We start from the raw sequence: 201,800 nt of genomic DNA on the forward strand, positions 1-201,800 counted from the left end.
CGTTTTCAAATTTACGAAGGAAGTATGAATGCCGATAGGCTGATTGACTTTCTTAAGCGATTGATCAAAACAGCGGGGCGTAAAGTTTACCTCATTCTGGACAATCTTAGGGTACATCATGCACGATTTGTTAAAGCTTGGCTGGCAGAGCACGAGGATGAGATAGAAATTTATTATTTACCATCATATTCACCTGAACTGAATCCAGATGAGTATTTGAATTGCGACCTTAAAGGGGGCGTTCACAGTGGCATGCCAGCCCGATCCAAGGAGAAGCTAAAAAGGAAAGTGCTTTCTCACATGAGAATGTTACAAAAGAAGCCCGCGCGTGTAGCAGCCTACTTCCGACACGAATCAATTAGGTACGCAGCATAACTGAACTATTTGTCCGCCGGGTTAATATTAAGAGTGCTCAAGATCTGAACAAGGGAGGAGAAACTCTCAGTTTTTTACTTGCCGATGCCAGGACCTATACATCAGAGCGCAGATATTCCTTTGCAATATCCATGTATAACACGATTGGCAATATCCACCCTGCAAGCAAAGTGATTCAGGTGATGCAGAGGGCATGTCAGTGTAAAGGGATAATGATTATTAGCGTATTTTCAGAAAAGTCTATCCAAGAAAGAGTAGATTTCTACCAGAAAATTGGTTTTAGAATAAAGCGGGTGTCAGAAAAATCAATCCTTACTGATAAGGGGGTGGAGTCCTCTCATTACAGCAGGGCAAAAATTGCCAGCTTGATTCCCGGGGCTGAAGTTTTACCCTGTAGCGAGTTTGGATGGGTTGCAATCAAGTCGGCTTGAATGAGTGCTTTTATTGTAGATCTGATTTAATTCGTGATTTTATGAATATAAAACTTCTACTTGCTGGCTTCGGCGTCTAATAATTATTAAACATTTTTTGCAGGAATAGGTAGTCGACAGAAAATATATTGATTTGAGATTATACTCTGTGAGTAACTCTAAAGATTATGCTTTTCCCAGTGTCATCTGCCTGAAACTCCCATAAATCGGTGTTGACGGGTGCCCAAAAAGTAAATTATCAAGGTGCCCTTAAATAAAAAGGACCCTTCTGGGTCCTTTTTAGAATTAAAAAAATATAAATTATTTTTTCGCGCGCTTACGCATATTTTCCTGCAGAATTTTCTTGCGCAGGCGGATATGGTTGGGAGTCACCTCTACCAGTTCATCTTCTTCGATAAACTCCAGTGCCTGTTCCAGAGTATGGCGGATAGGCGGAGTCAGGGTCAGGGCTTCGTCGGTACCGGCGGCACGGATATTGGTGAGCTGCTTGCCCTTGGTGGGGTTTACCACCAGGTCGTTGCCGCGAGAGTGGATACCGATAACCTGGCCTTCGTAGATATCTTCGCCGTGGCCGAGGAACAGGCGCCCGCGATCCTGTAAGGCGAACAGCGCATAGGCCAGGGTTTTACCGTTCACCATAGATACCAGCACACCGTTAATACGCTTGGCTACTTCACCCTGTTTTACCGGGCCGTAGTGGTCGAAGATGCTGGTCATAATCCCGGAGCCGCTGGTCAGGGTCAGGAATTGGTTGCGGAAACCAATCATGCCGCGAGAGGGCACAATAAAGGTCAGCCGCACGCGACCCTTGCCATCCGGCTCCATGTTGGTCAGTTCAGCCTTGCGCAGACCCAGCTCTTCCATAATCGGGCCCTGATGCTGTTCTTCAACATCGATCACTACTTCTTCGTAGGGCTCGTGGATCTCCCCGTCGACTTCTCTCTGTACCACTTCCGGGCGGGATACACCCAGCTCGAAGCCTTCGCGGCGCATGGTTTCGATCAGTACCGATAGGTGCAATTCACCACGACCGGATACACGGAACTTGTCGGGAGAGTCACCTTGCTCGACGCGCAGGGCGACGTTGTGGATTAGCTCCTGATCCAGGCGCTCTTTGATATTGCGCGAGGTGACGAACTTGCCGTCCTGGCCGGCAAACGGGGAGTCGTTTACCTGGAAGGTCATGCTCACGGTGGGCTCGTCCACACTCAGGGCGGGCAGGGCTTCCGGGGTGTCCGGGTCGCACAGGGTATCGGAGATATTCAGCTCACCCACACCGGTGATACACACTATGTCGCCGGCGCTGGCTTGCTCAACCTCAGTGCGCTCCAGGCCCAGGTAACCCATCACCTGCAGTACTTTGGCTTTGCGGGAGTTACCATCGCGGTCTAACACTACCACTTGCTGGTTGGGGGCCAGGGTACCGCGGGTGATGCGGCCAACGCCAATTACGCCCACATAGCTGGAGTAATCCAGGGCGGAAATCTGCATCTGAAAAGCGCCTTTGGGGTCTACCTTGGGCGGCTCAACCTTGTCCACAATCATCTGGAACAGCGGGGTCATATCATCGGCCATATCGGTGTCGTCGAGACCGGCGATGCCATTCAGGGCTGAGGCATAGATTACTGGAAAGTCCAGTTGCTCGTCGGTGGCGCCGAGACTGTCGAACAGGTCAAACACCTGGTCCATTACCCAGTCTGGTCGTGCACCTGGGCGGTCGATTTTGTTGATAACCACTATGGGGTTGAGACCCTGCTCAAATGCCTTCTGGGTCACAAAGCGGGTCTGTGGCATGGGGCCGTCTACCGCGTCCACTAGCAAAAGTACGCTGTCCACCATGGACAATACGCGCTCCACCTCACCACCGAAGTCGGCGTGTCCAGGGGTGTCGACAATATTGATGCGGTAGTCATTCCAGCGAATGGCGGTGTTCTTAGCCAGGATGGTGATGCCGCGCTCACGCTCCTGATCGTTGGAGTCCATGACCCGCTCGGCGCCTTCGTCGCGGCGGTCGAGAGTGCCGGACTGGGAAAGTAGCTTGTCCACCAGGGTGGTTTTGCCGTGGTCAACATGGGCGATAATCGCAATATTGCGCAGATTGTTTATCACTGGGGGCCTCTGGGCGTTAAATCTTGGTAATTCGGGGCGGGGCGCCTGTGGGGTTTCTACAGCGGCATACCGGCCAAAGGCGGCGATTATAGGGGCGCTGCATGACAATTGGGAGTGATTTTGAGTAAAAAATCACCGCCTGGTACAAGTAGGGTGGATCTGGAGAACCCAGTAGTTTAGCGGCGAAGCTGTTGTTCAAGCAATAGAGGATAATGGTTTGCACTTCAAGGCTCTCGCTGCCCACCTTGTCGAAATGCTGCATTACCCTTCTGCCCGTGGCGCGATTGACGAAGGTTAAGCCGAATCGATTCCCCTCGGCCCCCCGCCTTCTAAAAACATAAAGTTAGGATGAGCTGAAGGATCATACCCACTTTGTGCAATTGTTTAGGTTAATAGCAATGATTACCATTTTCACTTCTTAAGATTATTGAAAATAGGATTTCGGAGCTTGTCATGCCTTCTTTTCGTCATGCCCTGCTGTCATCAGCTATTTTTGTCGCGGCCCTGCCAACCGCTTTCGCGGCCGAGTCTCTGGCCGAGGGCCCCTCGAATAGAGTGATTGAAGAAACGGTGGTTGTGGGTGTGCGCCAGCGTCTGTACGAAGCCGGCACCTTGCTGGATGCCATCCAGAAAACAGAGGTGGTCGATGAAGCACTGATAAAGTCCATGCAGGCGGTTAATTTAACTGAGGCTATTCAGAACTCTCCCGGTGTGCGGGTCTCGAATGAGTGTTCGATGTGCGGCGTAAAGCGGATTATGCTGAACGGGATGCGCGGTGAGCATTCAACGATCCTCACTGACGGAATTCCCCTACATACCATGATGGCCGGCTACTATGCGGTAGATGCCCTCGCCACCACCGGCGTGGAGCGAATCGAAGTGGCGCGCGGCGCTGGTGCTTCACTGCTTGCTCCTGAAGCCATAGGTGGCACTATCAATGTGATTTCAAAGGAGCCGCAGGAAACCGGCTTTAATGTTAACTCTTCCTGGGAGGACAACGACAGCTACTTCACCGGCATGATGGGCAGCCATGTCAGCGACGATGATCGCACCCGCGCCAGCTTCGTTTACCAGGATGACAGGCATCATCAAGCGGACAACGATGACAATGGCGTAAGCGAAGCCCCTTTGCAGGAAAACACCAGTTACGTCGGCCGTATTTCCCACGACTTCACTGAGCGGGATAATCTGGTGCTGCGCCTGGCTTACACTGACTCCACTATTTTCGGCGGCCCCCAAGGTTATTCCATCGGTTCTGTACTAAGTGGATTCGATGGCGTGGAATCTGAACAGCTGTTCGAAGATGATGATGTGCGCAATAGATATATAGGTAAGCCCTGGGAGACCACCGAGTGGATCGATACAGAACGCACCGAAGCCTCTGCCAACTGGCTGCGTGAATTTACTGAAAACTACAATGCCCAGCTCACACTGGCCTGGTGTGAGCACGAGCAGGATTCTTTCTACGAGGGTTTTGACTACGCCGCTACCGACAGCCTTTTTTACTTCGATTTACGCAACAACCTGATTTTGAATGAAGCTCACACGCTGACCTTTGGTGCGGATTTGCGCGATGAAGAAATGCGCTCCGATTCCGTCGCGGGTGCCGAGAGCACTGACTACGTGGAGGACAGCTTCGACTACCGCACAGGCGGCCTCTACCTGCAAGACACTTGGCATGCATCGCCGAAACTGGAGATATCTGCCGCCATACGCCTGGATACAGTGCGCGCTGACTTTGTGGCTGAGCAGAAACCGGGCACTGAAATTGAAGAGCGCCTGCTTGTTCCACGGATCGACATGCGTTACTTGCACAATGACCAATGGACATCGCGCATGGCCTTCGGTCGTGGCTATCGTGCACCACTCTCCTTCTTTGAGACCGACCACGGCATTCTTGATGCCGGTGATGGATTTGCCATCGATATCGACAGGCTGGAAAAATCTCTCTCCGCCACTTATGCCTTGAGTTATGAAGGCGAGCGCCTGAGCAGCACTTTGTCACTGGCGCACACGGAAGTTGAGCACTTGGCTGCACTGGGCGAAACCGAGAGCGGTGTTCCGCTGCTGACGCAAATGGAGGAGACGGCTACCGTCACCGCTGGGGATATCAGTCTCGGCTATACATTGACCGAGGCCCTGAAACTCGGGGTTACCCTGGAAACCTACGCCTATGATCAGGTATTCAAGGAATCCTACGCTATAGCCCCCGTCGAGCAGCGGGCATTACTGAGTTTGGACTATGGCAGCGGCCCCTGGATGGTGTACGCCAGTGCCAGTTGGATTGGGCAGCGGGACTTGGATGACTATGGCTATGAGGGTTACAACCAGCCCGGTGAAGAGCAGAAGAGCCTCAGCGCTGAAGGCTATTGGACCCTGGATATGAAAGTGTCCTTCGATATGAGTGAAAACCTGACTGTTTACGTCGGTGGCAATAACCTTACCGATTACACCCAGGTAAATGATGCCGAAACGCCTCTGTTTTGGGATGCCGGTGATGCTTATGATGTAGCTTATATCTACGGCCCGCTGCGCGGCCGTGAGTTCTATCTGGGCTTCGATTGGAGTATATAATCTTGCGTCGCCTTCCCCCGTTAATATTGATACTCACCTTATTCGCAGTGGCTTCTCCCAGTATCGCGCAGGGGTCTTCACTCCTGGACCTGGAGCTGAGAAGTCTCACTCGTCCTGAGCGAACCAGTCTCATGTTATACCGGGGGCAGCCGGCACTTATGGTGTTTTTTGAACCTGAATGCTCTTGGTGTTTTCGCCAAGTCAGGGCGATCAATCAACTGCTGGCCCAGTGCCCCGGTCAGTTTCAGCCGCTGGCGGTGGGCACTAACGGCTCCCGCTGGGCTCTGCAGGCGGAATACCACAGGTTGCGCCCGGATTTCCCCGCCTTCCAGGTGAACAGTGAGCTGCTCGATAAAGTGGGTTCCATTCCGGCCACACCTTTTACCCTGCTTATCGACCGCAGCGGCGCACCCGCAGGCTGGCTACGGGGCTTTACGCCAAAGGAAAGGTTGCAATTGGTTATGGCTGAGCGTTTGCAGGTTACCTGTGGCGGATAGACCTGGCTTTGCCTGGCACGGTTTCAGTCTTGCCGATCACCTTTTTGTGGCCGGTAAACCCCAACATTGCGGAAGCCCTCGTCCAGCAGGTGGGAGGCGTGTAAACGGCTCATGACGCCGCGCGCGCAATAGAGCAGGTACTCGCGCTCCTGATCCAGTTGAGCGAAGCTGTTGTTGAGTCGGTAAAAAGGGATGGTTTCCACTTCGCAGTTTTCCAGCTCCAGTGGATCTATTTCTTCTTCATCCGGGTGGCGGATATCGATTACCACGGCGTTGCCGGGTCTCTCGCGGATCTCCACTTCCGGCGCCTCTCCATCTACCTCTTCGATTACTTCGTCAATGTTTTGTATCACGCGATTGCCAATGGCGCGGTCGAGCACGGTGAAGTCGAAGCGGTTTTCCTCGGACTCCACTTTCTCGATTTTCGCCCGGGTAGTGGGTTTCACTGAGATCACACCGCAGTATTCAGGCATGTTCGCAGCAAATTCCTCGGTGCCTATCTCCCGGGAGGTGCGAATAATGTCGGTTTTATCGCTGGTGATCAGCGGGCGCAGTACCAGGGTATCGGTGACACTGTCAATGACAGCGAGGTTTTTCAGGGTCTGGCTGGAAACCTGGGCGATGGCCTCGCCGGTTACTACCGCATCCACTTCCAATTCCTTGGAGATCACACTGGCGGCGCGCAGCATCATGCGTTTCAAGATTACACCCATATGGGAGTCGTCGACGCGCTCCAGGATTTCCGCCACTACCTCGTCAAACGGCACGGTGACAAAGCGCACTCGATGGGAGGCACCATATTTATTCCACAGATAGTAAGCCACTTCCTTAACGCCTAGCTCGTGCTGGCGTCCGCCCAGGTTAAAGAATAAGAAATGGGTGCGAATACCGCGTTTCATGGTCAGGTAGCTGGCTACAGTGGAGTCAAATCCACCGGAAACCAGCGATAGTACTGGATCCTGGGTGCCCAGGGGGAAGCCGCCCAAGCCGGGATGCTGCTCCTCAATCACGTTGAGTTTGTCGTGGCGGATTTCCAGTTTCACCGTGATGTCGGGGTTTTTCAGTTTCACTCCGGCCGCTTCGGTGTTCTTGTTGAGACCGCCGCCCACATATTGCTCCACGTCGAGAGACTGGAAGTCGTGTTTACCAGTGCGCTTAACCCGCACGCAAAATGTTTTGTCCTTCAGCGCTTCTCCCCATACCGACAGGGTTTTTTCGTACATATCGTGCAGATCGCCCAAGGGAAATTGGCGCACGCGGGAGAAGTTGGCAATGCCAGGAGTGTGCGAAAGTACCTCTTCGATACGCGGACCCAGGTGGGAGACTGCATCCGGGGCGATCACATCGATCTTTTCCCAGTCTTTGCGCACTTGGATACGGTCGTCCAATTGGCGCAACAGGCGCAATAAGTTGTCCTTGAGCTGGCGCGACATACGCTTGCGTACCGGGTTGCTCTTGATGGTGATCTCAGGGAAAAATTTGACGACAAAGTGCATGGGAGTCCGTGGGGTACCGCATGTTGATAGAAGGTGCGGCATTATAAACTAGCCGGAGGCAAGTTGGTTGCGCACTCTGTTTGGGCGAGAGACATATGATGTGTACCAAAATGGTGCATTTTTCTGTGGCTGCTCGGCCACATTACATCTATCCTGCCTCAGTCAGCCCTGTTCTGTGGTTAGCGTCGGCACTAACCGCCACTGGGGTGTGGCTGCCCTAAATTGGCACACTCTTTGCTTTATTTCACGCCAGATAAAGAGTGAATGCCGGCAGCAAGGCATAGCGATCAAAAACTTTTCAAGACCAGGAGGACTGCAATGTCAGCGAAAACGCTCGGTTTGATTAATGAGAGTGAGGCCAAGTGGGTGGACTTGCGTTTCACAGATACCAAGGGTAAAGAGCAACACGTTTCTATCCCGGTATCGGAAATTGATGGCGAGTTTTTCGAAGAGGGCAAGATGTTTGACGGGTCCTCCATCGCCGGTTGGAAGGGCATCAATGAATCCGACATGATCCTGATGCCGGACGACGAGACTGCATTCCTCGATCCGTTCACGGACGAGAGCACCGTTATTATTCGCTGTAACATCGTGGATCCAATCACCGGTCAGGGTTACGAGCGCGATCCGCGTTCCATCGCTATGCGTGCCGAGGAATACCTTAAGTCCACTGGCCTCGGTGACACTGCGCTATTTGGTCCTGAGCCCGAATTCTTTGTCTTCGATGACATCACTTGGGGTGCCGAAATGGGCGGCGCCTTCTACAAGATTAACTCCGAGGAAGCGGCCTGGTCTTCCGGCCACAACTTCAGCGAGGGAAATATTGGCCACCGCCCCGGTGTGAAGGGAGGTTACTTCCCGGTGCCCCCGGTTGATTCCCTGCATGATGTGCGCGCTGCCATGTGTTCCGCTATGGAGCAGATGGGCCTGCGTGTAGAAGTGCACCACCATGAAGTGGGTACAGCTGGCCAGTGTGAGATTGGCGTCGCCGCCAACACTCTGACCAGGAAGGCCGATGAGGTGCAGATCCTCAAATACGCTGTGCACAATGTTGCACATGCCTATGGCAAGACTGCGACCTTTATGCCCAAGCCGTTGGTTGGAGACAACGGTTCCGGTATGCATGTACACCAATCCTTCACCAAGGATGGCATAAACCAGTTTGCTGGCGATGCTTATGCCGGGCTGTCTGAGGCCGCCCTGTATTACATAGGCGGTATTGTGAAGCATGCGCGCGCCCTGAATGCTATCTGTAATGCATCCACCAACTCTTACAAGCGTTTGGTACCTGGTTTTGAAGCACCGGTCATCCTTGCTTACTCTGCACGTAACCGCTCTGCTTCGATTCGCATTCCTTATGTGACTTCGCCAAAGGGCAAGCGTATCGAGACCCGCTTCCCGGATCCGACGGCCAACCCTTACTTGGCATTCGCCGCACTGCTGATGGCCGGCCTCGATGGCATTAAGAACAAAATCCACCCTGGCGACGCCGCGGACAAAGACCTGTACGATCTGCCGCCTGAAGAGCTGGCCGAGTACCCAACAGTCGCTGAGAGCCTGGAGGGTGCACTGGAGGCACTGGATAAGGATCGCGCCTTCCTGACCGAAGGCGGCGTATTTACCGATGACGCAATCGACGCCTACATTGAGTTGAAGCGCGAAGAAGTAGAGCGCCTGAACATGACCACTCACCCGGTCGAGTTCGATATGTACTACTCCGTTTAATGGCAAACGGCATCAGTGTGATGCCGTCGATCCTTTCGCAAAAAGCCCGCACAGTCCTGGTGCGGGCTTTTTTATTGGGAGTACACTGTGAATGAGATGGTCGTTTTTGCCGCCCCTAACTGGATCGGCTTTCGCGCCCTGGTCTGCTGGAGCCCTATAAGGACATCGAGAAGGAGCGTCCGCCCGTTGCGGTCGATAACGTTATGACACCTCCAAAACTGCTGAAAGCACTGTTGTTGAGCGCACCTTTGGTGCTATTTGCCGGGCTGGCGGCAGCTGGGTCTAATGGAATCGAAGGGTCTGGCGCCATCTATAAAATTGTCAGCCCGGATGGCAAGGTGACCTTCAGTGATACGCCGCCGCCTAACGGGCGAACGGAGGAGGTCGAACTGGGCCCGATCAATGTGCAGCCCATTGTCGTGCCTCGGCCGCTGCCCACCCGCAAACTTTCCCCGAAGAACGAAGATACAGGTGCTAGTGAGAAAGAAAGTTACTCCGGATCGGTATCTATCCGGATTGTGAGTCCCCAGGATGGTGCGACTATCCCGCCGGGACAGCGTTTTATTGCGCTACAAGTGAATGTACAGCCACAGTACCCGGAAGGGGCCAGCTTTTATGCGATAGTGGATGGCCAGCCCTGGCGCGGCAGTTCCGACAGCACCGGGTTGGATATCTCAGCACTGGAACGTGGTAGCCACAGCCTACAGGCGATACTCACTGATGCCAGCGGGAAGGTTTTGGCAAAATCCCAGGTCATTACTGTTTTTGTGCACCGTCCCAGCGTCGCTATGTTGGATAACTCGAACCCACTCGCACCATAAGTGTCTAGCGTTTCACTTTAATACACCCTAGTCCGATCCACAGCTTAATCCTATCGGGTTTGATCTGCTGTCAATTGTGCCGATAGCCGCTCATTCTGAAAGTGGCTACATTTTGACCTGTGCACCGATATGGTGCACTCTTCAGCCTGGATATTCCGCCATAGTTCCTCGTGCTTGAGGAGCTTGGCGATGTAAACAATTCTCCCTTAATCAACCGCTGCAAAGACCCTGTTATGGCGAATTCAGTGTTCTCCTACCGGGCTGTGCGCCATTTTGGTTTGCTTTTTGCAGTGACTCAATGCAAGGGATTGTTGCGCCGGGAGGGCATTGCCGCCATGGCCATCGGACAGAATTGGAAATTACTGAATGCTCAATGACCGCCAGTTGCGCCAACTGTTAGACAGTCTAACTTCCGCCGTATTGGTGCTAGATGACAAGTTGTCGCTTAGTTACTTGAACAACGCCGCTGAGGACTTGCTTGCCGCCTCCCGTTCACGGGTCAGCGGCCTGCCGCTGGAAGATGTGGTGCGCGAGTCCGTACCCGCCCAGCAGGCCTTGCGTGAAGCCTTAATCAACGGTCAGAAATATACGGTGCGCCGTGCCCACTGGCGCCTGCACAACCTGGAGACCCGTACAGTGGACTACTCCGTGAGCCCTGTGCCGGAACTTGGTGTGTTGTTGGTGGAAGTACAGCCGATGGATCGTCTGCTGCGTATTGCCCGCGAGGATGCCCTGCTCAGTACTCAGGAAACCACGCGCAATCTGGTGCGCGGTATGGCCCACGAGGTCAAAAATCCCTTGGGAGGGATTCGCGGTGCTGCACAGTTACTGCAACGGGAGCTGCCGGATGCCTCCCTGGAGGAATACACCCAGATCATCATTGAAGAGGTCGACCGCCTGCGCAACTTGGTGGATCGTTTATTGGGCCCCCGTCAGCCGGCGCAATTGGCCACAACCAATGTACACGAAATGCTGGAACGGGTGGCTCAACTTGTGGATGTCGAGTGTGAGGGCAAGTTGAGAATCCGTCGGGATTACGATCCCTCGATACCGGATGTGTCGGCGGATAGCGAACAGTTAATACAGGCCCTGCTAAATATTGCCCGCAATGCGATGCAGGCCATTGATGAGAGTATTGGTCTCGACAACGGTGAAATTATTTTACGTACCCGCGTACAGCGCCGATTCACTATAGGGCGGTGCCATTGCGCACTGGTATGTCGGGTTGAAATTGAGGATAACGGCCCGGGCATACCGGAGGATATCCGTGAGCGAATTTTTTTCCCGATGATTTCCGGGCGTGCTGAGGGCTCTGGGCTGGGGCTCTCTATTTCCCAGCACATCATCAATCAACACCGGGGTCTGATTAAATGCGACAGCCGGCCGGGCCGCTGTGTATTCCAAATTTACTTGCCGCTTTCTAATGAATCAGCAAATACAGGAACCTAGAGAATGAGTAATCGCGTTTGGATTATTGACGACGACAGGTCGATCCGCTGGGTACTGGAGCGGGCGCTTTCAAGGGAGGGTATTGAAACCCAGTGCTATGAGAGTGGCGATCGCGCCCTGGATGATTTTTACAGCGATTCACCGGATGTAGTGATCAGCGATATTCGCATGCCGGGCTCTGATGGATTCAAATTGCTGCAGCGCTTTCAGTCAGAGCGCCCAAGCCTGCCGATCATTATTATGACTGCCCACTCGGACCTGGATAGCGCCGTCGCCGCCTATCAGGGCGGCGCTTTCGAATACCTGCCCAAGCCTTTCGATATCGACGAGGCGGTTGCTGTCACTCGCCGGGCTCTGGTACACGCCAGTGAGCAGGCCCAGGAAGAGTATGTAGAGCCTGACAATGGCACCGAGAATAAAGAAATTATTGGCGAGGCACCAGCCATGCAGGAGGTGTTCCGTGCGATTGGCCGACTGTCACACTCCAATATTACTGTTCTGATTAACGGTGAATCTGGCACCGGTAAAGAGTTGGTGGCGCAGGCATTACACAATCACAGTCCGCGCCGGGACAATCCCTTTATCGCCCTCAATATGGCTGCCATTCCCAAAGACCTAATGGAATCGGAACTCTTCGGGCATGAGAAGGGTGCCTTTACCGGCGCCAGCTCTCAGCGCACCGGACGTTTTGAGCAGTCCAATGGCGGCACACTTTTTCTGGATGAAATAGGAGATATGCCTGCGGAAACCCAGACTCGCTTATTGCGTGTCTTGGCGGATGGGGAGTTCTATCGGGTTGGTGGTCATACACCGGTAAAAGTGGATGTGCGTATTATCGCTGCCACCCACCAAAACCTGGAGGAATTAGTGCTTCAGCACAAGTTTCGTGAGGACCTGTTCCACCGTCTGAATGTAATTCGAATTCATATTCCCAGGCTCGCTGATCGCCGCGAGGATATCCCCAGATTGGTGCGCCACTTTTTCAATGCCGCGGCCAAAGACTTGGGGGTGGAACCAAAAATTCTGACCAGGGAAAGCGAGGAGTATCTGTCGAGGCTCGATTGGCCTGGCAATGTGCGCCAGCTGGAAAATACCTGCCGTTGGATTACTGTAATGGCCTCTGGTCGCGAAGTGCATATTGAAGACCTGCCTCAAGAACTGCACCAGCAAGGGCAAGAGGCTGAATCTCCGCTGGACTGGCAAAAATCCCTGCGTCTCTGGGCGGACCAAGCCCTCTCTTCCGGGCGGCGCGAAATACTCAATGAGGCTGTCCCCGCTTTTGAGCGCACTTTAATAGAAATTGCTTTAAAGCACACGGCTGGGCGCAAACGCGATGCGGCGGATTTATTGGGTTGGGGGCGTAATACGCTGACAAGGAAGCTGAAGGATCTGGAGATAAGTCGAGAATAAATTACTTAAAGCTGGGGTTCTATAAATAAAGAGCCCTAGCTTTATCTTTGTATTAACTGCTTAGATTGAAATGAATTTTTAATCAGCTCTTTTTCTCTTCACTGTACGCACTCCTCAGATTGTCCCTTAGATGAAGATAGGATGTCGGCTTTCCTCTGTTGTCAGAGAAAGGGAGTAATAATATTTAGCTAAAAGAGCTCCTTTTCAGCTTTTTCCCGGGAGTCTAGACGTGGATCCGGCGAACATGCTGGCTCAAAAAGTGGCTGTCCCTAAAAAAATAATTCAACTTTTAAAATTACATTGCCATTGGAATTTAGCACTTAATTGTAGTCGATAAGAAAAGGAATGTTATATTTAATTCTGATCGGCGTGGGTAACTCTTATGTGTTTCCCTCAAGCATTAATTCTGAAAATGCTTTCTTTTTTTGAGTTTTCTGGGTCTTTGGCTGTGGCAATGATTCTTAGAGCTTTACCAGGTGTGCTAGACGGGACCTAGTGAATATTGATTCTTTGTTTAAACTCTATTTTACGTTTATCTTAAAAAAATATATGTATTATTGGGGTGGTTGAAGTTAAATCATAAAATATTCAACGCTAAGTTCCGGTCAATAGATAAATTCCTTGGAGTTAAATCTCAATCTTGATGTGTGTTGGGGTGATCAGGTTTGGCTATTGATTTTGAGGGTTGTAACTCCATGGGAAAGTGTATTTTTTCAAAAAGATCCGGCATAAGATTGCAGTGTAAAGTTCCAGTGAGTTGATATGAAATTTTTTGCAGTAAAGGTTGCCAGCTCATCGTCATGACCAGAATTAACTTCAATGTTAAATTCATTATCATTGACTTGGCCAGTAATATATTTTGTATCTACAATGCTGACGGTAATTTTCGGGAGGTTTTCGAATATTTCATCGAAAACTCCGCGTCGAGTGATAGTTGAGGGTGGGGCGCGGGGCTCACAGGGGGGAATAGTCGGCGTAGGCTGAGCAGGTGATGACTTCGTCACATAATCCCCTCCAGTTCCTTCACCGCTGCAGGCGCTAAGCAGCACTGGAAATGTAAGGATAGTTTTTAGAGTATTTGATAATCCTTTCTTGCTTGATAGTGTGAGTATGGGCGTCGTCATGACTTCCTCATAGGAAGTTACACGCCATAATAACGGCACGTTAGTTTTATATGTGAGGATAAATAGAAGGCTTCCGCTATCGTTGAAAAGGACTACACTGGCCAGCGCGATTTTCAGGTGATTTTATGACCGGTAATGAACTTAATGTCGTTAATGATGTGCCATTTCTATTCTGGGTAAAAAATAGAGATGAACAATATATTTGGGGAAACCGCAAGATATGTGAGTTGGCTGGTGAGAACGTGGTCGGAAAGACTGACGACCAGTTGGTTTGGGCGGAGAATGCTGAGGCATTAAGGGAAGCGGACAGGCGTGTTTTTACTTCTGGTGAGCCAGACTATTTACATGAACATGTGGTTAAATCCAGCCAGGGGGAGGAGACTCTAAGCGTTTGTAAGTGGCTTGGGGATTTTGAAGGAGAGAAATGTTGTTTTGGAATCTCTTTCGTCATCCAATGATAATTCCACAGTGGAGTTGGGTAGATAAAAGTGGCCCGGAGTAACTATGTTTGGGCCACTTTCTAAAGCTTCGATTTAAAGCTTGTTTTGTTCTACGCCGAGTTTTCCCAGATTTTTAGCAATATCCTCCGCGCTGGTGGCGGGCTTTATGTCTTTATCAATTTTTAGAATTTTTCCGTCTTTTCCGATATAGACGGTAATGCGTCGGGCAATATTGATCATTGGAATCAACACGCCGTAGGATTTGGCCACTTCTCCGCTGGGATCGCTCAGTAGAGGGAAATCGGCTTCATTTTCTTTGGCGAAACGTGTATTTTCTTCGATCGTATCGGTACTGGCCATAAAGTAAGCGGCATTGAATGCGCGAATTTTGTATCCATTCCTGGCCAGTGATTTGCATTCGACGGTACAACCCTTGGTGAAGGCTCGTGGATACCAGGCGATCACCACCGCGCTCTTGTTTTTGTACTCAGATAAAGTGTGAGTTTTGCCATCCGACCCCTGTAGGGAGAAGTCCGGAGCCTTGTCGCCAACTTCAAGAGCCATCAGTGGCAGGCTAATCAATGCGCTTACAATCAAGGTAATCCAGTATTTCATAGGTTATTTCGCTCTCGTATAGTTGGTGTCTATACTACCGCTGCAGTTTTGTACAAACTAGCAGATTCACCTCCATTGCCTCCCATCATTTGGATTTCCCGAGGGCCCAAGAAAACTGGCTAGCGTCAATCCCTTGAACCAGACTTTCCTGAGTCTGTGAGGGCTCTTATGTATTCGGGAAATATCTTCTATGTGTTACCACTGCCCCTAATCTATCTGATTACGGTGGCACTGGTACTTTGTGCCCTGGCGTTGGGGGTTTTCTGGGGGCATCGGCACCCGAATAAAGAAGTCGCCGATGGGGAGTCCTCAATTGGCAGCGCCGTCGCGGCAACCCTGGGGTTGGTGGCATTCGTATTGGCCTTTACTTTTAACATGGCCGCAGATCGTTTTAATGAGCGCAAGGCTCTATTGTTACAGGAAGTTAATACTATTCAGGCGGCTTATTTGAATGTGGGCTTCCTTGAGGAAATGGAACGAGAACGCGCTCATGGATTGATAGCGGAGTATGTGGATCTCCGTGATTTTGACCCCAGCATACCGGTGAATCCCGCAGATATCGTGCGGAGCGAGGAAATCCAGCGGGAGTTGTGGCAGTTGGTGCAGGATCATATCGCCTGGGATTACAACGCGGATTATTTGCGTCAGTTCGCCGATCCGGTTAACAGGATGATCGATTTACATCGTGCCAGGGTGGTGCTGGGTCTGCAGTATCGTATTCCCGCGCCCCTTTGGCTGGCGCTTTACTTCATAACAATACTTGCCATGCTTGCTATTGGTTATCAGCTGGGAATCAGCCGTGGTGGCTCGACACAGGTGGTACTGGCTTTGGCGCTGACATTCGCTACCGTAATCCTGTTGATTGCGGATTTGGATCGGGCCAATGAGGGAGTGCTTTTGGTTGATCAGGCGCCGATGAGCAATCTCAACCAGCGCTTGAAAGCATTGCGCGAACGGAAGTCAGCGGCTCCCGCCACGCGATAAAAACAACGGGAGCTTCTCTCAGTCGTTGTCTGGCTTTGGAGGCATCAGCATATCTTCCGGATGCACAAACTCTCGCATAAATATTTCCCAGAAGGCGAGGAACAGGGCTGCGAGCAATGGACCTATGGCGAAGCCGCTAATGCCAAACATAAATAGGCCGCCCACGGTAGAAAACAGCACTAGGTAGTCTGGCAGCTTGGTGTCGCGCCCCACGAGTATGGGACGCAACAGATTATCCACCAGACTGATAACTGCAAAACCGTAGGCGAGCAATATGGTGGCTTTTATCGGCTCCGAGATTGCGTACAAATAAATTGCCGCGGGAAACCAGATTAGTGCGGCGCCTACTGCTGGCAAGAGAGACAGAAGTGTCATTAATACCCCCCACAAAAGTGGGGCGGGTAAGCCGAGTATCCAGAAAATAATACCGCCCAGGGTGCCCTGGGTAATGGCGACTACCAGATTGCCTTTGATCGTTGCTCGGGTTACTTCGGCAAATTTGGCCAGTAGCAGATGTTCACGCTCATCGCCCAGGGGCAAGGCGTGGATAATCAGGTTGACCAGTCTCTCACCGTCGCGTATTAGAAAGAAGGTGAGGTAGAGCATTAAGCCCAGCATCACAAAAAAGTTAACGGTGTTTTGTCCCACCTCAATCGCATTTTTTGCGACGAAGCTTCCTGCATTCATGACACCGCCGAGGAGGCGCTGTTTGGCCTCCTCAATATCCACTCCAATGCCCTCGAGCATGTCATTAACCCGTGGGAAAGCGCTGCGAATTTGTTCCAGGGACTTGGAAACGTCAATTTCCCCATGCTGCACTCTATGGTACAGAGATACCGCCTCATTAATAAAAGAGGTCGCCACCACTAATACTGGAATTACTAACAGCACAATGCACATAAATAGGGTTAGCAGCGCCATTGAATTGGGTGAGTTAGGGAAGCGCTGCATCAGGAGGCGATATACAGGATAAAAAATCAGCGCGGTGGCACATGCCCAGAAAATGGGTGTGAAAAAAGGTTTTACCAGTAGCAAAAAGGCTACTGATACCAATAATAGTGAAAGGATAAAAGAGCGCCTTTCTAATTTTTCCTGCACTGGAATTTCCTCTGCTGCTGCAACCGCCCTGCGGTATTGGGCGCCTTATTCGTGCTCTATCTAAGCAGATGCAGGAGTGGTTTACCAGCGCCTGTAACCACAGGTGTCCACGTGAAAACGAATGCCTTTATAGATGCCCAGGCCCATATTCCATTGCTGGCCATTGCGCTTATGGATATCCCTAAGCACTGGCACCAGCTGCTCACGTGAGAAGTTATTCTGGGGAACTATATCCAGGCCGCAAAAGTGTAAGTGTTTGCTGCCTCTGGAGCCGCCCGCTTTACTGTTATAACTGGTGGTTCGCCAGCCGGAGATCACTGTCACGGGGCCGATACGCGGTACGATTTCCTGTTGCAAGGCCCTCAGGGTGTACACCATGGCTCCCCAATTTTCTGCCGGAGGGATGGCAAACGGCGGTTCGTCCAGATCTTGCCAATCGCTGCCCTGACGCAATAATTCAAATGGAGGCACCACTTGGTCTACCTGGTTAAGTCGTAGGAAATCTTTCAGCCGGGTGAACAGGGCATAGTTGCTTTCCCGCTTGAGGAATTGACTAAACGCGCGTTCGGAGGCGGCCGGGTATCCCTGGATGTCATAGACCTCAGGTATTTCTGGCAGTGGCAATAAGTCTATGGGACTAATTAGCCTTTCTCGCAACTCTCGTGTTCTATCGGAAGTAAACAGTGTTACTACGATAATGGCTGCGAGCAGGATGGCGCCAAGCAGGAGCAGCCGGCGGCGCTGAGTCCGAGGGCTGATGGAGCAGCGTTGTGTTTGATCTCGAGTATCCATGGGCAACTCCGCCAATTACCAGGTGCGATAGCCGCAAGTGTCGATATGGAAGCGAACCCCATCACCAAGTCCGAGACCGAAATTGCTCTCTGGACCCAGACGTGCGTGAAGGGCGCGTAATTCTTCTGCCAACTCCCTGTGGCTAATATTGGATTTCGGAATCAGGTCGAGGGCGCAGAAGTTGCGATGCTGGGCTTTGTCACTGTGTTCCAGCTTGCGGTTGTAGCTGTCACTGCGGAAGCCGGAAATCACTTCTACCGGACCGATCAGGGGCACTATCTGATCCCGTAACAATTCCAGGGTGTCAGCCATGTTGTTCCACTGGTTCCGGGGAGGAATGGAGAAGGGGGGTTCCTTCAGCTCTAGCCACTCATCGCCCTGGCGAAGCAGATTTTTAACCGGGGTGACCTCGCCAAGGCCTCGATCTTCCAAGTAGCGCCTCAGGGCTTCCACCCGCTCTCGGTTGCTGCCACTGCGCAGGAAGTTATCAAAGCTCTCCTCGCTGGCGATGCGGTAGCCTTTTACTTCTTCGAAGGGTTTTTCCTGGGATTTCAGATGGAGAAAGAGCCACAGTGATAGCAGTATCCCTGCCAATAGTAGGGTCAGGCAGCCCACCACCGCTCGATTTACCCTGTGACCGGGTGGCTGGTGGGGGTACAGTGCCCAGAAGCGGGTAAAAGAGTTGCCTGTGGACATGGATTACGACGTTTGCTCCCAGGGTGGCTTTGCGAACGAAAGTTTTTCCTGCAGACGTCTATTTCGTCGGCGCTTGTTTAAACACTATAGCCGCTAAATTCGACAGGGGTGGGAGCATGGTGGATAGAAAAAAGCCCCGGCATCTGATGGTGACGGGGCTTTCTTTACCTTGGCGAACTGGTGTCGCCGAAAGGCGGTTTAGAGTGGAAAACTCAGGCCTTGGGGCCCGCGTTCTTCACCTCTTCACTAACATTGAACTTCTCGATGTTCTCGGCAAACAGTTTGGCCAGCTTGCCGGCCTGGTCGTCGTAGGCTGCCTTGTTATCCCAGGCTTCGCGTGGGTTCAGGTAGGCCTTGTCTACGCCCGGTACTTCCAGAGGAATGTCCAGGTTCAGGGTTTCCAGGTGCTCGGTGGCGGCACCTTCCAGCGCGCCGCTCTGGATAGCGGCAACTACTGCGCGGGTTACAGGGATCGGGAAACGCTTGCCGCTATCGCCTGAACCACCGGTCCAGCCAGTATTGACCAGGTAAACCTTGGAGCCGAAGTCTTCAATGCGCTTCATCAGCAGGTCGGCATACTCGCGGGGAGCGCGCGGCATAAAGGGTGCGCCGAAGCATGTGGAGAAAGTCGGGTGAATACCGGCTTCTGCACCCAGCTCGGTAGAGCCAACGCGCGCGGTGTAACCAGACAGGAAGTGGTATGCCGCAGCCTCTTTGGAGAGGATGGATACCGGGGGCAATACCCCAGATACGTCACAGGTGAGGAAGATTACGTTTTTCGGCTCTCCGGCGCGGTTCTCCAGCTGACGCATTTCCACGTGTTCCAGCGGGTAGGAGCAGCGGCCATTTTCGGTGAGGCTGGTGTCACAGTAGTCAGCAGTGCCATGTTCGTTAGTTACCACGTTCTCAACAATGGCGCCGAAACGAATGGCATCCCAGATTACCGGTTCATTCTTCTGGCTCAGGTCGATGGTTTTCGCGTAGCAACCACCTTCCATATTGAATACTGCACCCTTAGTCCAGCCGTGCTCATCGTCGCCGATCAGGTAGCGTTCCGGATCGGCGGAGAGGGTGGTCTTGCCGGTGCCGGACAGGCCGAAGAACAGGCAGGTGTCGCCGTCTTCACCAACATTGGCGGCGCAGTGCATGGGCATTACGTCTTTCTCCGGCAGCAGGAAGTTCTGTACGGAGAACATTGCCTTCTTCATTTCACCGGCGTAGCGCATGCCTGCCAGCAGGACTTTGCGCTGGCCAAAGTTAATGATGACACAGCCTTCGGAGTTGGTGCCGTCGCGCTCGGGTTCGCAAACGAAGTTCGGTGCGTGCAGGATGCGCCACTCTTCTTTGCCCTTGGGATTGTAATTTTTGGCACGGATAAACATGTTGCGGCCGAATAGGTTGTGCCACGCGGTCTGGGTGGTAACGACAACCGGCAGGTAGTGATCCTCATCCTGGCCCACATGCAACTGCTGCATAAAATTGTCGCCACTGGTGACAAATGCCTCAACGCGATCCCACAGGGCATCGAACTTGTCCTGTGGGAAAGGGCGATTCACATTGCCCCAGGCAATACTGTCGGCGGTGGAGGGCTCTTCCACAACAAAGCGATCCGCAGGGGAGCGACCGGTGCGGGCGCCGGTTTCGGTGACCAGTGCACCTGTGTCAGATAATTTGCCCTCGCCGCGCGTTAGAGCCTGCTCTACCAATTGTGCTGGCGATAGGTTCTTGAAAACCAGCGCGGTGTCGTCGATCTGTGCCATTCGTCGATTACCCATGAATGTTGGATGGTAAAAAATATTAGGGGCCGTCCAAGTATTAAACAGCCAGGCAAAATTTGGGGGGGCGCATTATTGCAAAATTCGAAATAAGCGGGTAGCAAGTTCGTTCACTTTTTGTACTTTGACATCGCTGTCATTATAAAATTAGTAAAATTAAATTCACTTTGTCTATGATGGCGATCGCTAACATTTGCTGTGCGAATTATGGTGGTTGACAGTCGCAGCAGTAGTCGGCGAGGGAGACTTCGCCTCGCCGGTAGAGATTCTTCAGTGCAGTGTGTGGGGAGGGGCGCTCAATAGGGATTCGACCTGATTGCGGTCAAAGCGGTACTTGGCATTGCAGAACTGGCAGTTAGTGACAATTTCGCCACCCTGTTCATCCAGCAGCCTGTAAATATCCTCGGCACCCAGGGAGATTAGAGCTCGAGCGCTGCGCTCCCGAGAGCAGCTGCACCTGAAGCGAATGCCATCGGTGCCTAAGGTTGCCGGATTCAGCTGGTGGAATAGGCGGTGAATCAAATCCTTGTGGGGGACTGTGAATAGCTCCTCGGCAGTGACAGTATCTGCCAGATGCAGCGCTGTATCCCAGGCATCTCGATTCTCTTCGGCGGTGGCGGCGTTATTGCCCGGAAGGACTTGTAACATAATGCCACCTACGTTGCTGCCATCACACTCCAACCAGAAGCGCGTGTCCAATTGCTCAGACTGGGCGAAGTAGTCTTCCAGACAGCCGGCCAAACTTTCTTTTTCCATCGGCACTACACCTTGGTAGCGCTCACCGCGTTTGGGCTCCAGAGTGATAGCGAGGGCGCCGCGGGAACCGATAAGTTGGTGCAGAGTGGCGTCATCGCTGATCTGGACACCTTCGGCAACCCGCGCGATACCGCGTAGGTCACTGTGGTGGGTAGACTCCGCCATGATAAGGGGTACATTCCCCTCTCCGCGGGCCTGTAGGCTGAGCACGCCATCAAACTTGAGGGTGGTAGAGAGGAGGCAAGCGGCTGCGAGGAACTCTCCCAGCAGGCGTGCCACCGGTGTTGGCAGGGGATTGTGCTCCAGCACTTCGCGGTAGGATTCAGTAAGGGTCACCATCTGCCCGCGGATATCGTGTTGGGAGAAGATAAAGCGTTCCAGCTGATCGGACATAGAGCGAGTGCCTCGGTGTTAAAACCGCGGAATTTTAGAGGTGTATATGCCTAAATGGTAGCTGGCCAGGGAAATTCCGGCGCCGACAGCGAATCTGCCGGCTGAGGTAGTGTTTGCACTGGGCTTAACCGCAGCGTCTTGAGATCTCACGTTTGAACTTCTCGGCCATTTGCTCGCGATCGCGATCAGAGTAGTGAACCTCCTGGCCATCCTTATCGAAAAACGCTACGCGCCCGTTAAGAATATTGAGGCGTCTGCGCGCCTCAGTGCAGATACGCTGCTTTTCCTGTTGGCGCTTCTGTTGTTCCTTCTGTTCACGCTGTTCGTACTCACGCTCAATCTCGCGCGGTTGGCGGCTAACAGCGGCTGTGCTCAGCGGCGCTTTGGTGGCGTCGACAGAGTTGATCGGGCCCAGTTGTCTGGAAATATCTTGTGCTTTTGCTCCTGCTGGTCGGCGGTCACTGAAGTGTACTTGGCCATCTTCGTCGACCCAGCGGTAGAGTTCACCGGCATTGGTAGCGGCAGCCAACAGTAGGCTGCCGAACAGGACTCCTTGAAATTTTTCCATGGCTTCTCCCTGGCCGCGTTGTGGGTCTTACTCTTCTTTGTTGGCCAGCTGGCTAAACAGTCCCTGGGAATGACGCTGCGGAATATGGTAGGTCTGCAAAATTAGGGGCTCCTGCTTCTGGGCTTCATCAGCATCCAGCACCATACGGTAGCCGGAGCGATCGCGCAGATCTACGAAGTCGCCTTTATTGGTTTCCATCAGCTGGGCAAATTCATCGAAGTCGGCAACGCTATGGCCATTCACAGAATCAATAATCCAGTTTTTCCAATCGTGGTAACCCAGGTTGACATTGGCTGGCAGGACTTTAAGAGCCACCACCAGTTCGCGGCGTGTCTCTTCCCCCCATTGGTTGCGTGCATACAGGTAGTCGATGGGGGCTTTGGAGTGCCAATTGTTGCCCCAGCGCTTGATCAGGTTCATGTTCAGGGGCACGAATACCACACCGCCATAGATGTAGTAGCGTGGCTGTTGGTCAAACTGTTCGCCCAATACGAGTGCGCGTGAAGGCGGTGCGGCAGCAAGCGCTACTTGCGCGGTTTGCTCTTCTCCATTGCGGGAAAAGCGTACTGGCAGTTTGTCCCCTACATGGTGGCGGTCCACAGCATAGTGGTAGTTGGTGCGCTGGTTCTCACGCCATTCTACGGTGCGATCGGCTGCCACCTTGAAGCCGTCCACCTCCAGTAGTACATCGCCGGGCTTCAACACTTCTGCGGCGGGGGCATCGGTGAATACTTTGACCACCATGGCGCCGTCCTGGCTTTCACGGAGTCCGGCTGCCTTTTTCATGGATGGACTCTCCAGGCTCTGGGTAACTACACCCAGTTCGGGAAAGCCCTGGTGTACCCCGTCTTTGGCATCTTCGAGGACGTGGGCGATCACACTTGGTGGAACAAAATAACCAAGGTTTTCCGCGCTCTGATTAGTCTGCATGGCCACACCGACGATACGTCCGTTGGAAATGACAGGGCCACCACTGTTACCGGGGTTGATGGCGGCGTCGATCTGCCCGGCCATCAGGTAGCTCTCTGCATGGGCGTAATATTGGTGCTCTACCCGGGACAGGACGCCGCGGGTAATCGACAGGGATTTACCGCCGATGGGGTAGCCGTAGACCGTTACCTCCTCTTGCAGATCCGGCAGCTTACCCAGTGCCAGGGGGCGGGTGTCGTCGAAGAAACTATCGTCATCCACGGTGAGCAAAGCCAAGTCGGCGTCGTGGGAAACGAACTTCACCCTTGCGCGGAATTTCCTCGCATCTCCGTGGCGTTGAACCTGGATAAAGCTGCCATTGGCTATGACATGAGCGTTGGTAAGAATCTGCTTATTGCGGATTACCGCGCCGGAACCGGATAGCTGTTTGGGGTTCAGCAGAGCCCAGGGATTAAAGTAATCGGGAGCGGCGGCAGTGGTGTAGATTTTGATGATCGAGCGCTTTAGCTGCTCGTGTTCGCGGCTGTCTGCAACGGCAGTCTGCATACCGAGCAGAAGCAGCAGGGAGATGGCGATTAGTCGTTTCATCATGGCTGTTATCTATCGGGTTACAAATGGGGCCAGTGTAGCAGTTATGGGAAGGGATGGCGGAATTTTCACCACCTTAGTCATTTGAGCCTACTTCTGCTCGCGCAGGAAGCGGTGTATCTGGCGGCGCTGTTTTTTATTGGGGCGTTCGTGCTGAATGCCGGCATTGGCCGCCTGACGCTCAGTGCGCTCCCTCTCGCGCCTGGCAATACTGCTATCGGTCTCGCAATATAGGGTACGAGCGATATCGGCACCGCGGCGCTGGTCGGACAGGGCGACGACCTCAATCTCCACTAGATCCCAGCCCTGGCGGATGCTTAGAGTGGCGCCAACGGCCACCTCCTTGCTGGCTTTAACTCTCTGGCCATTGGCATGCACCTTACCACCTTCAATAGCCTGCTTGGCGAGGCTACGGGTTTTGAAAAAACGTGCGGCCCAGAGCCATTTGTCGATACGTACTTTTTCCATCTATTCCGAAACTGTCATTGAGTGTTTGACCAGGGGGCAGCGTCACCCATGGCCCGGTTGAGTAGCGCCGATACCAAGGGCCATAATCTCGTCGAAATGGTGGATCGCTGGGAAGTCGGTGATCTCTCGCCTCGGTCCACGACTATCAGGCTGGCGGATACATAGCAAGTGGGCAATGCCGTAGTCCTGTGCGGCAGCCAGTACACTCTGGTTATCGTCGACAAACAGGGTGCGCTTAGGGTCGAACTCCACCTCCTCCCGCAATGCTTGCCAGAAATAACAGCTCTCCTTGGCGTGCCCATAGTCGTGGGAAGAGATGATGTCGTCAAACCAGCGGTCGATACCAGTAATTTCCAGTTTGTGGTTGAGCCCCTGGCGGTGTGCATTGGTCACCAGGAAGGTGGGTTTGCACAGTTGCTGCAGCCCTTGCAGGAAGGCCTCCGTATGAGGGCGCAGAGCGATGCGCCCCTCGATTTCGCGCAGTATCGATAGGATATCCAATTCCAGGGTTTCTGCCCAAAAGTCGAGGCAATACCACTCGAGGGTGCCACGGCGGGCATTAATTTCCTGTTGCAGCTTATGCAGAGCTTGCTCCGGGTCCAGGCCGTGTACCTGAGCGTAGCGTCTGGGCAGGTGGTCGAGCCAAAAGTGATTGTCGTAATGCAGATCCAGCAGCGTGCCGTCCATATCCAGCAATACGGTATCAATACTTCGCCAGTCGAGCATGGAGTCTGTCTACCTCTCTGTGATGGGGGTGGAAGCCACAGTGTAGTTGCCCGATAAGCTTCCTCCGAAGAAGGTCTGCATTATGCCTGGGCGCGACGGGTACCGTACAGAATGATGAATTGCGCGGCGTAATAGGTGAACATGATCGCCATATCAGCAAATGGCACTGGCGCAAGAAACTTGTTCAGGGCGATGAGCGTATCGGACAGCATAAAGATGAGTGCCCCGCCGAACAGTAAGGCTGACTGTCCTCGGTGCGCCGCGGCTGCCAATGCCATGGCAACAATGGCTAATAGGTAAACCAGCACTGCCGGCGCCAGCTCTGCAGAGGCTGGGAGAATCAGGCGAGCCAGGAGTAGTGCTGCCAGGATTACCGGCACAGCGCGTAGCAGGCTGCGCCGGTTGCGGAAATCGGCAAAGCGCAAGAAGTTGGCGGCATAGAACAGCTGAGCCATTAAAAAGGCGCCAAGGCCAAAGATAAACTGATCGGGGAACTCCAGTTCCAACAACACATCGCCGAGGGCGGAAAAGGACAGGGCCAATAAGGTGAGGGTAAGGGTAAGGCCCTTTAGCTGGCCCAACGCCATAGCGCCAAGAATTGCGATGGGCAGGGCTTTTAGAGAAGCCATCCACGGGCCTTGCACTCCAAGACCCTCAAGCAGCATAAAAAAGCCAGCACATAGGATAAATGCCGCCGGTAGAAAGTATCCAGGCTGCGGTGCAGCGGAGATACTAGTGGTCATAGCGATGCTCTTATTGTTATCGGTTGTCATTGTCTTGAAGGAATCTATCAGTTTTTCTAGGTCTTGGTCTATTGTCCCCTGAAACTCACGCGAGTCGCCATCTGGGTTACTATTCGCGGACAGGAATTTACTACCCTGGCAGGCCGGTTTGTTTGCCGGGTGTGCCATTTACGGAGAGCTTCATTGATGAAGGCAAGCAATATTCTGGAAACTATCGGCAATACCCCCCATGTGAGAATCAATCATCTGTTCCGCCCCGATATCGAAGTGTGGATGAAAGTGGAACGTTCCAATCCGGGCAGCAGCATCAAGGACCGTATCGCTTTGGCGATGATTGAGGATGCGGAGCGCCGTGGTTCTCTGCAGTCTGACAGCGTGATTATTGAGCCGACTTCCGGCAATACTGGTATTGGCCTTGCGATGGTGGCGGCCGTCAAAGGTTACCGTTTAATTCTCACCATGCCGGAATCCATGTCGGTGGAGCGCCGCCAGGTGATGAAGGCCATGGGCGCGGAGCTGGTACTCACACCCAAGGAGCAAGGCATGGGTGGCGCTATCGCGAAAGCCGAAGAGTTATTGTCGCAATATGAGAACAGCTGGATGCCCCATCAGTTCTCCAATCGCGCCAATGTGCAGATACACCGGGAAACCACGGCAAAAGAAATTTTGGCAGATTTCCCTGACGGCTTGGATTATCTGGTAACCGGCGTGGGGACTGGCGGCCATATCAGCGGTTGTGGCGAGGTGCTGAAAGAATCTTTTCCCAAGTTACAAGTATTTGCAGTCGAGCCAGAAAAATCCCCGGTGATTAGCGGTGGTGAAAAAGGGCTACATCGACTGCAGGGAATCGGCGCCGGTTTTATCCCGGAAATACTCAATACCGAGGTGCTCGACGGCACAATTCTTGTGAGTGAAGAGGACAGCTTTGAAATGGCGCGTCAGTGTGCACTGAAGGAGGGAATATTTGTAGGCATTTCTTCCGGCTCCAGCTTAGCCGCGGTAAAAAAGCGCGAGGGCGAGTTCGCGCCGGGCAGCCATGTACTGGTATTCAGCTATGACAGCGGCGAGCGCTACCTTTCAATTAAAGATCTTTTTTCCGCCTAAAACTTTATAATAACGGTCTCGAAAAATAGGAAGTTCGAATGAATAAGGCTTTATTGGAGCAGGTAATAGAAATCTGCGTAAACGCCGGCGAGGCTATTCTCGAGGTTTACCACAGCAGCACCGAGCTGGAAGTTGACACCAAGGCGGATAATTCCCCTGTGACGGCGGCAGATCTGGCTGCGCATAAGATACTGGCCCCAGCACTGGCACAGCTGATTGAGGGCGTGCCGGTATTATCTGAAGAGCAAGAAATTCCCTCCTTTGAGGAACGTAGCCGTTGGCAGCGCTATTGGATTGTCGACCCGCTCGATGGCACCAAAGAATTTATTCGCCGCACCGGCGAGTTCACGGTGAATGTCGCTTTGATTGACAACGGAGAGCCGGTGCTGGGGGTAGTGTATGTACCAGTACTGGATATCACCTATGCCGGTTGTAAGGGCAACGGCGCTTTTAAACGCACAGAATCCGGTGAAACGGATATCCATGTGCGCCCCCTCAAGCCGCGCCTGGCTGCAGGCGAGGCAGTGGAGCTGGTTGCCAGTCGCAGTCACGGCGCAGGTGCCGTAGATGAGCTGGTTGAGCGTATCGAATCCAAGTTGGGTACGGCGGTCTGTAAAAATATGGGTAGTTCGCTGAAGTTGTGCTTGGTGGCTGAGGGCGCGGCGGATCTCTATCCGCGACTAGCGCCGACTTGCGAGTGGGATACCGCAGCGGCTCAGGCGGTGGTTGAGGCCGCTGGGGGCACTGTGGTTGATGACCAGTTCCAGCTGCTGCGTTACAACAGTAAAGACTCATTGTTGAATCCGTATTTTTATGTGATCGGCGACACTTCCTTTGGTTGGCAGGAGTTACTAGCGAGTAAATACACAGTGAACTAAGATTGCCTTGCCCCCGTTGTCCTATGGCGGGGGGAATGACTTCCTCTATAAATGCGCTCTTGCGCAACAATAAAGGCCGGAAATATGCCCAGTCCGGTAAAATCGGGTGCAACCCGAATTAGTGAAATACGCTGCCTGCGCCGGGAGCTGGAACAGGAAATTGACTGGTTGCAGCGCCAGGTGGAAATGCTTGCTGATACAATATCGGAAAACGAAACTCTGCTGAGGCGCACCTATAACGGCATGATATTTTCACGCCGAGCATTATTGGGAAGGATGCCACGCTGAAAATTGTCGGCTTTGACCTATGGGTAAAATGCCGGAAGGCTGACTTATCCCGATTTGCCTATCTCTCAAAATTGTCCCCTTTGTTTTATCTGCCCTCGGGATTGCTATAGGTGAACACTAAAAAATACCAAGCAGAGCTTTTGGAGGCACATTTCATTTGTTTCGTCTGGGGTTCAGGTGTACCCGTCGAAAGAACCTACTACTGGGTCAAAAGGAAAGAATACACTGCGCTCGCGACGCGCTGTGAATACATCCCTGTAAGCTCGTAATCGACATCCAGGCCTCATACGGTCCCGAGCGCAGTGTATTCTTTCCTTCCCTCTTTTTAGTAATTGTTCCATTTGCCAGGTGCTGAAGCTGGGAAATTCAGCCATTAATTCTGGAGCTTGTTGATTTTCCTTGTCAAAAATTCTCCTTGTAATTGAAATCCGTCTACGCTTTGGAAAGTTAATGTATAAGAGTATTTTCCAATGCGCTATCCGGTTGTGCTTCACAATATTGAATACGCCGGCTTTGGTGCCATAGCGCCAGATTTGCCGCATTGTCATTGTCATGCCGAAACCCTGGACGCTGCCCTACAAAAAATGGCGGAAACTATTTTCCTGCGCCTAGAGGAATTGCGTCATGCCGGAAAACCCATGCCCAAACCTCAGGAGGTGGATACTCTGCGGGAAAATCCAGCTTTTGCAGGTGGCATCTGGGCCATCATCGATGTAGAGAGCATCTAGATAAGACGATTGGTATTTATCTGTATTGGGATTTGTTTTACAAGGAAGGATGTAATGAGGATGGTTTTGTGTGTTCTGGGTCTGCTGTTTGCTCCAGTGGTTAATGCGGTGGAATGGAACAACCCATTCGATGGTATTCAATCGGGGGAATACAGGGTTATCAGCACTCTGGGTTTGGGTTCCGGAGAGCAGCAGCTCACCAACAACCGGGATTTTTTTGGTTATGTCAGTATTGGCATTACCCCGGCAGTGGGGGTGTGGCAGGTGGAATTGCGAGCCTCCCGTTTTGATGACAGCTGGGTTGAGGTCAGGCAGGTAGGGCTAAACTTTAAGGTGGATTTTACCCTAAATTGCTATCTGCAGTGTCTTTACTGGATGGTTGGTTGGAATTATGCCGATATTGAGTTAAACAATGTGCGCAAGCACGGTTACTGGTACCACCGAGGTAATAGATGGCAATATCAGTTTTACGATGACCGCTTTATACATGTGTTTAATACTAATGGCAGCGATACTTTCTGGAACTTAGGTGTTGGCTACCGGTTTATGTGGACTCCGGATTTCGACACTTCCATTGAATATAATTACAATGACATAGCTTCCGTACGAAGGGTAAATTTAGGACATTTGCGTACATTGACTGCAAATTTTTCCTATCGATTTTAAAAAAGGGTGGACTATTTAGTGAGTGATTCGAGCTTCCCTTGGGTGGTGCGTTGGTGGTCAGTGATAGCTCAACTATTGTTTTGTAAAGTGTAATCGACAGCAATTGCACTGGTAAATTTATTTCCTTCTTTATTTAAATCTTGAGGGCGCTCCCATAGGAGCGCCTTGTTAATGTATATTTTTCCTATAAATTCAGAGCAAAGAGTTTGCTCCCAGAAAAACTGCGATTCTAGATACGGTAAACTGTTTTCAGCCAAAAGGTACGGCCCGGTTCATTCACCCTGGTGATCTGTGGAAAATTGGGTATTTCTGCGCCGGCGCGGCTTACATGCTCAGCGTAAGTTTTATCCAATATATTGTCGATGCCGGTGGTGATCAACAGGTTTTTAATTGGGCGCCAGCCTGCGTTGATGGACACTACGTCGGCAGCATCTGTGGAACCGAAATCCTGACCAATAATATTGCCCTTGCCGGCATCTACACGGTTCTGGCGGGCTATAGCCCGCCACAATATTCCCGCTGACCATTGGGGCTGTTCATAGTGAAGCCCGAGGCGAGTTTCCAGGGGGGGGAGCTGAGCCAGGGTGGTTTTATCAGTATCATTGGCACCGCGTACCGAAGTCAGGGTGAACTCCGTGCGCCAGTATTCACTCAGTTGGTAGCTGGCATCCAGTTCCAGTCCCCAGGTACGCGCCTGGATATTGCGCATCACCGCAACAGTGCGCATATCTGATGAATTCCCCATACCGTTGTTCATTGAAGGCATGGCGTCAATATCCGTCATGATCATCATTTTCTGGTAATCATTTTGAACCATCAGGTAATCACGAATATCACTGGCATAGGCTGAAATGCTGGCAGAGATTTTGTCATTACGATATATATATCCGACATCCAGTTGGGTGGTTTTTTCTGAGTTGATCTCCAGCGCGCTATAGGAATTCTCTGCTTCGCGAGCGAATATCTCCCAGTAGTCCGGGAAGCGTTCACTGTAACCCAATCCGGCATAAACTGTTGTTGAGGTGTTGGGAGCATTTTGCGACGTCCATTCATAGCGCAGGAAGCTGCTGGGTAAAGATTCCGAGCGGCTTTTCCCAGCAGTTGGGTTTTCAATAGCGGACATCATGGAAAGTGAAATAGTGTCGCGGAGGTCGCGCACCTTCCATTTATCCAGCCGGGCACCGGCAATCCAATGATGGTCGGGAGTCATTTCCCAGGTCGCCTCGGAAAAAATACCTAGCTGGGAAAATTCGGCATCTGCATCCCGGTCCAGCTTGCGGTAATCCACCATTTCCTGGTTCATGCTCATGCGGCTGGTATGGCGGTTCTCACGGGTATCAAGGCCGGTGGTTAATTCGATATTTTCTGAGGGGGTAAACAATAGGCTCAGTTTGGCTCCAATGGTTTCGCTGTCCAGGTTCATAGAGGTTGGGTTGGTTGTCATACCAGAGGGTTGGCGCAGGCTGTAGTTATCCATGACGTGGTCGATGTAATTGAAATAGCCCTGTACCTCAATGGCATTCAACAGGTCGCCAATATTGCTAAGGGTATACTTGGCCTTATAACTGTCCCGAGCAAACTTGGTGCCATCCACCCCGCGGTCAGCGTAGGCTGCTTCGCCATCACTAAAGCTGCTATCTAACTCCAGGCGGGTGTTGTCATTTGGCGTCCAGGCCAAACTCACCTTACTACTCCAGCGCGCGTAATTGGAGTGTACCTTGTTGCCATCGCCGTCTTCATAGTCATCGGCAGAGGCTGACGTGGCTGAACCGCCCAGGGAAAAGAGGGGTGTTTTATAGGCGATATCGAATAGACCGTCCCTGTGTTCGGCGCTGCCACCTAGCAGGCTCGCATGCATATCCCACTCATTTTCAACGGGGCGATCCCGTAGCTGTTTGAATAATACTACCCCTGCAGAATGGCCGGGGCCGTGTACAACAGATTGGGGTCCCTTGATGACTTCGATCTCATCCAGGCTCTCTGGAAATATGTAAGCGGTGGGTGGGTCCATGCGGCCTGGGCAACCTCCCATAATTGATTCACCGTCCAATAACATCCCGAGTCTTGAGCCGCCCATGCCGCGAAGTAATGGATCACCACTAGTACCGCCTTTACGCACTACGGAAAAACCGGGAATGGTTTTCAAGTAATCGGCGCCATCATTGGCTGGCAGAGGTTGGCGGGGCATTTTTGGATCTGTAACCAGGTTGAGAGGCAGTTCTGTTTTTACTCCGGTGACAACCATATGCTCCATTTCCCTGTTGCTGTTATCCGCCATCTCGCTAGCGAGTAGATTACTGGAGTAAGTACAACTGGCGATAATCACTAGACTGAGTGGCCTAGGCAGGTGAAATTTATTGGCGCACTCTCCAAGTTCATTTGATTGATAGGATTTAACTTTTACCTTCTTTTGCATGATGACTTTTCCATTCTTGGGCTGCGCTACAGGCGCAGACAAACGCGCACTCTCTAGATAGAAGGCGTGCGCAGATTGCTCCTGCTGACTGTTCGGCCAACTGGAGCTCCTCTATTTTGAAGCGGCGCGTGCAGGCATAACCGGGCCCTACTTGTAGAAAGCAGTTAGCGCAGGCCAACTCGTGGAAGCACGTATAGCCTCGGAAATTCACGGCAAACGCTGCCGGGAGAAATTTTAAAAAGCGGGTTTAGTGAGGAGGGGCTCGGATAAGAGGGCGGGTGTAGGCGCTGGAAGGTGCTAAGGTGAAACTAAAAGGTGACGTCGCAACAACTGCCTCTGCGCTTGGTAAACCCAGATCCGTTGCGGGTGCACTGACAATATTGGTAACGACAGAGAAACTACAGTAGTTGTCGGCAAAAGAATGGGCCGTCAGTGTATTGTGGTTGTGACCATCAAGGTGATCTGCCTGATGGCCGTGATGGTGTTGCTGTATCGGATTGGTTAGCGCATTTAACAAAAGGGCGCTACGACTGTCTCCATGGCAGAGGCCATAAGGTGTACCGGCTGCAAATGCAGCGGGCATAAATCCAGCAGGTACCAAGCCACGGGCACTAAGGAAAACCAATAAAAGCAGCATCGCCTGCCATCGGGACAGGCGCGGATAGTTTTGGAGGATACGCTTGCGGCTCATAAATAGCGGATCTGCTGCTTACCGAAGTTGGTTTATTGCCTCGGCGAAAACTGCTAACAGGTTACCTTCTAGGAGAGAAAAGGGCTACATCTCACTGCAAACTTTTGATACCAAATAATAATTAGAAAATTATCAAAATATGGTTATGAAAATAAACTATTTAAACCAAGACTTTAATCGAGCGCTGATACCGTGAAAAAATTGATGCTTATTTTTCGCTCTGTTCCCGGTAAGGAAATTGATCTGGATTGACTGTCGTTTGCCCTCGAAGCTGGGGTAACCGTGCCAGCAATTATCTGTCACTTTAAAGGCTAATAGGGAGCCGGGGCCGGGGAGCAGTTCATCAGTATAGTCTTCCATATTGTCTCCACTACGCAGGATACGCAATCGCCCAGTAGCTGCTGTCCACTCCTCGTTGAGATAGACAAGTACAGTGATTAATTTACTTTTTGAGTCTGTATGGATGCGTCCGTCTTTTGCCCGGGAGTATCCGCGTAGTGTGGCCATCATAGGCTTATCCGACAGGTCCAGATCAAATTTCTTCCCAAGAATACGTCGTATCTCTACGCTGTCGAATTGCTGGATAAAGTGACGTAGTCGTTCAGAAGTCTTTACATCTTTAATATTAAAACTGCCGCCTTTATGTAGAGGGGGGAACTCCTTAATGAGAGCTGTAGCCTCGTCAGAGGCCAAGGATCGCTCCAAATAGAAATGGGGGAATGGGGAGGTTTTTACCTCCGCATGGATAAGCTGATCGATAGTGAGTTGGGACATGGTCAGGTTACACTCCCTGTGTTTTGGGATTGTTGTTTTTAGAACATCGCTATTATCTCTTAATTGGTACCATCTATATCAAGTCGAACAAGTTTTAGATGGGGCAGCCTGTTAGATTTTGCCGCTGCGCTTTAAGCGCCAGTAAGCTTCTACCAGAGCCTGGTGTAATAGCTCGGGGCGAGAATCTACGACTAGAACATTACATGCTTGCAATTGTTTCAACAGGCGCGTGCGTCGGTGTAAAAAGTCCATTGCCGCGGCACTGTCCACAGCCCCGGAAAAATCCTCGATAGGCTTTTGCGTCAAGTGATCGACCGCCGTTTCCCTCAAGCTTGCCACCATCACCAAGTGGCGGCGAGTGAGTAGTTGCACCGCGGAGAGTAGCTCGACGCTGTCCTCATCGCGCAGGTTGGTAATCAGGATCACCAGAGAGCGGCGTTTGTGCTTGGCCAGTAGTTGTTGGGCGGCGCCGCTGTAGTCCGCACTGCCGGTTCCGGAGTGCAGGTTATAGACATTATTCAGCAACAGATTGATGGCACTCTCACCTTTAACCGGTGGCAGTTGTCCGCCGGAGCTGTTATCGCCGGCAGCAAAGGCGTGCAGGCCGACGGCATCCCCTTGCTTAATAGCCACGTAGGCGGATAGCAGTAAACCGTTAAGGGCGTGGTCGAAATGGCTGAGTTGCCCGTCTTTGGCGCGCATGCGGCGGCCACAGTCGAGCATATAGATAATTTCCTGGTCGCGTTCGTCCTGGTACTCGCGGCTGATAAGTTTGTGCAGGCGGGAGCTGGCCCGCCAGTCCACCTGGCGCTGACTATCGCCCAGGCGATATTCTCGCAGCTGGCGAAAGTCCATGCCCTCACCTCGACGCTGTTGCTGGTGAATGCCCAGCATGCGTAGGGTTTGCTCACTGGAGAGCGCCTGTAGTGAGGATATGCCAAGAAAGTTGGGATAGACCTTTACCGATTGCTCTCGCCCCAACCAGGCGCGGGTTTGCCACAAGCCCCAGGGGGAATCGGCGAGGACCTCGATTCGACCAAAATTTGCGCTGCCGCGGCGGTGGGGTATCAAGGTGTACTCGATAGTAACTTCCTGCTCCGGTTGCAAATGCGCCTTGCGGGGTAATCCAGTTGTTGCCAGTTGCTGCGGTACACTGTCGCAGGCGAATAATTGCAGGGTGTGCGGACTGTTATTACGCAACTTGAGGTGGGCACTGTTGCGCACACCCAGGGCCAGGTTGCCCGGTAGCCGGCGCTCGCCCTCAAGGCCCATAACCCTGCGGCTGGTAAGGAAATCCAACAGCGCGGCTCCGATCAACAGGGCCCCGCCGGTCCACCAGGCGGTCTCGATAAGTGCGCTACTTTCGGGAAACCAGATACGGGCCGCACTGATCGCCAGAGCTGCCAGGCACCAGTAAGCGAGAAGTTTTACCAGGCGCCGACTAGGCCCCCGACGGCCGTTTTGGGGCAAAGTTTTTTGCGTCTCTGTGGCTGCAGCGCTTTGGGTCACAGGCGCGGTGCCTCGACACTGTCGATAATCTGTGCCAGGGCGCTATCTGGGCTTTCACCGTCAATCTCCATATCCGGGGACAGACTCACACGATGGCGCATTACCGGAATGGCCATGGCCTTGATATCGTCGGGCAGAACAAACTCGCGTCCCTGTAACAGGGCACTGGCGCGGGCGGCCTGCAGCAGGCCGATGCTGGCACGGGGACCTGCCGGGCTGCGCAATTGGGAGGCCTCGCGGGTGGCGCGAACCAGTCGCACCGCATACTCCAAGACCTGTCTATCCAATTCAACCTGGGGCACCAGGGCTTGCAACTGCTGCAGCTGCTCCACGGTGATCTCCCCGGCCGGCTTTTTCTGCAGATGCTTTTCGATACGACCGCTGCTGACGGCGGCGGCCAGCTTTAGCTCTGCCTCCAGGCTCGGGTAGTCGATCAGTATCTTGAGCAGGAAGCGGTCGAGTTCTGCTTCGGGTAGCGGGTAGGTACCCTCCTGTTCAATGGGATTTTGGGTGGCGAATACCATAAAGGGATTGGGTACCGGCAGCGCATTGCCATCGATAGTGACCTGCTTCTCCTGCATCACTTCCAGCAGTGCCGCCTGGGTTTTGGCCGGGGCGCGGTTGATTTCGTCCGCTAGCAGAAGGTTGGTAAAGACCGGGCCACGGCGTACCTCGAAGCGACTCTCACCCATGTTGTACATGGCGTGCCCGGTGACATCCGCAGGCATCAGATCTGGAGTGAACTGAATGCGACGGAAGCTGCCCCCAAAGCAATTGGCCAGGGTGCGTACCAAAAGGGTTTTACCGAGGCCGGGTACGCCTTCCAACAACACGTGGCCAGAGGCCAGCAGGGCCACAAGCACTTGATCGACCACTTCTTCCTGGCCGATTAACAGGCGGTTGATATTGTTGCGCAGTAATTGTAATTGCGCGGAGGCGGCCTGCCAGTCCGGTGTTTCGCGGTGGGTTTGCTGTTCTGGTTGAAGGGTAGTGTCGCTCATAGGACTGCCTCGATTCGCTGCAGATTGCGCATTTGTTCAGTAAAAGTTTCTTCGCTGGATGCCGGTGTTCCCCACAGGCTGGCGATGATGTCGTATTCGCTAAGGCCCGTAGCAGCGCTGAGCTTTTTGGCCAGCTTGTGTCTGGCGTTGGAGTCGGCCTCAGAGGCTCGAAGCTGGCGCAACAGTTCTGAGCGATGGCCGCGCAACAGCTGCTCGCACTGGTCGTCGTGCCAGTAGTAATGGCCACAGGCGGAGATATGTTCCAACAGGGATCGACGCGCGGTTTCCGGTGCCGGTTGCAGGGGGCCAAATTGACGTGCACGCAGCAATAACCAGGCGAGCAGGCTTAAGGCACCGGCAAGGAAAAATTCCAGGGCATATTTATGCGCGAGATAACCCAGCGACTTAAAGTGTGGATGGGTTAGGAATACGAAATTGCCGTCTCCGGCCAGCAGTTGCAGAAAATAGGCGTGGTCAAAGTGGCCGATACGGTGAGATTGCCAAATCCCACTGTCGGTCATCAGGGTGATCACGCCGCTGCCCCGCTCAAATTGCAGAAAGGGTACGCCCTCGTCGTCGCGCCACACCTTGGCCCAGAATACCGGTGGCTTGTCGACGGCGCCATCTTCGAGCCCGGGGTGGTAGAGCAGGTAACTGGCGTCAAAATGTAACTGGACTTCTGCCCCCTCGTCGGTGGGCAGTGTGACCAGATCCTCGGGTTCCACATCCGGGTTGCGGGGTTTTTCCGGAAGAGCTTCAGCGTCGGTTTTCTCTGCTTCAGTAATGCCTTCATCGATTTTGCGGTTGTACTCGCGCAGGGCTTCTCCGGGGCTCTGTTTCGGACTCAGCTCTGCATTTTCACCGAGTAGAGGCTGTAGAGGGTGTTCGAAGTGGTAGTTGCCATGCCCCTCCACGATGGAGACATCCAGTGCTTCCAGCAGCCAGTCGCGTTCCTCGTTGTGCTGCTGGTCAAAGTCAAAGCCCGCCGTGCGTGCCACTACGATGGCATGGCCACCGCGGCGCACCCAATCCAGCAGTTCCTCTACCCGCTGTGGGTTATAGACTTGCGAGGAATTGGCAATAAACAGGGTGGCATCTGGGGAGAGTCCACTCAGTACGGAAATATTTTCTGCCTGACGGGGTTTCAGCCCTACAGAGGCCAAGTATTGCTCCGCGGCCAGAAACAGATTGCGTTGCGCTTCCGAACCCCAGCCTAGGTCCCGTTCAACTGTGTAGCGCTCAAAGAAAGTGAAAAACCCCCATACCATCAGTGCACAGAGCAATAGTGCCGCGCCGATCAGCAGACGTTTAACGGTCATTGCGGAATACCTCCTGCCACTTCTGACACAGTGCACTCACACGTGTATCAGCTGGATGGCGATGGGCATAGGCCAATTGCTGCCAATCAGCGGTGAGGTGCTGCACAAACTGACTTAACGGGGCGCTCACCGAGGGCAGATCCGCTTTGGGTTCTCGCTGGCGTTTGTGTACCAGTTGGGCACACTCACTTTCGGTGAGGTGATCGCCGAAGTGAAACTGGAAGTCCTCAATCAAGTGGGACAGAGTGGCGCGGTAAAGCAGGCCGAGGCCGGCTCTTTTTTCGCCGGCCTGCCACAGGCGCAGTACCTCTGCACACACATCGTCGGGCAGGCTGGACTGGCACACATCAAGTCCGAACAGGGTTTCTGGTGAGGCAACTTTCGGCTTTCGCTTACTCTGCCAACCCAGGCTGTTGAGGATGGCCTCATGATGGCGCCAACCTAAGTAGAGCAATCCCCCGATAACGCCAATCCACAGCAGGATCTCGATCAATCGGGCAATAGCGGGACCCCAGCTAAAATCGGGGGAGTCATCGGTATCAAGGGAGCGGTCATACAACCATTCAATAAACTCGATCAGCCATTCAGGGATTTTCTGGGTTTCGCTGTCATTGGCTCCCCTTTCTTTTAAGCGCCAGCCCTCCACCTGCTGGATCTGGTGAAAATCCTCGCCCGTGAGAATTTTATCAATGTGCTGTTGTGCTTGTTGTGGTGTTTCCAGGGTATTGGCCTGGGTTTTCGGCGCCGGCATCAGAGTGCTGAGCGCGAGTGCGAAAAACATAAGAATTGAGGCCACGTGTGAGCCCCTGGCTGCGCTCCTTTGGCGCGGTTGATGTTCGCGCTGATGGCGCTCGGCTAAGTCGCGGAACTGGATTTCGATATCCCAGCCCTCCAATTCAATGCGTCGGCCGATATATAGGCAGAAACCGGAAACAATATAAAAAGGGGCTACTGCCGCCATGATAAATAAGTAGAGTGTGTTGGATGCCCACTCCAGCGCCAGAGTGTCCCCCCGGAATAGGGGCTGCCAATCGATAGTTTCTGCAACCTGCTCGGGGATAAACAGATAGATCAGAGTAAAAGCGCCGATTAGGAAAAAAGATTCCAGGTGGAAACCTGTCAGAGTCAGCCAAGTGGCGGCACCGGAATGCTTGCGGTGGAGGACGTCAATACGTGCACTGCGCTTAGTCCCTCTAGATTGCTCAAGCATGGTGACCGGCATATCGAATGAGCGGGTCGGACTAAGACGGCGGATGGAGATCCAGGCCAGCCAATCGTGGCGGTTTTGCGTAAAAAACTGCTTTAGGGCGGCCGGTGCAGATACCGGCGAGCCGAACAGGGCGCGGCTCACTATAAAGAGTGGCAGTCGGTCAAAAACGGGTTTGAGCCACCAGACAGCAAACAGAGACCACCCCGGAGAGCCGGGGAACAGCCAGGCGAGGGCGCCCAGTAACAGGGCTGCCGGCAGCAGCCATACCAGGAATAATGGCAACCAGTATTTTCTCGCCAGGAGAATACCCAGGTCGATGGATTCCCAGGGGGAGCGCAGGCGTGCGCGCACGGCTAGATCCTTAAGTTGCACTTGCCATCTCCCTGCGCCCGGCTAGCGCGAAGTAAGCGAATACCAGCAACCACAACAGGCCGCCGACGCCGAGCTTGATATTGATCGGAGTCGTTGCGCTGGATGACCAGAAAGCTTCGAGGAAAGCGGCGATTAACAGCATCAGAAAAGTGCCGTACATGATTTTCATGGCTTCGACACTGGCTAAGCGCAGAGCCACTGAACGCCGGTATTGCCCCGGGTCTACCAGTGAGCGCCCGAGCAGCAGGCCGGCGGCACCGGCCAAGACTATGGCAGTCAGTTCAAAGGCGCCGTGGCCAATTACAAACGGGTAAAAAGTGGAGATAAACCCCACCCGCGTAATATGGCCAAAAACGGCCCCGAGATAGACGCCGTTGAAGGCCAGAAAAAAAATAGAACCCAAGCCAAATAATATGCCCCCGGCAAAAGTGCGGAAGGCAATACCGATATTGTTCTTGATGTAGAAGCCAAACATGCCCAAATCGGTATCGGAGCCGCGTTCACGGCCCAGCACATGTCTGCCGGGGTCGTACATGGACTCGAGTGAAAGCACATCCTCTGGCCCCATCACTGCATAAATCAGTGCATCGTTGTAGTAGGTGCCGACACCCATCACCAGGGCCGGCAGTAAGAACAGGGCGCAGGCCAGTGCTACAGTGCGGCCATTGGCTCGAACTGCTTGAGGAAAACCGGCCAGCAAGTAGTGCAGCCAGCCCTTGCGGCGCAAAGTCTGCTGGCGGTAGACCCGGTGATGGGCGGCCATCACCAGTTGGTTGAGGTGGTCGATCAGGCGGCTGGTGTACTGCCGTTCCTTGGCCACTGCCAGCTGTTGGCACAGTTCACGATAGGATGCAGGCAGGTCCAATTTGGCCGCCTTTGTGTCTTTGCCATCGTCTTTCAGCCAGGTTTCCAGTTGCGCCCAGCTCTCGCGGTGGCGGTTCTCGAAATCTCTCTGTCGCATAAATCTTTAGCTCCTGCCCCCCAGCAGCCAACTGCCCACTGAGCGCAGGTAATTCAGCGCAGCACCGTCTTTCTTTTGGGTAATGGGTTCCAGCAAGTTGGCGAGTTCCTGCTGGCGCGCTTCACTCAGGTCGGTGTGGCGTTCCAGCAGGCTGACAAGCGCCTGTTGATCCTGTTGTTTAAGGTTGCGCGGCGGCGGCAGCGGTACACTGTCCGGCAGGGTGGCTGGAACCTTGTCCGCTTCCCGATAGACCACCAGGGTACCTGCGGCAAGGTCGCCGAGGCGCTGAAAGTGCCGTCCGAAGGTCATAGCGATAACACCAGTGGCATAGGCGAACGGCAGGAAGTCGGCAAAGCGCAGCAAGTTGCGCACTATAGAAGCTCCCCAGGAAATGGGGGTGAGGTTGTCATTGACGACCATCAGGCCGAAGGCCTTTTTCCCCGGAGTCTGGCCACCGCGCAGCACTTCAAAGAACACAGGGTAAAACCACTCCAGCAGGAAAGAGCAAATCAGCCAGATACCCATGCTGGAAAGCGAAGTGCTCAAGCCGGCAATCTTGGTAAAACCCAAAACTATACCGAGCGCGGTCAGTAGCAGGCTGCGATAAAGTACGTCCACTGCATAGGCGAGAATACGCGGTACGGGCCCCGCAGCCCGCGCGCATAAATCGATACCCTCGGGGGTTTCCACGTTATAAGTGGTATCCAGCAAACCGCCGCTCCTGTCAGGTCGTGTTAATTAAGCCCCTTGGGGAGCACCAAAAACTTTGCGGTAGGCGACGCCAATGGCGATAAAGAACAGAGGCAGTGTCCATATAGCGCCTATCAATAGCGCTAAGAAGCCAGCCAGTAGTATTAGAATGGTAGCAATCGTAAAACCAAAGAAGCTAAACCAGTTTTTAGTGATTGCTTTACGGGAGGTTTCCAGTGCTTGCCAGGGCCCTAGATTTTGGTCGACGATCAGAGGAATGGCAAACATATATGCAACCATTAGATAGATCCCCGGAATAACCAGTAGGAATAGCCCAATAAGAATCAGTATTCCCATAATAATGTTGGTGATAATCAGTGGAATAATCTTATCGAAGTGGGCAAATACTTCAGTACCGGAAGTTTCTGAGCCTCGGGCGATTTTGATACCAATCATCATTAAGCCCGCGGCTAAAGGCATTTCTACAAATGTGACCAAGACATTGTAAATTGTTGAAGTTGCTAGGGAGACCTCAGTGGTTCCTTCAAAGTCGAAAACTGGATAGCCAGTAATTAGAGCAATTATAAAGCTGATTGCGGTCGCAGCAATCATGTAAAGCAGCATGCCCAGCCATACAGTGCGTTTTTTTCCCTTTGATAATTGCCAGCCTTCACTAATGGCTTCGCCAATAGAAAATGAATAGTCCCCGGCAATACCCTTTTCAATAGAGCCAAAATCGCTATTCTCTTCCCTATTGGTCAGCTCCGATTCTGGAGCTTTATAAATATCACTCATCCTACCTGGTGTCCTTGTTGAAAGTGAATTTGGTGAGTATGCAGAGTCTTGGGTGCGAATATCTCACAGGCGCGATTTTGGAACAATGCCACGCCAGCACAAGGGTGGATTAGGTGATGGGCTTCTCTCAGCATAAAATCCGCTGATAGGCAAAGAGGATGGAAATAGTGAAGAAAGTACTGTGGACCGGTGCAGTGGTGCTGGCACTGTTGCTTGCAGGATATGTGGCGTTGCCCTTCCACGCACTGGAACAATTGCAGCGGGCTGCAAAGATGGCCACTGCGGAAGAGCAGGAAAAAAGGCGCGAGAGTATCGATACACTCGAACGCTATGTAGACTTTCCGGTATTGCGTGACAATTTAAGGATTCGTCTTCAGGAGCAGCTGCGCTCCTCTTTAGGTAATTCGCTCCCTCAGGAATTCGATGAGCTAATGACCGCTGGGGCGAATTTCTTAATGGGGCCGTTGCTGCAGCAATTCGTTACCCTGGAGGGCGTTGCGGAACTGTTGCGCGGTGGTGAGGAGCTGCAGGCATTTGAGCGGGAATTATTTAGCCGAGGAATGAGCCAAGAGCAGCCCCTTGAACCCGAAAAAAATGGGACTGCGGAAGAAGAATCCCCTGATGGTTGGAAACGGCTGAGTTGGCGTTTTACCGATATCAACCACTTGAGGGTCGACTATGGTGAGAATGGCCGTGCGGAATTACGCCTGTTATTGCAGCGGAATGGACTCCACTGGCAGTTGGTGGATATCCAGCTACTGGATAATACGGACCGGGAGGGTTAATCATGGATATGGATAATTCAGTCAATGTATTCGGCGACCGGCTGGTCCCTTGCAGTCTGGGGCCTGTGACAGGATTTTTCCGCGATGGCTGTTGTAATACCAGTAAAGAGGACCTTGGCTCCCACACGGTTTGTGTGGAGGTCAGCGCGGACTTCCTGGAGTTTTCTCGCAGTCGCGGCAATGATTTGAGTACGCCCATCGAAGAATATGGATTTCCGGGATTAGCTCCGGGTGATCGTTGGTGCCTGTGTGCTGCGCGCTGGCTGGAGGCCCACGAGCGGGACAAAGCACCGAGGGTGTTTTTGCAGCGCACGCATGTGAAAGCCCTGGAAATCGTGCCTTTACAAGTACTGCGTCAATACGCCGCCGATTTGAACTAGCAATTTCAATAAAGGAAAATTGACATAAGCGTGGCGGACGCTGGTGTATTGTCCCGTTATGCCAATTTCCGTTTTGGGAAGCTTCACTGCCACCTGTTTTCTCAGGATGGCAGGAAGTCGATAGAGTAGTTTCTAGTTGTCGCTTTCACATCTGCCGCGCCAAAATTAATCATACGGATTCGCGCCAGCAGTTTGCGCTCCAGGGTCGGATTATTCAGCTCACTCTCAATCAACTTAATAGACGATACAGCGCCGTTCGCTTCAATCACCAGCTGTACGGTGATCTTGCCCTGTAAAGTGGGGTCGCGGCGCAATGCCCGATTGTAGAGTGCGTTGATCGCTGCCTTGTTGGCCTCCATGACTCCGCGGATAGCATTGTCGGTGCGTGCCAGCTTTTCGCCCTTCGCCCTCCGGACTGCCTGCTTGGCCGATCCCTGAGCCTCGGTGTGTTCCACCCTGGTGGTTGCCCGGCCAGCAAGCGCCACACCGCCGGTATCTTTACTGATATTCCCTGCTCTGACACCGCCACTTGAGGTTTTTGACTTGTCGCTGATCATACTGCGCTGGGTTTGCGCGGCAGTGGCACTACCAGCACTGAGTTGGCCGCGAGTGACCTCGCTGGTCTCAAAACTCTCGCGCATATCCAGTAGGTCATCGGCCAGGGCATTGATGCCACTGTTAGCGGCCTTTTCTCGCGCTTGTTGCACTGTGGCTACTGAGGGTGCTTCCACTGTGCGGGGTTTGGGCTTGGGTTTTTCCTTCTCGGATTTTTTCGGCTCGGGCTTCTCCTTGGGTTTTTCAGCCTTTGGCTTTTTTTCCTCCGGTTTCGGCTTCGCTTTGGGCCTGGGCTTTGGCTTAGGTAGCTCTTTCTTTTCCAGAATCACCTTGGCCAGTTGTGGCGGAACCCGCTCCGCCTGTTCGCGGGTGAGCTCTGGCACTGGAGCCAGGGTGACGGCGGCCCCACCAATGGCGAAGGCGATAAGGCCTGCGCGCAGAAATTTAATGAAGCGCTGATCCTCTTCGGTGGAGGCGGACCAGGGCAGCAGGGTTTCCTGCAGTTGCCAGGGCGCGTAGCGGCTGGTTGCAATACTCATATCAGCTCTCGCCCCCCGCTGGATCTACGGGTGCAGTTTGTTCTACGGCAAAAGAGATATCGCGGTAATCAGCGGCTGCGCAAGTCTGCATAATCTGCTTGAGAAGCTCATAGGGCACCTGCTCGTCCCCCATGATCGTTACCGCCCGCCCTCGAAGCTTTTGGGCTTCACTGGGTTCACCAGCGCGTTCGGCGCGATATTTTAGCTCTTGTAATAGAACTTCGATATTTTCCGCGCTGTTATTGATATTGCCAATATTGGCAATCATGCGATCGCCGACAAATAGTTTTTCATTATTCACCCGCACGACGGTGGTGACTTCTGGCTTTTGCTGGGAAGTGGATTTAGGTAGCTTGATGGTCTTATCGGTCTGTAAAACCTGCACATCACTAGTGGAATTTACCAGCAGGAAAAATACCAGAATGGTAAAAATATCCATCAGCGAAACCAGGTTCAGCTTGGATTGCTGTTTCTTTTGTCGCTGACGCCGCGCCTGTAATTTCGCGGCTGCATTAAGCATCATATTATGGCCCTGCTACAGTTTGCTGCTGGGGTGCATCACCCAGGGAAATCTGCGGGAATAATTCAGCATCTACTACCGAGGTGGCTACAACCGCCCGATAACTACGTGCGGTATCCATGGCTGCAACCAGGGTCTTATAGGGAGTGCCTTTTTCTGAGAGAATCACCAGATCCTGTTTCTCGATAGATTTTTCCCGCAGTGTCCGTTTCATCTGTTGCAGTATCAAGGATACGGCATCCAGATCCGGTTCACCCTCAATATGTTCCACGCGTCTGACCAGTTGCCCTGCCGGATAGTTAATATCGATATGTGCAGAGCGCAATACCAGTTCCAACTGACGATTTTCCTGTGCGTTGGCGCTGCTGCCGTCAGTAACACCGGGCAGGTTGAGTTTTAAAACCGAAATATGGGAAAACACCATATTGAGTAATAACACTGGAACCAGAATAGTCATCAAGCTCATAAAAGAGGTGATGTCCAGCTCCGCTTCCTCGTGCCCGCGCCGGCGAATATTTAGTTTCAACATGCCGGGAGCCCTCAGGCGTTGACGGTGCGTTGTTCCGTTTTATGGGGGCGGCCCATGGTCAGCAAATTCAGGAATTTCACCCCGGCCATTTGCAGGCTGTCGACGATCTCATTGGTCTTGTTCTGCAGCATGGAATTAAACAGCAGAAGCGGAATTGCGGAAATCAGGCCAAATGCGGTGGTGTTCATCGCTACGGAAATACTCGTGGATAGCATGGTGGCTTTTTCGGCGGGGTCGGCGGCAGCTACCGCAGTAAAGGCAGCGATCAGCCCCATAATAGTGCCGAGTAATCCCAAGAGAGTGGCGATATTAGCGAGTGTGGCGAGGTAGTTGGTGCGTTTTTCAAGGCGAGGTACCGCTTCGAGAATACCCTCTTCGATAGCCAGAGCGACATTTTCCTCGCGCTTGGCAAACTGCAGAGTGTTGATGCCGGCGGCGGCAATGCGCCCCATGGCGGCATCGTTGTCACGAGCCAGCTGCAACACATTTTGGTAATTGCGTTTTTGCAGCAAGGGCAATAGCTGCAGGTAGGCACGACGATTGGCGCTCCTGGCGCGAGACAAAAAAATCCAGCGCTCTATAACCATAGCCAGGCCAACAATCAGCACCAATGCGATGGGATACATAAAGGGGCCGCCGTTTTGAAAAAAGCGCAAAAACGCCTGAGTGAATTCCATGTTGATTATCTCCACAGAGGTCAAAAGTAATTTTGTGATTTTATCTTTCTGCCAAGCGCTGCATCCTTCAGCGTTCGACTAACTATTGATGTTGTTAGCATTGTCTGTTTTGACAGCGCCAACAGGCTCCTGATTAGCAATAAATAGTTGCGGTGGTGATCCCTATACCGCTAAAGGTTTGGCTGGTAAACACTGCCTACCCAGTAGATGGGCTTTGGAATCGAGCCATTTGTTATTGTCATTTTATTGTTTGTTATCGTTTTCCGATGTTTTCAATAATTGCATTTCCCGCTGCAGCTCTGAATATTCCTGATGCGCAAATACGGTGCTGAAAGTCTGTTCCAGGCTACTGTCCAGGCGCTGCAAGCTCTCCGCCTGTTTCCATGGGATGATGTACAGCACCTTGGGTTGCTCCTGGCTGCCAATAACCGTGGATTCGAGCGTAGTGACTTCCTCTGCACTAACCATATGGCAAATGCACAACGAAGATATCAATGAAATAAATTTTTTATATCCCATTAGGTTCTGCGCTCCAGCTCCAGGATCCAGCCGTCAAGTAATTTATCCGGTTCCTCTCGACTACTCTGCGCCAAGCGGAACTGTTGCAGTGCATCCCCGGGCCTATTCAGGTAGAGATCGTAAAGAATTCCCAAGTTGCGGTGAGCATCACTGTAATCTGGCCAGCGTTCGAGGGCTTCCAGATAACTCTGTTCGGCTTCATCAAAACGGCCGAGATCGCGCAGTAGTGCCGCCAGCTGATTCCAGGCGAATACATTATTGTCATTGACTTTAATCGCCTGGCGAAAACTGTTCTCTGCGGCCTCAGCCTGCCGTGCTTTTTGTTGCACTATGCCCAGGTTTAGCCAGGGACCGGAGAGTTTTGGCCAACGCTCGGTGATTTGCACAAGCTGGGTTTCAGCACTGGCACTATCTCCGCCGATAAAACTCTGGTGTGCCTGCGCCATGGCCGCGCTAACCTCTTTGGGTGCCCGTTTGGCATTGGCCAGGTAAGGGTTTTCTGTGCGAAGTTGCTGACTATCGGGGTCTTTAGGCACTGTATTTGTTACTGAGCGTAAACTGCTGCAGGCGCTGAAAGTCATCAGTAACAAAGCAGTAACAGCCAGACGCAGGATGCCAGTGGTGCGGTGGCGCGATTCAGTGCAGTGCATGACTCCACTCCAGGGTTGCTTCCGATTTTTTGTAGCGGGCTGGTAACAGCTCACCCAGCGAGTTAAAACTATGCTTTACCCAGTCATCGTAGATACCGTCACTCGTTCGCTGGATGTTGGCCTGATGCAGCTCTATGGCTTTTTCCTCAAAGGGAAAGGCCTGTTCTTCCAGCAGGATTTCGTATTGCTCCAGCTCCAGTGCATTGAGGTTGGTGGGACGCTGGGATTCCATTAGGTCACGACTAAGCTGGCGGTAAACCTCAGCCAAACGAAAATTGGCCTGGGTGGTAAAGTCCGCGATCCCCAGGTCCAAGACCTTGCGGTAATCCGCTACTGTAGCTGTCATTGCACGCTTTTTATTGGCGAGGCTGGTTTTTAATGGCAGCGCCAATTTTAGCCTGGCGAATTTCCCGTAACTCTGCTCCGCCAGCGCGCTTTGAGAGTAGGCGGCGAGATAGCGACCGCGTGGAGATTTTTCCGGGTTTTTTGCTAACTGTTGTAGCCAGTAATTACGCTTGTTGTGCTGACCGGTCTGCTCGTACAGTTGTATCAGTTGATATTGGGCTTCCAACCGTTGCTCGATGGGTTGTGGCCAGAGCTTGCTATAGCTGCGGTAATGTTCAACTGCGCGTTTATACTCCCCGGCTTTCTGTAGGCTTTCTGCGGCGAGAAACAGGGACTGGCGTCGCACTTCGCGATTGGGATCGCTCTGTGCGATTTGCAATAATTCACCGGCTGCCGCTGCGGGCATTTTCAGGGCCTCAAAAATGACTACGGCCTTAGCGGCCAGGGTTGGGGCCAGTTGATGTGCGGAATAAAAGCGGCGGAAGTCTGCCAGTTCAGCACTGGCGCGCTGCCACTGTTGAAGCTCCATCAAGTAGTTAATGGCATCGTATTGGGCAGTGGCTGCAATTTCACTGCGACCGCTCTCGCGAATGCGCAACAGGTGGCGTAGGGCCTCTTCGCTGACAATTTCATTCCCATCTTCATTCACGGTGGGTTGAGCAAGGGCCAATTCTGCTTGGCGGTAAATGGACAGCTGCAATTGCTTGCGGGTGTTCTCGCGAAGGGTGCCGTCTTTAGAGGGGTAGCTGAGCGCACGAGCATAAGCCGTTTCTGCAGCCACATAATCCTTTAGGGAAAAGTGGCTGTGCGCCAGGATCATAGCAATGCTGAATTGTTGCTGGGCGTTTGCAGGTGGCTGCCAGTTATCAGCCTGTTGTGCCGCAGCGATAGCCTCGGCAAATCGTGACTGCTGTAATAGCTTGTCGGCGGCGGATAGCTGTGCAGGGAGAGCTCTTTTATCCTGTGGCCAGTGCTCGGCAAACTTTAGGCTCGCCTCGATATTACGGTCGAGCCAAAGAGTTTTCTGTTCGACGTCCTCGCCGGGTATCTGTTCGTATACTTGTGCTGAGGAAAGAATGGCCCCATAACCGGCTTCGACCCCGTGTTTTTTGTCCTGATACTCCCAAGCCACTTGGCTGTATGCGCGCCAGGCGCCGGGGAAGTCGCCAGCTTGCTCCAGGCATTCGGCCATCAGGAATACCATCGGCGGAGTGCGTGGATCTTGTGGGAAAGTCTGGGAAAACTGCCGGTAGAGATCTGCCGCCGCCAAATAGGCGCTGCGGGACTGAGTATTGAGCTGCCGCTGCAGTTTGGGTTTATTCGCCGAGGTTTTTCCAGCTTGTTGGGCCAGCTCTTGAGCACGGGCGTGGTCAAACTGGGCCAACTCCTCCAGCCAGGGCCGTAGCGATTGAGACAGGACCTCGCGCTGGGTTTCATCCGCCTGCTGCCAATATTCGCTGCGAATGCCATAGCGTTGTACAAACTCCCGCTTGGCGGGAAGTACTTCCCCGTGCAGACCACCACTTTGCAGAGTCTTTACCGCCTGCAAGTGGAGCGAAGGCGCTTCGGCACTGCTCGGGTAGTGCTCCACATAGGTGAGAAAGGTATCCGCAGCGTTACGGAATAGCTCTTTTTCTCGATACCAAATGCCCAGCGCACTATAGAGCAAGTGCTGGTAACTGCGCGGCCCGCTGTTGGGATTGAATGATTCAATTGCCTCGGCACCGCCCAGGTAACTGAAGTTCAGGGCCAAGCCGCGCAAACTGTCCTCGCGAAGCCGCTTCTGTCCAAGGGGAAGCGCATCCCCTGTGGCACGCTCTGCGAGAATATCCAGTGACTCCAGGAATATTTCAGCCGAGCTTCGATAATTGCTCGACTTAAATTCAGACCAAGCCAGCATATAGCGGGCGTTATCGGCAAAGGGGCTATCGCCCTTTTCCAGTAGCGCGCGGAAGTCCCGCGCGGCTGCGGTGTAATCCTTGCGGTTAAATGCGGCTTCACCGCGGCGGAATAATACCTCACCCATAAAGGGCGATTCTGGAGCGCTTCGGGCAATACGCTCGAGGGCCTGCAGGGCTGCAGGCATCTCGCCATCCATGGCGCGCGCTCGCGCCAGGCGGTAGAGAATATAGTCGTCCTGGGGACTTTCCTGGGCGAGCTTCTGGTAGTGCTCAACTGCGGTGGAAAACCCCAGAGCAGTTTCCGGGTTATCCGCCTGTTGCTGTTCGAGTCGCTCCATTTCCAGGTCGGCGAGGCGCAGACGAATCTGTGCGCGAACCTGTGGGTCCGGGTGGCTGGCCAGCGCCTGCTGGTAACTTTGCACCAGGGTGGAGAGATTCACTGGCGCCGGTGCTGGGGTTTCCTTCTCTTCACTGGCAGATCGCTGCTCTGCGGGAGGCAAGTCTGCCAAAGTCGGCACCGACTGGTTACCGCAGGCTGTAGTGATACAACAGATAGCCGCAGCGAGTGCGCGCAGAGTAAGGCCGCTGGAATTTTGCCGGGACCTATTCACTCTCATCCCCTTCGCTGCTGATTACTGTACTCTCGGAGGGTTTGTTAACCTCTGCCGCTTCTTCACTGTATTGTTCTTCGGCGATTGCATTTTCCAGGGGCTGTGTTTCTTCCTGGTTTACTCCCTGTGGGTTATCCGTTACCGGTTGCAGGATAGACTCCTGCAAAGAGGCGTCTTGCAGCCGTGCGATGGCGAGGCGGGTGTGGGCCAAATAGCCGTTAATTTGTATCTGCTCCCGATCCAACTCCGCGATAATATCCTGACGCAAGGACGCCTCCACCAGTGTGGCAGCATGGGCAATGGCTGCACGCTTATCGTCCAGCTGTGCAGCGGTGTTCTGCAGGCGCTCTGTAAGTTCGGTCAACTGAGGGGCGCGGCTCGCCTCAATAGAAGTTTTGCGTAATTGTTTCTCACCTGTGCGCAGGTTCTCTTCCAACTGCCCCAGGGTCTTGCGCTGTTGCCACAAGCGGTGGTGATATTCCTCACTCGCCTGCCATAGCAGGATGCCGCGAGCGCGCTGCAGAGTTTCTCCCTGATAGTCTGATCCTTTGCCGTGTTTCTGCAGTAACTGGTAACGCTGCTCGGCGCCCCGGAGTAACTCCAGCATTTCCGCCGCATTGCTGATATTGTCACTGTCAGAGCGGCTGGAGGCTTTGACTAAGGCCAGCACATCTCGCTCCGTTTCTATCTGGGCCAGTGCGTCGTTAAGGCGGCGGTACTGCTGCCGGCCGATTTGCAGTTGCTGGTCAAACTGGGCGTTCTGGTATTTTTCAATAATATTGGAGCGTCGCTGGTGCCGTTCATCAATCAGGGCGTGCAGCTGTGGCAGTTTGTCCGACCACCCTTGCAAAACGGAGTTGATCTGTTGCAGGTCGCGTAATTCGGATAGGCGCAGTTGGAATTTGTCGCTCTGTAAAATTGGCAGGAGAAAGTGTTGGTTATCGCGCAGTAGTGGCGACGCCTGTGCCATTTGCAGCCATCCATAGCGCTGTGCCTCCCCGAACTGGCGGGCATCGGCCAGTGGTTCCGAAGCCAAGTTTTGCTGTAATTGCTGTAGTTCTTGAAGGGTGGTCTGATAGTAGCTTGCCGCATTGGAGTAGGCGGTCAAGGCCGCGTTGCGCTCCTGCTGCTTTTCATAGGCATAGGGCAGGGCGACGCGGGCTTCCCGTGCGGCGGGGCTGTGTTCGTGTTTGCTCAGCAAGAAGTGCAGGGCATCAACGCCCTTCTGATACTCTGCATTGTTGATGGAGGACCAGGCGAGACCGAGTAGGGCTTTAGTGGCCCAGGGCGTCTGTAAACGCACGCGGGAAAAAGCCAGCTGTGCCTGTGTAAACTGTTCGGTTAATGCCAGGGCATAGCCCGCACCGATATGAGCTTTATCGGCGAGTACCTGAATTTCCTCTGAGGGCTCGTCTTGCTCAGCTGCCAAAGCGCCGGCCGTGCGATATGCTTCAGCGGCCTCATCCAACTGGCCGGAGCGGGCCAGGGCGGCGCCCAAGTTGATATGCCCGAGCAGGCGTTGTGCCAATGACAGTTCGGCGTTTTCCAGGAGTTGCCGAGCATTACTGAGGTCTTGGCTGTGCAGCGCCAGGTTAAGGGGAAGGGACGAGGTTTGCACAGCACCGGATTTTTCCAGGTGCACAGCGGCTTTGGGAAAATCCCCCTGTAGGTAGTTGAGTTCTGCCAGTTTAAGCCAGGCCGCTTGGCGGTATTTGGTATCGATGTTTTTATTGTCTGCTTGCAACAGCTGTTCAAATAGTTCGGCAGCGCGCTGGTGCAGGCCAAAACTGAGGCTGATGCCGCCTTCAATCAGTGCAGCACTGTCGCCGTGTACTTTGATGGAATCCCGCTGTTTCGCGATTAATAAGGTACTGAGGGCATCAAAATTATTCCCCTGAAAATACGCATACAAGGTGGCGCCGTAGGCCATATCCTGGGCTTGGCGATATTTCTGGGTTCCAGCCTTTTCTTCCTCCTCTGCAGGATTTTCATGTTGGGCAATTTCGACTTCATTGCCAAAGGCAGGCAAGCTGACACTCAGCAGTGTGAGCGTCAGGGATAAAGCGCGGGAGAGTGGCCTGTACTGCATGGGAACTCAGGGCGCGGGCCACTGGACAAGTTCAAAATCTGGCTGCTGCTTGCTGATTTTGTCAGAAATACGCAACTCAATGACAGCGGGCTCATCGGTTTTTTTCAATTCCAAGGTGGCGCCACGCTTGTATTCGCGCCCCTCGGGGCCCAAACCGGTAAAAAAAGCGGAAATGGTGTAGTCACCGGACTTCAGATTGCCCTTGTGCAGTGGTTGAATGCCTCCACGAACCAGGGCATCCCGTTGGTGTTCGGTATACAGATGGCTTGCGCTCAGTTTGTTATCAATATGTAATTTAATTGCGTCCAGCTTGAAATAGTGACCGACATCCATAGACACGTAAAATGCCACTTGACTCTGCGCTGGATAGAGCAGGTCTTCCTCCAGGATCAATAAATCCCGGTTGAGCTTGATGACTTCGCGCTTCAAATTTTCCAACTGCTCAGCAGAAAATTGTTCCTGCTGTGCCTGGGACACTGCATCTGCACTGAGCGCCATAGAAAAAATAAAAAACTTAAGGAAGCGTCCCATGGAAGGCCTTTCGCGTGAATTTGGCTTTATTATGTAATGGGCGCAAATTATGTCAGGGGCGCAGCTATCTGGTGTGATCCCGTTGGCAAATTTTTTACGACGTTGGAATGTTTACTGTGGATTTGCCAGCCCCCGACTGAAGAATAGGCGTTTGTTGCTATCGATAACCACAGCTTCAAATTCTGGTAAGCGATCAATCAGGGCCAGGCCTTTTTGTTTTCCCAGTACAAAAACACTAGTGGAGAGTGGATCTGTATCGAAACCCTGTGGGCCAATAATACTGACACTGATCAGTTTGTCGCTGTCTCCCGCTCCGGTATCTGAAGGTCTGCCGGTATTCGGATTGAAAATATGGTGTACGCGTTCCTGCTGGTCATCGATAAAAAAGCGTTCGTAATCGCCAGAGGTAGAAATTGCCACATCGCGCAGGGGAATCACGGCAGCACTCTTGCCTTTTTCACGGGGATGACGAATACCTACCAGCCAGGGTTCGCCGCGCTTGTCGCCGAGCATCCGGGAATCACCACCAGCGCTGACGCTTGCGCAGCAAACCTCAGCCTCTTGAAGAATTTTAATGGCTCTATCTACAGCATAACCTTTGGCGATACCGCCCAGGTCAATTTTGGTTTCGCGGTGACCAAAACGCAGGGTATTGGATTTTTTATTTAGGTGTAGATGACGGTAATTTAGCGCCTCCAACAGTGAGTTTGTCAGCGCGCTGTCGGCCTGTTGCTGATTGCGGAAATCATAATGCTTACCCAGTGTTGCGTAGCTGATATCGAAGGCCCCACCGGTCAGCTTACTGAACCACAGGGACTTATCCACCAATGCGGCAAGCTCCTCAGAAATATTGACTGCGCCTTGACCTGCCTCGCGGTTTACCAGAGACAGCTCACTGTTTGGCTTGTAGGGTGACAATTGGTTATCCAGGCGCTGGAACTCTGTCATCACCTCTTCAATCAGGTATTCCGCCTCAACGGCATCCCCATGCCAAAGCTGTATTCTGACCTCGGTGCCCATAATGGCGCGCTCGGCGTAGTGCCACTCGGCCAGCGCCGGCGCCGCGGACAGGGCGGCGCTTAACAGAAGGGATCGAATAAAATGCAACATTGGGGTACTACGTTATCTTATGGGAGCAAAGGCAGTCATAGTGTCTATCAGCGTGCCAAGGCCGTGATTGGGGAACAGCTTGGCAAAACTGTCTTGTTCGCCGTGCAGGGCCAGGTAATTTAACACCACTGTTTCCACTAAAAGGTTAACGTTGTTAGCGGCGGGGCTGGAGGTCGTTTCCACGTCCCCGGATGAGCGCATAAAACCGAGTTGTTGGTGACGAGCCTGCTCATCGACGCTGCCACCGAGGAGCTGTGGTCGTCCAGCGGGGTTGTATACGAGGAAAAAAGAAGCTGCGGTTTGCTGGTTGTCGCCGGTCCAAACCCCCTTGCCGCGCCCCTCCACGGAGTCGTCGATCATACCATTGGAGAACACGGAGCCGTCGCTGAAAACGTAGATCATCAATGATTGATTGCGACGCGCGGCATATTCCAGGCAGGCGCCGATACAGCGGCCGGCGCGCAAGTCGCGTATTTCACCGGTGGCGCGGTCGCCGGTATGATAGTCATAGCCACCCATGGTGATAGTACCGGCCCCGGCATAGCCTTCCACCACAAGCTTCATGGCGGAAGCGGTTTTACGGAATTCGCCATCGCCGCTCAGTTCTGCGCTGGTAAAAATACCGGACGGCCCAACGATATCCGGATCTGCCTCGGGGTTCAGGTCGGCGGGATTACCAAAGCGATCCGCCAAGTCGGCACTCTTCATATAGCCGCAGCGCAGCATGTCTTTGATGACAGTATCGGCACTCACACGCGTGTTTACTCGACTCAGTTTTGCATTGGAGATGCGATACATGGACTCCATGACCGCCACGGTATCGTCCTGGCTGAGCAGGCCTACCAGGTCGCCCACATCCACAAGACCGGTCACATCGGAAGGTCTGTCCACTTTGGTAGGGCGCACTTCGGGGTTAATCATTGCCGACGGCGCCATGGAATTGCCGCCGGAATCGCTGGAGCGGGAACCAATCAAGGCTAGCAGTGAACCGTTGGCGCCGGCCTTGTTGATGCCGTACATGGGGTTGTGGGGATTATTGCCGGTATCGTTTTCTGAGCGCGCTGGAATGACTGCACCATTGGTGGCGGCCGCAGTGCCGGAACTGATTTTTTCCAAGATACCGCGCAACATACCGCTATCACTGTGGAAGGCGAGCCCGAGATCTGTGTTGACAAATCCTGTACCCGCAGAGGGAATCATATCGCCAGGAAGGCCCTGCTTGTTGTAACCGGCGGTGCCGAGAAAATCCATCTGCCCGCCCTGCTTGCCTACCAGCACATTGGAGCCGGCGATATTGGCACCACCGGCAAGGTCGAAACAAATAAATGGAATTTTTTCGGCACCTTTAGCGCTTACATCACAGGGGCCACCGTTAATTATGCGTAGATCTTCCAAGTCGGAAGATAGGGCCGCATGGGCATTGCGCGGATTGGCGAACATGCTGAATATCGAGCCGCCGAGGATAGTAGCCATGCCCGTGCGAAAACCCTGGCCGAGAAAATCGCGTCGGCTCACCGGGCGGTGATGGTCTGGGTGGCGCAGGGGTTGGTCCAGCTCAAAATGTTTTTTCTTGCTCATAGTCTTCCCGGATTTTTTATCCGATGTGCCGGTAAATTATTATTTCAATGTCTACCTGAGGCTTTTCTTTGCGCTTTACAGGTGCACTTTTTGATAAATGCACACCCGTAAAGCCCTTTCTTCAAGTTAGTGAATCAGGATCATCGCGCTGCCCATGGCGGCTGCACACACAGCTTTAACCGTGGTCTCGGTGCGATCTGAGGCGCAATTGTTGCCACAGGCCGTCATAGTGCCGATGAGACGATTTAATTCATCTTCAAAACCTTGAATTTCCTTCTTTCCATCCAGATCTAGGTCCTGGTCGTACAAAGGAGGGGCACTGGCGAGTTGCGAGTGACTGCCGTCGTGCCAGGTCATTTCATGGCCGAGTAAACTTTCCAGAAGCGGATTAATGATTAGCGCTCGTTTGCTATCACTGTCGAAGGCCGTGCTGGCCGGGGCGCTAAAGTCAAAACCGGGGAAGTAGCTACTGCGCCCGCTGGACTCCACCAGGGTACTGCAGTACTTCACCGAAAGCTGAGTGATACCCATTTGCTGGGCTGCCAGAAATCCGCTGATATCACTGGAAACCGGTAGCTGGCGCTTCACCGCCTCCCAGGTTTCCATGATATCCGGGTGAGCGCTGGAAATACCGGTGGCGCGGGACAAGCTCGCGTTGATCTGCTCGAAGCGGCGCAGACCGATGCGCGGTTGTGCTTCCAGGTCCGCAGGCTCGGCAGGTGCAACTGGTGTGGGCTCTACCCGGGTAAAAGTCGCGTTGCCAATACGCTCGAAGGTGAGGAAAAACTCATCGTCGATTGGGCCCTTATCGAGGGTGATGATGGTACCCAGCCGCGACAGCTGTTGGCCTTGCAGGGGTACATAGCTGTCATCGATTTCGGTGGATAGTTTGGCCCAGGACTGGCCCACTTCCGCCTCGCGACCGTTAATGCCTATACGCATGCCCTCAATAACAAGTCCTGTTGGGTTGACGCTTTCGTCGAGGCTGACAAAGGTGGGCTCACTAAACAGGTAAGCGTAGTTGTCAAACTGCTGCACGGTGAACATCACATAGCTTTGGCTAATGCCAGTATGTTCCTCTACCTTAAACAGCAGCAGGTATTTTTCACCCACACCCACTTCATAGTTGGTGGCAATATCCTCGGCGGAGAGTGCGCGGGAGTGAATCGCCATCATGCGGATAGAGCCTTCCCAGCTGTTGCCGTTACTCACTTCACTGCCGACAGCTAAGGCGAAAGTGTCGTCCCAGGTGCTCAGCAGCCCCGCTTCGGTGGGGTCTGTTTCACCGGTATCGGCGCCATTGACATAGAGCTTGCGGCCATTGATGGGGTCGTAGGTTGCGACTACATGTTGCAGGCTGGCTTGTACCAGTTGGTCGGCGTCGTCGGTCATCATTGCCGGCATGCCATCCGCATCGGTACTGTCGCTGCGGTTTTGGAATATGTAGCTGTATTGCTCCTGACCCAGGGTGAAGTTGCGAATATCGTCACCGCCGGAATAGGTAACAAGGCGCGCGGGTCCCTCTTGGGTGACATTGGCCGGTGCGGCCCAGACTTCAATGGAGTATTCGCCGGTGGCGGAGAGGGTCTCGTAAAGCTTACGGCTGGTGGCAGTGGCGCCCTGAGCCTTGCCGCCTTTTAGTTGCAACCCCCAGGATTCGATCCACTCCACATCTCCGGACAGCGCCAGGTCGATGGCTGGGTTGACCCCGGAGGTATCGTAAGCGATGGTGCCATTGCCGGTTTTGAATTCGTACAGGGCTATCGCATTGTTTTCTATACGGCCGCCGCTGTTCGCAACAATGCCGTCAGTGAGTCCCAGGGCTTTACTGATTACCCAGTTTGGGTCCACCTGAGTTGGGGCGATGCTGTCGGCAAAGGCCTGGATTGCTGCAGTCATCTCCGTTTCGTTTTTGGAGCAGTCATCCCAACAATTGTGGAATTCGCTACCCAGGCGCACGGAGAAGCGTGAGTCCGCGGGGGTGTCCAGGTTTATTTTGCTCTTCGCCGCTTCGTAGGCGAGATCCACATCGGAGCTGGCAAAATAGGGTTTTTGTGCGAGCGCCGCATCCTCACTGTGGCAGTTGGCGCAATAGTTGCGCAGTATAGGGTAAACGGTGCTGCCAAAACTGCTGCTGGAGATGGGGAAGCTCTTGCTTTCGCCGACCTCACGCTCTACTGGTGCAGACAGGATAACAGTGTTGCTGAGGCCGCCGCTGGCGCGGGCCCACTCCTCAATATAGTTGGTAATAATTTCTGCACAGGCGTCGTCGCTGGAGAGCCAGCAATTGTGCCCGCCCCCCACTTTTGTCACCAGACGCGACTCTTCCGGGAGGCTCAAGTTAACCAGCCCGCGTCCCTCATCGTAAGCCGCATTAATATCATCGCTGCGTACAAAGTGCGGACTCTGAGCGCCCTCCACGTGGCAACTGCCACAACGGTTCTGTGCGGCCAGGTTGTCCCAGATATAGCGCTTGTACTGTTTAACATCCTCGGTTTCCGGTGTCGGTCCGGAATAGTTGGTGCCATTATCAGATTGGTTGGTATTGGGTTGCTCTTCTGTATCCTGGCCACTGCCACCACTACAGGCCGCAAGAAAAGCCGCTGTACATAGCAGTGTCGATATTTGCAGGTTTTTTAGAGTTTTCATTGTTGTTATTCCCCCGCGCAATAAACCGCGGTATCCGCGTAAACCTGCTTCAGTTTGTAGCCGGAGCTACTGAAGTCGTCGGTAATGGCTTCGATACGTCCGCGATCACTGGCATCCTCCGGCTCCCGCAAACACACTTGACGAAAAACTTTGGTGACCTGGCAAGTCGCAAAAGCGCGACTGTTGGCCAATTCCTCGCCCAAGGATTTTGCGCCATTACCGCTGCCGGGCAGGGCGCTGCTCCAACCCAAATGCAGGTTTGGTCCCTCGCGCCAGTAGTTGTCCCAGCGATCATCGGGGAGTTGGAATCCATGAGGGAAGTTTGCCGCGTTAATATGATTTTTGGCCTTTACCCGGCTGCCGGTTTCGGGATCGGTGTCCCCGGCGCCGTTGTAGTCGAGTGCTCCACTCTCACCTTGCGGGTCATTGTCCGCATCGTAGACATAGTCGTAATAGGCAAATGCCTGGGCCATGGGGTCCATGCCGCTGTGACAGCTGACGCAGTTGTTCTGGAATACTCGGCTGTCACCACCGGGGCTGCGGCTTACATCCTGACGAATACGATCCGGTGGACGTGTACTGTCCTGCACCTGTTCCAGATCCCGGCACATGTGATTGAGCATGGTGAATCGGAACATGGCGCGATTGGTGCCGGCGCTGAAAAAAGCTTTTGCCGCAGCGCGACTGGTGATCACGCCAGCGGTGGCATCGGCGGGCAGCCCATTGAGTGAGGACTGGCTCCGTTGTGCCAGATTATCTTTCAGCGAGTAGCCTCCGGCCTCCAGGGCTGCGTAATGATCATTATTGCTAGTGCTGTAACCGGGTAGTCCGGAAGCATTTCCGGTATACAGGATATTTGCCGACAGCAATTGTCGAAAATCCATATCGTCTCGCACCATGCCGATAACTGTCGCGCTGTAGTCATTCAGCGGAGCGAATACATCCTGTTCCTCATTGGTCCAGGGGGTGGCGAGATTTTTCAATGTGACATTGTAAAAAGCATCGTGTTGCATGGCTGTGTAGGCGGCGGCGGTGGGGTCACCATTGGCAATATCCCTGGCCATATCTAGCAGCACACTTTCAGAGGGAATTGTGCCGGTAATACGACTGTGAATTTGCAGGGCTTGGTCTTGGGGAGCAGCGAGAGCTGTACCACTCCATAGACCGGCCCCGAGAATTGCGCCTACCACTGTGAGCTGGATCACACGCGCTCGAGACGAATTATTTTTCATTGGATTATTTTTCGATGGGGTCAGTGGGGTATGACTAGGCATACTAAAAGCAGATTTACACACTGTCAGAATGACTTTTAATATTTGCGCCCCAGTTGGCAAACTTTTTGTGCGCAACTTGCGAGAATTACCCAAAGCGGCCGATGCCGCACCAAAAAAATTGTATGGCCTTCAGCAAAATAACCGGTGTATTGCTGGTGCCAATGCTCTGTGGACAAAAATAATGAAATCTTTGCGTGCAGTGCCACTTTTGCTGCTGGTGGCCGCCTGTAGTGGTGGTGGCGGAAAATCCAGCGGTGGAGAACAGGCGGAAGACCCCGTGGTAGTGGATTATCCCATTGCCTTTGTACGTCGCCAGCTCAATAAAGATGATGAGGGTGTTCTGGAACAGGATAGTGTTTTCCAACCCCAGGATTTTTTCCCCGGTGCTGAGTTGGTAATAAAGGACCGTGCTACAGCAAGTGCGAAAGAGACAGTTATTACCGCGGATATTTTTACCGGGGACTATGACGTCAAGGATCTGAATACCTCTGCTGATGGTCAGCGCTTAATATTCGCGATGCGCGCACCGGAACTGGAAAATGTTGATGATGATGAACAGCCAACCTGGAATATCTGGCTGTATGACCTTGAAACTGAAGAGCTGAAAAGAGTCATAGAGCCTGACCTCATCGCAGAAGAAGGGCAGGATGTGGCTCCGGCATTTTTGCCGGATGGGCGCATTATATTTTCCTCGAGCCGTCAGCGCCGCGCGCGCGCTTTGTTATTGGATGACAACAAACCGCAGTTTTCCGCCTTGACGGATAACCAGGATGATCCCGCTTTTGTTCTGCATGTGATGGAAGCGGATGGCAGCGATATTCGCCAAATTTCCTTTAACCAGAGCCACGACCTCTACCCGACAGTCCTGAATAATGGCCGTGTGTTATTCAACCGCTGGGATAATGCAGCCGGTGTTGACAGGCAGAGTCTCTATACCATCAAGCCCGACGGCAGTGACCTGGCCTTTCATTACGGTTATCACAGCCAGGAAACCGGAACCGATAACTCCAACGCAGCTTTTTCCAGGCCGCGGGAAATGCCCGATGGTCGCCTTCTCGTTAACCTGCGTTCCCCCTCCGGAATCAGCTATGGTGGCGATTTAGTGGCAATCGATGGGATAAATTATAGCGAAGCTTACAGTGAACCCGGCGGAGAGGGTGAGTTGGTAGGACAGGCTTCGATATCTTTTGCTGAAGTCACCACGAATGGCACGCTTTCCCCACACGGTACATTTGCGGCTGCCTGGCCTTTCTACGATGGCACTAGTCGTATGCTGGTTTCCTGGAGTGAGTGTCGAATAGTGGAAGAGGAAACAGAATTATTACGGCCCTGCCCGGAGGAGCTCCCCGAAGAGGGGGACCTGGTATTGGCCGATCCTCTATACGGGCTATGGATTTACGACTATGTGGCGGGAACTCAATTGCCCATAGTGGTTGCCGAAGAAGGGGAAATGATTTCTGAAGGAGTAACCCTGGAGCCCCGCACCGAGCCTGCTTATATTCCCGACCCAATAGCGGGCGTGGATGTGGACGGTGACTTAGTGCAGGAATCCGTGGGTATTCTGGATATCCGCAGTGTGTACGATTTCGATGGAGAGGATATTGTTGGAATTGATACGCTCGCTGACCCAGCATTAACCAGTGCGGAAGAGCGCCCTGCGCGTTTCCTGCGTGTTGTCAAAGCCGTGGCAATTCCCGATGACGACGTGCTCGATTTTGATGGCTCCGCTTTTGGCCGCAATCGTCGCCAAGGCATGCGTGAAATTCTGGGTTATACACCTATTCAGCCGGATGGTTCTGTAAGGGTCAAGATTCCCGCAGATATCCCGGTAGCAATTTCGGTTGTGGATGCCGAAGGCAAGCGTATTTTTGAGCAGCACAATAACTGGCTGCAGTTGCGCCCGGGTGAAGTACGCAGCTGTAATGGTTGTCATTCCAGCGAGAGTGAAATAGTTCATGGCCGCACCGATATGCAGCTGGCGTCCGCCTGGAGCGGCGCGCCCACCTCTGCCGTCCCTTTTGCCAATACTGAGCCAGCACTGCAGGCGGAAATGGGCGAAACCATGGCGCAATTATTGGCGCGGATAGTGGGTGAAGCCGGATTGAGCGGAGATATCCTTTTTACTGATTTTTGGACTGATCCCGCGGTGAGAGCCAAAGATGCCAATATTTCCCTGGCTTATGCTGACTTACTTACCAGTTCCCCTACAACCTTAACTTGCTTGGATAACTGGAAAAGCGACTGTCGAAGCGTTATCCACTACGAACAGCATATCCAACCGGTCTGGGAACTCTCGCGTCAGGTCGTGGATGATGCCGGCACCGTCATCAGTGATAACACCTGCACTGCCTGTCATTCCCCTGTGGATGCCGCCGGAGTGACGCGCGTACCCGCTGCACAATTGGATCTGAGTGCCAGTGCATCTCCAGTGAATGATGCCTGGCTCACCTCCTATGCTGAATTACTCGTAGATAGCCCGGTACTGGATCTGGTTGAGGGAGTATTAACTCCCCGACTGCGTCAGGAGACGGATAACCAGGGCAATCCCGTATTTGAAACCGATGAAGATGGAAACTTGATACTCGATGCTAATGGTGACCCTATACCGGTAATGGTTATTGTATCCACTTCTGCAATTTTGGCTGAATCGGCATTAGACAGTGCCTTTTTCCCAGTATTTTCCAATGGCGGCGCACATGCGGGATATTTGCAGCCGGCCGAATTGCGCCTGCTTGCCGAGTGGCTGGATATCGGTGCCCAGTATTATAACGACCCTTTTGCAGCACCGGCTGACTGATCCATGTTGAAGTTACATAGATATTCATTGAGTTGCCTGCTGACGAGTGCGGTCCTGTTCTCTTGTGTCGCTATTGCCCAGGAAAGCGCAACTGTTAGTGCGGCAGACAGTGAAAAAACAGCGATAGAAACATCCGTACTGGAAACACCTGAGGCGCCTTCGGCAGAGCCGCAATCCGCAGAGCAAATAACCTCAAAATTCAAAGAAGAAGAGAGAGCGGTTCCTACGGATGCGGAATTGGTCACGGTGGGTAACGCGTTTATCAATATTTATCGCGGCCCAGGACGTGGTTATCCGATTTTTCATGTGGCGGAATATGGGGAAAAAATCTGGTTGTTGAAACGACGCACCGACTGGGTGAAAGTGCTGGCTCCGCGGAACAAAACCGGCTGGGTTAGAGTGGAAGACCTGCAGGAAATTTACGGCGAAGCTGGTGAGTTGGTGCGCGTTCCCCTACCTGACTTCAGGGATGTGGATGCGGGATACTTTTATCTGGGCTTTTCCTACGGTGATTTTGCCGGGGCGAATTCCATGGGAGCCACACTCGCCTACCAATTTACTGCTAACTTGTCCGCGGAACTTCGTGCTACCCAAGCGGTGGGGGAGTTTTCTGATAGCCAGATTTACCAGATGGCGTTAGTGCACCAGCCATTTCCACACTGGCGCTTGTCCCCATATTTTCTGCTCGGTGCAGGACTGAATATCACCGCTCCCAACGCCACTATTATTGCCACAGAAGACCGTCAGGATACCGTTATGCTTGCGGGTCTGGGCCTTAAAACCTATTTATCGCGCCGCTTTGCAATTAAAGCGGAGTACGCCAATCATTACCTGCTTACCTCGCGGGAAAACAACCAGGAGATAGTCGAGTGGAAACTTGGTTTCGACGTATATCTGTAGGCACTGCAACCCTGTCTGCCCTGTTTAGTGCACAGGCTTGTGTTGCCCAACAGGGTGAAGATGTTATCGCCGATATTGTCGCTCCTGACCTTGAACGTCGTGAGGTGCGCGATGCACTGATCGACAGTGAAAATATAGAGATGGGCGTTTTTGCCGGGGTGATTAATGTAGAGGATTTCGGCTCCAATGCACTCTATGGCACCTCCATTTCTTACCATATTACTGAAGATCTATTTATGGAGGGCACCTATGCCCAAACTGAGCTTGGCGAGTCCAGTTTCGAGCGCTTGAGTGGCGCCGCTCCCCTACTGACCGAAGAGCAACGGGATCTGAGCTATTACAACTTTTCCCTGGCTTGGAATATTTTTCAGGGCGAGTACTTTATTTCAGATGACTGGGCGTTTAATACCGACTTCTACCTGATCAGCGGAGCTGGAAATACGTCTTTTGCCGATGAGGAGCACTTTACCTACAACTTTGGCGCAGGGGTGCGTTTGCTGGCAAACGATTGGCTGGCATTGCGTTTTGATGTGCGCGATCACGTATTCGAACATGAGCTATTTGGGGAGGCACAAACCACCCATAATTTGTCCACCCAACTGGGCTTGACAGTCTTCTTCTGATTATGACTTCAGAATAAATTACCATAAGGATTTTCGATATGTTACGAATTGCTGCCATATTTGTACTGCTGGTGTCCTCAATAAATATTAGTGCTGCAGAGCGCTCTAAAGACTTTACCCTGGCATCCAATCAAGGTGCGAATCTGCGCTTGGCAGAGCAACGTGGTGAGGTGATTATGTTGAACTTCTGGGCTTCCTGGTGCGGTCCCTGTCGCCAGGAAATGCCTTTACTGGATCAACTGCACGAGCGATATTCCGCTGCAGGATTCCAAGTTTGGGGGGTTAATGTGGATGCCCACCGTTCCGATGCGGAAAAACTCCTGGGAAAAATTCCAGTGAACTTTCCAATCCTATTCGACAGCAGCAGTGATGTGAGCAAGATGTACGGAATCGAAGCCATGCCGAGTACGGTATTTATCGATCGCGATGGCAATGTCCGTCATATCCATAAGGGGTATCGCGATGGCGACGAGGCTGCCTACAAGAAAATCATCAAGGAATTGATTCGGGAGTAATACCATGCGCTACTTGTTGCCGCTGATCGCGGTATCGTTGTTTAGTGGCTGCACAGTAATGCCCTGGGTGGCACCTTATGAACGCCAGTATCTTGCGGACCCCATTATGGGGTTTGAGCGAGATCCAGTGGCGGCTAGCTATATGAATCATGTCTATGAAGCCAGGGAGGCGGCCAGGGGGGCTGAAGGTGGCAGTGGAGGTGGATGTGGTTGCAACTAAGTTCATGCGTTATTGGCTGACAGCAGGACTGCTTGTTTCCGCTTATTCCTCTGCTGCTGTGCTGCCTGAGGAACGAGCCGATAATATGTATCATGTTTATAGTGGTGGTGGTGTGACCATTGATGGCCCCTCCATACTAATACGTAAAAATATCGGCAGTAACACTTCTTTCTCCGCAAATTATTATGTCGATATGATCTCCGGAGCCTCCATTGATGTGGAAGCGACGGCGAGTGAGTATTCCGAGCAGCGTGATCAGTATTCTCTCGGTGCAGATTACCTGGTAGATAAAACAACAATTAGTGTTGGTTATACCAATAGTTCAGAAAATGATTATGAGGCGGAAACTGTTGCCTTTGGTATCAGCCAGGGATTTTTTGGTGATCTGAGTACCATTGACCTGCGTGTCAGTTACGGCAGTGATGATGTATTTCGAAGTGGTGATGAAAATTTTTCTGATGAAGCACAACACCGCCGTTATGCACTCAGCTGGAACCAGATCCTTACTCAAAAGTTGATTGCTGAGCTGAGTGTGGAGACTGTTACTGATGAAGGATTTCTTAACAACCCCTATCGCAGTGTACGTTACCTAGACCCGGCATCGGGCTCTGGGTTTGCCTATCAGGCGGAAGTCTATCCAAGAACACGCAATAGTGATGCGGTGGCTATTCGGGGCAAATACCGGCTACCTTATCGCGCGTCGGTAAAGGCTGAGTACCGACGCTACGCAGATAGTTGGGGCATAACTGCGGATAATGTGGAATTCCGCTATACCCACCCGCTGGAAGAGCGGGATGAATGGATTTTAGAAGGCAAGATACGTTATTACCAGCAAACCAGCGCCGACTTTTACAGTGACTTATTTCCCTACCTGAATGCCTCCAATTTTCGCGCGCGGGATAAAGAAATGAGTAATTTCACCACCCTCGCCTTTGGTTTGGGTGTTTCTTATGAGTTACCACAGCGTTGGTCCCTGCTTAATCGTAAGAACACAATCAATTTATATTGGGATCATATCTTATTCGACTACAAAGATTTTCTTGATGTCACCGTGCATGGAGAAGGAACTTCAATTACTCCAGGTGAAGAGCCCGCATATAATTTCTCCGCGAATGTTTTTCGACTATTTTGGACGGTGAGTATCTGATAGAAAATTGTTAAATGCATTAAATTCTTATTGAGAAAAATGTAAACAACATTGATTGGAATGTGAATATTTAATTGATCTACAAAAATTGAGTCTGGAGCGAGCCAGGCAACCAGCGGCTTATTTTGCCGCTGGATTTCCTATGCGATTCTAGCCTATTGGTTAGCCCCTGTTTTTTCGGCTTTTACCTATCGGCGGATGAAATTTATTATCTTTAGACTCGAATTTCCGGCATGTGATATTCTGCTAGGCACGAACACAAATATGTCGCAAGTGCCCGACCAGTCTATGCCGGATTCTTCCAAGAAGATTGACTGCTACTCTCAATCAACTCGCTCACCTTTAAACTGGTGTTAGTCGAGAGTAGCAACCGCGCAGCTTTCCAGCATTGTCTTTTCCCATCCTAATATTTGCTCCAGATCGCAGATACCCACTGTCCTACTAGCGACAAAAGTTGGGCGTATAATTTATGTTAGGGGTGTAATCGAATTAAATAGTTCGCGGTTAAAATATCCTAACTTTCATGTCAACCTGTTTTACTGTCCATTTTTCAATAATGAAACTCTTCACTCTATTTATAACACTGCACATTGAATTATTACCGCATAATTTTCTAAGGATATTTTGACATATTCCCCTTTGGTTTGCGAAAACATCGATTAATGGGATCTTTAAGGGTTAAATTTAAGGTAAACACAATCTTTGGAGGTGTCCTTAATATATAATAGTTTTGAATTGTGACTCCGTTCTCATGCAAGCACAATACTAATAAATATAAATTAGATATCATTTGTAAAGGTATTTATATCTTGGTGTCAAAATATGCTCAAAATTATTATTACGATTCTGTCTTGTGTAACTTTTTATTCTGGTTCTATACGTGCCGAAGACTCCAATAAATCAGGAATGGATGTTTTGTTCACTCGAAGTGGAGAGGAGATTTCTGGAAGTTTTCTAATGGGGAATTCTGACTATATAGTAATGCGGCTAGATAAGGGAGAAACCCAGATACCCATTTCAACAGTTGAGAGAGTCGTTTTCTCTTCAAGACCTGATGTAAAAAGAGAACGAGATTTTACCCTGGCTGAACCTAAGGAATTGCAATTAACCATTGCAAGAGCAAGTAAAAACCCTAGAAATAATATTATATCTATGAGTGGTTATTTAAATAATAAAGTTGAGCTTAATAACCTTACGTTGATTCCAGGAGATAAACTAGATTTTCACGGAAGTGGTGATGGGGAAAGGTTTGAAGTTACATTACTGACAAATCAATCTAAACGAATCCGGACAAATAATTTATTTGTTTCAAACATAAATAAAATTGGCGAAGTAAATAAGCCCTTTAATGATTCTAAAGTAGGAAATATAGAAGAGGTTTCAGAAAATGGAAAAGTTAAATACAAAGCAGGGTATAAGATTTCTGCAAAGTTAACGAATTAATATTCAATATCTTGTTTTCGGGTACTTAGCGAAGAGGGTTAGGTTTTGATTTTATTTGCGTATTATAAAAATAGGCTTAGATCAGCCGTAGTATTGTGTTCTGTTGTTTTTTCTCTTTTATGCTTGAATTCTACAGCTTCAGATTTTTTAGGGCAAAACTATACGATAGATTTCGATCCGGACAACTCAAGAAATTTTGATTTAGGGGAAGGTTACACTGTTGATCTAATGAGTAGAAAAGTTAGTTTCTATTCAGAGGATTTAAAGGTAGAGGGTAATGCTAAAAAACTACCCATTGTTATTTCTAGAGTACTTGAAGTAAACAGGAGGGCTCCCGGCCTTAAACTTCCCTTTACCTTGGGCAATTGGGATCTTGAAGTACCAAGAATCACAGCAAACCGAGGTCTAAAAAGGTCGGATGGGACAAAATTTTCCATTGGAGATGGTCCGGAAGTATGGAGCAGTGGCTATTGTAATAATCCGGTTTTTACCCAGGGTACAGGTGATGCAAAAGTTGATTTATATTTTTGGAATGGATTATCTTTGGATATCCCCCAAAAAGGGACACAAGAACTTCTGTTTGCCATGCAGGACCAGGCAGGTGAAGCTCAAGTCGTATATCCGAATATCAATGTCATAGATGGCATAAAGGGTGCGGCTACTTACAGATCGACTTTAAATTGGAAAGCAGACTGCTTGGATTTACCTCAAGGAAATAGAAGTGGATTCACAGTTAGCTCACCTGAGGGATTAAAATATACTTTTGACAAATTTGCTGCGCCAAAGTCCAAAGTAAATGAGTTAAATAACTGGAATGATACTTTAGGACTAGCCATTTATGCTTCAAAGATAGAGGACCCTTATGGTAACTATTTAAACTATGAATATGAAAAGGGACCAAACGGAAATCTATATGTTAGCAGCATAATATCTAATGATGGAAGAAAGGTAACTTTCGAATATAAAGAAGTCGATTTAAGTGAGCATGTGTGGTGGACACCTGTAAACAAAGTTAAATATTTAGATAAAGTTCATCAATATGGTAACAGTGGTACCCAGATAGTAAAAACGATAAGTTATGAATATTCAAATGAACCAATTATGCCAATGTATCGTGATCGATATGATTGGTATGATTACGATGCTGGGGAATATAAAGTATTAGATTTAACTGGTAAATTTAATGATGGTACTTATTCATATTCATATAATTATTACCCTGCCAAAGGGGTTTTGAGTAAAGTAATATTCAACGACGGCGAGCATGTTGAATATAAATATAGAGACTTCGCTAAAACTGCAGAGAAAATTTGGAGAACAGATCCCAATCAGGGCTATGATGAAGAGAATGCAGGGACCGAGTTTATGTTCGTCACTTGTGATGAGCAATTCCAAATTGATGCTGGCTGGGTAAATATTCCTTATTACTGCTCTCCAGATTACTCAACTATACCGGCAATGCTGGAACAGATTAGGAGATCAAGAACTGATAATCATAATTATTTTTTCTATGAACCAAAAGCACTGGATGAGATAATAAACACAAGAGTTAGTGCTGGGTCGTCTCCATATTATTGGGCTATCAAAAGTCTTGGTGGTTTCAATAATGAAGATGAGTATATAGATTATTACAAGTTCTCAACGACTATAAATTCTTCTGATGATAAAGAGATACCAACTACAATAACAACTAGAGTTGAATTCCCTGACGATAACAGGGTTGAAGATCATACTTTCTGGACAAGCCAAGTAACCAGTTCCACAAAAGCTCGTTTTAAAAATTATTTTGGAGGCTTCTTAAAAGACTATAAGGTCTACACCAAACAAAACGAAAGTTTAAATGAACTTGAAAGTGTATCCTTAGACTGGCTGATTGGAAATCAGATAGGAGATAATTCGAGTAAGTGCTGGATCGAAGAATGTGACAAGCCAAATGTTTGGCAGATCTTTTTGCAAAAGAAAACCGCACACTTGGATGGATATGAATTTGTCACTGAGTATTCTCAATATGATGATTTTGGTTATCCGAAAAAAGTTAAAAGTATTTCGCAAAGCTTAGGGGGAGAAAATCTTTGGGAGAATGAATTTAGTTATGTTTATAGTCATCTGCAAAATCAATGGATAATTGGACTCTTAGAAGAAACAAGAACTCCATCCGGAAAATTGATTACAGGCAATACATATTACAATAATGGCTCAATAAAAAGTAAATTAGAAAGAGGCGCCATTGATTATTTTGAATATCATGCAGATGGGACTTTAAAAAATGAATATTGGCTAGATGATCATGGTACGAAACATAACCACTCTTACACTAATTATGTAAGAGGAATTGCTCAAGAAGAAACCTTCCCAAATAGTGCGACAATTAATAGGACGGTTAATGATTATGGATTAATTTCTGAAGAAAATGATGCAAAAAGTTACACTCACAGATATCGATATGATTCTATAGGAAGGCTGATTTTTACCGAAAGGCCTGAATTTTCGGATTTAACATATGATCTTAGCAAAAGCGGTCTTAATAGAGATGTAGTAACACGTCCCTTCTATTTAAAAGAGGTTAATAAGACACCAAAAGGAAGTGTGATATCGGAGATAGAGAGAATTGGGTTAGGTAACTCTGACAGGGACAATATAATAAAATCCCATGAATATGATGCCATGGGGCGACCTTCATTCATATCTAATCCTTATTATAACAGTCAAAAAAAGACCGGCCAAGAAATTGAGTATGATGCGCTAGGCAGAGTAGTTAAAACCAAGGAAAGAGATCATAGTTACTACTCAACGTATTGTTATGGAGTTCAGTGCAACACAGGTAGGGAAGGTAAGCCTAAAGTAAAATTTGGTATTTTAGTCACAGATGAAGATGGATATGAAACTATTTATAATTACAGGTCAGCAAATGGATATGATGATAAAGTAGTATCAGAAATAATTAGAGAAATTTCTAAATCGCCTGCTGAATATCAAACTATCAATATTGAATATAATGAGATCAATCAAAAAACAAAAATAACTTCTGGTTCGTTTTACCGTGAATACATATACAATGATTTTTTCCAACTTGAGAAAGAAATTAACCCTGAATTTTCAAATATTGAATATAAGTACAATAACGGTGGCTTAGTATCACAGAAAAAAATAGGAACTGAGCACATAGATTTTTCTTATAATGGGTTAAAAAAGGTCACCTCAGCAATATACTCAGATGGTAAAACTCCATCGAAAATAATATCTTACGATGCAGCGGGTAATATTGAAAATATAACTTTTGGTGAAATTAAAAAAAGTTATGTATATAACTCTTTAAATCAAGCTACAAAGCAAACAACAACAATAGAAGGTCAAGAATTTATTACTGAATTTTCATATTCGGATGATGGATTCTTGAATAGGATCAAATATCCGTCAGGAAATAGTGTCTATTACTACCCTGATGAATTAGGGCGCCGGACAAGAGTTAAGCATACTCGCTCATCAAAAGATCTAGCATCAGATATACAGTATCACCCAAACAACAAGGTTGAATCCTTTACCTACGGAAACGGTATTAATTATAAGTTATCCTATAATTCAAGGTCTCTGCCATTAAACCTGACAATGGAAGCTAGTGAAGATTATTTTGTCGACCAAAGCTTTACTTATGATGGTAGGAAGAATTTTATTGAGATTATTAACAACATAAATTCAGGGTTTTCCAAAAACATAACTGTTGATGGTTTATCTAGACTTAAATCAGCATCCGGAATATGGGGTAATGTAAATTTTAAATATGACACAAGTGGAAATTTGCTTGAGAAAACAGTAGGTAATAGTACTGTTAAATTTAATTACAACCAAAACAATCAACTTTCCTCACTCTCTGACGGCAGCAGTTTTAGCTACGATGACAAAGGAAATATGACATCGGCTTACGATCAAATTAGGGATTTTAATTTAGAAAATCAATTAATAAGAAATCAAAGCAAGGAATTAGGTGTCGATTATAAATATGATGGTGATGGCTTGCGTGTCCTTACAAACCATGAGCGTGATGGATTAAATCATACGATATATAACCCTAATGGAGATATTTTATTTACTATAGGGGATACCATATATGATGATAGCACTGAATTCGTACATCTAGGCGATCAAGTAATCGCGCGTATTTTATGTAAAACCACCGATACTGATTATGATGGCGATTCAATTCCCGGGTGTATAGAAAGGCGCTGGGGAGGAGATGATTCAAATCCATATGATGTAAATTCAGATCCCGATAATGATGGAATAAAAACACGTGATGAATTTATAAATAGAACTTCTCCAATTTCTAATATCGATAATGATCAAGACGGGCTCCCCGATGATTGGGAAATAGCCTATGGATTTGATACCAATAATCCAAATGATGCTCTAAATGATGCTGATGGCGATGGGCTATCAAATTTAGAGGAGTATCAAAATGGTTGGGACCCACGAGTTGCGGGTGGAGCTTCTGATTATTCTTATGCATGGACTACGTTGATTACTGGAAGTGGATTAAAAGTAATTGGTGATATTGAAGCTGATTCAGATGGAAATCTCTATGTTTTAGGTAGTAGTCAAGATATCCTCGTTAAAGATTCTAAAGGCAGTATTGAATCTAAGTCATCCTCATCCAGATATGAAATATTCGTTATAAAAATTAACACTTCAGGTGAAATAGAGTGGATACAGAGAGTACCCAAGACTTATTATGATGATTATGCATCAGGCATAGCTTTAGCTGAAGATGGAAATCTTTATGTCTTTGCTGATGTGAGCGTTCAGTCTTCTATAAGAGACTTGGCACTTTTTAAATTTAATCCTAATACAGGAAAGTTGTTAAACAAACATATCTTTGGTGGAGATTATGAACAATTTTCATCTGCAATGTTTATCAGAAATTCATCAATATATATTGCCGGTCAATTTGATGAAAGTATCACTTTTGATGAAAGTACCAATGTCATAGGGTCCAATAGTGGTCGTAGCGGATTCATTGCCAAGTATGACTTGAACTTTAATCTAGAATGGCAAAATGTGATTTATACAGAAGACGATGTCTCTATATCAGAGATTGAAGTTGACAACGCTGGAAATATATATGTGGCTGGAGGATATTATTCTGATGTCGAGTTTGACAAAAGAAACACATATTCTGGAAAAAGTTATTTCATAACAGAGCCGTTTAATGGTGTAGTTGCCATAGAAAATGGCTACATCGCAAAATATCTACCAAATGGGGATGTTTCGTGGGTACATAACTTCCCTGCCGGACGTGGATCGATAATCAAAACAATAGATATTGATATTAATGACCAATTAACACTAGGTGGACAATTTAACCAAAATGGTTTTACTGGCCTTGGGGTTGAATTTGGAAGCTTTATGGCACTTAAGTCTGAAGGTGCAACGGATAGTTTTATTTTAAAATTATCTCTTGACGGAAATTATTTAAACCACTTCCAATTTGGAGGCTCTTACGAACAATATATACAAAGTCTTGATACGAGTGTGTTCTCTAAGTTAGCTATTGGAGGCTCATTTGAAGGGCAAGTAGATTTTGACTCTGGTGTAGGAGTAGATTTCGAAAAAAGCGTAGATTATCGACTTGGTGATCCAAGCCTGGATGCATTTTTAACAGTGTCAAATTCCCCCGATCTAGAGTGGAGATTTTCCATGGGCGGGATCGGTACTGATGAAGTTAAAAAAATCAAGTTTAGTGAAAATGGCGACCTTTATAGCCTGGGTTCTTATTATTATACTGTGGATGTAAACCCTACCTCCGAAGTAAATAATCAAACCTCATCGGGATTCGCAGATATATTTATTACGAAACATGCTATTAGGAGTGGCATGCAGCAATAATCTGAAAGTTATTGTTCGGCATTTAATTTTTATTAGTGCCGAACAATTGTTATTAGAATTCCACTGAAGTTGATTTGTTCAAATGAAAAAAACTCTTTTTCAAGTTTTTTATCTTGTTATTTCTTTCTTTTTCGCCTGTGCTGCTATGGCAGAAGACTCATTAAATATATCAGGGGAAGTAATAAAGCGAATTAAAATATATAAGTTTGGCGCAGATTCCTCTCCAGAGGAATTTATTGTGTATCTAAACAGTCCTCAAAACAATCAACTGGGTTGCTCTAGGGAAAAGATTTTATTTAAAGGGGATTATGTTGTTGAAAATTATCGAGCTCTTACGTTAGCACATCGTTCCAATAGAGAGATTAAAATATTTCTACAGAACCCAGGTGATTCTGAGAAATGTTTTGTGATATCTCGTGTTAAATTTTAATGATTAATAAGAGAAAAAATAAATGAAAGATATTAATATGAGAGTAAAATTAATACTTCATATCCTAACCGCATTATTGTATATAATGACTTCTAAAGGCCATTCTGAAGAAATTATATATCTGCATAATGATATTTTAGGAAACACCATATCGTCTACAGATACTTCGAGGAATGTTCTTTGGCTAGAAGAGTTCTATCCCTATGGTAAAAAATTAAACTTAGAGGGTGAACAAGATGAGGCATGGTACTCAGGCTATCAATATGATTCCGATTTCGATTTATCATATGTAAATGCCCGGTATTATGATTCAAATATTGGACGTTTTCTTTCTGTTGATCCTGTTCGTTTTGTAGAAGATAATTCTGCAAGTTTTAATAAATATGCCTATGCAAATAATAACCCTTATAAATTCAACGATAAGACCGGAGAATACGCCGATCTTATTATTGAGGCAGCTAGTTTAGGTATTGGTGTTTATAGCCTAGATCAAAATATACAACAAGGGAATTATGGTGCTGCAGCATTAGATGCTGTTGGGCTTGTTGCAGATGGTATTTTAGCTGTTGTACCCGGTGTGCCAGGAGCTGTGGGACTATCAATTCAAGCTTCGAGAAAAACAGCTGGTGCAGCTGGCGAGAGTATAATTAAATCTGGAGATACTACAGTTTATCAAGCTACTGATCCTGAAACAGGGGAGGTAATTTATGTCGGGATTACAAAGAATATTCCACAGAGGGCAGCTACTCATCGCCGTGAAAAAGGAATTTCCATAGAGCCTATAATAGGGCTTGAAAATATAGATAGAGCTCAGGCCAGAGGAGTTGAGCAGGTCTTGATTGAGTTATTTGGAATGGCAAATAAAAATGAGGGTCCTTTATTAAATAAAATCAATAGTATTTCCAAAGATAACTCTAAATATAATGATGCTGTGGCGACAGGCCGTGATATTTTGAAAGAGATCGGTTATCCTGGGGATACACCGAATAGACGGTAATAGGTGAATTATGGCACGCAGATTAAAAATTGGAGATCTTATTGAGATCCCCACTCAAAAAGGGCTATCTTATGCTCACTATACGCACAAAGATAAGGTTTGTGGGCAGCTGATTTTTGTATATAAAGGTTTTTATCATAAACGGCCAAATAATTTAAAAGAAATTTTAACTAAAGAAGTCCAGTTTTATACTTTTTTTCCTCTTACTTCCGCCGTTAATCATGGTGATATGACATTTGTGGAGAATATTCCTTTAGTTGAACATGAGGTCAAATTCCCACTATTTCGGACTGGAATGGCTGATCCAAAAACTAAAAAAATTGAGGATTGGTGGATTTGGGATGGTAAAAATTCAGTAAGAGTTGGTACTCTAGATAATGATCAAAAAAAGCTACCTCCAAGGGGGGTATGGAATGATACGCTGTTAATTAAACGAATTGAAGATCAGTGGTCTCCCGACCAATAAGTCAGCATATTTATGATTAATAGAGTACGGAAGACTTATATAATTCAAGTCTTCCGTACTCCATTTTAAAATAGCACAGTATTCAAAAAAGTAGACATAACAGTTATGTATATATGCTTTTGCTATATATGCGTAAAAATATATTAGAGCATTGCCCTGGTATTTCCCCTTACAATAAATTTGGCTTTTTGATTCTTAACATTATGATGCTGACTATAGAAGCGTTGTTGCTATATTCATAATAATAAGTACTTCATTAATAAAAGAGATGGTTGAAGATATAGCTAAGAGTTTTAATTGTAAATAAGTATTTTTTATGACTAAAAGAGTGCCAAGAAAAGTGGTTTTTATCGGCTCCAGTTCTATCTATGGGAAAGATGATACGGAATTAGGTGGTTTTGTTCAAAGATTTCGGTTTCGCTTTGAGGCATTAGATCCCAAAAATTTAGTCTATTCTTTGGGGGTATTTGGAGAGAATGTAGCTTCTCTCGCCGTTAGACTTTCCTATGAACTTCCCCCAAGAAGGCCCCACTTGATAGGAGTATATCCTGGTTACAATGATATTTGTCGTATAGGGGGTCCAAAAGCACGGAGTGCAGTGACACTGGATCTCTTTCGTCAGGCTATGCAGCAGTTGTTGCAAGCTTCCAAGATGATTGCCCCTACTTTTGTAATGACGGGCATCCCCTTTGATGAATTACGGACTACTCCACTACAAAATAGTAATATCTATTTTTTTCGGTCTGACGCCGCACTTTATGCAGAAATTATAAGGGAGGTGGCTGTCACTGAAACGATTCCGATACTGGATTTTGATATTTTATGGCGAAAACAGGAACTGGTTAAATTTCTTTCAGAAGATGGTCTTCACGCAAATGCCGAAGGGCATCAACTACTTTACGAGCAAACCTGGGATTTTGTCTCTAAAAACTTCTTTTAGTGATTAATTTTTTACCTGTCTTATCTAAGTAGTGTGCTTTTCGAGTGAAAATAATTTTATATTTAATAGGGGCTCCTGCGATTAGTATTCTGTTAATCTAAAAATGTTTATGGGCATGATATAAGGACTGTATGGATATTATTCCCAAAACGCGGGAAGTGGTTACTCGGATGTACTGCTGGGTCAGAAAGAATACACTGCACTCGAGACGCGCTGTGAATATACCCTTGTAAGCTCGTAATCGGCATTCATTCCTCATACGGTCTATTCTTTCCTTTCCGCTTTTTAGTCTATTAATGGCACCCTTGATCATGGGCAGCGGTCTTTCCAACAAAACCATATTTGGTCATTGGGATTGAGAAGGCGGATTCCTGGTCGGTGGACAGCCACAAGAGGCTGAATGCGCCATATGATTGCAATATATTAATTTACTGTGATACCCAGACCATGCACAAGGTTATGACAACTCCGGTTCCTATCTACATGCGGGTGTCGAAGCAGCAGCCCAAAATATGGTATCGATATTTTTCCACCTCGTTCTTGTGGTGGCGGTTTGAGCTGTTATTAGGAAATTGGTACTGATAGATTAGCAGGCTTGGTTCACCGATGCCTTATCTATGTCCAACATTTCGAAAAAGTCCTTGCAGAGTTGGGATACGAGATACTTAATGAAGTAGCTCTGAACCAAGTAGCTACGATTGGCCGTGCCAAGTAAGAGGTTATAGGCGCAGTGTAAAGCACCTTCGGGATTGACTGAGCTCTTCTACAACGGCCGGACTCTGTTGTAATGCGCAGTCTATTCTTATTTAGGAAGTCTATAGGTATGTTCAGATGGGTGATCATCCTCGGGCTTAGGAAATCACCTTCGAATTAGTACGACAGGGAGAACTGGATGTCGTCTCGCTGGGAGCTGTGGCAGCGATCCCGAGTTTTATCAGTTAACTTGGCTAAGGTGTATGTGGTTCCTTGGATATAGCCGCTTTTGATTTATAGTAACGGGAGAAATATTTGTAGATTTTTTGATGTATCTTTATCTAGCAGCTGTTTCTCTCAGTTTAAAGGGCACAGTAATTAAGCCTGGAATCCGAGACAATGGGGTTGGTCAAGATCCATTATAGGGCAGGGAGGCCCAGTCGAGATTATGACATTTTGGCTTATTCTGATACTTTTTCTGGTTTTGATCTGGTCCTTGTGGATGGCTTTTTTCAGCCCTAGCTTGAGCCGCAAGGATCTATCTAAATATTCATTTAACCAGTTGTCCTTTGACAATGGACTCTCAGTAAATTACCGGGAACTCGGCCCTGGAGGACGCCTGACGCTTCTATGTTTCCATGGTGGCGGTGACTCCTTGAGTGCCTGGGATGCCTGGGCCGAAGTTCTCTCTAAGAACTATCACCTGATATTGGTCGATTTGCCAGGACATGGATTGACAGATCCGCTACCAGGTAAAACATACACTCCTAAGTATTTTGCAGATTTTATTGCACAATTTATCCAGGAAATGCAGCTGGATAACTTCGCCATTGTCGGTCATTCATTCGGAGGTAATGGTGTCTTGCACTATTTGACTAAACATCCAGATACGCCAAAAGCAGCAATTCTAGTGTCTCCCGGCGGCTATAAATGCGGCAAGGGACTAGAAATGGCGCCTGGACTAGCAAAATTTGTTATCAGTTATTGGGGTAGACGACTAGTTTCTCACTTGGGGAGCCGTGGAATTCTGCGCAAAATGTTACGGAGCAACTTCTTCTACGATCCATATGCTTTGCCAGAAAAAATGGTTGAACGTATCTACCTGCTTTCACGCTATGAGAAGAATCGTGGTACTGCGATTAACCTGGTGGCAAATGCGACTACAAATTTCCAGCCGCTTAGCGGGTTGGAGAAAATCAAGATTCCAGTGCTTTTTATTTGGGGAGTTGAAGATAAAATTATTCCTGTAGATGTTGGTCGATATTTTGTAGACAATGTGCCCGGTGCCAAGATAATTATTTATAAAAAAGTAGGGCATATGCCACATGTGGAAAATGCTGAAGCCAGTGCGCAGGATGCATATGATTTTCTCAACAAGCTGGAGTGAGCTCCTATTAAAATGGAATCGACTGAAAAAATTTGACGGAGACTTTCATTAATCCATGTTTGATCATAATACGAGATCTGCTCATTTAGTGTGCAAGAGAAGACTCTAGCTTTCAGTATATGGCTTACCTTTTCCTAATTAGTACCAATGCCGGAAAGCTTGCTGAAAGTTGGCTTAGCATAGATGGTAATTAGAAAGATATATGTATTTGTTGATCTAATTTGAATGCAATCCTTATTGATCGATGATCTATTCAGAATTCTTTATATGGTGATCACTTTCTATTGTTTGCCAATTGGAAACAGTAGGTAATCTATATTGAAACAATAATGCCTAACCTATTTCACAGAATAGGGAATAATCATTAATATAATCCGCCGGTAGTTTTTACCAAGCACAATTAGATTTATCGAGACTGATATGAGTGAGCTATTTAAGCTTTTTACAGCTATTTCATTTTCCGTATTACTGGCTGCCTGTGGAGGCGGTGGAGGCGGCTCTGATAGTGAGAAAGATAATAATTCTGGAATCATTGATAATAATAGTGGTGACACCTCCGATCCTACTCCCGATCCCGATCCCGATCCCGATCCCGATCCCGATCCCGATCCCGATCCCGATCCCGATCCCGATCCCGATCCCGATCCCGATCCCGATTCTACTCCTGATCTCATTAGTGGCGGTGAAGGTAGCGTTAGCGAGGATAGTCAGACCTCTACCTCTGGCAAGTTGATTGACAGTGTTGACGCGGAGCAAACCTTTGAAAAGCTAAATGAGTGGGGGAAATACGGCTTGCTTGATGTTACTGCTGATGGTACCTGGAGCTATACGCTAGATAATGGCCTGGTTGACCCCTTAAGTGCTAATGAATTGGCAATTGATGAATTTATAGTTGGTGTTGGAACTGGTGATGACATCACCTTAATTACTATTCAGGTGACAGGTGCTGATGATGCTTACACCTTTAGTCCCGAATCACCTCTTGCTACTTTGCTCGTGGGGAGCAGCGAAGAAGCCAAGGGTACCCTGACAATAATAGATGTCGATGGCAATACCCCAGGATTTGTTGAGAGTAGCATTGCTGGGAATTACGGTGATTTTAGGATAACCAGTGCAGGTGACTGGGAATATACCCTTAATGACAAAGCACATAGTCTGAATACTGGGGATACGGTCTCAGATACCATCATAATCTCATTAACTGATGGAGCGGAACAATCCGTTGCTTTCTCTGTTGTTACTGTCGATCCTAATGGCAATGGATCCTTTGAGCTCTCACTGGAACAAAAGCGCTTAATGCTGGATACCCACAACGAGTATCGCCAAAGGTGTGCTATGGGACAAGCTGGAGAAGGTAACGGTCCAGAGAGCTCCGGTAATATGCAGACGCTTTTCTGGGATGACGCCTTGGCCAAGATGGCAAAGGAGAGGGCTTCAGCGTGTTATTTTGGACATTTCAATGAAGCTGAGGGGATCCGGCAATCTTTCGATAAAGTTAAAAATGAAGTATCTTTTGTGCTGCCGGCTGGCAATATTGAAATTGGAGAAAATATTTCAATCTATATTTTCGATCCGCCAGCATCGCAATATAGTGCTGAAACATGGGCTGGCTCAGTTAAATCCTGGTATGCTGAAAATAATTCCTACGATTGGGATATGAAATTCTGTCATGACGAAACATGCGGACATTGGGCACAGGTGTGCCATGGAGAAACCCGCTATGTAGGCTGTGCAGTAGCGGAATGCGATAGAGTCGTCGGCTCCAATAATCCAGCCTATAACGATGGCGCACACGTACTGGTATGTAATTATTTTCCTTCATTGAATAAAGGTGACATTCCCTTCACCGATGGATATGGATTTAAAACCTGTAGAACCTGTCTTAATTATGACCTTCCTTTCTGTGTGGACAATATGTGTACCGGAGGAATAGCCAAAAACTGGAATGCTTCTGGTAAGAAAAACAAAACTATTGATCAATGTACCGATGGATTAGGTAGGGATATAGTACCCTGCAGTTTTGGTAACCATCCCCCGCCCGCTCAAGTTACAGGTTTTAAATATACGGTGTCTGATCGGCAGGTAAATTTATTTTGGAATGAAACCATCAAAAATGGTGGTGTGCTTCATTATAAAATTTTTCGCGATGAAGAGTTCCTAGCTAAAATTCGCCAATTGTCCTATATCGACTCTAAAGTGGAGCAAGGTAGTAGTTACCAATATAAAATTATTGCTGTGGACCATTCTGGAGAAGAGGGTGAGGCTGCTTATTTGGATGCAAATATAAATTAATGTTAACTATAAGTTTAAATTTATCTTTAGGTTCTTTAACCTGAAGAAGAAGCTAAAAAACTAGGTGTTGACCTGAGAGCGAGGAGGAAGCCAATAAGTGGTGGAGACCAAGCTCTAAATTAACAGCTACTCTTGAGATTTACTACTGGTTCAAAAGGAAAGAATACGCTGCTCTCGAGACGCGCTGTGAATAGATCCCTGTAATCTCGTAATCGGCATCCATGCTTCATATGGTTCCGAGCGCAGTGTATTCTTTCCTTCCTCATTTTTAATATATGTGTGAAAAATTTTTCTTGACAATTTACCATAAAATTGCACTTTTATTAATTTTATCGCCCTGCAGCTCCATTATTCGGTAGAGGTAGGCACCAAAATAGTAGTTTTTAGAGGTACCCTGAAATATAATAGCAAGTTACTTGTCTCTAGTAAAAGTTCAGTTTTCCTTTCAAAAGCCAACAGGTAGAAATTGGAGCAGATAAAAAAGGCCGCAAAGCGGCCAAGTTTTGGGGGGAGAACTATTTGATTTCGACCAAGTCGTAGGATCCGAGTGCGGGGATTTCCTTGTGTATCTTAATTTCCAGTTTTTCGATGCTTTCCAGAGAGCTGCATAATTTTTGCGCAGTGTATTCTATTGCACTTGCACGCTGCTCCAGCAACTGCTCAACTTCTTCTGTCACTTGTTCCTCAATACTTTGGCCACCAGTAAATACTGCTTTTAAGGCATGCCAGGCAATGGTTCCTGCAGATTGCTTGGCGAGGCGTTCTATACGGGGCTCAAATTCTGCAGAAATGGTCTCATCCACATAATCACCAATCTCAGAATTTCCGAGTTGGTAAATTTCACCCTCGCGATTGAGGCGATCCTCGGTACGTTGCAATAGTTCTGCGGAAAATTGCTTTAATTCATGTGTATCCGGATGGTCTGGCCCCGCCAGGGTAGTAATGGCGAGCGACAATCCATCCATGGCAATATCTACTGCTTCCAGGGTGATTAATAAAGTATCGCGTCCAGCACTATGAAGTTGCTTGCGATACTCTTGCATTAGCTGCATTTGTTGTGGTCCTAGGACTATCGGCTTCCCTTCGACCAGCAGTTGGTCTGGCAAACCGAAGTAAACCAGCTGTTTGTCATCGCTTTCTGGCTTTACTTCGAAAAAATTGGGTCCGACACTCACCGAGTAGTCCAGTGATGCGTTGCAGTTATCAGTGTTGATCTCGATACCATCGTGAGCTATGGCGCTTGTCCCAAGACCGACCAGCATTGAGATTGCGAGTGGCTTCCACATACCATTTGCCTTTGTTATTTAGCCTTTCTCCTTTGACGCGGCGTGTGTCTTGATTAGATGCAGCCAGTTGAAAATAAATCTGAACGATATTTGTGCAGGATTGGGGGCATCTTGCAATGGAATTAGATGCTAATCTTGGTCGCAGTCCAGGTGCTTGGTTGGCGCCGCAGAGGCATATAAAAATTTCTATAAAATGGGGGCAACTGATGTCGTTAATTACACATTTAGTGGTGCTGTGCCTTGCGCTATTTGGCGCAGTAGTACAGGCCAAGGACATCGCCGACTATACCGCAGATATGCGCAAGTATGACGGCTATCACAACTTCTATTGGGATCAAGAGCGCGGCCGAGTGCTGCTGCAAGTGGAGGAGTTTGAGCGTGAGTTCCTGCTTCTTACTGGCTTGGCTCAGGGGCTGGGTTCCAACCCGGTGGGCCTGGACCGCAACCAGATCGGTGATAGCCGACTGGTGAAGTTTCAGCGGACGGGAAACAAGGTTCTGTTGCACCAGCTGAATGCCCGCTATCGAGCCGAGTCCGATAACCTCGCTGAGCGTCGCGCAGTGGAAGAGGCGTTCGCCTCCTCGATACTCTGGGGATTTGAGGTTGTGGCACAGGATGCCAAGGGAGTTCTGGTTGACTTTACCCCCTTCCTACTCAGTGATCAGCACGGCATAGTTGGGCGTCTGAAGCACGCGGAGCAGGGTAACTATTCTGTGGACAAGTCCAAGTCTGCAGTTTATCTGCCGCGCACAAAGAACTTCCCCAAAAATAGCGAATTCGAAGTACAACTGACCCTTAGTGGGACCAAGCCGGGTAAATATCTACGCGAAGTGGTACCAACTCCAACCCTGGTCTCCCTGCGCCAGCATATTTCCCTGATAGAGCTGCCGGATAATAACTACCAGCCGCGCCGCTTCCACAGTCGCAGTGGTTATTTTCCCTTTACTTACCGCGATTACGCGAGCGCAATCGACCAGCCTTTGGATCAGCGCTTTATTTATCGTCACCGCCTGGAAAAGAAGCCTGGCAGTGACGAAGTCATTGAACCTATTGTTTACTATGTGGATTCTGGTGTTCCTGAACCCGTCCGAAGTGCTTTGGTTGAGGGTGCCAGCTGGTGGAACCAAGCTTTCATCGCCGCGGGCTATAAGAATGCCTTCCGCGTGGAAATTCTGCCGGAAGATGTGGACCCGCTGGATGTGCGTTACAACGTGATTAACTGGGTACATCGCTCCACCCGAGGCTGGTCTTATGGCTATTCGGTTTATGATCCTCGCACCGGTGAAATCCTGAAAGGCAACGTTACTCTGGGTTCCCTGCGTGTGCGCCAGGATTTCCTGATCGCCCAGGGGTTGCTACAACCCCATGCTGACGACTCCGTAGATTCTGAGGCGCTGAAGGCAATGGCATTGGCCCGTATCCGTCAGCTGTCCGCGCACGAGGTGGGCCACACTCTAGGGTTGGCACATAATTTTGCTGCAAGCACTGAGGGGCGTGCCTCGGTGATGGACTACCCAGCACCACTGGTCTCCCTGTTGAGTGCTGGTCTGGATCTGTCCGGTGCCTATGCTACCGGTATCGGGGCTTGGGATAAGTTGGCCATCCGCTATGGTTACGGCAATGGTGGCGATGAGCAGGGGCATCTTGATGCAGTTATTCGCGAGGCTGAGAAGCAAAATTTACGTTTTATTTCCGACCCAGATTCCCGCGTAATCAATAACGCCCATGCAGTTTCCCACCTGTGGGATAATGGTGTGGATCCGTTAGCGGAATTTACTCGGATGTTGGAGTTGCGACGCCACGCACTGGAAAATTTTTCCAGCGCGGCTGGTCCCAAATCCGCGCCCCGTTCCGACCTGGAGGAGATACTGGTACCGGTATATTATGGGCATCGCTACCAGGCAGAAGCCGTGGGCAAACTGATTGGCGGTTTGGATTACGATTATCTGTATAACGGCACAGAGCAAAACAGTTATACTTTGGTACCGGCAGAGCGCCAGCAGCAGGCCATGGATTCGCTGCTGAGCACACTCTCTCCAGATTTCTTGGCATTGCCAGAGCATATCCTACAGTTGATCCCACCCAAGTCCTACGGTTATGAGCGCACTATAGAGAGCTTTCCTTCCTATACTGGTGTTGCTTTCGATGCGGTGGCTCTCAGTGAAGCGGCTGCGGGACATACCCTGTCTATACTGATGCACCCGCAACGAGCTGCCCGAATGAACCAGCAGAGTGCACGCAGTAGTGAAATTCCTGGATTTGACCAGTTACTGCTACAGCTCACTGCTATGGCTTTGGATAGCGAACGGTATTCTGGGCTGCAGGCAGTTATCCACCAGCGGGTCAATCATGTTTATATTCAGCATCTAATGTTGCTCGCCAACAACAAAAAAGCGGCTGAATCTGTACGCGCTAAAGCACAAATAGAGTTGGCGAAGTTCCAACAGGCACTGGGCCAGAAGAAACTATTTGGGGACGACCTCCAGGGATACAGCGCCCACTACTATTTCCAGGCAAAACGGATAGAGGCATTTATGCGCGGTGAGTTGGAGGTGAAAGCGGAAGATATCAAGTCAATGCCACCGGGTTCACCCATTTAAGCTTCCTTATAACCTTGGCCAAGGTTAGAGGAATGGCTCACCCGGTAGAGGAACACCGGGTGAAATGCCCTGTTAACCAATCAACTGCGTACAAATTGGGATTTCTTGATCCAGTGATTACCGCGGTATTTTCGGGTGGGCGCGGAGCTTTTTTTCGCCCAGAAGAAGTGACGGTTGAATTGAAATTCCACTTCATAGCCTTCAGCCAGGGCAGCCAATGGCATTGCCTGCCAGCTGGTCTGACGCCGCTTGCTGGTTGCCTCCAGAAGGTACTCCTGGTTTTCCACTATGGCCACTACCCAGGCGTGGCCTTGGCCATTGTGGGTGCCCAGCGCCACACGTGCATCCACGCCCAGTTCAATCAGCCAGTCAGCTAGTAAAATGGCATGGTCTTCGCAATCACCACGCTTTTGGTAGTAGGCTTGGCGAGAAGTTTGCCAGATATCAGACAAGCCTGCGTACTGTAGGTGGTCGTACTGGTATTCCTTATTCATAGCCAGTGTATATAGGGGTACCCACAATTGCTTGGTCTTGAAGGGTTTGAACCCTACTAGATAGCTGTTGGCAAAGTGGTGCTCTTGGTCTAGTCCCCTTGCGGATGCGGTTACGGCCTTAAGTCCCTGCCAGTTCCATATGGAAACATGAGCGCTTTCCTCTAGTGTACGCCTGGCAACTACTTTCTGGATTGTCTCTTCCGGCAATGGGTGGGTAGTGCCAGTTACCCTTACGATCCCATATTGGCGATCTTCATTGGGGGTATTGGTTGTGCCATAGGCCCGATTAGTAGAGCTTGGGGTAGGAGTGTCACTTGAAGATGTTAGCAGGGTATTGCACAAAATCTCCGGCATAATTAATAGCACAGAGAGAATAAGCAGCGGAGCAATGCATTTACGCACGGCCCTATCCCTTCAGGCCAAAAGAAATAATAATGGCTACAAAAATTAAGATTGTGGATGCAAAAATGGAAACGGCAATATTACCATTCTTTAGCTCTCCTTCGATGTCCACAGTACGCAACAGTTTTTTATCGATGGTAATCAGTGCGGCTATCCCTATGAATAGGGCCAGCAATGTATAAATAAGATTTACACCGAGATTAAAAAATGTGGCAGTGATAAATTCCAGCTGCATGATTTCACCAAAAGATTAATTGTTTAATACCCAAGACAAGGGGAGCATTATTTAAGCTCCATTTTTTTGATGATACCATAATTTCAATGGTTTCTTCGTCCTACGGTTTCTACTTGATTGCCCTAGCTTTCCTCTCTTTTGGTTTTTGGGATAACATAACACTCCGTTTTACCGTTGTATTGGGTCTGCTGACTTCCCTGGTATTTATGGCAGCATGTGCGGATCGGGTAGAGGTGCCGCCGGCACATGTCGGTAAGGTTCTCACTAAGAATGGTTACAAGTCAGAAGTGGTACCACCTTCCAAGTTTCGTCTGGATATGAGTTTATTTTACTGTGACAAACTTGTAACCACGACGATCTCAGATTTCGGCCATCTGGAAAAATTTAAGGTCTTTATGCCCAAAGACCAGCTCAATATGAGCTTCGATGTGCGCATGACCGGGGCTATCAGTAATGATGCTATTGATCAGGTATTTGACCGTATTCCTCCGGTCAATGGCAGTATCTCAGTTAACCATGTCTACAGTACCTATGCTCAGGCGGTGATACGGGATGTGGTGCGTGGTGTTGTGGCCAAGTACTCCATTAATGAAATTGCCCCCAGTCGTGAATCCTTGAGTCGGGAACTTTTCCGGGAGGTTTCTAAATCCCTTGAGGGGACCCCAATTGAAATCAAGCGTCTTGGCCTTGCCGATGTTCAATTCCCGAAGGTAATTACTCAAGCCAAGGAGCGTGTACCTGAGCGCCGTGAATTAATAGAGCAAGAGAAGGCCCAATTCAAAATATCCAAATGGAGCGGGATCTGGAAAGGGAAAAATGAACCGTGCAATTGCTCGTGAGAAGGCAATAGGCCAGAAAGAGGTTAATGATCTGCTAGCTAAATCGGTAACGGACATGTATTTATCTTACCGAACTTTGGAAGTTCTAGATAAAAATGGCAGCATCCAATAATAAAGTTTTCTTGCCGGTTGAGGCTTTGGGCACTATTGGTATGCAGCATGCTGCCTTCAGTAATCAAGTAAAGCAGGTGGCAGATAGTAAACGTTAAAATAACAGGATAATGTGAAATTGGATATGCGCTGGATTGCTTGAAATTCCCTTTTTATTTCGGCTCCATTCACAGAGAATTATTCCATAATTTTGCAATAAAAGTATTGCTTGTCTTGAATATGTTAAGATGTTTTCAAAGTCTCCCTACTCATATGCCGGAAGCATAAGGGTTTACTATGGGAAACAGATTTCAAAATCTATCATGTCACTCTGAAAATAGCGGGATAGGTATCGGAACTCGTTGTAGCGATCTCTACCGAGCGATAAATGGCGTCTGAGCGGTGTCAAGTTTGCCTTGGCTCCGCTCAGACCGGCTACTTAGCTGTCGATCTCAGTCATTTCATTCAGGGTAAATTCGTCAACAGCTCCCTCAGTAGCAGCCATATATTCTTTGAGGTGATTATTGTTCATATGGGTTTGCCATAGGTCGCGGCTTTCCCAGTTTTCGTAAAAAACGAAGTGTGTCGGATTGTCATTATCTTGGTGTAGATTGTAATTGATGCAACCCTTTTCAGCGCGAGTGATAGCAATCAACTTTAGGAGTTCAGATTTTACCAGGTCGATTTTGTCGGCTTTGGTTTTGATGTTTGCTACGATTGTGAGCTTGCTCATGCTTTACCCTCATGAATCAGTGTTGGCTTAGAGAGTGAGGCACTTTCTCGAATTAGAGGCCCCATTCCTGTTTGCTGTTTCTATCTGTCAGCAATACTGCTCTTCTCATTAAGGCAGGATTTGCCTTTTTTCTGTATCCAGCGGTATTGATGTCACTGGGATATTTTAAGAGTAGATTGCCCCCCTTTAAACGCTATAATCCTTGAATCTTTATCAAAAAATAATTGAAAATATGCTTATCGAAGACTTGGAAGTCATCCTTAAAGTAGCGGAATTCCGCAGTATTACCGCAGCCGCAGCCAGTCTGAATATGCGCACTGCGACAGCCAGTGCGGCGATCAAGCGTGTTGAGAGTGCTCTGGGGGCAGACCTGTTTATTCGCACCACCCGGCAGTTGAGGTTGTCTGGTGCGGGCGAGCGATTTATCCCCAAATGTGAAGAAGCGCTAGTTATGCTGGACTTAGCGCGGCAGGATTTGAAGGAGGAAGGTGCAGACATAAGTGGCGATTTGCGTATAGGTGTTTCCTCTGACCTGGGGCGCAATCTGGTCGCGCCCTGGCTCGATGAGTTTCAGGAGCTGCATCCGGGGATTAACCTTAAAGTTAATATCAGCGATAGCCAGGTAGACTTTTACCGGGACCCGGTGGATATAGCGCTGCGCTATGGACCTCCGGGAGATGCAAGCCTTTATGGGTTTAAGATTTGTGATGTACCGCGATTACTTTGCGCGGCACCGGGCTATCTGGACCGGCAGGGGGTGCCCTGTAATCCGGATGATCTCAAGAGCCACAATGGGCTCTTTTATCAGTTACACGATATTGTCCACAGTGTCTGGGAGTTCTCTCGGGCTGGGGCGGTGTTCAAGGTGCGTATGAATGGTAATCGCTCTTCGAATGATGGGGATCTAGTCAGACGCTGGTGCGTGGCAGGCAAGGGCTTGGCAATAAAATCCACTTTAGATATGTCTTCAGACTTGTTGGAGGGGAAAGTACTAGCTGTAATGCCCGACTATCTCCCTAAGGAGACTGAACTGTGGCTTGTTTGCCCCGGAAGGCAGTCGATCACCCCGGCTGTTCGCCTGGTCAGGGATACCTTTCGCAGTAAATGTGCAGAAATTTTGCAGCAGCTGATCAGTAAAAAAATTATACCGAAAGATAGTATTGAGAAAGCGGATTTAGAATGTTAAACAGGGATACGGATTAAGTGTTCGATGGGCATAAATAGCAGGCTGTAAATATAGAGAGGGAGCATATACTCCCTCTCTACTATTGGAAGTCTCTACCTCAAATTAAATGGACCCCGTGCAACCATTGGTTTCCAGGTAATCGTAAGCCGCCTTGGCTCGAACTAATCCATAACCGTAGGCGTTGTCACGGCCGGATACACCCAGATCTTCCGCCGTAGCGGTTAGTGCAGCACGGATTTCAGTGTTGCTACAGTTGGGGAAGTGGCTCCAAACCAATGCGGCCACGCCGGCAACATGAGGAGTTGCCATGGAAGTACCATCGAAATATTCGTAGTCACTGGCATTGTTGGCCAAAGTAGCGTTGGTGCCTAGCTGATCCAGAAGAGCACTACCATCGCTATCTGAGATGCCTACAGAGGGAATGTTAGTGACTGTTTCACCCAAAGTGGCACTGGAAAGTAGGCCGGCTTCATTGTTATAGATTACTGCTGCGATACCGCCACCGGCTTCACAGTTTACAACTTTTTCTGCAAAGCTGATATTGCCACGCTCAATTAAGCACACCTTACCAGCGGCACTGTTACAGGCAGATTCTGCAGTGCCGCAATTTTCCAATGCGCCACTGATATTGCCAAGGGGTGAGCCTGAAATGGGGGCGGCTTCAATCTCAGCTCCTGCCACACTCAATGAAGCAATTCTACCGGTGCCAGTCGGTACGGATGAGAGAACCTGTACACCGGGTGCGGAAAGTTCTACCTGATTTGTCTGCTGGGAAGAGGCCCAGATTTCCTTATTGGAGTCAAGTGCGCCTACAGATACTACTGAATCGTAAGAGGCCGGGTAAGAGTGGCGCGTATTGCCATCGTTGCCAGCTGCAGCAATGGATAAAATACCGCGATTGTTCAAACTGTCGAATGCGCGCCTTTCGAAGACGTTGCCTCTTTCACCCCCGAGGCTCATATTAATCACATTTGCGCCGTTGTCAGCACAAACCTCTGCGGCAGCCATCAGGGAAGAAGAGTAGGCCCAACCATCGCCGCCAAAAACTTTGACGATATGTAAGTTGATATTACTGCTGGGCATCACTCCGACAACACCGGTATCGTTATTCATCGCGGCGATAGTACCGGCTACGTGGGTACCGTGGCCGCTCTGATCCTCATACCAGTTGCCTGCACCACTGGGGTCACTGCTACCGGTTACCGCGTTGCCAGAGAGATCTTCATGTACTATGTCGTAACCAGAATCAATAATACATACTGTGCGGTTACCAGCCTGGAGGTCCGATAGTTGATCAGCCTGTACCATGGGGATACCAAAGGGTACTTGCTGAGACATGGGGTAACGCTTTACGTCTTCCTCAATAAACTCGATGTTTGGATTCTTGCGCAGAGCCTGCAGTGCTTTTTCTGGGAGGTGGGCTGCCATGGCATTTTGTCGGCGCATTTCCAGGGCTTTACGTCCGCCTTTTTCTCTCATTTGAGATTTTACTGCTTCACCTTTGCCTTGTTTAAAGGTGATGATATAGCGTTTTTCTTCAGCATAGACATTGCTTGCTATAGCCATAGTCAGTAGGCTAGTAGCAATCATCGATATAGTGGTTTTCATTTTTTACTCCTGATAATTTATTGCTTTTTGTTGTTATTGCGCAGTGAGAGAATACCGGTTTCAGACTTTTCGTGAAGTTGGTTTCTTTAGGTCTGTGCGCTGTGTTGCAAATTCGTAATCTTGCTAAGTTAATCCTAAAAAATTAATTGAGGTATTGCCTATTTGATTCGTTTATTTGTCAAATTATAATTTTTTTGCCAGTGGGCACTTACTTATTTTAAGGTTCTGGTTGTTTGGGCTGGGTATCTTTGACTAAAGGAACCTCTGAATAATTATATAATGCCGCGTCTTGATTTTGAGCTGCCCTGATGGCCAGAGATATCGCAGAGTAAGTCAGAGATTTCCTAGATCCTATATCTGATTATATGAATTCCATTAATATAGGGTTATAAATCAGCGGAGAAATCCATGAGGCATTCTTTAGATTTCTTTGTGTTCAGTGAAAAATATGATATGTATTTTTGCTTGCGAATATATTATTTTAAATAAATATACTAAAAAGTGGGAAGGGAAGAATACACTGCGCTCAGGACCGTATGAGGTATGAATGCCGATTACGAGCTTACAGGGATTTATTCATAGCGAGTCTCGAGTGCAGTGTATTCTTCCCTTCTGACCCAGTAGTATACGAACTGTCTTTACATAAAGGTTAACCTATGATGCTTGCAGATATAGCATCACTTGTTCTTTGTGGATCTTAGGTAAGCAGGGCGCTGGGTGAGAGTGTCATTTGCAATTGAAATAGGCAATCAGTTAGCGCAAATAGCTAATTGATTGCCTTTATGGAGTAGGATTAGTTGGTGGTCAGCCTTGCAATAACTTTTCCATCGACGTTAAGCTGAATCATTGGGCCGATATTCAATTTGCGAATACCTTCTTCAATTTTGCTCTTATCTCCAACGATTACCCAAGTAAACTGATCAGGTTTGATTATCTCTTGGGCAAGCTTGTGGATAGTATTAACTTCAATACTGCGAATTTGATCTGCGTAGGTATTCATATAATCTAGTGGGCGCTCATAAGTAATCATATTGGAAACTGCACCAGAGACTGCGTTTATAGTTTCAAAGCGGCCTGGTAATTCATTAACCCGTTTGCTTTTTACTTTTTCCAGTTCATCTTTACCTGCGGGCTTTTGGCTGATGTAGGCTCGTAATTCTTTTTGTAATTCCTGCAGAGACTCTGTGGTTTTGTCGGTCTGGACAGGGGCATAAATCATTAGTGGTTGCTGCCCTTTTGCACCGTTCATAAAAGCGTAGGCACCGTAGGCCCAGTGCTTGTCCTCGCGTAGGTTCATATTGAGGCGTGCGGTGAAGGTACCGCCCAAGATATCTTTCATCATATGCAGTGCTTCGCGCTCCGCAATCTTTTCTGAAGGCGCCAGTAGACCACCGATGATCATGGTTTGTTCGGCCCCTGGCTTGTCAATCAGGTAGATACTGGCTTTTTCAGGGAGGGCTACCTGGGTCAGGTTCTTTTGTGGAAGCGGGCTTTCAGGTGTGTGCCAGTCAGCAAAGTGGTGTTCCAGTTTTTGTGTCAGTTCAACCAATGTGATATTACCCACAGCCACAAGGGTGGCATTGTCTGGGCGCATCCAGTTTTGATGGTAATTTACCAAATCGTTACGATTCAGTGATTTTATGGAATCCTCGGTACCAGAGCCTGTAAGAGGCACACTATAAGCGTGGCCAGAGCCATATAGAAGTGGAGGCAGGCTGCGTAGAGCCATCTCTACTGGTCGAGTCTTTTCCTGGTGGATAGAGGCGATCCAACGACTACGTTTGCGCTCAATCTCATCGTCTGAAAAGGCTGGTCGCATAACAATATCGGCAAACAGCGATATAGAGTCATCCAGGTTAGCTGTCAGTGCATTAAGCCGCACTGTGGATGTGTCTATATCGGCACCTGTACTGATTCGCGCTCCTAGCATTTCCTCTTTTGCACTGATTTCCAGTGCATCCAGGTTATTGGTACCCTCTTTAAGCATGGACATTGCGTAACTGGAAGTGCCTAGCTTGTTTCCCTGATCGGCAGCGTAGCCGGCATCAAATTGTAGACGTATATCTACCACGGGCACTGAATGACGTTCTGCTAGGACCACTTTTAAGCCATTGGAAAGCTTGGCCGTTTTTAATTTGGGGAAGGGCACACTGGGGAATTCACCGGTCTCGGGAAGCTTGGACCTGTCTGCACTGGATTCGGTAGTGGTATATTCCGGGAAGGGGTGCACCTCCAAATTGTAGTCACCAGTGGAAAGCCATCTCTGTGCCGCTTCTTGTACCTGTCGGGGGGTTATTGATTGCTTATCATTTAATGCATCAAGGTAGGCATTCGGATTGTTTAGGTAAAGCTCGCCACGGGCAAGGATTACTCCCTTGCCGCCCCAACCTCCGACTTGTTCAAGGTTGCGTGCATAGCTGGCGTATTCGCTCATATTGACACGGACCAACTCCTCTTCGGTTGGCCCCTCTTTAAGGAATTGTTGTAGCTCCTCTTCAATTGCGGCTTCGATTGTGGAGAGTTTGATACCAGGTTTGGCGTTGGCGACAATTGGAAATATAGATGACAACTCGAATTCGTGTAATCCCACACTAACATCTGTTGCAATTTGGTCCTTATAAACGAGGCGCTTATATAACCGTGAGTTTTTGCCACCACCGAGTACTGCGGCAGCCAGGGCAACCGCCTTGGCATCCTCATGAGACAGATTGGGTGTATTCCAAACTTTATATAGCCGTGACTGGGCGACACGGTCGTACATATGCTCCCGGCTGGACTGGTTACGTTTGGCAATCCAGGCTTTTTTCTTAATTAGCGGGGGGCCAGCAGGAATATCACCGAAGTATTTATTGACTTTTTCTTTGGCGGTGTCGACATCGATATCACCGGCCAGCACCAGTACCGTATTGGCTGCGCCATAGTACTGATTAAACCACTCATGTACGTCCTCTAGTGTGGCCGCATTCAGATCCTCCATGGACCCAATGGTGGTCCAGGAATAGGGGTGGCCCGCGGGGAATATCGCTTTTTGCATGCGACTCCAGACTTTGCCATAGGGCTGGTTCTGCCCCTGACGCTTCTCGTTCTGTACCACACCGCGCTGTGTGTCGAGTTTTTCCTGGGTAATTACTCCAAGAAGGTGACCCATCCGGTCGGACTCCATCCATAGGGCCATATCCAGGGCATTGCTCGGTACTGTTTCGAAGTAGTTGGTACGGTCCAGCCAGGTGGTACCATTCATACCGGTAGCTCCGGCTAGTTCGAAGGGCTTGAAATACTCATCATTGTAATTTTCCGAGCCGTTGAACATCAGGTGTTCAAACAGGTGTGCAAAGCCTGTACGCCCAGGCTTTTCATCTTTGGAACCTACGTGGTACCAGACACCAACGGATACAATCGGTGCTTTGTGATCTTCATGCACCAGAACGCGGAGTCCATTCGGTAAGGTAAATTTTTCGTAACTGATTGTTAGAGGTTCAACTGAGCTTTCAAAAGTTGATGCGGATGGAGATATCTGACCCCGGGAGCTCGTATTATTTTGTGGGGCTTCACCGCAAGCGGATATCGCCAGTGTAAATGCCAAAGGTATGCTGCACTTCCGTACAATTTTCATAGAGTTTTCCTTATCGAATAATCCTAAGTAATCCCTAACCGCAATGAGCATTTATCGGGATTGGCGGCCTTGGAGCTCATTAGCCGGAAAATATAGTTTGTGCTCTCTTTATCTTGGTGGGGGTAATCAGAAGATGGAGTGTTCAAGTTAAATTTGAATCAGCTCTTTCCACTTTACCAGCTGTAATGACTTTCCAATTAAGGGTTTATATATATTCGAGAAGTGCATGGCAAACCGTCAGGTCGTCAAGTGAGAAATCGGTACTTTTATGTGGTCGGTCAGTAAGCTTGGCGAATAATATTGATCCCTGATGTTAATGCGCAGTTCCAGGCGGCTTCGACCTCGGGGGAAAAGTCGCCATCATGTTGACGCAGGGTCGCGATCAGGGCATCCAGCCACAAATGGTACCATTCGGGGGGAATATTGTAGCCATTGCGATCATGACTTTTGCCCAGAGCGCGAAGTTTGGTGTCAGACATGCCACGAGCGTAGAGGACAAGTTGCATAATGCCATTGCGCAACAGGTGGCGTTGGACTTTCATATCTGTTTTGGTAAAAAGTTCGCGAATATCTACTGAGCTGTCCATAAAGCGCTCATAAAAATCGATAAAAAACTGTTCGTTGTTGCAGCAGCGTCCGTAACTTTGGAAAACAATATCGCTGTCCGATCGTTCCATAGGTAGTGGATCTCCATGATTTATCTGCCGGCGAGAAATCACTGGCTGGATTGTGTTGTTGTAAATTGGGGGGCGGGCGGCGATTTTAGCGGTGTGGATATCTTGCGAAAAGGTATTTTGTATCAATAGGTTAGATATAACGAGTCAGTATTTTGACCGATTCAATAGACCGGTTGGTCGAAAACTGATTTTACTTTTCCCGCATGAACTTTGGTATTTATCTACACGTTGGGCGGGTTAAACACCCACTGTCCAGACCTGCCGCAAGATCAGTATTTAATAGGGCGGATTCAACAAATAAGAAATGAATCGGATTTGGCTTTTGGCGCCTCTACTCGCCAAAATAGGCTGCCAGGAGCATGTCCAGACCCGCTAGACAGAACCATTTGCGTTTCAGGGCTATCTGTCCGGCGATTTTACAGTGTTTTTCCGTGTTTTCCTGTCGGCACCGGTGGGGTGCTGTTGATATACTCCGCGCCCAAATTTTCAGTTAATCGAAGTAGAAGAGGATTGGCGAATGGCGGTCAAACTGATGACAGGTCTGGACTTAGCGGGTAAGCGCCTACTAATTCGCGAGGACTTGAATGTACCGGTGAAAGATAGCCGGGTGACTTCTGATGCCCGTATCCGTGCGGCGCTTCCTACGGTCCAGGCCGCCATTGATGCCGGTGCCAAAGTGCTGCTAATGTCCCACCTGGGGCGCCCGATTGAGGGTGAATACGCTGAAGAGTTTTCTCTGGCACCGGTTGCCACCCACTTGGGTGAGCTACTGGGTCGTGAAGTAGCTCTGATCAAGGAGTGGCGCGACGGCGTAGAGTTGGCCGATGGCGAGGTAGCTCTGCTTGAGAATGTGCGCTTCAACATAGGTGAGAAGAAAGATAGCGAAGAGCTAGCCAAAGCCTATGCCGCTCTATGCGATGTCTTTGTTATGGATGCTTTCGGCACCGCACATCGCGCCCAGGCTTCTACTCATGGCGTAGCTAAATTTGCACCTGTTGCCTGTGCCGGTCCTCTTCTTGCCGCTGAGTTGGATGCCCTGGAGAAGGCTCTCGCCGAACCGGCGCGCCCGCTGGTAGCAATTGTTGGTGGCTCGAAGGTGTCCACCAAACTCACAGTTCTTGAGAGCCTGGCTGACAAGGTAGATCAACTGATTGTTGGCGGTGGTATCGCCAATACTTTCCTCGCTGCCAGCGGCAAGCCGGTAGGCAAATCCTTGTGTGAGCATGACCTGGTGGATACAGCGAAGAGTCTGATGCAGAAGTGCGATATCCCTGTCCCGGTGGATGTTGTTACTGGCAAAGCGTTTAGTGAGGCGGCTGTAGCTGAGACCAAACCTGCGGATGCCGTAACTGAAGACGATATGATCTTCGATATCGGTCCCCAGTCCTCCGAAAAGCTGGCTGAGATTCTCAACGGCGCCAAAACCATCATATGGAACGGCCCTGTAGGTGTATTCGAGTTTGACCAGTTCGGTGCTGGTACCGAGCACCTGTCCAGGGCTATTGCCGATAGCGATGCCTTCTCTATCGCCGGTGGCGGTGACACTTTGGCGGCTGTGGATAAATATGGTATCGCCGGCAAGGTATCTTATATTTCCACAGGCGGCGGTGCCTTCCTGGAATATGTTGAAGGTAAGAAACTTCCAGCGGTTGCGATACTTGAGTCACGCGCTGACGATTGAGATAAACCCTAATGACGCCTGCCGGTGTTAGCCGGAGGTGATAAAAGCAAAAAATTACAAATACGACGAGTAGACGAGAAAGGAATTAACTATGGCTCTTATCAGCCTGCGCCAATTGCTGGACCATGCCGCTGAGCATGGTTACGGCGTACCCGCATTTAACGTCAACAACCTGGAGCAAATGCGTGCGATTATGGAGGCGGCCAAAGAGACCGACTCTCCAGTAATCGTTCAGGCTTCTGCTGGAGCGCGCAAATATGCCGGTGCGCCATTCCTGCGTCACCTGATTCTCGCTGCTATTGAAGAGTTCCCAGAAATTCCAGTAGTGATGCATCAGGACCACGGCACCAGCCCGGCGGTATGTCAGCGCTCCATTCAATTGGGTTTCAGCTCCGTAATGATGGACGGTTCCCTGAGAGAGGATGGCAAGACCCCTGCCTCTTATGAGTACAATGTTGATGTTACCCAGCGTGCGGTTGACATGGCACATGCTTGCGGTGTTTCCGTTGAGGGTGAGCTGGGTTGCCTGGGGTCCCTGGAAACCGGTATGGCCGGCGAAGAAGACGGTGTTGGTGCTGAAGGCAAACTGTCTCATGATCAGCTGTTGACCGACCCGGAAGAGGCGGCGGACTTTGTGCAGAAAACCAAAGTGGATGCCCTGGCAATTGCCTGTGGTACCAGCCACGGTGCCTATAAGTTCACCCGCCCGCCCACTGGGGATATTCTCGCTATCGATCGCATTAAGGAAATCCACGCGCGTATACCGGGTACCCATCTGGTAATGCATGGTTCTTCTTCTGTACCGCAGGAGTGGTTGGCGGTGATCAATGAGTTCGGTGGTGAAATCCCCGAAACTTATGGTGTACCGGTTGAGCAGATTTGCGAAGGCATCAAGTACGGTGTACGCAAGGTCAATATCGATACTGACCTGCGCCTTGCCTCTACCGGCGCGACCCGCCGCTTTCTGGCTGAGAACCCTTCCGAATTCGACCCGCGCAAATTCTACAAGGCTGCCCTGCAGGCCATGAAGGAAATTTGTGTAGCGCGTTATGAAGCCTTTGGTACCGCTGGTAGGGCAAGCAAGATTCGCCCGCTGAGCCTTGATGCTATGAGCCAACGCTATGCTACTGGTGAGTTGGAACCGCAAATTAAGTAAGCAGTTACTCTCCCTGAAAGCGACGAAAGGCGGGCCTAAGGCCCGCCTTTTTGCATTTAAGCCCCTCGTCTGTCCACAGCATCACTTTCACCTCGGCAAAAATGCAGTACCATTAGATAAATGGAAACCTTGCAAGATATCAGCACCTACGAAAGCAGCCCGGTGATTAAGCGCCCGGACTACACGGCGCTGCGCCAGAAGCTGCCTCAGTTGGACTTTGCCAATGATGCGGCACCGTTGCTGACGGAAATGCAGGATTACCGAAATTTTTACGATTTACACTTTCCCCTCGTCCATAAAACTGGAGTCGGCACTTTCAATGCCGCCGGTTTTGAGTTGGTGTCCCAGTATTGGTTAGTTGAGAATCCCCGCGGCACCTTATTTATTTGTCATGGTTATTTTGATCATACTGGCATTTATGGGCCTGCAATTCGCTTTGGGCTTGAGCGAAATCTAAATGTGGTAATTTTTGATTTCCCCGGCCATGGCCTTTCCAGCGGCGAGCGGGTAGCTATCCAGACTTTCCTGCAATATCGCCAAGTGTTTGATCGGCTTTTATCTATCGCTGCAGAAAAACTGCCCAAGCCTTGGCATGCTTTAGGGCAGAGCACCGGCGGCGCGGCATTACTGGCCCATTTACAGTACAGCCGCCGGCAGCCACTGGATAAGGTTTTTCTACTCGCTCCCCTGGTGCGCCCGGCCAATTGGCATCTGGTCAAATGGAAGTATTATCTGGGGCGCCTGTTTATCAGTGAGCCCAGCCGTGAGTTTACGATCAATACCCATGATGCGGAGTTCTCCCGGCGCCAGGCTCTACTCGACCCCCTGCAGTCCCCGGTGATCTCCATGTGCTGGCTCGGGGCCATGGTGGATTGGATAAGAACCTTTCCTAAAACTTCGCGTAATCCGCGTAAGATTCTTGTGGTACAGGGTACCGGAGATGGCACTGTCGACTGGCGCTACGATATGCGCGCCATTCGAGATAGATTCCCCCACTGCCATCGTGTGTTGATTCGCGGTGCTCGTCATCAGATGATTAATGAAACCCAGCCTTACCGTCATCAGATACTTGCCGCTTTGGATGACTGGCTGAATCAATAGTAGAATTTGGGGTATCTCTTTATTTGTACGATACCTTTTAATAGCTACATGAAACTCCCATAGCGCTTTTTCGACCTCTCCTGTTACCGCGAACTTGGCAATGAAATGATGGCACAGATATGTGAATCTGCCGGTATTTCATGGGCTGATTCTGGCCTATGGCTGATTCTGGCCTATGGCTGACGACGGCTCATGCTGGTGCCGCGTTACCAAAAAGGGGGAAGGAAAGAATACACTGCGCTCGGGACCATATGAGGCATGGATGCCGATTAGGAGCTTACAGGGATGTATTCACAGCGCGTCTCGAGTGCAGTGTATTCTTTCCTTCTGACCCTATAGTAACTGGTTAGTTTGCCAGATTATTATTTCGCGATTGGGATCAATTAATTGGCAATGAATTCAGTAATGACAACGAATATTATTTCTAGAAATATGGGCGACTCTTACAAAAAGCTCTCACCCATTATTCGGGAAGTTCATAATGGCAAGAAAGTGATAGAAGGGGTAGTGAGGGTTGAGCGGGGCGGTTTGATCGCCAATATCATTTGTGCTCTGTTTGGTTTCCCCAAACAAAACCGTGAATGTACTCTTCGTGTGGAGTGCCACCATCTCAATGATACTATTCTGTGGGTGCGTAACTTTGATGGACTCATATTGAGCTCCCAGTTCTCATCAAATGGGGATCTTTTGTTTGAAAAGATGGGGCCTTTGCGGATGTACTTTTACCCTGTAGAGACTGATGGAAGCCTCGGTTATCGCTTCGTGAAGACGAGCATTTTCGGTATTCCCTTGCCAAAATTATTAAGCCCTAAAATAGTTGCAAAAGAATATGAGGTGAATGGAGCCTACTGGTTTGATGTGAAGGTGACGATGTCAGCTGTGGGTAAAGTTCTTGCGTATAGTGGGGAAATGGAAATTGTGACTGCCTAAATATTCTCGACTAATTTTCACGAGTAATAAGTTTCTCAGGCTAATCCTCCTGACTCAGGATTGATGAATGCTCGGGATTTTATTCGATTGAAAATAACCAAGTGACGCTTATGAGTTGTAAAAAATTAAGAGCTCAGCGTTTATGACGGGATAAAATCCTGGTGACACTACTTCCTTGGAGATGTGACGATTACGTCCAAATGTTGTTGAGTTTCGGCGGTTTCTGTTATTGCAGTCAACATATCAAACTGTGAGTATATGCTTGTTGGTTTTACTTTTATCCAAAATTGGAGGGGCTATGTTCAGCCATATTATGGTAGGTACCAATGATATGCAGAAATCCAAGGCATTTTATGATGCGGTCTTGGGGAGCTTGGGTCATAAACCTGGATTCATTGATGAAAAAGGCCGCTGTTTTTATTTTACAGAGACCGGTGTTTTTGCAATCACTAAGCCAATTGATGGAAAGCCAGCCTGTCACGCCAATGGTGGCACAATTGGATTTACCGCAAGTAGTCAAATGGAGGCCGATGCCTGGCATGGGGCTGGACTCGAATATGGTGGCACTCGCTGTGAAGATCCACCGGGAATACGAGACGGTGTCGCGGGCAAGCTGTATGTTGCCTATTTACGCGATCCTGATGGGAATAAAATATGTGCAATACACAGAGTGCTTTAATGTAGCGGCATTGGCCTTCAAGTCCCGCACAGCTGGGCTTTAGTGCATGGCGGCGTTTGATTTATTCTTCACCGCCAATTACCCCACAATTGGGAAGGGACGTTCCCAGTCGCGAATTTGCTATAGAGTCGCCTTGCCTTGCAAGTGGAGCTTGCGCCTCTGGACCAGGGCGTCGAGGGAATAGAGTGCAAGCCCAATCCATACAAACATGAAAGTGGTGAGTTTGCCTTCACCAAAGGGCTCGCCCAGGATTTGGGTGGCTACCCCCAGCATGATTGAGGGGCCGATGTATTGCAGGAACCCCACCGTAGACAGGTTGAGCCTGCGAGCAGCGATGGTGAACAGCAGGAGCGGAATCAGGGTGATGGGCCCGGCTAGTATCAGAAGGCTGTTCAGCTCCCAGCTGTTATTCAATAGGTTGCTGGTAGGGCTGCTGCTCCAAACCAAGTAAATCAATGCTATCGGCAGCATATACAGGGTCTCCACGGTGAGGCCGGTGAGGCTCTCCACTGGTGCGAGCTTGCGTGCCAGTCCATAGAAGGCAAAAGAGCTTGCCAAGAATAAGGCGATGATGGGTATACGGCCGAACTGCCACAGTTCATGGGCAATCCCCACAGCGGCTAGTGCAACCGCCAGCCATTGCAGGTAGCGCAGCTTTTCTCCCAGGAACAATACACCCAGGAGAATACTGATTAATGGATTGATGTAGTACCCAAGACTGCTTTCCAACAGATGTCCGTTATTAACGGCCCAGATAAATACCAGCCAGTTGCTGCCAATGAGCGCCGAAGTCATAGCCAACATTCGCATTTTCTTCGTATCGCGCAAGGTACTTAAGAGGCTGGGCAGCTTGCCCAGTATTAGCAAGCTCAGCAGCGCCAGCACCAGTGACCAGATACTGCGGTGCGAGAGGATTTCCGCCGCGGGGATCTCCTGTAGCTGATTAAAGTAGAGCGGGGCTAATCCCCAAATGAGAAAGGCGGCAACGCCGGCGAGAAAGCCGGTGGTGGCGGAATCATTATTGCGCAAGGGAACACCTGCTGTGGAAAATCGAAATATCAGGTTGGGCTCGGACACGCGGGGGCTGCGCGCGGAGTCTAGCCAACAGAATAGGAGGGGGCATTGTAGAAGTGCCTGTCAGTTGGGATCAATCCCCTTACCTACTAATGAGTAGGTAAGGGCGCAGGCAGGTTTGAAAACCTGCCTTCCCTTCTGTTTACCCCAGTCGGGTGCTTATGCGCTCAGAACAGTACGCGGCAGCGCAGGGTGCCGGGGATATTCTTAAGTTTTTCCAGGGCTAGATCAGAGTACTCCGCATCCACATCGATGACTACGTAACCCACGGTTTCGTTTGTTTGCAGGAACTGAGCGGAGATATTAATGGTGTTCTCGGAAAACACCTGGTTGATCGCGCTCAATACACCAGGCACATTTTTGTGGATATGTAGCAGGCGATGCGTGCCGATATGGCCGGGCAGTGCTACCTCGGGGAAATTGACTGAGCTGGTTGTGGTGCCATTATCGGAATAGTGCGTCAGTTTTTCCGCTACCTCAGTGCCGATATTCTCCTGGGCTTCCATGGTGGAGCCGCCCACATGGGGGGTTAGCAGCGCATTATCAATACCACGCAAGGGAGAGACGAATTCGTCATCATTACCTCGGGGTTCCGCCGGGAAAACATCTATGGCGGCACCGGCCAGATTGCCGCTTTTCAGGGCTTGTGCGAGCGCATCGATATCGACCACAGTACCGCGAGAGGCGTTTAACAGAATGGCACCGGGTTTCATTTGTGCGATCTGTTCCGCACCCATCATCAACTTGGTAGAGGGGAGTTCTGGTACATGTAGGGAAACCACATCAGATTCCCGCAATAGCTCATTCAGGGCGCTCACTTGGTTGGCATTGCCCAGTGGTAGCTTGGTAACAACATCATAGAATTTCACGCGCATGCCGATGGCCTCAGCCATTACCGATACCTGCGAGCCAATAGCACCGTAGCCGATAATACCGAGGGTTTTACCGCGGGCCTCAAAAGAGCCAACCGCGGACTTGAGCCAGCCACCACGGTGGCATACCGCATTTTTCTCTGGGATGCCGCGCAGCATAAAGATGGTCTCGGCAATAATCAGTTCCGCCACACTGCGCGTGTTGGAATAGGGTGCGTTAAATACGGCAATCCCCAGTTCTGTCGCCGCTTGTAGGTCCACTTGGTTGGTGCCTATGCAAAAACAGCCGATAGCCACCAACTTGGAGGCATGCTCCAATACCTTGCGGGTTAGCTGAGTACGCGAGCGAATACCAATAAAGTGGGCATCTGCGATCTTTTCGATCAACTGGTCTTCAGGCAGTGAAGTTTTCAGGTACTCCACATTGGTGTAGCCACGGGAGGCGAGCAGGTCGATGGCCGACTGGTGTACACCTTCCAGCAGCAGGATGCGAATCTTGTCTTTTTGCAGGGACTTTCTTTGATCGGTATTGTGCGGAGCCATAAACTATCTCTTCACTGAGTGCGAATAACACGATACAGGTGCATTTATTCCGGTTGGGTCACTTCTTCGGGTGTCGGGAGACAGGCGAAGGCGCGATCATAGCACATGCTGGTTATATCGCTTTATTCGAAATACCTATCCTAACTATCTGGTTTATTTATGTACCAACACCAATTCACTTGTGGCAGCGAGGTTCCTTTCAGGCTCGGCAAGATTGTCTGCGTGGGGCGTAACTATGCCGACCATGCTGCTGAGCTCAATAATCCGGTGCCGGAAGAGCCCCTGCTGTTTATAAAGCCGGCTACAGCAGCTGTGGATATGGCTCAACCTATCCACCTGCCTGCAGGGCGCGGCAGCTGCCACTTTGAGGGAGAGCTGGCACTGCTTATCGGTGAAAAGTTGAGCAATGCCAATGCTGCCGAGGTACCACCCGCGATCGCCGGACTGGGCCTTGCTTTGGATCTGACTCTGCGTGATTTACAGGCGCAACTTAAGAAAGCCGGGCACCCCTGGGAGAAGGCCAAGGGCTTCGACAATTCCTGCCCTCTCTCGCCTTTCGCCAAACTGGACTGGTTGCCGGACTGGGATAAGCTCAGCTATTCCCTGTGGCTGAATGGAGAATTACGCCAGCGAGGCAAGACTGAACATATGCTCACTCCGGTTCTCGACCTGGTGGCCTATATCAGCAGTTTCTTTACCTTAGAGCCTGGCGATGTAGTTCTGACTGGCACTCCCGCGGGGGTCGGCGAACTGCAGCACGGTGACAAGCTGATGATGCAGTTACAGGATGACTGGCTACAAGTGGAAACTCAGGTGGCATAGCTCCGTTAAAGTTGCTTACACCAAATAGCTTGAACCTTCACCACGCTAATCTGTGGGCACAGTTTGAAGGGGGGCTGGACCCAAATCTACTATCCCTTTTGATTTGTGATCACATTTTCGATATAACTCAGACAAATTATCTGTCTCAAACGAGGTGTGCCATGTCAGCGCAAAATAAAATCCCCGAAAACCTGCAGGAATGGCAGGCCCTGGCGGCCTCACTGAAGATCGAGGGCCGCGCCTTTATCAATGGCAGTTACGTCGACGCGCTCTCCGGTGAAACCCGTGCTACCCATAACCCCGCCAATAGTGAGGAGCTAGCGCAGATCGCCAGCTGTGGCCCAGCGGATGCCGACTTGGCAGTGCGTGTTGCACGCGAGACATTTGAGTCTGGCGTGTGGTCGAAAATGCCGCCAATGCAACGTAAGAAGATTATGGTGCGCTTCGCCGAGCTGATCGAAGAGCATATGGTGGAAGTCGCCTTGCTGGAAAGTCTGGATGCGGGCAAGCCTATTGGTGACACCATGGCCGTGGACGTTCCCGGTGCGGTGACCACTATCCGCTGGAGTGGCGAGGCCATTGACAAAATCTACGATGAAGTGGCGCCCACAGGCCCCGGTGAGCTGGGCCTGGTAACCCGTATGCCTCTCGGTGTAGTGGCTGCCATTGTGCCCTGGAATTTTCCCCTTTCCACTACTGCCTGGAAACTCGGGCCGGCTCTGGCTACTGGTAACAGCGTAATCCTGAAGCCTGCCTCCAATACTCCGCTTACTGCCATCAAACTGGCAAGGCTCGCTAAGGAGGCGGGCCTGCCCGACGGCGTACTGAATGTATTGCCTGGACCTGGCAACAGTTTGGGTAAGGCGCTGGGCCTGCATATGGATATCGACTGCCTGACCTTTACCGGTTCTACCGAAGTGGGCAAGACCCTCACCGAATATTCTGGCCAGTCGAACCTGAAGCGAACCTTCCTCGAATTGGGCGGCAAGAGCCCCAACATTGTGTTCGCTGATGCGGACCTGGATAAGGCGGCCGATGCCGCTGCACTGGCTATCTTCTACAACCAGGGGGAAACCTGTACCGCCGGCTCACGCCTGCTTGTGGAAAAGAGTATCACTGATGAGTTTATTCAAAAGGTGAGTAAGGCCGCCGAACGCTTTAAGCCGGGCCATCCCCAAGATCCGAATACGGTGATGGGCGCGCTGATCGACCGCAGTCAGTTCGATACTGTGGAGTTCTATGTGGCCAGGGGCCTGGAGCAGGGGGCACAACTGGTGTGTGGCGGCAAGCCGGTGGATGAGGTAGCTGGTGGCTACTATTACGAGCCCACGGTATTTCGCGGCGTGACCGGTGATATGACTATCGCCCGCGAGGAGATCTTCGGCCCAGTATTGTCGGTAATTGAGTTCGAGAGCGAAGAGGAAGCGCTCACCATTGCCAATGATTCCATTTATGGGTTGGCGGCGGGTATCTGGACCAACAATCTGGGCCGCGCCCATCGCATGGCCCGCGATATTTATGCGGGTTCCGTGTGGGTAAATAACTATTTTGGCGGTGATATCACTGTGCCTTTCGGTGGTTTCAAACAGTCCGGTAATGGCCGAGACAAGTCCCTACATGCCCTGGACAAGTACTGTGAGCTGAAATCCACCTGGATCGATCTGGGCTAACTTCCCATTAGCACAGATTTCAAAAAGGGCCGGCTTTTGCCGGCCCTTTTTTTTTGTCCACCCAGCCTTGTGAGCGCCGCGCTTGGCGTGAATTACCTAGTCAGCTATACCTAAGTTATTGCCCTTTCCAAAAGGCTTTGGCGACATGCTCGGTAGTGCGGGCTCAGTGCCCGCAGGGTTAACCATGTGTGGGAGTACCGTGTTGAAAAGAGTCTGCCTGTTTATCGTTATTCTGGCTGTTAGCGGATTGACACATTTACGGGCAGCGGAGGCCCCACCTCTTGGAAAAATCGCAGGGTTACTGGGTGTTGAGCGGATACAGGCTAATCAGGCCCGTTCCACCCCTGCGCGAAACCGTGTTAGCGACTGGGTAATGATTTTTGTAAACCATGGCGATACCGTGGAGAAGGGGCAACGCCTGGCGGCATATAAGAATGCCAGAGGTAGAACGGTCCTTGAATATATTGCCAGCCGCTCTGGTCGGGTGTTGGTGAATGGTCGAAATGCGCCAAATACCTTGGGTTCTGTACTGGAAATTATTACGGTTCCCCATGAGGAGTATTGTGAAGCAGAGGATTGCACTCTCGCTGCCTCGGAATAACCGGCTGCTTTAATTTGGTCCAGCTGCCCGGTGGGGTTACTCTGGGAGTTGTTACCAGCGGCCCTCTATTATTATGAAATTGATCTACACCCATGAAAATCGCCTACTGGTGGAGCTGGCCAAGAGTCGTCTCGAGGTAGCCGGCATTGCAGTGAAGTTGAAAAATGAATTTGCTCAAGGTGCATCCGGGGAATTGGCTCCGGGCCAAGTCTGGCCTGAATTGTGGTTGGAGCGAGACCGGGATTACGAGCGCGCCCGCCAGTTATTACAGGACGCTGAGGCGGAGCAAACCAGCTGGCCTTGCCCGGAATGCGGAGAAGAAAATGGTGCGGCATTTGATTTCTGCTGGCAATGTGGCAAAGCACGACCAGCGGTGAGCCACTCACGGGAGGGGTAAGTGATTTACTTCTTCCAATTTCTTTGGCTTGCCCGCAGGGTGTAAACCCAACGCCCTTGGCCATGCCAACGCTCGATACCACTAGCACCGGATTTGGGCGTGGAAAATGTGCGGGCATTAGTAGGCGAGCCCTGGATACTGATGCAACCCCTGAGGGCGAAGTCCCCCCCCCAAAAAAAAGATTGGGAATGGATTGCTGAACTTTTCGACTCTTTTGAAAATGAATTTTTCCTACCAGTGTCCCAGGGCCAAGGATATAAAGAAATTTCTATAGGAAGTGCTTGGAATAATATTCCCCCTCCTAAATTAGGTTTTCACGTCGGCAGTAGTACATTGTGCAATTATAGAGGCGTCTAAATAGGCAAGGAAAACATATGAGTGAACAACCCCACGGTGTCTCTATTGGGCTGGAGCAGGATGGTAATCATTTCTTTCTGACGTTGAGAGCTCGCGGAAAACTGACCCATGAGGATTACCAAACCATGGTTCCCATGTTGAACTCGGCTCTCGCCGGCGTCGAGCACCCGAAGATTGATTGTTTAATGGATGCCAGCGAATTGCAGGGTTGGGAGCCCCGCGCTGCCTGGGATGATTTCAAGGTAGGTTTGGCGCATGGTAGAGAGTTCAATCGTATTGCAGTTATCTCCGATAAACGATGGATGAAAGTGGCTGGCAAAGTAGGTAGCTGGTTTATTGGTGGGGAGTACCAAGTCTTTGAAAATGAAGCTGATGCCATGGCTTGGTTGCATGAAGAAGCTTAGAATAACCGATAGAGCAGCCTCGTATAGTCAGCGCTCAATCAAATTTTAGGAATATTCATCCCGATAGTTTGACATGAGCTGGAATAAAATAATTATCAAAAAGGAAGTTTTCCATGTTTGAGTGGGTAGTCAGTCCGGAGGCCTGGATTGCGTTGGCCACACTGGCGGCGTTGGAAATAGTATTGGGCATCGACAACATTATTTTTATTTCCATCTTGGTTGGACGCCTGCAACCAAAGCAACGAGAACCGGCCCGCTTTATCGGCATCACCCTGGCCATGGTTTCCCGTTTAGTACTGCTGTTTTCCATTGTTTGGATTATGGGACTGGTGGAACCTTTATTTAGCATATTTGGTATGGAAATATCAGGGCGCGATATTATCTTGGTTGGGGGTGGCCTATTCCTGATTGGCAAAGCAACCCATGAAATCCATAATAGCTTAGAGGGGGCAGAAACCGATGCTACTTCCCTGGGAACCGCCGGTTTTGGTGTGGTTCTGTTGCAGATTGCCATCCTCGATATCGTTTTCTCGCTCGATTCGGTGATTACCGCCGTAGGACTGGTGGATGAAATTTCCATCATGGCAATTGCCATTGTGCTTGCAGTGATCGTTATGTTGATAGCGGCCAAACCCATAGGTAATTTTGTTGACCGCCACCCTACGGTGAAGATTCTAGCACTGGCCTTCCTGATCATGGTGGGTCTCACACTAGTGGTAGAGGGGTTCGATGTACATGTGCCCAAAGGCTATATCTATTTTGCCATGGCTTTCTCCATGACAGTGGAGATGCTTAATCTGCGCCTGCGCAGTAAAAAAGAGCGGAAGACTCCACCAGTTAAATTGCATCACTCCCTGCGTGAAGAGGGTCATTGATATCCTTCAGCGCGGGTAATTTTCAAGAAATTGGTTAGAAGAGGTTCGCCCCAGTCTAATAACAAAAATGAAAATACCCGCTAAACTTTGCTCTTCTTGATTTTCAATATCAGGTAAGTTAACCCCAGGGCCAGAGTTGCAGCAGATAACCCTAAAAGCTCACTCGCACTCGACTTTTTCGAGGTTCAAAATAATAAATTTTCATGCGAGCGCCAGTATGGTAATCAGAACTACAACCGTTGTTTGAATAATGCTCTGTTGACATGTGACCACATACTAAAAAGGGGAAAGAATACTCTGCGCTCGGGACCGTATGAGGCATGGATGCCGATTACGAGCTTACTGGGATGCATTCACAGCGAATCTCGAGCGCAGAGTATTCTTTCCTTCTGACCCTAGGCTTTGGCTCAGCACTGTTCATTCCGAGCCCTCATGATGACGATTTCAGGGTGAGGGAAAAGTTATCCCATGCCTGTGATTACTTCTTTTTTCAACAGGGAGATAACCTTGCTGCTCATTGGCATTAATCGATGCAGTATAACCGGCACTTCATAGGATGTGCCTATTTCAAGTTTGGCACTGCTATGAGGCATAATAGTGACATCATATTTTGTCCAGATAGATACGGGCTCAGTAGCTTCCAGTACTCGAACACTTTGATTTAATCCGCGAAGGAATTCACTGCCAACTCGCAACTGCTTGCCGCCCTTGTAGGGAAGGAAATGAGCCCAGTAGCTGCCGTAGTGGGGGGAGGCGATAGAAATAAATTTATGCACCCTGTTAATGCCACTCATCGCCTGCAAATAATAGCGCGCTACAATGCCCCCCATGCTGAATCCCACCAGGGTGCAGGTTGTTTCTTTTTTCACTAGCTTTTCTATTTTTGCCATGAGCTGAGAAGAGAGATGCTCCATGCCATGCCAGCCGGAATTGTAGCGGAGGTGGATATAGTGGGCATCGAATCCTTCTTCGGCCAAAGCGCGTTGCATTCGCAACAGGGAGCTTCCGCGATCGAATATTCCAGGAATTAGCAGAACAGTGTGACTTTTATAGCTCATTGGTTGGCGTGCGCGTGGGTATTCAATAACAGAAAGGCGTCCCGACTTAACAGGTTTTCGAAGCCTGAAAGTAAAGAGTGTAGCCGGAGGATCAGGTATTCACGCTGTAGTTTACTGACTGCTGGCGGCCGGTCACTGGGAAAGGCGGGAGTGATTGGCTTATCCCTGGTGGGATAAGCCGCAAAGAGCCTATTTAGAGGTAGCTCTTGATGTCCCAGGCTTCGCGCTGAAGATCAGTGGCCAGAAGTGTTTTCATAAGGGCGGTATGACCTGAGCCCGCGATGGCGATAACCTTGGTTCCTGGTTGAGCCTTAGCCTGGATATTGGCATACATACGGAAGTTTCTATGCCACCAGCTGACTGATGCATCTGCCCCTGAAAAACCTTCACCTGAATCAATATCATTTACCATAAGATATAGATTCATATTTTTTTTGTCTCTCTCAACAGAGTTATCAATCTGGAGTAACTGTCGTAAGGGTAGCGTTTTGTGCTGCTTGCTAGCTAAATTTCCAAAATCTGCTATTTCTGCATCGAATATTTTTTTTCTTTCAGGTGCATTGGTACTCATATAGCTCATGAGTTTGGCCCCATCCCAATGCACTTGATTTTCATCATAGCAGATAACACCATTCAGTTTAGCTTTAGCTGCAATACGAAAGCCGAGCTGTTGGTGCTCATTGACTTCGAGTTGGTGTTCCCCATTGAGATAAGCTTGGAATTTTATATCTATCTTATCCTGGATTCTTGGGTCACATTCAAGCATTACGTGGGTGGGAGACTCACTTGCGAGTTTTTCAGTTAATTGCTCCAGATAAGCTTGATTTTCCGGTGTTAGCACATCAATAACATTTAGCTTTACTGTATCCCGGCCAGGGTTTGCGAAATGAAAGGTGCCGAATAACATTACCTGAGCTGGAGGCGCTTCCGGGCTGGTTAAGGCTTCTTTTTCCGCAGCCCAGCTTGCAGAGCAAGAAGATAAGATAATTATACCACTAAAGAATTTGATAAACTTTCTCATTTTTACCCTTATTTTCTCTCTATTATTTTTAATAATCATCATAGGTATTCATTAACTTCCCAAGAACGACGACTTTTGTCAACCTCCAGAAGGGTCTTTAGAATAGCAGTGTGACCAGAGCCCCCAATAGCGATTATTTTAGTTCCCGGTTGGGCTTGGGCCTGTATATTGGCGTACATTCGGAAGTTACGGTGCCACCAGCTGGCCGCTGCATCAGCTCCGATAAAATCTTGACCTGCACCGATATCATTTTCCATAATGTAGAGATTCATATTTTCTTTATCTTCTGCGGAATCATTATGAAATTGAAGTACCTGGCTCAAAGATAAGGTTGTATGCCTTTGAGAGCTATCATTACTGAGTTTTTTGATTAACTCGTCATGAATCTTTTTCCTTTTAGGAGTATTTTTTTCCATATAATCTCTAAGCTCGGCACCTCTCCAGTGCACATTTCTTTCGTCATAACATATCACACCTTTCAATTCTGCCTTTGCAGCGATACGGAAACCCAGCTGTTGATTTTCATTTAAACTTAGCTCGTGATTCCCATTTTTATAGGCGTTAAATTTTCGATCCATCATTTTTTGGCGTTGAGGTGGGCATTCAATCAGTACATGAGTGGGAGTTTCGTTTGCAAGTTTGCTAGTAAGCTCCTCCAGGTAATGTTGGTTTTCCGGAGTTAATACGTTAATTACTTCTGACTTTACTGAGTCCAGTCCAGGGTTATTAAAGTGAAAAACGCCAAATAGCATCACCTGGGCTGGACTTATCTTCTGCTCAGGTGAAATAGGATTCGCATGGGCAAAGCTTTTAGAGTTGATAGTTAAAGCAAGTGTGCCAGCTAAGATTGCGGTAAATGTTCTCATTGTTATACTCCCTCTTTTCATCTATTTGAGTGACGACTTTCACTCGAATTAAGACGCTGGAGAATCACAAAAAGATGCAGCAAAAAGAAAAAATTTGCTGCTTTTAATTGATATTATTCGGTACAAACATACCAAGTGTTGTTGTTTAGGTTGTCGGATTAGGCCTTACTATTAAGGGCGCTGCATTTTTATTAATGCTAGGCATTACCCCGCATTTGTGAAACGATGGTACTCGCATTCTTCATTCGTGCTGCCTGTGCCACTTCCTTGTACACAATAGTTTTACCAATTGGGGACAGGGAGATACCGGCAAGCTTCAGATGTTGTATCCCGAAAGGGATACCTATGATGGTCACAAAACAAGCAATAGCGTGTAGCAAGTGGCCAATAGCTAGCCAAATCCCCGCGAACAGGAACCAGATCACATTGCCCACAAAGCCGAATCCACTGGTGCCAATATCCTCATTCAGGGTCAGTTCTTTACGTGATATTGCTTCACGACCAAAGGGTAGAAATGAAAATTTACCCATTACAAAGCAGGCTCTCCCCCAGGGAATACCGATAATACTGATAAATGCAATTAGGGCAAAAAACCACCAGCATAGGCCCATGATAGCGCCACCCAATATAAACCAGAGGACATTTCCGAGAGTTCTCATTATGCTTCCTTGATAAAATCTACTGTATCAGGTTGATATTTTACGGCTTAATTCTACATATCCTTTATTTTTGAGTCTATTATGTTGCAAATACATATTGTTTCCTGCTTTATCGTAAATTACTCACTAATGGTTGGACGTTACAGTTCAGCTATTTGGATTCACTGAATAGATTATTTTTATCTCGGGAGTTAGCCTTCATAGTCGCCCGCGGAAAACTGGCGCAGATACGTGAGCTGATATTTCGTAGGCATGCGCTGACTTACGCCCACCCGCGGCACATCTCCGCACTGCGTTCCCGGTGTTACTAAATAGGTGAATGGGATGAATATGCTTCACTCGAGATCGCATAAGGCGTGGATACCGATTACAAGCGTGCAGGGACTGAGTCACAGCGTGTCACAGAAAATTTTTTCTCAACTTCCTACCCTAGAGTAATAGCTATTGATAGCGTTAGTGCTTTAGAAGTACATTTAACTGGATACTTATTGAATCAGCTGATTGACGGGGGCATTTATATTTAGAAGTCGTTCACATTGATCTGAACCAGTTACGGGTAGCTTTTCGTGGAGAAGCCCGAGTTGCATTAATGCCGAACCTTGATCCCAGTAAATATGCTCTGATTTTATCTTGTCGTCCGCAAAAGCGATTACGGCGACGTGTGGTAATACGATTTTTCTATCTGTGGGTTTAACCCCTGGCGCAAACCACTCCATTCTTACGGTATGTGTGAATCGAATAATAAACTCATCAATAATACGATTTTGCCCCACACTTCTAGTCAGTAATTGCATATCAATATCTTCGGGCATTTGAGGTATAAAAATGTCTCTATAAAAACGACGTAAATTTTCCTTCCCTGTGGCTCCTGTGTTTACAGGTACATGAATAAGCGTAGGATTATCCGTCATAGTAGCGATGGCGGCATCCGCGTCCTTTTTTTCGAACTCAGCTGCCATGTGTGCCTCCCAGACATCTATTAATACCTTCTCGTGCTTTTTATAGTTTGTCATTTGTGATCTCATTTTTGAAAATATTTTCTGTCTCAAGAAAATATTAATTAACTTTAATATCTTTTATTCGAAAAATTTATTGCCACCGACTTTTGGGGCTTGGTAGTTGGTGGTTTCTTAGCTATGAATACAAGTCTATGAGGGCGTCACAGCAAGATTGGTATGCCATTGATGTGGCAATACTTGTTCGTCAGTACTCGCAGAGCAGGGTAGCAAGGAATCTAAAGGAGTACCTTAATTACGGCAGTTTTTCGTCAGTGTGGCGTTCAATGAAACTATTTTGATAAGAATATTTTAACTCTACCTAACGTCATTGAAAATAAACTGCCTTTGTTTGTTGATGGGCCATGCACTTCGATCTGTATATTAGTTGAGCTGGGAAATAGTGGCTGTTGGCGTTGATGTGTCTCTCAGCGTCCATTGCTCAAAATGGTGCTTCCAGAAAAGTAAAATTGATCTGCTTCTCTTATTTTCGTCGCTTGACTTTCGTATTCTTTAGAGAAGTAATCATGCTGACAGTTTTGGCTGATTTTGGGGCTTCCCTATATTAATCATTTGCGTACCACCAAAGCGTTCAGAAACAACTTGATTGCTGGATGTTCAGCCGCACTCCTCTTAAAAGTTGCCGCATTTTGAATACTGTAATAAAACCTCTCAGGTAATAGGGGTACTAGCACACCTGTCTCCACATATCTATGCGCAAGATATTCCGGCAGAAACCCAATAAAGCAGCCGGACAGGATCATGGCGAGTCTTGCAGCCATATGGTTGGCCGTGGATCGTTTGGGAAACAGCCGATAGAGATGCGCTGCACCGGAAAGAACGGCATGGCTGGGGGCGGCTAGCTCCTGTTCTGTAAGCAGCTCTTCACTAATCTGATCAGCCTTGGCACAAGGGTGATTGGCACTGCAGTAGAGGATGGATTGGTGTCGGAATAGAGGTTGGTACTCCAAGCCGGGCCTGTGTGAATGCAGGGGATTGATGCCAACATCGGCGCGGCCGGCGAGGATTTCTAATTCCAGCTCTTGGGGAGCGGCCAGTTGGACCTCCAGATGCAACTGGGGGGCCTGCTCCCTGAGGCGGGCAATGGTTGCGGGCAGATCCAGCTGAGGGATTTCCAGAACGTCATCCGGCATCACCAGGCGCAGGGTGCCGGTGAGCTGGGACTGAATGGCATTAACCTGGCTTCTAAATGTGTCCAGATGTCCATCCAAGTCCAAAATTGCCTGGTAGAGGGCTTCTCCCTCTGGTGTCAGTTTGAAATCGGCGCGTCCACGGGAGCGCAGGCACAGCTGCATGCCCAGGCGGGTCTCTAGGTCGGAGATATGGACACTTATGGTGGAGCGTCCGATATTGAGCGCCACTTCCGCTGGGGCAAGGCCACCGGCGCGCACCACTTCGCGAAAGACTCTCAGCAGACGGAGATCCATATCGCTGAGGCGACCACCCAGAGCATTTTTTGTCTTGCTCATTTGCCGAATTTTTCCATGTTTTCAGTAATTTTTTGCCGTAACTTAGCACTGCTAGGCAGCCTTTAGGGGAAAGGTCTTAGCTGATTTGAGATAAAGTTTGATAAAACTAAATTTTAGTTGCAAAAATACTACTATTCTCCCCCCCTAGCTGCGGCCAGAATCGCCGCAATACTATTAATAACACCCAATTATCAGGAGTTTCCGGTGAAACTGGCGAATCCAGACCTGTTGAAGTTTCAGAACTATATCGATGGCGAGTGGCGGGATGCCGAGGGCACTGCGGAGGTGCGTGATCCGGCCAATGGCGAGTTGCTGGGCAAAGTGGCTGATGGTTCAGCAGCAGATGCAGAGGCAGCTGTAGCTGCAGCCAGTGCTGCATTTCCAGAGTGGAGTCGTCGCACTGCCGGTGAGCGCGCTGCAGTTCTCAAGCGGTGGTATCAGCTGATTATGGATAACAGTGAGGATCTGGCACGTATCCTTACTCTGGAGCAGGGTAAGCCGCTGGCAGAAGCCCAGGGAGAGATTATTTATGGCGCCTCCTTTATTGAGTGGTTTGCGGAGGAGTGTCGCCGAGCCTATGGCCAGACAATCCCTAGCCATAACCCGGGGATGCGCCTTAGCACCATCCGTCAGCCGGTAGGTGTTGTGACCTGTATTACCCCGTGGAACTTTCCCAATGCCATGATTACCCGCAAAGCGGCGCCTGCGCTGGCAGCTGGCTGTACCGTGGTGATCAAACCCGCTCTCGAGACCCCGCTTTCCGCACTGGCTCTTTGTCGGCTGGCAGAAGAGGCTGGCCTGCCCAAGGGCACTATCAATGTTGTGACTGGCACTGATGCGCCTGGCATCGGCAGGGTACTGACCCAGGACCCCCGTGTTGCCAAATTCACTTTCACTGGTTCCACTGCTGTCGGCAAGCTGCTAATGGCCCAGTGCGCCAGCACGGTGAAGAAGATGTCCATGGAGCTGGGTGGAAATGCCCCCTTTATCGTTTTCGATGATGCAGATATCGACACCGCAGTGAAGGCCTGTGTAGCGACCAAGTTCCGCAATGCCGGCCAAGTGTGTGTAGCCACCAATCGTATCTATGTGCATGAATCTGTGCACGATGAGTTCGTAGAACAACTGCGTGCTGAAGTGGCTGCACTGAAGATTGGCCACGGCACAGAAGAGGGGGTGAATATGGGCCCGATGATCTTCCGCCGTGCGGTAGATCGCGTTCAGGGCCTGGTACAGGATGCGGTAGCGGCTGGCGCCAAGATCGAAATTGGCGGTGAGCAGCTGCCAAATGGCGAGAACTATTTTGCCCCGACCCTGATCACCGGTGTTACTGACAATATGCGCATTGCTCAGGAAGAAAATTTTGGACCGATTGCGGCAGTGCAGAAGTTTACCGAGGAAGATGATGTAGTTCGCCGTGCTAATGATACTCCCTATGGCCTGGCCGCTTATGTAATGAGTGAGAATATTCGTCGCGCTAACCGAGTGGTCGAGGCGCTTGAATACGGCATGATTGCCTGCAACACCGGGGTTTTCTCCACTACGGTCGCACCTTTTGGCGGCACCAAGGAGTCCGGTATTGGTCGCGAGGGCGGAGTTGAGGGTATGGCCGAATTCTACGAGACCAAATACTGCTGCTTCGGTGCTTGACCCACAGGTCCGAACGGTAATGCCACGCGCTTGTCTGAAATTGCACAAGCGCCTGGACAGATTAGCGGGAGCCAATGGCTCCCAAATCCGAATACATTGAAATTTCAGGGAACTTGCGGAGATACAGTTTATGTCTGAGATGCAAACCAGCGCTTTCTGGATGCCTTTTACCCCCAATCGCACCTTTAAATCCGCACCGCGGATCGTGGAGCGCGCTGAGGGCATTTATCTCACCGAAAAGGGTGGACGCCAGATTATTGATGCAACCGCTGGCCTCTGGTGCAGCAATGCCGGTCACGGTCGTACCGAAATTGCTGAGGCAATATACCAGCAGGCAAAAACTCTGGATTACAGCTCTATTTTTAATTTCGGTCACGAGCTGGGCTTTGAGTACTCCGAGCGCTTGGTGAAGCATACTCCAGACGGCCTCAACCATGTATTTTTCGGCAATTCCGGTTCCGAAGCGGTAGAGACTGCATTGAAAATTGCCCTGCAATACCAACGCGCACGAGGCAAGGGCACCCGCACCATGTTTATCGGCCGCGAAAAGGGTTACCACGGGGTGAACTTCGGTGGTATCTCTGTGGGTGGTATCGCTCCGAATTACCAGAGCTTTGGTCAGCCGGTTAAAGCCAATCATATGCGCCATACCCTGGATATTGAGCGCAATGCTTTCAGCCGTGGCCTTCCTGAGCATGGTGTGGAACTGGCGGAAGACCTGGAGCGCCTGGTGGCCTTCCACGGTGCAGATCAAATCGCTGCGGTAATCGTTGAGCCGTTTGCCGGTGCTGGCGGTGTGGTACTACCCCCGAAAGGTTACCTGCAGCGTTTGCGTGAGATTTGTGACAAGCACGATCTGTTGCTGATTTTTGATGAGGTAATTTCCGGTTGGGGCCGCACGGGCTCCGCGTTTGGCTCCATCGAATTCGGCGTGACCCCGGATATGATCACCTCCGCCAAAGGTATTACCAATGCGGCAGTGCCTTTGAGTGCGGTCTTTGTGAAAGACGATATCCATAACACCATTATGGATGCGGCCGCTGAGGGTATGGTGGAATTCTTCCATGGCTACACCTACTCCGCGCATCCAGTAGCTTGTGCTGCAGGTATGGCAACCCTGGATATCTATGAGCGCGAAGGCCTGCTAACTCGTGCATCTGGTGAGATCGGCCAGCATTGGGAAAATGCCTTGCACAGCCTGGCGGATATGGACAATGTGATTGATGTGCGCAACTACGGCTTGGTTGGTGCGATTGAACTGCGTGCGCCGGAAAACCTGAAGGGTAAATTCGGGGCCAAGGCATCTGGCATGGCCTGGGAGGCAGGAGTGATGGCCCGAGGTATTGGTGATGCCCTGTGTATGTCCCCACCACTCATTATCGAAAAGCACGAGATTGATGCAGTTGTCGATAAGCTGCGTGGTGTTATCGGCGAGTTGGTCTGATTAACCTTTCCGGCAGCCTTCGGGCTGCCGGCTTATTGCAATGTTCCCAAGACCCCTCCTCTCACTTTTCCTTACCAGTGGTTAGGAAGTAAAGAATAGGCTCCTAACTGCACAGCTTTGTGCTTTCCAGGTGCCTTATACACCTCACTTCTAAGCCCGTTTGGCTAATAACTCAAATCGCCAAGTGCGGCTACACTGGAAGTAGTGGCCCGCGGCGCGATCACGGTCTTTGCAGAGTCGACTAGTTGGTCGCGCTCGTGGGCCGCCTTTCATTGAGCCAACGCCGAGCGATAGACACCTTTGCCGGATTTATAGTTTTTCTAGGGTGGGGATCTACTAATTTAATCAACAGCTTTTTTGCCAGCAATTAGAAAAATATTTCAAAAAACTGGTAGTTCATGGTTTGTGACGCTTAAATTAAAAAAGATGTACTACTCGGTGACTGCTCTATGTCCACTGATACTTCCTCCCTTTCCTCCGGCCCCATATTACAGGTGCTTTCTGCAAACTGGTGGCTATTATTGCTGCGCGGCATAATCGCAGTGATTTTCGGGGTGCTTACTTTTATCTGGCCCGGACTGTCACTACTTACCCTGGTTTTCCTATTTGGTATTTATGCCTTTCTCGATGGCATTTTCTCTCTGGTGGCGGCAGTGATGGGGCGGCACAAGTCTACGCCCTTGTGGTGGCTGATTGTATCCGGCCTGGTTAGCTTGGCTGCGGGTATAGTAACTTTTATGTACCCACAGATAACAGCGTTGGTATTGGTAATTTTTATTGGTGCCTGGGCTCTGGTGCGTGGAATTTTTGAGATTGTCGGTGCGATTCGCTTGCGCAAGGAGATTGACAACGAGTGGCTGCTGATTGCCATTGGTGTACTTTCGGTAATTTTTGGTATTGCAATCCTGGTGAGTCCAGGGGCAGGCGCCTTGGCGCTGGTGTGGGTGATAGGAGCCTACGCAATTATTTTTGGGCTGCCGATGATCTGGCTGGCATTCCGCTTGCGCAAGCACAGTAAAGGTGAATCCTGAGGTTTTGAGCAAGTAAGCCGGGAAGGTAATCCTCCCCGACATTGGTAGTAAAAATTTCCCTTTCTAGGGAGGTATTTTTTACTGGAATAAAAAGCGCAATTAAAATTAGCGTTGTAGTATCAGATCAGTATCAGTTGTTTTGGGCGAGGCCAACCGACTTCGGCAAAGCTTCCATCAAGGACTGCCCCTTTTTCTCCAGTGCCATACACAGCTGTATACGCTCTTCTGTTTGCGCCAGGCTGCGTTGGTAACCTGGGGTGAGGCCGCCGTGCTTGGCAAACAACTGCTGTAATTCCTGCAAGCGTTTTGCATCACAGAAAACACCGGCGAAAGCCGGGGTGCGGCGGCGAATTTGGGCCGGAATTTTATCCACAACCTTGTCAAAGTTCTCGCGCAGCCACTGCCAGTTTTGCTCTTGTACTTCAGGCTGGGCCAGGGAGTACTGAATCAATGTGAAGGCTTCCCGGGGTCCCATTTCTTCGCTGAGGGCCAACTTCTGCACGATCTCTAATTGAGCGGGATTGTCACTACTGCCAATAGCGCTGGCACTGGCATTTTCGAAGCGCGGATCATCCAATTCACCGCGCACTTTTATCAAGTGCGACAAAAAGTCATCACCGGCATCCTGTACGGCTACGGTCAACGCTGGACTATAGAGGTCAGAGTCCAGCGCTTCAGGGTCGCGGGCTGTTTTGTAACCGGTGAATGCAGTGGCTTTTTCCACTAACTGCTTGCGCGTATCTGGATCGCCGGCCACCAATGCCATAAAGCCGAGCAGTTCACTGTGCAGCATTTGCTGGTCGGGTTCAGTGCTGTTGGCACTGTTGTTTAGTAGCGGTAAATACAGGTTTTGAGCAAAGTTTAAGAATGCAGAGCGCTGCTCTTCACTCAAATAGTTTTCCCGGTACTTGCGCAGGTAGTTTAATGGCAAGGTGATGACCTGCCGTTTTTCCACCCTGGCAGATTGGCGTACAACTTCAAGTAACTGAGCTGCTGGCAGCTTGCCGGCCTCGAAGGCGGCAAAGGCGCTGTCGATAATGGACAACTGCTCGGTGGGGGCGAACTCTGCAAAATGTTCGAGCAGGGCCTGCCACTGGGCTTCAGGCAAGTTCCAGCGGTAATACCCGCTGCCCAGGGCGTTCGGCATTACCCAGCTCGGGCAGCTATTGCCGGCAATATTCAGGGTTTCTTCTTTGCGGGTCAGTATCTGGCATTGCTGCTCACTGCTGGCACTGCTAAAGCAGAACGGGATGCTCCACTTTTGCCCGGCCTCTTCAATGGGAGAGCCCAGGGCTTTGTAGCGGCTTTGGCTTACATGTAGTTTCGCCTGGGATGGGGCCGTGCAATCCAGTAACAGCTCGAGCTGAGGTACACCCTTTTGCTCAACGAAACTGCGGAAAGCCTCTGTCAGTTCCGGAGTATTGGTCTCTTCGCCAATAACTTTGTAGAAGGACGGCGAGTCCGCTTCCCCATCACTAAAGGTCTCCAGGTAGCGACCCAGGGCCGGGCGAAAACGCTCGGCTCCAAAATAGCTGTCCACCATATTGATCACACCGAGACTCTTTGAATAGGTGATGGAGTCATAGGCGTTACGGATATTGTTGTTGTCAGTCACCGGTTCGCGAATAGCGCGAGTACTAGCCAGGGAATCCAACTGCATAGCGCCGATGGCGTAAGTCGCGGCGTTCAGGTCGTGGCCACCTTCCGGTTCCATAATGCGCAATACCAATGGTTCTCCCCAGGTGGCAAACCCTTCCTTCAACCACAAGTCATCCCACCAGGGCGGAGTTACCTGGTTGCCAAACCACATATGGGCGATTTCATGGGCATGTACCTCCACCAGGGCCAGGCGGGCACCGGGGGCGGGATTATCACCTACCAGTATGCGCTGTTCGCGATAGGTGATGGCGGCAGATAACTCGGTAGCACCACTGGGCCATTGGGGCGCTGCGATAATGTCGAGTTTCTTGAAGGGGTAAGGGCGTTGTAGCTGGTTTTCGAAGGTTTCCACCATTTTGGGGGTGATATCGAGGATATAATTCATATCGCCACCACGGCCCTGACGGGCAAAACCACGTAGTGGAATAGGCTCTTTGCGATATTTACTCGGTGGTATGGCCGGGCGCTCGACGATATCGAAGGGCCCCACCGATAGAGACAGCAAGTAAGTGGACATGGGGGGCGTAGCAGCAAAAGTCACCTTCTCCATGCCTTCACCAGCGGCTTCACGTTTTAGCTCGGGTCCATTACTAATAGCGGCATAGCCTTCAGGTACAGTCAGGCTGATAGAGAAGGTCGCCTTGAGGCCGGGCTCATCAAAGCCAGGCAGGTATTTACGTGCCTGGATCGACTCGGACTTGGCCAGGGCATAGGTGCTGCCCTGCTCTTCAACCTTAAACAAGCCCGCCAAGTTGCGATCAAAATCGGCACTGTAGTCTATAAGTAGCGTGAACTTGCCGGCGGGTAGCAGTTCGGCAAATTCGATAGCAGCCACACCGCTATCGAGTACCTGGCGATATTGAGCAGGGATTTTACGCCCATCAGCCAGCTGTGCCTTGATCACACCTACGTCGAGGTTTTTGCCGTGTAGCCAGATATGGTTGGCAGCCTTCGCCAGCTGGATATCGATAGCGACACTGCCGCTAAAGGAATCCTGGCGAGGATCCAGGTTGAGGTCGAGCCGGTAGGCGGTGGGGCTCACTCCCTGTGGCAACTTGCCCTCTGGGGCATCACTCAAATCCAAGGTTACAGCCGAGGTGCTGGTCTGCTGTTCGGGTTCCTGCGCGGCCTTTTCTGCCGGGTTGCAGCCGACTACAGACAGTAAAGCCGCGGCCAGCAGGGCAAGCGGTATCTTCTTGTTCATAGGGAGAGGGTACTTTGCCTAAAAAGGGACCATTGTAACGGTTTGGCGAAAAATACGCCTAGCCCTGAAGTGGTTTGATCGACAGCGAGAAAAAAGCCCGGCCGGGAGATCTGCCGGGCTTGTTGCGGGAGGGTTTCTTACAGGTGCGGAACTGTCAGGCTGGAAACCTTACTGCTGCTATAAGGCACTGTGATGGTGTAGTTGGTGTCTTCCGGTTTCTTATAGATGGGGCCCTGGGTATCAATGGCCATAACTACGCGGTGGCCGGCGGGTACGTTATAACTAGTAGTAAATAACTCAACTTCGATTTTTTGCTTCTTGCCGGGCTGGTCGGTACGCACTGTAATTGGTGCATGGGTGATCAGGCGGCCAAGGCCAAAGAGGCTGACATCGTAGAGGTGTACATTGAGTTGAACCTCCTCCTTACTGGGTTCAATCCACATTTCCAGCTTAGGCGCGCCGCGAATTTTCAGGGTTTCTGACTGTCTTGGTGACTTGTACTCAATGGCATAGTAACCGTTGATCGCCATCATTGGCGCGTACACTGGGATACCAAAACCTTCGAGGGCATCGGAAATCAATGGGATACCGGTACCAGCAAAAGTATCCCAGCCCCCGTGGAATTCATTACTCCAGCTCCAGCCATCGTACTTGCCGCTCTCCATACTGCCACTGTTAAACATGGTGAAGCGTGGTTGCAGATACCAAGTGGTGCTCTCTCGGGTTACCGGATAGTCTTCGTAGTGCTCCAGCTCATTACTGATGCGCACTGTCATATCCACTTTAGGCTCGCGGTTGATACCGTTGTCTTCGCCTTTCAGGTGGTGATCGAACCAGCGGAAGCTGGTGGACCATATATGGCCATCGTTGCCAGAGAGGGTCTCGGTAATGGCGTGGGTGCCAGGATTCAGCATTAGCTTTTTGGGGCCCTCAAGCAGGGAGTAAAAGTCAGTCATGCTGTTGGGCTTAAACAGATAATCGGCAAAGTTATTAGATACCAGTACCGCAGTGCCGTTTTTGTTCAATTGGTCGACATAGCTTATCGCCGAACGTTTGGCACCGAACTCTATGACCTGTGCCATGTTCTGACCGCTGCGGAGGTCATCCCAGACTTGTTCCAGTTCAGCTTCTTTGTCGAAAGCAGTTGTAACAAGCAGACTGCCCCAAACCAGGTTAACGGTCTCATTGGGGTATAGGGCTTCAACTACGTCGGCCCAACCGGACAGCGCGGCTACCGCATCAATGCGAGGGTCTTGCGCAGCGCTTAGCAGGGAAATGCCACCTCCATAGGAAATACCGGCCATTCCCAATTTGCCCACAGAGTAATTGGATTCGAGCCAATCAATCAGCACACCTACATCGGCGATGCTGTTCTCTCCGGCTACGTCTACCAGCCCACCCGAGTGGCCAAAGCCGCGGGTGGAGTAGCTTAATACCAGATAGCCATTCTCTGCGAGTTCTTTGGCCTGGAAATGGTATTGGCGTTTCTCAAGGCCCCAGCTGTTGGTGAAGATGACGGTGGGGTAGCCCTCTGCAGGTGCTGGGGTTTCCGGCACAAACAAGTTGGCATCGAGTACAGTTCCATCAAAAGAGGTAATATCCAGATCGGAGATATATTCGGGTGCCGACCAGGCATGGGCTGACATCAAGGCGCCGCCGAGCAGCGCCAGTAGTGGTGCAGTTTTCATTATGTTTCTCTCATCAAAGCAGATTAATTATTATTTTTTTGACCAGAATCTCTACCACGGTCAACTGCTGAATATAGAAGCTAGTCCTCTTTTTGTATGCCAACAGTGTCAAAATTGAGAGGTTTATCTCTTTGATTGGCGCTGTCAGCATCGGCTTTTGCAACTGTTTTTCAAACATACCTCATGGCTTGCTGGTCACATAAAAATAGCCTCAAGGGTGTTTTGTGATCAAATTGTTCTTTTTTTAACCAAAAAAAAGCGGTAATGTGTGTTCTTCACTGTTTGGCCATGGAGGGCTTCGGCAACAATGACTGGTGGCCCGAACTATGGTTTCTCGCGCAGCTGTTTTATTAGTAATTTTTTTCGGTTTTGTGCTCACTGCCAATGCTGCTCCCCGCTATCTCGGGGAGGAAATTTGGTATGAAGTGAATAGTGAAAATTTTCGTGTAATTACTGATGGCGACCCCAATGCGGTAAAAAGCCTGGTTGCTGATCTGGAGCGCTATCGCGCGGTAGCGATTAAGCTTCTGGAAGTGGATCCCAATAGTCCAAAGCTCACTATTTACGCTGCAGGAGATCGCGAAACCTATGCTGGCCTAGTGGGGGCGGAACTCGCCGATATGACTAACGGCCTATTTGATACCCCTGCAGAGGGCAGCTATGCCTTAGTAAATCTGGATGGTCGCAGCGTAGAGAAGCAGCTTAAAGCTCGTGAATTCCTCTTCCATGAGTATACGCACTTCCTGTCCTATAACGGCAATACCACGCATTTCCCCTATTGGTACAGCGAGGGCTTTGCTGAATTTATGGCAACCATGTCCTTTCCCAAGAAGGGCCGCTATGAGTTGGGTGAAATCCCGCAAGAACGGGCTCGGACCCTGATGTATGCAGGCTTGATGCCTTTGGACCAGCTGCTGCGCGCAACCGTATATAACACCGATGCAGAGGAAAAGGCTGATGTTTATGCCAGTGGTTGGTTGCTATCCCATTGGCTGATGATGGAAGGCGATAAGGCGGAAGAATTTAAGCAGTTCGTCAAAGCCTACAATGATGGTGCTGATCCGGTGAAGTCACTGGAGAAAGCCCTGGGCATGTCGGTTGACGAACTTGAAAAGGAATATGTTGCCGCATTTGATTCAGGGGAATACGAAGTCGTCAGTGGAGAAATCCCTGCGGACTTTAAAGAAGCCAAACCCCAGGTGAGGCGCTTACCAAAGCGCGAGGCCGTCGATGTACTGGCAAATTTTATTGCCCAGTCCGGTTACAACCTTCAGGCTTTGGATGACCTTTTGACTTATGCATACCACACCGGCATTTACAGTACTAAGCTGGCTGCCATCAAAGCTAGTGCGGATTTGCGTATGGGAGACTTCCCTCAGGCCAGTCACCTGCTCGCCAGTGTGCCGCGCAATGATCGCCATCAGCCTTGGTATCTCAGTGCGCATGCATGGCTGACAGTTAATCAGCAGGCCACGGTTCCCAACAATACGCGTGATCTGCGCAGTCTGAAAAAAGCCCGTGAAGAGTTTAAATACTTGGTTGACAAGGAACCGACAAATGCCTCTCACTGGTTTGGCCTGGCTATGGCCATGGAAATGTTGGGTTATCCTCGGGATGAGTATATGGAGAAACTGGAGCAGGCCTACATCCGTGCACCTCGCGAGCTGCATATTGCCCAGTGGCTTGCGGAAGAGCTTTATCAACAAAAAGATGCGGAGTACTTTGCACGGGTTGCAAAGCCGCTGATGTTCGAAATCCCCGATGAAGATGAGAGTAAACAAATAAAAATGAGATTGGCGGAGCTACAGGGCAAACCTAAATCCATATAATAAAAATAAGAGGCTCATCTAATAAAAGAAGGCTTGTCACTCCGTGTAAGAGACAACCTATAGTCGCCAACGTATATTTGCCCGGAAACTGAGTTTGCCGGGCTTTTTTATGGGTATTATTCTGAGGCTCCCGAATACGATTTTCCGCAACAGCGGCAATTTCGTAAGGAGAAAATATTAGCGGTGACTAGAGGGTGTAAATAATTCTGTGTAACCGCTACTGCTCCTCAATAACCTCCTAGTCCCACTTGATCTTATCCACCCTCTTTATGGTGATAAACAGGGGTTCATCTCAAAGACGTAAATTCCCTCATGCAAACCTTATTGGACATTCCATATCCAAAGCTTCCAATTTGCTTAAGGGCTGCTACTAAAAAACGGTATTGGGAAAAACAACCCTATTGGAAGTGCCCTCTCTATTCGGTCACCTAATTTCATCAAGTGCCTTGCCTGTCATTTCTATCCGGAACGTCCAGGTCACCATGGCGCCAATTAGGGAGGTCACAGCGATGCTTGCAAGCAATATGCCCGCGCCAATATCATCAAGCAAAATCGGGAAGAGAAATGCGATGGTAACACCACCGAGCTTAGAGATCGAAGCGGCCAATCCCGCGCCCGCGCCGCGATAACGCGTTGGGAAGACCTCGCCAGCAATCAGGTAAGTCTGAGCGTTGGGGCCCAGATTGTTCATAAAATTGAACAGCATAAGGCCAACAAAAATAAGGGGCAACTGTATGCCTGTCCCCAAAGATTCACCGTAGGAAGCAATAAAAAGACCGAGTGCACAGCCGACAAAACCAAGCACTTGTAACCGGATACGTCCAACCCGATCCACGAACACAATGGCGAAGATGATCCCAACAATCAGCATCACATCTATCAATGCTGCCCCTTTTGCCGCCTCGATTTTATTGTAAATAACTTCCGAGATGGAACGCACATGTAGTGGGGCATGTCCCAACACGCCCGCCAGCATCGCTGGTGTAAAGATTCCGACCCCATAGGTACCCAGGTCCTGTAGGAACCAGGGCACAGCCGAGAGCGTGATGGCTTTTCGAGCCTTCTTATCCTTGATTAATTGCCTGACACTAGTGTGATTTTCATCCGAACTAATAGAATCATCTGTCTTTAGAAGGAACTTTGGAGGGTAAGGGGGATTCCTCTGCAAAAGCTTGCTTATGGACCTCTCTGCCTCGGGCATCCGTCCTTTTGTCAGGAGCCACATCGGACTTTCGGGAATATAAAAACGTCCGATTGTGATCAAAATAGCTGGAACAATTGCCGCAGAGTACATATAACGCCAAGCTCCTAGGGAGGGGAACCAGGACAGAACCAGAAATGCTAGGCCGGTTCCCACCAACGCTCCAACAGCCTGAAAACTAAAAGCTCCCAGGACCAGGCGGCCGCGTATGCGGGACGGCATGTTCTCCGAAATCATCATATGTGCTGTCGGATAGTCACACCCCAGCGCCAATCCCAAGCCGAAAAGAGATATAACTATTACGATGTAAGACTGTGCGAAGGTCAAAATTACCAGAAAAATGATGAATATGATCATTTCAGCAATGAACAATTTTCGCCGACCATAGTGGTCACTCAATCCACCAAGTGTGATTGCTCCAATTAAAATACCAAACAAGGTCGCTGCTGTCACAAACCCTACGCTGACAGCAGACAGACCAAATTCCCTGGCAATCAAGGTGTGAGACACGCCGGTCATGAAGACAATCATACCCTCAAAAAATTTACCGGCGGTCGAAAGCCACCAGATTCGCCACTGCATAGGCGTAAAGATATTTTGGGGGATGGGGGTTCCGTCGCGCCAAATGGGTGTTTCGTCAATATAGTAATCTGCCGAACGGTGTTCACTGAACTTGGGATTGCCTGTTAATGGCGGATGTGAAGTGCCATCGGACTCATTTCTCTCCATGACTACCTTCTTAAATATCCATATAACTTTTGAGGATCTCTAGCGTTCGGTGATGGCATCTGAGTAATCGAACTATGCGCGCAGTGTTGAATTATAATTTTATTTCGTTTATTACCTCAGACTGACACACTGGCTGACGTTGCTTGAACACAATATTGAGCGTATGAAATAGCTACGAGAAAGGAACCAAGTAGGATATAAAGATTTTAAAAAGCACCGGTTTGTTAAGCAGTTTTCGAGGGCGCCACATTACCATTACTCCAAAAATCGCAGCCGTCTTGCCCATAAATTGTGTCGTCCTTCCAGTGTCCAAGTTTGGTGTTTTTACCAACAATCGTCGAACGCTCATCAATATCGATGCACCCTAGGATGAGCCTCACTTCCGACTCGGAGCCTGTTCGTTTGCGATAAAGTTTGCCTTTTTGTGGCAAGCGCTGCCGCCAGTTGGCATCCTCCGTTATAGCTTAGTATGTCGGCTGCTGTTGGAATCTAGGCTAGATTTCTTATACAAAAGAACTTTATTAAAAATATAATTTAGGCGTATATCTAGTTATTAAATAAATTTACGTGACAAGCATTTAGGGATACCTCCAATAATTATTATTTTGGTGCCTGTCTATACCCAATAACGGAGGTTACAGGGCGATAAAATTGGTGAAAATGCGATTTTTAGAGGTGCCTGATGCTTGCACTTGATTAATAAGTTATTGGCCAGCCATCACGGTTAAGACGCTTTTCACGGTTTGGTAGAGGCTTAGACTTCATTAGTGCATTGCGATCACCCAGTGGAGGCTGGACATACAGGAAAAGGAATCCTCAGGGTTCAACCGCCCTGCTTCCTGTCCTATCTAGCTGGCGCGGTGAACTGATAGAGTTCGATTGTGATCTGCTGAAAAGATTTTCCCGCGATCATAAACTGCGTCTCAGTATAATGGTACCGGACCCGAAAATAGGCTTGGCAGAGGCAATGCAGGAGGGAGGGACGATTTGAGCGCCGCGCCCCCCTTCCATTATCGAAAACCGACACCAATAAAGGTTGGTATTTTTCCAGGCCTTATATGAAGGTGAAAAATTGTTGGTGGCTGGGTTTGAGGATAATCCAGATGAGAGGTGTCTGCTTCTGGAGAGTTTCTATTCCACTCCAGCTGGTTACAATACCTCGCATGGACATGCACAGCCCGTCAGAGCTTTAACTCTGCATTTGAGTCGAACGCTAAGCAGTGATTTTGGCGAGGCTGAGGGGCCATAGGATTCCTACCGCACCCTGAATACTACCGAAAAGTCGTGTTGGTTATGTGTATAGCCGGGAATTGATAAATTATATGCGGGAGATCAGGGATAGGTACTAAAAAGAGGGAAGGAAAGAATACACTGTGCTCGGGACCGTATGAGGCATGGATGCCGATTACGAGCTTACAGGGATGTATTCACAGCGCGTCGCGAGTGCAGTGTATTCTTTCCTTCTGACCCAGTAGTAAGTTGAGTACTTGGATGTTGAGCGCAATCCGTCCAACTCGAATGTTAAATAATAATCCCCAACCTCCCAGCAGGAAAAATTATGACATTGCCGCTATCGCTTCAATTTCTATTTTAAGGTCCTCGTGAACAAGATTGGAAATCTCTACAAGTGAACAAGCGGGATAGTCGCTATCGTAAAAGTTAAATAATGCCTCACGAATTATACCCAGTTTGTCTATTTCTTTTACAAATATTGTTATCTTAATTAGGTCGGATTTAGTACGACCTTCGTGATCGAGAACTTTCTCTAATTGAGAAAGTATTTCCTGAAGTTGTTTTGATATGTCTTCAGCTTGAGCGTCCGTACCCATGGCTGTAAGGCCTGAGATGTAAAGACTATCTGCATGAATGACTGCATGTGCCATTGGGCCTTTTGCTTTTGGCAGGAAAGGGTAGTCTCGTCTATTTAGCATAGTTTCTCCTTCTGGAATTGATTGATAAAAGAGCAGCTAACGGCTCCAGTTTAATTGTACCATGGAAGCGAGTGTATCCTGCGGCCCAACTCTGGTGGCGCCACCAATAATATACAGATTCTCGCCTATAGCTACAGCGCCGTGACCATGTCGTGCTTCATTTAGCTGGGCCACCTTGCTCCAGTGATCACTAATTGGGTCATAGGCCCAGATAGCATTGGACACCTTTCCTGACTTCCAGTTGCCATTTGGACCAAAAGCCTCACCACCTGTAACGAGGATCTTTTCATTGATTGATGTTGCTGTCAGCCCGGCTAGGGCTTGCGGAAGTGCTCGTATTTTTTCCCATTTATCCAGAGTGGAATCATAAACTTCAGAATAGGAGAGATTCCTGGCTTTACTATGACGACTGCTGCTCTGGCGACCACCAATAACATAAATTCGGTTGCCAATTGCTGTCCCAGCAGCAGAATTTCTGCTGATACTGGCTGGCGCTGCTGACTCCCAATGGGTATTGTTAACCAACAAAAAATGACTGTCTGAATCGATATTTTTGGAGTTTTTGTTCGGGGACTTTCCACCTATCACATGGATATTTTCAGAGGCAGTTGTATATATGCTTTCGGCCATGGGTTGGGGTAGATGTCTTATCTCGGTCCAACGGTCATTATCCTCGAAAATCTGGTAAACCGTATTTTGAATTTGCCAAGCCTTGCCCTTTTCTCCATAGAAATCGCCAATACCATACAAATAGTGGGAATTGCTGGCCATTCCAAGGTGGTGTCTGGGTTTTGGAAGTTCTGGGCCTTTTCTCCAAATGTTTGCCTTAGGTGAATAAATATAACTATGTTTTGATGAGGAAAGACCGTAGAAAATTGGGGTGGCGGATGGAACAAAGCCTCCGGCTACGTAAATTTCATTGCTGAAGGCCGCAGGGTATATTTCCTGAGTTGATATCCCCATAGCAGGTAAATTTTTTAAGGTCAGCTGCGGTTTCCTCGGTTTGAACTCTGCTTTTGTGGTTACTCCACTGAGAAAAATAGGTGGCAGCCCTATGAATTTCAAAAAATCCCTTCTGGATAACGTCATGATCTTTGGGTGCTCCTCTAGAAGTGTGAGGAAATGGTGACGATTTACAGTCTTTTGGAAAAAAATAGGCTATAAATATCTTCTTTATAGTTACTGAAAGGCCCGCACTTTTCAAAATCATATTGTCGATATAATGAGACTGCGGGAGCGAAGACGTCACTGCTACCCGTTTCTAATTTTACTTCTCGATATTTACGAGACTTGGCTTCTTCCAGGATTTTTTCAAGTATTTTTCTGGCAATGCCTTTGCGTAGAAATGTCCTGTTGGTTTTCATAGATTTAATCTCTCCAAGAGTTGGTGAGATTTCCTTGAGAGCGCCACACCCTACCAAAACTCCATTGATCCTCGCACCCCAGAAGGTGATCTTTGAATTCTTCAGCTCTTGTGGGGGCAAGGCATGAACGCTACTTGGAGGAGAGTGTTGATACATTTCTTGCAAGTGGGATTCCAGAAGTTTACTAATGGAGCCGTCAGAGAGATCGTCTTTTTGTACTGATATTTCCATTTCAGGTAGTCTTTGTCTTTCTAAGTCAAGTGTTGTGATATACGGAATAATGAATGAAATTTACTTGTTCACTTTTTGCTTAATTTTGAATTGGGCAATCATCAATAACGATAAGCCCTTCACCGAGGGAATACGTTTTCAAGTGCGAAGCAGAACGGTAATTGTAAGAATTTTCAATGGACTGACGTGAATTTATTATTAGCAAGGTGGCCAGAAAAAGTAAACTCCTAAATGGGCGCGACATTGAACCTCTCATTGATGGTTGCTTTTGTATGGGTTGTTTTTATTTCATTTCAGCTATGCCTGTCCGATTTATAGCTTAATAATTAAAAAGGGCCGGAATTCCCTTATGACGGCCCTTGCGAGAAAAGTATTACGCTGCCGTATTGGGGCATCTTGAGAGACTACGTCAAATAGTGTTGAGATTAGCCTTGGTGCTACTCTAGCAGGGTTAGCCTTATCTTGATACAACGCTTGCTGTTATAGTCAGTGGTGATTCTATAGTGCCATGATTAATGTTGGCTTGAACCGCTGTTTCCCTTTTAGGGTGTCATTGACTAGTCCAGCAAGCTGAGTTTTGCGTTGAAATGTTGTGCTTGTGCGACGGGCCGTTGTTTGGGTTAGTGAAACAGTATGGCAGTTACTGACCATTGGCTACCTCGAGGATAGACTCGGCAAGGGCATTGACTAAGCCATCGATTTCTTCGCTAGTTGAAATAAACGGCATCCCCAACTGAACGGTGTCGCCGCCGTAACGAATATAAAACCCCTTATTCCACATTTTCATGGCAATGCGAAAGGGGCGCAGCAGTGGTTCGCCTGGAGCGGATTCAATAGTCAAGCCTGCTGCCAAACCGCAGTTTCGAATATCGCTAATTAATGCCAAGCCCCTTAATTGATGAATGGTTTCCTCCAATACGTAAGCGAGTTCCGATGCGCGCTGGAACAGGTTTTCCTGCTCCAGGATGCTGATGGTAGCCAGCGCTGCAGCACAGGCCACTGGATGGGCCGAGTAGGTGTAACCATGGGCAAGCTCGAGTTGGTAGTCGGGACCTCCTTGTTCCATAAAGGTGTCATAGATTCCCTGGCGAACTGCCACCGCGCCCATGGGTATGTTGCCATTGGTAAGTTGCTTGGCGGTATTGAGAATATCCGGTACTACGCCAAAGAGTTCTGCCCCGGAAGCCGTTCCCATTCTGCCAAAAGCGGTAATCACCTCGTCAAATATCAACAATATTTGGTGTTGGTCACAGATCTCGCGGAGTCGCTGCAAGTAGCCTTCCGGCGGAGGCAGTACGCCGGCAGAGCCGGCCATGGGCTCAACGATTACAGCCGCAATATTGTTGGGATCGTGTAGGGCAATTAATTCGAGTAGCTCGTTGGCCAAGTGGGCGCCCTGTTGAGGCTGTCCTTGGCAAAAGCGGTTTTCTGGCAATAGCGTATGGGATAAATGATCAGCATCGAGCGCGGGACCGAATAATGATCGGTTGGCACCTATGCCGCCAACACTAATTCCACCAAAATTCACACCATGATAGCCATTTATGCGGCCGATCAGTTTGGTCTTTCCCGGTAAACCTCTTTTGCGCCAATAGGCTCGGGCGATTTTTAGGGAGGTTTCTGTAGATTCAGAACCGGAATTCGTAAAAAAAATGCGGTTGAGCCCTGCCGGCATAAAGTGTGTGATTCGCTCAGCCAGCTCGAAGGACTTTGGGTGAGCAAACTGGAACGCGGGGGCATAGTCGAGAGTAATTAGTTGTTGTTTGATGGCTTCGGCGATTTCGCGGCGATTGTGACCGGCACCACAGTTCCACAGCCCCGAAAGACCATCGAATATCTGGCGGCCATCTGCACTGGTGTAGTAGCAGCCTTTGGCAGCTGTGATGATGCGGGGATCTCGTTTGAATTGTCGGTTACCTGTATATGGCATCCAGTGGGTATCTAGCTGTGCCTGAGATAGCCCTGCAAGTTTGTCGTTCATTTTTATTTTCCGACACTTGAATCTAAGGATTTTATTCTGGACCAACTTTGCTATTTAATAAATTAGTTGAAACCAACTTTAGTTTCATAAGCCGGCGCTATTAAGAAAGCTTTGGAGTATCGAAAAGGCGAGGCTGGTGTATTTAGCAAGAGGGAGGCTGGCTGTATCGGGGCCTGGGGGGCTAGGTATGGTTTGCGAGGGGATATCGGGGGCCAGAGCCCCCGGTTGGAGCCACAATTAAACGGCAGTGGCAATCCGGTCTACATAGGGCGCCAGCTCTGGCTTGTTTTCCAGGATTTCTTCCCGTGAGAGGCCATCGATTTCGTGTGGGAATACCAGCCACTCTTCAGTCTTGTGGATAAAGTAATCCGGTACACGCTTTGCTTTATTGTTTTTCGGCTTGTAGTAAGGGGTGGCAATGCGAATTTCAGGCGTGTTCTTCTTACAGGCTGCACGCAGATCTTCAATGGTCTGCTCTATACTCAGGCCGGAATCGTGTACGTCGTCCACGATCAGCAGGGAATCATGAGACTCCAGGCGTTTGATCAGGTAGTTCAGTCCATGTACGCGAACTTTCTTATCACGTTCGCCGATCCCGAGGTAGGACGAAGTCCGGATTGCGATATGGTCCGCATCCACACCCATTACATGCAGCAACTCCTGTACCGCGATACCTACCGGAGCGCCGCCACGCCAAACACCGACAATGTAGTTGGGGCGGAAGCCGCTCTGATAGATTTGTTCCGCAAGCGCGTAGGAATCCGTCAAGAGTTGCTGTGCGCTGATAAAATGCTTTTTCATCAATGTACCCCTCAGAAAAAGGCGAACTTGGCAATAAAGAGTGCCGCTAACACGTAGACACTGATACTGACGTCTTTGCTGCGCCCGCTCAGTGTTTTGATGACCGCGTAGGCAATAAAACCCAATGCAATGCCGTGAGCGATAGAGAAAGACAGTGGCATCATAACCGCTGCAATCACCGCTGGGGCGGCTTCTGTGATGTCATCCCAGTCGATGGAGGACATGCCGGAGGTCATCAATACCCCAACATACAGTAGGGCACCTGCGGTTGCGTAAGCGGGAACCATACCGATCAATGGGGAGAAGAAAATTGCCAATAGGAATAGGCCGGCACAAACCACCGCGGTCAGGCCGGTGCGTCCACCGGCGGTAATACCCGCGGTGCTTTCCACATAACAGGTGGTGGTGGAGGAACCCAGAACGGAGCCAACTACGGACGCAGAGCTATCAGCCATCAGGGCTTTACCCATGCCCGGCAGCTTGCCATTCTTGTCCAGTAGCTTGGCGCGGTCGGAAACACTCAGCAAGGTGCCAGCGGTATCGAACAGGTCCACGAATAGGAAGGCGAAGATTACGCTGATCATACCAATTTCAAAGGCACCGGCAATATCCAGCTCAAGGTAAGTGGGAGCCAAGCTTGGGGGAGCGGCTACCAGACCAGAGTACTCTACCTTGCCGATTGCCAGGGCGATAACAGTGACCGCGAGAATACCGATCATCACAGAGCCGAGCATACGGCGGTAGGACAGGGCCACAATAATAAAGAAGCCCAGGGCTGCCAGCATGGCTTCAATGGACTTAAGGTCACCCAGTGTTACCAGAGTGGCCGGGCTGGCTACCACAATACCGGCGCTCTTCAGAGCAATAATTGCCAGGAACAAGCCGATGCCGGCGGCTAATGATTGCCGCAGAGATAGCGGGATACTGTCGATAATCCACTCCCGCAGCTTAAAGATACTGAGCAATAGGAATATCACACCGGATATAAACACTGCACCCAGGGCCACCTGCCAGCTATAACCCATCTCGCCCACAACCACATAGGCAAAAAAAGCGTTGAGGCCCATACCCGGTGCCAAAGCTATTGGATAGTTGGCGTAGAGACCCATTACCAGGCAGCCGATTGCCGCTGCGAGGCAGGTCGCCATAAACACGGCGCCCTTGTCCATGCCGGCTGCAGCGAGGATATTGGGGTTTACAAAAATGATGTAAGCCATGGTCAGGAATGTAGTAACGCCGGCAATCACTTCCCGACGAACATTCGTTTGACGCTCGGACAACTTAAACAGCTTTTCCAGCAGGGAGGCATTGGCTCCTGCCGGAGAAATGCCAGTCCCAGCGGTTGCTGATGTTTGGATATCAGTGGGTTTCATATCAGAAGTGGTACTTTACTAGCAGGTTTACGTTGCGCTCATTGGAATCAACTCCGAAGGAGCCATCTTTAATTCCAAACTTGTCATTCCAATGTACATACTCAATACCGGCATACAGGGCCTTGGGCTCTCCCCAGTTAGAGCCTACATCCCACTTGAGCTGGGAGGTGAAGTTCATACTTGGGTGTGTGTCTTCAGAAGCGCTGGTCCAATCGATAAAGCCATCGTAAACGAAGCTGGCACTGCCCAAGGTAAACGGCATGGCCCAAACCAGGGTCAGCTGCTCATTGCTGGCTTTGTCGTCATTGTCTCGGTGGTAGGCATTGACCTGAACAAAGGAAAAGCCCGGCACTGCGAGATCTAAACCAACACCTGTCAGGATATTCGTAAAATGTGGGCCCGTAGCTGTGAGGCCATCCGGGTCATCCATATTGCCCAGCTCAACGGTGGTAGCCACTAGTACGTCGGTCATGGGCCCCCAAGCTAACTCACGATTGCTGAGCTTCCCCAGGCTCAGGCGGGGTGAAATTTCAGAATAAAGTTCCTTCGAGCCGTCTTCTGAGTCCAGGTAGTCAGCAAAGATAAACAGGTCGCCCCAGCTGTGACCACTGGCGTGTTCGAAAGTGACTACAGAGCGTTCGGAGTCATCAGTGCTAAGGCTGTAGTTAACCTCATAATCGCTGCCGTACAGCAGGCTCAGGCTGTTGTCACTCCAGGTCATTTCAGCTTGGACAGCTGTAGACAGCAGGCCGGTGGCCATGAGTAGCAGGGGCTTGGTTGGTTTCATTCTATTACCTCTGGTACGGCGACAGGCGGAGACCGCACTGGCGGCCGACATTCCGGTCGGCAGAGTTGGTTAAAAAATAGTCGCGGAATGTACCAGAGTTTACGGCCTGTTTTCCAGTATTTTTTTTCAGCAATCGCGCTTCTTAAATAAGGGTGAAAGCAATGTTGTACCAGTGGATTCTCTAAAAGAAAAATATTTTTACCTTTTGCAATTTTTACGGTTTGGGACTGGGAAATAGGTCTAATGAAGGAATGGTCTAATACCCCAGTGGTAGAAGTTACTTCGGCTGGGATTGTGGTGGCCAATCAGTCGTAACTTGGGAGTTTCTCTTAGTGCTGGCACCAAAATACCGTGGTTTGATTGCGGGTTACTGGATGGCTAAATAAGGGCACGATTAGCTAAATAGGATTCCTTCAATCATCGCACGGTCAGCGGATGGCGCATTTTCTTAAACAGGCGGGCCAGTAAGCTAGCGGGTTAATGCCGCGCAAGGATATGCTTCAGTCGACCATAGTCTGGTTTGAGCCGGTGTAAAATCAGCAGATAAGCGTATCTGCGGCAGTATTTCAGCGGCGACACTGAAATCGGTGAGGATTCATCTATTTCATTTCCGGGAATTAAGAATTAGTAAACTCACGAGTCAGTTCTTCATTCCAGTCCTTCCTGTGAGCTCTGCCAGTAATTTAGTAAAACATTTATGTTAAACTAACTACCTTGATTAGGAGGATATTTCAAAGTCTGCTGACCAGTGGTGACCTGGATTTAGATCCTATGGCTTTTTGAGCATTAGGTGGGAGGCGTAGATGCTGTTCCTTATAAATAGAAATAGTATTTACGGTAGAAGGGAAAATGGCCGGTAACTTCTTGAAATTTCAACATGCTTCGGGGCTTCACAGAGTGAGCCGCGAGGCTGAATAAATAATAAATGGGTCGGTCGACCCTCAATGTGTATACCGATTGATCAAGCAACTTAACTCCTCGGTATTGGCTGGTGACTGTCCAGTGTCTACTTTGGGGAGTGAGGAGCAATCAGTGGTGGGAGGCTATATGAAATCGAATTGTCTGCATCTTGCGATTCCTGCAGGTGACCTGGAAACTGCAAAGAAATTTTACTGTGATGTATTGGGTTGTAAAACTGGTAATAGCGAAAAGGGTCGCTGGGTAGACATCGACTTTTGGGGCAATGAGCTGACATTACATCAGAGTGAAGAAAAATTACCCAATGTGCGCCACAAGGTGGATATGGGTGAGGTTGCTGTCCCTCATTTTGGTATCCATCTCCCTGATGATGAATTCCAGGCCCTCAAAGCCCGTATCGAGGCTGCAGGACTCGAATACCTGGACAAGCCTTACCGCCGCTTTGTTGGAAATGAATACGAACAGGAGACCTTCTTCATCGAAGATCCAAATGGTAATGTCTTGGAAATGAAGACCATGGTGAACCCCGAGTTGATGTTTAAATAAAAGAACTCAGTTACCCACATTAAATGAGCTTCGGGCATGGATGCCCAGCGCTGGAGGATGCTTATTTTTTTCGGTCTTTCAAAGTGCGAATAAGGCTAACAGCTCTTTTTTTTATATCTTTTAATTCCCTCTTTTCAATTTTATCCAGCAAGCTCAGCATCATGGCTAGCCTCGGATTATTGTTAAAGTAATTACGCTTTTCTGCGAGAAAGTTCCAGTAAAGACTATTGAAGGGACAGGCATCGTCTCCAATTCTTTCCTTAACTTTATATCGACAGTCATTGCAATAATTACTCATTTTATTAATGTAAGCCCCACTGCTGATATAAGGTTTGGTAGCAACCAGGCCACCGTCAGAAAATTGGCTCATGCCCCTTGTGTTAGGCATTTCCACCCATTGTATGGCATCAATGTAAATACCCAGATACCAAGCTTCTACCTGATCGGGATCAGTTTGGGTAAGTAGAGCAAAGTTTCCAGTAATCATCAGACGTTGGATATGGTGGGCATAGGCATGTTCCAAGCTATTTTTGATGGTCTGTTGGAGGCAGTTCATCTCCGTTTTTGCGGTCCAATAGAATGAGGGTAGTGGGTTTTTATTGTGCAACTTGTTTTGTTTGCCATACGCCGGCATCTCTCTCCAGTAGATTCCACGCATATATTCACGCCAGCCTAATATTTGCCGTACAAAACCCTCAACTTGGTTAATGCGAATGCATTTTTTATTAGATTCCCATTGGTTGATAACAGCTTTTATCACTTCCAGAGGGCTAAGTAGTTTGCAGTTGAGGGAAAAGCTAAGTCGACTGTGGAAAAGGTAAGCCTCGCTGGGGTCCATAGCATCTTGAAAATCACCAAAATGCGGGAGCAGATTTGTGCAAAAATGGTGAAGTAGTTTAAGGCTGTCTTTTCGATTGGTTGGCCAAGGAAAGCGTTGCGGATCAATTCTTCCAATTGTCTCTATATTTGCTTTTTGAATGCGATTAAATGTATTAGAAATATCTTTACGAAATAGATATTGGTGGGGAGCTTTTATATCGCTTTTCCATTTTTTGCGATTATCTTGGTCATGGTTCCACTTACCTCCTTCAGGTCCGTCGTTGCTATTCATTAAAATTTTATATTTTCTACGCATATGGCGGTAGAAGTTTTCCATTATAAGAATCTTCTTATCTTGGAAAAAATTCGATAGTTCCTCTCTATTGGTTAGGAAGTGCTCTGTATCATGAGCCTGGTGATCTATTGCCATTTCTCGGCACAGTTTTTTTAACTGTTGATCCAGTCGATGTTCATCCGGTAACAGATATTCAAATCTTTCAAAGCTGAATTTACTGACCAAGTATTTGATATTTTCCGCGAGGTCCTGCCTGTTCTCCTTGTCATCTAACTTAAAGTGGATGACCTTCTTATTGCGTAACTTAAGCCATGTGGCAAACTCCTGCATGGCTTCGAAGAATGCCACCACTTTTTGAATATGGTGAACAACATAGTCTGTCTCCTGGCGCATTTCGGCGATAAAGTAAACGATCTCATCGCTGTCATCACGATACCAAGAGTGTTTGTGATTGAGTTGGTCCCCTAGAATCAGACGAAGTGTCTTCACTGATAGTACCCTTGTCTGAGAGTTATCCTTAGTTATTCAAGTTTTAGCTGTCCATTGACGCCTATAGCTTCGATAAAAGCCGGATCATGTGAGGCTATCAGAAAGGTACCAGGAAAGTCCCTAAGAGCTCTCTCCAGTAACTGGCGGGAATCCAGATCCAAATGATTTTCTGGTTCGTCCAGTAGTAGCAGATCTGCAGCTGGGTTGCCATGTGTAGCTGCAAGAAGGGCTACTTTAAGGCGTTCTCCACCACTTAAGAGTCTGATAGGGCGCAATGCCATATCACCTCTTAGGCGCATACTCCCCATTGCTGTGCGCCACTCCAACTCTCTACTTCCGGGGAAGCGTTGAATCAGGTTGTCGAGAGCAGATAGATCTTTGTTGAAAATGCTAAGATCCTGGTCCAAATAGCAATAACTCCCAAAGCGTTGGCAAACCCCCGCTTGCGCCTCCAGTTGGCCTGCGATAATTTTCAACAAGGTAGATTTGCCGTATCCGTTTCCACCAGTGACATGCCAGCGATCTCCACTATGTAGAGTCATGGATATGGGTGCTCGATGTTTTCCAAAGGGAAGGCATAAATTCTCAAGATGTAATCGTATGGTCCCATGTAAAAAACCAGGAATGATATTGAGCTTTTGTGGTGTTAATTTTTGATTCCTCTTCTTGGATAGCTCTTGGAAATGCTTTTGTGTGTTCTCTAGCTGTGACTGGCGTCGATCAAGTTCACGTTTTATTCTGCCAAGGTTCTGCCCTGCACGGTCTTTTTGCGCATCTACCAGTGATTTGCTCTGAGAGCTGCGCCGACGTTCTCCCTGATGCTGTCTCATTGTGGTCTTATGAAGGGTCTGTTGCTTAAGTTCATTTAATTTTTTTAATTCTTTACGATTTGCTTCTATTCTTTGTGATAATACTGCTTGCTCAGCGTTCCGTTGATGCTGGTAGTCGCTGTATCCACTTCCGTATAGTCGTAATTTCTGCTGATTTATTTCCAATATCTGATTCACATTTTCTAATAACTGCCTGTCATGGCTAGCTATTAAAGCTCCACCTGGATGTTGTATTAATCTATTTTTAAGCCATTCCCGCCCCTCCCGATCCAGACAGTTATTGGACTCATCCAAAAGAAGGTAGTGATCTGGATAGGCAAATGCAGTAGAGAGAGTTAGCCGTGCCCTCTGGCCACCACTCAGCTTATTGATTGGTGTATCCAGGGAGGCTTGAATGTCTGCGGATTTTAACTGGCGTTTCCAGGTGGCGGGTAAGTGCCAGTTATCAGCAACTGCAACTAGATCTTCCTCTGCTGAGAGGCCTTGTTCGATACGATAGAATACGCTGTAGAGTTCACCGTGTTTCAGACAGTCGGCGACCCTTAAATTTTCTATATCCTGAAATTGCTTAACTAAAAAATGGGGTTTGCTCCAAATAATTCGGCCGGTCTCGGTTATTGTCTGGCCAGAGAGCGCCTTTAATAAAGTGGACTTTCCCCAGCCATTGGGTGCAACCAGTCCGGTGATGCCTGTTGGTAATTCTGAGTTTATTCGGTTAAAGAGTAGTGTGTCCCCAATTGCTAGAGAGAAGTTTTCAAGAGTACAAATAGCTGGCATATAGCCCTCCGTTAAACGGAGCGGGCGGCGTAGAGTCTTTACGGAGAAGTGATTTTATTCAATGGAATTACGCCACCTGCACAGGATAAACAGTTCCACCCAAGAGAGCGGATTTATTTCCAGTGTCATGCAGGGTTTAGTTCATTGGCGTAAAAGGCTCCAACTGAAAATGCCTGAAACTCATTAATTTATCCAGGCCATTGATATGGATTGCAGGGGTGAAGCTTAATCAATAATGAGGTAGGGTGCAAGAGTTGCTCATGAAGATTGAGTTGTTCGTCGGAGGTATTTTTAAAAATCTGGCTGGATGCTTAATGGATTTGATAGTTGTAATTAAGCGGTGAGAGCACCAAGTTTAAAAACTCATCTAAACTCTAGGCTGAAAGTTTCAGTCGATCGGTAAAAGGTGTGTCTAGACAGTCATAACTGGAGAGGTCATGAGCAGGATACCTTTAGCTTCGATTCAGGAATTTGACAGCAAGACACAGAAGTTGCTGGGTGGACTACCGCCGGTAAATATTGCGCTGATGTTAGCAAGAACGGGGATTGCTCCAGAGATATATTCAGTGATCTCGGCATTATTTAGCAATGATTACTTACCGGATGATGATCGTGAGATCATGCTTTATCGAATCTGCAAAGGTAATGATTCCCAATATGAGATCAATTTTCACCGAAAAACGGCTACTCTGCCACAGGAAATTGTTAATATAGTACTTTCTGAGAATATCACCTCGCTGAATTCCTGGCACCGGACACTTTGTGTAGCATGTGACGAGATCACTAACGATGCAAAGATGACAGAGAGTTCAGTTCATGCTTTTGTGGAGCACTATGGTTCTTATGATATGACTTGCCGCGCTATATTTCTTTTGAGTTGGTTTAATATGCTGACCAGGTATTCTGATTCCACTGGCGTGCCGTTCGAAAGCGATCAGATATTAAATTCTATTGCCTCCCCGGTAAAAATGAGGAAGCATTGATCCAGTTTCGTACTAGAAGTACGCTCATCTTACCTGGAGAGGCTTAATTGCTGGATTAAAAGCTATTTCATAATCTAAGCTCAGATATAGAGCAGTTTTTTATTATAAGTTAAGGCAATTTCCTGGTTTGTAAAATAGACTGGTTCGATGCAATCCGGTTGCAGTAGGTTTCATTCCTTCGAAATGTAATACTTTAAACCCTGCGGCCTCGCCAAGGGTGATAGCCGGACCATATTTTTCACGTGTTGAATCATCTAGTAAAATGACACCATCATCGGTTAAACATGAAAGGCTTTGTTTAAAACAGTTGACCCGGTCTCGCCCATCCACGACTATCAGTTGAAACTTTTTGTCAAGATTTTTGATTGCACGACAATATTCACCATCTTTGTCCGCTGCCTGAAATGCTATGTTGGCATTTTGAGGCAATTGCTTTGTCATTATTTCAAACCACTTTGGATTATCTTCTACACTTTGTACCGAGGCTGTACGCTCTGCATAGAATCGCGTTGAAAACCCGCTGCCAAACTCAAAGACGGTTAGATCCTTACTCAGGCGCTCCTGCAGAAATCCTATGACTGGATAATTCATCCACGGTAATGCACTGCCCTCTGCGTCACAGGGGTAACCTCGCTTAAAGGATTCTAGCCAGCCAGTTACTTGAAGATATGAAGATCTGCGAAAAATTGCCTTTCGGGCAGCGATAAATCGCCAAAACGGATTTTTCATAAAAAACAGATACCTACTAAAAAAGGGGGGAAGGAAAGAATGCGCAGCGCTCGGGACCGTATGGGGCATGGATGCCGATTACAAGCTTACAGGGATGTATTCACAGCGCGTCTCGAGTGCAGTGTATTCCTTCCTTCTGACCCAGTAGTATGATTATTATTCTACAGTGGCATACCCAAATGATAAGGTAAATCCCACATTGGAGTTCATGTACAGATGTTGGATCCTACACCATGTTAGAACTTAGTAGCAAATTTGTATTTGGCGAGTACTTTCTGTGACAGTTACCAACAAATAAGATTATAAATGAGCTTACTATTATCTGTACTGATTCCCAGCTCTTCTTCATAGAGTATGATTTCAGATAATCCCAGATCCATGGTTTGCAGGTGAGGAAAACGGTTTTTTTTAGGGTTGCATAAAAATAGCAGATACTAATTAAAAGTAATTATTTTTTCAATCTCAGATGGGCTGTATCCCAGGGATTGCAGGACAGAGTGGCTGTGTTCACCAAGGGTAGAACCAGCTGTGTGCTCTAGGTTTTTTTGACCGTCAAAATAAAAAGGGCTATTTATCTGCGTGATCTTATTTCCATTAGGTGTAATCGCCAAACATAGCATTTCCCGCTCTTGGATTTGTGCGCTTTCAGCCGCTTCATTGAAATTGAGCACGGGTTCTACGCAGGCATCATTGCTTTCAAAAATTATATTCCAGTCCTGAAAATTCCGTTCGCGTATAACTGTGGCTATATCTTGTTTTAGAGAATTCTGATCATCGGCAGCAAGCACGCGATTTATCCACTCGGGATGATCGATGCACTGAAAAAACCTCTCTGCAAATTGAGGTTCCAGGCTGCCCACCGCCAAATAGCGATTATCTTTGGTGCGATAGTAGTCATAGTAGCTACCTCCGTTGAGAAATTCCTTTTCCAACTGAGGATCTTGATGTTTCGCCAGGGAATTTGCCCCACATATTGCATTCAAGGCGAAAGCGCAGTCGGTCATGCTGATATCGATGTATGTTCCAGTACCTGATTGCTGACGCTTATATACGGCGGCGAGTATAGCCATTACCGCATGATGTGAGCCACCTGCGATGTCGGCAATCTGTGTGCCGCTGAGGCTGGGGCCACTGCGGTCTCGCCCTGAATAACTTGCGAGGCCAGAGAGTGCCAGGTAGTTAATATCATGGCCGGCGCGTTGTTTGAGTGGACCATTTTGTCCATAGCCGGTGATGGAACAATAAATAATATCCGGCCGTAGAACCTGAAGTGACTGATAACCTATTCCCAGCTTGTCCATGACGCCGGGCCTGAATTGCTCAATGACAATATCGTAATTATGCAGAAGGCGCTGAATAATGTCTTTTGCCTTGGGGCTTTTAAGGTCTAATGCCAGGGATTTTTTGTTACGGTTAATTGTGGCATGGGCAGCGGAGATAGTCTCCTCGCCGTCAACCATGGGGGGGGAATAGCGCAGCATGTCCGGGCGAGTTGGTGATTCGATACGCAGGATTTCGGCACCCAAATCCGCCAATAGCATTGTGGCATATGGGCCTGGCAAGAGGGTGGTAAAGTCAAGAATTTTGAGCCCATGGAGTGGACCTTTATTATTTTGCATAAGATCTGCTGGCTGTGTATTGGTCTTAAGGATAGGTTCTGAACTAGTTCTGCCGGATGTGTAGCTGAGCCAGCAACCTGGTTGGTTGCTGGCTCAATGGGTTACCTCTCCCGAAGCAGTTCGCGAGAGATGATCAACTTCATAATTTCATTGGTGCCGGCATAAATACGCTGGACACGGGCATCGGCCCAGGCGCGGGCAATTGGATATTCCCACATGTAGCCAAAACCTCCGTGCAGTTGGACACATTCATCCAGGAGCTTGCATTGAAAGTCGGTACTGAGGAGTTTGGCTTTTGCAGCTGTGGCGACATCAAGTTTTTTCTCATAGTGCAGCTCAAGGCAGCGGTCTACAAAAACCCGAAGGGCGGTGAGCTCACTATCAAGCTCAGCAAGTTTAAACTGGGTGTTTTGGAAAGCGGAGATGGGTTTGCCGAAGGCCTTGCGTTCCCGTACATAGTCGAGAGTCCACTGTAGGGCAGCTTCAGCATTGGCTACTGCGAAGATGGCGACACTGAGGCGTTCTTGAGGCAGTTCCTGCATCAAGTAAATAAAGCCCTGGCCCTCTGCGCCGAGTAAGTTCTCTACCGGTACTTTTACATCATCGAAGAAAAGCTCCGAAGTATCCTGAGCTTTCAGCCCAATTTTTTCCAAATTGGTGCCCCTCTTAAAGCCGGGGGAGTTGGCATCCACCAACAATAGGCTTACTCCAGATGCCCCTTCATTGGGATCTGTTTTGGCTACGACAATCACCACATCGGCATGCTGGCCATTGGTAATAAAAGTTTTGGAGCCATTAAGCAGGTAGTGCTCCCCCTGTTTGATGGCAGTGGTTCTTATCCCTTGAAGATCGGAACCGGTGCCGGGCTCAGTCATGGCAATGGCGGTGACGATTTCGCCGCTGATACACTTAGGCAGATACTTTCTCTTTTGTTCCTCTGTACCGTATTTGATGATATAAGGCACGGCTATATTGGAGTGGAGACCCCACCCGATGCCTGAGAGACCGGCATGGGCAACTTCTTCGTCAATTATAGCGTTGTAGCCATAGTCCAGTTCCAGGCCACCATAAGCTTCGGGTATCTGTGGGCAGAGGAAGCCCATTTCTCCAGCTTTATTCCACAGCGCGCGATCAACCTGCCCGTCTTTTTCCCACTGGCTGTGATAAGGGGCAGCTTCATTTTCGAGGAATTTACGTACTGTGTCGCGAAAGCGCTCATGCTCTTCACTATAAACAGTTCTTGGTATCATCTGTTACTCCATCATTATTCATTATGATCTGGAACTTCTGATAATAGTATGCGCGCTATAACTGTCAGATTCAGCACAAAAATCGTTTGTTTATTCTTTTTTTGATTGGCGAAATTTGGTTATCGAGCTGTTATTGATTTAGTAATGAAATAGGTGACCCCCCATCTCTTTCATTGTTACCTGTGAAAAACTGGCTTAGAAATGGAAGTTCACTGGTATCTCACGAGCTTGAGCCGGCCTGTGGCCGACGCCGGCACTTCCTTGTGCCGCAATAATCCCATACCTGTCAGTTTGCTAGGTTAATAATCCCGCGACTTAATGTGTGACGAGATTAATGAAGCTTTTTATCCAGGATTTACTCTTCATCCTCCAGGTTCTGCCTGGACTCCGCCAGCGTGATCAATATCGTCGGTGGGGTGAACCTTTCTCCATAGGACCGAGCAAGCTGCTGAGCGCGTTGTGCGAATTTCGTTACGCCATATTGGTTGATGTACTGCAGAGCGCCGCCGGTCCAGGGCGGGAAGCCGATACCAAAAATAGAACCAATATTCGCATCCCGCACACTGCGTAGTACTTTCTCTTCATAACAACGCAAACTCTCTATGGCCATGATAAACAGTAGGCGCTCTTTGACATCCTCAACCGATGGTTGCTCGGTAAGTGGAAACTCCTGCCCTAGTCCCTGCCATAGATGCTTTTTGCCGCCTTCAGGGTAGGAGTAAAAACCACCTCCGGCGGCTTTACCAGCGCGCCCCAGCTCCAGCATGTGGTCAATTGCCGATTCAGCAGGATGCGTGGACGCTTTTTTCCCCTCCTTTTGTAAATCATTAATCGTCTGTTGACGAATTCTTGCCATTAAAGCCAGGGAAACTTCATCGCTGACCGCCAAGGGACCCACTGGGAATCCGGCCAGGGAGGCGGCATTCTCGATAGTGGCGGGATTAACTCCCTCACTAAGCATGCCGATGCCTTCATTGGTAAAGCATCCGAATACCCTTGAGGTGAAAAAGCCGCGGCTGTCATTGACGACAATGGGTGTCTTGCCGATTTGCAGTACAAAGGAGAAGGCCTGAGCAAGGGTTTCTTCGCTGGTTTCCTCACCGCAGATGATTTCTACCAGGGGCATTTTGTCGGCGGGGGAAAAAAAGTGCATGCCGATAAAGTTTTTTGGTCGCGATGATGACTTTGCCAGACCAGTAATAGGTAGGGTTGAGGTATTGGATGCAAAAATTGCGCCGTCGCTCAATTGCTCTTCGGCCTCACTGGTGACACTGGCTTTTAGCTCCCGGTCCTCAAATACCGCCTCAATGACCAATTCGCAACCTGCAAGCTCAGCAGCACTGTCTGTGGGTAGAATTCTGGATAGAATTGTCTGCATGCGGGCTTCATCTGTGCGACCGCGCTGCAGGCGTTTTTGCAGGGACTTTTCCGCATAGCCCTTACCGTTCAACGCGGCCTCCATAGAGACATCTTTTAGGACCACCTCAACCCCTTTACTGGCACAGGCGTAGGCAATCGCTGAGCCCATCATGCCCGCACCAAGAATTCCGATCTTGCGTATTGGCTGGGTTTCCAGGTTGCGTGCGGCCTGAGGTAGGGAGGCACCGGCTTTTAGGTCATTGAGGGCAAACCAGAAGGTGCCGATCATATTCTTGGCTACCTGACCGCAGGTTAGCTCGACAAAGTGACGGGATTCTATGCGTGTGGCCGTTTCGAAATCCACTTGCGCACCTTCCACCACGGTAGCCAAAATTGCTTCAGGAGCCGGCAGGCAGCCGCGGGTTTTCTTTTCCAACATGGCAGTTGCGATCATCAGCAGCTGGGCGTTTTTAGGGTTCTTGGCATCCCCCCCAGGCATACGATAATCGGGTTGGTCCCAAGGCTGTAAAACCTGGGAGTCATTATTGGCTTGGATATAGGCCCGCGCTTTGTTGAGCAAGTCATCCATGTCATTGGCAGTTTGGTGAATCAGGCCCGCTTCTAAAGCCTGTTTTACACGTACCTGTTTGCCCTCAAGCAGGAAAGGCAGGGCATTCTGGATACCCAGCAGCCGCGGCATGCGTATACAACCACCACCGCCAGGCAACAGCCCTAGGGTGACTTCGGGTAAGCCAATTTTTACCGAGCTGTCATCCAGGGCGATGCGCTGATGGCAGCCGAGGGCAATTTCCCAACCTCCGCCCAGTGCGGTACCGTTAATTGCCGCCACGACCGGTTTGCCCTGGGTCTCCAGCCAGCGCAGCTGAGCCTTGAAAGATTCACACGAGGCAAAAAATGTTTCGGCATCGCTTTTTTTGGCTGCGTATAAGGACTTGAGATCGCCGCCGGCAAAAAATGTTTTTTTGGCCGAGCGCACAATAATACCGGTGTAGTCCTGCTGTTGAAGTTTTTCCACCACGGCCTGCAGGGAGTCGGTAAAGTCCTTGTCCATTACATTTGCCGAGGCATTGGGGTTGTCCATGATCAGGTGGACGATGTTGTCACTGTCTTTTTCGAGGCGAATAGATTTCATGATTTGTCCCCCTACACCCGTTCAATAATGGTTGCCACGCCCATGCCGCCACCTACACACAGGGTGACGAGGCCGTAGCGCTGTTGTCGCTGTTCCAGCTCATCCAGTACCGTGCCAATCAGCATGGCCCCGGTGGCTCCCAGAGGGTGTCCCATGGCGATTGAGCCGCCATTTACGTTGAGCTTCTGTGGGTCGATATCCAGTTCGTGCTGGAAGCGCAGTACCACCGACGCAAAGGCCTCGTTTACTTCGTACAGGTCGATGTCCTGAGCAGTGAGACCGGCGACTTTCAGGGCCTTGCGCGTAGCTGGGGCGGGTCCGGTCAGCATGATGGTAGGTTCCGTGCCGACCACGGCGGCAGAGATAATGCGTGCGCGGGGTGTTAGCCCCAGGTCGCGGCCCGCCTGTTCACTGCCAATCAGGATCGCGGCAGCGCCATCGACAATGCCTGAGGAATTGCCGGCGGTGTGCACATGCTCAATGGTTTCCACTTGTGGGTAGCGGGAAATGGCGATGCTGTCGAAACACAGGTCACCTATGCCGGCAAAGGAAGGGTTCAGGTTTGCCAGTCCCTCTAGGGAGGTATCCGGACGCACAAGCTGGTCCCTGTCCAGGATCAGCAGACCATTTTTGTCACGTACCGGAATAATCGAATTGGCAAAGGCGCCCCGTTTCCAGGCGGCTGTAGCCTTGCGCTGGGACTCCAGGGCAAAGTTATCCACATCCTCGCGAGTGAATCCGTCGAGCGTGGCGATCAGGTCAGCGCCGATGCCCTGGGGAACAAAACTGGTTTCAATGGCGGTTTCCGGGTCCTTGGCCCAGGCGCCGCCGTCACTGCCCATAGGGACGCGGGACATGGACTCCACTCCACCGGCCACCATCAGATGCTCCCAGCCTGAGCGCACCTTGGCTGCGGCCAAGTTGACCGCTTCGGCGCCGGAGGCACAGAAGCGGTTTAAGGTGACGCCACCAATATCCTGGTCCCAGTGCGCAGCGAGGGCGGCCACTTTGGCAATATTCGCCCCCTGATCGCCGAACGCGGTGACACAGCCCATGACGACGTCATCGACTTTGGCGGTATCCAGTTGAGTGCGTTTTTGCAATTCACGGAGTAAGTCGGTGAGTAGGGTGACAGGTTTAACTTCGTGCAGGGCTCCGTTGGATTTTCCTTTTCCCCGGGGGGTACGAATCGAATCGTAAATATAGGCTTCTGTGGGCACGGTCTTGGCCTCTCTTTATTTGGTTGCGGGTATAACCTTAGTGGTGTGCGTCGCAGGCGCAATGATGAAAGATGCCAGGGGCGATGACGTGGTGTCTGGCGTGATAATTCGATAAGTGAATTTATTTTCGATTAATTATTCCAAATCAAACTAACTCGGTGAATGGGCTGCCATACACTCAAAAAAGGCGCTTAATTTATTTTGTCGGCAATAGATGCTGGCAGATAAGTCTGCAATTTAGAGGGGAAACCCTTGACGGTGACAATTCGTTATAACCTTTGAAAGCTGAAAATATGCCACCGAGCTGTACAGTATTTGGGAATGATAAATCTGTATGAGCCATGAGTTGGGTGCAGGAAAATAAGTGAGGTTTGGCTATGTCGGAAAATTTACTGGAACTGGCGGCGAGTAAGCTGGGTGCCTCGGGTATTGGTGCACTGGCATCTGCACTCGACCTTCCAACAGAGCAAAGCCAGTCGGCAATAGATACCGGACTCGCATATTCCCTAGCCGGAATGCTGAATAAAGCCAGCAGTAAAACCGGCATGGGATATTTATTTAATATGGTTACCGATAGCGAGGCGCTGGACCTGTCAGCGCTGGCAGAAAACTTTTCTGATAAGGGCAAGCTCGATGCCATTTTGCAAGCAGGCGGGGGAATGCTGCAAAAGGTATTTGGTACTCGTGTTGATGAGGTGACAAAAATAGCTGCTACAGCACTTTCCAATGGCGATGGTAGCCGATTGCTTAAGCTTGCTCTGCCTATTGTTACATCACTACTGAGTGGTCAGGTTAAAGCGCACAAAATGGATGTCTCTGATCTCGCGTCATTCCTGATTGGTCAACGGGAGTTCCTCAAAGACAAAATTCCCGATGCGCTGCTGAAAGCCCTGGATGTACCGAGCTTCAACAAGCTGGGAGCATCACTGATCACTCACGGTCATGCCAAGCCCCAGGAACCGCGCCAGGAGGCCCTGCACGGAAATGGGGAAAAGCGTAAGCCAGTTAGTTTTAGCAGTTGGTTTTTTCCACTATTACTTGTGCTGGTGGCGCTCTATGCACTGAATATGTGTATGGATAAAGGCAAGCAAGAGGAGGCTGAGAAGGGGCCTTCCATGACTTCACAAGAGCAGGCTTTTATGGAGGCCCCCTCGGAACCGGTGGGAGATTCCCCTCTGGTGGGTGGTAATGCCCAAGAAGGCCTCGGACCGGATGATTTTTCCAGTAACCTGCGCGATTACCTCAAAAGTTTTTCTCGAGACCCCGATCGGGAATTTCCGATGCGAGTTAACTTTGAAGGGCGTTCGGCCAAGATATTGAATCCTTCCGCACCGGATATTGATGCCCTTGCAAAAATTATGCAGGAAAACCCCAAACTCACTATCGCTATTGAAGGTCATGTGAAAGGGCAGGGCAATGAAATCCAGGAACAGGAAATTTCGCAGGAGCGCGCAAATGTAGTGCGGGAAATACTCTTACAGAAGGGAATTGCAGCCAATCGGATCACTGCTACTGGAATGGGATCCGCGAAGGAAGTTCCGGAGGATGAAGCCGAGAAGAAAGAGCACAAACAGATAGAAAGTGAAAGGATTAGTGTGCGGGTAGTGAATTTACAGTAATTAAATATCTATTGACCGGCGTAACGCTGATAACAAACCCCGCTTATTTTTGCGGGGTTTGTTATGTGGGCGGCGAGGGCGTTCATTTATGTAAACGGATTTAGTCGTTACGGAACTTTTCGCGATAGGCTCCGGGAGCAAGGCCAGTCCACTTCTTAAATGCACGATTAAAGGCGCTGGGCTCGGAAAAACCGAGTCGCTCGGCAATTTCCGCTACTGCGGTCTCCTGCTGCTTCAGCTGATATACGGCCATATCTCGGCGTACAGAGTCTTTGATATCCTGCCAGCTGTTGCCCTCCTCCTTGAGTCTTCGGCGCAAGGTTTGTGGGGACGTGTACAGGCGTGCGGCAACATCGTCGAGGGAAAGGTTCTCGATGCTGTTTTGTTGCTGCAGCATGCGTCTGATACGACCGGTAAAACTGTGATCGGATTTGTATTGGGTCAGCAAGCACTCGGGAGCGCGGGACAGAAACTCCGCCAGTTGCTGTTCATCACGTACCAATGGCATTTGAAGATAGCGGGTGCTGAATACCAGGCAGGTTTCAACTTGGTTGAAGTAGTGACGACACGGGAACATATCACTGTAATCTTCATTGTAATCCGGCGGCGGGAAAGCCAGCAACACGCGCTCGAGCAGGATGGTGCGATCAATCAGCCAGCTGAAAAAACGTAACCAGATAACTGCAATGGATTCCACAAAGATCTGGTTGGGCAGCTTTTTATCATTACTGTGGTGAATGATCAGGCGGGCTTCCTCGCCATCCTCCACCAGCTTAATATGCAGATCGTCACTGACCATGCTGATAAAGCGCCCTGAGCGCAGTAGGGCGCGGCGCAGGTTTGGGCAGCTGATACAGGCGTGGCCCATCATTGCGAAAGTGCCCGGTAGCCAGGGGCGGGCCAAGAAGCCGCCCGACTCATCGTTCAGCAGGTCCCACTCCAGGCGCAACAGGCTGGCCATTTGTTCGCGGCCAATACGATTTTCGGGATCTTCGAATTGGGCGGCGTCTATGCCGCTGTCGCGCAGTAGCTGCAGGTAGTCCAGCCCCGCTGCCTGGGCACCCACCAATTGGGCGCGGACTACTGCCGCGGGGATGCCTGGACCCTCTTCGTGCAGTTTCGGAGTCTCGCTTTCCACTTTCTCAGCCCTCAACATTATTTTGTAAGCTGCGTGTATTTTCTCAAGTGCAAGCATGGATTATGCGCAAAGTGCGCGCGAAAGTCAGGTTTATACCTGGCGGGAGCTAAGAAAGGGAGAAGCTGGACGAGCAGTGAGGGTAAGCGGTTTGGGCAGAGAGGTCAGTGGTGGACGCTTCGCCAGCGTATAGTTAATTTCTGAATCTGATTGTTTTTTATCAATTTTTACAACTTATCCACAGTTGGGGGTTGGCGGCGGAGGCACTGCGTTCCCTCACAATTTTTATGCAAGGGACTTTTGAAAAGATCTGTGGCGAGAGAGCCTGAGCCCGTCTATTTACTAGACCTAAAGGTCATAGGGATTAACAATGAAGTCATATGCCAATGAAGGAGTGGCCAAATGCCGTCCGCATCTGTTGAGTGTCAGCTGAACCCGACAATCTGTCGGCGCATGTTGATCGCGTATTTAATTGAGCAGATACCCCGTCCGAATAACCCTGCGCTGGAGGAGGCGACCGGTTGGCCAAGGCGCACAGTACAGGACATTATTGCCAAGGGCTTGCCCGGCCATGGCACCAAGGTGGAATTTATCCAAGAGGGCGTGCGTCACAACGATGGCTACTATCTGCTGCGCGACTGGGGCTCTTTTGATAGCACCTGGGTAAAAAACAATTTGTCGTCTATTTGTCAGGTACTGGAAGTTTCATTGGATTAGCGCGGCACACCGGGTGCTTGTGGTGTACCGCCCATTTTTCTTCTCTTTTTTCTTATTGCGGTTTTGTGTGGGTTTGTTGCAGTATTTTGTTGACCTTTTCCAGCAGTGCCGGGTTGGATTTGATGTTATTGGCAATTTCCTGGTACTTGCTCTTCGACAATCCCGTTTTCTCAATTGCTGCGATCATTTTGCCCTGTGCTTCTTTGTTAAGGGCTTCGGCCTCCTTGATATCGGCGGCGGCCTTCAACTTGGGTGCGTATTCGCGGCTTAGCATAACGATAGCGCGGTAGGCATCGGCAAACTGCTTGAGCTGAGGCTCACTAACGGATGTCTTGGGTGCATTGGATTGGGGAGACGTGGGTTGCGCAGTGGCGAAGGGGATGGTGAGCAGCAGTGTGAACAAGGTAAGAAATTTGGCAAAGGGCTTCATCTGGCACTCCAGAAAGTCGGTGGACGCTTTTGCTTCACTGAGGGATCACCCAGCGTCACGTTAGGGTAAAGGGCGTTATATACGGAGCTCCATTGGAGCTGACAGGCTCCGGTGCCTTCAGCTCTTGGACATTAGTTTCAGGGTAGCCAGTTTCGGCGGGAGCGTGGCGCCTTTCCCCGCCAGTACCGTGAATTTTTGACCTCTGCGGATTAGGTTTAAAATAGCCCGAGGAATTTCTTGCGCTTCTTCAGGGACCTTTCACAGCTGTTGAGCTGCTGCTGGTAATGCTGCGCGCGTGCAGATACCTTATGTGAAACCTTCTTGAGCCAGGCCTTGTTTTTAAAGCTGCGCCGGTTAAAGCCGCCGTGCCCTTCATGGTAGGCCAAATACAGGTGGTAGCTATCTCTGGACTGGATTTGGCAGCGGCGTGCGCTGGTGTTGTTGTACCAGCCGACAAAGTCGATGGCGTCGCCAAAATCATCTCGGTCCGCACCATAGCTAAAAGTAGAGCGCTGATAGCCGCGCCAAGTACTGCCTAAGGCCTGAGCATAACCGTAAGCATCCGAGGGGCGCGGTCCTGGAATAAAGCCCAGTATTTTACTGCGCGGCGGACGCGCATCGTGCACAAAACGGGATTCCTGGTGCAGGATGGCCATCATAACAGCCACCGGGGAGCCCCATTTGTCCTCTGCCGCTTTGGCTTCGCCATACCAGCTTTTTTTCTCGCGGAAAATGGAGCAGATATTGTCGGGATTACTGGGTGGGCTTGTGGCACAGCCCGCGCACAGGATTACGGCGCCAAGTAGCGCCACCAGCATCCCCTTTTTATTATTTCGTCGCATAATTTTACTGCATAGTTAGGCGGTGATGGTTTTTACTCCGGTACTGGTGCCGAGTAGCAGCAAATCTGCCGGACGTTTAGCAAAGATGCCATTGGTAACCACACCGGTGATGTTGTTGATCGCCTCTTCCAGCGCGATAGGCTGCTCGATTTTCAGGTTGTACACATCGAGAATTGCATTGCCATTGTCAGTAATTACACCTTGGCGGTATACCGGGTCTCCCCCCAGCTTGACCAGCTCGCGGGCCACCAGGGAGCGAGCCATAGGAATCACTTCCACCGGCAGTGGGAAGCCGCCGAGTACTTTAACCGATTTGCTTTCGTCAGCAATACAGATGAACTCGTCGGAGCAGGCCGCGACAATTTTCTCCCGAGTTAGGGCCGCACCGCCGCCTTTGATTAACTCCAGAGCTGGGTTGGACTCGTCGGCACCATCCACATAAAACTGAATACTGTCCACGCTGTTTAGCTCGTAGACTGGAATACCGTGTGACTTGAGCCTTTGTGCAGAGGCCTCAGAGCTGGCAACTGTACCATCAAACCTGCCCTTGATCTCTGCAAGGTAGTCGATAAAGAAGTTTGCCGTAGAGCCCGTGCCAACACCGACAATGGCGTCGGCCTCAAGGCGCGGGGAAATATAGTCGATAGCGGCGCGTGCGGTGGCCTGCTTCAGTTCATCCTGGGTCATACTCTGGATAGTTTCCTGTGCAATTATTTCTACTTTATTTCCGTTTTTCGATAAAAAGAAGCGCAATAAAGCCAAATTAATGGCAATTGTGCTGATCAAGGATTAGACTGGCCTGCCGATATTGCGCATGCAGTAAGTGCTTTCCAGTGCACTGCTACTAGGCTTCCCTGAGTCGCGCATAGAAATTAACTGCAACGGCAGCCGATACACGCCATGCCCAAGTCCTATATCAAGCGCATTTTAGACGCGCGCATTTACGATGTCGCTACCGAGACGCCATTAGAGCCCATGCGCCAATTATCTCACCGGCTGGGTAACCGCATATTACTTAAGCGGGAAGACTTGCAGCCGGTGTTCTCTTTCAAAATACGTGGTGCTTACAATAAGCTGCTGCAGTTACCAGCAGCGCAGCGTGTGCGCGGGGTCATTGCTGCCTCTGCCGGTAATCATGCCCAGGGGTTGGCTTTGGGGGCGGCGCAGCTGGGGGTGCGCGCGACCATTGTGATGCCGAAGACCACTCCCCAGATCAAGGTCAATGCGGTACGTATGCGCGGGGCCGAAGTGATCTTGCACGGGGATACCTTTGACGAGGCAGCCTCGCGGGCGAGGGAGCTGGTCAAAGAGCGTGATCTGGTTTTCGTGCACCCTTATGACGATTCCGATGTGATTGCTGGCCAGGGCACTGTAGCTATGGAAATGCTGCGCCAACACTCCGCTAACCTGGAGGCAGTGTTTATTCCTGTAGGAGGTGGGGGGCTGGCTGCCGGTATGGCCGCCTACATTAAATATGTGCGGCCAGAAACCAAGGTCTATGCCGTTGAACCCGAAGATGCTGCCTGTTTAAAAGCTGCCCTCGAGAGTGGAGAGCGCGTTCGCCTATCCCAGGTGGGACTGTTTGCTGATGGTGTTGCCGTGGCACAAATTGGTGAGGAGACATTTCGTGTTTTGCGCGAGACCGTGGACGGTGTGATTACCGTGAGTACCGATGAGATATGTGCGGCAATCAAGGATATTTTTGAGGATACCCGTTCAATTGCCGAGCCCGCCGGTGCCGTGGGCCTTGCAGGATTGAAAAAGTTTATCGAACAAAGTGCATGTCGCAATGCTGCTCTCGCCACAGTCTGTAGTGGGGCCAATATCAACTTTGATCGGTTGCGTTATATCAGCGAGCGTACGGAAATCGGTGAGAAACGAGAGGCGGTGCTCGCCGTGCGCATACCTGAACTCCCGGGTAGTTACCTGCGTTTTTGCCGTGACTTGGGGGACCGCGCCATCACTGAGTTCAATTATCGCTATGCTGGCGATGATAAAGCACATATTTTTGTTGGTTTACAGGTAGCTGCCGATGAGGACCGGAGTCAACTGGTTGGCAGGCTAGAAGGAAGGGGCTACAGGGTAACCGACCTTACCGATAATGAGATGGCAAAGCTGCATATTCGCCACTTGGTGGGAGGTAGGGTAGCGGGATTGCGCAATGAGATCGTGTACCGCTTTGAATTTCCCGAGCGCCCCGGCGCTTTGCGGAAATTTCTCGAACATCTGGCAGGGCGCTGGAACATTACTTTGTTCCACTACCGCAATCATGGCGCTGCTAATGGACGGGTTCTAGTTGGATTACAGGTCGAACCTGAGGCTCGTGTAGAACTTCTGGAATTACTTGAGAGGTTGCAGTTTCCCTATTGGGAGGAAACAGAAAACCCCGCCTACCGTTTTTTCCTGGGGAGCTGAACCCAGAAAAAAGACTAGTTGAGTAAAGCGTCTCAGACTTTGCCGGCCGCGTAGACTGTAAATTCAGCTTTGTCGAACTCCTTTGCGTAATAATGCGACAAAAAACGCATAAAATATCTAATAACCAGTTACTATTCCGCCGAATCTTCAGTATCTTCTCTGATCGTGGAACTTTTGCTATGGCTCAGGTCATATGCGGGGCGAAACGTTTATAAAAAAAAATTGAATGTACAGGATGGTCCCAATGAAAGCCGATGCGCTGACAATCGCTGTGATTGTCTTTGTCGCGGGCGTTCTGTTGAGTACCAGTGGTCTGCCCGAGGTATTTGCCTCGGAACAGGAGCCACCGGCCGCTCTTCAACAGGGAGTGGTTACCCGTTAGGCTGATGCCGTGGGGGGCGCTCTGCCCAGGAACAAACAAAAAAGGTCGAACACTTTATGGTGTTCGGCCTTTTTTTGTTTTATGTCTTTTTATACTAACGACAGCGATAGATACGTTTTTCTGTCACCACCATATCCAGCGGTATATCCCAGTTATCTGTAGGTAAATGCTCAACACATTGTAACTGGTGGGCAGCGCCGATCAGCAGCGGGCCGCTACCCGGTAACAGCTGCTTATGCTCGAAAGTGCGATCGTAAAAACCTGCTCCCATTCCCAGGCGGGCGCCACCGGGGTCGAAAGCCACCAAAGGAACCAGTACTAGGTCCAATAACCTCGCTGCGCGACTGGAGCTGCGCACTGGTTCAGGAATTTGGAAACGGTTGCGAAATGGCAATCGCTTGCCGCCCCAGCGTTTAAAGCCCAGGTGTGGATGTGGCTCTACAGGCAATATTGGCAGGTAAAAGTGTTTTCTGGGGAAGCGCTGTATCAATTGACGAATATCCAGCTCTCCATCCATGGGCCAGTAAATACCGATATGGCTGGCGCGCTGCATCTGCGGAATCCTGCTCAGCAAGGTGATGGCTGCTCGACCGTGTAGGCGCTGCTGATAAGCATTGAGTTCCCGCCGCCCTGCGCGCATACGTCGACGCAGTTGCGTTTTATTTTCTCTCATCGATTGGGGAAATATTGGAAAAGAAATGGGAACCCCGAGTGTGCGGCTGTAGACGGAGCCTTGAACCGTAAGGTTCAAGGTGGCGGTGTCCGGGGTACATAAGGCTTTCCGCTGCATGGCGGACCTGCGCACCAGCACCCGCTGGAAACCACCGGGGTAGGATTATCGGCTCAAGGACATAGTCTGCTGGCCAACACCCCAGGGTATGAGGCAATTATAACTTGGACAGAGGGTTGCTGTTAACCGGAAATTAAAAAGGGACTGAATGCGCCCGGAAGGTATGGTCGCTTACCACTATGACTGTGCTTCCTGTTCCGAGTCTATTTCACCCAATGCGTTTTGTACCTTGTCCTTTAGGCGATCGAGCATTTCCTGTTGGAGTGGGATGCTGCTCAACTCCGCTTTGGCCTGGATGAGTTCGTGGGCAATATTCAGTGCTGCCATTACTGCAATACGCTCAATGCCAATAACCGTGCCAGAGGTGCGAATGCGCGACATTCGCTCGTGTAGCAGTCGGGCGGATGCCTGGAGACCGGCGCGCTCACTGTCCGCACAGGCGACGCGGTACTCTTTGCCCAGAATAGATACGGTGACGGTTTCAGATGTTGGTGCGGAGTCAGCCATCAGGAATCTTGCGTTAGCCCCTTGAGACGATTAATCATGGCTTCAACCCGTGAGCGGGCGGCCTCATTATTTTTTATTAGGCGCTGGCGTTCAAGCAGCCAGTCGGCTTCCTGCCGGCGCAGCTCACGATTGTCTTCGGCCAGCTGTTGGCAGCGGGCGATCAGTGAATCCACTGTGCTTTCTAACGCTTGCAGCTTATCCATATTTCCTGCGTTTGAGGTCGACGTTTGGGTTCGCAACACGACAGACGATGAGGGATTCCGCTACTATATTGCCGGCGAAATGGTGGGTCAATCGCTCCGCCTGCGCGGGCAATCACAAAATTGCCTCGAAAACACAAGTTCTTTACTTGCCGCTGCTGTTGCAATGCGATGAGTATATCCCGATCAAGAGAAAATATTGCGGTGACCATGACATCAGAAACTAATCGATTTGAGCTTCTCGCCAATGCCATGCTCTCTTCCGGCGGCCAGGCGGACCCCAGCGAGCTGCATGGCTTCATTTGCGGTGTTTTGGCGGCGGGCGCGGAGCCTGACAATGAACGCTGGCAGCGTGAATTAGCGGAGTTCCTTGATCTGGAGGCGGTACCGGCGGATTTAAATCGAGGTTTCCTGCAGTTGGCGGTAGAAAGCCGGAAGCAGCTGGGCGGCTCCGATTTTTCTTTTCGCTTAGTACTCTGCGACGATGACGATATTGTCGCGCGCACCCTGGCTCTGGGGCACTGGTGTGAAGGTTTTCTGCACGGATTTGGTATCGGTGGCGCCAAGGCAAAACTGCTGCCCACCAGTGAAGAGGCACTTAAAGACATAGGTGCGATTGCGCAGGTGGATGCTGATCACGTTGACGAGAGTGAGGAGGCGGAGCAACAGTTGCTGGAACTACAAGAGTATGTGCGCGTTGCGGTGCTCAATATCTTTACAGAGGTGCAAGGCAAACAAACCGATGACGGTCCCACTGTACACTAATGCCTACCCGAGAAAAAAGTGTAGTGATCAGCAAGGCAGAATATGCCCGCCGCCGCGCACGTCTGATGGCAGAATTGGCGCCGGGCAGTCTGGCAATCGTCTCATCCGCTGGTGAACAGCTGCGTTCCCGCGATACTTTTTTTCCCTTTCGCCAGGATAGTGATTTTCTCTACCTGACCGGTTTTGATGAACCCGAGGCGTTGCTGATGCTGGTGCCAGGCAGAGTTCATGGAGAAACTCTACTGTTTTGCCGGGAGCGCAATGCGGAAAAAGAAATGTGGGATGGGCCGCGCCTTGGCCCGGAGCGCGCTGTGCGGCAGTTCGGCCTGGCTGACGCTTTTCCGATCGGCGACCTCGACGATATTTTGCCCGGGCTGCTGGAAGGCCACGAGCGTATTTATTTTCCCATGGGGCGTTATGCTCATCTGGACAGGTGCATCCGCGGCTACTTGCAAAATATTGCCGAGGCGCCGGGTAGTAAAGGCGCCCCGGAAATGGTGGATCTGGACTACCAGTTACGTGAGCTTCGTCTAATAAAAAGTGCCCAGGAGTTGCGTCTGATGGCATCTGCTGCGGATATCAGTGCAGCTGCACATTGCCGTGCCATGATGCACTGCCAGCCCGGGCTCTATGAATACCAGTTAGAGGCCGTGCTACTGCACGCATTCGTTAACGCTGGCGCAAGGGAGACCGCCTATCCGACAATTGTTGGCAGCGGCCGCAATGCTCTCGTCATGCATTACTGCAGCAATAAGGCACAGATGAATGCTGGTGACTTGGTGCTTGTGGATGCGGGTTGTGAATATCGCGGCTATGTAGCAGATATCACAAGGACCTACCCGGTCAATGGACGATTTACCGGTGCACAAAAAGCACTGTACGAAATAGTACTAGCTGCGCAGCAGGCAGCAATTGATCAAGTAAAAGTGGGTAATCATTGGGATGACCCCCACAATGCTAGCGTGGAGGTGATTACCCAGGGGCTGGTGGATCTGGGATTGTTGCACGGGGATATACAAGATCTGATTGAATCGGCGGCCTACCAGCGTTTTTATATGCACCGGGTTGGCCACTGGTTGGGGATGGATGTACACGATGTCGGCGACTACCGGGTGCACGGCGTATGGCGCCAACTGGAGGCGGGCATGGTGATGACGGTTGAGCCCGGTATCTATGTGCCTGTTATTGATGAGCGAATACCGGCAGAGTTTCGCGGCATTGGGATTCGTATAGAAGATGATGTTGCCCTCACCGGTGAGGGTGTGCAGGTATTATCTAGCGCTGCGCCAAAATCTGTAAAAGACATCGAATACACCATGCGCCATGGGCGGGATTTACTGGCCCGTTAGATAAAACCAAATATATTTTGCCCGCAGGCCGGCGAGATCCGACTTGCGGGCTGGGGGAGAGCTTTATGAGTGAGCCTGTGCAGAAGGTCGATGTAGCCATCGTCGGTGGCGGCATGGCCGGTGCCAGCCTGGCGTTGATGCTGACCCACTTCTGCCCGCAACTCAGTGTTGCGCTACTGGAACAGAGGGCGCTACCGGATGCCTCAGCCAGTGTGCAACTGCCCAGCTTTGACACCCGAGCAACAGCGATAGCTGCAGGAAGCTTACAGTTATTCCAGCAGTTGGGTCTTTGGCCTGCTTTGCGTGAATACAGCGCGCCTATTCAAAGCATCCAGGTAAGTGACAAGGGGCACTCCTTGGGTGTCTCACTCAGTGCCCGTGAACAGGAGCGGGTGAGTTTTGAAGGTATGCTCGGGGTGGTGATCGAGAATGCCGCGCTGGGCCCTATTCTGCATCGGGCTCTGGCTGAAACACCGGTCAAAATATTGGCCCCGGCCAGGGTGTCTTCAGTACATATGGAGGCTGCTGGCGCAATGCTGCGCTGGAGTGCCGGTGAGCAGAGCCCGGAGTACTGTCTGACTAGCGGGTTACTAGTTGTTGCTGACGGGGTCGGCTCTCCGCTTTGTCGTCAGCTGGGCATAGAATTTGACACAATAAAGTACCAACAGAGGGCTCTAGTCACTACTGTTGGACTACAGCGCGACCACGGTGGTGTTGCTTTTGAACGATTTACCAATTCCGGTCCCATGGCCCTGCTGCCATTGCCAAGTAGGGAAGGTCAGCACCGCGCTGCCTTGGTATGGGCCTGTCCCGACAAAGAGGCTGAGGCGTTGTGTGCAATGCCAGAAGATGAGCGCCTGCGACGGCTACAGAAAAGTTTTGGTTGGCGCGCGGGGCGCTTTGTGCGGGCGGGGGCCTTACAAGGCCACCCCTTAAGTTTGTCACTGGCGCGGGAACAATGGCGGCGCAATGTAGTATTGATCGGCAATTGCGCACACTTCCTGCACCCGGTGGCTGGGCAGGGATTCAATTTGACTCTACGTGACTGCTATACCCTGGCGCAGGCACTAACGGGTGAGCAGCCGGTTCAGGGTTCACAGGCACAGCTCAAGCGCTTGCAGACCTATGGTCGTAACCGCAGCTTCGACCAACAGCTGACAGTGGGCTTCAGCGACCGCATCCCGGCGCTATTCACTTCGGGTAACCCGATTCAACAATTTGTGCGCCAAATGGGGATGCTTGGCCTTACACTGGTACCGCCACTACGGGCGCAATTTGTCAGTCAGGCGGCGGGATTTGGGCTTTAACGGTGCCCCATCGACGGCACAACAGCGGGATTGGCTTGGTATGAATAGACACCGTTTGGATTTCGCCATTGTTGGCGCAGGTATGGTGGGCATGGCTCAGGCCGCACTGCTGGCAGTGCGTCACCCTGGGATGCGCCTAGCCCTTTTGGAGGCCTCGGCAGAGGCTGCGCCAGAGCTTTCCCCAGATTATGAACCCCGCGTCGTGGCATTGACCCAGGCTTCACGGGAACTGCTTGAAGAGGTAGGTGCCTGGGTAGAGATCTCCGGGCGTCGTGCCTGCCCTTACGTAGAGATGCGGGTTTGGGATGCCGATGGTACTGGGTCTGTTCGCTTTAACAGCCGCGATGTGCAGTTGCCCAACCTCGGTCATATTGTAGAAAATAATGTGATTATCGCTGCTTTGCGGGCGCGACTCGAAGCTTTACCAAATGTGGAGCTGGTTAATGGATTCCGCTTGGAGAGCTGGTGGCGCGACTGCGGCCTCTGGCATCTTCAGCCGCGCGGCGACCAGCGGGATGCGGTGGAAGGCCTGCACGATCAGGCGGAGATAGTGCGCACGCGCCTGTTGATTGGCGCTGACGGTGCCCGCTCGAAGGTGCGTGACCTGTTACGCATTCGCTGCCAGGATACGAATTATCACCAGACCGCCTTGGTTTGCGTGGCCCGCTGTGAAAAGTCCCACCGCCACACTGCCTGGCAGCGCTTCTTGCAGAGTGGGCCCTTGGCCTTTCTGCCCTTAGCCGGCCTCGGCGATGAGAATCACTGTGCCGTGGTTTGGTCTGCAGATGATCCACTTGCTCGGGAGTTGCTAATGCTGGATGACCAGGCTTTTGCGCTGAATCTGGAAAAGGCTTTCGAGAGCCGCCTCGGTAAGGTGGAATCGGTCAGTGAGCGTTTTTCTTTTCCTCTGCGCGCACGCCATGCGGAGCGCTACCATGGGCCTGGAGCTGCCCTGGTTGGGGATGCCGCACACAGTATCCATCCTTTGGCGGGGCAGGGCGTTAACCTGGGCTTGCAGGATGTGCGCGTGCTCGCCGACGAAATTGACCGCGCCCTGTCCCGTGGTCTGGAGCCGGCACACGCCTCGGTATTGGCGCGCTATGAGCGCCGCCGTCGCGGAGATAACGCCGCAACGCTCAAGGCCATGAGCGCCTTTAAATCCCTCTTTGGGGCGGGTGACCTACACTGGCGCTGGTTGCGCAATACCGGCTTAAGTATGGTGGAAGCTAGCCCCATGTTAAAAAAACGTATTATCCTACGGGCTATGGCAGTGTAGCGGGAGCTTGTCTATAAAGCGCCGATTTGTGTTGGCCGGTTCCTTTCAGGGAGCCGGCGGGCGCTGATAAAACCTCGCCGGGATCATGCATGCCAGGCAGGCCAATAAGAAAGGTTTACCAAATTGAGCCAGTGGTTAGTTGTCTACTCGTTTCCCCTCTCCAAGAATCTCAGTGCATTGGCGAGATTTATCCAACGTTACCAATTACCGTTGCGTATCACCGAGGAAAAAAACCGGCAGTTGCTGTTAACTCCTGATGCAAATCTGGCAGAGGTGCTGAAGCCCCTGTTACAGCGCTGGGATCTGGGGGAGATAGATCTCGACAGAGTGCAGTTACAGCGCACTCAGCAGCCCAATATTTCAGAGGCGAATGTTAAGGCAATAACAAATACCGCTGAACTGGCGCGGCAGCCAGAGAAAAGCCCGGCTGATAATCCGTCCAGGAAACAAGTTTTCGTGTTGCCCAGCTTTCCCTTGGATAAAACTCCAATCAGCCTGTTGCTTATTGCCCTGTGCTTTTTGGGCTGGTTTCTACAAATTAATAATTTTTCCAGTGCACTGCTGATTTACCCCGACCAGACTGGTAGCGCCCTGTCACAGTCGTCCCTCGCCTGGCATTTACAGCGTGGGGAATGGTGGCGTTTGCTAACACCAGCGATGGTGCATTTTTCCCTGTCCCATGCCTTGTTTAATGCCCTGGGTATTTGGATATTGGGGAGGCCACTGGAGGCCCGTGGTGGCAGTATTATTTATATAATTTTAGTGATGCTCGGAGCTCTCGCCTCCAATGTCTCCCAGTATCTTTGGGAGCCGGGTGTACTTTTTGGTGGTATGTCCGGTGTGGTTTATGCCCTTGTGGGCTTTGCCTTGGTGTTGCAACGCATGGAATCCACTTGGCGTGATATCCCTCCAGGTATCCTCACTGTGGCCCTGGTCTGGTTAATATTGTGTGCCTTGGGGATTGTGACTTTTTTTACTGGAATTGGGGTTGCAAATGCGGCACATATCGGCGGTTTTTTCAGTGGTTTGCTAATGGCACTAGTGTATTGCATTTTTGGGGGGGCACGCAAGTTTTCTGCGAACTCTATTGCCAGCCGAAAAATGTGACCTCCAAAATATCCTTCCTCTCTCTGAATGCTTGTGGATTCGTATGACCTGATGTCAACGGTAACCTCGGTCTGGAAGCATTGGAGAGGCAAAAAGTTGCTTGATGGTGATGGGCAAGGTCAGTGACCTACTACTGGGTCAGAAGGAAAGAATACACTGCACTCGAAACGCGCTGTGAATACATCCCTGTAAGCTCGTAATCGGCATCCATGCCTCATACGGTCCCGAGCCAGTGTATTCTTTCTTTAGTAAGATACCAGTATTGCAGAAACGTCTGCGCCGTACTGCTCCCTTCAGAGCGTAACGGAAGCAGACCTGCCGAATAAATCAAAGGGTGGGGTTAGCTGAGCGCTTACTTTTAGTCGTCGTCCACATTAGAGTTCATAACCGCTAAGCATGGGCTGCCCGGCCCAGCGCAAGGCCCATCTAGCACATAGGTAGTGCGCTTATCACAACCAGAAACTCCATAAGTTCTGAAGCTCAATTTACGGATAGTTATCGATTCTGTATCACAGTTCAAATCAAATGGTGCTCTCTTGGAAATTGTTTTCTCCATATATGAAGCACAGCCACTTAAAACTATGACTATCGTACTTAGTCCAGTAAATTTATATTTCATACCAAACCCCATTTATCAATTATGCTCTTAGAAAAAGCAAATACTCCAAACTAAGTAGGTCATTGCTACCCCGGTATAACTAAGGGTACAAAATGAACCTAGCAGGAAAGCATTCATATAATGACGATTTAAGCCCGTGTTCGAACATTATTATTATGAAAATTATAAGCAAGGATACATATTATTACGCTATAACCAAATCTGGAGCTTGAGGATTTGAAAAAGCGGCGTATTAGATTGGTTTGCTATTGGCAAACCATAAAGCAACCAGGGAGTAAGTCACCGCGAGCCGGGATGCCTTTGTTGAGTTTTCAAGTTGACAGAAGATGAGCGATCCATTGACTGAGCTACACCGTCAAGTTGCACGATAGTTGCTTTAATAAGCCCTATAAGCTGACTAGCTTCTTTCATGGAAGCATTCAGTGAGTGATGTTTAAGCGATGGTTGCGCAGCTGTTGTATGCAATGTCATCTGTTTGAGCTTAACAGCCAGACTGGTATCGGTTCGGTTACCGTATTATGGAGGTGCCCAAAGTATGCAGTAAAGAGTAAAGACGACCCACCTGGTAACCTTCGGCTCCACATTGGTGCCCCCGTATGTACGTATGCCCTGATCAGTGAAAGCGGCGCTGCCGTAGCTGTACCTGAAAAGTGTATCTACGACGAGGGGGGACGGTGCTCCGACGTTTTTGGTTGGCTCGGAAGCGAAAGGACTGTCGGCAAGTAGGCTGGCCACTACACTCTCAGGTGGCAGCAAACTGGTCCGTGCATGGTTCAATTCGATATGCCGATTCTGATTATCCATGAACAAAATGACTCGAGAACACCGGTTGGTCAACCGTTTGAGTTGTGCCGCACACTGCAAGCTTGCGGCATCGAGTCACGCTTAATCTACTATCCAGATGAGAAGCATTGGATATTAAAGCCGAATAACTCACTGTATTGGTACGGCCAAGTGCGCGAATGGGTGGAGCGCTTCGCAAGGCTAGATGGAGATAGCTAAGTAGTACTGAAAGCGCAAAAACAAGGACTCCACGCGTCTGGGGGAGACTGGTATCTTGTTATGAGTGCCTCTACCGGTCCGGGATTTCAGTAGCATTTTAACCTGATGATCGCCATGGGAAGATCGGTAAACGGTGAGCTTTGTTGGTAAATTTCCCTCCTTGCAATTTGCATAGAGGGGCATGTGGATCAGCTTTTTGCGAATTTTGTTGGGATTATACCGCTCTCCAGGCTTGTTGTGTTGCCGGCAGTGCGCAAGAATTCAACTCCAATTTTGTTGTAATCAGGGATATATGTTTCTCTTAATTACCTACGTTTTTATCGCCCTCGGCTTTTCTTTTCTTTGTTCGATTGCCGAGTCGGTCATTCTCAGTGTAACTACACCATACGTGCGGTTGCTGGAGCGGGAAGGCCACAAGGCTGGCCCGTTACTGCGCAAGCTTAAAGGGGATATCAATGCCCCCCTGGCGGCAATCCTTACCTTGAACACCATCGCCCATACTGCCGGTGCGGCCGGTGCTGGTGCTCAGGCAGCGGCTGTTTTTGGCAACCAATACCTGGGGATCGCTTCGGCGATTCTGACCCTTTTGATCCTGGTTTTCTCAGAGATCATACCGAAAACCCTAGGTGCGATTTATTGGCGCCAGTTGGCCCCATTTACCGCCTATGCCCTGCGTGGCCTGGTTTGGCTGCTTTACCCATTTGTAAAAATGTCCGAGTGGCTGACCCGAGGCCTTTCCCATGGGCCAACCCTGACTGGCTTCAGTCGAGACGAGTTTGCGATTATGGCCGAAATTGGTGAGGCCGAAGGGCAGCTGGAGCAGCGCGAATCGAATATTTTACGCAACCTGTTTTTTACCCTGCGGGATCACTCAGTGCGTGAGGTGATGACTCCACGCACCGTGGTTTTCTCCCTGCCACAGGATGCGACAGTGGCCGAGGCCTACGACGAAGTGGAAAAGGGCCGCTTCTCCCGCATCCCAGTGTATGAAAACCGTGATCCTGACTGCGTTGTGGGCTTTGTGCTCAAGCAGGAACTGCTGCTCGCCTACGCCAAGGGAGAGCGCGGGCGAAAACTGGAGGAGTTCCGTCGGGAAATGTTGATGCTGCCGGAAACCGCCACTATTTATCAGGCTTTCCAGAAAATGTTGTCGCGACGGATGCAGATCAGCGCGGTGCTGGATGAGTACGGTAGCCTTGAGGGATTGATTACCTTGGAGGATCTTCTCGAGACCCTGCTTGGAGAGGAGATCGTTGACGAGGCCGATAAAACTCCGGACCGCCAGGAACTGGCCAAGCGCCTGTGGCGCTGGCGCTCTAAGAAGTACGGGCTTAAAGTGGATGAATCGGCCCAGGCGGAGCAAAATACAGCAGAGGCCAGCGAGGGCCGCGAGAGACCGGACGACTGATTCCCCCCACACCAACCCGCACTTTCTGTTACCGGTGGCCCCTGCGGAATCTTTGACGGCCACCGGCAATCTGCGCAGGTTATAGTCCCGGTGGCAGCTAGGCTTGCTGAGCATATATGTCGCAGTGTATGGCCTGCTGGCAAGGCCCGTACTCAAGCCGCTAGAATACGCCGCTTCGGAACCTGACGGACTGAGAATTAAAGATGGGAAACAGAACGCCTCTGTATGACACGCACGTCGCTATGGGCGGCAAAATCGTGGATTTCGGTGGATGGGACATGCCACTGCACTATGGGTCTCAATTGGATGAGCACAATAAGGTGCGTACCGACGCTGGGATGTTCGATGTCTCCCACATGACTGTAGTGGATATTGATGGCTCTGGAGCCCGCGATTACCTACGCTATCTTCTGGCTAACGATGTGGCCAAGTTGGATGGCAACTCTGGCAAGGCCTTGTATACCGGTATGCTCAACGAACAGGGTGGGGTGATCGACGACCTGATCGTCTATTTGCGCGATCCTGGCTACCGTGTGGTAGTGAATTGCGCAACCCGCGAGAAAGACCTGGCCTGGATGAATAAGCAGGCAGAGTCTTTCGAGGTGACACTCACCGAGCGCCCACAGTTGGCGATGATCGCTATTCAGGGCCCGAACGCCATCGCTAAGACCAAAGAGGTCCTGGGCATCGACTGGACGGCGGCACTCGACGCGTTGAAAGTGTTCGAGAGTGTAGCCCGCGGTGATTGGTTTGTGGCGCGCACCGGCTATACCGGTGAAGACGGCCTGGAAATCATGTTGCCGGGCGAAGATGCCAGTGGCTTTTGGCGTGCCCTGGCGGACGCTGGTGTGCTCCCCTGTGGCTTGGGTGCTCGCGATACCCTGCGTCTGGAGGCAGGCATGAATCTCTACGGACACGAAATGGACGAAGAGACCTCCCCCCTAGTGGCCAATATGGCCTGGACCATCGCGTGGGCGCCAGAAGGCCGCAACTTTATCGGTCGTGCAGCCCTGGAGGATGAAAAGGCCCAAGGCGTTAAGCACAAGCTGGTTGGCCTGGTTCTGGAAGAGCGTGGCGTGCTGCGTGCAGGCCAGCAGGTGTTGGTAGACGGTGCTGAAGAGCGCGGTATCATAACCAGCGGAACCTTCTCGCCAACTCTAGGTTACTCCATTGCGCTGGCGCGGGTACCGGTCAGCGTTGGTGATACCGCGGAGGTAGAAATCCGCAAAAAACTGCAGCCGGTTACGGTAGTTAAGCCCTGTTTTGTGCGCAATGGTAAATCAATTATTTAAGCGTCGCCCGCAGGTGTACGCATTGGCAAGACAATAAATTCAGATGCTTATTCAAGGGATAACAGCATGAGCGAAATCCGCAATGAACTGAAATACCTCTCCAGCCACGAGTGGGCGCGCCTGGAAGAGGACGGTACCGTAACTATCGGCATCAGCGACCACGCCCAGGATGCCCTGGGGGATGTGGTTTACGTTGAAACCCCGGAAGTGGGCAGCACCCTGGCCGCCGGTGATGAAGCTGGTGTGGTTGAGTCTGTAAAAGCTGCCAGCGATATCTATTCCCCGGTTTCCGGTGAGGTTATTGCGATAAATGAGGCGCTGGAAGATTCACCGGAAACAGTCAATTCGTCTCCCTATGACGATGGCTGGTTCTTCCGTATCAAGCCCAGTGATGTAAGCGAGCTGGACAATATGCTGGACGCTGATGCATACCGTGCAGAAGCCGAGGAATAAACCCTCGTTCTTCTGAGCATGAAAAACCGCTGCCAAGTGCAGCGGTTTTTAGTTTGGGGCGTACTTATTGGGTACCGGGTGGCTGCAGAATATTTTTCAGGCCGATCCTTTGCAAAAATGCGCTCACGGTTTGCTCGATTTCTTTAGCGCAGTCCATTTTCAATACCTGCTGCAGAAGCAGCTCAGTATCTGCTTGTCGCACCGCACGTAGCGTAGCTTTTACTCGCGGCAGATTGGTTGCGTTCATCGACAGCCTGTCGTAGCCCATGGCCACCAATAACAGGGCGCCGCCCGGCTCACCGGCAAGCTCTCCACAGATACCCACCTCGGTGCCCTCGGCGTGGACGGTGGTGGCAATCTCTTGCAGTGCCCGAAGGACTGCCGGGTGCAGGGCGTGATAGATATTGGCGACGCGGCTGTTATTGCGGTCGACAGCCAGCAGGTATTGCGTCAGGTCGTTACTACCCACTGAAATGAAATCGGCACGCTCGGCCAGCTCACGGATCTGGTAGATCGCCGAGGGCACTTCCAGCATGACCCCAAGTGGGGGCATTTCAATTTCGTAGCCTTCTTCCAATAGCTCTCTATAGGCGCGTTCGATTAAATTACGCGCAGTCTCAAGCTCGTTGAGTCCGCTGATCATGGGTAACATGATACGCAGGTTATTGAGTCCAAAGCTGGCTTTCATCATGGCGCGTACCTGCGCCAGGAATATCTCCGGGTGGTCCAGAGTGACGCGGATACCGCGCCAGCCGAGGAAGGGGTTGGTCTCTTCGATAGGAAAGTAGGTCAGAGCCTTGTCGCCGCCCACATCCAGGGTACGCATGGTGACCGGCATAGGCGCGAAGGCCTCCAGCTGCTCCCGGTAGATTTCGCGCTGCTCTTCTTCGGAGGGAAAGCGGTCGCGTAGGAGGAAGGGTACTTCGGTGCGAAACAGGCCCACTCCTTCAGCGCCGCGCTCCAGTGAGCGCACCACATCGGCCATCAGCCCGGTATTGACTAGCAGGCAGACCCGGTGGCCATCGGCGGTTTCTGCGGGCAGACTGGCCATATGGTCCAGGCTGCGGGCAAGCTGGTGTTCCTCCTCCACAATATCGTCGTAGCGACGTTTGAGTTCGGCGCCGGGGTGGATGTGCAAGTCACCGCGATAGCCATCCACCACCATATCGACACCGTCGATGGTTTCGTAGGGAAGATCCTGTACTCCCATAATGGCTGGTAGTCCCATAGCTCGGGCAATAATGGCCACATGGCTGTTTGAGGAACCCTTGACGGAAGCGACCCCGATCAACTTTTCACGCGGGACCTCGGCGAGGACCGCGGCGGTCAATTCCTCTCCCACAAGAATGGTATTCTCTGGGTAGTCGCGTTCGCTCTGCTGGCGCTGGTGCAGGTGTGCGAGGACCCTGGAACCCAGGTCGCGTACATCGGCAGCTCTGTCGCGAAAGTAGGAGTCGGACATGGCCTCGAAACGTCGCACATGCTCGAGCATAACTTCGGCCCAGGCTCTGGGTGCGCTCAGCTGTTGCTGAATGCGATCACACACCTCGACGGCCAGGGAGTTGTCGTCGAGCATACTGATATAGGCATCGAATAACGCGCGCTCCTCGCGATTGAGGTTCCCTTTAAGCTTTTCCCCTACTTCGCGAATTTCCTCCCTGGCGGAGTTTAAGGCCTGCCGGAACAAAGCCAGTTCTTCGTCAATATCGAGACACAGGGAATAGGGCACTGTGGCCAGGTTGGCCTGGGGAGTGACAATATGTGCGCGACCTATAGCAACGCCCGGGGAGGCGGCAATACCGGAGAAGTGGGTTTCCTGGCGCTGCTTACGGATGGTGGCCAGCATGCCGGTGGCCTCTGCGTGGGCAATCACCCCTGCGAGTTGTGCAGACAGTGTGACCAGGAATGCCTCTTCGCCCTCGTCGAAACGGCGTTGCTCCTCCTGCTGGACGACCAAAACACCGAGTACTACGCGGTGATGGATAATAGGGGTGCCGAGAAAAGCACTGAAGCGTTCCTCTCCTGTAGAGGGGAAATACTGAAATGAGGGGTGGGCCTCGGCTCTTTCCAGATTGATGGGCTCTTCGCGGGTTACCACATTGCCCACCAATCCCTCGCCCGGAGCTAGGTGTACCTGGCCCACTGCGCTGGGTAATAGGCCATCGGTGGCCATCAGGACATAGTTGCCGGACTGCTTATCGCGTAGGTACACAGAGCAAACCCGCGTCTGCATCACTTCGCGCACACGCCGCACAATAATTTCTAGCACCGCGGGGAGATCCCTGGCGGTATTAACTTCCTGAACGATACTGCGCAGCAATTCGAGCAATAGCTTGTCCTCGCCAATCAACGGAGAAATTCACAGGCCCTGTGGCTCTATGGGGCCTAGTGGTGCTGGGGATACTGGGGGCGAGAGGGGGGGGGCTATTCGCCTATATCGCGTAGCCAGCGTCTCTCCAGCTGTATTTGTTGTGGTGCCAGCTCGGTTAGAGCGCGCCGGTATACTTCGCGCTTGAAGGTGACCACCTTGCTGAGCGGATGCCAGTAGCTTACCCAGCGCCAATGATCGAATTCGGGTTTGTAGCCATTCTCAAAACTGATGGAGCTTTCTCGTGCCTCCAACTTGAGTAAAAACCACTTTTGCTTTTGCCCGATACACAGCGGTTCGGATCGCCGGCGAATCAGCCGCTGGGGAAGGCGGTATCGCAACCAGCCGCGGGTGCAGGCAATCATGCTGACTTGATCGCGAGTGAGGCCTATTTCTTCGTACAGTTCTCTATATAGCGCCTGTTCTGGGGTTTCGCCTGGGTTTATACCCCCTTGGGGAAACTGCCAGGCATCTTTACCACCTACCCGCCTAGCCCACAGTGCCTGACCGCGGGCGTTCAGCACAATGATACCGACATTGGGGCGAAAGCCCTCAGAGTCTATATTGCTGCTGTTCTCGCTACCCTGGCCCCGATTGCGGTTATTGGCTGCAGGGTTGTCTGTGCGATTTGACTGCTTGGCGGGCCTACGGCGGTTTCTTCGCCCGGCTTGTGCCGGCTTGCCGTCGCCCAAAATACCGTCCTCAATATTGTTGTGTGCGGCCGTGCGCTGCACTTACTTGTCTCGCATTGTTCCACAGAGGTGGATTTACAGCAATTCAGTGACGCAGTCCGTGTGATGTAACTGAGCGCGGGGTAAAATTGCCTGCCGCTGTGAGTACACTAGCGAAACCTTGGCGGTGAAATATCCTTTAGGAATCTATAGTTTACGGGAGAGTCGGCGGTGCACCTGGCAATTTTTGATCTCGATAACACACTGATCGGAGGGGACAGCGACCATGCTTGGGGCGAGTTCCTGGTGGATCGGGAGCATGTGGATAGCGAGCATTATCGCTCAACCAACGACCGCTTTTATCAGGATTATCAGCGGGGGGAGTTGGATATTTTTGCCTACTTGGAGTTTGCTCTGGAGCCGCTGTCGCAAATATCCCGTGGCCAGCTGGAGAACCTGCAAAACGAATTTATGCAGGAAGTGATCAGTGAGTTATGGCTGCCAGCGGCACAGGAATTGATCGGCGAACACCGCCGCAAGGGCCACCACATCATGGTTATTACCGCCACTAACCGCTTCGTAGTGGAGCCAATTGCCACGCGCTTGGGCGTGGATACACTGCTGGCCACCGAGCCGGAAGAACTGCAGGGCCAATTCACCGGTCGTGTAGTCGGTGAGCCCTGCTATCAGGCTGGCAAGGTGTTGCGTCTGCGCCAATGGCTGGCACATAACCCTGAATTTGAGAGCAGGGAGAAGTGGTTTTACAGTGACTCTATTAACGACCTGCCCCTACTCACTGAAGTCGAACACCCTGTGGCTGTGGACCCCGATACTCGCTTGCGCGCGGAGGCAGAAGCACGCGGCTGGCCGGTAATCAGCCTACGTGAGAGTCGCTGAATTGGAGTTGCGGCCTTTTGAATACTGCGAATGAGGAATTGAGTGAACGAACATAGCATTCGGCATCTGCTTGTAGCGTTACTGCTAGGTGGCTTGGCAGTGTTGGTAGGTTGTGAAAAAAAGCCGGTGCCGCACAAGGCAATACAGAATGTGGCTCCGCAACAGGTCAGTAAAAAGGCCGCTTCGGACCTTTCCCTAGCGATCTGGGAGGCTGGGCAGGCTCAGGTTCTTCACGCCCATGCATCCGTGGAGACCTTACAACGAGCAGTAGGGGCTCTGTTGGCACAACCCGGCGAAGACCAGCTGGAAGAGGCCAGGCTCGCCTGGTTGGATGCCCACCGGGAGTTCGCGGCAACCCTCCCTTATATTCAGCTGGCCTTCTCTCCTGTGGATTTACGCAGCCAGGGGCGCAAGCTGTTACTGGCGCTGGATAGCTGGCCCGCTCAGGCCGGTTATCTGGATACGGTGCCGGGTTATTCGGACAGTGGTATCGTCAATGATACGGCGATCGAGCTGACTCTAGCCAATTTGCGCAGGCAACATAGGCTCACTGCACATGAAGAGGCAAGTACGGGTTTTCACGCCCTGGAAGTCATGCTCTGGGGGCCCACCAGCGAGCGGACTGCGGAGGATTTTGTCGCCGACAGTAATGGGGAGAAACCGGAGGCGTTGGCAGTCAACCGCCGGCGAGAGCTGACTCGCCTGATAGCCAAGGGTATCGAAGAGGATATGGCGGGGTTGGCACGTCGCTGGCCCACTGCCGCCAACAACCTCTCCCGAGAGTATCTTGCCTTGGGACCGGTGGCGCGATTGCAACAAATCCGTGCTGCCCATACCCAGGTGATTGACGAGCAGGTATTGCCACGCCTTCCCGAGGGTTCTGAAAGCGATGTGGAAAGTGGTCGTGCTGCGGATTCCAAGCAGGCACTACTGGCGATTATGGCGACACTACAGTCCAACTGGATACCCACTGGCGGTGGTGGAATGGCAGAGGTACTGCTGGATCGGCATCAAGTGAATGCGCTGGAACAGACATTTTCTGAATTTGAGGCGCTGCTGCTGAAGATGGAGGACCCGTTTGAACTGGCCGAATTGGGGCGGCTAGCGCAGGCTCGCAAGTTGCTGGAACAGATGGCGGGCCTGATGGCGGGAACAACCCAGGTTCCGATATCTGAAAAGGATGTGATGCCGGTGTCCCTGCCGGTCACTGAAGGCTGAGAAACGCAAAATCCCGGCCGGGGCCGGGATTTGCATTCAAAGGGGCTTCTACAGTATTACCAGCGGCGTACCGGGCCGGTATCTACATGTACGAAGTTGCTCTTCGGGTAGTAACCAACTCCACCGGCCTTTAAGTCCAGCGCTGCCCGTCGCAATTTTGACAGGGGTACACCAGGCATACGGATATCCATGGCCATACCGCGAGTGTGATAACTACGCTTGGCAACTCCGCGGCCTGCAGCGCGTAACTTGGCGTTGGTCTTAGCCGAACGGTACCCGGAGATAATCTCGATGGTACCTTTATAGTTGAACTTTTCCTTCAGTTTGTAAACGATATCAAACAGTTTCGGGTCCATTCGCGTCACTTCGTTGGCTCGATGGTCACGCAACAGCTTGTTGAACTGCTTCAGGCCACCGCTACTGTAATCGCCGTTTGTCCAGTAGGCGGCCTCCAGCTTCTCCCCGGTGTGCAAGTTGCGCATTTTCAGGGTGCGGGAGCTGCCTACTTTAGCGAAAGTCGGTCCGGCGCTGACCGCCGCCGCAGTTGCGCAGGTCACTGCCAGGAATCGACGTCTGGATGGATTCTTCATAATTCCGCCTCGTCGTGAAGTCTCTTCGGCGCACCTCTAGTGGAGTGGCGCATCCGGGTACGGCGGAAAATGTACAAAAAATAACCAGTCGTTACAAATATTGACCTGTTAATTTAAAAATATTTGAAGGCTCTGGTTGGTAAATTTTTGCTTACACACTAATGACTAATGTCGTAGAGACCCCAGATATCAGCCCAGTCAACCAAAGGTGGGAGACAGCGTTGTCATTTTCGCGGTTGGCATAAAAAATCATTTTTCTGCGACTGTCAGGTTTTGGCGGGTATCTATCGTGGCGTCAGGAGAGGTAGATCTACGGGTAGCTCTTTGCTGTCGCGATGATAGATGTCGCGACGGAATTGCGGACGGCCGTCAGCATCTATCCAAGCTGTCATATACACAAGATAGAGTCGTGGGGCGGGTTTGATGGGGACGTTGACAGGCTGGTTGCCTGTTGTGGCCTGAGCTACACGGGTTCTGTCCCAGCCCTGAGGTTTGAGCAGTGAGTAGGCCAACTCTTCCGGTTGTTGCAGTCGCACACACCCGTGACTGAAAGCGCGTTGCTGTTCTGAGAATAGGCTCTGTGCCTGGGTATCGTGCAGGAAAATGGCCTGTTTATTGGGGATCACGAATTTCACCTTGCCCAGAGTGTTGCCCTGTCCACTGACCTGGCGCAGGGTGGCGTGACCGCCGGCGGCGCGGGCAAGGCTTTCATCGGTAATGGGAGAGGTGTTTCCACTGCGGTACTGGACTACTCGATAACCACGGCGGTGCATGGCGGCGGGGTTGTGGCGGGCTTTGGGCAAGAGTTCGGTGATTAGAATACTGCGGGGTACTGTCCAAGTGGGGTTAAACACCACGCTGGTGATGCGGCTGCGCATATTCGGGGTGCGGCTGCTGTATTTGCCCACTACGGTTTTCATCTCCAGTTTGACCTGCCCTTCCTCCACTAGCTGCAAACGGTAATCGGGTATATTGACCAGAACGTAGCGGCTGTCCTTGGGCAGGGTTAATCTGGACCATCGGTCTGCATTCATGGTCATCTGCTTGGCTCTTTCCACTGGGGAAATCGCCAGGGCAGCGAGGGTTTTATCATCGGCAACGCCTGTTGGTGTCAGGCCATGGCGGCGCTGGAAGCTTTCGAGTGCGGATTGCAGAGCGCTATCGAAGCGCAGGGCATCTTTCTGCGGGTAAGGCATAGGGCCTGGCTGTCCGCGATAGTCTCCATAAAGCTCCAGTAATTTGCGTAGTTGCAGTACTCGCTCATTTCTATCCCCGGCCTGTAGCGGCCCTCCCTGGGCGATGGGGCGCCAGCGCTTAGCTATCTCTCGATATCGACTTGCTTCGACACGCAGTTGCTCGCTGACATTGGCCGGACTCAATGCTGTGGACTCCCTGATGGCCTGGGCACTCTGTATCGGCGTTGCAGAGGCAATGGCCAGGCTCAACAGAGCCGCGAGCCCCAAATGGCGGGGATATCGGGCCATAATGCATTTTCGTGATGGCATCGGTCGCTAACCACGGTTTAACCCCGCCTTGGGGGTGTCACGCTGGTAAATGTCTGGGCGGAACTGTAACTGTCCGTGCTCATCCACCCACGCGGTCCAGTAGGCAATATAAACCGGTAATGGGTTCTTAAGCTCTACGCCGTGGGTGCGGCCGCTCATCAGTGCCCGGTCGATACGTGCAGTATTCCAGCGGTTTTGCTGCTCCAGCATCATCCGGGCAAATTTCAGTGGTTTTTCCAGACGAATACATCCGTGGCTGAAAGCGCGCTGGGACTTTTTGAACAAGTGTTTGCTATTAGTATCGTGCAGGAAGATCGCATGGCGATTGGGAATCACAAACTTGACCCGCCCCAGTGCATTGCCTGGCCCACCTTTCTGCTGCAGGGTCACCTTGCCACGGCGTACTCCAGCGACATTGCCGCGGGTGAAAGGCACAGCCCTGCCGCGGTGGTTTACCAGTCGGTAGCCTTTGGCGCTCAATGCGGAGCTACCTTTGGGCAGCAGTTCATATAAAGCGATACTTGGTGGCACCCGCCACACCGGATTGAATTCCAGCCTTGTCATACGTGTGGCCAGTTGCGGCGTTTTGTGTTTTGGCTTGCCCACTACCACTTTCATACGAAATTGCTCGCGGTCGCCCTCAATTAAGCGCAGGTTGAACTCTGGAATATTGACGATGATATATCGCGGCCCCAGATCTTTGGGAAGCTGCTCCCAACGCTTGAGGTTGGCGCTGAGGATGCGAGCGAGTTTTGCTGGGTTGGCATTGAGCCGGCTGCGGGTGCGTTCGTCCACCAGTCCATCGTCTTTTAGCCCGTGACGCCGCTGAAAACGGCGCACAGCCTGCTGTAGAGATTTGTCATAGGTGTCGGCATCCAGTGCACTTTTCTGATCGGCGCCTACAAAGTCGCTTGGACGGTAATCCCCATACAACATGAGCAGGCTGCGTAAGTGCGAGACTCGTGCACTGCGGCTTCCCGGCGTTATGGGCTGGCCAGAGGGGAGGGGCTTCCATTGGTCCCCCTCGGCCAGGGCACGATAGCGCGCCAGCTCCTCTTTGAGCAACACGTATTGCCGGCCATAGGGGGAGAAAGGGTCAGTGCCAGATATATTTTTATCTGAGTCACTATCCCCAGGGGCATGCGGTGCAGCTGTGACTGAGGACACCCCGAGGCCAAGTGCTGCGACCAACACTGCAATCATGACACCGCTTTGCCATTTGGCTTCGTGGGAAATGTGCGTGTGCGGATGAAAATTGCCAGCACCCATAAGTCACCCCTGTAAGCAAAATAGAATCAGGAAAACTGATCGCTCTGCTCAACATTGGTAACTTGTGACTGAGCGGCCCTTAATAATTTTGGGGAATGGGAGGGGGAGACTCACTTCTTAAAAAGTATACAGAGGGGACTCAGGGGAAGCTAAGGGCGACCAATAGGTCGCCCAAGAGGGCTCAGAATTGGTTGTCTGTGAGTCCGTCTTTCCCGTAGATATCCGGGCGGAAGTTCAGCTTACCCTGTCCATCCACCCAGGCGGTCCAGTAGGTGATGTACACCTTGACCAATTGTCTCAGATCTACCTCGGTGGTTTGATCACCGATCGTAAGTTTGTCGATACGCCAATGGTCCCAATCTCCCTGAGGACGCAGCAGTGCTTCAGCGAGGTGACGCGGCTTCTCTAGGCGAATGCAGCCGTGGCTGTAGTCCCGGTCCGTCAGGGAGAAGAGGGTGCGCGCGCGGGTATCGTGGAGATAGACGTCATGTTTGTTGGGAATTTCAAACTTTACTCTGCCGAGCACGTTCTCCTCTCCGCCCATCTGACGCATCAGGTACGATCCTGCTCCAGCTGCGGAGAGATTCTGGGCTGTGAGTGGCAGGTGTTCACCACTGCCGCTGACCACGCGGTACCCCATATTTTCCATTCCAGAGGGATTCTTGCGAGCCTTGGGCAGAATTTCATTCACCAGGATACTGCGAGGCACTGTCCAGGTAGGGTTGAATACCACCTTGCTAACTCGCGTGGTAATTTCTGGTGTCGCATGTTTTTTCTTGCCCACAACAACATTCATGGCCAGCTTCACCCGATTATTCTCCACATACTGGAGGCGGTAGGCGGGGATGTTCACCTGGATAAAGCGCTCCCCAAGGTTGGCTGGTAGCTCTTCTCTGCGGTGAATATTCATCTCCACAATTTTCGCTCGCGCGGCAGGGGAGAGGTTGAGTCGTTTGCGTGTGCCACGGCCCACAATACCATCCGGCTTGAGTCCATGGCGCTTTTGGAAACGTAAAACCGCCTCGTGCAGGCCGCGGTCAAACCTGTTGGGATCGGCACCGCCATAACGGTAGCGGCCATGATAGTCACCGTACAGGGAGAGCATATCGCGTAGGCGGCTCACATGGGGGTGGCGTGCCCCCATGGTCATTGCGGGCCCTGGGGGAATAGGGCGCCAGCGTCCGCTGGCCGAGATTTTGCGCAGTCGCTCCAGCTCACTCCTCAAGGCATAGGCATCACTGCCATAGGGGGAATTCTCCGCTAAAAATGGGCCTTCGCTGTTCTTTGATGGGGTAATCGTTCCTATGTCGCGGTTACTGGTATTGCGGCCCTGATTGTAATAAACCCGGCTACCGCTGGCTCCAGAGTTACTGCCGGGGTTATTTTGGTAAGAGCTGAACCGTGACCGGTTGGAATTGCGAGCTGAATTGGAAGAGCCAGAGTAATTGTGATCGCTGTCGGAATGGTAATCCCGGGAATAGTGGCGACTGCGCGGCGTGCTGCCGATAATCCGCGCCCGGTCATAACCGCGAAAGTATTTGCGTCCCCGAGGTTCACTCGAGGCCTGATTGGACGGCTGGGCTAGGGCGACCATACGAAAGCCCTGGTCATCGTGAAACACCGGGGTAATCCCGCGGCGCGGGCGGCTCTTGGGGCTGATTCGATCCAGTTGGGTATCAAGGGCATAAGAGACAAAAGCATCGGTGAGCAGGATATCCAGAACCGCAGCCATCTGCAGGCGCTGGGGCGTATCCCGTAGGGTGCGATCGAAATAGCCCAGGTGATAGCGGTAGTCCACCATGCTACTGGGATTGCCTGAGCTGGCTGCAGTTAGTTGTTTCAGCAGGTCGTTGGCACTGTCACTCAGGTTGTAGTTATCGAACCACAGAAGACGGTAGTCTGTGCGCTGGTAAATTCGGCGTACAGCGGCGGGGTTGAATATGGGGTCCTGAGCTGGCCAGGCGTCGGGGTCTTCCTCCAGCCAATGTACCAGGTGAGGTCTTACAGCGTTTTCCGGTAACACTGGAACCGTTTTCTGATTGGCGGTAAAGGCATAATAAAGAATGGAGACACAGAGGGTGCCAAGAGTCAGCAGGGGCAAAATGGATTTGCGTTTGCGGTGATTTGGGTTGAAATAAGACATGGTACCTCAGCGATACAGCAGGGGCCCGGTGTTGTCTTGTGGATAATGCCGGGCGCCAGATCGTTCATACCTTCCCAACCTGTGGCGAGCCCATCCAGAAACTGTTTGGTGTCCAGCGTTATCTCGCACTTGTCATGCGTCCCGCGTGACCTCCTTTACTTAGACCGCAATTGGCGCCGCGCTTGCGCAAAACTCAACCAATTCCAGCCTGTGAAACTAAGTATGGCAATAAATGTGGAAATTGCTTGGCGTTTCCTTCTTTTAAGATTAGGCACCAAGGAAAAAAGCGACGTACTATCAGAAAAATCCCGAGGTACATGTGTTCATACTGCAAATGGCTCGGCTAAGGAGGAGATGCTTGTGCGATTAGATACGACTAATTAGCCCCGCAGATTCCTAATAACCGCCAGAATTTTCAGGTTTTTTTGTTACCTTAGAGCGAAGGGAGGGAAAAGTGACGCAGTGGTCCCTGTAACTTGCCCCGCTCAAATGTCTGCTCCCAAAAATGGCTGAACCCATTGCGGTTAATAGCGATTATTGTACTGGCACGAGTGCCATATCCACCTTCGGTGTCACTTGTTGCAACATTGACTGGCATAAAATCCTTTCTGGAGTCTATCTGCACAAATATTGGCGACAGCGCACGTTCGAGGGGCAGGCCAATTCCGGTATGGGGGAGCTCAGTGTCTGCGGCTCTCTGCCTGTCCTGAAGCGCTTCCAGTGCTGGTTTTACAAAGTTTTCTTCGGAGAGCGGACCTTTTATGCTCTGTACAATGCATTCGAGTCGAGCCTTCCCTTTTTCGACCTTGGGCCATGGGGCATCTGGCGCACCATTGGAAATGCCGTGAATACCTGGAGTAAATAAAAAGGGGGCATGGCGATTGCCGGCGCAGGCGAGCGGTTGGGAGGCACTCAGGTCAAAGAGCAGCGCATTAAAACCGCGGTAGCGAGGTCCCTGTAGATTCTCGGCAAACTGCTCGGGGCTGCTATTTCCAGTTAGGAAATCCAATGGAATTTCCCCGCGGGTTAAGGCCTGATCTGGTTCGGCGGTTCCGGGCTCGCGAATATTGGTTACTGCAGCGACCCTCCCACGGAGCATGCCAACCCAAGTGCCGCCGGCCTGTAAATCGCGTCCGGCTACCAGGCCACTCTCTTTCCAGGGTGCAGCGGGAGCCGTGGGGCGAGTGTAGAATTCATCCCGGTTGGCGATTAGCAGCAGAGGGTATTCCCGATGGCAGCGGTAGGCAAACAACAGTAGGCACATAGCGGTTTCCGGGCGATGGGGTTGGGCGCACCCCTTTCGCTGTGAGGCGCTTTGCGCCCATAATACGCGTTTTGCCAACAATCTCGATTGCCCCATGCTGACTTATCCAGAAATCGACCCGGTGGCCATTGCTATAGGCCCGTTAAAAGTGCACTGGTACGGGCTCATGTACCTGTTCGGTTTTATTGCCGCCTGGTGGTTAGCGTTGCGGCGGAGTACCAAGCCCTGGTCCCCGGTGATTAAGTCGGAGGTTGAGGACCTCATCCTCTACTGCGCCATTGGTGTTGTGGTCGGTGGGCGGATCGGCTACATGTTTTTTTACAATCTGCCGGAATTGATAGAAAACCCCTTGGCCCTGCTCAAAGTATGGGAGGGCGGCATGAGTTTTCACGGTGGATTGGTGGGGGTAATGCTCGCCACTACCCTTTACGCCCGTAAGATTGGCACAACCTTCCCTACACTAATTGACTTTGTCGCCCCGTTGGTGCCCATCGGATTGGGTCTTGGGCGCATGGGTAACTTTATAGGGCAGGAGCTCTGGGGGCGGCCGACTGAGGGCCCCTGGGGCATGGTATTTCCCCAAGATCCGGACTTGCTGGCAAGGCACCCCTCACAGCTTTACCAGGCATTTCTCGAAGGGCTAGTACTCTTTGCTGTGCTGTGGTGGTTCTCAAGTAAGCCGCGCCCGCGCCTTGCAGTTGGTGGCATGTTTGTCCTGCTATACGGAATATTTCGCTTCCTGGTGGAGTTCGTACGGGAGCCAGACGGCCATATCGGCTTTGACCTGTTCGGTTGGATGACCCGCGGACAGCTTTTGAGTCTACCGATGATTGTGGCCGGCATAGTGCTACTGGTGTGGAGTTACCGTACCCAGCCGCTGCCGGAGGGCCGTGGCGGCAAAAATGGCAATAAAGAAACGCGTTCCCAAGTTAATGGCGGAGCATAGTAATAGATGAAGCAGTACCTCGATCTAATGCGCCATGTGCGCAAAAATGGCACAGAAAAAGGTGACCGTACAGGCACTGGTACTCTGAGCGTTTTTGGCTATCAAATGCGCTTTGATCTCGCGGAGGGTTTTCCGTTAATTACTACGAAAAAGTGCCATTTGCGCTCGATCATTCATGAACTGCTGTGGTTTTTGCAGGGGGATACCAATATTCGCTACCTGCAGGAAAACAAGGTGCGGATCTGGGATGAGTGGGCTACAGAGAATGGTGATTTGGGGCCCGTCTATGGCCACCAGTGGCGCTCCTGGCCCACCCCGGATGGACGCCAAATTGACCAGGTAGAGCAGTTGGTACATCAGTTGAAAACCCGCCCGGATTCCCGCCGCCTGATGGTCAGTGCCTGGAATCCCGCGGATCTCCCCGATGAAAGTGTTTCACCCGCAGATAACGCCCGCGAAGGGCGCATGGCACTCGCGCCCTGCCACGCGCTGTTTCAATTCTATGTGGCGGATGGCAAGTTGTCCTGCCAGTTGTATCAGCGCAGCGCGGATATCTTCCTTGGCGTGCCTTTCAATATCGCCTCCTACAGCCTGCTAACCCTGATGTTGGCTCAAGTGTGTGGTTTGCAGGCCGGTGAGTTTATCCATACCTTTGGTGATGCGCACCTCTATTCCAACCACTTGGAACAGGTCGACCTCCAGTTACAGCGAGAGCCCAAGCCTCTGCCAAAGATGCATTTGAATCAGGCGGTGAAAGATTTATTTGCCTTTCGATTTGAAGATTTTGAGCTGCAGGACTATGAGGCCTATCCGCATATCCCGGCACCGGTTGCGGTTTAAGGGGGCGTTACCATGGATATCTCTATTGCCCTGATTGCGGCGGTGGCGCGCAATGGTGCCATCGGCAAAGACAATGGGCTACCCTGGCGCCTTTCCGGTGATTTGCAGTTCTTCAAGCGCACAACCATGGGCAAGCCTGTAGTGATGGGGCGCAAGACCTATGAATCCATTGGCCGGCCTCTGCCCGGTCGAGCCAATATCGTGATTACCCGCAACAAAGACTGGCAAGCCGATGGTGTCGAGGTGGTGGATTCCCTGGAGGCGGCCCTGGATCTCGCCCGTGAGCGCGCTGCGCAAACGGGAGCCAAAGAGCTGATGGTAATCGGAGGGGCGCAAATTTACCGTCAGGCACTGCCCCTGGCGGCACGCCTTTACGTTACTGAGGTGGACACTGAGGTGGAAGGGGACGCCTTTTTCCCCGAGATTGATGGCTCATGGGTCGAAGTGATGCGGGAGTGTTACCCAGACTCAGACAAGAATGAGTACAACTACGCATTAGTTCAGTACGACAGATTTAAATAAAAACAATTTGATTAAAAGTTGATCAATCTGTTAAATTCTGCGACAGCCTACACAGGGAACTCCGCCGCCAATGTGTGCAAGTGACTCGGTTTTGTTACCTGGTTGTTACCTTGCTACCCATGCGGGCCGATGCTGGCAATCGGCATTTGAATAATCAAATCGGCTGTTTACAATGTGCGGCTCTTAGCTGTCTTCTAACCAATGTTTTTAAAACAAAAGGACACCGCGTTGTGGCAGCTAACTCATCGCGACCATGTTGTGAAATATTGAACCCACTGGGGGGTCTAATGAAAACCAAGCGATTCATGGCTGTGGCGCTGACCACTGCGCTGTCTGCCGGCGCGCTCTACGGCAGCGTAGCCACTGCGGATACTCTCGATAACGTACTCGCCGTCGGCCAGCAGAAAACCACTGCGGCCCAGGCATCGCAAAAACGCATCGACAAGATTGCCGAAGAAACCAGCAGCCTGCTGCAGGACTTCAAGGTGGTCAATAAAGAAATCGATGGTCTGCGCGTATACAACCGTCAGCTGGAAAAGCAGCTGGCCAACCAGCTCGAAGTGATCAACGAGCTGGATGAGTCCATTGCTAACGTCACTGTAATTGAACGTCAAATCCAGCCGCTAATTCTGCGCATGCTGGAAGGCCTGGAGCAGTTTATTGAGCTGGATGCCCCGTTCAAATTGGACGAGCGTATGGCCAACCTTGAAGGTGTAAAGAACAATATGGACCGTTCCGATATCACTGTAGCGGAGAAATTCCGCCAGGTGTTGGAGCTGTACAACTTCGAAGCGGAATACGCGCGTAAGATTGACACTTACGGCGATTCCCTGAACGTCAACGGCCAGGAGCGTGAAGTCAACGTGCTGCAGATTGGCCGTGTTGCCCTGCTGGCTCAGACTACCGACTCTACGATCTCTCTCGCCTACGATAACGGCCAGAAAGCCTGGGTTGAAATTGATGCTGGCGAATATCGTCGTGCCCTCATGAATGGCCTGAAGATCGCCAAGAAACAGGCCACTATCGACATCATGACCATGCCGATCTCGGCTCCGGAGGCAGTGCAATGAAATCCTCTATCGCCAAGCGCGTATTAGTTGCAGCAGCGGCTGGCCTGATCAGTTTCTCTGCTGTCGCCCAAGACAAAGCCACTTCCCTCGACGACCTGCTGAGTAAGGTTAAGCAATCCAAGATTGCCGAGTCCAAAGAGCACAAGCAGCGTGAGGATGAATTCCGCCGTCAGAAGGCCAATCAGCAGTCCCTGCTGAAAAAAGCCAAAGATACCCGTACCGCTGAAGAACAGCGCTCTGCTGAACTGGAAAAGAAATACCAGGAGCAGGAAGTCGCCGTAGACCAGAAGCGTCAGCAGTTGGATGAGCGTATGGGCTCCCTGAAAGAGCTGTTTGGTCACATGTCCTCTTCTGCCGCTGATTTGCGTGCGAATATCGGCTCATCCCTGGTGTCGGCTCAATATCCTGGGCGTACTGAATTTATCGATGGCCTGCTGGCCAAAATGAGCACTGCTACCAAGCTGCCGACCATCGAGGAGATCGAGCGTCTGTGGTTTGAGATTCAGCGTGAAACCGTTGAATCTGGCAAAGTTGTTAAATTCAACGCAACTGTGATCAAGCCCAGCGGTGAAAAAGCCGAGCAGGAAGTTGTCCGTGTTGGTAACTTCAACCTGGTTTCCAACGGCAAATACCTGGAAATGAACAACGCCTACAAAATGGCTGAGTTAATTCGCCAGCCGGATGCCAAGTTCCAGGGTATGGCGGAAAGCTTGCAGGCTTCGACCTCCGGCTTTAGCGCTTTTGGTGTTGACCCGACTGGTCCTACCGGTGGCTCTTACCTGAAAGCCATGATCAACAGCCCGGATCTTGTGGAACGTTGGCACCAGGGTGGCATCGTCGGATATATTATTTCGGCAGTCGGTATATTCGCTATGTTGTTGGCTATCTTCCGCTTAATCGTATTGACTGGCGTTGGTGCGAAAGTAAATGCCCAGCTGCGTTCTGCTACTCCGAACACAAACAACCCTCTGGGCCGTGTATTGGCGGTTGCGGAAGAGAACAAGGGTGTAGATGGCGAGACTCTTGAACTGAAGATGGAAGAAGCCGTACTGAAAGAGCGCCCCGCGATCGAATCCGGCCTCAACCTGCTGAAAATCATCGCCATGGTGGCTCCGCTGCTGGGTCTGCTGGGTACCGTTACCGGTATGATCATCACCTTCCAGGCAATCACCATCTTTGGTGCTGGTGAGCCTAGAGCGATGGCGGGCGGTATTTCCTCCGCATTGATTACCACAGTTCTCGGCCTGATTGTAGCCATCCCAACTGTTCTGATGCACACCGTTGTAAACGGTCGCGCCAAGCGGGTCCTGCACATTCTGGAAGAGCAGAGTGCTGGCATCGTGGCAGAAAACGCCGAGCGTAAATAAGAGGAGGCGGCAACATGCACGCATTAATCGACGCATGGGCCGCCGTCAACGCCTTTATGGCGTCGGGCGGGCCAGTACTGTTCCTGATCGCCGGCCTGACCTTCTTTATGTGGACGCTGATTTTTGAGCGGGTCTTCTACTTCAACAAAGCGTTGAAGGAAGATGTTCAGGGTGCGGTAAACCAGTGGGAGGGGCGCAGTGAGCGCAACTCCTGGGGTTCGCACCAGATCCGCTACGCGATGATCTCCCGGGTATCCGAGAAAATTCAGGACAATATGGACTTGATCCAGGCCTGTGTTGCCCTCGCGCCCCTGTTCGGGTTGCTGGGTACGGTCTGGGGTATGATCAACGTGTTCGATGTTCTTGCGATCACAGGTGGTGGTGACGCTAAGCAGATGGCCAGTGGTGTATCCATGGCGACTATCCCGACGATGGCGGGCATGGTTGCGGCCCTCTCCGGTGTATTTGCCAATACCTACCTTACCCGTAAGGCAGAGCGTGAGACACAGCTGCTGGAAGATCATCTGACGATGGATCACTAAGCACACATCAGCGAATAGGCGAGCTTATTTGCTGTGAAGGTTTAGCCAACCAGAAATTTTCGCCGGGGGTGCTCCCTGAGAGCCCTCCGAGGGAAAGTTCGCTAAGAGAGTTGCTATGAGCAAAAGACAAAATACGGCAGAAGAAGCTGGAGCGATTGACCTCACGCCCATGCTGGACGTGGTGTTTATCATGCTGATCTTCTTTATCGTCACCGCGACCTTTATTAAAGAGCCGGGTGCTGATGTTGAGAAGCCGGATGCGACAACCGCTGAACTCAAGGCCGCCTCTATTCTGGTAGCGATCAACGAAAGTGATGAGATCTGGATTGCCAAAGATAAGGTTGATGAGCGCCAGGTAAGAATCGTCCTAGAGCGCCTCTACTCGGAAAACCCGAAAGGGTGGTTGGTAATTCAGCCCGATAAGGAAGCCAGTATTGAGAAGATTGCCCTGATTGCGGAAGCAGCCAGGAAGATCGGTATCAAGAAAGTTTCGGTCGCGACAGAAAAGAGTTAACAGCTATGAACCCGGTAAGACTTCTTGGGGCAGGTGCGTTGGCGGTAGCCACTACCTTTGGCCTCATCTTCACCATGCATCAGCTGATTGAGGCAAACATGAAGGCTCCAGAGGATAAGGAGCAGTTCAAGGTTGCCGATGTGGTGATGCCTGAGCAGAAGATCGAAACACAATACGATACAACCAAGCCGGTAAAACCGGAAGAGCCGGAAACGCCTCCGCCGGAGATGCCTGAGCCTGAGTTTGAAGACCCGAATGTTGATACCAGTATCAGTGTTGCGGCTCCGCGAGCGAGTGGTGGCGTTAAGCTGTCGGGCTTCAGCTTTGGTGAGGGTGATTATCTGCCTATCGTTAAGGTGCAACCACAATATCCCCGCCGCGCACTTCAGCGTGGTCTGGAAGGGTATGTGATTGTTGAGTATACGGTGACTACTAACGGTTCTGTACGTGATCCGATTGTCATTGAAGCTTTCACCTTGAATGGTAAGCCGACCACTGTTTTCAATAGGGCCGCGCTTAAGTCTGCATTGAAGTACAAGTACAAGCCGCGGGTAGTCGATGGCAAGCCGACTGAAGTCCCCAACGTGAGGACCAAGATCAGCTTTAATATGGCTGAGAAATAAGGGGAAGCACTATGAAGTTGACAAGCATTACAAAAAGTTTGTCCAAGCTCGCGCTACGCACTTCAGTGGCGCTACCCCTGGTTCTGGCACCGGCGGTTAGTGTTACCGTGCTCGAGGCAGCGGGTGTTTCCGCACCTTTCGCCTCGGCACAGGCGCAGGAGCAAAAAAAACCCAGTAAGCAGAAGACCCGTAAAGTTCCAGCGATGCGCGAAGTCGCATACAAGAAGCTGGAAAAGGCCCAGGAAGCTGCAGATGCAGAAGATTGGGCGGGGGCTCTTGCCGCACTTAAAGACATGGACGCCAGCAAGAAGAGGTTTAACGGCTATGAAATAGCCCAGATGTATAACTTCTTCGGTGTTGTTTACTACAGTACTGAGCGTTACAAGGAAGCGATTCCCTATTTCAAGAAAGTGCTGAATCAGGGTGAAAAAAACCTGCCAGTAGCTCTTGAGGTGGGTACCCTGTTTACTCTGGCTCAGCTGTACTTTGTAACCGAGGACTACAAGCAGGCGATCAACTACCTGAATAAATGGTGGAAGGTTTCAGATCGCATTACTGCGGACTCTTATGCGTTGCGCGCCCAGGCCTACAATCAGACCGGTGACCAAAACAAGGCCCTCGCAGATATCAACGTAGCGGTATCCATGTACGAGAAAGAGGGCAAGGTACCTAAGGAAGGTTGGTACGGACTGCAGCAGTACATTTATTTCGAGCGCAACGACTACAAGAAAGTAGCCGGTGTTCTGGAAAAACTGGTGAAGCATTATCCGAAGCCTGTGTACTACAAAACACTGGCTGCTATGTATGGTGAGCTGAAGCGTGATAAAGACCAGCTGCATATGATGGAAGCGGCTTATATTGCCGGTGCTTTGGAGAAGGATAAAGACCTGCTGAACATGGGCTATCTCTTTATGGGGCATGAAATGCCTTATAAAGGCGCTAAGGTGATTGCCAAGGGCATCAAAGAGAAGAAGATTCCGCGTACAGCGAAGAATCTGGAAACTCTGGCCCAGGCTTACCAGATGGCTCAAGAGTTGCAGAAAGCGATTCCACAGTTGGAAGCTGCTGCCAGTTTGTCTGACAAGGGTGAAATCTACTCGCGCCTGGCCGGTATCTACCTGGATCTGGACCAGAATGAGAAAGCCATTTCTATGGGTAAGAAAGCCCTGCAAAAAGGTAAGATTAAACGGGTGGACTCTCTGCATGTTGTAATGGGTATGGCTAATGCCAACCTGAAGCGCTATGACGCAGCCCTTACAAGCCTTAAGAAGGCCGCGAAAGATGAGCGTTCGGAGAAGTTTGCCAAGCAGTGGATATCCTTTGTTAAAGGTGAACAGGAGCGTGAAAAGCAGCTGGCAATTTAACGCTTAACTACTTTTCACTCTTTGAAAAAGCCGTACAGAAATGTGCGGCTTTTTTTATGCTCCTTTCCCTTTTTCTGGCGATATAAAATGTTGATGCGGCCTGTATTAACGAACTATTTGCATTTTCCTGTGAGTTGGCTAATGATTAGAGTCAGCTGATCAGCTTTTTCCATTTCGGTATTTTTAGTGCCGCTTTTACACCCTAATAATAATAGGAGAGGTGTTATGGATAGAGTTTATCCGGCAATTTCCAACCCCTTATTTTTCCAGCGTCATTTATTTACAGCCTATGCGAAGGGTTTGGCTTATGCTGCCTTAATTACCCTGGGGTTGATTTTTCTTATGAGCCAGCTGGTTGCGAGTGATATCGAAGAACCAAAGTTGAACACTTTGCTTCCGATTAAGCCGGTTCATATGCCCAAGAAGGTGATAGTTACTCAGAAGTTTGAACAACCTGAACCACCACAGGTAGTGATTGAACAACCGAAAACAAGAGTTTTGGATCCCGAAATCACCCCGGTTAATACGACCTTAACGATCGGTGCGCCTACTCCGACTAGTACAACCCCTGTTTTGGTATCGCGTGATCCCGTACCAGTGTATAAGCCCTCTCCCCGCTACCCTAGTGCGGCGATGCGAAGAGGGATTGAAGGGTATGTAATTGTTGAGTTCACGGTGACTAAAACAGGTGCGGTACAAGATGTTCGAGTTGTCGGTGCGTTTGACAGCGTTGGTAATCCCACCAGGATATTCGATCGTTCAGCACTTGCCGCAGCTGAGCGTTTTAAATATCAGCCCCAAGTAGAGGATGGAAAGCCTATAGAGCGCTATGGGGTTCGCAATCGCATTACCTATAAATTGGCTGAGTAAAATGAAAAAACGGCCCTGCAGGGCCGTTTTTCTGGTTTGTGATTCTTGGTTAATCGATTTCCCGTACTGCGCCCCGGTCAGCACTGGTTGCCAGTAATGCATAAGCTTTTAGGGCCTTACTGACTTTACGGGGGCGTTCTTCACTAGGTTTCCAGGCTTTCTTTCCGAGCTTGGCTATTTCCCGGCGCCGTTTATCAAGCTCGTCTTCACTGACTACGATCTCTATCTTCCGTGCGGGAATATCGATACGTATTGGATCGCCGTTTCGTACTAGAGCGATATTGCCACCGGATGCTGCTTCTGGGGATACGTGGCCAATAGAGAGGCCGGATGTCCCTCCAGAAAAGCGTCCATCGGTAATCAACGCACAGTGCTCTCCCAGTCCCATGGATTTCAGGTAGCTGGTGGGGTACAACATCTCTTGCATGCCGGGACCGCCTTTGGGGCCCTCGTAGCGCACGATAATGGCGTCGCCCTTGCGCACTTTGCCTTCGAGAATATGGGAAACCGCCTCTTCCTGGCTTTCAACCACATGAGCTGGTCCCTCAAAATGCCACAATGCTTCATCCACGCCCGAAGTCTTTACGACACAACCATTGGGAGCCAAGTTACCAAACAGAACCGCAAGCCCCCCCTCAGAGGAGTAGGCGTGCTCGGCAGAGCGAATACAGCCGCGCTGGCGGTCAGCATCCAGAGTGGACCAGCGACAGTCCTGGCTGAACGCCTTTTGGGTGGGAATACCTGCAGGCCCCGCGCGATAGAATTCGAGTACAGATTGGTCGTCTGTACGACAAATATCCCAGCGAGCCAGGGCGTCAGCGAGTGATCCGCCGTAAGCTGTTGGCAGGGAGGCATCGATAAGCCCCGCGGCTTCCAATTCCCCGAGGATAGCCATAACACCGCCTGCACGGTGCACATCTTCGATGTGGTATTTTTCGGTATTGGGCGCTACCTTGCACAGTTGGGGTACTTCACGGGAGAGACGATCGATATCTTCCAGAGTGAACTCAATTTCACCCTCCTGAGCAGTTGCCAGCAGGTGCAGGACGGTATTGGTGGAACCTCCCATAGCAATATCCAGTGCCATGGCATTACGGAAGGCGGTGCGATTGGCGATATTGCGCGGTAGGGCGCTCTCGTCATCCTGCTCGTAATAGCGCTTGGTCAGGGCTAGGATCTCGCGGCCAGCGCGCAGGAATAACTCCTTGCGGTCGGCGTGGGTAGCCAGCATGGTGCCGTTTCCCGGCAGCGATAGACCCAAAGCTTCGGTCAGGCAGTTCATGGAGTTGGCGGTGAACATACCGGAGCAGGAGCCGCAGGTGGGGCAGGCGGAGCGTTCGTACTCGGCCACTTCTTCGTCGGAGGCGGTGTCTGTGGCGGCGATGACCATCGCATCCACCAAGTCGAGTTTGTGATCTGCCAGCTTGGTTTTGCCTGCCTCCATAGGCCCACCGGATACAAAGATCACCGGGATATTGAGGCGCAGGGCGGCCATCAGCATGCCCGGAGTGATCTTGTCGCAATTGGAGATACACACCAGGGCATCGGCACAGTGCGCGTTGACCATATATTCCACCGAGTCGGCGATAATCTCACGACTGGGCAGGCTGTAGAGCATGCCATCGTGGCCCATGGCGATGCCATCGTCCACTGCGATGGTGTTGAACTCCTTGGCGACCCCGCCGGCCCGTTCGATTTCCCGCGCAACCAGTTGTCCCATATCTTTCAAGTGTACGTGACCGGGTACAAACTGGGTGAAGGAGTTGGCGATGGCAATGATGGGCTTGTGGAAATCTTCGTCTGTCATGCCGGTGGCGCGCCACAGGGCACGGGCGCCGGCCATATTGCGACCGGCGGTAGAAGTACGGGATCGGTATCTGGGCATGGTGCGGGAATCCGGCTCGATAAGTAAGAGCGACATCCTAGCAAAAAAAGGCGATTTCAGGGATGATTTCGCGCATCCCGGTTTGACCGCACATTCGAATAGGATAAATATTTCGGGTAGTGCAATTTATGAAGGGTTGGCAATGGTAAGGCATTTGCGCAGAATCCGCGAGTTGCGCTGGATGTTGTAAAGGGATTTACGCGAAGCGGGCAGGTCGCTGATAGCTATCTGTTCGAACCCCTGCTCGATAAACCAGTGCTCTGCCTGGGTGGTAAGCACATAGAGTTCACCAATATTGAGAGTGCGCGCTTGGCGCTCTAAATGGCGCATCAGTTTGGCGCCGCGCCCGCCACCACGGAACTCCGGATGGCTGGCCACGCAGGCGATCTCTGCGGTGAACGTTGTATTGTTGTCCTCGTTGATCGGATAGAGTGCGGCACAGGCCACTGGGGTGCCATCAACTTCCACCAGAGTGAAGTGCTCTATTTCGGCTTCAAGTTTTTCCCGTGAGCGACGCACCAAGACCCCCTGTTTCTCCAGGGGGCGAATTAGACCAAGAATTCCGCCGACATCGGTGATCCGAGCGCGTCGTACCACTTCATAGCTATCCCGATAGATCATGGTACCGGCACCCTCGCGACGAAACAGCTCTTGGATCAGGACGCCACTCTGGCGATAGCTGAGCAGGTGGGTACGGGCGATTCCGGAATTACAGGCGCGGATAGCACATTGCAGGGCTTCACTTTGAATCTTTGCGGCAGCCTGTTCGGCCTGCACAATGCTGAGTTCGTGCACCGGGTTGTTGTCCAGGGTTAATTGGGCTGGTTCGCGGAACAGCACCAGCTTTTCGGCGTGTAGGACGCGCGCGGCCTCAGCGGCTAGGTCGAGGTAATTGATATTAAACAGCTCACCGGTCAGAGAGGTGCCCAGCGGGGAGAGCAATACCAGAGCACCCTGGTCAAGGGCTTGCTCTATGGTATTTACTTCCATTCGCCTGACGGTGCCTGTCCAGCCCAGGTCCACCCCATCCAGTACTCCACAGGGGCGGGCTGTTACCAGATTGCCCGAGATGACCTTCAATGCGGAGCGGGCCATGGGGGAGTCGGGAAGCCCCTGGGAAAAGGCAGCCTCGATCTCGAAACGCAACCTGCCTACGGCGGCCTTGATGACCTCAAGGCTTTCGCGATTGGTGATCCGGTTATTCTCGTGAAAATGGCTCTCGATACCTTGTGCTCTCAGTGCGCGATTCACCTGAGCCCGGGCGCCATGCACGACCACCAGGCGAACGCCGAGGCTGGCAAGCAGTGCCAGATCGTGTACCAGATTGCGGAAATTGGCTTGCTCCAGGGCATCGCCAGGAATGCCAATGACCAGAGTACTGCTGCGCAGGTCGTTGATATAGGGTGCCGCGTGGCGGAACCAATTGAGGGAAGCGTTATCGTCGCTCACTAATACGTTACCATCTGTTGAGGTGCTTGCCGGTTGATGGGCAAAGCCTGCCGAAATTCTGCCTGTCCCAAGTGTGATCCGAAGCCTTGAGGCCTATTGCGCAGCTGTCAGACACAGAAGCGGGCAATCAGGCTGCGCAATATCTCCACCATTGGGTTGATACGGTCGAGGCCAAGGTATTCATCCGGTTGATGGGCTTGGTCTATATCGCCGGGGCCGAGCACGATAGTGTCAATATTCATACTCTTCAAGTAGGGTGCCTCGGTGCAAAAGGCAACACTTTCTGGGCTGTGACCTGTCAGCTTTTCTGCTACCTTGAGGAGTTCGGAATTTATATCCTGCTCAAATGGTTCGGTACTTGGGCACAGTGGAGCTAAATCGATATGGATCTTCTTGTCCTCGATACAGTTCTGCAGGCGGTTATTTAATTCTGCGCGCAGGTCAACAGGGTGCATGCCTGGCAGTGGGCGTATATCCAATTGCAATTCAGTTGAGCCACATATCCGGTTGGGGTTATCGCCGCCGTGTATACAGCCTAGATTCATAGTAGGCACGGGAATTTCAAATCCCGGATTATTGTACTTTTGCTGCCATTCTCCACGCAAAGATAACAACTCACCGATAACCGTGTGCATGGCTTCCAGAGCGCTGGCTCCAAGGGTGGGGTTGGAGGAGTGGCCGGATTGCCCAGTAATTCGCACAGCTTCCATCATTATCCCTTTATGCATACGAATTGGACGCAAACCCGTAGGTTCCCCAATGACAGCAAAGCGTCCGAGAGGTCGCCCGGCCATGGCTAGAGCACGTGCTCCAGCCATGGAGCTTTCCTCATCGGCCGTGGCTAAAATCGTTAATGGTCGGCGTAGCGGTTTGTCGGCGAAGGACTTGGCCGCTTCAATAGCGAGGGGAAAGAAACCTTTCATATCGCTGGTACCCAGCCCGTAGAGACGATTCTCGCGCTCCTGCAACTTGAAGGGATCTGACTGCCAGCGCCCCTCGTCGTAAGGTACTGTATCGGTATGTCCGGATAGAATCAGGCCGCCATTGACATCTGTACTTCTGCCCAGGGTAGCGATCATATTGGCTTTATTGGGGTTATCAGGTATTGGCATCAACTCCACTTTAAAGCCTAGAGTTTCCAGCCAGGTTGAAAGTATTTCCAATACTGGGAGGTTTCCCATATCCAGTGCTGGATCAACGGCACTGACGCTTGGGCAGGCAATCAGTTGGCGCAGCTGGTCATTGAGGTCAGGTAGTGTGGTACTTGCCATGGTGAATCTCCCTTTGCTTGTTACGCCATTCATTGAGCATTACGGCAGCAGTGAGCACGCCTCCCCCGATCGCAAGCTTTACGATATCGGCGTCGCGATTCCAGATTAACAGATTCACCAGCAATCCCATGGGAATCAGGGCATTATTCATCGCTGCCAGGGTTGCGGCAGAGACCTGGGTGGCACCTTTATTCCATAGGAAATAGCCAAGCCCTGAGGCGGCCAGTCCAAGCCAAAGCAGTATTCCCCACTGTACTCCATTCTGTGGGTAGTGGGCTTTTCCGAGCAGTATCCAGGCTGTCACGGTGACCAAACTGGCGCCGAGGAAAAACCAACCAAAAGTCTGCCTGGGTGCCAGTCTCTGCTGACGTCGCATAAACTGCTTGTAGGCCACCTGGCCCAGTGCAAAGCACAGGTTTGCTCCCTGAACAACGGCAAATCCACTCCAGTAATCGCCATCTGGCGAGTCCCAACGAATAACGGCTGCGCCGGAAACTGCGAGCAAGGCGACCATCAGGTTCCAAAGAGACAGCCGTCGCTCCAGTAAGTCATACAGGAGTGTGATGTATAAAGGCGTAAAAATTGTGAATAACAGTACTTCTGGAACACTCAGCAAAAGGAACGACTGGTAGTAAAAAAGGTACATTATCCCCAGCTGTATTCCGCCAATAGCCATCAGTGTCACAGCGCTACGAGTATCTGAATCCCGCCATTGTAGTAGGGGCAGGAATACCAAAGATGCCAGCAGTACGCGGGTCATTGCGGAAAAGTAACTGTCCACCTGGCCTGCCAAGTAGATACCGATCAGGCTGAAAGAAAAGGCCCAAAGGAGTGTGACAACGATCAGCAATGGCATTGGGAGCGGCCTGATACTTAAGTGCTGTAGCACTGTTATTTGAGGAGAGGGGCATCTTACTGACGTAGCGGGCAATTGGAAGCTGGGGTGAGGATGAGTCGCTAATGCTGGCAAATGTCTGCAGCCTGGGCATCGGGAACCTCCTCGCATTAGCCGTCGAAATCAACTTCCAGCTATATGGTGTTTTCCAGTTTTACATGCTCCGGTTTTCGCGGCTGTTATTTCTCGCTACCTGGTTGCCCCAGCGTAACAGATTTACATTGCAGTCGTTGCGGTCGATGATTACCTCAATCAAGCATAGGCCCCTGCGGCTTTTAGCTTCCTTGATTGCCTTGTCCAGCTCCCCCTCTGTGCTCACTTTACAGCCCCAGGCATCACCTTCCCCAGCACTAAAAACTTCAACCAACTGGGCATAGTTCCAGTTTTTTATCTTGTTATAGGGACCATCGTGGATTTCCACTTCAATGGTGTATCCCCCGTTGTTGATCAGGAAAATGATAGGGTCAACCTGATAGCGGATCATGGTGGAGATTTCCTGTGCAGTCAGCTGGAAGGAGCCGTCGCCGATGCAGGAAATTAAACGACCTTTACTCATACCCAGTGCATAGCCCAGTGTCGCTCCCACTGACCAACCGATGCTCCCATATTGCATCTGGATTTCAAACTCTGCACCTTCCGGCAATGACAGTTCCATGCCATTAAACCAGGAGTCTCCGGTTTCTACTAAAAGCGTACTTTTGCGGTCCAGCAACTTTTGAATGCGCGCAAATAATTGTCGGATGCCTAACGGGGTAGCAGGTTTGCCCGCTCGTGGAATATGTTTGGGGCTGCTGACTCTGCGATAGGCTTTGAGTGCGGCATTGTTGGCTTTGAGTCGCCCTTCAAGAGCCTCGAGTAAGTCATTCATATGCACATTGCTGTAACAGGTCTCCCCGAGTTGTACTGAAGCGGGGTGGCAGATAATTGCCCGGCTTTTTTCATATCCGAGTTGGTGCCCAGTAGTTGTATAGTCAGTGAATTGTGGGCCGGCGAACAGTAGTGCATCAGAAGTATCGACAATTTCGCTACAACCCGGCGTGCTTACTGGACCCCAGTAGATGCCCATAAAGTTATCGTGGGTTTCAGATACCATGCCTTTGGCATCTGGCATGGTGGCGAGACCATAGTTACAGTTTTGTGCCAGCTCGTGCAAGGCGCCACGAGCATTGGCTGCTCGGATTTTACTGCCTGCGATGAGTACCGGCCTCTCAGCCGCATTCAGGAAATCAGCGACATGTTCGGCTGCGGCGGCGAGAGAGTCGGGATCACTGGTGACACGCCGTGCGAAGCCGCGAGGGATAGGTGCAGAAGTGTGAGCACCGGCTACGTTTGCAGCGATCTCAATGTATACCGGCTTGCGACGCAGCATCGCCGTGTCAATGGCGCGATCAATGGCGGCGGGTGCCAGTGAGGGGTGGTGGATAATCACGGTTTCGGCGGTAACACGTGAATACATTTCCCGCTGGTAGCGATAGTCGACCTTACCCAGGGTGTGGTGCAAATACTCCCATTCTGCTTCCGAGTTGGTGTTTGGCCCCCCGGAGATAGCGATTAAGGGTAGGTCCTCGGCATAGGCTCCAGCAACCGCGTTGATCATACTCAACCCGCCGACAGAAAAAGTGACCACAGCTGCCGATGGTCCACCCGTGGCACGGGCGTAGCCATCGGCGGCATAGCCTGCATTCAGCTCATTACAGCAGCTGATCATTTTCAGGTCCTTGTGCATCAGCAACTGGTCCAGCAATACCAAGTTGTAGTCACCCGGGAGGGTGAAATAGTGCTGGACACCTGCATCCTTTAATCTCTGAGCCAAGTAAGTTCCGACAGTCCATTGGCAAGTGTTTATCGTCTTCATTGCGACAGGATGTGATTGACTGTGAGGGCTGGAATTTGTATGGGAAATATTGAGCAGGCAATCTGGCCCTGCGTTGCAATAGCTTAGACTAGTTATGAGGGTGGTATATCAGGGGCAATAAAAAAGGGAAGCTTAGGGCTTCCCTTTTCGGCAAAAACACAAGCTGGGAAATCAGCCGAACGCAGCCTTGAAGATATAGAAGAAGATAATGGCGATGCCGGCACCTGCGGGCAGGGTAACTACCCAGGAAGCCGCGATAGTGGTGATCATACGCAGGTTCAGTGCGCCGATACCGCGCGCTAAGCCGACCCCCAGTACTGCTCCTACCAGTGTATGGGTGGTGGAAATTGGCAGGCCGGTTCCCGAAGCCAGAACCACGGTGGCGGCGGCACCCAGCTCGGCGGCAAAGCCTCGGCTTGGGGTCAGTTCGGTTATCTTTTTGCCGATGGTTGCCATTACCTTGAAACCATAAGTGGCGAGGCCAACTACGATACCCAACCCACCCAGGAGTAGTATCCATGAGGGCATGGTGGCTTTGGCAGTTACCGCACCGCTTTGGATAGTGTTCACAACGGCGGCGAGGGGGCCTACAGCGTTGGCCACATCGTTGGAGCCGTGGGCGAAGGCCATGGCGCAGGCGGTGAAGATCATCAGGATGGCGAATACTCGCTCTACATTGGCGAAGCGGTTTTCGGATTCCGCAGAGGGGTCGCGCTGAACCCGCTTGAGCATCGCGATACCGATGCCGGCTACTATCAAGCCTGCAATGGCAGCAATACCTGCGTCCTGAACAAATGTCAGTTTAATATTGGCGTCCTTCAATACATGTTTCAAACCTTTGGTCAGGGTGACCATCGCGATCATCCAGCCCACAGCGAACATGTAAAAAGGGATGTAACGCTTGGCGTTGGCAAAGGGGTCCTCGGTATCGAGGATCAGGCGCTGAACACTGCGGAACAGTAGGAAGGATATGGTGCCGGCCAACAATGGAGAAACCACCCAGCTGGCTACAATACTGCCCACTTTGCCCCAGGCTACAGCTTCAGCGGAAATGCCCACTGCGGAAAAGCCGACGATGGCACCAACAATGGAGTGGGTGGTAGATACTGGCCAACCGAGGAGGCTGGCTACCAGTAGCCAGGTACCAGCGGCGAGCAGAGCGGACAGCATGCCGTACACTAGTAACTGGGGCTGTGAGGAAAAGACTTCTGAATCGATGATGCCTTTGCGTATGGTTGCGGTAACTTCTCCGCCCGCCAGATAAGCGCCGGCAAACTCGAAAATCATGGCGATTACGATCGCCTGTTTGATAGTCAGTGCGCCGGAGCCTACTGAGGTGCCCATGGCATTGGCGACATCATTTGCACCAACGCCCCAGGCCATAAAGAAGCCCGCGACAATGGCCAGAATCAATAAAATATGGCCGTATTGACTAAGAATTTCCACGTTGAACCCCCTAACGTGCCAACAACAACTGCAAACGGTTACCCACGCTGTGGGAGCGATCGGCTAGTTCGCCGATCCATTCAATGATTCGGTAGAGGAATATCACATCTACCGGCGGTAAGTCTTTTTCTATGGCAAACAGGGACGCGCGAATCTCAATTTCAAGCTTGTCTGACTTGCGTTCCAGTTCGTCAAGTTCTTCAGTCATGCGTTTGGCGATGGTGACTTCACGCCCAGCAAAACCACTTTCCAATAGCTCATCCAACTCGTTAATGGCACGCAGTGCCTGGGAGGAAGTGGCTACGGCACTCTCGACGAAGGTTGCCATTAGCGGTTGCAGGCTTTCTGGGATCTGCATCTTCCTGCCAATCGCCAACCCAGCGATATCCTGAGCGGTATTCGCCACCTCGTCTTGGGCGTGTAACAGCTCAAGCAGGTCAGATCTGGAGACCGGCATAAACAGGCTGTCTGGCAGGTGCAGGCGCAGATCTCTCTTGATGTCATCGGCGCGGTTCTCTGCAGCAGAGATACGTAATTGAATCTGTTCTGCCTCTTCCAGATCACCTTCAATCAGCGCATCGAAGAACGGAATCAAATCGGCGGAAGCCTCGTGGGCCGTAGCCATATGCTTTTCGATCGGCTTGATCGGAGAGCGGCCAAACAGATTGGCAATATTTGACAGGGCCATGGTTAGCTCCATTGCTCAGGGTGCGAAACGGCGGCATGGTACCCCAATCGGGGCAACTTCGGTAATAGTGCGTTAACGATGCACTGATACGACCTATAGATGGGGCTACAATGCGTCGTCGCCATATGAGAATAAAGGGGTTTACCAATGGCAGAGAGCAAAGCTGCAGACAGACTGTTGGACTTACGTGGACTGCTGGAGGATCTTGTCAGCCAAGGCTACTTAAACAGACAAGATGCCAACCGAATCGTAGGCACCCCGCGCACTGCTGAGCAGGCGCAGATGCACCCCTTAAGCTATATCGCCAGCTGTGATTTGCCCAATCAGAAGGTCCCCGGTGCTCTGTTGAATAATGAAGTACTTAGTGCCTGGTTGGCGGAGAGCTCTAGCCACCCCCTTTACCATATCGATCCACTCAAGGTGAATGTAAGTGCGGTGACCGAGGTAATGAGCTTCCAGTTTGCCAAGCGCCACCAGATATTGTGTGTTGATGCTGGTGCCGATGAGCTGCTCGTCGCAACTGCACAGCCCTTTACCCGTGGCTGGGAGGAGCAATTGGAGCATACCAGTGGTCGTATGGTGCGACGGGTAGTGGCGGACCCGGCGGATATTAAACGCTACTGTATCGAATTTTACTCTCTGGCCAATTCCATTTCCGGGGCCAGCGGTTTACAGGGCACCTCGACGGCGAATAACTTTGAGCAGCTGTTGGAGCTGGGCAACCTCAAGGACCCGGAAGCCAATGATCAGCATATCGTCAATATCGTTGATTGGCTGCTGCAACACGCATTCGACCAGCGCGCCAGTGATATCCATATTGAGCCGCGACGACAGGTGGGGCGTATCCGCTTTCGGATTGATGGCGTGTTGCATCCTATCCACGAGCTGCCAGACCAGGTGAATGCAGCGGTAACCAGTCGCCTAAAAATTCTTGGTCGTATGAATGTGGCAGAGAAGCGCAAGCCCCAGGATGGGCGTATTAAGACTAAGAGGCCCGATGGCAGTGAGGTGGAGCTGCGCCTTTCTACCCTGCCTACCGCCTTTGGAGAAAAGCTGGTCATGCGGATCTTCGACCCCGAGGTTCTGGCGCGCTCCTATAGCGATCTGGGCTTAGGTGGCGATGATCTGATACGCTGGCAGACGATGCTGTCACGCCCTAACGGTATTGTGCTGGTCACAGGTCCTACCGGTTCTGGTAAGACCACAACGTTGTATACGGGGCTCAAACAGCTGGCCACTAGCGCAGTGAATGTTTCTACAATTGAAGACCCCATTGAAATGGTGGAGGAGAGTTTCAACCAGACCCAGGTGCACCATTCCATCGGCTTTGATTTTGCCGCGGGGATTCGAACCCTGATGCGTCAGGACCCCGACATTATCATGGTGGGTGAGATCCGTGACCTGGAAACCGCACAGATGGCTGTACAGGCGGCGCTGACGGGTCACCTGGTGATATCTACCCTGCATACCAATGACGCCCCCACCGCGGTAACTCGCCTGCTCGACTTGGGTTTACCCCATTACTTACTGAAATCCACCGTGCTGGGAGTGATGGCACAGCGCTTGGTAAGGACCCTGTGTCCCTCGTGTAAGCGGGAGGACAAGATTGAAGAGTCGGATTGGCAGTCTCTTGTGCGACCCTGGAAGGCCCCATTACCAGAAAAAATCTATGCCCCAGATGGCTGCCTGGAATGTCGCAATACTGGCTACCTTGGGCGCCAGGGCATCTATGAAATATTACCTTTTACTGAATCCGTACAGTCACTGGTTACTCCAGATTGCGACTTGCAACTGCTGCGCCGTCAGGCGATGCGTGAAGGTATGAATAGTTTACGTCTCTCCGGAGCGAAAAAGGTTGCGGCAGGAGTGACCACTGTGGCCGAAGTCCTGCGGGTAGCCCCCCCACCGGATATTGCTTTCTAGTGGCAATTTTTGGAACCGGATTGCCTAGTGGCAGCAGAGCTGGGGTAATGGCCGCGAGCATGTTGCCACTGGCTACTGGTTCCACAATTGTAAGGGCCTGGAGCATTGGTGGGCAGGCTCACCAGCCAAGTATTTGCACTAAGGATTGATGCCCCATGTTCGAACGCGCCAACTGCCCCGAGTCCCTCAAGCCTCAACTGGATGCGCAGTGGCGCGATTGGAGCGAACAAGCGGGCGCTGAAATTACCCATGAGGCAGAGACTCTTTTACGGGATCCTGTTCTCCAGGAAAGTTTGGCGCGCAGCTTTATGGGCTCTGAATTTTTCCACCGCCAGTGCTGCCGTCAACCACAGCTGCTTTTGGCATTACTTAAAAAAGATGACCTAGGGTTGATTCCTCCCGAATTCGATAGCGATGAAAGCCTTGATAGTGCATTGAGGCTGTTGCGCAATCAAGTTACTGCAGAAGCTATTTTCCGCGATTTTGCCGGGCAGTGGGATATTCCACGGGTATGTTTGCGACTGAGTGAGTTGGCAGAACTCTGCATCGAAACTGCTTTGGGTTGGCACCATGCTCAATTGGTGCAGCGCCATGGTGAGCCCCGGGACAAGCAGGGGCAGGCACAGGCCATGATTGTACTGGGTATGGGTAAGCTTGGGGCACGGGAGCTGAATCTCTCCTCAGATATTGACCTGATCTTTGCTTACCCGGAGCCGGGCCAGACCGATGGTGAACAGTGTGTGGAAAACCAGAAATTCTTCCAGCGCCTGGGGCAGCGTTTGATTAAATCCCTGGATACCATCAAGTCCGATGGATTCGTATTCCGCGTAGATATGCGTTTGCGCCCCTATGGTGATAGTGGACCCCTGGTAAGCCATTTCGCTGCCCTTGAGGACTATTACCAGACTCAGGGGCGTGAGTGGGAGCGCTACGCCATGGTCAAAGCGCGCCCTGTAGCGGGAGACCGGGAAGTTGCCGCAGAGCTGGTGGAATTGCTACGCCCTTTTACCTATCGCCGTTATATCGATTTTAGTGCGATTGACGCATTGCGCGAGATGAAAGCTCTGATTCAACGTCAGGTGCGCGCTCGTGGCCTGGCCGATAATATCAAGTTGGGGCGCGGAGGGATCCGCGAGGTGGAGTTTATTGCCCAGGCATTCCAGCTTATTCGAGGAGGCCGCGAACCAGCGTTGCGTGAACGCAACTTATTGCGACTTCTACCTTTGCTGGAAAGCGATGGCCATGTTGAGCCGGGCGTTGCCAGTGAGCTTGCCAATTGTTACTTGTTGCTGCGCCGGGTAGAGCACGCTCTGCAGGCTTTTCGAGATCAACAAACTCAGGCATTACCGCAAGATAACAAAGAACGACAGCGGCTGGCTTATGCTTTAGGGCGTGATAATTGGGAGCAGTTACTCGGTGAATTGGCCGGGGTGCGCAATATTGTTGAGCGTGAATTTGATACTGTAATTGCACCACCGGAAGAAATTGCCGAGCCACGAGTGGCAGAGGAGTGGCAGGGGTTGTGGGGCAGTTGCTGTGAATCCAGCGGGGATGAGATTAACCTGCAAACCTTGGAAAACGCCGGCTTTGCTCCGGCACAGGAGGCTTTGGAGTTCCTGAAGGAACTCAGTAGTTTGCCAATGGTTGTCGCCTTGCCGGCTTCCTCGCGAGAGCGTCTGGATCAGTTTATGCCGTTGCTGCTGGCGGCCGCCAGTTTGCAGGAAGAGCCGCTACTGGTGCTTGCGAGGGTGCTTCCCTTGACGCGGTCTGTATTGCGCCGCAGCGCCTACTTAGTCCTGATTAATGAAAACCCGCCGGTACTGAGCCAGCTAGTGCGCCTGTGCAGTGCCAGCCCGCGTATTGCAGAGCAACTGGCACGCCACCCGATCCTGTTGGATGAGTTGCTCGATTCACGTCGTCTGCTGGCACCGGCAACAGCGGAGGATATCGCGGATGAACTGCGCCGTGAGCTGTTGCGAGTAGACCCTTCCGATCTGGAACATCAGATGGAGGCATTGCGCTATTTCAAACAGAGTCAGAGCTTGCGCATTGCTGCCCAGGAAGTGAGTGGTGCTCTGCCCCTTATGAAAGTCAGTGACTCCCTAACCTGGCTTGCCGAGGCTATTTTGCAGCAGTCTCTGCATCTGGCCTGGGCGCAAATGGTGGAAAAATATGGGCTGCCTGCCGGCGCGACGGCAGAGGATATGCGCTTTGCCATCATTGCTTACGGCAAGCTCGGTGGGTTGGAACTCGCCCATGGCTCCGACCTGGATATTGTGTTTGTGCACGATGCTGACCCCCAGCTCAATACCAGCGGCGAAACCAGTATCGATAACCTGCGTTTCTATACACGTTTGGCACAGCGTTTGATTCATATTTTGCAAACCCGAACTCTGAGCGGTCCTCTCTATGAAGTGGACACACGGCTGCGCCCGTCAGGTAACTCGGGTTTGTTAGTCACTTCAATGGCAGCGTTTGAAAAGTATCAGCGCGAAAGTGCCTGGACCTGGGAGCACCAGGCTCTGGTGCGAGCCCGACCAGTCGCGGGCAGTAAGCGCTTGTTTAGTGACTTCCAGGAGCTGAGACTGAGATTGCTTTGCCAGCCCAGAAATGAGGAGAAATTGCGTGAGGAAGTGGTCGGAATGCGCAATAAAATGCGTTCCCACCTGGATAAGAGCAATGATAAAAATTTCGACCTCAAGCATGGCTGCGGCGGTATTGTCGATATTGAATTTTTGGTTCAATATGCTGCTCTGGCCTGGGCACAAACCGCGCCCTCGATAGTGCGTTACACTGATAATATTCGCATTCTCGAAAGTCTGATTGACTCGGGCCTGATGCCGGCCAAACAGGCCGAGTATCTGATCGACGCCTACAAAGCCTACCGATCTGAAGGTCATCGCCTGGCACTACAACAATTGCCAGGGATTGTGAGCGATGACCGTTTCACAGCGGAAAGAAAGACCGTTCAAACAAACTGGCAGCAATTGCTCGGTTAAAAGCCGGCTACCTCCCGCTGCCCGATTAAACTGTTTTTCAGGATTTGTAGGAGTTGCCCATGTCTTTTGCCGACCGCGACGGCGTCATCTGGTTTGACGGTGAGTTGGTTCCCTGGCGCGATGCACGCGTGCATGTACTAACCCATACCCTGCACTACGGGATGGGAGTGTTTGAGGGTGTGCGTGCTTACGAAACTGATCAAGGCGCTAGTGTTTTCCGTCTGCAGGACCACACCCGCCGGTTATTTCGCTCCGCGAAAATTATGAACATGCCCATGCCTTTCAGCGCTGAGGAATTGAATGAGGCGCAGCGCCTGGTGGTAAGGGAAAATAATCTTAAGCAGGCTTATCTGCGTCCCATGGCCTTTTACGGTTCGGAGGGCATGGGGTTGCGTGCGGAGGGGCTGAACACCCATGTGATTGTCGCCTCCTGGGAGTGGCCCAGTTACATGAGCCCAGAGTCGCTGGAGCAGGGGATCAAGGTGAATACCTCTTCCTATACCCGCCACCACGTCAACATCAGTATGTGCAAAGCCAAGGCCAACGGCAACTACATCAATTCCATGCTGGCCCTGCAGGAAGCAGTGCGCAATGGCTGTGACGAGGCACTGCTGCTCGACCCTGAAGGCTATGTAGCGGAGGGTAGTGGAGAGAACTTTTTTATTGTCAGTGATGGCACAATCTATACTCCAGAACTTACCTCCTGCCTAGATGGGATTACCCGAGATACGGTTATTGAGTTGGCGAGGGAGTGTGGTTATCGGGTGGTGGAGAAGCGTATCACTCGGGATGAAGTGTATATCGCAGATGAGGCCTTTTTTACTGGCACTGCGGCTGAGGTGCTACCAATCAGTTCACTGGATGGCCGCTCCATCGGCAGCGGCCATCGTGGGCTGATTACCGGGCGTTTGCAAAACCTCTATTTTGATGTGGTACAGGGGCGTAGCGCTGCTCATCGGGGCTGGTTGAGTACTGTGAGCGAGGCCCCTGAGGTGAATATCCGTATAGCTTAATGGGCTTAAAATAGGTCTCAATAGGCAAAACCAAGAACATTCCGGGCCATGGATGATTATTGATCAGTTATTTAAATTAGTAACCCGACAAACTAACAAGTTATCGGGCTAATGCGATACAAGGGGGTGCCGCGATCGTTCACAGGCCGGCGCGAGCCCGTGAAATACCAGCAGAAGTATTTCGCAGGCGACAATGAAATCGATCAGGGCTTATCTATTTCATTGCCGGGTTAATTAACACATAGGTAAACCACCGCCTCTGGCGGTGAGACTTGACAAGGCTCTGCCGTTCCGGCGTGCAGAGTAAAAATATGGCC

At 50.6% G+C, this 201,800-nt stretch carries 171 protein-coding genes and 1 other RNA gene; 80 read left to right on the forward strand and 92 right to left on the reverse strand.

The genetic code is table 11. From position 1 onward, the window contains the following. Together ACCI49_RS02240 and ACCI49_RS02245 are read left to right on the forward strand one after the other, a co-directional pair. The coding region (locus ACCI49_RS02240) for a transposase (protein ID WP_371837343.1) at positions 1-375 on the forward strand (375 nt) is incomplete at its 5' end. 131 nt (positions 376-506) lie between these two features. After that, positions 507-806 (forward strand): hypothetical protein, encoded by a 300-nt coding sequence (locus tag ACCI49_RS02245; RefSeq protein WP_371837344.1) that lies wholly within the window; start codon positions 507-509, stop codon positions 804-806. A gap of 300 nt (positions 807-1,106) precedes the next feature. On the opposite strand, the gene typA is transcribed toward ACCI49_RS02245, so the two are convergent. Together typA and ACCI49_RS02255 are read right to left on the reverse strand one after the other, a co-directional pair. Then, the gene (typA, locus tag ACCI49_RS02250) at positions 1,107-2,915 is read right to left on the reverse strand and encodes a translational GTPase TypA (protein WP_371837345.1); all 1,809 of its coding nucleotides are present in this window, start codon (positions 2,913-2,915) and stop codon (positions 1,107-1,109) included. Positions 2,916-2,931: 16 nt separating this feature from the next. Continuing rightward, positions 2,932-3,177: a hypothetical protein gene (locus ACCI49_RS02255; protein ID WP_371837346.1), complete on the reverse strand. Its 246-nt coding sequence runs from the start codon at positions 3,175-3,177 to the stop codon at positions 2,932-2,934. A 191-nt stretch (positions 3,178-3,368) separates the two neighbouring features. Between ACCI49_RS02255 and ACCI49_RS02260 the strand changes: the two genes are divergently transcribed. Then, a complete protein-coding gene (locus ACCI49_RS02260) occupies positions 3,369-5,489 on the forward strand; it encodes a TonB-dependent receptor plug domain-containing protein (RefSeq protein ID WP_371837347.1) in 2,121 nt (706 codons plus the stop codon). 2 nt (positions 5,490-5,491) lie between these two features. Then, positions 5,492-5,986 (forward strand): TlpA family protein disulfide reductase, encoded by a 495-nt coding sequence (locus tag ACCI49_RS02265; protein ID WP_371837348.1) that lies wholly within the window; start codon positions 5,492-5,494, stop codon positions 5,984-5,986. 23 nt (positions 5,987-6,009) lie between these two features. Here the strand turns inward: ACCI49_RS02265 and thiI are convergent, their stop codons facing one another. Then, positions 6,010-7,482 (reverse strand): tRNA uracil 4-sulfurtransferase ThiI, encoded by a 1,473-nt coding sequence (gene thiI, locus ACCI49_RS02270; RefSeq protein WP_371837349.1) that lies wholly within the window; start codon positions 7,480-7,482, stop codon positions 6,010-6,012. A gap of 318 nt (positions 7,483-7,800) precedes the next feature. Between thiI and glnA the strand changes: the two genes are divergently transcribed. The 5 genes from glnA (at position 7,801) to ntrC (ending at position 12,887) form a co-directional block, all read left to right on the forward strand. Next, entirely contained in the window at positions 7,801-9,207 is a 1,407-nt protein-coding gene (gene glnA / locus ACCI49_RS02275; RefSeq protein WP_371837350.1) for a glutamate--ammonia ligase, read from the forward strand. A 203-nt stretch (positions 9,208-9,410) separates the two neighbouring features. Then, the gene (locus tag ACCI49_RS02280) at positions 9,411-10,028 is read left to right on the forward strand and encodes a DUF4124 domain-containing protein (protein WP_371837351.1); all 618 of its coding nucleotides are present in this window, start codon (positions 9,411-9,413) and stop codon (positions 10,026-10,028) included. Between the two features lie 233 nt (positions 10,029-10,261). Further along, a complete protein-coding gene (locus ACCI49_RS02285) occupies positions 10,262-10,405 on the forward strand; it encodes a hypothetical protein (RefSeq protein WP_371837352.1) in 144 nt (47 codons plus the stop codon). Beyond that, on the forward strand, positions 10,395-11,477 hold the full coding sequence (glnL, locus tag ACCI49_RS02290) for a nitrogen regulation protein NR(II) (protein ID WP_371837353.1): 1,083 nt from the start codon (positions 10,395-10,397) through the stop codon (positions 11,475-11,477). The genes ACCI49_RS02285 and glnL overlap by 11 nt, the downstream gene beginning before the upstream one ends. A 3-nt stretch (positions 11,478-11,480) precedes the next feature. Beyond that, positions 11,481-12,887, forward strand: coding sequence for a nitrogen regulation protein NR(I) (gene ntrC / locus ACCI49_RS02295; protein ID WP_371837354.1), 1,407 nt, complete (start codon positions 11,481-11,483; stop codon positions 12,885-12,887). A gap of 713 nt (positions 12,888-13,600) precedes the next feature. Here the strand turns inward: ntrC and ACCI49_RS02300 are convergent. After that, on the reverse strand, positions 13,601-14,011 hold the full coding sequence (locus ACCI49_RS02300) for a hypothetical protein (RefSeq protein WP_371837355.1): 411 nt from the start codon (positions 14,009-14,011) through the stop codon (positions 13,601-13,603). 125 nt (positions 14,012-14,136) lie between these two features. On the opposite strand from ACCI49_RS02300, the gene ACCI49_RS02305 reads away from it, so the two are divergent. Continuing rightward, positions 14,137-14,469, forward strand: a complete 333-nt coding sequence (locus tag ACCI49_RS02305) for a PAS domain-containing protein (RefSeq protein WP_371837356.1) — start codon at positions 14,137-14,139, stop codon at positions 14,467-14,469. A gap of 75 nt (positions 14,470-14,544) precedes the next feature. Here ACCI49_RS02305 and ACCI49_RS02310 read toward each other — a convergent pair whose 3' ends face one another. After that, positions 14,545-15,066: a peroxiredoxin gene (locus ACCI49_RS02310; RefSeq protein WP_371837357.1), complete on the reverse strand. Its 522-nt coding sequence runs from the start codon at positions 15,064-15,066 to the stop codon at positions 14,545-14,547. A 168-nt stretch (positions 15,067-15,234) separates the two neighbouring features. On the opposite strand from ACCI49_RS02310, the gene ACCI49_RS02315 reads away from it, so the two are divergent. Continuing rightward, positions 15,235-16,050, forward strand: a complete 816-nt coding sequence (locus ACCI49_RS02315) for a bestrophin-like domain (RefSeq protein ID WP_371837358.1) — start codon at positions 15,235-15,237, stop codon at positions 16,048-16,050. 18 nt (positions 16,051-16,068) lie between these two features. Here ACCI49_RS02315 and ACCI49_RS02320 read toward each other — a convergent pair whose 3' ends face one another. The 10 genes from ACCI49_RS02320 to ACCI49_RS02365 form a co-directional block, all read right to left on the reverse strand. Continuing rightward, a complete protein-coding gene (locus ACCI49_RS02320) occupies positions 16,069-17,148 on the reverse strand; it encodes an AI-2E family transporter (RefSeq protein WP_371837359.1) in 1,080 nt (359 codons plus the stop codon). 81 nt (positions 17,149-17,229) lie between these two features. Next, positions 17,230-17,940, reverse strand: a complete 711-nt coding sequence (locus tag ACCI49_RS02325) for a D-Ala-D-Ala carboxypeptidase family metallohydrolase (protein ID WP_371837360.1) — start codon at positions 17,938-17,940, stop codon at positions 17,230-17,232. Between the two features lie 15 nt (positions 17,941-17,955). After that, positions 17,956-18,636, reverse strand: coding sequence for a hypothetical protein (locus ACCI49_RS02330; RefSeq protein ID WP_371837361.1), 681 nt, complete (start codon positions 18,634-18,636; stop codon positions 17,956-17,958). Positions 18,637-18,848: 212 nt separating this feature from the next. Beyond that, positions 18,849-20,396 (reverse strand): phosphoenolpyruvate carboxykinase, encoded by a 1,548-nt coding sequence (locus tag ACCI49_RS02335; RefSeq protein WP_371837362.1) that lies wholly within the window; start codon positions 20,394-20,396, stop codon positions 18,849-18,851. A gap of 285 nt (positions 20,397-20,681) precedes the next feature. Continuing rightward, positions 20,682-21,560 (reverse strand): Hsp33 family molecular chaperone HslO, encoded by an 879-nt coding sequence (gene hslO / locus ACCI49_RS02340; protein ID WP_371837363.1) that lies wholly within the window; start codon positions 21,558-21,560, stop codon positions 20,682-20,684. Positions 21,561-21,684: 124 nt separating this feature from the next. Beyond that, positions 21,685-22,128 carry a DUF4124 domain-containing protein gene (locus ACCI49_RS02345; RefSeq protein ID WP_371837364.1) on the reverse strand — a complete coding sequence of 148 codons (444 nt, stop codon included), beginning with the start codon at positions 22,126-22,128 and terminating at the stop codon, positions 21,685-21,687. Between the two features lie 27 nt (positions 22,129-22,155). Continuing rightward, positions 22,156-23,649, reverse strand: a complete 1,494-nt coding sequence (locus ACCI49_RS02350; protein ID WP_371837365.1) for a S1C family serine protease — start codon at positions 23,647-23,649, stop codon at positions 22,156-22,158. An 87-nt stretch (positions 23,650-23,736) separates the two neighbouring features. Beyond that, positions 23,737-24,114, reverse strand: coding sequence for an RNA-binding S4 domain-containing protein (locus ACCI49_RS02355; RefSeq protein ID WP_371837366.1), 378 nt, complete (start codon positions 24,112-24,114; stop codon positions 23,737-23,739). 42 nt (positions 24,115-24,156) lie between these two features. After that, positions 24,157-24,840, reverse strand: coding sequence for a GMP/IMP nucleotidase (gene yrfG, locus ACCI49_RS02360; RefSeq protein WP_371837367.1), 684 nt, complete (start codon positions 24,838-24,840; stop codon positions 24,157-24,159). A gap of 80 nt (positions 24,841-24,920) precedes the next feature. Continuing rightward, positions 24,921-25,751, reverse strand: coding sequence for a lysoplasmalogenase (locus ACCI49_RS02365; RefSeq protein ID WP_371837368.1), 831 nt, complete (start codon positions 25,749-25,751; stop codon positions 24,921-24,923). Positions 25,752-25,769: 18 nt separating this feature from the next. On the opposite strand from ACCI49_RS02365, the gene cysK reads away from it, so the two are divergent. The 5 genes from cysK (at position 25,770) to ACCI49_RS02390 (ending at position 29,247) form a co-directional block, all read left to right on the forward strand. Next, positions 25,770-26,687: a cysteine synthase A gene (gene cysK, locus ACCI49_RS02370; RefSeq protein WP_371837369.1), complete on the forward strand. Its 918-nt coding sequence runs from the start codon at positions 25,770-25,772 to the stop codon at positions 26,685-26,687. 38 nt (positions 26,688-26,725) lie between these two features. Then, the gene (gene cysQ, locus ACCI49_RS02375) at positions 26,726-27,565 is read left to right on the forward strand and encodes a 3'(2'),5'-bisphosphate nucleotidase CysQ (protein ID WP_371837370.1); all 840 of its coding nucleotides are present in this window, start codon (positions 26,726-26,728) and stop codon (positions 27,563-27,565) included. Between the two features lie 84 nt (positions 27,566-27,649). Continuing rightward, complete coding sequence (locus ACCI49_RS02380; RefSeq protein WP_371837371.1) at positions 27,650-27,853, forward strand: hypothetical protein; 204 nt, start codon at positions 27,650-27,652, stop codon at positions 27,851-27,853. A 470-nt stretch (positions 27,854-28,323) separates the two neighbouring features. Further along, positions 28,324-28,581: a type II toxin-antitoxin system HicB family antitoxin gene (locus ACCI49_RS02385; protein WP_371837372.1), complete on the forward strand. Its 258-nt coding sequence runs from the start codon at positions 28,324-28,326 to the stop codon at positions 28,579-28,581. A 54-nt stretch (positions 28,582-28,635) separates the two neighbouring features. After that, positions 28,636-29,247, forward strand: coding sequence for an outer membrane beta-barrel protein (locus ACCI49_RS02390; RefSeq protein WP_371837373.1), 612 nt, complete (start codon positions 28,636-28,638; stop codon positions 29,245-29,247). 229 nt (positions 29,248-29,476) lie between these two features. Here the strand turns inward: ACCI49_RS02390 and ACCI49_RS02395 are convergent, their stop codons facing one another. The 10 genes from ACCI49_RS02395 to ACCI49_RS02440 all read right to left on the reverse strand — a co-directional run bounded on the left by ACCI49_RS02395 (position 29,477) and on the right by ACCI49_RS02440 (position 40,985). Further along, a complete protein-coding gene (locus ACCI49_RS02395) occupies positions 29,477-31,663 on the reverse strand; it encodes a TonB-dependent copper receptor (RefSeq protein WP_371837374.1) in 2,187 nt (728 codons plus the stop codon). Between the two features lie 247 nt (positions 31,664-31,910). Further along, positions 31,911-32,354, reverse strand: a complete 444-nt coding sequence (locus ACCI49_RS02400) for a hypothetical protein (RefSeq protein WP_371837375.1) — start codon at positions 32,352-32,354, stop codon at positions 31,911-31,913. A 156-nt stretch (positions 32,355-32,510) separates the two neighbouring features. Next, positions 32,511-33,128, reverse strand: coding sequence for a 2OG-Fe(II) oxygenase (locus ACCI49_RS02405; protein ID WP_371837376.1), 618 nt, complete (start codon positions 33,126-33,128; stop codon positions 32,511-32,513). A 111-nt stretch (positions 33,129-33,239) separates the two neighbouring features. Then, positions 33,240-34,637, reverse strand: a complete 1,398-nt coding sequence (locus ACCI49_RS02410; protein WP_371837377.1) for a DUF58 domain-containing protein — start codon at positions 34,635-34,637, stop codon at positions 33,240-33,242. Next, positions 34,634-35,638 (reverse strand): AAA family ATPase, encoded by a 1,005-nt coding sequence (locus ACCI49_RS02415; RefSeq protein WP_371837378.1) that lies wholly within the window; start codon positions 35,636-35,638, stop codon positions 34,634-34,636. The genes ACCI49_RS02410 and ACCI49_RS02415 overlap by 4 nt, the downstream gene beginning before the upstream one ends. Further along, the gene (locus tag ACCI49_RS02420; RefSeq protein WP_371837379.1) at positions 35,635-36,957 is read right to left on the reverse strand and encodes a DUF4350 domain-containing protein; all 1,323 of its coding nucleotides are present in this window, start codon (positions 36,955-36,957) and stop codon (positions 35,635-35,637) included. The genes ACCI49_RS02415 and ACCI49_RS02420 overlap by 4 nt, the downstream gene beginning before the upstream one ends. After that, positions 36,947-38,539, reverse strand: a complete 1,593-nt coding sequence (locus ACCI49_RS02425) for a DUF4129 domain-containing protein (protein ID WP_371837380.1) — start codon at positions 38,537-38,539, stop codon at positions 36,947-36,949. Before ACCI49_RS02425 ends, ACCI49_RS02420 begins: the two co-directional genes overlap by 11 nt. Further along, positions 38,529-39,500: a stage II sporulation protein M gene (locus ACCI49_RS02430; protein WP_371837381.1), complete on the reverse strand. Its 972-nt coding sequence runs from the start codon at positions 39,498-39,500 to the stop codon at positions 38,529-38,531. Before ACCI49_RS02430 ends, ACCI49_RS02425 begins: the two co-directional genes overlap by 11 nt. Positions 39,501-39,506: 6 nt before the next feature. Then, positions 39,507-40,211 (reverse strand): RDD family protein, encoded by a 705-nt coding sequence (locus ACCI49_RS02435; protein WP_371837382.1) that lies wholly within the window; start codon positions 40,209-40,211, stop codon positions 39,507-39,509. Positions 40,212-40,238: 27 nt separating this feature from the next. Further along, the gene (locus ACCI49_RS02440; protein WP_371837383.1) at positions 40,239-40,985 is read right to left on the reverse strand and encodes a DUF2189 domain-containing protein; all 747 of its coding nucleotides are present in this window, start codon (positions 40,983-40,985) and stop codon (positions 40,239-40,241) included. A 167-nt stretch (positions 40,986-41,152) separates the two neighbouring features. Here ACCI49_RS02440 and ACCI49_RS02445 point away from each other — a divergent pair, with 167 nt between their 5' ends. Together ACCI49_RS02445 and ACCI49_RS02450 are read left to right on the forward strand one after the other, a co-directional pair. Continuing rightward, positions 41,153-41,770 (forward strand): DUF2939 domain-containing protein, encoded by a 618-nt coding sequence (locus ACCI49_RS02445; protein WP_371837384.1) that lies wholly within the window; start codon positions 41,153-41,155, stop codon positions 41,768-41,770. A gap of 2 nt (positions 41,771-41,772) precedes the next feature. Then, positions 41,773-42,150 carry a DUF2237 family protein gene (locus tag ACCI49_RS02450; protein WP_371837385.1) on the forward strand — a complete coding sequence of 126 codons (378 nt, stop codon included), beginning with the start codon at positions 41,773-41,775 and terminating at the stop codon, positions 42,148-42,150. Between the two features lie 101 nt (positions 42,151-42,251). On the opposite strand, the gene ACCI49_RS02455 is transcribed toward ACCI49_RS02450, so the two are convergent. The 13 genes from ACCI49_RS02455 to ACCI49_RS02515 all read right to left on the reverse strand — a co-directional run bounded on the left by ACCI49_RS02455 (position 42,252) and on the right by ACCI49_RS02515 (position 58,185). Continuing rightward, the gene (locus ACCI49_RS02455; protein WP_371837386.1) at positions 42,252-43,244 is read right to left on the reverse strand and encodes an AgmX/PglI C-terminal domain-containing protein; all 993 of its coding nucleotides are present in this window, start codon (positions 43,242-43,244) and stop codon (positions 42,252-42,254) included. Between the two features lies 1 nt (position 43,245). Then, positions 43,246-43,767, reverse strand: coding sequence for an ExbD/TolR family protein (locus tag ACCI49_RS02460; RefSeq protein ID WP_371837387.1), 522 nt, complete (start codon positions 43,765-43,767; stop codon positions 43,246-43,248). A 1-nt stretch (position 43,768) separates the two neighbouring features. Beyond that, positions 43,769-44,293, reverse strand: a complete 525-nt coding sequence (locus tag ACCI49_RS02465) for a biopolymer transporter ExbD (RefSeq protein ID WP_371837388.1) — start codon at positions 44,291-44,293, stop codon at positions 43,769-43,771. Between the two features lie 11 nt (positions 44,294-44,304). Further along, positions 44,305-44,970: a MotA/TolQ/ExbB proton channel family protein gene (locus ACCI49_RS02470; RefSeq protein WP_371837389.1), complete on the reverse strand. Its 666-nt coding sequence runs from the start codon at positions 44,968-44,970 to the stop codon at positions 44,305-44,307. A 243-nt stretch (positions 44,971-45,213) separates the two neighbouring features. Beyond that, positions 45,214-45,489, reverse strand: a complete 276-nt coding sequence (locus ACCI49_RS02475; RefSeq protein WP_371837390.1) for a hypothetical protein — start codon at positions 45,487-45,489, stop codon at positions 45,214-45,216. Next, the gene (locus ACCI49_RS02480; RefSeq protein ID WP_371837391.1) at positions 45,489-46,139 is read right to left on the reverse strand and encodes a tetratricopeptide repeat protein; all 651 of its coding nucleotides are present in this window, start codon (positions 46,137-46,139) and stop codon (positions 45,489-45,491) included. The genes ACCI49_RS02475 and ACCI49_RS02480 overlap by 1 nt, the downstream gene beginning before the upstream one ends. Continuing rightward, positions 46,126-48,996: a tetratricopeptide repeat protein gene (locus tag ACCI49_RS02485; protein ID WP_371837392.1), complete on the reverse strand. Its 2,871-nt coding sequence runs from the start codon at positions 48,994-48,996 to the stop codon at positions 46,126-46,128. The genes ACCI49_RS02480 and ACCI49_RS02485 overlap by 14 nt, the downstream gene beginning before the upstream one ends. Then, positions 48,989-51,085: a hypothetical protein gene (locus ACCI49_RS02490; protein ID WP_371837393.1), complete on the reverse strand. Its 2,097-nt coding sequence runs from the start codon at positions 51,083-51,085 to the stop codon at positions 48,989-48,991. Before ACCI49_RS02490 ends, ACCI49_RS02485 begins: the two co-directional genes overlap by 8 nt. 6 nt (positions 51,086-51,091) lie before the next feature. Next, entirely contained in the window at positions 51,092-51,616 is a 525-nt protein-coding gene (locus ACCI49_RS02495; RefSeq protein WP_371837394.1) for an AraC family transcriptional regulator, read from the reverse strand. Positions 51,617-51,727: 111 nt separating this feature from the next. Then, positions 51,728-52,726 (reverse strand): FAD:protein FMN transferase, encoded by a 999-nt coding sequence (locus ACCI49_RS02500; protein ID WP_371837395.1) that lies wholly within the window; start codon positions 52,724-52,726, stop codon positions 51,728-51,730. Between the two features lie 12 nt (positions 52,727-52,738). Further along, positions 52,739-54,304 carry a hypothetical protein gene (locus ACCI49_RS02505; protein WP_371837396.1) on the reverse strand — a complete coding sequence of 522 codons (1,566 nt, stop codon included), beginning with the start codon at positions 54,302-54,304 and terminating at the stop codon, positions 52,739-52,741. A gap of 126 nt (positions 54,305-54,430) precedes the next feature. Further along, positions 54,431-56,953 carry a LamG domain-containing protein gene (locus ACCI49_RS02510; protein WP_371837397.1) on the reverse strand — a complete coding sequence of 841 codons (2,523 nt, stop codon included), beginning with the start codon at positions 56,951-56,953 and terminating at the stop codon, positions 54,431-54,433. 5 nt (positions 56,954-56,958) lie between these two features. Next, positions 56,959-58,185 carry a hypothetical protein gene (locus ACCI49_RS02515; RefSeq protein ID WP_371837398.1) on the reverse strand — a complete coding sequence of 409 codons (1,227 nt, stop codon included), beginning with the start codon at positions 58,183-58,185 and terminating at the stop codon, positions 56,959-56,961. Positions 58,186-58,408: 223 nt separating this feature from the next. Between ACCI49_RS02515 and ACCI49_RS02520 the strand changes: the two genes are divergently transcribed. The 14 genes from ACCI49_RS02520 (at position 58,409) to ACCI49_RS02585 (ending at position 78,957) form a co-directional block, all read left to right on the forward strand. Then, on the forward strand, positions 58,409-61,024 hold the full coding sequence (locus ACCI49_RS02520) for an HzsA-related protein (protein ID WP_371837399.1): 2,616 nt from the start codon (positions 58,409-58,411) through the stop codon (positions 61,022-61,024). 3 nt (positions 61,025-61,027) lie between these two features. Then, positions 61,028-61,924 (forward strand): SH3 domain-containing protein, encoded by an 897-nt coding sequence (locus ACCI49_RS02525; protein WP_371837400.1) that lies wholly within the window; start codon positions 61,028-61,030, stop codon positions 61,922-61,924. Further along, the gene (locus ACCI49_RS02530; protein WP_371837401.1) at positions 61,894-62,547 is read left to right on the forward strand and encodes an outer membrane beta-barrel domain-containing protein; all 654 of its coding nucleotides are present in this window, start codon (positions 61,894-61,896) and stop codon (positions 62,545-62,547) included. The genes ACCI49_RS02525 and ACCI49_RS02530 overlap by 31 nt, the downstream gene beginning before the upstream one ends. Before the next feature lie 38 nt (positions 62,548-62,585). Continuing rightward, the gene (locus ACCI49_RS02535) at positions 62,586-63,062 is read left to right on the forward strand and encodes a TlpA disulfide reductase family protein (RefSeq protein ID WP_371837402.1); all 477 of its coding nucleotides are present in this window, start codon (positions 62,586-62,588) and stop codon (positions 63,060-63,062) included. Positions 63,063-63,066: 4 nt separating this feature from the next. Continuing rightward, positions 63,067-63,282: a DUF4266 domain-containing protein gene (locus tag ACCI49_RS02540; protein WP_371837403.1), complete on the forward strand. Its 216-nt coding sequence runs from the start codon at positions 63,067-63,069 to the stop codon at positions 63,280-63,282. After that, on the forward strand, positions 63,269-64,429 hold the full coding sequence (locus tag ACCI49_RS02545) for a DUF3570 domain-containing protein (RefSeq protein WP_371837404.1): 1,161 nt from the start codon (positions 63,269-63,271) through the stop codon (positions 64,427-64,429). The genes ACCI49_RS02540 and ACCI49_RS02545 overlap by 14 nt, the downstream gene beginning before the upstream one ends. A gap of 822 nt (positions 64,430-65,251) precedes the next feature. Beyond that, positions 65,252-65,872, forward strand: coding sequence for a hypothetical protein (locus ACCI49_RS02550; protein ID WP_371837405.1), 621 nt, complete (start codon positions 65,252-65,254; stop codon positions 65,870-65,872). 45 nt (positions 65,873-65,917) lie between these two features. Further along, a complete protein-coding gene (locus ACCI49_RS02555; protein ID WP_371837406.1) occupies positions 65,918-71,752 on the forward strand; it encodes a hypothetical protein in 5,835 nt (1,944 codons plus the stop codon). A gap of 82 nt (positions 71,753-71,834) precedes the next feature. After that, positions 71,835-72,182, forward strand: a complete 348-nt coding sequence (locus ACCI49_RS02560; protein WP_371837407.1) for a hypothetical protein — start codon at positions 71,835-71,837, stop codon at positions 72,180-72,182. 22 nt (positions 72,183-72,204) lie between these two features. Further along, complete coding sequence (locus ACCI49_RS02565) at positions 72,205-73,179, forward strand: RHS repeat-associated core domain-containing protein (protein WP_371837408.1); 975 nt, start codon at positions 72,205-72,207, stop codon at positions 73,177-73,179. A 10-nt stretch (positions 73,180-73,189) separates the two neighbouring features. After that, positions 73,190-73,645: a hypothetical protein gene (locus tag ACCI49_RS02570; RefSeq protein WP_371837409.1), complete on the forward strand. Its 456-nt coding sequence runs from the start codon at positions 73,190-73,192 to the stop codon at positions 73,643-73,645. Positions 73,646-73,961: 316 nt separating this feature from the next. Then, on the forward strand, positions 73,962-74,585 hold the full coding sequence (locus tag ACCI49_RS02575) for a GDSL-type esterase/lipase family protein (protein ID WP_371837410.1): 624 nt from the start codon (positions 73,962-73,964) through the stop codon (positions 74,583-74,585). A 1,195-nt stretch (positions 74,586-75,780) separates the two neighbouring features. Beyond that, positions 75,781-76,665, forward strand: a complete 885-nt coding sequence (locus ACCI49_RS02580) for an alpha/beta fold hydrolase (RefSeq protein WP_371837411.1) — start codon at positions 75,781-75,783, stop codon at positions 76,663-76,665. Between the two features lie 420 nt (positions 76,666-77,085). Next, complete coding sequence (locus ACCI49_RS02585; RefSeq protein ID WP_371837412.1) at positions 77,086-78,957, forward strand: VCBS domain-containing protein; 1,872 nt, start codon at positions 77,086-77,088, stop codon at positions 78,955-78,957. 515 nt (positions 78,958-79,472) lie between these two features. Here the strand turns inward: ACCI49_RS02585 and ACCI49_RS02590 are convergent. Further along, positions 79,473-80,243 carry a DUF2884 family protein gene (locus ACCI49_RS02590; protein WP_371837413.1) on the reverse strand — a complete coding sequence of 257 codons (771 nt, stop codon included), beginning with the start codon at positions 80,241-80,243 and terminating at the stop codon, positions 79,473-79,475. Between the two features lie 206 nt (positions 80,244-80,449). On the opposite strand from ACCI49_RS02590, the gene ACCI49_RS02595 reads away from it, so the two are divergent. Next, positions 80,450-82,843 carry a zinc-dependent metalloprotease gene (locus tag ACCI49_RS02595; RefSeq protein ID WP_371837414.1) on the forward strand — a complete coding sequence of 798 codons (2,394 nt, stop codon included), beginning with the start codon at positions 80,450-80,452 and terminating at the stop codon, positions 82,841-82,843. 80 nt (positions 82,844-82,923) lie between these two features. Here the strand turns inward: ACCI49_RS02595 and ACCI49_RS02600 are convergent, their stop codons facing one another. Both ACCI49_RS02600 and ACCI49_RS02605 read right to left on the reverse strand, forming a co-directional pair. Further along, the gene (locus ACCI49_RS02600) at positions 82,924-83,739 is read right to left on the reverse strand and encodes a transglutaminase domain-containing protein (protein ID WP_371837415.1); all 816 of its coding nucleotides are present in this window, start codon (positions 83,737-83,739) and stop codon (positions 82,924-82,926) included. A gap of 4 nt (positions 83,740-83,743) precedes the next feature. Next, on the reverse strand, positions 83,744-83,974 hold the full coding sequence (locus ACCI49_RS02605) for a DUF350 domain-containing protein (RefSeq protein WP_371837416.1): 231 nt from the start codon (positions 83,972-83,974) through the stop codon (positions 83,744-83,746). Positions 83,975-84,060: 86 nt separating this feature from the next. On the opposite strand from ACCI49_RS02605, the gene ACCI49_RS02610 reads away from it, so the two are divergent. Further along, a complete protein-coding gene (locus ACCI49_RS02610; RefSeq protein ID WP_371837417.1) occupies positions 84,061-84,813 on the forward strand; it encodes an SPFH domain-containing protein in 753 nt (250 codons plus the stop codon). A gap of 529 nt (positions 84,814-85,342) precedes the next feature. On the opposite strand, the gene ACCI49_RS02615 is transcribed toward ACCI49_RS02610, so the two are convergent. Then, complete coding sequence (locus tag ACCI49_RS02615; protein ID WP_371837418.1) at positions 85,343-85,636, reverse strand: putative quinol monooxygenase; 294 nt, start codon at positions 85,634-85,636, stop codon at positions 85,343-85,345. A gap of 232 nt (positions 85,637-85,868) precedes the next feature. On the opposite strand from ACCI49_RS02615, the gene ACCI49_RS02620 reads away from it, so the two are divergent. Then, positions 85,869-86,822, forward strand: a complete 954-nt coding sequence (locus ACCI49_RS02620; RefSeq protein WP_371837419.1) for a LysR family transcriptional regulator — start codon at positions 85,869-85,871, stop codon at positions 86,820-86,822. 102 nt (positions 86,823-86,924) lie between these two features. Here the strand turns inward: ACCI49_RS02620 and ACCI49_RS02625 are convergent, their stop codons facing one another. The 3 genes from ACCI49_RS02625 to ACCI49_RS02635 all read right to left on the reverse strand — a co-directional run bounded on the left by ACCI49_RS02625 (position 86,925) and on the right by ACCI49_RS02635 (position 92,720). Continuing rightward, on the reverse strand, positions 86,925-88,430 hold the full coding sequence (locus ACCI49_RS02625) for a S8 family serine peptidase (protein WP_371837420.1): 1,506 nt from the start codon (positions 88,428-88,430) through the stop codon (positions 86,925-86,927). Between the two features lie 793 nt (positions 88,431-89,223). Beyond that, positions 89,224-92,043, reverse strand: coding sequence for a M16 family metallopeptidase (locus ACCI49_RS02630; protein WP_371837421.1), 2,820 nt, complete (start codon positions 92,041-92,043; stop codon positions 89,224-89,226). Positions 92,044-92,321: 278 nt separating this feature from the next. Further along, positions 92,322-92,720, reverse strand: coding sequence for a globin (locus ACCI49_RS02635; RefSeq protein WP_371837422.1), 399 nt, complete (start codon positions 92,718-92,720; stop codon positions 92,322-92,324). A gap of 517 nt (positions 92,721-93,237) precedes the next feature. Between ACCI49_RS02635 and ACCI49_RS02640 the strand changes: the two genes are divergently transcribed. The 5 genes from ACCI49_RS02640 to ACCI49_RS02660 all read left to right on the forward strand — a co-directional run bounded on the left by ACCI49_RS02640 (position 93,238) and on the right by ACCI49_RS02660 (position 98,267). After that, positions 93,238-94,401 (forward strand): phosphoglycerate kinase, encoded by a 1,164-nt coding sequence (locus tag ACCI49_RS02640; RefSeq protein WP_371837423.1) that lies wholly within the window; start codon positions 93,238-93,240, stop codon positions 94,399-94,401. A 91-nt stretch (positions 94,402-94,492) separates the two neighbouring features. Continuing rightward, complete coding sequence (gene fba, locus ACCI49_RS02645; protein ID WP_371837424.1) at positions 94,493-95,557, forward strand: class II fructose-bisphosphate aldolase; 1,065 nt, start codon at positions 94,493-94,495, stop codon at positions 95,555-95,557. Positions 95,558-95,677: 120 nt separating this feature from the next. Next, positions 95,678-96,658: an alpha/beta hydrolase gene (locus tag ACCI49_RS02650; RefSeq protein WP_371837425.1), complete on the forward strand. Its 981-nt coding sequence runs from the start codon at positions 95,678-95,680 to the stop codon at positions 96,656-96,658. A gap of 405 nt (positions 96,659-97,063) precedes the next feature. Further along, entirely contained in the window at positions 97,064-97,588 is a 525-nt protein-coding gene (locus ACCI49_RS02655) for a DUF4166 domain-containing protein (protein ID WP_371837426.1), read from the forward strand. A gap of 298 nt (positions 97,589-97,886) precedes the next feature. After that, positions 97,887-98,267, forward strand: a complete 381-nt coding sequence (locus ACCI49_RS02660; RefSeq protein ID WP_371837427.1) for a VOC family protein — start codon at positions 97,887-97,889, stop codon at positions 98,265-98,267. A gap of 120 nt (positions 98,268-98,387) precedes the next feature. On the opposite strand, the gene rarD is transcribed toward ACCI49_RS02660, so the two are convergent. Further along, positions 98,388-99,344, reverse strand: a complete 957-nt coding sequence (gene rarD, locus ACCI49_RS02665; RefSeq protein WP_371837428.1) for an EamA family transporter RarD — start codon at positions 99,342-99,344, stop codon at positions 98,388-98,390. A 164-nt stretch (positions 99,345-99,508) separates the two neighbouring features. Continuing rightward, positions 99,509-100,756, reverse strand: a complete 1,248-nt coding sequence (gene serA, locus ACCI49_RS02670; RefSeq protein WP_371837429.1) for a phosphoglycerate dehydrogenase — start codon at positions 100,754-100,756, stop codon at positions 99,509-99,511. A gap of 159 nt (positions 100,757-100,915) precedes the next feature. On the opposite strand from serA, the gene ACCI49_RS02675 reads away from it, so the two are divergent. From ACCI49_RS02675 to ACCI49_RS02700, 6 genes are all read left to right on the forward strand, one after another. Beyond that, positions 100,916-101,578: a fumarylacetoacetate hydrolase family protein gene (locus ACCI49_RS02675; protein WP_371837430.1), complete on the forward strand. Its 663-nt coding sequence runs from the start codon at positions 100,916-100,918 to the stop codon at positions 101,576-101,578. Positions 101,579-101,739: 161 nt separating this feature from the next. Then, a complete protein-coding gene (locus ACCI49_RS02680) occupies positions 101,740-103,248 on the forward strand; it encodes an aldehyde dehydrogenase (protein WP_371837431.1) in 1,509 nt (502 codons plus the stop codon). Positions 103,249-103,447: 199 nt separating this feature from the next. Beyond that, positions 103,448-103,849: a hypothetical protein gene (locus ACCI49_RS02685; RefSeq protein WP_371837432.1), complete on the forward strand. Its 402-nt coding sequence runs from the start codon at positions 103,448-103,450 to the stop codon at positions 103,847-103,849. A 73-nt stretch (positions 103,850-103,922) separates the two neighbouring features. Further along, positions 103,923-104,246: a putative signal transducing protein gene (locus ACCI49_RS02690; RefSeq protein ID WP_371837433.1), complete on the forward strand. Its 324-nt coding sequence runs from the start codon at positions 103,923-103,925 to the stop codon at positions 104,244-104,246. Positions 104,247-104,620: 374 nt separating this feature from the next. Further along, positions 104,621-105,007 (forward strand): SpoIIAA family protein, encoded by a 387-nt coding sequence (locus tag ACCI49_RS02695; RefSeq protein WP_371837434.1) that lies wholly within the window; start codon positions 104,621-104,623, stop codon positions 105,005-105,007. A 113-nt stretch (positions 105,008-105,120) separates the two neighbouring features. Continuing rightward, positions 105,121-105,882 carry a TerC family protein gene (locus ACCI49_RS02700; protein ID WP_371837435.1) on the forward strand — a complete coding sequence of 254 codons (762 nt, stop codon included), beginning with the start codon at positions 105,121-105,123 and terminating at the stop codon, positions 105,880-105,882. Positions 105,883-106,343: 461 nt separating this feature from the next. On the opposite strand, the gene ACCI49_RS02705 is transcribed toward ACCI49_RS02700, so the two are convergent. From ACCI49_RS02705 to ACCI49_RS02730, 6 genes are all read right to left on the reverse strand, one after another. Next, entirely contained in the window at positions 106,344-106,940 is a 597-nt protein-coding gene (locus tag ACCI49_RS02705; protein WP_371837436.1) for a lipase family alpha/beta hydrolase, read from the reverse strand. 193 nt (positions 106,941-107,133) lie between these two features. After that, a complete protein-coding gene (locus tag ACCI49_RS02710; RefSeq protein ID WP_371837437.1) occupies positions 107,134-108,003 on the reverse strand; it encodes a DUF5694 domain-containing protein in 870 nt (289 codons plus the stop codon). After that, entirely contained in the window at positions 108,000-108,827 is an 828-nt protein-coding gene (locus ACCI49_RS02715) for a DUF5694 domain-containing protein (RefSeq protein WP_371837438.1), read from the reverse strand. Before ACCI49_RS02715 ends, ACCI49_RS02710 begins: the two co-directional genes overlap by 4 nt. Positions 108,828-109,024: 197 nt before the next feature. Continuing rightward, on the reverse strand, positions 109,025-109,486 hold the full coding sequence (locus ACCI49_RS02720; RefSeq protein WP_371837439.1) for a YccF domain-containing protein: 462 nt from the start codon (positions 109,484-109,486) through the stop codon (positions 109,025-109,027). Positions 109,487-109,971: 485 nt separating this feature from the next. Next, the gene (locus ACCI49_RS02725; protein WP_371837440.1) at positions 109,972-110,499 is read right to left on the reverse strand and encodes a nuclear transport factor 2 family protein; all 528 of its coding nucleotides are present in this window, start codon (positions 110,497-110,499) and stop codon (positions 109,972-109,974) included. A gap of 551 nt (positions 110,500-111,050) precedes the next feature. Beyond that, the gene (locus ACCI49_RS02730; protein ID WP_371837441.1) at positions 111,051-111,971 is read right to left on the reverse strand and encodes a LysR family transcriptional regulator; all 921 of its coding nucleotides are present in this window, start codon (positions 111,969-111,971) and stop codon (positions 111,051-111,053) included. A gap of 204 nt (positions 111,972-112,175) precedes the next feature. On the opposite strand from ACCI49_RS02730, the gene ACCI49_RS02735 reads away from it, so the two are divergent. From ACCI49_RS02735 to ACCI49_RS02745, 3 genes are all read left to right on the forward strand, one after another. Then, positions 112,176-113,621, forward strand: coding sequence for an NAD-dependent succinate-semialdehyde dehydrogenase (locus ACCI49_RS02735; protein ID WP_371837442.1), 1,446 nt, complete (start codon positions 112,176-112,178; stop codon positions 113,619-113,621). Positions 113,622-113,751: 130 nt separating this feature from the next. Then, the gene (aptA, locus tag ACCI49_RS02740) at positions 113,752-115,065 is read left to right on the forward strand and encodes an omega-aminotransferase AptA (protein ID WP_371837443.1); all 1,314 of its coding nucleotides are present in this window, start codon (positions 113,752-113,754) and stop codon (positions 115,063-115,065) included. Positions 115,066-115,514: 449 nt separating this feature from the next. Beyond that, positions 115,515-116,096, forward strand: a complete 582-nt coding sequence (locus ACCI49_RS02745) for an HdeD family acid-resistance protein (RefSeq protein WP_371837444.1) — start codon at positions 115,515-115,517, stop codon at positions 116,094-116,096. A 130-nt stretch (positions 116,097-116,226) separates the two neighbouring features. On the opposite strand, the gene ACCI49_RS02750 is transcribed toward ACCI49_RS02745, so the two are convergent. Beyond that, on the reverse strand, positions 116,227-118,959 hold the full coding sequence (locus ACCI49_RS02750; protein WP_371837445.1) for a M1 family metallopeptidase: 2,733 nt from the start codon (positions 118,957-118,959) through the stop codon (positions 116,227-116,229). 137 nt (positions 118,960-119,096) lie between these two features. Then, positions 119,097-120,647 (reverse strand): CocE/NonD family hydrolase, encoded by a 1,551-nt coding sequence (locus ACCI49_RS02755; RefSeq protein WP_371837446.1) that lies wholly within the window; start codon positions 120,645-120,647, stop codon positions 119,097-119,099. Between the two features lie 326 nt (positions 120,648-120,973). Here ACCI49_RS02755 and ACCI49_RS02760 point away from each other — a divergent pair, with 326 nt between their 5' ends. Next, complete coding sequence (locus tag ACCI49_RS02760) at positions 120,974-122,476, forward strand: hypothetical protein (RefSeq protein ID WP_371837447.1); 1,503 nt, start codon at positions 120,974-120,976, stop codon at positions 122,474-122,476. A 424-nt stretch (positions 122,477-122,900) separates the two neighbouring features. Here the strand turns inward: ACCI49_RS02760 and ACCI49_RS02765 are convergent, their stop codons facing one another. From ACCI49_RS02765 to ACCI49_RS02800, 8 genes are all read right to left on the reverse strand, one after another. Next, positions 122,901-124,406 carry an MFS transporter gene (locus ACCI49_RS02765; protein WP_371837448.1) on the reverse strand — a complete coding sequence of 502 codons (1,506 nt, stop codon included), beginning with the start codon at positions 124,404-124,406 and terminating at the stop codon, positions 122,901-122,903. 1,556 nt (positions 124,407-125,962) lie between these two features. Further along, positions 125,963-126,337 (reverse strand): RidA family protein, encoded by a 375-nt coding sequence (locus ACCI49_RS02770; protein WP_371837449.1) that lies wholly within the window; start codon positions 126,335-126,337, stop codon positions 125,963-125,965. Between the two features lie 36 nt (positions 126,338-126,373). Then, positions 126,374-127,108 carry a Kelch repeat-containing protein gene (locus ACCI49_RS02775; protein ID WP_371837450.1) on the reverse strand — a complete coding sequence of 245 codons (735 nt, stop codon included), beginning with the start codon at positions 127,106-127,108 and terminating at the stop codon, positions 126,374-126,376. Positions 127,109-127,470: 362 nt separating this feature from the next. Next, on the reverse strand, positions 127,471-127,932 hold the full coding sequence (locus tag ACCI49_RS02780) for a GNAT family N-acetyltransferase (RefSeq protein ID WP_371837451.1): 462 nt from the start codon (positions 127,930-127,932) through the stop codon (positions 127,471-127,473). A 640-nt stretch (positions 127,933-128,572) separates the two neighbouring features. After that, positions 128,573-129,913, reverse strand: a complete 1,341-nt coding sequence (gene aptA / locus ACCI49_RS02785; protein WP_371837452.1) for an omega-aminotransferase AptA — start codon at positions 129,911-129,913, stop codon at positions 128,573-128,575. 237 nt (positions 129,914-130,150) lie between these two features. Next, on the reverse strand, positions 130,151-130,714 hold the full coding sequence (locus tag ACCI49_RS02790) for a phosphoribosyltransferase (RefSeq protein WP_020414231.1): 564 nt from the start codon (positions 130,712-130,714) through the stop codon (positions 130,151-130,153). Between the two features lie 11 nt (positions 130,715-130,725). Then, positions 130,726-132,087: an NCS2 family permease gene (locus tag ACCI49_RS02795; RefSeq protein WP_371837453.1), complete on the reverse strand. Its 1,362-nt coding sequence runs from the start codon at positions 132,085-132,087 to the stop codon at positions 130,726-130,728. Between the two features lies 1 nt (position 132,088). After that, positions 132,089-132,874 (reverse strand): outer membrane protein OmpK, encoded by a 786-nt coding sequence (locus ACCI49_RS02800; protein ID WP_371837454.1) that lies wholly within the window; start codon positions 132,872-132,874, stop codon positions 132,089-132,091. 1,047 nt (positions 132,875-133,921) lie between these two features. Between ACCI49_RS02800 and ACCI49_RS02805 the strand changes: the two genes are divergently transcribed. After that, entirely contained in the window at positions 133,922-134,338 is a 417-nt protein-coding gene (locus tag ACCI49_RS02805; RefSeq protein ID WP_371837455.1) for a VOC family protein, read from the forward strand. 61 nt (positions 134,339-134,399) lie between these two features. Here the strand turns inward: ACCI49_RS02805 and ACCI49_RS02810 are convergent, their stop codons facing one another. Both ACCI49_RS02810 and ACCI49_RS02815 read right to left on the reverse strand, forming a co-directional pair. After that, positions 134,400-135,941 carry a cryptochrome/photolyase family protein gene (locus tag ACCI49_RS02810; protein WP_371837456.1) on the reverse strand — a complete coding sequence of 514 codons (1,542 nt, stop codon included), beginning with the start codon at positions 135,939-135,941 and terminating at the stop codon, positions 134,400-134,402. 32 nt (positions 135,942-135,973) lie between these two features. Further along, on the reverse strand, positions 135,974-137,548 hold the full coding sequence (locus tag ACCI49_RS02815; RefSeq protein WP_371837457.1) for an ATP-binding cassette domain-containing protein: 1,575 nt from the start codon (positions 137,546-137,548) through the stop codon (positions 135,974-135,976). A 437-nt stretch (positions 137,549-137,985) separates the two neighbouring features. On the opposite strand from ACCI49_RS02815, the gene ACCI49_RS02820 reads away from it, so the two are divergent. After that, entirely contained in the window at positions 137,986-138,531 is a 546-nt protein-coding gene (locus ACCI49_RS02820) for a hypothetical protein (RefSeq protein WP_371837458.1), read from the forward strand. A 102-nt stretch (positions 138,532-138,633) separates the two neighbouring features. Here the strand turns inward: ACCI49_RS02820 and ACCI49_RS02825 are convergent, their stop codons facing one another. The 5 genes from ACCI49_RS02825 to ACCI49_RS02845 form a co-directional block, all read right to left on the reverse strand. Beyond that, positions 138,634-139,260 (reverse strand): hypothetical protein, encoded by a 627-nt coding sequence (locus tag ACCI49_RS02825; RefSeq protein ID WP_371837459.1) that lies wholly within the window; start codon positions 139,258-139,260, stop codon positions 138,634-138,636. Between the two features lie 434 nt (positions 139,261-139,694). After that, entirely contained in the window at positions 139,695-140,879 is a 1,185-nt protein-coding gene (locus tag ACCI49_RS02830) for a CaiB/BaiF CoA transferase family protein (protein ID WP_371837460.1), read from the reverse strand. A gap of 101 nt (positions 140,880-140,980) precedes the next feature. Next, the gene (locus ACCI49_RS02835; protein ID WP_371837461.1) at positions 140,981-142,129 is read right to left on the reverse strand and encodes an acyl-CoA dehydrogenase family protein; all 1,149 of its coding nucleotides are present in this window, start codon (positions 142,127-142,129) and stop codon (positions 140,981-140,983) included. Between the two features lie 355 nt (positions 142,130-142,484). Next, the gene (locus ACCI49_RS02840) at positions 142,485-144,641 is read right to left on the reverse strand and encodes a 3-hydroxyacyl-CoA dehydrogenase NAD-binding domain-containing protein (protein WP_371837462.1); all 2,157 of its coding nucleotides are present in this window, start codon (positions 144,639-144,641) and stop codon (positions 142,485-142,487) included. An 11-nt stretch (positions 144,642-144,652) separates the two neighbouring features. After that, positions 144,653-145,861: an acetyl-CoA C-acetyltransferase gene (locus ACCI49_RS02845; protein WP_371837463.1), complete on the reverse strand. Its 1,209-nt coding sequence runs from the start codon at positions 145,859-145,861 to the stop codon at positions 144,653-144,655. A gap of 377 nt (positions 145,862-146,238) precedes the next feature. On the opposite strand from ACCI49_RS02845, the gene ACCI49_RS02850 reads away from it, so the two are divergent. Next, entirely contained in the window at positions 146,239-147,480 is a 1,242-nt protein-coding gene (locus ACCI49_RS02850) for an OmpA family protein (protein ID WP_371837464.1), read from the forward strand. A gap of 100 nt (positions 147,481-147,580) precedes the next feature. Here the strand turns inward: ACCI49_RS02850 and ACCI49_RS02855 are convergent, their stop codons facing one another. Next, on the reverse strand, positions 147,581-148,618 hold the full coding sequence (locus tag ACCI49_RS02855; protein WP_371837465.1) for an AraC family transcriptional regulator: 1,038 nt from the start codon (positions 148,616-148,618) through the stop codon (positions 147,581-147,583). 399 nt (positions 148,619-149,017) lie between these two features. On the opposite strand from ACCI49_RS02855, the gene ACCI49_RS02860 reads away from it, so the two are divergent. Then, positions 149,018-149,332: a helix-turn-helix domain-containing protein gene (locus tag ACCI49_RS02860; protein WP_371837466.1), complete on the forward strand. Its 315-nt coding sequence runs from the start codon at positions 149,018-149,020 to the stop codon at positions 149,330-149,332. Positions 149,333-149,384: 52 nt separating this feature from the next. Here the strand turns inward: ACCI49_RS02860 and ACCI49_RS02865 are convergent, their stop codons facing one another. From ACCI49_RS02865 to rpiA, 3 genes are all read right to left on the reverse strand, one after another. After that, positions 149,385-149,762, reverse strand: a complete 378-nt coding sequence (locus tag ACCI49_RS02865) for a DUF4168 domain-containing protein (protein WP_371837467.1) — start codon at positions 149,760-149,762, stop codon at positions 149,385-149,387. Between the two features lie 215 nt (positions 149,763-149,977). Continuing rightward, positions 149,978-150,604 carry a transglycosylase SLT domain-containing protein gene (locus tag ACCI49_RS02870; protein WP_371837468.1) on the reverse strand — a complete coding sequence of 209 codons (627 nt, stop codon included), beginning with the start codon at positions 150,602-150,604 and terminating at the stop codon, positions 149,978-149,980. Positions 150,605-150,619: 15 nt separating this feature from the next. Then, entirely contained in the window at positions 150,620-151,291 is a 672-nt protein-coding gene (gene rpiA, locus ACCI49_RS02875) for a ribose-5-phosphate isomerase RpiA (protein WP_371837469.1), read from the reverse strand. A 213-nt stretch (positions 151,292-151,504) separates the two neighbouring features. On the opposite strand from rpiA, the gene ilvA reads away from it, so the two are divergent. Continuing rightward, on the forward strand, positions 151,505-153,019 hold the full coding sequence (gene ilvA, locus ACCI49_RS02880) for a threonine ammonia-lyase, biosynthetic (RefSeq protein WP_371837470.1): 1,515 nt from the start codon (positions 151,505-151,507) through the stop codon (positions 153,017-153,019). Between the two features lie 244 nt (positions 153,020-153,263). Further along, complete coding sequence (locus ACCI49_RS02885; RefSeq protein WP_371837471.1) at positions 153,264-153,401, forward strand: hypothetical protein; 138 nt, start codon at positions 153,264-153,266, stop codon at positions 153,399-153,401. A gap of 94 nt (positions 153,402-153,495) precedes the next feature. Here ACCI49_RS02885 and ACCI49_RS02890 read toward each other — a convergent pair whose 3' ends face one another. The 4 genes from ACCI49_RS02890 to ACCI49_RS02905 all read right to left on the reverse strand — a co-directional run bounded on the left by ACCI49_RS02890 (position 153,496) and on the right by ACCI49_RS02905 (position 154,901). Next, positions 153,496-154,074, reverse strand: coding sequence for a 5-formyltetrahydrofolate cyclo-ligase (locus ACCI49_RS02890; protein WP_371837472.1), 579 nt, complete (start codon positions 154,072-154,074; stop codon positions 153,496-153,498). 27 nt (positions 154,075-154,101) lie between these two features. Continuing rightward, positions 154,102-154,282, reverse strand: a non-coding RNA gene (ssrS, locus tag ACCI49_RS02895) — 6S RNA. Positions 154,283-154,368: 86 nt separating this feature from the next. Then, a complete protein-coding gene (locus ACCI49_RS02900) occupies positions 154,369-154,698 on the reverse strand; it encodes a cell division protein ZapA (protein WP_371837473.1) in 330 nt (109 codons plus the stop codon). Further along, the gene (locus tag ACCI49_RS02905) at positions 154,698-154,901 is read right to left on the reverse strand and encodes a TIGR02449 family protein (RefSeq protein ID WP_371837474.1); all 204 of its coding nucleotides are present in this window, start codon (positions 154,899-154,901) and stop codon (positions 154,698-154,700) included. The genes ACCI49_RS02900 and ACCI49_RS02905 overlap by 1 nt, the downstream gene beginning before the upstream one ends. Before the next feature lie 207 nt (positions 154,902-155,108). Here ACCI49_RS02905 and ACCI49_RS02910 point away from each other — a divergent pair, with 207 nt between their 5' ends. The 9 genes from ACCI49_RS02910 (at position 155,109) to gcvH (ending at position 165,476) form a co-directional block, all read left to right on the forward strand. After that, positions 155,109-155,663 (forward strand): UPF0149 family protein, encoded by a 555-nt coding sequence (locus tag ACCI49_RS02910; protein ID WP_371837475.1) that lies wholly within the window; start codon positions 155,109-155,111, stop codon positions 155,661-155,663. Next, positions 155,663-157,012 carry an aminopeptidase P N-terminal domain-containing protein gene (locus ACCI49_RS02915; protein WP_371837476.1) on the forward strand — a complete coding sequence of 450 codons (1,350 nt, stop codon included), beginning with the start codon at positions 155,663-155,665 and terminating at the stop codon, positions 157,010-157,012. The genes ACCI49_RS02910 and ACCI49_RS02915 overlap by 1 nt, the downstream gene beginning before the upstream one ends. Before the next feature lie 65 nt (positions 157,013-157,077). Further along, a complete protein-coding gene (locus tag ACCI49_RS02920; RefSeq protein WP_371837477.1) occupies positions 157,078-158,319 on the forward strand; it encodes an FAD-dependent monooxygenase in 1,242 nt (413 codons plus the stop codon). A gap of 40 nt (positions 158,320-158,359) precedes the next feature. Next, positions 158,360-159,595 carry a UbiH/UbiF/VisC/COQ6 family ubiquinone biosynthesis hydroxylase gene (locus ACCI49_RS02925; protein WP_371837478.1) on the forward strand — a complete coding sequence of 412 codons (1,236 nt, stop codon included), beginning with the start codon at positions 158,360-158,362 and terminating at the stop codon, positions 159,593-159,595. A 123-nt stretch (positions 159,596-159,718) separates the two neighbouring features. Then, positions 159,719-160,702, forward strand: a complete 984-nt coding sequence (locus tag ACCI49_RS02930) for a rhomboid family intramembrane serine protease (RefSeq protein ID WP_371837479.1) — start codon at positions 159,719-159,721, stop codon at positions 160,700-160,702. Between the two features lie 1,387 nt (positions 160,703-162,089). Further along, positions 162,090-162,323, forward strand: a complete 234-nt coding sequence (locus ACCI49_RS02935) for a prolyl oligopeptidase family serine peptidase (RefSeq protein ID WP_371837480.1) — start codon at positions 162,090-162,092, stop codon at positions 162,321-162,323. 292 nt (positions 162,324-162,615) lie between these two features. Next, positions 162,616-163,731: a CNNM domain-containing protein gene (locus ACCI49_RS02940; RefSeq protein WP_371837481.1), complete on the forward strand. Its 1,116-nt coding sequence runs from the start codon at positions 162,616-162,618 to the stop codon at positions 163,729-163,731. A 203-nt stretch (positions 163,732-163,934) separates the two neighbouring features. Beyond that, positions 163,935-165,023 (forward strand): glycine cleavage system aminomethyltransferase GcvT, encoded by a 1,089-nt coding sequence (gene gcvT, locus ACCI49_RS02945; protein ID WP_371837482.1) that lies wholly within the window; start codon positions 163,935-163,937, stop codon positions 165,021-165,023. A gap of 66 nt (positions 165,024-165,089) precedes the next feature. Continuing rightward, positions 165,090-165,476, forward strand: a complete 387-nt coding sequence (gcvH, locus tag ACCI49_RS02950; RefSeq protein ID WP_371837483.1) for a glycine cleavage system protein GcvH — start codon at positions 165,090-165,092, stop codon at positions 165,474-165,476. 64 nt (positions 165,477-165,540) lie between these two features. On the opposite strand, the gene ptsP is transcribed toward gcvH, so the two are convergent. Both ptsP and ACCI49_RS02960 read right to left on the reverse strand, forming a co-directional pair. Next, positions 165,541-167,805 carry a phosphoenolpyruvate--protein phosphotransferase gene (ptsP, locus tag ACCI49_RS02955; RefSeq protein WP_371837484.1) on the reverse strand — a complete coding sequence of 755 codons (2,265 nt, stop codon included), beginning with the start codon at positions 167,803-167,805 and terminating at the stop codon, positions 165,541-165,543. A 95-nt stretch (positions 167,806-167,900) separates the two neighbouring features. Then, the gene (locus ACCI49_RS02960; protein ID WP_371837513.1) at positions 167,901-168,407 is read right to left on the reverse strand and encodes an RNA pyrophosphohydrolase; all 507 of its coding nucleotides are present in this window, start codon (positions 168,405-168,407) and stop codon (positions 167,901-167,903) included. 339 nt (positions 168,408-168,746) lie between these two features. Here ACCI49_RS02960 and ACCI49_RS02965 point away from each other — a divergent pair, with 339 nt between their 5' ends. Continuing rightward, the gene (locus ACCI49_RS02965) at positions 168,747-169,412 is read left to right on the forward strand and encodes a histidinol-phosphatase (RefSeq protein WP_371837485.1); all 666 of its coding nucleotides are present in this window, start codon (positions 168,747-168,749) and stop codon (positions 169,410-169,412) included. Positions 169,413-169,454: 42 nt separating this feature from the next. Continuing rightward, a complete protein-coding gene (locus ACCI49_RS02970; protein ID WP_371837486.1) occupies positions 169,455-170,630 on the forward strand; it encodes an imelysin family protein in 1,176 nt (391 codons plus the stop codon). Positions 170,631-170,686: 56 nt separating this feature from the next. Here ACCI49_RS02970 and mepK read toward each other — a convergent pair whose 3' ends face one another. The 5 genes from mepK to ACCI49_RS02995 form a co-directional block, all read right to left on the reverse strand. Next, a complete protein-coding gene (mepK, locus tag ACCI49_RS02975; RefSeq protein ID WP_371837487.1) occupies positions 170,687-171,220 on the reverse strand; it encodes a peptidoglycan L,D-endopeptidase MepK in 534 nt (177 codons plus the stop codon). Positions 171,221-171,504: 284 nt separating this feature from the next. Next, a complete protein-coding gene (locus tag ACCI49_RS02980; RefSeq protein ID WP_371837488.1) occupies positions 171,505-172,704 on the reverse strand; it encodes a L,D-transpeptidase family protein in 1,200 nt (399 codons plus the stop codon). Between the two features lie 27 nt (positions 172,705-172,731). After that, the gene (locus tag ACCI49_RS02985) at positions 172,732-173,994 is read right to left on the reverse strand and encodes a L,D-transpeptidase family protein (RefSeq protein ID WP_371837489.1); all 1,263 of its coding nucleotides are present in this window, start codon (positions 173,992-173,994) and stop codon (positions 172,732-172,734) included. 181 nt (positions 173,995-174,175) lie between these two features. Then, positions 174,176-176,137, reverse strand: coding sequence for a L,D-transpeptidase family protein (locus ACCI49_RS02990; protein WP_371837490.1), 1,962 nt, complete (start codon positions 176,135-176,137; stop codon positions 174,176-174,178). Positions 176,138-176,570: 433 nt separating this feature from the next. Then, positions 176,571-177,497, reverse strand: coding sequence for an NRDE family protein (locus tag ACCI49_RS02995; protein WP_371837491.1), 927 nt, complete (start codon positions 177,495-177,497; stop codon positions 176,571-176,573). Here ACCI49_RS02995 and lgt point away from each other — a divergent pair. From lgt to ACCI49_RS03045, 10 genes are all read left to right on the forward strand, one after another. After that, a complete protein-coding gene (lgt, locus tag ACCI49_RS03000; RefSeq protein ID WP_371837492.1) occupies positions 177,496-178,347 on the forward strand; it encodes a prolipoprotein diacylglyceryl transferase in 852 nt (283 codons plus the stop codon). The two genes, ACCI49_RS02995 and lgt, sit on opposite strands and share 2 nt — an antisense overlap. Before the next feature lie 6 nt (positions 178,348-178,353). Further along, entirely contained in the window at positions 178,354-179,187 is an 834-nt protein-coding gene (locus ACCI49_RS03005; protein WP_371837493.1) for a thymidylate synthase, read from the forward strand. Positions 179,188-179,199: 12 nt separating this feature from the next. Continuing rightward, positions 179,200-179,709 (forward strand): dihydrofolate reductase, encoded by a 510-nt coding sequence (locus ACCI49_RS03010; protein ID WP_371837494.1) that lies wholly within the window; start codon positions 179,200-179,202, stop codon positions 179,707-179,709. A 287-nt stretch (positions 179,710-179,996) separates the two neighbouring features. Beyond that, positions 179,997-180,779, forward strand: a complete 783-nt coding sequence (locus ACCI49_RS03015; protein WP_371837495.1) for a DUF3450 domain-containing protein — start codon at positions 179,997-179,999, stop codon at positions 180,777-180,779. Further along, positions 180,776-182,146: a MotA/TolQ/ExbB proton channel family protein gene (locus ACCI49_RS03020; protein ID WP_371837496.1), complete on the forward strand. Its 1,371-nt coding sequence runs from the start codon at positions 180,776-180,778 to the stop codon at positions 182,144-182,146. Before ACCI49_RS03015 ends, ACCI49_RS03020 begins: the two co-directional genes overlap by 4 nt. Before the next feature lie 14 nt (positions 182,147-182,160). After that, positions 182,161-182,688, forward strand: a complete 528-nt coding sequence (locus ACCI49_RS03025) for a MotA/TolQ/ExbB proton channel family protein (protein WP_371837497.1) — start codon at positions 182,161-182,163, stop codon at positions 182,686-182,688. A gap of 115 nt (positions 182,689-182,803) precedes the next feature. Further along, positions 182,804-183,202, forward strand: a complete 399-nt coding sequence (locus ACCI49_RS03030) for an ExbD/TolR family protein (protein WP_371837498.1) — start codon at positions 182,804-182,806, stop codon at positions 183,200-183,202. A gap of 5 nt (positions 183,203-183,207) precedes the next feature. After that, positions 183,208-183,825, forward strand: a complete 618-nt coding sequence (locus ACCI49_RS03035; protein ID WP_371837499.1) for an energy transducer TonB — start codon at positions 183,208-183,210, stop codon at positions 183,823-183,825. Between the two features lie 11 nt (positions 183,826-183,836). Further along, complete coding sequence (locus tag ACCI49_RS03040) at positions 183,837-185,189, forward strand: tetratricopeptide repeat protein (RefSeq protein ID WP_371837500.1); 1,353 nt, start codon at positions 183,837-183,839, stop codon at positions 185,187-185,189. A 225-nt stretch (positions 185,190-185,414) separates the two neighbouring features. Continuing rightward, the gene (locus ACCI49_RS03045) at positions 185,415-186,059 is read left to right on the forward strand and encodes an energy transducer TonB (RefSeq protein WP_371837501.1); all 645 of its coding nucleotides are present in this window, start codon (positions 185,415-185,417) and stop codon (positions 186,057-186,059) included. A gap of 49 nt (positions 186,060-186,108) precedes the next feature. Here ACCI49_RS03045 and ilvD read toward each other — a convergent pair whose 3' ends face one another. The 7 genes from ilvD to ACCI49_RS03080 all read right to left on the reverse strand — a co-directional run bounded on the left by ilvD (position 186,109) and on the right by ACCI49_RS03080 (position 195,548). After that, on the reverse strand, positions 186,109-187,944 hold the full coding sequence (ilvD, locus tag ACCI49_RS03050) for a dihydroxy-acid dehydratase (protein WP_371837502.1): 1,836 nt from the start codon (positions 187,942-187,944) through the stop codon (positions 186,109-186,111). A 126-nt stretch (positions 187,945-188,070) separates the two neighbouring features. Then, entirely contained in the window at positions 188,071-189,393 is a 1,323-nt protein-coding gene (gene argA / locus ACCI49_RS03055) for an amino-acid N-acetyltransferase (protein ID WP_371837504.1), read from the reverse strand. A gap of 107 nt (positions 189,394-189,500) precedes the next feature. Beyond that, positions 189,501-190,664: an acetylornithine deacetylase gene (gene argE / locus ACCI49_RS03060; protein ID WP_371837505.1), complete on the reverse strand. Its 1,164-nt coding sequence runs from the start codon at positions 190,662-190,664 to the stop codon at positions 189,501-189,503. Next, a complete protein-coding gene (locus ACCI49_RS03065) occupies positions 190,642-191,520 on the reverse strand; it encodes a carboxylate/amino acid/amine transporter (RefSeq protein WP_371837506.1) in 879 nt (292 codons plus the stop codon). The genes argE and ACCI49_RS03065 overlap by 23 nt, the downstream gene beginning before the upstream one ends. A 193-nt stretch (positions 191,521-191,713) precedes the next feature. Further along, a complete protein-coding gene (locus ACCI49_RS03070) occupies positions 191,714-193,414 on the reverse strand; it encodes a thiamine pyrophosphate-binding protein (protein ID WP_371837507.1) in 1,701 nt (566 codons plus the stop codon). 171 nt (positions 193,415-193,585) lie between these two features. Continuing rightward, positions 193,586-194,860: an inorganic phosphate transporter gene (locus ACCI49_RS03075; RefSeq protein WP_371837508.1), complete on the reverse strand. Its 1,275-nt coding sequence runs from the start codon at positions 194,858-194,860 to the stop codon at positions 193,586-193,588. Between the two features lie 10 nt (positions 194,861-194,870). After that, positions 194,871-195,548, reverse strand: coding sequence for a TIGR00153 family protein (locus ACCI49_RS03080; protein WP_371837509.1), 678 nt, complete (start codon positions 195,546-195,548; stop codon positions 194,871-194,873). 147 nt (positions 195,549-195,695) lie between these two features. On the opposite strand from ACCI49_RS03080, the gene tfpB reads away from it, so the two are divergent. From tfpB to ACCI49_RS03095, 3 genes are all read left to right on the forward strand, one after another. Next, positions 195,696-197,471, forward strand: a complete 1,776-nt coding sequence (gene tfpB / locus ACCI49_RS03085; protein WP_371837510.1) for a type IV pilus assembly ATPase TfpB — start codon at positions 195,696-195,698, stop codon at positions 197,469-197,471. Positions 197,472-197,626: 155 nt separating this feature from the next. Further along, complete coding sequence (glnE, locus tag ACCI49_RS03090; protein ID WP_371837511.1) at positions 197,627-200,470, forward strand: bifunctional [glutamate--ammonia ligase]-adenylyl-L-tyrosine phosphorylase/[glutamate--ammonia-ligase] adenylyltransferase; 2,844 nt, start codon at positions 197,627-197,629, stop codon at positions 200,468-200,470. Positions 200,471-200,529: 59 nt separating this feature from the next. Next, positions 200,530-201,483, forward strand: a complete 954-nt coding sequence (locus ACCI49_RS03095) for a branched-chain amino acid transaminase (RefSeq protein ID WP_371837512.1) — start codon at positions 200,530-200,532, stop codon at positions 201,481-201,483. Positions 201,484-201,800 lie beyond the last annotated feature (317 nt).

It is taken from the genome of Microbulbifer epialgicus (genome assembly GCF_041447265.1).
In the GTDB taxonomy this organism is placed as follows: Bacteria; Pseudomonadota; Gammaproteobacteria; order Pseudomonadales; family Cellvibrionaceae; genus Microbulbifer; species Microbulbifer epialgicus.

Excerpts from the sequence above, each read along its gene's own strand:
- ACCI49_RS02820 (WP_371837458.1), top strand. The coding sequence starts at position 137,986 with ATGAGCAGGATACCTTTAGCTTCGATTCAGGAATTTGACAGCAAGACA.
- ACCI49_RS02455 (WP_371837386.1), bottom strand. The coding sequence starts at position 43,244 with ATGAGTATTGCAACCAGCCGCTACGCGCCCTGGCAACTGCAGGAAACC.
- ACCI49_RS02920 (WP_371837477.1), top strand. The coding sequence starts at position 157,078 with ATGAGTGAGCCTGTGCAGAAGGTCGATGTAGCCATCGTCGGTGGCGGC.
- ACCI49_RS02355 (WP_371837366.1), bottom strand. The coding sequence starts at position 24,114 with ATGGAAAAAGTACGTATCGACAAATGGCTCTGGGCCGCACGTTTTTTC.
- ACCI49_RS02900 (WP_371837473.1), bottom strand. The coding sequence starts at position 154,698 with ATGGCTGACTCCGCACCAACATCTGAAACCGTCACCGTATCTATTCTG.
- ACCI49_RS02470 (WP_371837389.1), bottom strand. The coding sequence starts at position 44,970 with ATGGAATTCACTCAGGCGTTTTTGCGCTTTTTTCAAAACGGCGGCCCC.
- ACCI49_RS02395 (WP_371837374.1), bottom strand. The coding sequence starts at position 31,663 with ATGCAAAAGAAGGTAAAAGTTAAATCCTATCAATCAAATGAACTTGGA.
- ACCI49_RS02795 (WP_371837453.1), bottom strand. The coding sequence starts at position 132,087 with ATGAAACCCACTGATATCCAAACATCAGCAACCGCTGGGACTGGCATT.
- ACCI49_RS02460 (WP_371837387.1), bottom strand. The coding sequence starts at position 43,767 with ATGATGCTTAATGCAGCCGCGAAATTACAGGCGCGGCGTCAGCGACAA.
- ACCI49_RS02935 (WP_371837480.1), top strand. The coding sequence starts at position 162,090 with ATGGTTCAATTCGATATGCCGATTCTGATTATCCATGAACAAAATGAC.
- ACCI49_RS02590 (WP_371837413.1), bottom strand. The coding sequence starts at position 80,243 with ATGTGGAAGCCACTCGCAATCTCAATGCTGGTCGGTCTTGGGACAAGC.
- thiI (WP_371837349.1), bottom strand. The coding sequence starts at position 7,482 with ATGCACTTTGTCGTCAAATTTTTCCCTGAGATCACCATCAAGAGCAAC.
- ACCI49_RS02285 (WP_371837352.1), top strand. The coding sequence starts at position 10,262 with ATGGCGAATTCAGTGTTCTCCTACCGGGCTGTGCGCCATTTTGGTTTG.
- glnE (WP_371837511.1), top strand. The coding sequence starts at position 197,627 with ATGTTCGAACGCGCCAACTGCCCCGAGTCCCTCAAGCCTCAACTGGAT.
- ACCI49_RS02835 (WP_371837461.1), bottom strand. The coding sequence starts at position 142,129 with ATGATACCAAGAACTGTTTATAGTGAAGAGCATGAGCGCTTTCGCGAC.
- ACCI49_RS02560 (WP_371837407.1), top strand. The coding sequence starts at position 71,835 with ATGAAAAAAACTCTTTTTCAAGTTTTTTATCTTGTTATTTCTTTCTTT.
- ACCI49_RS02915 (WP_371837476.1), top strand. The coding sequence starts at position 155,663 with ATGCCTACCCGAGAAAAAAGTGTAGTGATCAGCAAGGCAGAATATGCC.
- ACCI49_RS03035 (WP_371837499.1), top strand. The coding sequence starts at position 183,208 with ATGAACCCGGTAAGACTTCTTGGGGCAGGTGCGTTGGCGGTAGCCACT.
- ACCI49_RS02405 (WP_371837376.1), bottom strand. The coding sequence starts at position 33,128 with ATGTCCCAACTCACTATCGATCAGCTTATCCATGCGGAGGTAAAAACC.
- ACCI49_RS02720 (WP_371837439.1), bottom strand. The coding sequence starts at position 109,486 with ATGAGAACTCTCGGAAATGTCCTCTGGTTTATATTGGGTGGCGCTATC.
- ACCI49_RS03095 (WP_371837512.1), top strand. The coding sequence starts at position 200,530 with ATGTCTTTTGCCGACCGCGACGGCGTCATCTGGTTTGACGGTGAGTTG.
- ACCI49_RS02305 (WP_371837356.1), top strand. The coding sequence starts at position 14,137 with ATGACCGGTAATGAACTTAATGTCGTTAATGATGTGCCATTTCTATTC.
- gcvT (WP_371837482.1), top strand. The coding sequence starts at position 163,935 with ATGGGAAACAGAACGCCTCTGTATGACACGCACGTCGCTATGGGCGGC.
- hslO (WP_371837363.1), bottom strand. The coding sequence starts at position 21,560 with ATGTCCGATCAGCTGGAACGCTTTATCTTCTCCCAACACGATATCCGC.
- ACCI49_RS02885 (WP_371837471.1), top strand. The coding sequence starts at position 153,264 with ATGAAAGCCGATGCGCTGACAATCGCTGTGATTGTCTTTGTCGCGGGC.
- ACCI49_RS02805 (WP_371837455.1), top strand. The coding sequence starts at position 133,922 with ATGAAATCGAATTGTCTGCATCTTGCGATTCCTGCAGGTGACCTGGAA.
- ACCI49_RS03010 (WP_371837494.1), top strand. The coding sequence starts at position 179,200 with ATGGATATCTCTATTGCCCTGATTGCGGCGGTGGCGCGCAATGGTGCC.
- ACCI49_RS02750 (WP_371837445.1), bottom strand. The coding sequence starts at position 118,959 with ATGAACAAGAAGATACCGCTTGCCCTGCTGGCCGCGGCTTTACTGTCT.
- ACCI49_RS02380 (WP_371837371.1), top strand. The coding sequence starts at position 27,650 with ATGCCCAGTCCGGTAAAATCGGGTGCAACCCGAATTAGTGAAATACGC.
- cysQ (WP_371837370.1), top strand. The coding sequence starts at position 26,726 with ATGAATAAGGCTTTATTGGAGCAGGTAATAGAAATCTGCGTAAACGCC.
- ACCI49_RS02715 (WP_371837438.1), bottom strand. The coding sequence starts at position 108,827 with ATGAGAACATTTACCGCAATCTTAGCTGGCACACTTGCTTTAACTATC.
- ACCI49_RS02605 (WP_371837416.1), bottom strand. The coding sequence starts at position 83,974 with ATGCAGCTGGAATTTATCACTGCCACATTTTTTAATCTCGGTGTAAAT.
- ACCI49_RS02535 (WP_371837402.1), top strand. The coding sequence starts at position 62,586 with ATGTTACGAATTGCTGCCATATTTGTACTGCTGGTGTCCTCAATAAAT.
- ACCI49_RS02580 (WP_371837411.1), top strand. The coding sequence starts at position 75,781 with ATGGCTTTTTTCAGCCCTAGCTTGAGCCGCAAGGATCTATCTAAATAT.
- ACCI49_RS02815 (WP_371837457.1), bottom strand. The coding sequence starts at position 137,548 with ATGCCAGCTATTTGTACTCTTGAAAACTTCTCTCTAGCAATTGGGGAC.
- yrfG (WP_371837367.1), bottom strand. The coding sequence starts at position 24,840 with ATGCTCGACTGGCGAAGTATTGATACCGTATTGCTGGATATGGACGGC.
- ACCI49_RS02335 (WP_371837362.1), bottom strand. The coding sequence starts at position 20,396 with ATGGCACAGATCGACGACACCGCGCTGGTTTTCAAGAACCTATCGCCA.
- lgt (WP_371837492.1), top strand. The coding sequence starts at position 177,496 with ATGCTGACTTATCCAGAAATCGACCCGGTGGCCATTGCTATAGGCCCG.
- ACCI49_RS02660 (WP_371837427.1), top strand. The coding sequence starts at position 97,887 with ATGTTCAGCCATATTATGGTAGGTACCAATGATATGCAGAAATCCAAG.
- ACCI49_RS02850 (WP_371837464.1), top strand. The coding sequence starts at position 146,239 with ATGTCGGAAAATTTACTGGAACTGGCGGCGAGTAAGCTGGGTGCCTCG.
- ACCI49_RS02680 (WP_371837431.1), top strand. The coding sequence starts at position 101,740 with ATGTCAGCGCAAAATAAAATCCCCGAAAACCTGCAGGAATGGCAGGCC.
- fba (WP_371837424.1), top strand. The coding sequence starts at position 94,493 with ATGGCTCTTATCAGCCTGCGCCAATTGCTGGACCATGCCGCTGAGCAT.
- ACCI49_RS02755 (WP_371837446.1), bottom strand. The coding sequence starts at position 120,647 with ATGAAAACTGCACCACTACTGGCGCTGCTCGGCGGCGCCTTGATGTCA.
- ACCI49_RS02870 (WP_371837468.1), bottom strand. The coding sequence starts at position 150,604 with ATGCGACGAAATAATAAAAAGGGGATGCTGGTGGCGCTACTTGGCGCC.
- ACCI49_RS02565 (WP_371837408.1), top strand. The coding sequence starts at position 72,205 with ATGAAAGATATTAATATGAGAGTAAAATTAATACTTCATATCCTAACC.
- ACCI49_RS02980 (WP_371837488.1), bottom strand. The coding sequence starts at position 172,704 with ATGGCCCGATATCCCCGCCATTTGGGGCTCGCGGCTCTGTTGAGCCTG.
- ACCI49_RS02825 (WP_371837459.1), bottom strand. The coding sequence starts at position 139,260 with ATGAAAAATCCGTTTTGGCGATTTATCGCTGCCCGAAAGGCAATTTTT.
- ACCI49_RS02615 (WP_371837418.1), bottom strand. The coding sequence starts at position 85,636 with ATGAGCAAGCTCACAATCGTAGCAAACATCAAAACCAAAGCCGACAAA.
- ACCI49_RS02325 (WP_371837360.1), bottom strand. The coding sequence starts at position 17,940 with ATGGATACTCGAGATCAAACACAACGCTGCTCCATCAGCCCTCGGACT.
- ACCI49_RS02830 (WP_371837460.1), bottom strand. The coding sequence starts at position 140,879 with ATGCAAAATAATAAAGGTCCACTCCATGGGCTCAAAATTCTTGACTTT.
- ACCI49_RS02865 (WP_371837467.1), bottom strand. The coding sequence starts at position 149,762 with ATGAAGCCCTTTGCCAAATTTCTTACCTTGTTCACACTGCTGCTCACC.
- ACCI49_RS03005 (WP_371837493.1), top strand. The coding sequence starts at position 178,354 with ATGAAGCAGTACCTCGATCTAATGCGCCATGTGCGCAAAAATGGCACA.
- ACCI49_RS02780 (WP_371837451.1), bottom strand. The coding sequence starts at position 127,932 with ATGGAAATATCAGTACAAAAAGACGATCTCTCTGACGGCTCCATTAGT.
- ACCI49_RS02630 (WP_371837421.1), bottom strand. The coding sequence starts at position 92,043 with ATGAAAATTGTACGGAAGTGCAGCATACCTTTGGCATTTACACTGGCG.
- ACCI49_RS02345 (WP_371837364.1), bottom strand. The coding sequence starts at position 22,128 with ATGGAAAAATTTCAAGGAGTCCTGTTCGGCAGCCTACTGTTGGCTGCC.
- ACCI49_RS02315 (WP_371837358.1), top strand. The coding sequence starts at position 15,235 with ATGTATTCGGGAAATATCTTCTATGTGTTACCACTGCCCCTAATCTAT.
- ACCI49_RS02700 (WP_371837435.1), top strand. The coding sequence starts at position 105,121 with ATGTTTGAGTGGGTAGTCAGTCCGGAGGCCTGGATTGCGTTGGCCACA.
- ACCI49_RS02245 (WP_371837344.1), top strand. The coding sequence starts at position 507 with ATGTATAACACGATTGGCAATATCCACCCTGCAAGCAAAGTGATTCAG.
- ACCI49_RS02730 (WP_371837441.1), bottom strand. The coding sequence starts at position 111,971 with ATGAGCAAGACAAAAAATGCTCTGGGTGGTCGCCTCAGCGATATGGAT.
- ACCI49_RS02675 (WP_371837430.1), top strand. The coding sequence starts at position 100,916 with ATGTACCAACACCAATTCACTTGTGGCAGCGAGGTTCCTTTCAGGCTC.
- ACCI49_RS02475 (WP_371837390.1), bottom strand. The coding sequence starts at position 45,489 with ATGGGATATAAAAAATTTATTTCATTGATATCTTCGTTGTGCATTTGC.
- ACCI49_RS02840 (WP_371837462.1), bottom strand. The coding sequence starts at position 144,641 with ATGAAATCTATTCGCCTCGAAAAAGACAGTGACAACATCGTCCACCTG.
- ACCI49_RS02350 (WP_371837365.1), bottom strand. The coding sequence starts at position 23,649 with ATGATGAAACGACTAATCGCCATCTCCCTGCTGCTTCTGCTCGGTATG.
- ACCI49_RS02450 (WP_371837385.1), top strand. The coding sequence starts at position 41,773 with ATGGATATGGATAATTCAGTCAATGTATTCGGCGACCGGCTGGTCCCT.
- ACCI49_RS02925 (WP_371837478.1), top strand. The coding sequence starts at position 158,360 with ATGAATAGACACCGTTTGGATTTCGCCATTGTTGGCGCAGGTATGGTG.
- ACCI49_RS02650 (WP_371837425.1), top strand. The coding sequence starts at position 95,678 with ATGGAAACCTTGCAAGATATCAGCACCTACGAAAGCAGCCCGGTGATT.
- ACCI49_RS02655 (WP_371837426.1), top strand. The coding sequence starts at position 97,064 with ATGACAACGAATATTATTTCTAGAAATATGGGCGACTCTTACAAAAAG.
- mepK (WP_371837487.1), bottom strand. The coding sequence starts at position 171,220 with ATGAAGAATCCATCCAGACGTCGATTCCTGGCAGTGACCTGCGCAACT.
- ACCI49_RS02765 (WP_371837448.1), bottom strand. The coding sequence starts at position 124,406 with ATGGAGAGAAATGAGTCCGATGGCACTTCACATCCGCCATTAACAGGC.
- ACCI49_RS02540 (WP_371837403.1), top strand. The coding sequence starts at position 63,067 with ATGCGCTACTTGTTGCCGCTGATCGCGGTATCGTTGTTTAGTGGCTGC.
- ACCI49_RS02365 (WP_371837368.1), bottom strand. The coding sequence starts at position 25,751 with ATGGCACACCCGGCAAACAAACCGGCCTGCCAGGGTAGTAAATTCCTG.
- ACCI49_RS02595 (WP_371837414.1), top strand. The coding sequence starts at position 80,450 with ATGTCGTTAATTACACATTTAGTGGTGCTGTGCCTTGCGCTATTTGGC.
- ACCI49_RS02725 (WP_371837440.1), bottom strand. The coding sequence starts at position 110,499 with ATGACAAACTATAAAAAGCACGAGAAGGTATTAATAGATGTCTGGGAG.
- ACCI49_RS02940 (WP_371837481.1), top strand. The coding sequence starts at position 162,616 with ATGTTTCTCTTAATTACCTACGTTTTTATCGCCCTCGGCTTTTCTTTT.
- ACCI49_RS03080 (WP_371837509.1), bottom strand. The coding sequence starts at position 195,548 with ATGGCCCTGTCAAATATTGCCAATCTGTTTGGCCGCTCTCCGATCAAG.
- ACCI49_RS02800 (WP_371837454.1), bottom strand. The coding sequence starts at position 132,874 with ATGAAACCAACCAAGCCCCTGCTACTCATGGCCACCGGCCTGCTGTCT.
- glnA (WP_371837350.1), top strand. The coding sequence starts at position 7,801 with ATGTCAGCGAAAACGCTCGGTTTGATTAATGAGAGTGAGGCCAAGTGG.
- ACCI49_RS02990 (WP_371837490.1), bottom strand. The coding sequence starts at position 176,137 with ATGTCTTATTTCAACCCAAATCACCGCAAACGCAAATCCATTTTGCCC.
- ACCI49_RS02790 (WP_020414231.1), bottom strand. The coding sequence starts at position 130,714 with ATGAAAAAGCATTTTATCAGCGCACAGCAACTCTTGACGGATTCCTAC.
- ACCI49_RS02505 (WP_371837396.1), bottom strand. The coding sequence starts at position 54,304 with ATGAGCAAGAAAAAACATTTTGAGCTGGACCAACCCCTGCGCCACCCA.
- ACCI49_RS02465 (WP_371837388.1), bottom strand. The coding sequence starts at position 44,293 with ATGTTGAAACTAAATATTCGCCGGCGCGGGCACGAGGAAGCGGAGCTG.
- gcvH (WP_371837483.1), top strand. The coding sequence starts at position 165,090 with ATGAGCGAAATCCGCAATGAACTGAAATACCTCTCCAGCCACGAGTGG.
- aptA (WP_371837452.1), bottom strand. The coding sequence starts at position 129,913 with ATGAACGACAAACTTGCAGGGCTATCTCAGGCACAGCTAGATACCCAC.
- ACCI49_RS03015 (WP_371837495.1), top strand. The coding sequence starts at position 179,997 with ATGAAAACCAAGCGATTCATGGCTGTGGCGCTGACCACTGCGCTGTCT.
- ACCI49_RS02690 (WP_371837433.1), top strand. The coding sequence starts at position 103,923 with ATGAAATTGATCTACACCCATGAAAATCGCCTACTGGTGGAGCTGGCC.
- ACCI49_RS02510 (WP_371837397.1), bottom strand. The coding sequence starts at position 56,953 with ATGAAAACTCTAAAAAACCTGCAAATATCGACACTGCTATGTACAGCG.
- ACCI49_RS02515 (WP_371837398.1), bottom strand. The coding sequence starts at position 58,185 with ATGAAAAATAATTCGTCTCGAGCGCGTGTGATCCAGCTCACAGTGGTA.
- ACCI49_RS02385 (WP_371837372.1), top strand. The coding sequence starts at position 28,324 with ATGCGCTATCCGGTTGTGCTTCACAATATTGAATACGCCGGCTTTGGT.
- ilvA (WP_371837470.1), top strand. The coding sequence starts at position 151,505 with ATGCCCAAGTCCTATATCAAGCGCATTTTAGACGCGCGCATTTACGAT.
- ACCI49_RS02625 (WP_371837420.1), bottom strand. The coding sequence starts at position 88,430 with ATGAAAACCACTATATCGATGATTGCTACTAGCCTACTGACTATGGCT.
- ACCI49_RS02440 (WP_371837383.1), bottom strand. The coding sequence starts at position 40,985 with ATGAGTGATATTTATAAAGCTCCAGAATCGGAGCTGACCAATAGGGAA.
- ACCI49_RS02420 (WP_371837379.1), bottom strand. The coding sequence starts at position 36,957 with ATGACCGTTAAACGTCTGCTGATCGGCGCGGCACTATTGCTCTGTGCA.
- ACCI49_RS02620 (WP_371837419.1), top strand. The coding sequence starts at position 85,869 with ATGCTTATCGAAGACTTGGAAGTCATCCTTAAAGTAGCGGAATTCCGC.
- ACCI49_RS02695 (WP_371837434.1), top strand. The coding sequence starts at position 104,621 with ATGAGTGAACAACCCCACGGTGTCTCTATTGGGCTGGAGCAGGATGGT.
- ACCI49_RS02610 (WP_371837417.1), top strand. The coding sequence starts at position 84,061 with ATGGTTTCTTCGTCCTACGGTTTCTACTTGATTGCCCTAGCTTTCCTC.
- ACCI49_RS02310 (WP_371837357.1), bottom strand. The coding sequence starts at position 15,066 with ATGAAATACTGGATTACCTTGATTGTAAGCGCATTGATTAGCCTGCCA.
- ACCI49_RS02585 (WP_371837412.1), top strand. The coding sequence starts at position 77,086 with ATGAGTGAGCTATTTAAGCTTTTTACAGCTATTTCATTTTCCGTATTA.
- serA (WP_371837429.1), bottom strand. The coding sequence starts at position 100,756 with ATGGCTCCGCACAATACCGATCAAAGAAAGTCCCTGCAAAAAGACAAG.
- ACCI49_RS02635 (WP_371837422.1), bottom strand. The coding sequence starts at position 92,720 with ATGGAACGATCGGACAGCGATATTGTTTTCCAAAGTTACGGACGCTGC.
- ACCI49_RS02525 (WP_371837400.1), top strand. The coding sequence starts at position 61,028 with ATGTTGAAGTTACATAGATATTCATTGAGTTGCCTGCTGACGAGTGCG.
- ACCI49_RS02260 (WP_371837347.1), top strand. The coding sequence starts at position 3,369 with ATGCCTTCTTTTCGTCATGCCCTGCTGTCATCAGCTATTTTTGTCGCG.
- ACCI49_RS03070 (WP_371837507.1), bottom strand. The coding sequence starts at position 193,414 with ATGAAGACGATAAACACTTGCCAATGGACTGTCGGAACTTACTTGGCT.
- glnL (WP_371837353.1), top strand. The coding sequence starts at position 10,395 with ATGCTCAATGACCGCCAGTTGCGCCAACTGTTAGACAGTCTAACTTCC.
- ACCI49_RS02520 (WP_371837399.1), top strand. The coding sequence starts at position 58,409 with ATGAAATCTTTGCGTGCAGTGCCACTTTTGCTGCTGGTGGCCGCCTGT.
- ACCI49_RS02480 (WP_371837391.1), bottom strand. The coding sequence starts at position 46,139 with ATGCACTGCACTGAATCGCGCCACCGCACCACTGGCATCCTGCGTCTG.
- ACCI49_RS02905 (WP_371837474.1), bottom strand. The coding sequence starts at position 154,901 with ATGGATAAGCTGCAAGCGTTAGAAAGCACAGTGGATTCACTGATCGCC.
- ACCI49_RS02415 (WP_371837378.1), bottom strand. The coding sequence starts at position 35,638 with ATGAGCGACACTACCCTTCAACCAGAACAGCAAACCCACCGCGAAACA.
- ACCI49_RS02775 (WP_371837450.1), bottom strand. The coding sequence starts at position 127,108 with ATGGCCAGCAATTCCCACTATTTGTATGGTATTGGCGATTTCTATGGA.
- ACCI49_RS02500 (WP_371837395.1), bottom strand. The coding sequence starts at position 52,726 with ATGTTGCATTTTATTCGATCCCTTCTGTTAAGCGCCGCCCTGTCCGCG.
- ACCI49_RS02570 (WP_371837409.1), top strand. The coding sequence starts at position 73,190 with ATGGCACGCAGATTAAAAATTGGAGATCTTATTGAGATCCCCACTCAA.
- ACCI49_RS02400 (WP_371837375.1), bottom strand. The coding sequence starts at position 32,354 with ATGAGCCGCAAGCGTATCCTCCAAAACTATCCGCGCCTGTCCCGATGG.
- ACCI49_RS02640 (WP_371837423.1), top strand. The coding sequence starts at position 93,238 with ATGGCGGTCAAACTGATGACAGGTCTGGACTTAGCGGGTAAGCGCCTA.
- ACCI49_RS02705 (WP_371837436.1), bottom strand. The coding sequence starts at position 106,940 with ATGAGCTATAAAAGTCACACTGTTCTGCTAATTCCTGGAATATTCGAT.
- ACCI49_RS03020 (WP_371837496.1), top strand. The coding sequence starts at position 180,776 with ATGAAATCCTCTATCGCCAAGCGCGTATTAGTTGCAGCAGCGGCTGGC.
- ACCI49_RS02430 (WP_371837381.1), bottom strand. The coding sequence starts at position 39,500 with ATGCGACAGAGAGATTTCGAGAACCGCCACCGCGAGAGCTGGGCGCAA.
- ACCI49_RS02575 (WP_371837410.1), top strand. The coding sequence starts at position 73,962 with ATGACTAAAAGAGTGCCAAGAAAAGTGGTTTTTATCGGCTCCAGTTCT.
- ACCI49_RS02760 (WP_371837447.1), top strand. The coding sequence starts at position 120,974 with ATGGTTTCTCGCGCAGCTGTTTTATTAGTAATTTTTTTCGGTTTTGTG.
- ACCI49_RS02860 (WP_371837466.1), top strand. The coding sequence starts at position 149,018 with ATGCCGTCCGCATCTGTTGAGTGTCAGCTGAACCCGACAATCTGTCGG.
- ACCI49_RS02495 (WP_371837394.1), bottom strand. The coding sequence starts at position 51,616 with ATGGGACGCTTCCTTAAGTTTTTTATTTTTTCTATGGCGCTCAGTGCA.
- ACCI49_RS02255 (WP_371837346.1), bottom strand. The coding sequence starts at position 3,177 with ATGCAGCATTTCGACAAGGTGGGCAGCGAGAGCCTTGAAGTGCAAACC.
- ACCI49_RS02330 (WP_371837361.1), bottom strand. The coding sequence starts at position 18,636 with ATGTCCACAGGCAACTCTTTTACCCGCTTCTGGGCACTGTACCCCCAC.
- argE (WP_371837505.1), bottom strand. The coding sequence starts at position 190,664 with ATGGCAAGTACCACACTACCTGACCTCAATGACCAGCTGCGCCAACTG.
- rpiA (WP_371837469.1), bottom strand. The coding sequence starts at position 151,291 with ATGACCCAGGATGAACTGAAGCAGGCCACCGCACGCGCCGCTATCGAC.
- ACCI49_RS02550 (WP_371837405.1), top strand. The coding sequence starts at position 65,252 with ATGCTCAAAATTATTATTACGATTCTGTCTTGTGTAACTTTTTATTCT.
- ACCI49_RS02390 (WP_371837373.1), top strand. The coding sequence starts at position 28,636 with ATGAGGATGGTTTTGTGTGTTCTGGGTCTGCTGTTTGCTCCAGTGGTT.
- ntrC (WP_371837354.1), top strand. The coding sequence starts at position 11,481 with ATGAGTAATCGCGTTTGGATTATTGACGACGACAGGTCGATCCGCTGG.
- tfpB (WP_371837510.1), top strand. The coding sequence starts at position 195,696 with ATGGCAGAGAGCAAAGCTGCAGACAGACTGTTGGACTTACGTGGACTG.
- ACCI49_RS02890 (WP_371837472.1), bottom strand. The coding sequence starts at position 154,074 with ATGAGAGAAAATAAAACGCAACTGCGTCGACGTATGCGCGCAGGGCGG.
- ACCI49_RS02280 (WP_371837351.1), top strand. The coding sequence starts at position 9,411 with ATGACACCTCCAAAACTGCTGAAAGCACTGTTGTTGAGCGCACCTTTG.
- aptA (WP_371837443.1), top strand. The coding sequence starts at position 113,752 with ATGTCTGAGATGCAAACCAGCGCTTTCTGGATGCCTTTTACCCCCAAT.
- cysK (WP_371837369.1), top strand. The coding sequence starts at position 25,770 with ATGAAGGCAAGCAATATTCTGGAAACTATCGGCAATACCCCCCATGTG.
- ACCI49_RS03025 (WP_371837497.1), top strand. The coding sequence starts at position 182,161 with ATGCACGCATTAATCGACGCATGGGCCGCCGTCAACGCCTTTATGGCG.
- ACCI49_RS02745 (WP_371837444.1), top strand. The coding sequence starts at position 115,515 with ATGTCCACTGATACTTCCTCCCTTTCCTCCGGCCCCATATTACAGGTG.
- ACCI49_RS02910 (WP_371837475.1), top strand. The coding sequence starts at position 155,109 with ATGACATCAGAAACTAATCGATTTGAGCTTCTCGCCAATGCCATGCTC.
- ACCI49_RS03065 (WP_371837506.1), bottom strand. The coding sequence starts at position 191,520 with ATGCCATTGCTGATCGTTGTCACACTCCTTTGGGCCTTTTCTTTCAGC.
- ACCI49_RS02995 (WP_371837491.1), bottom strand. The coding sequence starts at position 177,497 with ATGGGGCAATCGAGATTGTTGGCAAAACGCGTATTATGGGCGCAAAGC.
- ACCI49_RS03030 (WP_371837498.1), top strand. The coding sequence starts at position 182,804 with ATGAGCAAAAGACAAAATACGGCAGAAGAAGCTGGAGCGATTGACCTC.
- ilvD (WP_371837502.1), bottom strand. The coding sequence starts at position 187,944 with ATGCCCAGATACCGATCCCGTACTTCTACCGCCGGTCGCAATATGGCC.
- ACCI49_RS02770 (WP_371837449.1), bottom strand. The coding sequence starts at position 126,337 with ATGCTAAATAGACGAGACTACCCTTTCCTGCCAAAAGCAAAAGGCCCA.
- ACCI49_RS02490 (WP_371837393.1), bottom strand. The coding sequence starts at position 51,085 with ATGCAGTACAGGCCACTCTCCCGCGCTTTATCCCTGACGCTCACACTG.
- ACCI49_RS03045 (WP_371837501.1), top strand. The coding sequence starts at position 185,415 with ATGGATAGAGTTTATCCGGCAATTTCCAACCCCTTATTTTTCCAGCGT.
- ACCI49_RS03040 (WP_371837500.1), top strand. The coding sequence starts at position 183,837 with ATGAAGTTGACAAGCATTACAAAAAGTTTGTCCAAGCTCGCGCTACGC.
- ACCI49_RS02300 (WP_371837355.1), bottom strand. The coding sequence starts at position 14,011 with ATGACGACGCCCATACTCACACTATCAAGCAAGAAAGGATTATCAAAT.
- ACCI49_RS02710 (WP_371837437.1), bottom strand. The coding sequence starts at position 108,003 with ATGATGATTATTAAAAATAATAGAGAGAAAATAAGGGTAAAAATGAGA.
- ACCI49_RS02985 (WP_371837489.1), bottom strand. The coding sequence starts at position 173,994 with ATGGGTGCTGGCAATTTTCATCCGCACACGCACATTTCCCACGAAGCC.